The sequence below is a fragment of the Streptomyces sp. f51 genome (assembly GCF_037940415.1).
Lineage (GTDB): Bacteria > Actinomycetota > Actinomycetes > Streptomycetales > Streptomycetaceae > Streptomyces.
The window spans coordinates 7,770,521-7,996,120 of the sequence record NZ_CP149798.1 but is presented as its reverse complement, the minus strand read 5'-3'; the positions used below and the strand labels follow the sequence as shown (position 1 = coordinate 7,996,120).

The window sequence follows — 225,600 nt, the reverse complement described above, 5'->3', positions numbered from 1 at the left end:
GGCCTGTTCCATCGGTGCCGCGGCCTTGTCCACGAGGCCGAGCAGGCACACCACGGTCAGGAACTGCCACAGGTTCTGGACGAACGGGTACACCACGAAGCAGGCGGCGCGCCACAGGCTCACCCCGACCAGGACCTTCTTCGGGCCGATGCGGTCGGCCAGGATCCCGATCGGGATCGCCGTGCCCAGGGCGATGGCCGCGGACAGGCCCAGGCCGAAGCCGAGGTTGCGTTCGGACAGGTGGACCGCCCGGGTGATGAAGGGCACGGACACGGCCAGGAAGGCGCCGGTGCCCACCGCGTCGATCATCGCCATCACCGCCAGCCGTGTTCCCACCGGGCCGCCTGGCATGGATCCGCGCAGTCCGCGGATGCGCTGCCACAGAGCAGACATGTGATCCCTCACTCGGTTGCGATACGGACGGCGGCGACGGCGGCGACGACGTGGCGGCGGGTGGTGTCCGCGTCGGGCCCGGTGGCGATGACGTGGCCAGCACGGTCCCAGGAGGACGCCCAGGGCCGGACCTCCTGGCCCGCCTCGACGTCCACCTCAACGGCCCGTACTCCGGGCAGGGCCTTCGCGGTCTCTTCTCCGCCGACCTCGGTCACCGTGCCCGGCTCCGCGGCGAGGAAGCGGATCGCCGAGGTCCGTCGGGAGGACCGGGGCAGTTCGACGGGGCGCCCGGCCAGCAGGTCGATGAGGGTCAGCCTGATCCTGGTGTCGTAGGCCAGGTCGATGAGGTCGATCAGATAGTCGCCGGGGCACCGGCCGGCGCACTCGACCAGCGTCGGGCCCGACTCCGTGAGGATCCACTCCGCGTGCAGGATGCCGGTCCCGAATCCGACGGCGGAGACCAGCGCCCTCAGGGCCGTCCCGAACGCGGTCCGCGTCTCCTGGTCGAGCGGTGCGGGCAGCAGATGGCCGAGCTCGACCGGATACGGTCCCGGGATCACCGTCTTGGCGGTGACGTTCTCGAAGACGATCTCGCCCTCGCGTACCAGCGCCTCGACGCTGAACTCGGGGCCTTCCAGCCGTTCCTCGGCCAGGAACCGCCAGTCCAGCGGCCGGTCGGGCACCTGCTCGTACTCGGCAGCCGACGAGGTCCGCTCCCAGGCCCCGGCCGCGGTGGTGGCGTCGACCGAGTCCAGCACCTGCACGCCGACGCTCGCCTGCCGGTTCGCCGGCTTGACCACCACCGGCCCGTCGCCGGCGAAGTCGAGGATGTCCCCGGGTCCGCGCACCTCCCGCCAGCGCGGGTTGCGGACACCGCCGGCGGCCGCCGCCTCGCGCAGCCGGATCTTGTCCCGCAGCGCCTGCGCGGCTCTCTCGCCGGCTCCTGGCAGGCCGAGCTTGGCGGCCAGCGCCGCGGCGGCCGGCACCGCGTACTCCAGCCCCGGGACGACGGCGGCCACCGGCCGCGCGGCCGAGAGGCCGACCGCGAGGTCGAGTGCTTCGGCGGACTGCTGGTAGCTCGCCGGGACGATCCGGTCCAGGCAGTCGAAACCCTCCGCGGCGTCCCGCAGTTCCCGCTTGCGGATGATGTCGGGCTCCTCGATCACCACGACGGACCCGCTCGGGACCCTCCCGTCGATCGCGCGCAGGTAGGCCGCGTTGTAGCCGACGAACAGCACCTGGGCGTCCGTGTCGGGGGTCGTCACGGTGACCTCCTGGTTGATGGGACGGACCACTGCATGGGACTGCCTTTCTTCCTGGGTGGGGGGATGGACGGCCGGCGGCGCTCAGACGGGTGTTCCGAGGACCCCGGTCCGGCCGTCGGCCCGGGTGGGCGTTCCATCGATGACGGCCTCGATGGCGGCGAGGGCCTCCGCGCAGCGGGCCCTCGCCTCCTCGGGAGTGGCGCCGGAGACGATGACGTGCCCGTGTCTGCTCTTGGAGTCGCGGACCTCCGGCACGGTGTCCCCGGGGTTCAGACGGATGCTCAGCTCGTCGACGTGGCCGAGTCCGCCGACCGTTTCGAGACCGCGGATCTCCTCGACATGGCCGGGCGGGAAGGTGAAGAACCGTACGGTCGCCGTCGCCGTCGCCGTCGGTGCTTCGACGGGTGTGCCGTTCAGTGCGGCGAAGACGGCCTGCTCGACGTCCAGTCCGGTGGCCAGCTCGATGAGTCTCGGTATGCGGTCACCGCCGAGCCGGGCCTGCGACTCGACGATCCGCGGGCCCTGCGGCGTCCAGATCACCTCGGTGTGCGCGGGGCCGAACCGGTATCCGCAGGCCGTGAGGAACTCCTCGGTCAGGTCCTCGACGGCCCTGCGGCGGTCCTGGGGCAGCGGCGCCGGGTGGACGTGCCCGGTCTCCACGAACAGCGGCGGCGGACCGAGCAGTTTCTCGGTGATGCCCACGACGTGGTGGCGGCCGTCCTGGCTGAGCGTCTCCACGCTGTACTCGGGACCGCGCAGGTATTCCTCGACGAGGAACGGGCCGTCGTAGCCGTACTGGTCGAGGAGTGCCGTCCAGGGCACCTGGTCGGCCGGTTCCCGCCACAGGAAGACGCCTCGGCTGCCGGCGAGCGCGGCCGGTTTGACGACGGCGGGGAAGCCGATCCGCCGGACCGCGTCCGGCACCTCGCGGCGGGTCGGCGCGGACGCGAAGGCCACCGGGGACAGTCCGCGCTCCGCCAGCAGTTCGCGCATGGCGTGCTTGTCGGCGAGAACGCGGATCGCCGCGGCCGGATTGAGCTCGGCGCGCAGTTCCTCGGCCACCTCGTAGGCGCTGACCATGGTCTCCTCCCGGCCTATGTGGTAGATCAGCGACGCCTCGTGCTCCCGTGCGGCCGAGCGGATGGTCTCGCGCAGCCCTTCCTCGTCGCGGAAGTCGGCCGTCACGTACAGATCCGCCAGTTCGCGTACGTCGGCGAGGTACTCCGGCGACTCCAGGCGCGGGTCCCAGACCGCGCCGACCCAGAACCCCGCCGTCTGTGCCTTGCGTACGAACTGGCGGTACGGCATCACCATCAGCAGGCGGGGCCGTTCGGCCGCCGGGGGCCGGCAGGCAGTCATCGGGCACCGCCGCCGCTCGGGGCCCCGGCCGTCGCGGGTTCGGCCGTCGCGGGTTCGGCCGCGCGGCCCAGCAGGCTCAGGTACCGCTCACCCGTGTCGGGCAGCAGGGTCACGACGCGCTTGCCCCGGTACTCCGGACGGGCGGCCACGACGCCGGCGGCGTGGACCACCGCCCCGGCCGAGACACCGACCATGAGGCCCGTGTGCAGGGCGAGCCGCCGGGTGGTGTCCAGCGCGTCGGAGTCGGAGACGGCGATCACCTCGTCGATGAGTTCCCGTTCGGTGGTCGGCGCGACGAAGCCGCCGTTGAACCCCGGGATGCCGTGGGTGCCGGGCTCGCCGCCGGACAGCAGCGGGGAGCCGGCCGGTTCCACCGCCACGATGCGGACGGCGGGGTGCCGCTCGCGGAGGTAGCGGCCCGCGCCGCTGAGCGTGCCGCCGGTGCCGACGCCGCTGACGAAGACGTCGATCCGTCCCTCGGTGTCGGACCAGATCTCCGGGCCGGTCGACTCGTAGTGCGCCCGGGTGTTGTCCGGGTTCTCGTGCTGACGGCAGAACCACGATCCGGGGGTGGCCCGGTGGATGTCCTGGGCCCTGTCGACCGCGGCCTGGTAGCCGCCGGTGTGCGGTGTCCGCACCACCTCGGCACCGAGCGACAGCAGGATGGAGACGCGTTCCTGGGTCGCGTTGTCCGGCAGCACGATGACGCAGCGGTAGCCGCGGGCCGCCGCCAGCGCGGCCAAGGAGATCCCGGTGTTGCCGGAGGTCGCCTCGATCACGGTTCCGCCGCCGGGCGTGAGCCGGCCGCGCCGCTCGGCGCCGCGCAGCATCCACAGCGCGGCCCGGTCCTTGCTGCTGGACCACGGGTTGAACAGCTCCAGCTTCGCCAGCACGGTCGTGTCGCCGGGGACGCCGTCCAGGATCCGGTCAAGCGGCAGCCTCAACAGGGGTGTACCGCCGATCAGTTCGACGAGCGAGTCCGCGACGGGGCGCCGGACGACCGGCTCGGTCCGGACGGCGATCTCCTTGGCCGCGGCCTCCGCGGTCCGCGCGGCAAGCTGGGCGGTCTCGGCCACGACCAGCACATGACCGACGCGGTCCCCGTTGCGGCGCAGCTCCCGCACCTCGTCACCCGGCTTCACCTTGAGGACGACCTCCTCCACACCGGGCAGCGCGGCGGCCCGCTCCTGGCCGCCGAGAGAGACGACCCGGCCGGGCCCGGCGGTCAGATAGCGGATGGCCGTCCCGGCGACGGGCCGTTCCGGCAGGACCCGGGCCGGCAGCGGCTGGCCGAGGTACTGCCTGGCCACCAGCTCCAGCGAGCGGATGCCGAGGGCACGGTCCACCAGGTAGGTGATCTTGCCGCCCGCCGGGCGCGGGTTGATCTCGATGAGCTTGGGCCCGGAGGGGGTCACCTTGATCTCGACATGGGCCATGCCCAGGTCGAACCCGACCGCGCGCAGCGCGTCCACGGCCAGGTCCCCGCAGGCGCGGACGACCGGATCGGGCAGGCTGGAGGGGAAACTGTGGCCCAGTTCGACGAAGTAGCCGAGACCGCCGACCGACTTGTCGGTCACCCCGAACACCTCATACCGGTCGCCCTCGGCCAGAACCTCCACGCTGACCTCGGGGCCGCTCACGTACTCCTCGACCATCAGCTCGTGGTAGCGGCTCTGCCCCCGGGTGTTCTCCACCCGCGTGCGGATCAGCCGAACGTGCTCGGCAGCCTCTCCGGCGTTCTCGACCAGCCGGACGTCGGCGCTGCTGGTCTCGTCGGCCGGCTTCACCACGACGGGCAGGCCGATCTCGGCCGCGGCCGACTCGGCCTCGGCGGGGGTCCGGACCGTACGGAAGGCCGGCATCGGCACGCCGTGTTCGGCACAACGCCTGCGCATCAGCGCCTTGTTGCGCGCGGTCGCGACCCCGTCGACGCTGACGGTGGGGAGTCCGAGCAGGACCGCCACCTCGGCGGCCACGACGACGTCGTACTCGGCCAGGGTCAGGAACGCGTCGAAGGGGTGCTCGGCTCCGGCCGCGTGCACGTGCGGCAGCAGTTCGTCGAGGACGTTCGTCTCGCAGTGGACGATCTCGTCGACGTAGTCGTCGAAGTAGGCGGGGCCACCGGGCACTTCGAGATAGCGGTCGAGGTCGCGGGTGAAGAAGGTGACACGGCAGTCGAGTTCCTTGATGATCTGCAGGCCCTCGAAGCCGGAACCGGAGAGGTTGCTCTCCAGAACGCCGACATGAATCACGTATGCCTCCGATGGCGTGCCGACACAGGGCCGGCTGGGATACGACGGACGGGGACGGGCCGGCCCTCACCAGCACCCGGGGGTGGCGAGGGCGCGCAGCAGCCGGCCGGCGTCCTCGCGGTCCTCCGCGGACGGCCGGATCACGATCTCGGCCGGGGGAGCCATCACGCGGGCGCCGGCCGGTACGTCGGTCAGCACGAGCGAACCGGCGCCGACCAGCGCGTCGGCGCCGACGGTGACCGGGCCGAGCACGATGGCGTTGGTGCCGAGCACCGCCCGGTCGCCGACGACGGGGTGACGGCGGGTCCCGGGTTCGCGCCGGCCGTCCCGCCACCAGCCGACCGCGCCGAGCGTGACCTGGTGGTAGAGCGTCACGTCGTCACCGATCTCGGCGGTCTCACCGACCACCACGGCGGCCCCGTGGTCGATGAACACCCGGCGGCCGAGGCGCGCACCCGGATGGATCTCGATGCCGCCGGTCACCGCGCGGGCCACGTAGGCCAGGAAACGCGCGATCTGACGGTGTCCACGGATGTACAGGGCGTGCGCCAGCCGGTGGGTCCACAGCGCGGGGAGCGCGGGGTGCAGCAGCGCCTCCGCACGGGTGCGGATCGACGGGTCTCGCGCGACGATCACGGACAGGTCTTCCCTCGCCCTGGCCATCGTCCTACGCATGCGGTCCTCCGAGTGTCATGGCCTGGTTCCCCGTGGCCTCTCGATCGTGGCGGCCGGTCTCAGTAGTTCGGGACCTTGATCAGCTTGCCGGTGCCCCCGGTTATCTCCGGGACGTACACCCGCTCGTTCCACACGTCCTGCGCCACCGGTTCGAGGGCGATCGACACGGCGCCCTCATCGACCGAGAAGGCGGTCCGGACCGCGCTGGTGATCGCTTCGACGAGGGCCGAGATCTGGTGGTCCTCGAGGTTGTTCGGGAAATGCTTGATGTTGACGTGAGGCACGCCGATGACCTTTCTGGTGAGTCGTGCGGACTGGAGGGCGGTGACGAGTTCGTCCACGCCGCCGGCGCGGAGGAGCGCGTAGTGGTCGGCCTCCAGGCGGTTGATCCTGGGGGGCGTCCTCGTCAGCGCGTGGCCGCCTTCGAGGAAGGAGTCCTGGTCGCCCCGGGCGGTGAACACGGTGACCGGCGCCGCGACGCTGCGCTCGGCCCGTTCGTGCGGCGCGTACTCGAAGGAGAACGTCCGGCGCACCACATGGACGATCCGGCGCACCAACTCGCGTTCCAGATAACTGAATCGATCGCAGACGAACGCGATGAACGACTCCTCGTCCCGCGTCGCGGCCAGACACGCGTCGACCGCGAGCCGTTCGAGGTTTCCCGCGAACACCGAGTACAGGATCGAGACGAAGGTGGGGTCGGTGAAGTCGGCCGCGGCGTCCGTGCGGGTCCCCCCACGGGCTTCCACCGGTGGCTTCCCCGGCGCGATGAGGATCACCTCCTCGACCTGTTCGCCCGCGCGCTCCAGTCGGTGGGCCGCCTCGAACGCGAGCCGGGCGCCGAAGGAGTAGCCCCACAGCGTGTACGGCCCGGCCGGCTGGACGCGCCGGATGAGTTCGATGTCCCCGACGACCGTCTCCTCGAACGTCGGATAGGCGGTCTCACCCGCGTTGATGCCGTGGGCCTGGACGCCGAGGAACGGCCGGTCCTGTTCCAGCCTGCCGGCCAGGAGCCGCAGGCTCATCGGGTAGCCGCCGAGTCCGGGCCAGCAGAAGACGGGCCGGGGATTGTCCCCGCCGCGCAGCCGCACCAGTCGCGACAAGGCGGTCGTGGGCTCGCGGTCGACCCGCCGGGCCAGCTCGGCGATGGTCGGGGAGTCGAACAGCACCTGGAGCGGCAGGGAACTGCCCAGCTCCCTGTTGATCCGGCCGACCAGGTTGACCGCGGTCAGCGAGTGGCCTCCGGCGGCGAAGAAGTTGTCCCGGATCGAGACTCTCTCCTGCCGCAGCACCGCACTCCACAGGGCACCGATCGCCTGCTCGGTGGGGGTGCGCGGCGGGACGACCGGCGCGTCGGTGTCCTCCATGGCGGCCTCGTCCATGGCCCGCAGGGTCTGGTGATCGATCTTCCCGTTGACGGTCAGCGGGAAGGAGTCCAGCACGGTGACCCTGTTGGGCACCATGTACGGGGGCAGCGAGGTGGTGAGGTTGTCCTTGACGATCTCGGCCGGTCCGCGGGTGTGGACGGAATCCTCCTTCATGCCCTCGGCGCTTCGCTGTTCCTCGCTGACCCGGCCGCCGAGGGCGAAGTAGGAGGCCGTGTCCGGTCCGAGGCCCGCGATGGCCGCGATGCGCCGGGCCGAGGGCAGGTCGTTTCCGGTCTCCGAGCTGTAGCCGGACGACATCAGTCCCAGCCCGAGGTCGTTCATCTGGAGGCGCTGGAGTTCCCGGCCGAGGTCGACGTAGCGCTGCCAGGGTTCGGGCGACCTGCCGATCAGGCTGATCCCGAACCCGGAACGCTCGTAGACCTCCTGGTTGATGGCGATGACGTCACGCTTGCGCACTAGTTCGCCGGAGACGGGCAGCAAGTCGCCGTCCACGTAGCGGTACTGACCGCCTGTCAGCCCCGCAACACGGCCGGGGTGAGCCTGCACGTAGGTGTCCACCGGTCCCGTGACGGCCGGGGCGGTGGCCGGCTCCACCTCGTACGTGACCAGGTGGTGGTCCTCGGCCGGGCACCGCAGGATCTCCTTGACCGCCGCCCCTGCTGCGCGGCTGCCGATCCGCAGGCCGTACTCGGGTAACACCCGGTCGAACAGGCCGGCGATGTGCCCGGCCTCGAACTGCAGGACTTCACGGATGTTGTTGCGGTACACCGGCTCGATGGCCGACCTGCTCCCGATGAGGTGAACTCGCATCCTCGGCTCGCCCGCCGGGGCCGGAGCGATCAACGAGAGTCGATGCGTGACCGGGTTGTAGTAGTGGAAGCCCGGTTCGAGACCCGCGACACCGGAGAGCTCGAGATAGAGCTGGGTGGCGTAGAGCGCGCCGGGCGAGGCGTATCCGTATTTGGGCAGCAGCCGTTCGTCGCTGGTGAACTGGCCGAACCAGCGGAGCAGGGTGCCGAGTTCGGGCAGGGTCAACGCGTCCGGGCGCCGGGGTGCCACCGACTGTTCCTGCCGGGGGGCGAGCAGGTCCAGGATGTCCCGCCGGGTGACCTCACCGCCTTCGAAGAACCGGTAGGTCTTACGGGCGAACACCGCGCGCCGCTGCCGGACCGAGGGTTCGCGTCCCGGAAGCTCGATGGCCGGGAGGCCGGAGTCCTGACGGACTCCCGGATCGGAGAGCTGAGCCCGCAGTTGCAGCTTGCTCCGCTTCGACTGGTGATGGGCTCCGTGATTTCCCTGGTCCATCAATGCGGCCTGCTCGGCGTCTAGTTCGATGAACGCGATGAGGTTGGCGCCGAGCCGCGGATCGTCGCGGACCAGGACGGCGGCACGTCTGACCCACTCGTGCGCCTCGACGGCCACCTTGATCTCGTCCAGCTCGACCCGGAAGCCCCGCAGTTTCACCTGGCTGTCGACGCGGCCGAGGAACTGCACCGTGCCGTCCTCGTTCCATCGCGCCAGGTCACCGGTGCGGTAGAGGCGGTCGGCCTGGGGGGCCGTGGAGAACGGGTTGGGCAGGAACCTTTCGGCGGTCAGATCGGGGCGGTTCAGATAGCCGCGGGCGAGCTGCCGGCCCGCGATGTGGAGTTCACCGGATTCCCCGGGACCGACGGGCTGCCGGGCGGGGTCGAGGATGTGGAAGCTCACGTCCCGCACCGGACGGCCGATGGAGACATGGTCCGGACCGTGCTGCACGGTCGCCCGGTCGACCGTGTGGGCTGACGCGTTGATGGTGCACTCGCTCGGGCCGTAGAGGTTGACCAGTTCACAGTCCGGAAGGGCGTCGAGGAGTTCGACCGCCAGACTCTTCGTGAGCGCCTCGCCACCGCTGAACACCTGGGTGAGCGAGGTGCACGCGGACAGCCGTCCGGTGTCCACGAGCGCCCGCAGCAGGGTCGGCACCCCCTGGAGGGTGGTCACCTCGTGCGCCACGATCAGGTCGATGAGCCCGCCCGGGTCGGCGTACACGCCCGGTTCGCTCATCACCACGCCGCTGCCGCAGGCCGGTGCGAGGATCTCCCACTGAGCCGCGTCAAAACTGAGCGGCGTCTTTTGCAGGACCTTCCGGCTCCGGTCCAGACCCTGTTCGTCGGCGAGCCAGCGCATCTGGCTGACGATGCTGTGGTGCTCGATGCCGATGCCCTTCGGGTTGCCCGTGCTCCCCGAGGTGTAGATGACATAGGCGAGATCGTCCGCCCGCGGACGCTCGGGGGCGGTCTGCCCGGACGCGGGGACCCCGGGCCCGGACGTCCGTAAGGTCCGCGCGTCGGCGAGGGTGACGATCTTCGTCCTCGGTGGCGCCATCGCGGCCAGCCGGGACACCAGGGTCTCGTCGGACAGGATGACGTCCGCGGCCGAGTTCTCGATCATGTAGCGCACGCGCTCGTCCGGGTACTCCGGTGACAACGGCAGGTAGGCGGCGCCCGCGTGCAGGACACCCCAGACACTCACCACGAGACCGACGGACGGCTCCATGAAGACGCCGATCTGGTCGTCCCTCGTCACGCCGAGGTGCCGCAGATGACCGGCCAATTCCTCGCTTCGGTCACTGAGCTGCTGGAACGTCAGCCGCTCCGAGCCGCAGGAGACGGCGGTCCGGTCGGGCTGGAGACGGGTGGACGCGCGTAGCATGTCCGGCAGAGACAATTCCTGAGGCCGCGTTTTTTTCGCCATCATCCTTCGAACCTAGAATTCGTCAAATTCGAGCGCATCGACGGTGGATTTCGTGCCGGCGTGGCCGATTCTCGAGGCCCCCGACACGGCCGCCCCCTGTTGTCGCGTCATCCCTGAAAACTGCGGACAGGGCAGAGCGCGACCCGTGGCGGAATTCACTGAAGGTGTGCCTGGCCGGACGCGCTTGACGTCGACGTGAACGGCCGCGGTCCAGCAGGACGGCTCACGGATTTCGCGCGACTGAACGGTCTCCCGCCGGCGCTCAGGCCGTCCCGGTACATCGACGGAACGCATTCCGCGCTCGCGCGGAGAGTCGCGCGTTCATGCCGTTCACGCCTCCCCCCTTCCCCGTAGGTGTGCCGCGTCCGAGCGGCCAGCGTCTTTGCGTCAGGTCCCGGAGCACCGAACCCCGATGGACGGGTCCGGTGTCCCCGCCGGGGAACGGCTCCGGCCAAAACAGGTCGGTCCGCCCCGGCAAGCAATCGGAACGTACACGAAGGACATGTCCGAGGCGAAGGAGCGAAAACAGATCCCGTCACCCCTTTTGGTCCGCTTAGACCCCACGGCGTTCGGCCAGATCGGAAAGCCGGGCGCGTTACCGGGTGCAAAGCAGGGGGCACGGTTTCGGATAATTTCCCGGCCGGCGGCCGAAGGGAGCCACTTCGGCTGAAAAATGGCTGGAGCGATTCCGTTTTCGCTCCCTACACGCGGAACCGACGGTCACGGGCGTCACGATCCCGGGTCCGCGGCACACGGCGGCCTGCCACGCCGAGCCGGCCCATCCCGCCTCTCCCGGTGACAGGCGCCTTCCCACGCGTCTGCGGTCGTGAACGTCCGGCCCCGCCGACCACGCGCCGTCGGCCCCCGGCCGGTTCCGGGCCCTCGGGAGGAGTTCATAGAGCTGCAACAGACGACCCCGAGAGGCCGCTCGTTCATCAGGTCTCCTTCGTGGATACCCCGGCCTTCAGGCCAGGGAGGGAACGAAGCTGCTGCGGAGCAGGGCAGGGAAGGCCGGTTCGCCTCTTGGGCGGAGCGGCGTTGTCAGTGGTGGCCGTTAGGTTGGTCGGGTGTATCTGCGGTATTCGTTCCGGCTCGTGCCGACGCCGGGTCAGTGCATCGCGCTGGTCCGTACGTTGGGCTGTGCCCGGGTGGTCTTCAACGATGCGCTGGCCGCGAGGAAGGCCGCCTACCAGGCAGACAGGTCGCGGATCGCGGCGGGTGTGCTGGCGAAGCGGGTGATCACGGAGGCGAAGAGGACGCCCGAGCGGGCTTGGCTGGCGGAGGTGTCGGTGGACGCCTTGCAGTCCTCTCTTCGTGATCTCGATACGGCGTACGCGAACTTCTTCGCGTCGGTGTCGGGCAAGCGGCCAGGGCGCCGTATGGGGCTTCCGGTGTTCAAGTCGAAGAGGGACAGCCGGCAGGCGGTCCGTTTCTCCAGGAACGGGTTCCGGCTGCGGGGCAACGGGCGGCTGAACCTCGCGAAGATCGGGGACGTTCGGGTCCGCTGGTCCCGGGAACTGCCGTCGCCTCCCTCCTCGGTGACTGTGGTCAAGGACGCTTCGGGCCGGTACTTCGCGAGCTTCGTGGTGGACGTCGAGCCCGCAACGCTGCCGCCCGTGGACGCCGAGGCCGGTATCGACCTGGGGCTGATGCATTACGCCGTTCTCTCCGACGGCGAGGTGATCGACAATCCCCGCTTCCTGCGGCGTGCCGAGCGGAGACTGAGGAAGGCGCAGCGGGCGTTGAGCCGGAAGGTGAAGGGGTCGAGGAACCGGGCCAAGGCCCGGTTGAAGGTTGCCCGGGCGCATGCCCGGGTGGCCGATGCGCGCAGAAACTGGTGCCATCAGAGTGCTTCGAGGCTGGTCCGCGACAACCAAGCGGTCTACCTCGAAGACCTGGCGGTCTTTGGCCTGGCCCGCACTCGCCTGGCCAAGTCTGTGCACGACGCGGCATGGGGCATGTTCCGCCGGGTGCTGGAGGAGAAGGCGGCCCGCTGTGGCCGGCACGTCGGCATCGTTTCCCGCTGGCTGCCCTCCTCGCAGACGTGCTCGGTGTGCTGGGTCGTGGACGGGACGAAGCCGCTGCACGTGCGTATCTGGCGGTGCGAGGGCTGCGGTACCGAACATGATCGTGACTTCAACGCGTCGCGAGTGATCCTCGCCGCCGGGCAGGCGGAGAGGCTAAACGCCCCTGGAGGGCCGGTCAGTCCTGGAGTGGAAATCCCACGCCGGGCACGGCCCGTTGAACGGGGAACCCACCCGAAGGCCCAGCCGGTCACCACCGGCAGCCAGGCGGGAATCCCCGCCCTTTAGGGCGGGGAGGATGTCAAGTCCTCGATGAGTCGTGACCGGGTACGCGGGCTCGCCACCGGTCCAGCAGCAGGCACGCGGCCAGGACGGCGGCGATTGCCGGGAAGAGGGCGGAGGGTCCACCGAGAGCAAGCAGGGGTCCGCCGAGGAGCGAACCGACACCCGTACCGGCGTCGAAGGCGATGTTCCACGCGACTCCGGCCAGCCCAAGACCCGCGGGCGTGTCACCGGCCACCTGCATGATCAGCACCAGCGTGGTGCTCTGGGCCGCGCCGAAGCCCGCCCCGAACAGGGCCGCGCCGGTCAGCAGCAGAACCGGCTGATGGGACGCGGCGCCCGCGGCCGTGCCGAGCACGGTGGCCAGGACCGCCGGAACCAGCACCCGTCGGCCGCCGTACCGGTCGATGAACCAGCCGCCCACGAGCCGGAAGACCACGGTGGAAACCTGCACAGCGAGCAGGGCCCCGGGCGCTGCCGGCGCGGTCAGCGGCAGGAAGGTGAAGACCGCGCCGTAGGCGGTGGTGGAGGCGATCTCCACCGCGAGGAGACCGGTCATGGGGCGCAGCGCCCGCACCGTGTCGCGCGGACCGCGCGTCCGGGCGCTCCGGGGTCCGGCGGGGCGGTCGGTTCCTCCGCCGCGGGGAAAGCCGAGCGCGCCGATCATGACCAGGGTGGCGCTGCCCGCCGCGAGAACGAAGGTGAGCGCGTACGCCTCCTGCCGGGCCAGTGCGATGCCCGCGGGGGCTGCGAGGACGCCGGCGACACCGACCACGGCGCCGTACCAGCCGATGGCCCGCCCCCGTTCGCCGGACGGGAACAACTCCGCCGTGAAGGTGACACCGGCCACGACGAAGACGCCGAAGCCCAGCCCGCGCAGGATCGCGAGGCCGGTCAGGACGGTGAACGTCGTGGCGGCCGGCAGGGCCAGACAAGGCAGCGCGAGCAGCGCACCGCTCAGAGCCAACGAGAGCCGTCGGCCGAGCCGGTCGAAGAGCCTCGGGGTGAAGGGCTGGACTGCCAGCGTGGCCGCCATCAGGACGGCGGTGAGCGATCCGGCGCCCGAGGGGCCCGCACCGCACCGCACCGCGTACGCGGGCATCGCGGACAGCAGCAGGTTGAAGCTAGCGAATCCGCCGAACGCGGCGATCAGCGCCCCGCCGACCGCCAGCCGCCTGCGCCCGGGGACGAGCGCACGCCGTCCGGTCGACGCGGCGGCCGACTCCGCGGGCGTGCCCAGTGCCCTCTCCTGGACCGGTCGGTCGCTCTCCGGGCCGGCCGGTACGTCCTGGTCGTGGCGGAACGTCAGGTCCTGGCAGTGATCGCGGAAGCTGTGCGGTATCTCCTCGGGCACGGACACGAAGGTACCGGGCCCGACAGCAGCCACGTGGTCGTCCGAATTCCGCGAAACAGCTTGCCGAGTCCGGTAGCGGACAGATCACACTGCACCACGGGACCTGGGGCCCCGCCGCCGCCCGCCAGCATCTCCCTGACCGTGTGCGGCCAGGGCCCGCCCGCGCGTCCTGCAGTTCGGCATGCCCGGCACGCCGTCATGTGGCTGCCAGGAGGATGGCGGTGTATTGCGCGGTGAAGGCGGTGATGGTCAGGGCGTGAAAGACCTCATGGAAGCCGAACCAGGCCGGTGACGGGTTGGGGCGCTTGAGTCCGTAGACGACGGCGCCCGCGGTGTAGAGCAGACCACCGGCGATGACAAGTGCGACGACCGCGGTGCCGCCGGTTCGCGCGAAGTCGGGCAGGTTGAAGACGGCCACCCAGCCGAGCGCGATGTAGCAGGGGGTGTACAGCCACCGGGGAGCCCCGATCCACAGGATGCGGAAGGCAATGCCAGCCAGGGCGCCAGCCCACACCAGGGCCAACAACACCCACTGCCGGTCTTCGGGGAGCAGCAGTACCGCCAGCGGGGTGTAGGTGCCGGCGATGATCAGGAAGATGTTGGCGTGGTCCAGTCTCCGCAGGACCGCCTCCCCGCGTGGGCCCCACGTTCCGCGGTGGTAGAGGGCACTGGTAGCGAACAGCAGGCAGGCGGAGACCGCGTACACCGAGCAGGCTGCCGCTGCCGCCGCCGAGCGCGAAACGGTGATCAGGACGATGCCGCCGGCCAGCGCGAGGGGAAACACGCCTGCGTGCAGCCAGCCACGCAGCCTCGGCTTCAGCGCAGCCGCCGCGCTCTCCACTCCATGTCCCGCCCCGTTGCCTGTCTGCCCGGCAGCCGGTGGAACGTTTGTGCCTGACGGCATGTCAACCGCGTTGCTGCGCAGGGCGCTGGGCGGGGTGCCGGGGCCGGGCTGGGGCTGCCGTCCGCGGTCCGGCGGCTGAGTGTCTTCGGCGATCATGTGCTCGTATTCTTGAAAAGGTGGAAGAGCATCACCTGCCGTGTCAGGTGGCGGTCCCGTGCCGGACTGCGGTCCTCTGGTATTCGGCGTTGATGCGCTGTGCTTCTTCGAGCTGGTCTTCGAGGATGACGATGCGGCAGGCGGCCTCGATGGGGGTGCCCTGGTCGACGAGTTCGCGGGCGCGGGCGGCGATGCGCAGCTGGTAGCGGGAGTAGCGGCGGTGTCCGCCTTCGGAGCGCAGCGGGGTGATGAGGCGGGCGTCTCCGAGGGCGCGGAGGAAGCCCTGGGTGGTGCCGAGCAACGCTGCGGCCCGGCCCATCGTGTAGGCGGGATAGTCGTCGTCATCGAGCCGGCCGAACGAGTCGTCTGCTGTCATTGCACCTCTCTCGTGGAACGCGTGGAGGGGCCCTGGCGCTCTTCGCGCCAGGGCCCCGAAGGAACTGCTACACCATCTGCCGGCCCTGATACTGCACCGGCCTTCTGTTTCCGCACGAGCTCGAGGGGGACGAGAGCCTGTGCGGGGATCGCGGTTGCTCGACCGGAGACCACCTCACTATCGATGTCCTGCGGTACCCGGGCTCAGACTCCGCCCGGGCGATCCTGATGGCGCCTCGCTCCTCCGTTTCTTCCCTCTGGGATCAATCACTTACCTACTGGCACTGCGTACTGCTCTGTGGCCTGTGACAGCGCCACTCTCCGGCAGCCAGCCCCGTCGCCCGTCCTGCGAATGCTCTGGCTTAGAACCCCACTGCCGAACCTCCCGGTGCGCGCGCCCGCAGCCGACGCCTTCACCGAGGTGCTGCTCACATACCTTCACTGCTGGATCCTGCTAACTGCACTTGCGGGTACTGCCACTGCATCAACTGCGGTTCTGCTCATGGTGGCCCCTGATCACTGCGGGCCACCCGGTCCGGTCGTCAGCCCCGTCGCCGTCCTGCAACAACCCTGGCTTCGAAACTCCACCACCGCACCGTCCTGCGCACTGCAACTGCATGTACTGCTCCCGGCAGTTCGTGTCTGCCGGGCCCTGCTGTCCCTCTGGGCTACGAGGGAAACCATAGCCAGACGATCTCCCAATGTCTACTCCAGCCACCATAGATTTCTGCGTGGTCGAGGATGAGGTAATCGACCCCGAACAGCGGTGGGGGTTGGGAGTGGATCCGGGCGAGCGGGCCGCAGTCCGGGCACAAGCTCCAGGCAGGCAGGACCGGGCACGGGCGATCCAGAGACCAGGGGGACCTGATGGACACGACGAGCGTCAACGTCGCAGCCTTCCGCTCCGCGACGTCCGTCGCCGGCGCACGGGAGAGCGCCCGGGACTTCCTCGACGGGCTCGTTCCGGCGATCGCGGCCGGGGCCGCCGACACGGTGGTCTTGGTCGTCCCGGGTCCGAGCGATATGCGTGAGCGGCAGAACGAGACGCGATTGGCCGGCCGTCTGTCCCGCCTCGCTCGTTGACCCGGCAAAGTCGCCTTGACCGTCACACCCCGGAGGCACGCATGGCACGTCAAAAGCCCGGCTCACAGGTAAGGATCACCATGGCAGCCTGGTTCCAAGAAGTCGTCGGAGACCCTTGCCAGCCACCCCCCGAGCGGCTCAAAGGCAGACAACTCGCCCTCCTGCACGCGATGGAGAACGGCGGCCCCGAGACGATCCGGGAGCTGATCGAGTCCTGGGGCCTGGTCTGGAAGATCGGCCAGCACGGCGGCCTCACGGTCGACGTACCGGACGACACCGGCTGAGCTTGTCCCATCATCGAGCCGAGTCCACAGGCGCTCTCACTCCTATGCCCCACTGGCGTGGCGGGATCCCTTGTCCGCTGACGACGATGAGCAGCGGCGGCCCGGACCGGCTCCACCCTTTCCGAAGTCCCGGGCCGCCCCTCTATGCCCGATCAGATGCGGAAGCGGGAGCGCCAGCCGCCGGCCTTGGGCGGCGCTCGCTCAGGACAGCTGGGCCGACCTACCTCACTGAACAGCGAAGCTGCCTCGTCACCGAGCACGGCGCCGACCTGGACGCGGCGGCGATGTGGCGGGCGCTGGAGACGGAGATCGGGCCGAGGGACGAGGTGGAGTCCGCCGCGTCGCTGCTGGACGACGGCCGAGCCCTTCCCCCGGCGCCGACCGGCCGACCGGCCCGGCGACGGGGGCCGCGGGATGCCCTGGAGTGGCCGGGACGCGTGAGGCGTCGCAGCCTGGATACGCGGTGTGCACGGACACCCCACCCCGTCCGGAAGACCCTTCTTGCTATGACCAGCGAAAAGCCGCTCGACCCGCACTCGAAGATCACCCTCCGGGTCAACGGCAAACCCCATACCCTGCTCGTCGACCACCGGCGGGTCCTGCTGGACCTGCTCCGCGAGGACCTGAACCTCACCGGGTCCAAGAAGGGCTGCGACCACGGCCAGTGCGGCGCCTGCACCGTCCTGGTGGACGGGCGCCGCGTCAACGGCTGTCTGCTGCTCGCCGTCACCCTCGACGGCAGCGAGGTCACCACCATCGAGGGCTTGGGCGGCGACGGCGAGGAACCGCACCCCCTCCAGCGGGCTTTCCTGGAACGCGACGCCTTCCAGTGCGGCTACTGCACGCCCGGGCAGATCTGCTCCGCCGTGGGCATGATCGCCGAGGCCGCTGCCGGTCACCCGTCCCACGTCACCGACCCGGCGGAGCCCTCCGGCCGGCCCGTGCCGCTGGACGGGACAGAGATCCGCGAGCGGCTCAGCGGCAACCTGTGCCGGTGCGGCGCCTATCCGCGCATCGTCGAGGCGGTGGAGGACGTGATCGGGTGAAAGGCTTCGGATACCTCAGGCCCACCGGCGTCGAGGAGGCCGTCGAGTCCTACGCGGCCCACCCTGGCGCCCACTACCTCGCCGGCGGCACCAACCTTGTCGACCTCATGAAACTCGGCGTGGAGACCCCTGGTGTCCTCATCGACGTCGGCCGGCTGCCGCTGGACTCGGTCGAGGAACTGCCGGACGGCGCGCTGCGCGTAGGCGCCACCGTCCGCAACAGCGATCTCGCCGCCCACCCCCTGGTCCGCGACCGCTACCCGGTGCTGTCCCAGGCGCTCCTCGCGGGCGCCTCCGGACAGCTCCGCAACGCCGCCACGACCGGCGGCAACCTGCTCCAGCGCACCCGCTGCCCCTACTTCCAGGACCTCGACAAACCCTGCAACAAGCGGCAGCCGGGCAGTGGCTGTAGTGCCCGCGACGGCGTGCACCGCGATCACGCCGTGCTGGGCCACTCCCCGCACTGCATCGCCACCCACCCCTCCGACATGGCCGTCGCCCTGGCGGCCCTCGACGCCCGGGTCGAGCTGTACGGCGCCGAGGGCGGGCGCAGCATCCCGGTGGCCGACTTCCACCGGCTGCCCGGGGTCCGTCCGGAGCGGGACACCGAGATCCGCCCCGGTGAGCTGATCACCGGCGTCCTGCTGCCGGCCGCCCGGGCCGGTGTGCCCTGCGCCTACCGCAAGGCCCGCGACCGTGCCTCGTACGCCTTCGCCCTGGCCTCCGTGGCCGTCGTCCTGCGGGTCGCGGACGGCGTCGTGGACCAGGTGGGGCTCGCCTTCGGCGGCCTCGCCCCCCGGCCCTGGCGAGCCCACCACGCGGAGACGGCGCTGCTGGGCGCGGCGGCGACCCCCGAGGCCTTCGAAGGCGCCGTGGCCCTGGAACTGGACCGCGCCGAGCCGCTGCGCGACAACGCCTACAAGGTGCCCCTCGCCCGCAACCTCGCCCTGGACGTCCTGAACCGCCTCGCCCCCGCACCCGCGACGGCCTGACTTCTTCCGGACCCGCCCGACCCCAGGAGAACCGATGGCGAACGACCCACTGGAGCACGGCGGGCCGCTGCCCGGGTCCGGTCTGCCGCACGACGATCCGATGGCCGCCACCGGACCGGCCCTGGACGATCCGCGGGCCGGCGCCGCTCTGCCGCACGACGACCTCCTCACCCGCGCCGCCTCCGCCGCCTCGGGTGAGTCCGGCGAGGGCCGGCAGCCCCCTACCGGCGCCCTGGAGCAGGACCCCCACCCCACCCCACGCACCGGCACCGCCCTCGGGGCGCCCGCCGGGCGGCGGGAAGGGCGGGAGAAGGTCACCGGTAACGCCCGTTACGCCGCCGAGTACCCGGTGCCCGGCCGCGTCCACGCCTGGCCCGTGCCGGCGGCCGTGGCCCGGGGCCGGGTCACCGGCGTGGACACCTCGGCCGCGCTCGCGCTGCCCGGCGTCCTCGCCGTGCTGACCCCCGGCGACGCCCCGCGCCTCGGCGAGACGGACGACGCCACCCTCGCCGTCCTGCAGAACCGCCACGTGCCGCACCGGGGCTGGTGCGTCGCCCTGGCTGTCGCCGAGACCCTGGAGGCGGCCCGCGCGGCCGCCCGGGCCGTCCGCGTCGGCTACGCCACCGAGCACCACGACGTCGTACTGCGCCCCGACCACCCGGACGCCTACGAGCCCGAAGGGGGCAGTCGGCCGGGCCGCCTCGAACACGGCGACCCGTACGGCGCCTTCGCCGCCGCCGACGTCCGCCTGGACACCGAGTACCGGGTGCCGCCCCTGCACAACCACCCCATGGAACCGCACGCGAGCACCGCGCACTGGGACGGCGACCAGCTGACCGTGTACACCTCCAGCCAGGGCAGCACGACCGTCCAGTCCGTGCTCGCCGGTCTCTTCGACCTGCCCGAGGAGCACGTCACCGTGGTGGCCGAGCACGTCGGCGGCGGCTTCGGCTCCAAGGGCACCCCGCGCCCCGACGTCGTCCTCGCCGCCATGGCCGCACGGCACACCGGCCGGCCGGTCACGGTGGCCTACCCCCGCCGGTACATGCCCACCGTCGTCGGCCACCGGGCCCCCACCCTGCACCGGCTACGCCTCGGCGCCACCGCCGACGGACACCTCACCGCGGTGCTGCACGAGGTCACCACGCACACCTCGCACGTCAGGGAATTCGTGGAGCAGGCCGCGGTGCCGTCCCGCGTCATGTACACCGCACAGCACCTGCTCAGCTCCCACCGGGTGGTGCCGCTGGACGTCCCCAGCCCGTCCTGGATGCGCGCCCCCGGCGAGGCCCCCGGCATGTACGCCCTGGAGTCGGCGGTCGACGAACTCGCCGACGCCCTCGGCGTGGACCCCGTCGAGCTGCGGATCCGCAACGAGCCGGAGAGGGAACCCGGCAGCGGCAAGCCGTTCAGCAGCCGGCACCTCACCGAGTGCCTGCGCGAGGGTGCCGGCCGCTTCGGCTGGGACCGGCGCGACCCGCGCCCGCGCTCCCAAACCGAGGGCCCACTGCTCATCGGCACCGGAGTGGCCGCGGCGACCTACCCGGTCGTGATCCGCCCGTCGACCGCCACCGCCCAGGCCCTGCCCGACGGCACCTTCCTCATCAGGGTGAACGCGGCCGACATCGGCACCGGCGCGCGCACCGTCCTCGCCCAGGTCGCCGCCGACGCACTCGGCGCGTCACTGGACCGGGTGCGCACCGAGGTGGGCCGCAGCGACCTGCCCCCGGCGTCGCTGGCCGGCGACTCCTCCGGCACCGCCTCATGGGGCTGGGCCGTGCACGAGGCGTGCGCCGCCCTGGCGACCCGGCTCACCGAGCACCCGGGTCCGCTGCCCGCCGAGGGTCTCCTGGTCCGTTCCGACACCGCCGGCCGGGCGGACGCCGACTCCCCGTACGCCCGGCACGCCTTCGGCGCCCACTTCGCCGAGGTCGCCGTCGACACCGTCACCGGCGAGGTACGGGCCCGCAGGATGCTCGGCGTCTTCGCCGCCGGGCGGATCCTCAACGCCCGCACCGCGCGCTCCCAGTTCGTCGGCGGCATGATCATGGGCCTGGGCATGGCCCTGACCGAGGGCAGCACCATGGACGCCCCGTTCGGCGACTTCACCGAGGCCGACCTCGCCTCCTACCACGTGCCCGCCCACGCCGACGTCCCCGGCATCGAGGCCGACTGGATCGAGGAGGACGACCCGCACCTCAACCCCATGGGCAGCAAGGGCATCGGCGAGATCGGCATCGTCGGAACCGCCGCCGCCCTCGGCAACGCCGTCCACCACGCCACCGGCATCCGGTTCCGCGAACTCCCCCTCACCCCGGACCGCGTCCTCACCGGCCTGCTGGCCGAACGGTGACGACCGCGACGATGGACACCGGAAGGGGAACCGCCCGAGTGCCTGGACTGCTGTGGGAGCACGAGGGCTACGACCTTGCCGAGGAACGCCTGCGGAAGTCTGTGCACCCTGGGCAACGGCTACTTGGGTGCGACTCTTCCTCATTAAGGACCCGCCATCCTGATTTCTGCTGGTCGGCGGGGCTGGTGTGCCGTCTCGGTGGGGTACTCGTGCTGGTCAGGGTGGAGATCGATAGCACGTGATCGTCCGTCAGGGGCGTCTTCTGCGCTTCCCGGGTGCGGGCCTCGGCTGCTGCGTAGCTTCTGCGCGGGAGGGATCTTCATCGTGGACGTGCTGACGTGGACGGTCGAGCGGCGGGCGCGGCTGGCGGAACGCGCCGAGCTGCTGCGCAAGGAACTGGCGGGGATCGAGGCGGAGGTGGCCCGGCTGAAGGCCGCCGAGGTGGTGGCGGTCGCTCCGTAATCCATACCGGGAAACACAGTCTGCCCAGTAACTCCCCGAATCGGCATCCAACGTCGCCAAGACCGCCCGAGCCATCCGCGCACCTGAACGCACCCTCTGAATGCGGGGCGTTGCTGGAAACCTGCACCAACAAGGAACGGGAAGCCGCCCTGTTGCATCTCTACCTTTGAACCACACGGCACCAACTCGATCTGCGAGGTTTTGATGACACATCAGTTCGGTCGCGCTGGGCGCTTATCCACTCTTGTCGCTGCAGGAGTGCTAGCCGCCGGCCTTGTGAGCCTCGGTTCGGCCTCGATCGCCTCAGCGAGTACGCCGCCGTCGACCCCGGCCGCCAAGGCGGTTTCCAGCGGCGTCCTTCAGCAGGCCGACACGGCGAGCTTCTCGTTCAGCGTGAATGGCACCTTCGCCGAGAATCTGCAGGAATTCAACATCTCCGATGGAAACCAACTGCACATAGTGAGGTATCCCGGCGCCCACTCCGGCATCGACTCATGGTTGGCGAGTCAGAATGACCCTCGAGAGCCGAGGCCGTACTCCGTCAGCGTCAATTCGCTCGACTTCGATGGGCGGACCGTCAAGAAATCGACGTTCACATCGCCGGTGATCACGAAGGTGGAAACCAGCGGAAGCACCCAAGTATTCACCATCACATACGACAGGCTGATAATTTCTTAGCCTCGATCTTGCGTGATGGTCCGTCGGCGGAGTCGTCGGGCCATCACGCAATGAGATGTTTCATCCTGATTCTGCAGGTCACGGGGCTGGTGTGGGCCTGCGGTGACGTGCTCGTGCCGGTCAGGGGCGTGATCTTCCGCGGGAGATCGCCTGTCACCTGTGGACTTCGGTATTCGCCAGGACGAGCAGGGCCCGCAGGAGGGTGGTCGCGTGCCGGGCGTTCATGCGGACCTTGGTAAGAAAGCGCCAGGACTTCAGGTTCGCGAAGCCGTGCTCGACGGCGGCGCGTTCGCGGTTGAGCAGGCGGTTCGCTTCCTTCTCGGAGTCGGTGAGGCGGTGGTTGCGGGTGGCCTTGCGGCCGGTGATGATCACCGGGTCGTCGGGGTCGTCGTCCAGGCCGACGAAGCCGAGGTCGGCCAGGGCTGCGAGTCTGGCCTCGCGCAGATGGCCGGTGATCTTGTTGTGGCGGGCGGCGGTGATCTCGCTGGACCGGCCGGGTCTGGCCGCGGAGATCCAGATCAGGTTGCCCTTCTCATCGGTCAGAGCGAGAAACAGCAGGCCATGGGCTTTGTGCTTGCCGGAGAAGTTCTTCCGGTTGTCCGCCCCGGTGCGACGGCGGGTACGGACGAGGGTGCCGTCCAGCAGGACCACGGCTCCGCCGCTGCGGGCGATCTTCCTCAGTGCCCGGTCCAGACGCGGGGCCCGCACAGCCAGGAGCTCGATCGCTTCCTTCACCCAGCGACGCACAGTGGAGGCAGCGACGGCGTTGCCGCCGGCCATGTCGGCAAGGCGCTGGTCGTGGCGGAGTACGGCGAGTACGACGACCGCCTGGGCGCCCGAGGCGAGCTTGCGCCAGCGGGAGCCCAGCGCCTTGCGCCGCTTGCGTATCAGGCCGGCGACGAGATCGATGGTTCGCTTCGACAGCGGGAGGCGAACCTGATAGACAGCTTCCTCAGAGCCCTCGGCGGGGCGGTGGGTCTTCACACACACGCCAACTCCCGCCGGGGGAGCTCCTGTTACGGCCGGAATCGGCCGGTCCGCCGCCGTCCTGGCCGGTCAGCACGGGAGATAACGGCCCGCGCCGGTCCGGGAGATCCAGCCCCGGTCGGCGAGCTTGCGCAGCGGCTCCGGCTCCGGCTCCGGCTCCGGCTCCGGCTCCGGCGATACGATGCCCGACGGCCGCCCACCACCGTCGGTCGCCTCGGCCCACTGCCCGAACACCACCTCGGCGGCCTCCAGCCGGGCCACCTCCGCCTCGATCCCCGCCAGTTCCTTGCGCAGCAGCTCGGCGCGTTCCGCCAGCCGCGCCCGCCGCTCGACCGTCCACGTCAGCACGTCCACGATGAAGATCCCTCCCGCGCAGAAGCTACGCAGCAGCCGAGGCCCGCACCCGGGAAGCGCAGAAGACGCCCCTGACGGACGATCACGTGCTATCGATCTCCACCCTGACCAGCACGAGTACCCCACCGAGACGGCACACCAGCCCCGCCGACCAGCAGAAATCAGGATGGCGGGTCCTCATTGACATCCTCCCCGCTCTAAAAGCTGGGCGTGTCCTCCACCGTGAGAACCAGGACGTCCTTCTCAAGCCTGTGGGACAGCATGGCCCCCTCCCTCCCAGGACTTCGTTCCACCCGCAGGGGCAGGTGCTGACTGCGCTCGGCGCCGGTCGCGGATCGCCTCTTCCAGGGCTATGCGAAGTCCCAGATTGAGTTCCCCGGTGGTCAGCCAGTCGGTGAGCAGTTCGGCGGCGCGGACCGGCGTGAGGCCTGTGCGATCAGAGACCTCGGCCAGGGCCCTTCCAGCCTCGCCGGCGTCGAACCGTCCCAGCGCCATCACCACACCCGTCGCATGCTCAACCACGGCCTGCCGCGCCCCCTCGTGCCGGGGCTGTGCCGCCTGCGGTATCTGCTCATTCTCCGTGCGAGCCGCGGGCTGCTCGCCGTGTCCGTGCGTCAGCATCTGACTCATCAGCGCTCCCTCCTTCACTTCTGGGCCGGCGGTCACCGCGCCAGAGCCCCTCGGCGTACGCGGGCACAGCTGCGGGAGATGATGCGGGAGACGTGCATCTGCGAGATGCCGAGCCTTTCGGCGATACGGCCTTGCGTCATGTCCTCGAAGAAGCGCATGTAGAGGATGGACCGCTCCCGTTCTGGCAGCCGGCGCAACTCCTTGGCGGCCGCCATCCGGTCGACGATGGTGTCGAAGGAAGAGTCGGCGGCGCCCAGGGTGTCGCCGAGGCTGTATCCGTCGTCGCCTGCGCCTACTTCCACATCGAGGGAGAGGGCGCTGAAGCCTTCCATGGCCTCCATCCCGGCGCTCACCTCTTCCTCGGTGAGGCAGGCGTGGGCGGCGATCTCAGCGATCGTCGGCTCGGCCGGGCCGGGCTGCTGGCACAGTTCACGGCGGGCAATCCGGACACAGTTGCGCAATTCCTGGACCCGGCGCGGAACCCGCACGGCCCACATCCGGTCTCTGAAGTGACGCTTCACCTCGCCGGTGATCGTCGGGACGGCGTAGCTCTCGAAGGCGCCGCGAACCGGGTCGAACCCGTCGATGGCCTTGATGAGACCAAGGGCTGCGACCTGGCGCAGGTCCTCGATGGCCTCACCTCGGTCGCGGAAGCGGCCGGCGATCCGATGCGCCATGGGCAGCCAGAGACTGACCAGCTCATCGCGCACGGCATCCCGCTCGGGGCCGTCCTCCAGTTCCGCCAGCCGGATGAACAGAGCGCCGGATTCGGGTGAGTCGTCAAAGCCTCGGTCTGCCGCAACGCCGGTGCGCGGACGGGCTGCAAAGTTCTTGGTGGGCACGCGGGATCCCTCCTGGACGGCGCGTCCGGGCGGTGCGCAAGCACAGCAACGCGGTCCCGGACGAGGGTGATGGGACATGCCGCACAGAGAAGGGCTCCGCAGACCGCAGAGGAAGCCGCGGCCGCGCGGATCAACTCCGCTTGGCTCGCGCCTCCGGTCCGAAGCACACAGGCCGCCTGCCCCGCGTCCACACCCGCAAACAATTCCGGCGCCGGACGCCTGTCCCCCGGCTGCCCAGCACCTCGCGACAACGCGCGGGACCCTGACCGGTCGTCGGCACAGTACCGGCCGCCTGCCAGCCCTCCAGCATGTACAGCCCGGGAGCCTGCTGGCCCACTCAGTCGCCGCCCGCCTCGGCAGCGCCTGGTTCGTCCGCATGGCCCCCTCTCCTGCGGCAGGCACACCCGCAAACGGCAGTTCGTTTCCTCTTCTGAACACGGCAGTTCGGGGTACCCGCCCCGTCATCCAAGCCCGGGCTCCCGCGGCAGCCCGGCCGACAGGAAAGAGCAGGAGGTGATCGCACTCGAGTACACAGCAGCACAGCCCGAACTCGGCCCAGCATTCGAACGGCGTGAGGCTTGACATCCTCCCCGCCCTAAACGTCTCGTCCGCGTCTCCCAGACCTGCGGCGACGCCCCTGCCGCGCTTTCGACGCCTACGACCTCGAACAGTGCGCACGCACGGTGACCTGGGCCGCCGACCGACTCAGGGGGCTGGACGGTGTCGTCGTCTGCGCCGCCTTCGCACCGGCCAAGTCGGTGCGAAGCCGTCGCCGAGTACCTGTTCACCGTCAACGCACTGGCCCCCATGGCGTTTCCGCCAGCCGCCCTGCCCCTCCTCAAACCGCACCTGATGTGTCCGCGACCAGGGCCGTCATGCGGGCCGTGCCGGTGCCCGCTCCCGCATGACCGTGAGCAGGCGCGCGGCTCCCCATAGGGGCCCGTGCTCACGGACCTGGCCGGCCAGGTCGGCAACCCGTGGGCCGGCCGTGACCGACAACGCCTCCAGAGCGGCGCCGATCTCGGCCGGCCCTGCGGCGTTCGGATCGGCGACCACACCCACGCCCGAGCACTCCGCGTCGCGCGCGACGGAGAACTGATCGCTGGAAAAGGGCAGCACCAGGGCCGGAACGCCCGCCCGGACGCACTCCGTGAAGGAGTTGTTGCCGCCGTGGTGGACCATCAGGTCGACGTGTTCGAGCAACGCCTGCTGGGGCACCGACGGCACCACCACGGCCCGCTCCCCGGCCAGGTCCGCGAGTCGGTGGGACCGCCCGCCCGCCGCGACGACGACAGCAGAGTCGTGCAGGTGGTCCAGCACACCGCGCACGACAGTGCGCAGCACGTCGTCCCGAGCGGACAGAAAGGTGCCGAGAGCCACGAGAACAATCCGCCGGCCCTCCCCCCGAAGCACCTCAAGGCGTTTGCGCCACGCCTCGTCCAGCCGCGGGGAAGGCGTCACGGAGTGGCCGGCGAAGAGGGACACCGGGCCCGGCGCCGGACGGGGAAGCCATGGAAACTCCGGATAGGAGTAGAGGACCGCATATGGGGACGTCAGGCCGAACGCCCTGGCGGGGGTCGGCCGGGCCGGGGCGCGCCGATGGACGAATTCGTCGAACAGCACGGTGAACAGCGCGTCGTTCTCCCGCGCGGCGGACAGAAGTTCGGGCAGTTCCGCGGGGTCGGGATACAGCGCCTCGGGCCAGTCGTAGGGCACCCCGAAGTAGGCGTCCGGTCCGGACAGGACGTAGCTGGGGTGCCCGGGGCAGAACGTCGCGTACGGCACTCCCAGGCAGTGCAGCGCGAGGGTCACGGGATAGCTGAGCTGGTCGACCAGGTACCAGTCGGGCCTCAGTCGCGCGTCCAGGGTGGCCAGTTCGTCGAGTACGCCGTCCGGGTCGGCCAGCATGTCGCTTCGCCGGTGACGCGCCTGAGTGACCAAGGTAGGCACCGGGCCCTGGCGTGTCGCCTCGAGGAATTCGACGAGGCGAGCCGCCTCCTCGGCGTCCTGGTGCGTCTCCTCCGCGACACCGGTGTTGGCGTTCCTGGTCACGGTCAGGGGCGCGAAGTGGGCAGCCACCTCCCTGGCCAGCCACTCGAAGGATGGGGTGCAGGCGAACCAGACCTCAGCGCCGTTCTCCCGCAATGCCCGGCAAAGCTCGGCCAGCGGTCGGGCATGCGACAGGAACGGTGGACTGACGACCACGATGCGTGGCATGAAATCCCCTTCGGTCCCCTGCCGCGCCGAGCGGCCCGGGTGCGGAGCACAGCATCGTAACCACGCTCGCGGGATGGAGTCCGTGTGTCGTGAGCCGTCGCCCGAGGGTGCATCCGCTCAGTGGTCGGGCGGTGAAACACCGTGGTCAGCTCTCAGACATCCAGACAAGGATGATCATGTCCACCGTCTCCTCCGCAGACACCGTGGCGCCTGTGGGACCGGCTGGCGTCCTCGAACCCGTCGACGCCGATCCTCTGGTGGCGGCGCGGGGGCGGTTCTTCGCCGGTTCCGCGGGCACCAGCGGGTACCCAAGCATTGACGTACGGGCCTGCGCAGACGGCGAACTGCTGAAGCTGTTGGAAGCTGAGTACGGGCCGTCGTCGTGGCCCGTGACAGCAAGCGGCGAACCGCTACTCGACCGGAACGACGCGGCCGTGGCCTCCTTGCGCAGAGCGTGCAGGCTCGCTGTACCGCTGAGTCCAGAGGCGCTCCTGGCCCACACCCGAGGTGGCCCGCGCCTTGAGGCGGTCGTCGCCGAGATGTGGCCAGGAGCGGTGCAGTGGCACGGCAGAGAACACGCCGAGGCGCTTTTGCGGAACCTGCTGATGACCGCATCGGACACGGCCACTTCAGCGTTCTTCCTGAACCTGGCGGTGGCGGCCGAGCTGCGTCCCCTCACGGCCGCGGAGGCCGCCGAGCTGGCGGACTCGACGAAGGACCGGACGGTACGCCACGCCGCCTGGCGCTATCTGTATCTGCTCCCTGACGGACCCGAACGACTTCCCGGTCCCTCTGCGGCGGAGGACGTCTACGAGCGGCTGCTGATCGTGCCTCCCACCGTGCCCATCGACTGGGACGATGCCCGTCCGGGCAAGCTCATCGCGCAGACCATGCTCTTGGGCCACTTGGACAGACCTGGCGAGGGGCTGAGCGGCGGCCTCTCGGTGTTGCTCGGCGGGCTCGGCGACCGGCTCGCCCTCACAGAAGGAATTGCGGGCGTCGTCACCCTGGTCGCGGCCGGACATGACGATCTCGAACGGGATCCTCGCACGGCCTATGAGCGCGGGCCCGGACATTGGGTGCTGCGGCTTCCCGTCGACGCCGCGGGGCCACCGTCACCATCCGACATCGCCCTTCACCGCTCGGCGCTCGCCTGGTGGGCAGCACGGCTGCTGGGCAACATGACACGACCGCTCGACATTTTGCATGTGCGCTACGCGGACGACGGCAGTCTGGCCATGGCAGAGGCCGCCGCACGGGTCGGTACACGTCTGGTCTTCACTGCCACCCCCGACCCGCACCGGCACCTGGCCGACCGCCATGCCCACCGCGCCCCCCTCCGCGACGCGGAGGCCGCGGAGGAACTCCGCCATGACCTGCACCGCATCTTCGTCGCCGACCGGCTGGTCGACCGCGCGGATGCGGTCGTGGCCATTCCCGGGCAGGGCGGCACCCAGGAGCTCGTACGCCATTTCCCGGTGTTGGCTGGGCTGAACGACGGTGCGGGGCCGTCCGCGATCCCCGAGGGCATTGCCCCCTACCGTCCTGCTCCCGACGAGGGCAAGCAGCGTGAGGCGCTTTTGTCGGCGCTGTTCGCCGGCGGGCATCGGTCGCACGCCCTGGACCCCGCAGAGCGCCACCTGCCGTTGCTGCTCAATGTGGGCCGTCTGCATCCGGTGAAGCAGCAAGACCTTCTGGTCCAGGCTTGGCTGGCCACGGGGGCGTACATGACGACCACCTTGGTGCTGATCGGCGGCGGTCCGCCTCCAGGCACAGCCGCCGAGAACGCCATGCGTGCTCGAATCCGTTCCCTTCTGCTCGGCTACCCGCGAGCGCGGTCCCGCTTCGCGCTCCTTCCAGCGCTGCCCAACGAGAGCGTCCGCCGACTGCAACGAGCCCTTGCGGACCCGGCGAACGGCATACGGGCCTGGTACGTGTGTCCCAGTGTCAAAGAGGAGTTCGGGATCGCCGTCCTGGAGGCGATGGAGGCGGGACTGTCGGCGGCAGGGCCGGGCCGGGGCGGGGTCACGCACTACCTGCGGGACGGTGTGAACGGCATCCTGCTCGACACATCCAGTGCGGCCGGCGTGGCAAAGGGACTGCGCAGAATGGCGGCCCTGCCCGAAAGGGACCGAACGCGTTTCGCCCGAGCGGGGCGCGACGTTGTCACCACCCGCTACTCGATCGATGTGATGGCGAATGCGCTGGCCCGGCAGTACGGCGCGGTGAGGAAGACCGACCAGCCCTGACCGGGGCTCATGCCCACGACACGTGCGTGCGGCGCAGCTGTCTGTGCCACTTCCCCAGGCGGATGAGCGGGGCTCCCCCGCGAGTGCCGTGCCCACCCCCCGCGACCAGGAGCCGGCGCCGCCCGCGACGAGGCCAACAATCCGATGCACAGTCGATGCATGTTGCCTGCTGCATCGATATTTCGGATGGTGGCAGAGCGGGAATCGCCCCGCGCGAACCGATGCGCCAGACACACCAGACGGCACGGCCCTGCGGTCGCCTCCGTCGGAGAAATGGCGTGATCCGCCCTGTTCGAGGAGCCTCGCCATGACCTCACAGCAGATGACAGAGCAGCCCCTTGAGGGTGCTCCGCTCGCGGCTCCCGTTCAGGAGTCTCTTGATGAGGAGGAACTCGCCTCAGCGTTCGCCCGGGGCGACGAGCAGGCCCTTTCCGGGGCTTACCGGCGATGGGGTCGCCTGGTGTACACCCTGGCGTGGCGCTCTCTGGGCGACGCGGGCGAGGCGGAGGACGTCACGCAGGTGGTGTTCCTGGCCGCATGGCGGGGGCGGGCCGGCTTCGCACCCGAACGGGGCGCCCTGGCAGCGTGGATCGTCGGAATCACCCGACGCAAGATCGCCGACGCGTTGCACGCCCGGACACGCCGGACCGACCTGGTGGCGGCAGCGGGTGCCGTCGTATCCACGCAGGACCGTGCCGGTGAGCCCGATGCGGTCCTGGACCGCGTCCTCATACATCACGAGCTGTCGAAGCTCCCGGCGGTTCAGCGGCGCGTGCTCAGCCTCGCCTACTACAACGACCTCACACAGACCCAGATCGCCCAGGTCACCGGCTTGCCGTTGGGAACGGTCAAGAGCCACACCCGTCGCGGGCTGCACGGCCTGAACCGTTGCCTCCAAGAGGTCGGCGAGAACCGCCCCGGTGCGCGACCCCTCCAAGCGGACGGCTGATCGTCAGGCCAGCCCGACGATCTGGTATGCCAAAGCCGTTCCTCCTGGACCATCTTCATCTCTCCGTCAACGCTCACGTGCTGGCCTCAACGGCGCAGCTCGCGCGGAGGGACTGCGGATTGGCCACTTCCCCAATTCCTTGACAGCTACTTCGTAAGAGAAGGGACGGGCGATGAAGCTCCAGGACGAACTTCCCATCGACCACCACCTGGCCACCGTCTACCGGTGGGGCTCCGCGTTCTGCGGGGTGGTCCTGCTCGTCTTCGGCAGCCTCGGCTTCGCCGACGAGCTCAGCCCGTTCGACACGAACGGAAACGTCGCGGGCATGTCGTCCAACGGCGCCCTGAGCCTGATCTCCGTCGCCGTCGGCGCGCTCCTGATCGCCGGCGCCGTCGTCGGAGGCAACATCGCCTCCACACTCAACATGACGGTGGGAACCCTGTTCCTGCTCAGCGGCTTCGTCCACATCTTCATCCTCGACCGGCCCGCCAACATCCTCGGCTTCGGCATGACCAACGTCGTCTTCAGCTTTGTCATGGGGCTGGTGATCCTCACGTTCGGCATGTACGGGCGCGTGTCGAGCAAGCTGCCCCACGACAACCCGTACTGGCAGCGCCGCCACCCGCGCGAGGCCGCCCGGGAATCCCTCGCCCGACGCCGGCAGCCGGCCCCCGCAGAGGCACTGCCGCCGGGCACGGACCGGACCGCCTTGCAGGGAGCGGCCGGGTCTCCCGGCTCGCGGCCCAGCCCCTGAAGGGGGCCTGCCTGGACGGATACATGCGGCGCCGAAGTACCCGGACGTATCCGTCCAGGCAGGGCTGGCGCCGATCGATCCGTGCACGCTCGTCCACCGTTGCTGAGTCCGTAGTCAGGTCTCAGCATTCCGGGCATTTCTTCCCGGGAAGGTCCGTCACATCACCAGAGCGGTGCTTTCCGCTTCGACTTGAACCGCGGCGTACCCATCCGGGCGCCCTTGCGCTTGCCGTTTTTCGACTTGGCGTAGTTGTCGAATGCGGCCGACGCGTTGGCGAGGCCGGTGCTGTACGCCTCCTTGGAGTTCTCCTTCCACCCGGCAGCGAAGCGCGGGCCAGTCTTCTTGGCCTGGTTGAACTCCTTGCGCAGCGTCGGCAGCGACCACGGCCGCCACTCGGTGAGCCACGAGCGATGGACAGTCACCTTGGCCCGGGCGTGTGCTGACGGACTGATCCCGCGCCCCCGCGGATCCGCCCCCGGCTTCGTATCGGCTCATCAACTACTGCGGTCGGTCCACGAAAGCCATGCGGCTACCCCTTGAAGAAGTGCCCATCATCGTCGTAGCCCTGAAGGCAAGATTGCGGCCTCGCCGAGGCACCGTCCACAGAGCCTGTCCTTGGACATTCCACTGTTCCAGCAATGCGTTGGCGGCCATGAAGCCGCTCGTCGCCGCGCGTTCCATGAGGGCGACGGGCAGCTCCGTGCGCACGAGGTCTCCGGCGATCACCAGGCCGGGGTGGCTGGTGCGGATGGTGGGACGGTCGGTGTACCCGCCGACCGGGAACAGCGGGCAGTCGCTCCGCCACTCGTGGCGTTCGTCCACCACGAGGGCGGCCCGTGTCTCCGGGTAGACGGTGTGAAGCTGGGTGAGCAACCGCTTTTGCTCCACGTCGCGGGCGCAGTCGTGCGGGAGGGCGTAGGCATGCAGTTCGACGACGGAGCCGCCGGTGCGAGCCGCCCAGCGGGAGGCTTCGCCCTCCCATCGGTTGAGGATGCTGACGTTGTCCACGGTTCCGTATCCGCTGGTGCCCAGAAAGCCGGGGCGATCGCGGGCCACGGGCTGGTCGAGCCAGAGACGCGAGACAAGGAAGGGCGGTGCCGTCCGCAGCCGGGCAACGCTTTGGCGCCATGCCGTGTGGCCGAGTTCCGGCGAACTGCTGACGATGGATTGCAGGCCGGCAGTGTCCAGCGCCAGCACGACGGAGTCGTACCACCGCTCTTCGCCACAGTCGACGATGAAGCCTCCCTCGTGTGTGGGGGCGACGGTAGCGACCGGGGTGGACAGCCGGATGTCGACATGGTGGCCCCGCAGGTAGTCGCCAAGCGGTCTCCAGAGCGCGTCGGGGAAGGGTTCGTCGGGTACGTCGAAGAGAAGTCCTTCGGCGGAGCCGAGGAAGTAGATGTGGAACATCAGCACCATCTCTGCCGCTGACAGTTGCCGAGGATCAGCGAAGAAGCTGCGGGAGAAGACCTCGAAGGCGAGGTGGTGGGCGGCTTCGGGGAAGCGGATCGATTGCAGGAAGTCGTATGCGCTGACGCCGTCGAGTTGCTCATAGACCTCCGGTACGCGGACGTCGAGGAGGGGCAGGGCGGCGCGGGGGTTCATGCGGTACAGGTCGCGGATGGTGAATGTCGGGCTCTGGGCGACAAAGCCGATGGCGCTCCACGGTGGTGTGCGAGGGACCTTGCGGAAGCTGTCGTGCAGCCCACCGCTGTGTTGCAGGGGGTAGTCGGCAAGGCCGGTCAGCCGCTGCAGCCCAGGGTCGGTCCTGCGCAGGAGCCCGCGGAGGTTGTAGTACTGCCGGAAGAAGGCATGAAAGCCTCTGCTCATGGTGGCCGTTGTGCCGTCGCGCAGGGTGACCGGCCAGCCCGCTACGCGCCCGCCGAGTGAGGCCTCGCGTTCGTAGAGGGTGACGCGCACCCCTCGTTCGGCGAGGGCGGTAGCGGCCGCCATTCCGGCAATTCCTCCGCCCACGACGGCGGTGGTGGGCGGCCGCTCGCTGTCGACGCGTGGGGCGCCGGGCCGGGGCAGCAGCGTGTGTGCCCGGCGGTCTCTGCCGCGTCGGGCGATGTCTCGTGGCCTCGGCGCCCTCATCGGCCGACGGCCTCGTCGTCGCCGGGGGCGCGCCGGGCGATGACCGTGTGGGTGATGCCGGTTTGCCATCCCGGCAAGGGCAGCACCCGAACGGAGTCGAAGCCGGCCGAGTGGACCCGGCGTGCGAATTCCTCGGCCGTGTCGAATTCGACCACGCTGCGCCATAGGTGGCGATACAACTGCCCGTCGCCCAGGGCGGTGGCGACGGGCAGGACGATGCCGGCGCACACGGCCGTCCACACCGCTCGGTGGCCGGCCCGGCCGCTGAGGGTGTACTCGTGCACCGCGAGCCGGCCATGAGGGGCCAGCAGGCCATGCACCGATGCGAGGACGCTGTCGGGATCGGCGACATTGCGGAACAGGTATCCGGCGAACACCGCGTCGTAGGCTCCCCCGACGTTTGCCTCTGTCAGCTGCTCCGCCGGGGCGTGGACGAACGTGACGTCGCCGGGCCAGGGCTTGACAGCTGCGCGTTCCAACATGCCGGCCGAAGCATCGACAGCCGTGACCGAGGCGTGAGGAAGCACCGCTGTCAGTGCGGCGGTCGAGGCACCGGTGCCGCACCCCAGGTCCAGTACGCGCAGGCCGCGGCCGCCGTCTGCCAAGCCCAGGCGGCGCGCGGAGCGGCGCAGATGTGCGTGGTAGCCGGGGTTGACGGCCACCAGTGTGTCGTAGCTGCGGGCGGCATGGTCGAACGCGGCGGCCAGGTCCGCGTCGCGGAGCAGAGTCATGCAATCTCCTTGAGCAGGTACACGGGGATCCGCCGCCGGATCACGGGCGGGGGAAGGGGCGGCGGGGTAGGTACAGCAGTTCTGCGGCGGATCGCAGCATGGGAAGCACGGGGGTGCGAATTCCCACGGCGAGGTCTTCGTGGAGACAGGTACGGCCGTCGAGGAAGCGCAGCAGTCGTTCCATGGGGACGTGGGTGAACAGGCGGCTGAAGAAGTCGGCGCCGACCCGGCCGCGGTCCAGGGCGCGCAGCATGACGGCGTCCATGGCCCGGGAGCGGGCGGAGTGCGCAGCGGGTGGCCGCGGGTTCCGCCCGGACAGCAGTGCGTTGGCGACTGTTTGGACCTGGCGTTGGATGGCGGCGAAGGTGTATCCCGTCGACGGGCGGGTCGCACCTGCTGCTGCGCCGATCCGGAACACCGACGGTGCGGTCTGCCGGGTGAAGGGTGCGTCCGTCATGGGAATGACGCCCGTCTCGGTCGAGACGACCTTGAGGTCCGGCAGACCGAGAACATCTCGGGTGTAGTGGCTCAGGACGGCTTCATATGCTTGCCGAGACAGGAGTTGGAGGGAGAATTCGGTGTATTCCACGAGGGCATACGTGGGGCTGGTGGGCAGTACGTAGCCAAAGGAGAGGCCCTGGGCGGGCTGCGGCGTACGGAAGTCCATCAGTTCGGCCGTGCCGGGGTCGAAGATCGGCTGATCGGATTCCACGAACCGGCCATGGAAGTGCTGCAGCAAGGTGGTACGGCCTGCGGGGAGGCTGCCCAGCGGGCGGGAGTCGAAGACCCACCGGGCCCGGGCATTCAACGGCTGACCGTCTGCGGTTCGACCGTGGATCAGGGCCCCGCCAGCGATGCCCTCCACTGCTTCGGCCGTCGCCTCGATGCACTGAACGTTGTCGCTCTGCTGGAGGCTGTGAGCGATCAGGTTCTCGAAGTCGTCGGAGCGGATCATCTTGTACCGCAGCGGTGCGATGTGACTCGTAAGGCTCTGACCGGCGCGAGTATGAACCCGCAAGTTCTGCCAGGACGCGGTCACGGCGTCGTCGTACCAGCCCCGACCGGGCTCCCAAAAGCACCAGGTCCGCAGCGGCGGTCGCAGGGGACCTGGCGGGGCATCGATGAGGAGCACCGACAGCCGGCGCCTTCCTGGGGGCGGGTCGGACAACAGGTACGCGAGGGAGAGTCCCGCCGCGCCCGCGCCCACGATGGCGACATCCGCCCTGAGCACGAGCGTTCCCCTCTCTTGTCGCATCCCGCAGAAGTGGTCGAAATGATTCCCGCTGACGCGGCCCTACGGATGCAGGACGCGCTGAGAGCTTGACGGGTGACGGCTCTCTGCGTGCCCGCCGTTCTCACTCTGCGCAGGGCAACGGGCAGGGCTCGCTCGCGGAAGTGCGGCATGCGGCTTCGCATTCCCTCAGCTGGCGCATCCGTGCCCCCCACCGGCGCGGAAAGCGTAAGGAAAGGCCAGCTGCGATCACATTGAGAGGATCCGGGATGCGTCCCAGCAAGCCGAACGCCCACCGTGCGGTCGAAGCGCCGCCCGGCTCGGCGCACGCTTCCCAGCAGGGAACTTCAGCTGAGCGGAATGCACAGCGGCTTGATTCCTCGACCTGGGCGGGCTTCCAGGAGTTGCAGAGGATTGACGCGGATGTGCCCGCAGCCGTCGAACGTCACCTCGAAATTCTGCTGGCTGAGCGCGCCGCGCAGGCAACCGCCCTCGACCCGGTGTTCGCTCACGATCTCGCCGATCGTGTCGCTCGCTTCACCCTGGGCGGAGGCAAGCGCACACGAGCCCAGTTCCTGTGGTGGGCGCTGCGCGCGTGCGGCGGCGGGATCGGCGATTCGGAGGCTGCGCTGCGTCTGGGGTGCGCTCTGGAACTCATTCAGACCTGCGCGCTCGTTCACGACGATGTGATGGACGGCTCCCGGCTCCGCCGCGGGCAGCCCGCCCTGCACGCGGACGTCGAGGCTCAGTACGCCGACACCGTGTCCTTCGCGCACCGAGAGCGTTTCGGCGAATCGGCGGCCATCCTCGCCGGGGACCTGGCGCTGGCGTGGGCGGACGACGTGCTGGTCGACACCGAACTCTGCCCCACCCGCGCACGACGGGTGCGCGGCCTGTGGAGCGCCATGCGCACGGAGATGGTGGCCGGCCAATACCTGGACCTTCAAGGCCAGAGCACCTCGTCACGCTCGTTGGCCCACGCGATCCGCGCCGCCTGCCTCAAAAGTGCTCTCTACTCGGTCGAGCGGCCGCTGGCCCTCGGCGCCGCCCTCTCAGATGCAGACGACGCCACCACGGCGGCCCTGTGCTCAGCCGGCCGGTGCATCGGCATCGCCTTCCAACTGCGGGACGACCTCCAGGACGTCTTCGGCACGGCAGAGCAGAGCGGCAAGCCGTCGGGCAGTGACATCCGGTCGGGCAAGCCCACCTATCTCATCGCCGTCGCGCAGGCCCGGGCCACGGCCCGAAACGACCGCAGCTCCCTGGACGTGCTGCGCAACTCAGTCGGCCGTCCCGGACTCTCACAAGAGGGTCTCGCCCAGGTGCGGGAGGTACTCATCTCCACCGGCGCGCAAGCGACAACAGAAGCAAAGATCAGCAGACTGGCCGCGCAGGGCATGCGCCATCTCGAAGGAGCGGCGCTCGAGCCCGAGGGCCGCAGGCATCTGCGGGAACTCCTGCAGTCCGCCACCGCGATTCCCACGGCCCCAAGTGCACCCGCGCACGGCCCGACCGCCTCCTCCCCTCGCACCGGATCCCGGCTTCTCACCATGAGCGCAGAGGGGGCCGGCCGATGACCAGGACCATCCCCGGACGCACGGACCACGTCGTCGTGGTGGGGGCCGGCCTGTCAGGGCTCTCGGCCGCACTGCACCTGCTGGGTGCCGGTCGCCAAGTCACCGTTGTGGAGCGTGATCTGCTGCCCGGCGGCCGTGCCGGACGCCTTCACCGCGCCGGCTACCACATCGACACCGGCCCCACCGTGCTGACCATGCCGGAGCTTGCCGACGAGGCTTTCGCCGCGGTCGGCGACTCCTTGCGCGAGCGCGTTGAACTCATCCCTCTTCATCCCGCCTACCGGGCCCGCTTCGCCGACGGCACCAGCATCGACGTCCACACCGACCCCCACTCCATGGAAGCGGAAGTCGAACGGTTCGCCGGACCCAGGGAAGCAGCAGGCTACCGGCGCCTGCGCGACTGGCTCACTCGCCTCTACCAAGCCCAGATGCGCCACTTCATCGACGCCAACTTCGACTCGCCCTTCCAACTCCTGACACCCGACCTTGCCCGACTGGCCGCCCTGGGCGGATTCGGCAGGCTGGACACCCGCATCGGACGCTACCTGCACGATGAGCGCCTACGCCGCATCTTCTCCTTCCAGGCCCTGTACGCGGGCATCCCGCCCGCCCGCGCGCTGGCCGCCTACGCCGTCATCGCCTACATGGACACGATCGCCGGCGTCTACTTCCCCCGCGGCGGCATGCACGCTCTGCCACAGGCCATGGCCGACGCAGCCGCCCAAGCGGGCGCAGACCTTCGCTTCGGGCAGGACGTCACCCACCTGGAACGCTCCGGCCATCGCATCACCGCGGTCGTCACCAGCAAGAACCGCATCCCGTGCGACGCGGTTGTCCTCACTCCCGATCTGCCCGTCACCTACGGCCTCCTGGGCCACACACCCCGCCGGCCGGTACGGATCCAGAACTCGCCGTCCGCCGTCATCCTGCACGCGGGCACCACTCAGACCTGGCCCGGTCTCGGCCACCACACACTGTCCTTCGGGGCCTCCTGGAGCCGCACCTTCGACGAACTGACCCGCACCGGGCAGTTGATGAGCGATCCGTCCCTGCTCATCACTCGCCCAACGGCCACGGACCCATCCCTCGCACCACCCGGCAAGCACCTGCACTACATCCTTGCCCCCTGCCCGAACACGGACATCGGGCCCAAGGCCGCCGCGTGGGGCGAGCTCGCCCCGCGCTACCGCGACAGCATCCTGAAAGAGCTCGAGCAGCGCGGTCTCGACGGCATCAGCTCCAGCATCACCGAGCAGTGCCTCGTCACACCCGCGGACTGGCACGCCCAAGGCCACGCTGCGGGAACCCCGTTCTCCGCGGCGCACACCTTCGCTCAAACCGGTCCCTTCCGCCCCCGCAACCTGGTTCGCGGCACCGAGAACGCCGTCCTCGCCGGCTGCGGCACCACACCGGGCGTAGGAGTACCCACGGTGCTGATCTCCGGGAAACTCGCCGCCGCCCGGATCACCGGTGGCCACGTCCGCAGGCCCGTCCGCCCGCGCCAAGCCACAGCCCCCACCCAAGGACGCCTTTCATGAGCGACCGTGAACTCGATGCGGCAGGCATCCACGACCCTGCACTGCGCAGCGCCTACGCACGCTGCCGGCAGCTCAACGCCCAGCACGGCAAAACCTACTTCCTCGCAACCCGGCTCCTTCCCCCCGAGCGACGTCCTGCCGTTCACGCCCTGTACGGCTTTGCCCGCTGGGCCGACGACATCGTCGACGTACTCGACACCACGGAAACCGCGGAACAGCGTTCGGCGCACCTCGCCCGCCTGCAAGCAGGCATGGAACAGGGCCTGCAGAAGGCGACCAGCTCCGAACCGGTCGTCATGGCGCTCGCCGACACGGCCCGCCGATATGACATCGACCCCCGTCACTTCAGCGACTTCATGGACTCCATGCGCAGCGACCTTGACGTCACTGAGTACCCGACCTACGAAGATCTGCGCCTGTACATGCACGGCTCAGCTGCGGTCATCGGACTGCAGATGCTGCCGATCCTCGGCACCGTGGTGCCGCTCCAGGAAGCAGAACCGCATGCCGCCGCACTCGGCGTCGCCTTCCAGCTGACCAACTTCTTGCGGGACGTGGGTGAGGACCTCGACCGCGGCCGCGTCTACCTTCCTGCCAACCTCCTGGCAGCCCACGCAGTCGATCGGGACCTGCTGCAGTGGAGCAGGGTCACCGGCCGCCGTGACCCGCGCATCACTGCGGCGCTCAAGGCCTTCGAAGACCTCACTCGCGGTGTGTACCGTCAGGCGGCGCCCGGCATCGCGATGCTCGACCCCGTCAGCCGTCCGTGCATCCGGACAGCCTTCGTGCTCTACGGGGGAATCCTGGACGCCGTGGCCGAGGACGGCTACGCGGTCGTGCACCGACGGACTGCGGTAAGCCGACGACGCCGCGCCGCCGTCGCCATCGACGGCCTGGTGCGCGTCGCCGCAGCGCGGGTACGAACGCGCCATGCTGCTCGGCCGACGCCGTCTGAGGATGAGGAGCACTCCCACAGCAGTGCCACGCACCCGTCTCAGCCCGTAGCAATGGAGGTGGCATGAAGGCCGGCCCCCCAGCCCCGCGCAGACGCTTCCCGCTGTCACTGCGCCGCTCCCCCGTACCGTGGGAGCACCAGCATCCGACCTGGCGCGAAGCCCGCCCTGCTGTCATCGCGCATGCTCTCAAACGGGCTCAGAACCGTCCCTCCGGCAACTGGTACGTCATCGGTGCCGCCCGAGACATTCCCGCGGACCGTCCCCTCGCCCGGACTGTTGTCGGGCAGGAGATCGTCGTGTGGCGAAACGGCGATGGACGGCTGGCCGCCGGACCTGGCATCTGCCCGCACCTTGGTGCACCTCTGCGGGACAGCCCGGTGCGCTGCGGCACACTCGTCTGTCACTGGCACGGACTCGCTCTCAGCGGAAAGCCGTTCGCCGGCTGGGAGCCCCTGCCCGTCCACGATGACGGCCTTTTGGTCTGGGTACGCCTGGACACCGTGGGCGGCGAACCACCGCTGGACACGCCCGTGCTGCCCGTGCGGCCCTCACTGGCAGACGCCGTGTCGGCCGTCTACTCGGGTCTGGGAACCTGCGAGCCGGAGGACATCATCGCCAATCGGCTGGATCCATGGCACGGCGCCTGGTTCCATCCCTACTCATTCGTCGACCTCACCGTCCTCGACACCCCCGGAGAGGACGCGGCCGAGGACAGTTTCACCGTCGACGTCTCCTTCAAGCTCACTGGCAGACTCGTCGTCCCCGTGCGTGCCGTCTTCACCGCCCCCGACTCCCGCACGGTCGTCATGCACATCACCGAGGGCGAAGGCCAAGGTTCGGTCGTCGAGACGCACGCGACCCCGCTCGGAGCCGACGAGCGAGGCAGGCCACGGACAGCCGTCATCGAGGCGATCGTGGCCACCTCCGGCCGGCGCGGCTTCACAGCAGCGCGCAGTGCAGCTCCACTGATGCGCCCCCTCATGCGGGCAGCAGCCGCCCGGCTGTGGCGTGATGACCTCGCCTACGCCGAACGGCGCTGGCAGTTGCGCTCCACAGGCCGCTTCCCCGCATAACGTGATCCAGGTGACGTCGGCGTCAGGCCTTGGGGCCGCCTGCATCTTGCCGTAGGGATGCCCTCGCCCGGAGAGGGGGTGTGGGTGGCTGTCTGGCGGAGCTGACCGCGGGATGGAAGGCCTCGTGTCCTGCCTTCCACCACGCGGTCCACTGGTGGCACGTCCACCGCGTCGGGAGACCGCGGTCTGGCGAACCGTGACCCCGCGGTGATGACGCTCTACCTCGCACGCCCGAGCCCAGTCACTTTCCGGGGCTTCGCGACAGGCCGTCCACATCCACCTTGCCTGCTGTCACCACCCGGCAAGGGGCCTGGCGGCCAGTCAATATAATCGTCCCCATGTCCACGCCTGACGAGCTGCTCGTTGACGTCGCCACTGTGGTGGAGTCCGGGCAGAGCAACCAGATGTCCCTGACCGTGGTCACCGGTGGTGCGGTCATCACCGGCCGGCTGGCTCCCGAAGCAGTGTGGAGGCAGAGGGTGTCGGACGTGCTGACGGACTCCGCCCGCCTGGGCGAGTTCTCCGCCGTCTTCGACACCCCCGCGAAAAACGACGGACCGCCCACGCATCTGCACTTCCATGTCGCCCGCATCCTGCAGGGCACGGTCGGAATCCCCGAGACGGGCGGGATGTACCGCGTCGCGATCGCCGACGTCGGCGCCTGGACCATGGGCGACTTCAGCTACTCCGACCACTGAGCAACCACTGCGGCAGGAATCCGCCGCACACGCGGTGTGGGCCCCACCGGTACGCGCCGGTCGGGGCCACCCTGCCGTCCAGGTACCGGCTCACGCCTGTTTCCCCGGGCCGGTCAGACGGACACGGGAGTGCCGAGCATCGCGGAAGCGTGCTGCAGCGGGCTCAGGACGCGCACCGGTGCGGCCGCGGGCAGGGCGCGGCAGGTGAAGCCCAGCTGCGTCATCGCGCGGAGGACTTCGGCGGCGCTGAAATCACGGCGGTCCTGGCGGGTGACGACCTGGCCGACCTGCTTGACGGGGTAGTGGCGGCGGCCGGGATCACGGATTCGCCGGAGCCCGGCTCCGGGGACGGGCCCGGGGGCGCTGCGCCTGCCCGTGTGGAACGCGCTCGCCGAACGGGCCGACACGCTGCGCCGCTCTGCTCCGACGGCCAGAGACTCACCGTGATGAGGGTGCCCCGATCGGCGTGTCCCGAAGATCGAACTGCCGCACACGCTGCGATAGTCGCGAAGGAGTTGGCATGAAGGCACCGATCGAAGGAGGAGCCATGGTGCGTGTCGGGCTGTTGGTCCGGGTACAGGCGAAACCGGGCAAGGAAGCAGAAGTGGCACAGTTCCTGACCGACGCGCAGGCGATCGTCGATCAGGAGCCCGACACCCGCGCCTGGTTCGCCGTCCAGTTCGATGCGTCCACGTTCGGCATCTTCGACGTGTTCCCCGACGACGCGGGTCGACAGGCGCACCTGGCCGGAGGCGTCGGCGCGGCGCTCGGGGAGCGGGCGACGGAGCTGTTCACCGTGTCGCCTGTGATCGAGAACGTCGACGTACTGGCGTCCAAGCTCCCGACCTGACCCCGGACAAATCAGCAGGACACGAGGGGGCTGATGCAGGGTTGGGTGACAGGTCAACCTGACCTGCCCCACGGTTTGGGTTCCAGCTGCGGTGGCTACTGTAGAACGCGCGCGGCTGGTAAGCGTGACCACGGGGGTGAGCACAGTGGATGGCCGTCTGCCGCAGGCCCCCGATTCCCTCTGCCTCGACATCCTGTCGGCGGCGGCAGCGAGCCAACGTGGAGGGCGGCTCAGCCGAGTGGCGGTCCGGCCGATGTGCCGGGTCAAGGACCGCACCAGATAAGTGTCCCCGGCGATGTCGGAGGCGGGGACCAGAGCGCCCGGCGAGGGTGAACTCGGGAGCCTCGCACGAGGCGGCCGAGGGCAGGAGCTGGCGCTGGATCTCCGCAGCCAGGCTGACCGGGGTGGTGCGGTTGCCCCAGTGGTAGAGGTCGGTGAAGCGACGGTCGGTGACGATGATGTACGCCAGCGCATGCGCGGCCTCTTCCACCTGCTCCAACACCTCTGGTGTCACCTTGGTGAGGAACCCTCGCGCGAAGCCGGTGCGTGTTCAGGTCGCGGCGGTCGAGTTGAGGATGCCGGACCGTTCCATGGGTGCGCTTGACCAGGGCCAGGGCAGTATCCGCGAGACTGACCCGGTGGAGGCTGGCGTAGTCGGCCGCCGCATCCCGGGTGCGGGCCGTGACCACCATCTCGTCACCCTCGCCACGTCCTCGACGACCAGCGCCGACAGCCCGGAAAACACCGTCCCGATAAGGAAGTTGACATCCCATCACAAGATCGTGATCACGGGTGGCTACTCGGCGTCACCACCGACTAGGGGCCAGACCCGCTCGTTTTACCGACCCAGGGCTGGGCGTCGGTCGTCCCCGACTGGAGGCCGGCCCCCGCAGCCGGGAGCGAACTGGTGCCGCCGGTCCAGAACGGTCTGCGAGGAGGGCGAAGGGTGCGTGGTCGGGGCGGGCCCGGCTGGCGGTGGTGGCGGTGTTCGGCCCTCTCGTAGCGGTAGGGATGGCTCCCCACAGGCCGGGCCGCCCCCGGCACCCCGGGGACGGCCCGGCCGTATCAAGACCGCCTGCGCCGTGCGAGCACGAGCAGACCGGCACCGGCAACCAGAACGCCCGCGGCAATGATCAGCGGCAGAACTGGGTCGGACCCGCCGGTCTGCGCCAGCGGTTCGCTCCCGCCGTGGGCCGTGAGGCCGGAGCCGTCCTCACTGGCCGCGCCTGCGGCCGTGTCCTTGCCGCCGGCCACATCCGCATCCGGGCCCTCAGCCTCGTCCGGGTTTTCCCGCCTCGGCGCCGATGCCTCACCGCCACCCGTGGCGCTCCTTGCGGCAGCGCCGAAGCTGTACGCGCCCCGGTCCGGTGCGCCGCCCGTGCGGCTTGCCCCGGTGAAGTCGGTGGATACGGCCGGGAACGCGGTGGCGGAGCCGATGGCGGGCGATCCCTTCATGAGGCGGAAGTCCGCGCTCGGGCTCGTGCCGGGGGCGATGAACTTCGGGTCGGCGACGATGTCGTGCGGTCCCTTGATCTCGGGTGCCTTGCCGCCGAAGTAGACGTTGTAGTCGTACGTGACGTTCACGTCACGGGACTTGCTGTTGGCAGCCTGACCCGGGCGGCCGTAGGCGATGTTGTTGAGGAGCCTCACGTCGGTGCTGTCGTGAGCGAAGATGTTGGCGTAGGGCGTTTTGATCCGGGTACTGCGCCCGTTGAGGTAGGCCGTGTTGTGGACGATGTCTACGTGCTGGCTCTTGTAGGCGTGGATACCTGAACCGCCGTTGTCGTAACTGATGTTGTCGGCGACCAGAACACGTCCGTTGTAAGCCGGCCTGCCGCGCCCGGGATCGCCCTTCGTCGTGTCGATGATGATGCCGTTGCCGTCGGAATAGCAGCGGCAGCCTTCCCACTTGACCTTGGTCTCGTTGTCGTGGACACGGTTACCGGTGATACGGATCTTGTACGAACGGGGATCGCTGGTACCGGTGTCGCGGGGGGTGAGGACGGAGATGCCGCTGGTGCCATAGACGGTGTACCAGGCGTTGGAGTGGACGTGGTTGCCGACGATGTTGACGTGATCGGCCTCGATCGCAGAGATCCCGCCGCCCGGGCAGCCGTGCACCAGGTTGCCGATGATGTCGACGTGGTGAGGGAACGCGCCGGACTCCCGGTTCTTCTCCACGGATATGCAGTTGGTGTTGTACGTAGGCTCGGTCTTGCTCGACGAGCGTTCGGCCTGGGCCAGGGACAGGGCGGCGTTGTCGCCTTTGACCTCCAGGTTCTTGATGACGATGTGGGATGCGCCGTAGACGCTGATGCCGTTCCAGGCCGTCTTCGGGTTCAGGACCGGATGGTGGCCGGGATACGCCGTGAAGGTGATGGGAGCTCCCGGACGCCCCGAACGTTTGATGGTCAGCACGTTGGAACCCTTGCGGGGCTCGGTGTATGTGCCGTTCATGACGGCGACGACGTCGCCGGGTCCGGCCAGGTCAGCGGCCTTCTGCAAGGTGCGAAACGGCGATCCGGCCGACGTGCCGGGGTTGGAATCACTGCCGTTGGAGCTCACGAAGTAGGTGGGGGCGGGGGCCTTCGCGGGCAGAGAAGTGCGAAAGCTCGCCGCAACGGGGGAAGGGGCAGGGGTGCTGCTGTGAGCAGGAGCGGGCGTTTTTGTCAGCGTCGGCGGACCTACCTGGGAGGCCGTACTCCGCGCGCCGGCAGAGTACTGCGCCCCCGACGGGATCATGACCAGGCCCGTCACAACGAGCGCGGCCACCCCGGCGGCGACGGTCGCGCCAGTCGCCTTGGCGGAGAGCTTGACGAGCACACCGTGACCGCCACTCGGGCGGCCGGTCGCACGACGGCCCTGCCCGCGGGACGCCGGCTGGGCAGTGGTGTACCGGGCGGTCGCAGCCGGGTGGGGGCCACCCCCGGCACCAACGACACCGGCCTGGACCGGGTCACCCCCGCGACCGGGTACGAGCAGGGGCAGGCCAACGAGCAGCCGCTCGGGGGGAACCAGCCGGCCGATGGAATGACCACAAGGCTCACAGGAGCGCAGATGCCGACCGATCCGCTTGCGCAGCAGGGGACTGGGAGCCGGGTCGCCCGGGCCGACGAGCTCGGTCAGCTCCCCACACCGCGGAGTGCGGGACAGCGCTCGCACGACCGTCCGCGCCACATCCAGCTGAGCCTTCATCCGCTGGACCTGAACCGCCAGATGCGCCGCCGGAAGGTTCATGGCCGCAGCAATGTCCTTACGGGACAGCCGCCCGCACGCCTCCAGCCACCACAGCGACAACAGATCGCGGTGCGACGGGTCGAGCCACGCAGTGGCCGCGGCGACCTGCCGCTGCTCGACAGAGAGCGACTGCCGCAGCAGGAACAGGGTAGCGAAGTCAGGTTCCGGCGAATGCCGTTCCTCGACGTGCTCCACAGTCGTCAGTCGGCCGGACCCCGCCCGACGTCGGGCATCAGTGAGCTGACGGACCACGATCGCCACCAGCCAGGAGCGGAACTTCGCCGTGTCCCGCAAGTCCGGCAGCGCACGGATCACCGCGACCATCGTGTCCTGCACGATGTCGTCCACGTCGAGGTCGCTCTCCGCTGCCCGCCCGACCACGTTGTAGACCAGCGGCAGGGCACCCGCGGTGAGCCGTTCGACAGCCCCGACGTCCCCCTCACGGGCTGCCTCGACCGTGCGGCGGTCCGGAAACGTGTCGGTCCTGTCGGACCCGTCATATTGCATGCGATACATCCTCGGACGAGAGCAGGTATTGCTGCTCCGGTGGGCGGTTTTCGCAGCAGGAGACGAGCAGGCCCCCCGGGCATAACACTTTCGCACCCCAGGCTCCGCGCCTACCTTCCTCGCCTGACGACCACCCCTCAGCTCAGCCGCCTGCATCGACGTACTCCAGCGTCACCGGCGGCAACGAACACGCCCTCGCAGGCCTGGCCTGGGCCCGAACGACTCACGGAGGCGCTACCCGCGCACTGCCTTCGCCCGTTCAGACGATCACGCAGGTGAGCAACGGCCTTCGAACGCCCGCTGCGCGGGTTCCGTGAGGTGGGCCAGGTGATCCGCATTCAGCTGCGGTACCTGACGGACCCACAGATGCGCTGGCGGGTGACGGCCGCGACCAACAAGGTCGAGGCGTACAAAGGATTCTCCCAGTGGGTGCGCCCCCGCTGGCCGTCGGCACTGCTCACCTCGACGAGGCTTCCACCTCGCTCGCCGGACAAGGCGTAACGGATCAAGCGCGGCTTCGTGCTCCGTCGTGCTCTCGGCGGGCATGCAGGCAGCGGATCATCTCCTCCGCGTACGGAAGGGCGACGCACAGGCCTACGCCGGCGGCGAGCGCCGTCAGGTAACCGGCCGACAGCGGGCGTTCCTTGGGGACGAGCTTCCAGTCGTCCGCCTGGCCGCCTCCGCTGAAGGTTGCGCGGACCTGGTCCCAGTGCAGGCATGCGGTGAACGCGGCGGCTGTCACCGGCAATACTTCGAGGAAGCTGTGAATGTGCTGCTCTACAGGCCGCACCTCGCGTTTGCCGGTGGCCAGCGACACATCCCACAGCGCGGTGGCTCCGTGCACCGCGGCCGCTCCGCCCATCAGCGACAGGACCAGCGGATTGATCTTGGCGGTCAGTCCCGCGACGACCGGGATGCCGGCCTCGGTCATCATCAACGCGTGCACCGCGGACTCACGTACCCCACTGGTGTGCTCGATGTCCGAGCGGCGGTGCATCACCCAGTCGGCGACGGCGGGAACGAACCACAAGGGAAGAACGCCGTACAGCAGGAACCTGCGGTTGGCGTTCTCCACATCGTCGGCACGGCCCGGAATGCGCAGCACGGGATGCGAACGCCAGTGCCGCCAGCGGGTGAGTGCCGAAGCGCGGTGGATGCTCATGGGGTCCTTTCGCGGCGGATGGGGGCACGCTTGCGGGCGGGTACCCGGGTGCGAGCGTGCCGAACGGGGCCGGGCCAGGAATCCGGCTGGGTGTTCAGCGTCTCCGCCCGAAGACGGGGCCGGGGTCCCCGCCGCCGCCCGTACCGCGCCCTCTCCTTGGACGACGGAGAAGATCTGGTCGAGTCCGGCGATCCGCAGGAGCACTGCCCGAGGATCCGGAGTCTGCGCCTCACGAGTGTGGGTACTCGGCCGGCATGAACCACGAACACTGGAGCGTTGCGCTCTCGAACGCCGTGGTCGGGACGCTGGGCGCCCTGCTGGGCGGCCTCGTCATCGCGGGAGCCCTGGTGTGGGCCGTGGGGCTCGGCATCCGGGCACGCCGTCGCGAGCCGGGCCCGCCCAAGGCGCACGAGCAGCCCAGGCTTCCGCAATCGGGGCCCGCGCACGAGACCTCGGAGATCAGGGAGCCGAACGAGGTGCCCCGCGCCGCGAACGAGGGCGAGCGCCTCACCCCGCACCAGCTCGGCGGTTCCGGCAGCAGGCGCAGCGACCGACAGGAGCGGCCGCGCTGGGGGTCCGGGTCGAGCGGGTCGTTCGGCAGCGGCGGCTCCGGCTGATGCCGGATCTCCTGGCAGCCTCCCCAACAGCGAGGTGACGAAAGTGACATCGACTCCACGCCGGTCGGAACTGATGGGCCTCTCGGCCCTGGTCACGGGCGGATCCAGGGGCCTGGGGCTGCTGCTGTCCGCACGGCTGGCCCAGCGCGGCTGCCTGGTCACGATGGCGGCCCGCGACGAGGCCGAACTGCGGCGCGGAGCCGCATGGGCCGAGGAAAGGACCGGCAAGAAGTTCTCCACCGCGGTGTGCGACGTCCGTGACCGGCAGGCCGTGGACTCAGTGGTCCGGCAGACGGAGGCCCGGCACGGCAGGCTGGACATCGTCATCGCCAACGCCGGTGTCATCCAGGTGGCCCCCGTGGCGTCGCTCGACAGCGGAGCCTTCGAGGACGCCATGGACACCATCTTCGGCGGCGCCGTGAACACGGCCATGGCGGCACTCCCGTCACTGCGCGCGAGCGAGGCCGGAGGCCGGCTGTGTCTCATCGGCTCGGTCGGCGGGCTGCTCGCCGTACCCCATCTGCTGCCGTACTCGTGCGCCAAGGCCGCCGTGGGAACGCTGGGCGAGGGCCTGCGGGCCGAGACGGCCGGAGAAAACCTCAGCGTCACGACCGTACATCCAGGTCTGATGCGCACCGGCTCGCATCTTCAGGCCGAGTTCGGCGGACGCTCGTCCCGGGAGTTCGCCTGGTTCTCGGCCCTCTCCGGGGCGCCCATCGTCTCGATGGACGCCGACCGTGCGGCGGAGCGCATCGTACGGGCCCTGGAGAGGCGCAGGACCCGCGTAGTGCTGACTCCCGCCGCGCATGCCGCGGCGGTGGCGCACGGGGTGGCACCGGCCATGGTCACCCGGCTCAGCGGGCTCGCCGCCCGGCTCCTGCCCGCTCCCCCGGCCACCCCCGGCGATGCCGACGCGATCGGGCACGGCATCCAGCAGGGCCACGACATCGACAGGTCCGCCTCCACCTGGACGGAAAAGATACGCAAGCTGGGCAGCGGCCTCAACGACCGGGCCGCACGCCGCTACAACCAGCAGATCCCGGGCCCGCCGACCAGCGCCTGACCGGGGCCGAACCCTGCGACAGAAGGAGCACTCATGCGCGCACTGACCTGGCACGGCAAGAGGGACGTCCGGGTGGAGACCGTGCCCGACCCGCAGATCGAGAAGCCCGACGACGTGATCGTACGGATCACATCGAGCGGAATCTGCGGATCCGACCTTCATCTCTACGAGTTGTTCGGTCCCTATCTGGACCCCGGCGACATCCTGGGACACGAGCCCATGGGCGTGGTCGAGGATGTCGGGCCCGAGGTCCACGCCCTCACAGCGGGCGACCGCGTCGTGATCCCCTTCAATGTGTCGTGCCGCGACTGCTACATGTGCGACCGCGGGCTGCACTCGCAGTGCGAGACCACGCAGGTCCGTGAACGCGGCACCGGTGCCTCGCTCTTCGGGTACACCAAGCTCTACGGCCAGGTCCCGGGCGGCCAGGCCGAACTGCTGCGGGTCCCCTTCGGCAACAAGCTGCCCATCAAGGTCCCGGACGGACCGCCGGACGACCGCTTCGTCTATCTGTCCGACGTCCTGCCGACAGCCTGGCAGGCGGTCGAATACGCCGACATCCCCGAAGGCGGCACGGTGACCGTCCTGGGGCTCGGCCCGATCGGTGACATGGCGGCCCGGATCGCACAGCACCGCGGGGCCGGCCTGGTCATCGGGATCGACCCGGTCGCCGACCGGCTCACCCGCGCCTCCGCACACGGCGTCACGTGCTTCGACGCCCGGCGCGGAGGCACTGAACTGACCGACTTTGTAAAAGAGTTGACCGAGGGGCGAGGAACCGACGCGGTCATCGACGCCGTCGGCATGGAGGCTCACGGAGCACCGTTCGCCAAGGCCGCCCAGTGGGTCACCACCCTGCTGCCGGACAGCGTCGCGCAGCCGCTCATGGAGCGGGCCGGAGTGGACCGGCTGACCGCCCTGCACGCAGCCATACAGCTCGTACGGCGCGGGGGCACGGTCTCCGTCTCCGGCGTGTACGGCGGAGCGGCCAGCCCCATGCCGCTGCTGACCATGTTCGACAAGCAGATCCAGCTACGGATGGGCCAGGCCAACGTGTGGCGCTGGGTCGAGGACATCCTGCCACTGCTCACCGACGCCGATCCGCTCGGCGTGGACTCCTTCAAGACCCACGACATGCCACTCGAGGACGGCCCCAAGGCGTACGCGATGTTCCAGGCCAAGGAGGACGCCATGGTCAAGACGCTTCTTCACCCTTGACCCCGGAACCCGGGCCTCGATCCGGATTCCCCCTGTTCCTACGTAGGTAACCGCTTGGATCGAACGGGAGTTGACTGATGGAGGAACGACAGCCACCCGCCCAGAACCGACGCTCAGGCGTGTGCAAGGCGTGCGGGAGCAGGCCGGCCGTCCCGTCCGAGGGCGACACCAGGCTGTGCGAGCACTGCGCCCGAGTGCTTGAACTGCCGGACCAGGCAGGGCTGGTGGACGATGAAGGGGCCGGAGTCCGGCGCGCTTACCGGGACTCATGCAGAAAGCCCGGGCATTCTTGACATCCTCCCCGCCCTAAAGGGCGGGGATTCCCGCCTGGCTGCCGGTGGTGACCGGCTGGGCCTTCGGGTGGGTTCCCCGTTCAACGGGCCGTGCCCGGTGTGGGATTTCCACTCCAGGGCTGACCGGCCCTCCAGGGGCGTTTAGCCTCTCCGCCTGCCCGGCGGCGAGGATCACACGCGACGCATTGAGGTCACGATCATGTTCGGTACCGCAGCCCTCGCACCGCCAGATACGCACGTGCAGCGGCTTCGTCCCGTCCACGACCCAGCACACCGAGCACGTCTGCGAGGAGGGCAGCCAGCGGGAAACGATGCCGACGTGACGGCCGTAGCGGGCCGCCTTCTCCTCCAGCACCCGGCGGAACATGCCCCACGCGGCATCGTGCACAGACTTGGCCAGGCGAGTGCGGGCCAGGCCAAAGACCGCCAGGTCTTCGAGGTAGACCGCTTGGTTGTCGCGGACCAGCCTCGAAGCACTCTGGTGACACCAGTTTCTGCGCGCATCGGCCACCCGGGCATGCGCCCGGGCAACCTTCAGCCGGGCCTTGACCCGGTTCCTCGACCCCTTCGCCTTGCGGCTCAACGCCCGCTGCGCCTTGTTCAGCCGACGCTCGGCACGCCGCAGGAAACGTGGGTTGTCGATCACCCGCCCGTCGGACAGAACGGCGATGAGGGTCCCCCCGGACGGAGTCTGGGGGAGCATCAGCCCCAGGTCGATACCGGCCTCGGCGTCCACGGGCGGCAGCGTTGCGGGCTCGACGTCCACCACGAAGCTCGCGAAGTACCGGCCCGAAGCGTCCTTGACCACAGTCACCGAGGATGGAGCGGAAGGCAGCTCCCGGGACCAGCGGACCCGGACGTCCCCGATCTTCGCGAGGTTCAGCCGCCCGTTGCCCCGCAGCCGGAACCCGTTCCTGGAGAAACGGACGCCCTGCCGGCTGTCCTTCTTCGACTTGAACACCGGAAGCCCCATACGGCGCCCCGGCCGCTTCCCCGCCACCGACGCGAAGAAATTCGCGTACGCCGTATCGAGATCACGAAGAGAAGACTGCAGGGCGTCCACCGACACCTCCGCCAGCCACGCCCGCTCGGCCGTCTTCTTCGCCTCGGTGATCACCCGCTTCGCCAGCACACCCGACGCGATCCGCGACCCGTCCGCCCGGTAGGCGGCCTTCCTCGCGGCCAGCGCATCGTTGAAGACCACCCGGGCACAGCCCAACGTACGAGCCAGCGCGATGCACTGACCCGGCGTCGGCACGAGCCGGAACGAATACCGCAGATACACCCGACCAACCTAACGGCCACCACTGACAACGCCGCTCCGCCCAAGAGGCGAACCGGCCTTCCCTGCCCTGCTCCGCAGCAGCTTCGTTCCCTCCCCGGCCTGAAGGCCGGGGTATCCACGAAGGAGACCTGATGACTGCCGGGGGCCGGATGGGTATGTATTGGATTATCCGGGAAATCCGCAGCTCATGAGATTGATAGCGGCGTTGAGTGATGCAGACCGGTGTCTGACGCAGCGGGCTGCCGCCCGCATTCCACCGGCCATCGGCCGGCTGCTGTCGGCGGTGGAGGAGACGGCGGAGAGCAGCAAGCTGTGGTGCGGCGCCGCGGCGGTCATGACGGCGGTCGGCGGACCCCGCGGGCGCAGGTCCGCCGTCTCGGGGCTTGCCGCGCTCGCCGTCGCGCAACTGGTGTCCAACGGGGTGTGCAAGCCGCTCGTCGACCGGCCCCGCCCGCCCAAAGAGTGGATCGAGCACGATGAAGTCGAGGACCGGCCCGACTCCTCCTCCTTCCCCTCGGGTCACACCGCGGCCGCCGTGGCCTTCACAGCCACTATCGCGCCCATGTGGCCGTCGGCGGGCGCCCTCTGCGCGGTGCCCGCCACCCTGCTGGCCGTCGAGCGAGTGCAGTCGGGCGCCCATTACCCCACCGATGTCGCCGCCGGTGCCCTGATCGGCCTCGGCAGCGCCTGGCTCACGTTGCATGTCCCGCGTCTGCTGCGTCATTGCCTGTAGCGGCCCTGCCCCGACCCCGCAGTGCACCCCTGTTCGAGCCAGATCGCTTTTCTCTTGAACTCCACGGTTCGGAGTACTCGCGCAGTCACCGGAATGGCAGCCACTGAGGGAGGATTGAACGCCGCCGAATACGCTTCGCCAACAAGCGGCATGCAGGCGGACTGTCCTCCCGTCCGTGCACGACTGCCGTGATGCCGCCGGCTTCACCAACCACCGCACGCGCCGTAACACTTCACCGGATGTGGGAACAACTCCCGCCCGCAGTCGCCTTGGGAACGCGCATTCGGCGCAGCAGAGTGCGTGTGAGGCGAGTGTCCAGCGTGGTGCGCCAGGTGATGGCGGGATAGAGGGAACGCAGATGTGACAGGGCCCTGGTGCCCAGCCCGCAGTCGCGGAACGGTTCCTCCAGGACGACGTCGGTGATCACGCCCTCTGCGCACCTGCTGCACGCTCGATAGGTCACGCGCCCGATCACCCTGCGGATGTGCACCAGCAGGAGACACTCCTCGCCCGCGTCTTCCGGAGAGGGAGACAGCATGAGGTCGACCCCGCGGTAGGCCAGCAGCCTGCGATGCCACCGGCCCCGGCGCCGTCCGCTACGTCGGTGCCTTCCCTCGGCCAGCCGTGGTGCGGGGCTTGCCCAAAGCCTGCTTCGAACGGTGGCGTACGCCTGAATGGCCTCCATACCCACCACGAGTGCCCCTTCACCACGGACACATGTCCCGCCCGCCATAAAACATCCCTTCACAGCTGCACGACCCTCGCGCGGTGCCCCGCCGCGAGGCGTCTGGAGGGGCGAGAGGAGTCCGGCACCCGTTGCGAATGGACCCATGCGGGTGGCCGCACTGTTGTCGGCCTCCAGCAGCCGGCGGTACGGGGACTGGATCCTGGGAGGGGCCTGACATGACGGTGACCGAGGCGCCAGCACGACTGACACCGACCGAGGCGGCGGCACCCTGACCGTGGGCCTGCCGGGGATAGCGGACCCCTCGCGGGTCGCGCGATGGGAACCCATGCTCTGCGCCTTCTTCCGCTGGGCTCGGAAGATCGAAACGGGTCCCGGAGCAAATAGCTTCGAACCGGCGGAAACCACAGTCAGAGCAGTACGAGCACGATCGAATAGGATCGCCGATCCCGGTCGGCGGCGACTTCAGCCTGGCCAACTAGGAGAACCAGTCTCGGGCAGGGCGACAGCGCGATCTGCACCCCGCCCGGGAAGATCTCACGCTCAGCTCGCCCCACCGCGGAATTTGAACAGCAGCCTCCCAGGCGCTCCCGAAGCGGTGAGTGTCTGCTGTCCGTTCTGGGGTTCTGGCACGCCTTCCGCCTTCCGTGAAGTCGGGCCAATCCTCGGTGTCCGAGGCCGACGGCCTTGGTGAACCGGCAGGTCGGCAGCTCGTCCAGAGGCGGCCACGAGCGCAGTACGCCAACACCCGGCCTACTGCAAACGCCGCGCTTGAGCGACAGCGGGGGCCTGGACTGTGCTGGTGTTCCCGGTCTTGCTGTGCTGCGGCCGAAGTGGATAACCGGCACGGACGGGCACTCGGACATTTTGAAGCAGAGGAGGGAAGACCATGGACATGGACCGGGAGGCAGGCGGGCGGGCGATGCTCGCCAGCCTGCTGGACGCCAGCCATCTGATGCCGCTGGACGCGCTGCCGGAAAAGGCTGGCGAGCATGCCCGGACCGCGGGCTTCACCGACCTGCTCATCTACGTGACCGATCTGGAGCACCGGGAGCTGCACCTGCTGGCCGGCCCGAACGGGGCCCCGCCGGACACCGCACAGGACATCCGCATCGAGGGCACCACCCCGGGGCGGGCCTACCAGTACGGCTGGCTGACCTCTTCTTCCCTGAACGAGGCGGTCGGCATCGACTGGTGGCTGCCCATCGTGGACGGCACCGAGCGCATTGGAGTGCTGCGCGTGCGCTCCGTGTACGACGATGCCCGTGCCCGTGAGGACGCCGACCGTCTCGCCGCGCTCCTGGCGTTGCTGATCGTTTCGAAGCGGACTTCCAGTGACACGCTCGCGAAGCTGACGCGGACGGAGCCTCTGAACATCGGGGCGGAGATGGCGTGGAACCTGATGCCGCCGAGCACCTACGCCGACGGGCGCATCGTGATCTCGGCGTCGCTGGAGCCGGCCTACCGGGTCAGCGGTGATGTGTACGAGTACGCCCTCGACGGTCCTTTGGTGCACCTGACGATCTTCGACGCCATGGGTCACGACAACGCAGCGGGACTGTGCGGAGCCCTCGCGCTCGGTGCATGCCGCCAGGCCCGCCGCCAGGGCGCCGGCCTCGCCGCCAAGGGGGAAGCCGTGGAAACCGCCCTGATCGACCAGTATCACCAGCGCCGCTACGTCACCGGCATCCTCGCCACCCTCGACACCCGCACCGGGGTCCTGAGCTGGGTCAACCGCGGCCACCACCCGCCGATCATCATCCGCGGCAACCGCTGGAGCAGCCACCTCACGTGCCCCCCGGCTCATCCCATGGGCACTGACCTGGGACTTCCCAGCATCGTGTGCCACGAACAGTTGCAACCGGGTGACCGCATCGTCCTCTACACCGACGGCATCACCGAAGCCCGCAGTGCCGACGACAGCGAATTCGGCCTGGAACGCTTCACCGATCTCCTCGTCCGCCACCACGCCGACGGTCTGCCCGTCCCCGAGACCCTGCGCCGCCTCATCAAGGCCGTCCTCGACTACCACGACGGCCACCTCCAGGACGACGCCACCGTGCTGATGTGTGAATGGCTGGGCCCCACCACCGAGAACACCGAACCAGCGGCGGCCCTGACCGGACTGCTGGACCGCGATCGACCGCTCACCTCAACCACGGACGAGAGCAGTCGGCCATGAACTCCCTCCTGCGCATCGACACAGCCGGCACCCACAGCCAAGCCACTGCCCTCACCGTGGCAGGGCCTCTCGACCTGAACACCGCCTCCATCCTGGAGCACACCGTGGACGAGGCCCTCAACCACCACCCCACCGTGATCCTGAATCTGACCGGCGTCACCTTCTGCGACTCCTCCGGCCTCAACACCCTCATCCGCCTACGCCGCCGCGCTCAGCACTCCGGCGGCGAGCTCATCCTGGCCGCACCGACCCAGCAGATGATGCGCCTGCTCACCATCACCGGCGCCCACAGCGTGTTCCCCATCCACGGCAGCCTGACCGAAGCCTGGCAGGCCGCTCCCGGCACTCCGCCCACCACCTGACCCCATGTGCCGACGTCGTCCCCGTGGCTCCCGAGCCGGAAGCACTCGCAAAGCCGTCCACGACGCCTCTGGGGGACGCGCACAGGCTTCGTCACCGTTTCCAGGAGGCCGCGAAGAGCGGATCGTGGCCGGCGGCCGGGAGTATGCGGTGAAGCTGGGTGTCTTCCTCTCCAACAGCATGAGCAGGCGCGCCAAGTTCACAGGGACAAGCTCGCCGCACTCGGGCTTGAGTGGGCAGCCACGCGTGACGTCGGGTTCGTGCCGTCGTTGGACAGCACGAACCCTTCTACCGGGCCTCGGGGACGTCAAGAAAGGTCAGGCGGCCGCCCTGTCCTGCGGCCGCGTGGCACCATAACGGTCAGTGCTGTATTGCTCCAACAGGGCGTCTGCCGCAGGCAGGGCCTGCTCGATGGTCCGGGCCCCGGTCATCACGCACAGCGTGTACGTGGCGTCGTCCAGTGCACGGCTGGTACGACCGGTGGGACGGACATCATGTTCAATCCGTGTCTCCGCAAAGCGGGTCAGCACCGCGCGCAGTTCTCTTTCCGCCGGAAGGATCATGGTAGCCCTCTCCCCAAACGCGGGTGACGCGTGACGGCTGAGTCCGCCATGCGGCGAACGCACCCTACGTATGACGTCTGACGCCCGCTCAGCACCGAGCATCGTCAGGCAGGTCTTCGGGTGCCCCGTCTAAAGAGGTCTATTCCAGCGCACTTGCGTGCCGGGCCGCGGCACGGCGGTCTTCGGCGGTGATGCGCTGCTCCTCATCGAGCCGGCGTTCGAGGACGATGATGCGGCAGGCGGCCTTGCCCGCGGTAGAACTTGCAAGAGCCCCGACAGAAGCGTAGGTCCTCGCTCAGCGGCCAACTCTCGAAACGTAGACCGTTGCACCACCAATGACCCGTGTGAAAGCAGGTCAGCCATGGTAGGTGTGCATGGATGCAGACCTTTCTCCCCTATCCCGATTTCACGCAATCCGCCGCAGTCTTGGATCAGGCGCGTCTGGGCAAACAGCGGGTCGAGGCTCTGCAGGTGCTGCGCGGCCTGACAGTACCCGGCTACGGATGGCGGCACCATCCCGCCGTTCAGATGTGGACCGGCTATGAGGAGGCCCTGGTCCGTTACGGCCTGGACGTGTGCGCCGTGTGGGCGGCGGATGGGCATGCCGACACATGCGCTGCGACCCTCGTCACCGACTTCAGCCAGCATCATCCCGACACCGTGGTGCGGGCCCAGGAACAGCTTGCAGACGCCGGGGAGCTGCCCCCGTGGCTGGGAGACCCCGCTTTCCATCGCAGCCACCAGTCGGCGCTGATGCGCAAAGCACCTGAGATCTACAGCCCGTTCTTCTCGGATGTTCCTGACAATCTGCCCTACGTCTGGCCGACGTCCGACCGGATCGCTTCGCCGGATGGTGGGACGAGTCATTGACATCCTCCCCGCTCTAAAGGGCGGGGAGGATGTCAACCCCAGCGTGAACGCCAGGGCTCTGCAAGAGTCCCGGTAAGCCGTCGGCGGCGGCCGGGTCCCGTCAGCCGGCGGGCTCCTTCAACACCGTGGTGTACCGGTGCCGTGCCCACAGCGGCAGCGCGATCCAGCACGCGAGGTACCAGGCCACCACCGTGCCCACCAGCCAGGGCACGAAGCCGTCGTGCGTGGCCACCCGGAGGATCAGGAACAGGGCGGAGGTGAGCGTGGCGACCAGCAGCGCCAGGCCGAGGAAGATGAGCCGTGCCGCCCAGCGCACCGCCTGCGCCTTGATGCTGCGGCCGGAGATTATCCGGTGGAAGGGGACGGGCGCGATGAGGGCGCCGGTCGCCGTCGCGCCGAGGACGACCGTGGTGATGTAGATGAACCGGTCCGCGTGCGACAGGTGCCCGAAAGCCGGGGTGAACGCCACGCTCAGCAGGAAGCCGAAGAGAATCTGTACGCCGGTCTGCGCGACCCGGATCTCCTGCATCAGTTCGTTCCACTGCCGGTCGGCCCGCTCGGCCCCGGACTCTTCCCGCTGCGCCTGTTCGGCGCCCTTCGTATGCGTTGCCGTCGGTCTCGCTTCCGCGACCCCACCGTCCGCCACGACCCCTCCCGGTGTGCTCGTTCCTGTAAGCGAGCGGATACCCCCGTTCGTCGCTGGCGTGCACCCCGAATTGGCTGTCCCTTGACCTCGCGTTGAACGACGCTGTGCATGGGACTGCGCGTTCGCGGCGTGCGCCCGATGCTGGACGCGTGGCGAATCCGCCCGTCCACTCCGACCGCGTAGCACCGGCACGGCGAAGAAGAACATCCGTACAAGGGTGGCAAGGTGTCCTGGAGCAGTTCGACCGGGACGTCATGGGCACCGTGAAGTACGCCAAGCAAGTGCTCGCCGACGAGCGTCTGGGATCCCGCTCCCACCCGGACACAGTCGCCGCACCGATGGCGGAGCAGGACGCAGCCGTCAGCCGGCCGGTATCGCGGGTCGTCCTAGAGTTTCCGAAGGCCGCTGAGCACCTTTTCGAGGAGCGTCACGTCGGGCCTTCCCCCATGGGAGTCGTCCCCGCGGGGTTGTTGCACCGTCACGAGCCTCGCCTCCGCGAGATCCGCCACGAGGATTCGGGCGACTCCCAGCGGGACGCCAAGGTGTGCGGAGATTTCCGCGACCGACTTGACCTCTTGGCAGAGAACGCAGATCCGATACGCCTCCGGCGTTTGGCCATGAGGCTCCCAGAGGTCTGTTCTGGTGCTGACCAACGCCTCGATGGCGAGGTGGTGGCTCGGGCGGGTGCGGCCTCCAGTCATGGAGTAGGGCCGAACGAGGGCGGAGGGCTTGGCTCGGCCGCCCGTTGCTGCTTGGAATCGAGGATCTTGAGCCGTGGACGGCGGAGGACGGTATGTCCTGTACGGATCGCCTCCAGGGGGCGTCGTCACGGCTACTGCTCCATTCGGCTGGCGTACCCGAGGGCGTCGGGTACCGGAAACGGCCTACTACCGGTGTCGGCAGAAGATACGCGTTCACGAATCGCACGGTCCGATCCTGTGCAGCGTGCGCCACACAGGGCACGGCGCCGAAGCGTAGCCCTCGCCGTAATCGATTACGAGTCGATTCACAAGGAATGACACTACTCGCTGCCGTAGCGTCCTCAGGGCAGATCACGGCGTACTTCGTAGCTCAGTTCGGAAATCGGCATATGCCGCACCGCGATCTGCCCGTGCGACAGACCATCCGCCCCGCATCCACGGCAGCGGGCCCAATGCGCCTCGAAGCAGAGCAAGTCGAACATACTGCCGAACTCGGCTTTTTTGGGTAAAGCTACTGGTGGCGGAGCAGTTGCGGGTGGCCGGGGCGGGGTGCTGGGGTAGTGGTGCTGAGGGCACGGCCGGCCGTGACGAAGGAGAGCGGGAGACGGTCTGCCGCCGTAGGGTCCAGGGCGCCGGTCGGCGCGGCCCGCAGTGCTTTTTGCCGCCTTCGGTCTGGCTCACGCGGTTGTGGATGCAGAACAGGCATGGCCACTGGTGATCATGTGGGTGTCGATTCCCTGTGAGCACCAAGCGAGTCCATGCCTGCGCGTCCATCCTGTATGCCGTCTTGTCTACAGCCGGACCGCGCGGCCACCTGAGCATCCCGGGCCGTGGGCGCTCCCCGGGCCCTGACAGGGTGGCTTGCCGCGCGGCCCTGCTCTGTGGTCGCGGTGGCCGGGGCCGGGCCGTAGCCGCCGGCCTGCACTGACCGCGAGCATCCACGTGACCGGCGTTGCCTTGCCGGCCGCGCCGTTCGTTGAGTCCGAACGGCCTCTTGCGCGTACTTCCGTTCGTCTGCCTCCGGGCGGCGCCGACGGACAAACCACAGGCAGGAGGAATGGTGCAGTCTTCGCGAAATGTGATGGGAACACTCTTCGTGGGTGGTGCTCTGACCCTGACACTGGCCGCCCTCGTCTACCCGGCGATGCTGGGCCTGGACAACGCCTCGACGTCGAACGACCGCATCATCGCCAACACGCAATGGGGGCCGCTGACAGAGGGCGAACGCGACTTCGTGGTCAAGGTACGCGCAGCCGGCCTGTGGGAGCACCCGCTCGGTTTGATCGGCCTGCAAAAGGGACAGAGCCCGGCCGTCAAGACCGCCAGCCAGCACCTCGTCGACGGGCATGCCGCCCTCGACGCCAGCTGCCGCAAGATCGCGCCGATGCTGAACATCACGCTGCCCAACGTGGCCAGCCCTCAGCAGCAAGGCTTCGTCACCCAGCTACAGGCCGAGTCGGGGCGGCAGTTCGACACCGACTTCGCCAACATCCTGCGGATGACCCACGGCTCCATCTTCAACGCGATCGCCAAGATCCGCTCAACCACCAAGAACACGCTGGTCCGCGCCCTGGCTGACCAGGCGAACAACACGGTGCTCGACCACATCACCGTGATGGAGAAGACCGGCCTCGTCGACTTCGACACCACCGTCTTCAACCAGACCACCCCGCCCAAGCTGCCCAAGAGCGACTTGACCCCACCGGCGCCGGTGCCTGGTCAGCCCCAGGTTGTCCTCAATCCACCGCCCAACCCCACCTCCACACCCGTCGACCTGAGCGCCGCCCTCAACGCTGTTCCTAACTGAGCCGTTGGACGTGGCGATGGGTGAGACGGCGAGTCCGAGGAATGCTTTGTGGACGTCGTCGCGTCGTTCCCAGCGGATACGCAGACGGCGAAAGCCGTGCAGCCAGGCGATCGTGCGCTCCATGACGTCGCGGAAGATGCCCAGGCCGGTGCCGTGGGGCTCGCCGCGCTTCGCGATCACCGGTCGGATCCCGCGGGCCCAAAGCAGGCGCCGGTACTCGTCGTGGTCGTAGCCGCGGTCGGCCAGCAACGCGTCGGGGCGCCTGGGTGGCCTGCCGACGCGGCCCATGACGGGCGGGATCTTGTCGAGCAGTGGCAGGGGCTGGGTGACGTCGTTGCGGTTCCCGCCGGTCAGTGACACCGCGAGCGGGATGTCCTGCCCGTCGACGATGAGGTGGTGCTTGCTGCCCGGCCGCGCTCGGTCGACCAGGCTGGGCCCGCTTTTGGGTCCCGGCGAGCGGCCCTGACGTGGGAGGAGTCGATCACCGCCCAGTCCAGCTGGTGGTCCTTCGACCGTAGCTTCTCCAGCAGCAGCACGTGCAGTTGGTCCCGGACGCCGGCATCGTTCCAGGCGGCCAGACGCCGCCAGCACGTCATGACCGACCCGAAGCCCAGCTTCTGAGGAAAGTACTCCCCTTGGATGCCGGTGTGCAGGACGGAGAGGATCCCGCACAGTGCCTGCCTGTCCGGCACCCGAGGTCTGCCCTCGACCAGCTTCGCTGAGGCGCATCAGGAGGTCGGCGACCTCGGCGCGCCGGCCCTCCGCCACCCCTGGAATAGGACAAGCCCTGGTGCACCGGGAGCCCGACCGGTTCCTCACCGGCCCGGCTGATGGTGGATGGGGGGAGACCTCGGCGCGTTGGGTGAGGCCGGCCACCCGCACTCGGTCTCATCCGTTCTCCGCGGCAAGGGGCGGTCGACAGAGCTTGCCACCCGGTTGTGTGTTGCATCCGCTCCGCCCTTCCAATATCTCTGACAGATAGTCAGAATATTTACACTGTGCCGACTTTGTCAGCCGTTCGGTCGCCTGCCAGTCTGAGGTCCCCCCACCGCGTGCTTCCGTCTCCCCCCGGGGGGAGACGGAAGCACGCGGATTTCAGATGAAGGAGTGGGTGCGATGAGCCACGTTGCCGATGGCGTCCCCTGGCGGGATCCCAAACGTCTGTGGTGGCCTTTGGCACTCGCCGTTCCGACCCTGCCCTGGCAGGCAGGAGCCCTGGTGCACCTCACCGGGGCGACGGTGTTCTGGTGGTGGGGACCTTTCTTCGCCTTCGTGCTGGTGCCGTTGTTCGATCTGGTGACCGGTGCGGACGGGAAGAACCCGCCCGAGGCGGTTGTGGAGCGCCTAGAAGGGGACCGGTACTACCGCTGGTGCACGTATCTGTATCTGCCGTTGCAGTTCGCGTCCTTGGTCTGGGCGTGTGCGCGGTGGTCCGGCGGTGGCCTCGGCGCCTTCGGCTCGTTCGGACTTGCTGCAACCACCGGGGTGGTGGCGGGCGTGGCCATCAACACGGCCCACGAACTCGGTCACAGGCGGGAGCAGGTGGAGCGCCGGCTCAGCCGCCTGGCACTGGCCCAAAGCTGCTATGGGCACTTCTACGTCGAGCACAACCACGGTCACCACGTGCGCGTCGCGACACCGGAGGATCCCGCCAGCTCCCAGATGGGCGAAAGCTTCTGGGCCTTTCTGCCCCGGACAGTTGTCGGCAGTCTGGGCTCCGCCTGGTCGCTGGAGCGGCGCCGCCTTCAGCGCCGGGGGCGACGTACGTGGAGCAGGCACAATGACGTCCTGTCCGCCTGGGCCCTGTCCGTGGCTGTTTTCGCGGCCCTCAGCACAGCGTTCGGCCTCGTGGTGCTGCCCTATCTGCTGCTGCAGGCGGCGCTCGGTATCTGCCTGCTGGAATCGGTCAACTACCTCGAGCACTACGGTCTGCTGCGCCGGCGACGCCCGGACGGTCGCTACGAGCGGGTCGCCCCCCGGCACAGCTGGAACAGCAACAACGCGGTCAGCAACCTCTTCCTCTTCCAGCTCCAGCGGCATTCCGACCACCACGCCAACCCTCTGCGCCGCTACCAGACCCTGCGACACTTCGACGAGGCCCCGCAGCTTCCCGCCGGCTACGCGGCGATGATCATCCTCGCCTGGCTCCCCCCTCTGTGGCGCCGAGTCATGAACCCGCGGCTGCTCGCCCACTACGGTGGCGACAGGAGCCAGACCAACCACAAGAAGGCGCGCGGGCAGCGATCGGAGCCCGCTCAGACCGACCCCACCATCACTCTCGGTTGACGCCCCCTGGCCTGCAGGCTGGAAATTCCCGCCTGCACTCAGCCGGTCGGGGAGCAGCGGCGTCGAGATAGCAGGTGTTCCACTGGACGAGGGCGCTGAGGACCAGGCCGAGGGCGGCGAGCTGGTCCCCCTGCCCTGGCGCACGCATGGCGGATCTGACCCCGGCCACCGCGGCAACGCGGGCGAGCCGGTGGGGGGACTCCTGTACGGTCAGCTGTCTGCTCCTCAAGTGCCGCAGCACCTAGGCGATCGGCCTCGGCGACGACGAGGGATCTGGGGTGCGAGGTCTGCCGTGCAAAGGCGTGCCGTCCGGCGAGCCGCGGTCGAATCACCTCCGCGCGGCGGATCGCCACGGAGCAGGTGAGGCCACCCGGCGAGCAGTGGTCGCCGATACGCCGACGGGACCAGGCACTACGGGCCGGGCCAGTGTGCCGGGAGGCACAGAGGCTGAGACTTCGTCACACCGTCTGCTGCCGCCCCTATCGTGCAAAGTGCCGCAGGACGGTGCTGCGGCCCCGGTCTGGCACGGTCCAGAGAGTCTGCCCCTGGACGTTCCAACGTTCAAGCAAGGTGGCTGGGCCGGTCGTAGTGAGGGGGATGCGGGCCAGTGACGTCTCCACGGCAAAGCCGAGGTTCGTGACGGCTCGCAGATAGGCGCGCGCCGTAATGGGCTCCAATGGTGCGAAATGCGGGCAATCCTCGCTGAGCGCACCGCTGTCGAGGGTGCAGACCGCCCTGCCGGGGGGCGTTAATCGCTCAGTCGCAGCGCCCTTGACCGGCCGTCAGGTCAAGCGGATACAGGTCGCTCCACAGATGTTGAAGGAGGGCCTGGGCGGCAGCGCGTGACGGCGGAGTGTCGGGGTCACGAAGCGCGACGGGCAGCCGTTCGACCCGGGCCTGTTCTCCGGGCTGGGTAGAAGAGGGTACAAGGCGGGGGGTTCGCCCCAGTTGCCATCGTGCCGCAAGGACGGCTCCGGCGATCGATGCGGCGCATAGAGCCGCAGCACTGCGGAGCAATGGGGTCTGCATGGTTTACCCCCCGTCCGTCCGGTCACTTCCGTCTGCCCCCCCGGGTCTCCCCCACAGCCCCGGGCATGCGTGCTGAATCAGCCCAGACGGCGAAGCGGTCTTGTCAGGAGCTTTCCGACGAGAGGCCCGTCGAGCGGTGCCGGACCGTGCGTGATGTCTGACTGCTTTCGTCACGGGGAGGCGGGTCTCGTTTCGATGCGTTGCCGTAAACGTGTGTCGAATGCGACCTACAGGCCACTCGGGGAGGACGAACGGTCACAGGGTGATATTTCGGGTGCACTGCCTTCGGGATGCGCCCGCGATCGAAATCCACGGGACCGCCGAGCGTCCGATGAGGAGGAGTCGCCGATGACTGGGTCCATACAAACCGGAGCGGGGAGCACGGGAGAGCGGTTCAAGGAGGAGGCTTCTGCCACGGCCGGGCACGCGCAGCAGGCCGCGACGCAGGTCGCGGGAACAGCAGCGGAGCAGGCCCGGACCGTTGTGGGGGAAGCACGGCAGCAGGCCGGCAACGTCCTTGGCGATCTGCGCGGCCGTGCGATGGAGGAGGCCGACGGTCAGGCCCGGCGTGCTGCCGGTGTGCTGCGGCAGTGGGCGCAGGACCTGTCGGGGCTTGCCGAGCACGCCCAGGGTGACTCGCCGGCGCGCAGCCTGGCGGCCCAGGCGGCCGACCGGGGGCACCGGACGGCCGAGTACCTGGACAAGCAGGGGGTCGAGGGCCTGGTCTCAGACCTCCAGGGCTTCGCCCGTCGGCGCCCGGGAGCCTTTCTCGGCGGCGCGGTGCTGGCTGGGCTGGCCGTCGGACGGCTGACGAAGGCGGCGACACAGGCTAAGGCTTCCCGGTCCGATGGACACGACACGGGGCAGGCCGTCGGCAGTCGGGACCAGAGCGGGATAGATGCCCCGGCCTCCGCTGCCCTGCCGGCCGGCTCCACCACGGGCTCCCTCCCGGAGCCGCCGATGCCTCCGTCGGCTCCGCCGACCGTCGGCACTTCAGCGGATGGCATGCCGGGTCCTTCCTACCCGGAGGTGTGAGATGTCCTCGATTCCGCGTACGCCCGATTCCCTCGGCGCGCAGGCGCAGGACTCGTCTGTTGGGCAGCTCCTCTCCCAGGTCACCTCGGATCTGCAGACCCTCTTCCGTCAGGAAGTCGAGCTCGCCAAGGCCGAGATCCAGGAGGAAGCGGCCAAAGCGGGTAAGGCCGCAGGCCTGTACGGCGGTGCGGGCTTCGCGGGATACATGGTCCTGCTGTTCCTGTCCCTGGCCGGAGTGCTCGGCCTGTCCAACGTGATGGACGGGGGCTGGGCCGCTCTGATCGTCACCGCGGTGTGGGCCGTCGTGGCGGCCGTGCTCTTCCAGAGGGGCCGCACGCAGATGCGCACCGTCTCCCCCAAGCCCGAGCAAACCGTCGAGACCATGAAGGAGAACAAGGAATGGGCACGTCACCCGACCAAGTGAGGACCGAGATCGAGGCCACCCGTGGCCGGCTGTCCGCTGACGTGGACCAGCTCGCCGACCACACAAGTCCCCGGCGGATGGTGGAGCGCCGCAAGCAGCGGGTGCGCGGCGCGGTCTCTGGCATCCGCGAGCGGGTTATGGGCACCGCCGCCCACGCCTCGAACGGGGCGGGGAGTGCCGCGCAGTCCGCAGCCGGTGCGCTCCAAGAGGGCACCGACCGGGCCGCCGGATCGGCACACGACGCAATGGGGCAAGTAGGACAGGTCGTCCAGGAGGCGCCCGAACTTGCCCGGCGTCAGACTCAGGGCAACCCGCTGGCGGCGGGTCTGGTCGCCTTTGGCATCGGCATGCTGGCGTCCTCGCTGCTGCCCACCACAAAGGTCGAGGAGGAGAAGGCCACCGACCTGATGCAAAGCGACGCGGTGGAACCGGTGAAGCAGGCGGTCCTGGAGTCCGCGCAGCACCTGAAGGAAGGCGCCCAGGATGCGGCACAGGACGCGACCGCGGAGGTGAAGGACACCGCCTCACAGGCTGTCGGCGCCACACGGGACGAAGCGCGTGAGCAGGCCGGGCACGTCACGGAACAGACGCGGGGTTCAGGCCAAGCCCTCGCGGACGAAGCTCGGCAGTAGACCGGGCGCAGTTGAGTCACCCTCTCCCTCGGCAGGCCTCGCCGGGCGGTCTTCGAACAGCGGGCGCCCGATGAGCCAGCTCGCCGAGTCCGGCCGTCCCTGCGGTGGAGCGACGGGTAGGCTGCCGATCATTTGGACGAACCGGCGGCCTACCCGTCGGCCGCCGGGGCGTCCGGGGCGATGCCAGGAGTGCGGGGTACGCCCGCACATGGCTGCACGATCGTGGAGGTAGGCATGAGGTCGGCGGCGTGCGCCTCGTGCCAGGCCCGGTCCTGCCAGTAGGCGAAAGGACGCGCGTTGCGGTCGTGCCGGCTCAACAGTGACCCGTGTGGGCGTCTCACGCGGAGGAAGCGCTGGAACAATGCCCCAGCACCTCGTCGCGTATACGCCCGCAACTGCTCGTGATCAGCCGGGAGACATGCATCGGGGACAGGCCGAGCCGACCGGCTATGCGAATCTGGGTCATGTCCTCGAAGAAGCGCAGGTAAAGCCCGCTCGGGTCAGTGGTCGCCGGCGTCCTCCGTTACCCCGTTACCTGCTTGCCTCAGAGACAGCGGCGTCCGCGCCGCACCGGGGCAAGGCCATCGCGGCACTCGTAGACCGCGATGGACAGGGCTGTCACTGCGGCACGGGCACGTTCTAAGTCCGAGCCCTTGTCAAGGACCTCCAATGCGTCCGCCGCCGACACTCGGACAGTGCAGGGAAGCCCGTCGTGGGCCGAGAGGTGATACGCGGTAGTGCGGCGGGCCTCTTGCTCCGCTCCCCTCACACCGCCGGGAGTCAGCGGGAACACCGCTGCCTCGTACAGCGCGACAGCAATGAGGACCAGGTCCGCGACTCCTTCCGCAGCCCCCTCAATCCGGGCGCGCTCAAGCGAAGCCGACGCACCACGGTAAAAGAAGACCCATCCGGCCCCTACGCCCACGGCAGCCGTGCCCGCTGCCACCGCAGTCCCCGTCCAGTCGCCGACAACGAGACCGAAGCCAGATGCACCGACCGCCGCGCACACCACAATCGCGATGGTGAGCCCCACATACGCGCGGGCGCCTGGAGACAGGTTCATGACCCGCAGAATGCGAGTGCTCCCCGACCTTCCTGGGCCGCGCCTGGGTCATCGTTCAGGGCCGCAACGAGTACACCGCACTCAAGGGAGTTGGTCACCATGGCTGCTTCAAGCCTCCTCTGGATGCCTGGGCAGCACCCCTTGTGCGGCTACCCGTTGCCGCCTTCGTGATGCGCAAGCTCTTTCGGTGGGTTCGACGACAGACAGTGGACATGACCGCGTCCGCCGCCCGGAACACGACCGCCGCGCCTCGCTGCTGCTCAGCCGCGGCGTCGGAAGCCGCACGCCGCCCAGCTGGACGACACTGCGCTCGTCGCCGTCGGCGCGCCTCCGGCTTCGGCTCCACCCTGATCGGCTCGGTCGGCCCGTTGGACACCCCGTTCTTCCTCGCCCGCGTACTGCTCAGGCCGGGCAGCAGTACGCATGGCAGTGTGCAGGGGGTTGTTGCAGGACGGCCGGCGAGGCGGGGCCACTGCCGGGCCCTATCGCCATCGGCATCCGTAGCGGCAGGGTCGGTAGCCGTCGACGACCATTACCGCATCCGCACAGGCATCGCAGCCATTGAGAGAACCCGCTGCTCGATCTCAGGCAGACACCCGGCCGGACACCGTGCCCTCATCAGGCAGCGCTGACTTGTGGGCGCGGCCACCCCGCCACTCCACCCACCGCAGATCGTCCAGGACGGCATCAGGATCAGCGATTCCGACGTTCTCGAGGAACACGACCAGATCGCGATCGCTGTAGGCACTGCCGAGGATCTCGTCACGGCCGTGACGGTGCACGGTGACCCTCTGACCGCCCGTCCGAGACGGCCGGTGCACGACGATCGGCGCACTGGTCACGCTTCCAGCCTGCCCCCCGCGGAATCGTGAGACGAGTCGGCTAGCTCGGGCACGGCGCAGAACACGGACGCCCGGAGCCTGGCGGAGGCCGTCCCGGCCGCACAACGAGAAAGACAATCAACACCCCGACTTTCTGACCTGTCGATCCGACACACACCCTTACCACTCTCCTACTCGGCGCCGGAGACGGGTTCCCGTAGTCGGGGACGGCTGACGCTGCGATGCGGGGGCCACGGCTTTCCCGTGCTAAGGATGCTCCGAGCGGCCGCAGCACAGCCGTAACCCGACCAGTGCAGTCCAGTATCGGCTTCCTCGAAGGTCGTCTGCCTGGATGCCGTCGCCCCGCACCTGATCGACTGGAGGACTAGGGACGGTCGCCGGTGCCGCCGCCAATGGGGGTGGAAGTCTGCTGGTGGCCGCCGGGGCGCACGGCCCGCTGGGTGTCGTGGATGCTGTCGCGGGCGGCCTCGGCAACCGCTTCGGGGGTGATGCCGAACTCGGTGTACAGGCGCTGGTAGTCGGCGGAGGCTCCGTAGTGTTCAAGGCTGACGATCCGCCCGGCATCCCCGACGATGTCGCGCCAGCCCTGCCCGATGGCGGCCTCGACGCTGACTCGTGCGCGTACGGTCGGCGGCAGGACCTCGTCCTGGTAGTCCTGGGGCTGGGCGGCGAACCATTCCCGGCACGGCATCGACACCACCCGCACCGCCAGTCCCTCGGCGGTCAGCAGGTTGCGGGCGTCCAGGGCGATCTGGACCTCTGAGCCGGTGGCGACCAGGATCGCGTCGGGCACCGCGCCGTCGGCCGTGTCCGCGAGGACGTATCCGCCGCGGCCCGCTCCCCGAGCAGATGCGTATTCGCCGTTGCCGCGGTCCAGGACCGGCAGGTTCTGCCGGGACAGGATCAGTCCGGCGGGCCGGTCGCCGTGTTCGAGGATGGTCTGCCAGCAGGTGGTGGTCTCGTTGGCGTCGGCGGGCCGAACGACGTCGAGGCCGGGGATGGCGCGCAGTGCGGCCAGGTGTTCGACGGGTTGGTGGGTGGGGCCGTCCTCGCCCAGGCCGATGGAGTCGTGGGTCCAGATGTAGGTGGCGGGCAGCTGCATCAGGGCGGCCAGGCGTACGGCGGGGCGCATGTAGTCGGAGAAGGTCAGGAAGGTGCCGCCGTAGGGGCGGGTCAGGCTCTGCAGGGCGATGCCGTTGAGGACTGCGCCCATGGCGTGTTCGCGGATCCCGAAGTGCAGGGTGCGCCCGTACGGGCCGCCCTTCCAGTCCTTGGTCTGGCGGTCGGCCGGCACGAAGGAGGGCTCCCCGTCCATGGTGGTGTTGTTGCTGCCCGCCAGGTCGGCCGAGCCGCCCCACAGTTCCGGCAGGACGGGGGCGAGCGCGGTGAGGATCTTGCCGGAGGCGGCGCGGGTGGCCATGCCCTCAGGGTCGGCGGGAAAGTCGGGCAGGGCGTCGCTCCAGCCGTCGGGCAGTCGCTGCTCCTGCAAGCGCTCCAGCAGCGCGGCGCGCTCAGGGTTGGCCGAGCGCCAAGCCGCGAAGGCCTCGTCCCACTGCTCGTGGGCCTCCCGGCCGCGGTCGGACGCGGCGCGGGTGCGGGCCAATACCTCGTCCTCGACGATGAAGTGCGCCTGGGGGTCGAAGCCCAGCAGCGTCTTGGTGGCGGCGATCTCGTCCTCGCCCAGCGCGGAGCCGTGCGCCTTGCCCGTGTTCTGCTTGGTGGGGGCGGGCCAGCCGATCAAGGTACGCAGCATGATCAGGGAGGGGCGGCCTGTCTCCTCGCGGGCCGCCCGGATGGCCTCCAGGAGCGCATCGACGTCCTCGACGTACGTTCCGGTGCGCGTCCAGTCGACAGTCTGTACGTGCCAGCCGTAGGCGGCGAAGCGGGCGGGGACGTCTTCGCTGAAGGAGACGTTGGTGTCGTCCTCGATGGAGATGTGGTTGGAGTCGTAGAAGACGGTGAGGCCGCCCAGTTCCTGGTGGCCGGCCAGCGATGCGGCCTCGGCGGTGATGCCCTCCATCAGGTCGCCGTCGGAGGCGACGACGTAGACGTGGTGGTCGAAGGGGCTGCTGCCCGGCTCGGCGTCGGGGTCGAGCAGGCCGCGTTCGCGCCGTGCCGACATGGCCATGCCGACTGCGCTGGCCAGGCCCTGGCCCAGCGGTCCGGTGGTGATCTCCACGCCGCGGGTGTGGCGGTGCTCGGGGTGGCCGGGGGTGGCCGAGTCCCAGGTCCGGTATGCCTCCAGGTCCGACAGCTCCAGGCCGAAGCCGGCCAGGTACAGCTGGATGTACAGGGTCAGGCTGGAGTGCCCGCAGGACAGCACGAACCGGTCCCGTCCCAGCCACTGGTCATCGGCCGGGTCGTGCCGCATCACGTTCTGGAACAGCAGGTAGGCCAGCGGGGCCAGGCTCATCGCCGTGCCCGGGTGCCCGTTGCCGACCTTCTGCACCGCGTCGGCCGCCAGCAGCCGCACGGTGTCCACGGCACGCACATCGACCTCGTCCCAGCCGGCCTGCTTCGCCAGCGGGAGCGCCAAGGACCTGTCGCGTCGTACGGTGCCGCCGGACTGTTCACTCGCCATGCCGTTGCTCCTTCATCAAGCCGGTGGGCGGACGGCAGCAGAACGCCCGTACAGGGAGTCCGCTCTGCTGCCTTCCGCGTGGGGTGCCTCATCCCGTGGGCCGTGAGCGATTGCTCACCTGCCATGGAGCGGGCGAGCAATCGCTCGCGGGAGCGATCAGCTGGCGGGCGCGGTCTGCGGATCGAGCGCGCGGGTGGCGGCCGCGACCCTCAGCTCCTCCAGGGCCGTGCTCTGGCGCTCAGCGCGTTGCAGCAGGATGTCCAGATGCGCTGCGTCCAGGCGCCGGTCGGTCTCGGACAGGGCGCGCAGGCTCCGCCAGCACGCTGCCTTGCCCTGGACACCCAGGAACATCGCCTCTGCTTCCAGGACGTCGCTGAGCGGGGAGCGGGAGAAGAGGTGGCCGTTGGTCTTCAGGCGGCCGGCCTTCTCCGCGACCCAGCCCAGGACGGCCTTGGTGCGGTCAACGGACACTCCCAGGTCAGCCATGATCTGCGCCAGCGCGTCGCGGTCCTCCTCCACCTGCCGGGCCAGGTCCGTCAGGACTGCTTCCTCGCCCTCGCCCTTCCTCGCACCGGCGGCGCGCTGGAAGAGCTCCAGGCCACCGGTCGCCCCGGTGTAGTGGTCGTTGAGGTAGATCGCCAGGAGGCCGGCGCTGTTCGAACCACCGTCCGCGGACCCGGCCCCCGACCTGGCGCCGGAGCGCATCGCGTTGTCCACCGAGTCCCCGAGCTCCGCCCAGCTGGCCTCGAACTTCTCCAGCCCCTCACGTTCCAGGGTGGCGGTCACGTCCGCGAAGTCGACACCGGCATCTTGCAGCGACGCCAGGTGGGCTGCGGCGGCGGCGTAGTCCTCGCCGGTCAGTGCGTGGCCGGGCACGGTGCCGTGGTCGGCAAACGCGGTCAGCGTGGTGCCGGGCATGGTGTTGACCGTACCCGCGATGAGCAGGTCACTGACGTACATCGTGTCCGGGTAGTGCGGATTCTTCACCCCGGTGGACGCCCACAGCGGTCGCTGGACGTTGGCCCCCGCCGCGGCCAGGTGCTGCCAGCGCGGCTCGGCCACCACCTGCTCGTACGCCTGGTACGCCAGCCTGGCGTTAGCGACCGCGGACTTGCCCTTGAGCTCGTGGGCCTGCGGGCTGTCCAGGGCGTCGAGGCGGCGGTCGACCTCGGTATCGACGCGCGAGACGAAGAAGGAGGCGACCGAGTGAATGCCCGACAGGTCGAGCCCCGCCTCCAGGGCCTGCTCCAGACCGGCCTGGTAGGCGTCCATCACCTTCCGATACCGGTCCAGAGAAAAGATCAGCGTGACGTTGACGCTGATGCCCCGGGCGATGGCAGCGGTGATCGCGGCCAGCCCCTCACGGGTCGCCGGAATTTTCACGAACAGGTTCGGCTCATTCACGGTCTCCCACAGCTTCACAGCCTGCGTGCTCGTGGCCTCGGCATCCCGGGCCAGCCGTGGGTCGACCTCGATCGAGACCCGCCCGTCCACCCCGTTGCTGTTCCGGTAGACCTCCCGGAACGCCCGGCAGCCCTCGCGCACGTCGTCGGTGGTCAGCGCGAAGACCGCGTCATCGACCTGCGCCCCCTGAGCACCAAGGCGCGCCAGCTGGTCGTTATAACGGTCGCCCTTGGACAACGCCGAGGCAAAGATCGTGGGGTTCGTAGTAACACCGACCACATGCTTGTCAGCGATCAGCTTCTTCAGCTGGCCGCTGGCCAGCAGCTCGCGGGACAGGTCGTCCAGCCACACCGACACCCCCGCGGCGGACAGCTCAGCAAGCGGATCGGGCGAAGCGGAAACAGACACGCGAAACCTCCATGGTGGAGCGGCGCCGCTTGGCCGCACGGCTGTACGGCTGTACGGCTGTACGCAGAGCGGACTCGTGGCAGCAGCACCCGCTGCCTTCCGTGTCTCCGTTTCCGCCCGCCTCACTCACCAAAGGCACCGCAGAATCGTCCGCTGAAGGGCCTGGCGCGCCTTCGACCACCGCGGCACCCCGGAAGTGACGTGCCATGTGGGCATCGGGTGCTGGGTCACATCACGGCGTCAGCGCTGGGTTTCGGCCTGTGGGCGCGGCTGCGGCCGCGGAAAGGTCGGCGCCTGTTGCGGAGGCATCAATCCTCGCGCAGCGCAGACCGCCCGTGCTGCCACCGCGCGGCAGCGGAAGCCGCCTTCCGCTGGAGGTAACCACGTGGCCGAAGACAACTGACCCGTTCCGATAGAGCCGTGCCGAAAGCGACCGGTGCGATCCGGTACGACCATCTGGGCCGCGTGTCGTCGTCTCTGGCCCGGCTCCGTTGTGGCCCTGGTGAGGCCGGCTCATGGAGAAGCCCTCTGAGATGCTGCCGTGCTCAACGCGATGAGCCGGGGTACTCGACCAATATGACTGAATTCAGTCCCATCAGAGATAAAGGCCACAAAAGTGGTGACGTTGCACCGCCTCCCGAGGAGGCCGGGCCCGGGCCCGAGGTGGAAGAGCAGGCCCCGGACAGTCCGACCGAGCTGCCCAAGCAGGCGTGGGGCAAGGTCCTTTCCGGGAGTCTGCGGGAGTTCAAGAAGGACGAGCTGACCGACCGGGCCGCCGCCCTGACCTACTACGGGGTACTCGCGCTGTTTCCCGCCCTGCTGGCCCTGGTCTCCCTGCTGGGCATCACCGGCAAGTCGACCACGGACAAAGTCCTGGTCAACCTCAAGCAGCTCGCCCCCGGTCCGGCTCGCGACATCCTCACCCGCGCCGTGGCACAACTGCAGGGCAACGCAGGCCTCGGCTCCATCGTCGCCATCGTCGGCCTCGTCGTGGCCATATGGTCCGCGTCCGGTTACGTCGCGGCGTTCATACGCGCTGCGAACGCCGTCTACGACATGCCCGAGGGCCGCCCGGCCTGGAAGATCCTGCCGGTACGTGTCGGCGTGACCATCGTCCTGATGGTCCTGGCCGTCGTCAGCGCACTGATCGTGGTCTTCACCGGCGGCATCGCCCGCCAGGCCGGCACCGCGCTGGGCATCGGAGACAGCGCGCTGACGGTGTGGTCGATCGCCAAATGGCCCGTCCTGATCGTCCTCGTCACCATCATGATCGCGATCCTGTACTGGGCCTGCCCGAACGCGAAGGTGAAGGGCTTCAGGTGGATCACCCCAGGCAGCTTCCTCGCACTGGTCATCTGGCTGATCGCCTCCGCCGGGTTCGCCTTCTACGTCGCCAACTTCGCCTCCTACAACAAGACCTACGGCACCATGGCAGGCGTCATTGTCTTCCTGGTGTGGCTGTGGATCAGCAACCTGGCCATCCTCCTCGGCCTGGAGTTCGACGCCGAAGCCGTACGCCAGCGAGCCCTCGCCGGCGGCATGGCGCCCGGGACAGAGCCCTACACGCAGCCCCGCGACACCCGGAAATGGGACGAGGAAGACCTACGCCACATGGAAAAGAGCCGTGAATAGTCCCCCGGCATAGGCCGTCAGGCGGACTGCCGCCGTCACTCCGCCTGGCCACCGCTGCGGCATGACCATGTGGTGGCTGGTCAGCCGCTCCAGAAGGGCTAGACAACGAAGGTTTCGAATATCGCCTACAAGCCAGTGGGACTCGCGCTGGGAGCCGTCAGCGGATTGACATCCTCCCCGTCCTAAAGGGCGGGGATTCCCGCCTGGCTGCCGGTGGTGACCGGCTGGGCCTTCGGGTGGGTTCCCCGTTCAACGAGCCGTGCCTGGCGTGGGATTTCCACTCCAGGACTGACCGGCCCTCCAGGGGCGTTTAGCCTCTCCGCCTGCCCGGCGGCGAGGATCACTCGCGACGCATTGAGGTCACGATCATGTTCGGTACCGCAGCCTTCGCACCGCCAGATACGCACGTGCAGCGGCTTCTTGCCGTCCACGACCCAGCACACCGAGCACGTCTGCGAGGAGGGCAGCCAGCGGGAAACGATGCCGACGTGACGGCCGTAGCGGGCCGCCTTCTCCTCCAGCACGCGGCGGAACATGCCCCACGCGGCGTCGTGCACAGACTTGGCCAGGCGGGTGCGGGCCAGGCCGGAGACCGCCAGGTCTTCGAGGTAGACCGCTTGGTTGTCGCGGACCAGCCTCGAAGCACTCTGGTGACACCAGTTTCTGCGCGCATCGGCCACCCGGGCGTGCGCCCGGGCGACGCGGATGCGGGCCTTGGCCCGGTTCCTCGACCCCTTCGCCTTGCGGCTCAACGCCCGCTGCGCCTTGTTCAGCCGACGCTCGGCACGCCGCAGGAAACGTGGGTTGTCGATCACCCGCCCGTCGGACAGCACGGCGATGGGGGTCCCCCCGGACGGAGTCTGGGGGAGCATCAGCCCCAGGTCGATACCGGCCTCGGCGTCCACGGGCGGCAGCGTTGCGGGCTCGACGTCCACCACGAAGCTCGCGAAGTACCGGCCCGAAGCGTCCTTGACCACAGTCACCGAGGATGGAGCGGAAGGCAGCTCCCGGGACCAGCGGACCCGGACGTCCCCGATCTTCGCGAGGTTCAGCCGCCCGTTGTCCCGCAGCCGGAACCCGTTCCTGGAGAAACGGACGGCCTGCCGGCTGTCCTTCTTCGACTTGAACACCGGAAGCCCCATACGGCGCCCCGGCCGCTTCCCCGCCACCGACGCGAAAAAGTTCGCGTACGCCGTATCGAGATCACGAAGAGAGGACTGCAGGGCGTCCACCGACACCTCCGCCAGCCACGCCCGCTCGGGCGTCCTCTTCGCCTCCGTGATCACCTGCCGTGCCAGAACACCCGTCGGGATACGCGACTTGTCCCCCGCATAGGCGGCCTTCCTCGCGGCCAGCGCATCGTTGTAGACCACCCGGGCACAGCCCAACGTACGCGCCAGCGCGATGCGCTGACCCGGCGTCGGCACGAGCCGGAAGGAATACCGCAGATACACGCGACCAACCCAACGGCCGCCACTGACAACGCCGGTCCGCCCAGGGGCGAACCGGCCTTCCCTGCCCTGCTCCGCAGGAGCTTCGTTTCCTCCCCGGCCTGAAGGCCGGGGTATCCACGAAGGAGACCTGATGAGCACCGATCGCACAGCCCTTCGTTCCCCCTCCACCGGGGCGCGCCAGGCCGCGCGGGCGTTCCTCGGAGCCCTCGGGCAGCCGGCCATCGGCCGGGAGCAGGCCGACACGGTCGTCCTGGTCGTCTCCCAGCTGGTGACGAACGCCCTGCGCCACGGTGGCGGCGCCTACGCCCTCGGCCTCTCCGCCCACCTCGGCACGATCGAGGTCGCCGTCGAGGATCCCAGCCTGCGGATGCCGCCGAGGCGGGCTCCCGTCCTCGTCGACGGGACGGGTGGATTCGGCTGGCACATGGTCAACGACCTCACCCTCACTACCTTTGTCACACCCGGGCCCGGAGGCGGCAAGACCGTCCGCGCCCTCCTCCCCCGCTAGCGCACCGGTCCGTACCGCGGCCCTCGCGAGCCCGGGCAGGCCCTGTCGCAGCTGGCCCCGTTTGCGAGAGCTGCCAGCGGCCATACGGGGTTGAGTAGGGCGTTTCCACCGAAGAGGTAGTGATCAGCTGTGTCTGGTGAGCAGAAGGCCGAGGCGAAGGTCGAGCAGGCCAAGGGCAAGATCAAGGAGACCGCTGGGCGCCTGACGGGCAACGAGCACCTGACCGCCGAGGGCCGCGCGGAGCAGGCCACGGGCGACGCCCGCGAGGCCAAGGAAAAGGTCAAGGACGTCTTCAAGCACTGATCGTCGCACAGCAGGGCCGGGACCACAGGAGTGGTCCCGGCCCTGCCGTGTGTCCGCGCGCTGGCGGCTTGGGTCAGGCGGCGGCAGGCTCGGGCCGGCGCAGTTCCGCCTGGCCGAACAGGAGGGCGTAGCCGTCGGGGAGCTGGCGCAGGATGCGGGCGAGGAGGTTGGGCCCGGTAAGGCGGCCGGCGACGGCGAGTACGGCGCCGGTGTCCCAGCGGGCGGTGGCCGGGGTGGCGCCGGTGCGGGCAGCGAGGTCTTTGACGAAGCCCCAGCCGGTGAGGTGTTGGGTGTCGGGGATCTGGGCGGTCAGGGTGAGGGCGGCCTCGGCGGGCAGGCACTGGGCGAGGTCGACGCGCTCGTTGCCGGTGAGCTGTCGGCCGAGGGCGGCCAGGACGGTACGGACGGCTTCCTCGGCGTGTTCGCGGGTGGGGTAGGCGCCTTCGTAGCGCACGCGTTCCAGCATCTGGTCGAACGTCATGGCGGGGGTGGCCCGGTTCGGTCGAGGCTGGTCGTACATGGCTGCGGTTGCCTTTCTCTGCGAAGGATCCGGCCTCCGGCCGGTGGGGGTCAGGGGGTCTAGGGGCAGGCGGGTCAACAGTCAGGTGGGCTGGGGGTGGCCGAAGAGGAGGTCGTAGCCGTGCGGGAGCTGGAGCAGGACCTCGCGGGTGAGGACATCACCTGCGGCGGCGGCCGCGGTGGACAGGACGGCGCCGATGTCCCACAGGGCCGTCTTCTCGGTGGCGCCCTCGATCCAGGCCGCGGTCGCACGGACGAACCGCTCTGGCGAGAGCGGCTCCGCGGCCTGGAGCGGATTAAGGAGGATCAGGGCGTACGTCTCGGGGAGCCGAGCGGCGAGCTCGGCCCGCACACTGCCCACCAGGTGTGCGCCCAGCAGCCAGGACGATGCGGGCAACACGGTCGGCGTCCTGCAAGGTCTCGTACTCGCCTCGTTCCTGGACGTGGGCCAGGAACACCTCCCTGCGCATCGACATCACATCACCTCCAGGAAGGGGTGAAGGGGTCCCAGAGGGGCGCGGAGGGCGGGGCCGCCGGCGGGGGAATCGGGCTCTTCCCGCCCTCCGCTGCCAGCTGGTACTGGAGGGTTCAGCCGGAGATCTGCTTGCGGCCGCTTTCGCCGCCGATGCTGATCTTGCGGGGCTTGGCGCGCTCGGCGATCGGGATCCGCAGGGTCAGGACACCCGCGTCGTAATCGGCCTGGATGCGCTCGGTGTCCAGGGTGTCGGCGAGCATGATCTGGCGGGAGAAGACCCCCAGGGGGCGCTCGGAGAGCTCCACCTTCACAGAGTCGGCCTTCGCGACCGGGCGGCGCTCCGCCTTCACGGTCAGCATGTTCCGCTCGACGTCGACGTCGATCGCCTCGGTGCTCACGCCGGGGAGGTCGAGGGCGATCACGTATTCCTCGCCCTCACGGTAGGCGTCCATCGGCATCACCGAGGGCTTCGACCACGTACCCGACGTACCCGACAGCTGCTGAACGATCCGGTCCATCTCGCGGAACGGGTCAGTGCGCATCAACATCGCGAAACACCTCCAGTCGGTCCAGGCAGAGACTGCCAATGCGCTTCAACGTGCTCCCGTTGTAGCATGTCATCGAAACGATGACAAGAACGTAGTCATCTGGAGGATGACAAGACGACGGAGAGCCCCATGAACGAGCCCGCCCCGCCGGCCACACCCGTTCCCTTTCCTGCCGCAGCGGCAGCGCTGGAGGCCATCAACCAGTCCGTAAAGGACGCGCAGCAGTCCTCCGCTCAAATGCCGGCGACCCCGGAGCCGCCCGCGGGCGGCTCCGGCCCGCATCCGGCCCTGGCCGCCCTGCTGACGCTGCGCGAGGTCCGCGAACAGCTCGCCGGCTGGGAGAGCGGGCTGATCGAAACAGCCCGCGGCGAGGGTGCCAGCTGGGCCGAGCTCGCCGGACCCCTCGGAGTCGCCAGCCGCCAGGCCGCCGAACGCCGCTATCTTCGCCTGCGCCCCGGCACTCCCGGCTCCACCGGCGAAGAACGCGTCCAGGCCACCCGCGACACCCGCGCCGCCGACCGCACCATCACCGCCTGGGCCCGCAACAACGCAGCCGACCTCCGGCGCCTCGCCGCACAGATCACCGCCCTCACCGGCCTCCCCGCCAGCGCCGCAGACGCGGTCGGCGCCCTGAACCAGGCTCTCGGCCACGACGACGCAGCCCGCCTCGTGCGGCCCCTCACCGACACCCGGACCCATCTGCGGCCCGAGGACGCCGAGATCGCCGCACGCATCGACGCTCTGACCCAACACACCGAGCAACTCCGCCGGACCACTCACGGCCAGCGCAACACCTGAGCAGCACCCACCCCCGGGCGACAGCGGCTCCGCCAAGCGGCGAGAGGCGCGGCCCCCGGGGTCCGGGGTCCGAGGTCCCATGGGTATGCGCCGCGCGCGGCGCATACCCGGCCTCGGCTGGCAAGGCCGGATGCCGGGGCTTAGGGGGCTGCGCGGCTCTCACAAACACCCCTTTCCGGGAGGAAGATCGGGAAAGGGTACCGACATCTGCCCGGAGGCCCGATAAACGCGTCTACCTGTTTTGTTCGTCGATGCGATCAAGCGGTCCTTCAGGACGGCTCCGCTCACGGGTGGCGACAGATGCCCGGCATCCGCCACCTCACCAGCGGCGAGGTCGGCCGCTGCCCTCGGGACGGGTGCTGGTAGAAGGGCTCGGCGTGCGGGATCAGGCCTTCGAGATGAGCCGGCCGCACGACCGTCCAGGACGGGACAGACCGCTCCTGGGCGATGACTCGGGACGGTCGCAATGACGCATTGGTGCCCCGAAACCGCACCTTGCGCATGACGCGGGTGACGGGGGTACTCGTTCTCTCGATCGACAGCACCATCCGAACTGGCTCAGCCCTCTGGCCCCCTGCAGACGGCAACGTGTCGCCGACTGCGGCCAAGAGGCGGCCGACCTTCACCCAGCCTCCGGAGGCGATCCATGCCTGACAATCCTGTAGACAAGCATCCCCGCCCCGACCTTCCGCAGCAGGACCAGGAGCATCCTGGATGGACGGGCCCCATGGATCCCCCGCCCGACCACGGTGAAGACTCCTACGAGGGCAGCGGACTACTCACGGACCGGAAGGCCTTGATCACGGGTGGCGACTCCGGCATCGGCCGTGCCGTGGCGCTGGCCTATGCCCGTGAGGGCGCAGACGTCATGTTCACCCACCTTTCCCAGGAGACGGACGACGCAGCCGAAACCAGCAAGCTCGTCGAAGAGGCGGGACGCAGGGCGGTCGCTGTCGAGTGCGACATACGCGATGAGAATCAGTGCCGTCGTCTGGTGGAACGAATGGTCGAAGAGTTCGGGCGCATCGATATTCTCGTCAACAACGCCGCATACCAGATGTCTCAGCCGGACGGCATCGCCGCGATCTCGACCGAGCAGTTCGACCGGGTCGTGCGCACGAACCTGTATGGCATGTTCTGGCTCTGCAAAATGGCCCTCCCCCACATACCGGCGGGCGGCTCGATCATCAACACCACGTCTGTACAGGCCTACAAGCCGAGCCCGCACCTGCTGGACTATGCCACCACCAAGGGGGCGATCGTGACCTTCACCCAGGGCCTGGCGCAGATGGTGGCGGGCGACGGCATACGTGTCAACGCTGTGGCGCCCGGCCCGGTGTGGACGCCGCTGATCCCCGCGACGATGCCGGACACCACTGAGTTCGGCAAGCAGGCTCCCCTCGGCCGGCCTGCGCAGCCCGCGGAGATGGCGCCCGCCTACGTCTTCCTCGCCTCTCCACGAGCCAGCTTCATCACTGCGGAAATCGTCAATGCCACCGGGGGCACACCTCTGCCGTAACCGATCTTCCGACCCCGCATCCGAGACATGGGCGCAAGGAGAGCACCGTGAGCACAGACGTAGCCGTGGACGACAGCTGCATCGGCGCATTCTGGGAGCTGAAGTCGAAGCGGGACATCAACACCGTGATCTATCGGCTCAACGATCTTCTGAACAGCTGTGTCGTCGAACACGAAGGAAATCTGACACACGACGAACTCCTGCTCGCACTGCCCGCGAACGAACCCCGACTCGTCATCTACGACCTGCCCTTCGCGACCGAGGACGGCACGCGCCAGAACAAGATCCTTCTGATTTCCTGGCTGCCTCCAAGGGCAACTCCCCAGCACAAGGCCGCCTACGCCCACGCTCACGCCGCCCTGCGGGACACGCTCGACGGCAGCCAGTTGCTGCCCGTGCGATCCACCTCCACAGCGGACCTGGCCTACCACTGCCTCGCCTCCCACGCTCGGACCGCAGCACAGCTCTGCGGCACCTCGGAACACAGCGGACTCACCACATCGGCGGGACAGGCCAGAACGCCGGCCGAAGGCCCAGGCCCCGCCCCATCAAGGCAATCCGCATGAGACACCACCGATGGGACAGATTTGCCGCCCACCACGGGGCGGCTTCCGCCGACGTCTGAGAGCAGCGTACGTTCGCGCGTTCGGGCTAGGAGGGTCGCCTGTCAGGGCCACAACCCTGCGGCCAACGGACTCTCCAAGCGTGTATCGGGTACACGGCGTCAGGGCGGAGGGCCCGCTTCGCCCGATGACGGACGTGAGGGAGATCAAGATGGACGGGATCGTGCTGCTCAAGGAAGACCACAAAACAGTCGAGAAGCTGTTCAAGCAGTTCGAGAAGGCCGGCGAAAATGCCCACACCGAGAAGCGGAAGATCGCCGACCGGGTGATCGAGGAACTCACCGCCCACACCTGGATCGAGGAGAAGATCTTCTACCCGGCCGCCCGGGAAGCCGCGCCAGACACCAAGGACCACGTCCTGGAAAGCGTTGAGGAGCATCACGTCGTGCTGTGGATGCTTTCCGAGCTCAAGGACCTCGATCCGGCCGACGAACGGTTCGACGCCAAGATGACCGTCCTCATCGAGAACGTCCGCCACCACGTCGAGGAAGAGGAGAAGGAGTGGTTCCCCGAAGTCCGCAAGGCCATGGGCCGCAACCGCCTCACCGAACTCGGCGAACAGATGGAGACAGCGAAGCAGAAGTCCCCGGATGACCCGCTGGCCGTACCCAGCGCCGACCAGTAGCCGCGCCACGTCTGCTCTGCCGAATCGGCCAGCGCACGCAGAAGGAAGGGCCCAAGGGGGCCCTCTCGCATCGAAGCTGCCGCAGCTCGTGCCTATGGGCAGCGATCGTCGCTGCCCATAGGCATGACGCACTGCCTTCCCTGCACATGCGTGCAGTTGGGTACCCGGTCATCACGCCGATTCGAAGGTTCTCACTCGTCAGCTGTCGGCGACGGCTGAAAAGTGGACCGGTGGCGGCGCTTGAAAGTTGACCCCCTTCAGAGGTCTGGCTCGTTGAGTCAGGCTGGGAGGAGTGGTGATCAGCGTGGAGGACTGGGCGGAGATCCGCCGGCTTCACCGGGCCGAGCAGATGCCGGTGCGGGCGATCGCGAGGAAGCTGGGGATTGCGAGGAACACTGTCCGCAGAGCGATCGCGGACGATGCGCCGCCGAAGTATCAGCGGGCGCCGAAGGGCTCGATCGTGGACGCGGTCGAGCCGCAGATCCGTGAACTGCTCGAGCAGTGGCCGGAGATGCCCGCGACGGTGATCGCCGAGCGGATCGGCTGGGACCGGGGTCTGACGGTGCTCAAGGACCGGGTCAGAGACCTGCGGCCGGCCTATCGGCCCGCGGATCCGGCCTCGCGGACGGTCTATGAGCCGGGCGAGATCGGCCAGTGCGACCTGTGGTTCCCGCCCGCCGACATCCCGCTCGGCTTCGGCCAGGTCGGACGGCCGCCGGTGCTGGTCATGGTCGCGGGCTACTCGCGGTGGATCACGGCGCGGATGCTGCCCTCCAGGTCTGCGGCCGACCTGATCGCCGGACACTGGCGGCTGCTGACCGAGCTCGGGTCCGTCCCCCGGGTGCTGGTCTGGGACAACGAGGGAGCCGTCGGCTCCTGGCGGCCGGGCGGTCCTCAACTGACCGACGAATTCGCCGCGTTCGCCGGACTGCTCGGCATCAAGTTCCTGCTCTGCAAACCGCGGGATCCGGAAGCCAAGGGCCTGGTCGAGCGGGCCAACGGCTATCTGGAGACGTCGTTCCTGCCCGGCCGGGTGTTCACCTCGCCGGCCGACTTCAACATCCAGCTCGCCGACTGGCTGACCAGGGCGAACCGGCGCATCCACCGCACCTTGCAGGCCCGTCCTGCGGACCGGCTGGAGGCTGACCGGTCCCGCATGCTGGGTCTGCCGCCGATCGCCCCGCCGGGCTGGTGGAAGGCATCGCTGCGGCTGCCCCGGGACCACTACGTCCGCCTGGACACCTGCGACTACTCGGTGCATCCGCTGGCCGTCGGCCGCCGCATCGAGGTCGCCGCGGACCTAGACCAGGTCCTGGTGACCTGCGACGGCGTCGAGGTCGCCCGCCATGCCCGCAGCTGGGCCCGCCACCAGACCATCACCGATCCCGACCACGCGGCCGCGGCCGCGGCAGCCCGCAAGAAGGCTGCTGGCACGAAATCGGCGCCGGTGGACGGGACGGAGGTCGAGGAACGCTCGCTGGACACCTACGACCGGATCTTCGGCGTCATCGACGGCGGCCTGAGCACGGGCGAAGGGGCAGCGTGATGAGCACGAAGAACGGCACGAACCCCGCCCGGACCAGCCGCGATGTCGGATCCGAACTGATCTATCTGACCAAGGCGTTGAAGGCCCCGGCCCTGCGGGACGCGGCAGCACGGCTTGCCGAGCGGGCCCGTGACGAGGGCTGGAGCCACGAGGAGTATCTGGCCGCCTGCCTGCAACGGGAGGTCGCCGCCCGCGACTCCCACGGCGCCGAGGGCCGCATCCGGGCTGCCCGCTTTCCCTCCCGCAAGTCGCTGGAAGATTTCGACTTCGACCACCAGCGGTCCGTGAAGCGCGAGGTCATCGCCCATCTGGGGACGCTGGACTTCGTCGTCGGGAAGGAGAACGTGATCTTCCTGGGGCCGCCCGGAACCGGCAAGACCCACCTCGCCAGCGGGCTCGGCATCTGGGCCTGCCAGGCCGGCCACCGGGTCGCCTTCGCCACCGCCGCCCAGTGGGTCACCCGCCTCGCCGAAGCCCACCAAGCAGGAAGACTCAGCGACGAGTTGACCCGCCTGGGCCGCATCCCGCTGATCGTGGTCGACGAGGTCGGCTACATCCCCTTCGAACCCGAGGCAGCGAACCTGTTCTTCCAGTTCATCTCGGGCCGCTACGAACGCGCCTCGGTGATCGTGACCAGCAACAAGCCCTTCGGACGCTGGGGCGAGGTCTTCGGCGACGACACCGTCGCCGCCGCGATGATCGACCGCCTCGTCCACCACGCCAAAGTCATCTCGCTCAAGGGCGACAGCTACCGCATGCGCGGCCGCGACCTCGGACGGGTTCCCGCGGCCAACACCGGGGAATGACCAACATCAACTGACACAGTGGGGGTCATTTTTCGTCCGCCGGAATCGGCTCACTATTCAAGCGTCGCCGACAGTCAGCCACGGTACTCAGGGCCGACTCGGGATTGGGCTGCCGTGTTGTGTCGGCGGCGGCATTGCCCCGGCTGCATCCATCCCGAACGCATCGGGCATTGAGGGACCCCGCACGTGCGACTGAGGACGCTGTGCGAGACCGGCACCCGCGGTCCGCTAGGAGCCGTGTTCGGCTCGACGAGCACCTGTGAACCCGGATACGCCAGGCAGCTCCTGCCGCTGCTGAACGCCGGCATGCTGCTCCTCGCCGACCGGAATTTTTCCGGCGACGAGTTGCGGCCCGAGATGAACTGGAAGAGCAGGTTCGCGGCCTCGGGCTCGAAGGGGATGTAGCCGACCTCCGTTCTCCTCCCGACGACGAAGTCGAGGGTTCCCAGGTTGGAGAGGGTCTCCCGCTTGATCGACCGCTGGTGGTCGAAGTCGAAGTCCCCAATCAGATCTTGAGGGCCTGGGCGACGGTGGGATAGCAGGCCACGATCGTATCGAGGCCGACGATTGCGACGACCCGTTGGACTGGTTCGCTCAGGGCTGCCATCCGGAGCTGACCACCCGCCGCAGTGGCGTCACGGTTCGCTGCGATCAGGACGTTGATGGCACTGGAGTCCATGAAGGTGACCGCACCCAGGTCCAGTACCGTCAGCGCCGCCGCGCCGTCCTCCTCAGCGCGCAGTGCCTGTCGCAGCGTGCCAGTGTTGTCGGCATCGAGTTCGCCAGCCACGACCAGGACACGGATCCCGTCAACGGTGACCGGCGTGATCGACAGGCGCATAGGCTGCCCTGCCGGATGGTGATTGTCTGCCACGTACCCTTCACCAAGTCTCGTTGCGCCTAGTCATCGCCTTCGAAGTGAAGGCCTGTCAAGAACCGCATCCTACGGACCAGGCGTCTTTGTGGCTGTGCCACAGGTAACGTCCGGGACAGTGCGTAGGTGGCACCGGGCGGGGTATCTGACGAAAACGTGGAAGCGGGCAGAGCGAGATGGATCATTCATCTGAGGACACCGGTGACGGATGCGCGGAGGTGGCCTTGTCGATGGAAGCCTCCCTGTCTGTGGATGTGGACGGCTCCCCTATTGCGCAGGCCCGCCACCTCGCCGTGTCATTCCTCTCCACGGTGCGCGACACGCACAGCATCCCGGTGGCGACCTCGACAGTGGAGATCGTCCAGCTGATTGTGAGCGAACTGGTCACCAACGCCCGCAAGTACGCGCCTGGCCCGGCCCTCCTGCAGATGCAAGTCACCGGCAACGCGCTACGCATCGAACTGTGGGACAGCAACCCTCTGCCGCCCGCAGTGAAAGCCCCTGACCCCGGGCGGATCGGACAGCACGGACTGGAGATCGTCACCGCTCTCGCCCAAAACGTCAGCATCGAGGCGACGCCGCCCGGCAAACGCATTATCGCCACCGTCATGCTCACCACGGGATGACGGCCCGGGCTCGGGCCGACACTCATCCGCTTCCTCATCCGCCCCGCCGCCCTTGTAAACTCACCGACGAAACCAGGACATGGCCCCTCACGACCCGGACGACGTGAGAGGTAACGGCACCGGCCGCTGGCACCGCGGCACCATTCCCTCCCCCGAGCGCTCCCCTTCGTCAAGTCGCCTGCAGGTGAAGGCCCCTGGCAGGGTGAGCCTGAGCAGGCGGTGGGTGCCGGCGATTACACCTTCGGGCGCCTCCCCCTGCAGCGGTAGACGCCAGGCATTGGAGAGATCCAGAGCGCAGCGCTGAGCAGGTGCCCTGCTGAACCAAGAACCGACCGACAGCCGCGGTCTATCGTCCACTCCCCTGTCGGTATGAAGCAGCGTAAGGGGCCGCCCCCTTCCCGCCCCCACTGCTCTGGCGCGAAGGCCGCTCTATCGGTGGGGGTGCCCCTGGTCAGGGTCTTCCTCAGGAGTGCTCCAGCCTTCTCCACGGCGCGGAGGGTCTTCGAGCACCTGGCGCGCCTGCTTCTCCTGCTCCCGCGAGGGTACGGAAGCGGACTTTCGGCGCCGGGCGGAGTTCCGGTGACCTACAAGGAACGCCGCCAGCAGCACTGCGATGAGAAGGACGCCCACCGCCAGCAACCCGATTCCGGAAGGGGAGGATGCCAAGAGAGGATGCGGTTCAGTGGCCATGACTGATGAGTGTCCATATTGCGTTGTTATATCCAACCTCAGGACACTTGAGTATGCCGCCGTGGCTTGCAAGCAGGGCCTGCATCCCTGAGAGGGCATCTGGTCTAGGTAGGGGACTGCAAGTGGGTGTTATGCGCGCTTTAGGAAGTCCTCATTGGCTTGAGTACGTTTTGTTCAGTTCCGGGACTTCACGGTCGGGCCGGTGGCGCGGTCTGCTGGGAAGCGTGAGCGGGCGTCAGCCGTACCGTGATCTGCCGGATGAGGCATGGGAATTAATCCGGCCGGTTATCACGGCCTGGAAGGCGAGGCATGCATCCCTGCGTCAGCGGGCATGTGGGCCAGTACGAGATGCGGGAGATCGTCAACGCGTTCCTGTACCAGGCTCGTACCGGCTCCTAGTGGCGCTATCTGCCGCCGAAGAGCGCGGTGTACTACTACCTCGCGAAGTGACGCGACGACCACACCGCCGAGACCGTCCACGACCTGCTGCGCTGGCGGGCCCGCGAAATGCGCAGGCGGCACGAGGATCCACCCGCGGTCGTCCTGGACTCGCCTGATCATCGCCGTGGCCGTGACCGCCGCGAGCGTGCACGACAACGCGATCGGCATCGCCCGGCAAGCGGGTTCACCCCGGAACCGAAACGGTGGGTGGTGGCGAGACCGGCCGGCCAGCTCGGTGGCCGTGATCCACTGGTCCATGACCAGACGTCAGGCTCCGCCGCCTGACCCGCACCGCTATCCCGACCTGGCGCGATGCGTCCCAGGTGAGCGAGAGCGGGCGGTGAGAGAGCTCCTGTACAAGATCGAGGCCCGGCAGCGGCTGGTGAGCGAGACCGCGGAACGGCTGCGCGAGCAGATCACCGAAGGTATGCGAGCCAAGCTGAAACGCCTGGTCAACCGTGGCATCTTCACCGAACCCGAACGGGGCTGTTCACCATGCTTCGGACGGCGTCACACGCATGTGGCTGAGGGCTCAGTGGCCCGCCTCGCCAACCTGAGCACCAAACCGGGAAGCCTGCTGACTACAGGGCCGCTCGCGAAAGAGGGCCAGGAGGGTCCGGGCCGACGGGACGGCCGCGTCGAAGAACTGCGTGGCCAGGGTGGGTGGCACAGCCGTTCCCTGTATCCGGACCTCATGGCGGCTGAAGCAGAATGCCGCCTCGAACAACGCCAGGTCGAGGGTGTCCTCGTATGCTCGGATGCTCCAGCCTGGCGCGAAGCCGCAGCGGTGCTGTTCGCTGCCGGACAGAGTCTCGATCAAGGCCAAAGCATCGGCGGCCTCGCTCCCGGCCAGTGGGCGACCGCCTCACCACGGAACGGGCGCCCACTGACCGGGAGGGCAGAGATCTTGACGACTTCGCTCAGCGCGGTGGCTGCAACGGCTTGTACGGGGAGCTGCTGCATGGCTGCCCGGCCGACGGGCGCCTACGGCGTGCCACGAGAGGCACCTGCCGCTCGAAAGCGGGGGATGCTGAGATCCAGCAAGCCAACTCCCCTCACTCAGTCACATCGCACCAGCCACCGACTCCAGTTGGATCTTGCCAGCCTTCGGCCCAAGGCGGATGCAAGGTGAAACCGTAGGGATGCCGCTCTGCGAGAGGCGGCTCAGGGTGCTTGCATGGAGTGAGAAGCGGGTCAGCGCTTCGAACAAACGCTCCAGTCCCAGTGGGACGGAAGTCGCGCGGGTCCTCTTGTGCCAGTGCTACTCCCTGCGCTTGTCGTCGGTCCTGCTGTGAGCGTGTCGAACGCGGGTATCAGGTTGGCCTGACCGGATGCGAAGCGGAGGACGAAGTGGACTGGGGACAGTTCGGGCAGAAGCTAGCGGCGATGGCGCGGGACCTACTGGCTCAGGATTCGCTCGATGCCACCCTGCAGCGGATCACCACATCGGCTACGGAGCTGGTCAAGGGTTGCGACGCTGCGGGCATCCTCGTTCTGCACGACCACCAGGTGGAAACCGTCGCCCCCACTGACCGCCTAGTCATCGACAGCGATCGGCTACAGGCGGAGCTAGGGCAGGGGCCGTGCTTCGATACAGCACACAGCGCCCGGGGAGAACGGGTCTTCCGCATCGCGGACCTCACCGAAGAGAAGCCCCGCTGGCCACTCTTTGCTCCACAGGCCTTCGAGCTGGGCGTGGGAAGCATGATGGGATTCCTCCTGTTCACCGACGATGAGGAGTTCGGGGCACTGAACTTCTACTCACGCAAAACCGGCTCATTCACCACGGACAGTGAACAGGCCGGCTTGCTGCTTGCCTCCCACGCCGCTATCGCCTTCTCAAGCGCCCGTACCCAAGCCCAGATGGAGCACGCCGTAGCCACCCGGCACGTTATCGGTGAGGCCATGGGCATTCTTATGGGCCGCCACAACCTCACCGAAGACCAAGCCTTCGACGTGCTGCGCCGCTACTCGCAGGAGACCAACATCAAGCTTCGCGAGGTCGCCCGCCTGGTCTGCGAAAAAGGCGGCCTCCCGTGACCTCCGCTTGGCCAAGCATTGCCGTTGGCCTACCGGACGGACACACGCATCCGGCACCGGGCTGGGGCCCCGGGCGATGCGGTCACGCGATCGCGGGCTGAGCGCCAGGCAGTTTGCTGGGACCTGGACTCCGGCGTGCCCTGATGGGTCCACGCCCCCTCCACACAGGCAGGAGGGACCTCTGACTCACGGTCTCCGCGTGTTCACGTTGCCCCTCCGTGCCCTCGCATCGGCCAGCACGGGCTGAAGATCGTCGCCGCCCTCGCCCGCAGCCTGACCGTGGAACAGACACCAGTCGGCAACCGCATCACCGCCAATCCCGCCCTGACTCCGGCCGCATAGCCGGCGGCCGGGACCCGGCGCCGGCCCTGCCCGCTGTTCTGAAGCGATCTCGGTCTCTGCCTGCATCGGCAGGTGGTGCTGGAGACGGCAGAAGGGACCGTGCACGGACTGATCACAGGGAGCGTCATCGAATGCATCGAGATGCCAACTCCGCACAAATACTGGGCAATTGCAGTCGCCCCTTGCAATCCAAGGGTTCTAGTGTGACTCTCGGTTATGGATGCAAAGCTCGCTCCATCCGCGGCGGGAGTGCCTCGTCCCAGGGGGACCATGTCCGAGGAGTCGGGGAACGTCGGAGCCGTCAGCCAGCCCCGCTACGAGCAGATCGTTGCCGAGCTACGCAGTGCGGCCGGCCGACCACCACCAGCCCAGTTCACGATCGGGGACCGGGCTCTGGAGATCGAGCCGATGGGTCCGGGCAGCACACCGGTCCAGTCCCCCGCGTGGGCGGTGAAACAGTCCCTGATCCGGATGGCCAGGGACATCGGCCTGCCAGTGACCACGGTCGAACAGGCCCGATGGACGGCATCACGCTGGCCAGCCGACAAACGTCGGAAGACAGAGTCGTTCATGGTCCACCAGGTACTGGCCCGTATCGAGGACGCCACGGAACGGTTCACCGCGATCGATAGTGTCCCCAGCGGCAGAACCCACTGGACACTGGACGACGCCAGGCACCGGGTAGAAACCCAGACGAATGCCCATCCTTCCGGTCACAGTGCTCCGCATCCCCGTCCTGGACCCCTGCCTACCGAGCCGATGACCACGTCCGCAGAGCGCCCGCCGGCCTGAGGATCGGCCGGCCCACACCGGAACGCCGTGCGTCACCGCCACCTGTCGCCTTCGCACGTGGACCGTCCGGAGCTCTTGCCGTAGGGGCAGACGTGCGTGATGCCGATGTTCTCGCCGGGGCCGGCGCGGCTGGAACTCGGTCGCCGAAAGGATGGTGACCGTGACGGCGTCGTCCGCTGGACAGACGTCGGCGCGCCCAGCGCAGACGACGCCACTGACTCGTGGGTCCCTTCCATCAAATCGTGCTGAGTGCACGGGAAGCGGGGGCTACGAGTCCAAGGCGGAGGGTCCTTCTGGTGCGCGGTGGAGGGTCAAGGAAGGGCCGCGGCCGACTACTTGGCCTTCAGGGGCTCCCTGAAGGACTTGCGGAACACCGGGCCGGCGAAGGGGAGTATCGAGGACTTCATCTTGGCGGTGAACGAGGTGGGATGCCGCTGGAGTTTGACGTCGACACGGGTGCCGTCGCCGTGGGGGGTCATCTGGAACACCCAACCGCCGGGTCCGAACGGGGTCGAGTCGCGGGTGGTGACGGTGACCTTGTTCTGCGCGGGGTCCCAGTCATAGCGTGCTCGCTCCCACGACTTGGCGTTTCCTTCAGTGACTTCGGCCCAGGTGTCCCCGCGTTCGTGTACCTGGAAGTGTTCCGCGTCGATCGAGGGCCACTCTTCGAGCCGTGAGGGGCTGAAGTCCGTGAGCACCCCCATGACCTCGGGCGGGCTCATCGAGGAATCCAGATGGAAATGCAGGCCGGGCATGCCCGCTCCTTCGCTTTGGGAGGCACGGTTTTCATGGCGGCTCCGCCTCGCAGTACCCGCGCGGCCTCCACGGGCAGGGCACTCCTCCCCGCCTCCCAGCATGCGCCCGCGGTGAGCTGAGACGCATCCTGGGGCAGAGGCTCAGTAGTCCGCTTCCGCTTTCACCCTCACGTCCAGGAGCTCCATCTTGACATCCTCGGGACAAAACTTAACGGCCGCCACTGACAACGCCGGTCCGCCCAGGGGCGAACCGGCTTTCCCTGCCCTGCTCCGCAGGAGCTTCGTTTCCTCCCCGGCCTGAAGGCCGGGGTATCCACGAAGGAGACCTGATGAGCGTCGACCATCCGTCGATCCGGACCCGGCTGAAGGACGGTGTCCTGTCCGCCACCCTCGACGCGGGCGTCCTCAACCTTGTCGGTGTCGACCTGGTCCGTGACCTGGTCTCCCTGGTCGACATGCTGTACACCGACCCGGGTGACGTGCGCGTCGTCGTCATCGACAGCGCTTCGCCGGACTATTTCTCCGCGCATGTGGATCTCACGGCCGTCCCGCAGTACACCGCGGAGGCCGCGAAGGCGGGTGGCCCCGGCGATGCTTCACTGGGCATGTTCCTGTACAAGCTGGCGCGGGTTCCGGTGATCACCATTGCCAAGGTCCGCGGGCGTGCCCGCGGTGGCGGCAATGAACTCGCCCTGGCGTGCGACATGATCTTCGCCTCGCGTGAGAGGGCGGTCTTCGGGCAGTTCGAGGCCGGCACCGGTGCGCTGCCCGGCGCGGGTGGGGTCCAGCACCTGGCCCGTCGGCTCGGCCGGACCCGGGCCATCGAGGCGATCGTCGGTGCCGACGACTTCGATGCCGACACAGCCGAGCGCTACGGCTGGATCAACCGCGCCCTGCCCGACGCCGAGCTGGACGGCTTCGTCGAACGGCTGGCGACACGGATCGCCGGCTTCCCGCCGGAAGGGGTGCGAGCGGCCAAGCGTGCCGTCAACGACCTCACGCTGGCATCGGCCGCCCAGGTCCGCTCCGACGCCGTGACATTCCAGAGCCTGATCGCCCGGCCCGAAAGCCGTGAGCGCCTGGAGTACCTCGCCGGGCAGGGCTTGCAGAGTCCTGGTGAGCTCGAACGCGACCTCGGCAAGGCCGTCGCGGACTTCCCCGCTGAGAGCTGACTCTGGGCCTGCCAAAAGCTCTTGGCCTGCTAGAAGCCGAACATCAGCCATGCCTGGTGGCTGACCCAGTCGGGATACAGGTCGGTCATGGCGTCATAGAGCTCTTGGTCGCTGCCGGTCTCCTGCTGGAGGCGGCCGAAGTCGGTGAGGTACTGCCTGGTCTGCGGGATGATGTCGGGCGTGTCGGGGGCGCCCGGCTTCTTGTGGCCGGCGACCACGGTCTTCGGGTCGAGGGCGGCGAGGCGCTCCAGCGCGGCGATCCAGTTCGCGCGGCTGTCGGGCGTCGTGGCGGCGACGAACATGTGGCACTGGTTGTAGACAACGTCTCCGCTGACGACGAGGTCCAGGTCGGGCACGTGCAGGGAGGTGGAATCGACGGCGTCGGTCTGCCCCTGCTCGATGATCCGCAGCTCGTGGCCCTCCACTGCCAAGGTCTCCTGCGTCCAGGGTTCGGGCAGCGTGATCGTGGCCGGGAGCCGGCCGGGCCACAGCTCGCGGTAGAACGGCAGCCGCTCGGTCTGCTTACGCGCGTATTCGACCGTCTTCGCGGTGGCGATGGCGCGGGCGTCGGGGAAGTGGTGCAGCAGCCGGCTGAGGCCGGCGAAGTGGTCCAGGTGACCGTGGGTGATGTAGATCGTGGTCAGGTTGCGGTGGTGCAGCTGTACCCAGGCCGCCAGGGCCTCGGCCTCGGCGGCCGTGGTGAGGGTGTCGACCAGGACGGCGTCGTGCTCTCCGAAGATTAGGGTGGAGGTCATCGGATCCCAGGCCGGCGGCGGGCCGAAGGGCCTGGACCGGTCGGCTGCCAGCGCCTTCTCCGGGGCTGTGAACACGTTCACGCTCAGTGTGGATGCCATGCCGCTCGGTTCCTCTCCGCGGCGACGGGTCCCTATCGACCTCGCGGTCGTTGCGGATGTCTGCCGCACGACTGCCTTCCACTGTCCAATGGCGTGGCAGACCTCGACAACTGCGGCACGGACGGGCATGGGCCACCGCCTGCCGATTGGCCTGCGACCTGGGTGCGGATCGCCTGAGAGGCTGTGCCTCCCGTGCCGTGCTTCGAGGAGATGCCATGCACCAGGTAGCCGTGGTCACCTTTGACGGATTCAACGAGCTCGACAGCTTCATCGCCTCCGCGTTGATCAACCGATGCCGGAAGGACGGTCTGGAGGCCTTCATCACGACACCGACGCCGGCCGTCACGTCGATGAACGGTGTCGAGGTGACCGGACAGCGCCCGATGGAGTTCGTGACCGAAGCAGATGTCGTGCTGATCGGCAGCGGGGTGAAGGCGCACGAGGTGGTCGCCGACGACCGGTTGATCTCCCGGCTGTCGCTCGACCCGTCGCGCCAGCTGATCGGCGCGCAGTGCTCCGGAGCGCTGGTCCTGGCTCGGCTCGGATTGCTGAACGGTATGCCGGTGAGCACGGACGTGAGGAGCCGGCCTTTTGTGGAGGCATGCGACGTCACGGTGCTGGACACGCCGTTCCACGCCGAGGGGAACATCGCCACGGCGGGCGGCTGTCTGGCCTCCCAGTACCTGGCCACGTGGGTGATGACCCGCACGCTCGGAAAGGACGCCGTACGCGATGTCCTGGGCTACGTGGCCCCGGTTGGTGAGAGCCAGGAGACCGTCGAGCGCGCCCTGCGCGCCGTTCACGCCGGCGAGGTCGCAGTGCGCTGACGCCTCGCCAATGGGTGCAAAACGAGGCCGCATGGTGACACTCGTGGGCTGCCCCGCGGGTTCTCGATGCGGTGGCCGACCCGAAGACTCCGCGCGGTGAAGGAGACTGCCCTGGGGCCGTGTCGTGGAGGGGTCTGCGGACCTGGGCTATCGCCGCTCAGGGCCGACTTCAGCAACGTCAGAGAACCGAGCGCACCGTGGAGTACCGGCGGTCCGACCCGCATCCTTCCGGCCGCCCCGCCCCGAACGACCTGTCTGCCGCCCCGGCCACGTACACCGCGCACCGCGTACCGGTCGATGCGCGCCCACCCGCCAGGATCTTTGCGGCTTGCCACTTGGCTTCCAGGAGATACCGGCGGTCTCCGCAGCGGGCGGACAAGTCCGTCTGACGCGAAGACGTGATCAGCACTGGCTAGCAGGCCACTCCCCCGACCTGCAACGATCACACGGGAAGCGGACGTGGACGTCCTGGCGGATGGTGCAGCCGTCGGGCTGAGTGGACCGGCTGTCGAACGTGTCGCGGGCGTAGCCGAGTGTGGGGTGGCCTGCCCTGCGTCATGCGAGCCATGCGGACTCCTTGTGACGTATGCGTGGGGAGACGTCCGAGCCGCCCGCGGCAGCGGACGTGCCCGTGGTGCCGGGTGCGGCCGAGTGCCCCAGGTGGCGGTGCACGAAGTGGATGGCCATCGCGCCCTCACCGGCCGCCGAGGCCACCCGCTTAACCGAGCCGCTGCGGACGTCCCCCACCGCGAAGACCCCGGGCAGGCTGGTCTCCAGGGTCATGCACGGGCGCCCGCGGTCGTGCCACACCTCGGGGTAGGCGCAGGCTTCCTGGGCCTCCGGGCCGGTGAGGACGAAGCCGCGGGAGTCGAGGGCGATGATGCCGGCGAGCCACTCGGTGTGGGGGTCGGCGCCGGTGAAGACGAACAGGCCCCCTACCGCGAGTCGGCGGTGCCCGCCCGTGCGGTTGTCGACCACGTCGAGCTCCTCCAGCACCTCCTGGCCGATGACCTCGGTGACCTCGGTGTGCAGCATGACCTCCACCCGCGGATGGCGTTCGACCTGGTCGACCAGGTAGCGGGACATGTTGGCCTCAAGGCTGGGGCCTCGGACCAGCAGGCACACCTTCGGCGCGTACCTGGCGAGGAACAGCACCGCCTGGCCCGCCGAGTTGCCTCCGCCGATGACGGCCACCGGGTCGGTGCGGCACTGCTGGGCCTCGTAGACGGTCGCCGAGTAGTGGACGCTCGTTCCCTCCAGGCGTTCGATGCCGGGCACCTGGAGCCGGCGATAGCGGGCACCCGTGGCCAGGACGACGGCGCGGGCGGCGATCTCGCTGCCGTCGGCGAACGCCACCACGTAGTGGTCCTCGTCCTTGGGATGAAGACCGGTCGCCTCCACCGGAATGCTGATCCCGGCGCCGAACTTGCCGGCCTGGAGCACGGCGCGTTCGGTGAGTTCGGCGCCGGAGATGCCGGCGGGGAAGCCGAGCAGATTCTCGATGCGGGACGACGTGCCGGCCTGGCCACCGGCGGCCATCGCCTCCACCACGGTGGTGCTCAGGCCCTCGGAGGCGGCGTACACCGCGGCGGCGAGGCCGGCGGGTCCGGAGCCGACGATGAGGACGTCGCCGTGCCGGTTTCCGGCGGGCAGCGACGGCAGGCCGATGAGCCGGGCCAGTTCCGCGTTGCTGGGGTTGCGCAACAGGGTGGTGCCCCGCCAGATGACGAGCGGTGTCTCCTCCGGGCCGACACCGAAGCGGCGCAGCAGGGCCTCGGCCTCCTCGTCGGTCTCCAGGTCGATCCAGCGGTGCGGCAGCCGGTTGCGGATGGCGAACTCGCGCAGCCTCCTGGTGTCGGGCGAGTAGCGCGAGCCGATGACGCGGAAGCCGGCGCCCTCTCCGACGAGCAGCGCGCGACGTCCCAGGCAGGCGCGCAGCACGACGTCCCCGATGGTGGAGTCCTGGGACACCAGGTGGCGCAGCTGGTCCAGGGAGACGACGAGGACTTCGCCCGGCTCCCTGGCGACAGCGGTGTAGAAGGCCACCTGCCCGTTCAGTAGCCCGAGTTCGCCGATGAAGCGGCCGGGGCCGTGCACGCGCAGCACGTGTTCCTCGGGAGTGCCGTAGTCCTCGAGGACGGCGACGGTACCGCTGAGGACGACGAAGAACGTCTCGCAGCGCTCTCCCTCCTGGATCAGGACGTCGTTGGGAGCCATGCTCCGGCGTTGCCCGTGCTCCGCCAGACGTGCTGTCTGCTCCTCCGTCAGGCGCGGATACGCGCCGCAGGTGTCCGGGGTCTCCTGGAGGACGGCCTCGTCCGCTTCCTCCGGCACCGGTTCTCCGCCCGGCAGCGGCTGGTCGCCGGACATCAGACGAACGCCTCGTGGACGTAGCACCAGCGCCATTCCTCGCCGGGCTCGAACGACTGCACGACCGGATGGGCGTCGGCGGCCGCGTGCTTGCGCGCGTGCCTGTTCGGCGAGGAGTCGCAGCAGCCGACGTGCCCGCAGGTCAGGCAGAGCCTCAGGTGGACCCACGGGGAGCCGAGCAGCAGGCACTCCTGACACCCTTCCGGGGTCAGCGGCCGGACCGGCCGGACGAGCGCGAGGTGGGGGTCTGCGTGCAGGGTCATCCTGATCACTCCTTCCGGGCGGTGATCGACTGTTCCACCCACTGACGCAGAACAGGGGCGGGCGCCGCCCCCGCCTGCCGGGCGACCGTCTCGCCCTGGTCGAGGATCAGCAGGGTGGGTACGGCCTGGACCTCGAAACGCTGCGAGAGCCGCGGGTTCTTGTCGATGTCGACCTTGACGAGTTTGATGCGGCCGGCGAGATCGGTGGCGACCTTCTCCAGTGCGGGGCTGACCATGCGGCAGGGGCCGCACCAGGTGGCCCACAGGTCGACCACGACGGGGACGTCGGCCCGCTCGGCGACCTCGGCGAAGTCGTCGTCGCCCGCGTCCACCATCCACGGCAGGAACTGCTTGCAGTGGCCGCACTTGGGACGGCCCTCCGCGGCCACGGGCACCCGGTTGGTGCGCCCGCAGTTCGGACAGCTGACGGTCGTCGCCTGCATCGTGCTCATGCCGCCCGCGCTCCCTTCACGTCCTCGGGCTGGTCATAGGTGACCACCAGCTCTCCGTGCTCGGCGTCGACGCGGACCGTGGCTCCGTCCTGGACGTCACCGCGCAGCAGGGCGCGTCCGACCAGTGTCTCGACCTCGTGGGAGATATAGCGGCGCAGTGGCCGGGCCCCGTACACCGGGTCGTAGCCCTGGTGGGCGATCACTTCCCGGGCGGCGTCGGTGAGTTCGACGGTGATGCGGCGTTCGGCGAGCCGCTGCCGCAGTTCGTCGAACTGCAGCTCCACGATCCGCTCGATCTGCCGCTCGCCGAGCGGTTTGAACAGCACGATGTCGTCGACGCGGTTGAGGAACTCGGGGCGGAAGTGCCCGCGCAGCTCGCCCATCACCAGGGCGCGGGCGTCGGGCTTGATCTCGCCTTCGGCGGTGGCGCCGTCGAGGAGGTGCTCGGAGCCGATGTTGGACGTCATGATGATCACGGTGTTGCGGAAGTTGACGGTGCGGCCCTGCGCATCGGTGATGCGGCCGTCGTCGAGGATCTGCAGCAGGGTGTTGAAGACATCGGTGTGCGCCTTCTCGATCTCGTCGAACAGCACGACCGAGTAGGGCTTGCGGCGTACGGCCTCGGTGAGCTGGCCGCCTTCCTCGTAGCCGACGTATCCGGGCGGTGCGCCCATGAGCCGGCTGACGGTGTGCCGCTCCTGGTACTCACTCATGTCGAGGCGGACCATGTTCTCCTCGGAGTCGAACAGAGTCCGGGCGAGGGTCTTGGCCAGCTCGGTCTTCCCGACGCCGGTGGGGCCGAGGAAGATGAACGAGCCGATGGGGCGGCGAGGGTCGCGGATGCCGGAGCGGGCGCGGATGATGGCGTCGGCGACGAGTTTGACGGCTTCGTCCTGGCCGATGACGCGCTCGCGCAGGATGTCGTCGAGGCGCAGCAGTTTCTCGCGTTCGCCCTCCTGGAGGCGAGAGACGGGGATGCCGGTCCAGGCGGCGACGATCTCGGCGATCTCCTCCTCGGTGACGACCTCGCGCAGCAGCCGGTTCTGCCCTTGTTTGGCGGCCAGTTGCTCCTCCTCTGCGGCAAGTCGGCGCTCCAGGTCCTGGAGCTGGCCGTAGCGGAGTTCGGCGGCGCGGTTGAGGTCGTAGGCGCGTTCGGCTTCCTCCGCCTCGTGACGGACGTGTTCCAGTTCCTGGCGCAGTTCCTGCACGCGGCGGATCGCCTGCCGTTCGGCCTCCCACTGGGCGTGTTTGGCGTCGGCCTCGCTGCGCAGGTCGGCCAACTCCCTGCGCAGCTCCTCCAGGCGGGTTTTGCTGGCGGGGTCGTTCTCCTTGGTCAGGGCCGCTCCCTCGATCTCCAGGCGGGTGACACGGCGGGTGATCTCGTCGAGTTCGGCGGGCATCGAGTCGATCTCGGTACGCAGCCGGGCGCACGCCTCGTCGACGAGGTCGATGGCCTTGTCGGGCAGGAACCGGTCGGTGATGTAGCGGTGGCTGAGGGTGGCCGCGGAGACCAGCGCGGTGTCCTGGATCTTCACGCCGTGGAACACTTCCAGGCGTTCGCGCAGTCCGCGCAGGATGGAGATGGTGTCCTCCACGCTCGGCTCGCCGACCAGGACCTGTTGGAAGCGGCGTTCGAGTGCGGCGTCCTTCTCGATGTGCTTGCGGTACTCGTCGAGGGTGGTGGCGCCGATCATGTGGAGTTCGCCGCGGGCGAGCATCGGCTTGAGCATGTTGCCCGCGTCCATGGCCCCTTCGGCGGCGCCTGCTCCGACGACGGTGTGGAGTTCGTCGACGAAGAGCAGGATGCGCCCCTGGGCGGCTTTCACCTCGGAGAGCACGGCCTTGAGGCGTTCCTCGAACTCGCCGCGGTATTTGGCGCCGGCGACCAGGGAGCCCATGTCGAGGGCGAACACCGTCTTGTCGCGCAGGCCCTCGGGGACGTCGCCGCGAACGATGCGCTGGGCCAGGCCCTCGACGATGGCGGTCTTGCCGACGCCGGGGTCGCCGATGAGGACGGGGTTGTTCTTGGTCTTGCGGCTGAGGATCTGGGTGACGCGGCGGATCTCGGCGTCGCGGCCGATGACCGGGTCCAGCCGCCCCGACCGAGCCTCGAGGACCAGGTCGCGGCCGTACTTCTCCAGAGCCTCGTAGGCCACTTCGGGGTTGGCGGAGGTGACGCGCTGGTTTCCGCGGACCTGGGTGAGCGCGCCCAGGAACGAGTCCCTGGTGATGCCGGCCTGTTTGAGCAGTCGCCCGGCGGCGGTCGAAGAGCTCTCCTCGGCCAGGGCGAGCAGGAGGTGTTCCACGGACACGTACTCGTCCTTGAGGCGCTTGGCCTCCCGTTCGGCGGCGTCGAGCAGCCGGGAGAGGCGCTGGGTGACGAAGACCTGGCCGGGTGCCGCGCCGGGGCCTGTGACCTTGGGACGGCGGGAGAGTTCCTCGCGCACGGCGGCGCGCAGTTCCTTCGGCTCGGTGCCGGCCTGTTGCAGCAACCGCGGGATCAGACCGTCCTCCTGGTCGAGGAGTGCGAGCAGCAGGTGTTCCCCGTCGACCTCGGTGTGCCCCATGCCGACGGCCGCGGTCTGGGCCTCCTGGAGGGCTTCCTGGGACTTCTGGGTGAGACGGTTCATGTCCATGGGGGTGTTTCACTCCTCGTGCCGCGGCCGCGCAGGGCGGCTTCGAGCAGGCTGATGCGGTCGAGCAGGTCGAGCACCAGGCCGATGGATGCGTAGTTGAGGCAGAGTCCGGTGCGCAGCCGCTGGATGCGGGCAAGGACCGCCGGGGCCGTGGGGTCGAACACCAGGTGTCCCGCGGGGTCGCGTTCGGCGTCGACAAGGCCGAGGGCGACGAACCGGCGGATCAGATCGGGGTGGAGGCCCGAGCGACGGGCCACGGCGTCGAGGGAGAGCCTGGGGGCGGGCACGAGCGCGTACCGGACAGCTGTCGAGGCGGTGATGTCTGCGCCCGTTCGTACCGGACGGGCGCCCCCTTCGGCCCGGCCCATGCCTGCCGCTCCCGCGGGTCGGTCGTTCATCGCGTCCTCCTGGGGTCGAACGAGGAAGTGGCGGCGAGCTCCTCGAACAGTTCGCGCTCCCGGTCGCCGAGGGTGGGCGGCACCATGATGCGGAGTTCGGCGTACAGGTCGCCGTTCGCGCCGCGCGGGTTCGGCATGCCCTCGCCACGCAGCCGGAGCCGCCGGCCGCTGGAGGAACCCGCGGGCACCGTGACCTTGGCCGTGCTGCCGCCGGGCGTGGGCACCGGCACGGTCGCTCCCAGGGCCGCCTCCCAGGGGGCGACCGGGACCTGGATGTGCACGTCGCGGCCGTCCAGCCGGAACTGGGGGTGGGGCTGGATACGCACCCGCAGGTACAGGTCGCCCGCGGTGGCGTCGCCACTGCCGCGGCCGCCCTCGCCCGCCAGCCGGATGCGCTGCCCGTCGGTGACGCCCGGCGGCACGTCGACCTCGTAGCGCCGCGGCTGCCCGGTGGGGCCGGCGAGCGTGACGGTGCGACGGCCGCCGCGGTACGCCTCCTCGACGGTGAGCGGCAGTTCGGCCTCCTGGTCCGCTCCGGGGACGCCGCCTGGGGCTGCGCCGGCTCCGAACATGGAGCCGAGCAGGTCCTCGATGTCGATGCCCTCCGCGCCGAAGCCGTCGCCGAAGTCGGTGGCGTACCGGACGCGGGGGCCGCCCGCGCCCGCGGTCCGGCCGCGGAAGCCGCCGCCCGCTCCGGCCGCGACCCGCTCGTCGAAGTCCTCGGGGATTTTGCGGAAGTCCTCGCCGAAGCGGTCGTAGCGGGCCCGGGTCTTGGGATCGGACAGGACGCTGTGTGCCTCGTTGAGGTCCTTGAAACGCTCCTCCGCCGCGGGGTCCTTGTTGACGTCGGGGTGGTACTGGCGGGCGAGTTTGCGATACGCCTGCTGGATCTCGTCCTGGCTCGCGCTCCGCGACACGCCGAGCACCTCGTAGTAGTCCCGTGCCATCGCCGGTCACTCCCGCTTCGCGACGGTCACCGCGGCCGGCCTGAGCTGCCTCTCGCCGTCCCCGTAGCCGGGGCGCAGCACCTCGACGACCGTGCCCGGTGGGGCGTCGGGGTCCTGGACGACTCCGACCACCTCGTGCCGGGCCGGGTCGAAGGCGACGCCGCTCTCCGCGTGCCGCGGGTAGCCGAGCAGTTCGAGGACGTTCACGGCCTGGTCGCGTACGGCCCGGATGCCCTCCACGATCGCGCCCGGATCAGCGTCGGCGTGGGTCAGGGCGAGTTCGAGGTTGTCGAGGACGGGCAGGAAGGCGGCCGCCGTGCGGGACCGTTCGACCGCTCGTTCGCGCTCCAGTTCCCTGGCGTGACGCTTGCGAAGGTTGTCGAGGTCGGCGAGTGCGCGCCGCCAGCGGTCCTCCAGTTCCCGGATCGCGGTCGTGTACTGGTCCTCGGCAGGCGCGGGGCCGGCGGCGTCGGGCCCCGGTTCGCCGTTCGCCGCTTCGGGCCGGGGCGGGCCCGGTTGGGGCAGATCCCCGCGAGGGGCAGGTCCGGCGCCTTTGGGGACCCGTACGCCCGGATCCGGCGCGGCCTGGTCGGGTTCCTGGGGGTGGGTGGGCATGGCACGCCTCAGCCCCTGTCGAATTCGGCGTCAATGACGTCATCGTCACCTGCGCCGCCGCTCGTGGGACCACCGGTGGCGGCATCCTGACCGGGACCGCCGTCCGCCGTGGCGGCGCCCTGGTGGGCCGTCAGCCCGGCGAGCACCTGCTGGAGTTCGGAGGTCAGGGGCCGCACGCGCTCCACGCCCGCCTCTTCCTTGACCGCCGCCCGGGCGTCGGACACGAGCATCTCGGCGCGTGCCTTCTCGTGCGCGGGCGCTGCGTCGCCCAGTTCGGTGAGACGCTTCTCGACCTGGTACGCGATGGCGTCGAGTTCGTTGCGGGCGTCGACGGCCTCACGCAGTGCATGGTCCTGGCCCTGGTTGCGCTCGGCTTCCTGGACCATGCGTTCGACCTCACTGCGGTCCAGGTTGGAGCTCTCGCTGATGGTGATGCCCTGCTCCTTGCCGGTGTCCCGGTCGCGGGCCTTGACGTTGAGGATGCCGTTGGCGTCGATGTCGAAGGTGACCTCGATCTGTGGTTCGCCCCGCGGCGCCGGCCGGATGTCGGTGAGCTGGAACCGGCCCAGCACCCGGTTGTCGGCGGCCAGCTCGCGCTCGCCCTGGAGGACGACGATGTCGACAGCGGGCTGGTTGTCCTCGGCGGTGGAGAAGGTCTCGCTGCGGCGCACGGGGATGGTGGTGTTCCGCTCGATGATCTTCGTCATCACTCCGCCGCGTGTCTCCAGGCCCAGCGACAAGGGTGTGACGTCGAGCAGCAGGACATCCTTGACCTCGCCCTTGAGCACCCCGGCCTGGATCGCGGCACCCAGGGCCACGACCTCGTCGGGGTTGACGCTCATGTTGGGTGCCTTGCCGCCGGTCAGCCGGCGGACCAGGGCCTGGACCGCCGGGATACGGGTGGAGCCGCCGACGAGAATGACCTCGTCGATATCGCTCTCGCCGACCTTGGCGTCGGCCATGGCCTGCTGGACCGGCCCCAGGCAGCGCTCCACCAGGTCGGCGGTGATCTGCTCGAACGTGGACCGCATGATCGAGTCGGTGAGGTGCTTGGGGCCCGAGGCGTCGGCGGTGATGAACGGCAGGCTCACCTGCGTCTGCGTCACCGAACTGAGCTCGGTCTTGGCCTTCTCAGCCGCCTCGAACAGTCGTTGCAGCGCCTGCGGGTCCTTGCGCAGGTCAATGCCGTTCTCCTTCTGGAAGTCGTCCGCGAGGTAGTCCACCAAGCGCCGGTCGAAGTCGTCGCCGCCCAGGTGACTGTCACCGGCGGTGGAGCGCACCTCCACCACGCCGTCACCGACGTCGAGGATGCTCACGTCGAAGGTGCCGCCGCCCAGGTCGAAGACGAGGACGGTCTCGTGCTCCTTCTTGTCCATGCCGTACGCGAGGGCCGCCGCGGTCGGCTCGTTGATGATCCGCAGCACCTCCAGTCCCGCGATCCGGCCGGCGTCCTTGGTGGCGGTGCGCTGAGCGTCGTTGAAGTAGGCGGGCACCGTGATGACCGCCTCCGTGACCTTCTCCCCGAGCTGCTTGGAGGCGTCGTCGGCGAGTTTGCGCAGCACCTGTGCGCTGATCTCCTCGGGCGCGTACAGCTTGTCGCGCACCTTGAAGCGGGCCGCCCCGCCGTCGCCCTCGACGATGTCGTACGCCACGGCCCTGGCCTCGTCGGAGATCTCGTCGAAGTGGCGGCCGATGAACCGCTTGGCCGAGTAGATGGTGCCCTTCGGGTTGAGGATCGCCTGGCGCCGGGCCAGCTGGCCCACCAGACGTTCCCCGGTGTCGGTGAAGGCCACCACCGACGGTGTCGTGCGGTTGCCCTCGCTGTTGGGCACGACGGACGGCTCGCCGCCTTCCCACACGGCGATCACCGAGTTGGTGGTGCCCAGGTCGATGCCCACTGCCTTGGCCATGAGGAACTCCTCCCGGTACGACGCCTGCGTCGACTCTCCGGATCACGTTTCGTTCAGGCAGAGGGGGGATCTCCGCCGGTTTCCCGCCGGTGCGGACGGAGGGTCTCGAGCATTTCCCAGGATGATGAACCGGGTAGCTCCACGCCTGCGCCTGGCGAGTCAGGAATGCACGGGTCCGGTCGCCCTGCGAGTACGAGAGAGAAGAACCCACACGTGTCGGGTAAGCCGGCTCGGGAGCGGGTACGCGAGAGCCGGACGCCTCGGACGGAGTGATCCCATGGTCAGCAGTCGGGCGTACGGCCTGTCCCACCGCTACTCCGACCGTGACGGGAAGAGCAGCCTTCCCGCGGGCAGTGCCGGGCGGCGCCACATGGCCGCGCGCAGAGCGCTCCGCCGGCCCGCTCGCCCTCCAGCCGACCATGCCCTCCACGAACTGATCACGCTCTCTCGCGCCCTGCTCAACGCTCCGGACGAAGACGCGATCCTGCGCCTGGCCAGGGACCACCTAGTCACCGGGGGGTCATACAGCGCCGAGGCCGGATATCTCAAGGTGGGCGGCGATCTGGTCCCCAGCCCGTGGAACGGGCAGACGTATGCCTTGGCCGTGGGCCGGAGGGTGCGGGAGCTGGCCGGGCAGGACGGCGACGTGACCGTACCCGGCAGGCCCTGGGGGCGGGCCCTGGGGCTACGCGGACCTGGGGCTCTGCACGGCTACCTCGTGGTCACCTCCCGCTCCCGGCCCACCAGGGCCGAGCGATCCCTGCTCTCCCTGCTCGTCCAGCACATCGCTGCTGCACTGTCAGTGGCCATCGCACACCGCCGCCAACGCGAGGACGCGCTGGAGCTGCACCGACTGCGGGAGGAACGCACAGCCCTCCAGCAGCAGCTGATCTCTGTGGTGGCTGAGTTGAGCTACGAGCAAGCCGTTCACTCTCTCGTGGTCGGCGCCGCTGCCTCGGGTGGCGGCGAGGAAGCTGTCACCCGCGCACTACACGGGCTTACCGGACTTCCCGCGCTGATCGAGGACCGCTTCGGTCGGCTGAGGTCCTGGACCGGTCCCGACCGGCCCGTCCCGTATCCCGAACCGGACCCCGTGCGCCAGAACGAAATGCTGCACACCGTCGCCAAAGAGGCCGGGCCGGTGCGGATAAGAGACCGGCTGATCACCCTGATCCGCCCGCACGGCGAGATCCTGGGCATGCTGGCGCTGGTCGATGCACAAGACGAGGCCGACGAGCACACCGTGCTCGCGCTTAGACACGCCGCCGCATCGCTCGCCCAGGAGCTGACGCACCTGCGCAATCTGGCCGAAGTGGAGGTGAGGCTGCACCGCGAGCTGGCCGACGACCTCCTGGCAGGGACGGACGAGCCGGGCGCCTACGCCCGGTCCGAGGCAGTCGGACACGACCTGCATGGCAGCCACTACGTCGTCGTGGTGCAGTGGTCGAACCGGACCGCCGACGATTCCTTCGCGCAGACCGTGAGTCGGGCGGCCGTTGCGGTGGGCATGCGCTCGCTGCTGACCCGCGGCTCCGACCACGTCGTCCTCATCACCGGCGACAGGCCGCACGCCCGCGCGCTGCACGAGGCGCTCGCCCGGGACACCGGAACCCGGTCCGGGACGATCGGAGTGAGCGCCCCTTGCGACTCCCTGGAGGACATCCCCCACCACTACGAGGAGGCGCAGCGCGCCCTGGAGGTGCGCCTGCACTCCCGCGATCGCTACGGCACGACGTTCTTCGACGAGCTCGGCCTCTACCGCATCCTGGGCCCCGGCAACGATTACCGGGAGCTGGAGACGTTCGTCCAGGAGTGGCTCGGGCAGCTCATCGACTACGACTCCCAGCACCAGGCGGCCATGGTGGAGACCCTGTCCCGGTACTTCGACTGCGGCGGCAACTACGACGAGACCGCCGACTCCCTCGCGATCCACCGCAGCACGCTGCGCTACCGGCTCCAGCGCATCCGCGACATCAGCGGCCACGACCTCGCGAACGTGGAGGACCGGCTGAACCTCCAGGTGGCGACCCGAGTGTGGAAGATCGTGCTGGGCGGACCGGGCTGATGTCCCACGGGAACTTCCGCACGAGCGGTGTCAGTGGCCGACGCCGCCTGGGGACCACGACGGCGGGAGCGTCAGCGGCTGGCGCGGTAGATGTCGCGGCCGGAGCGAGGCGAACGCAGGAGGCCGGACACCACCGATGGGTGACGTCCGGCCCCCGTCCCCGGCGTCACAGCGCGATGACATGGAGGTCGACCAGGCCGAGCAGCGCCCGCAGAGCCGAACTGGGCCGCCGGGTCGACGACGTGCCGAGATGCATGCTCCAGCGGAGCGTGGTGTCGTACACGTCCAGGACATGCAGGCCGGGGGTCCGGGCAACGGCGAACGCGGGCAGGAAGGCGACGCCCAGACCATGCCGGACCAGAGCCGCCCCCATGTCGATGTCGGGCACTTCCAGTGCCACCCTGCGTACGACGCCCGCCGCCGCGAACGCCCGGTCGACCACCTCACGGTTGCCGTAGCCCGGCGGGAAGTCCACGAAGGGCTCCCCCGCGAGGTCCGCAAGTGCCACCTTTCCCCTCTGCGCGAGCGGATGGGCGGCGCTCACCGCCATGACGAGCGGCACGGTGGCCAGCTCCCGTGCGTCGATCCCGGCGGGCTTGCGTTCGGGCAGCGACAGGAAGGCCACGTCGAGGTCCCCGCTGAGCAGCGCGTGCGCCAGTCCCGCCGACCCGGTCGTCGCCAGCCGCAGCCGGACGTCGATCGCCGGATGCCGCGCGTGCAGCTGCCCGAGGAGCGCAGGCAGGTCCACCACCTCGACCGAGGCCATGGCGCCCACGTTCACCGTGCCGCGCAGCGTGTCCTGTGCGGCACCCACGGCGTCCTGGGCGGCCTGGGCGGCGTTCAGGGTGGCCCGGGCCTCCGGCAGCAGCGCGGCGCCCGCCCCGGTGAGCCGGACCTGCTGCGACGTGCGCTCGAACAGCGCGCAGCCGAGCTCGCGCTCCAGTGAGCGGATCGCGGCGGACACCCCGGACTGCACCACATGCAGCCGACGGGCGGCACGCGTGAAACTCAGCTCCTCGGCGACCGCGATGAAGTGCTCCAGCTGACGTAGCTCCACCCGTGAAGTATCACTCGCATTGCTCGAGCTCAGCAAAAACATTCGTTGGCATTGATCCTTGCTGGTGAGGAGGATGGAAAACGCCATCAACTTCCGCCTGAGGAGGGGTACCCCTGCCTGCCGTTCCGACGCCGCTGAGCCGTCCCACAGCCGATGCTCCCGGCGACCCGAACCACCGGATCCCAGCACTCGCTCCCGCCGGCCTGCCGCCCCACGCCCCAGCCGGACGCCGTGCCTCGCACGCGACCGGCTTCTGGTTCGTGGCGGTGGCCTTCACCGTGCTGATGGCCTTCGGCACCGCGCCGACTCCGCTGTGGCCGCTGTACGAGGCCCGGGACCACTTCGGTGCGACCACGGTCACGGTGGCGTACGCCTCGATGGTCGTGGGCGCGGCGGTCGCCTTCCTGGGGCTGGGACATCTGTCGGACCGGCTCGGCCGGCGGCGCATCATCGTCCCGGCGCTGCTGGTCGGCATCGTCGCCTCGGTCGTACTGATGGTGTGGCGGGACCTGCCGGGGCTGATCGCGGGCAGGATCCTGAACGGTGCCGGACTGGGGCTGATGGCCTCGACCGCGACGACGTACCTGCACGACCTCCACCACGAGGCCCGTCCGGATCGCACGGGTTCAGTGCTGCCCGGCATCGTGGCCACCGCCGCCAACCTCGGCGGCCTGGCCTCAGGGCCCCTCATCGCCGGCGCCGCCGCCGAGTGGCTTCCCGCACCCCTGATCACCACCCAGGCGATCTTCACACTCGCCATGGCAGCGTGCCTGGCACTGGTCCTGTCCACCCCCGAGACCGTGGACCTGGAGCTGCCCGCGGCCGAACCGCCCCGCAGGTTCGTCCTGCGCCCAGGCGGCCGGCGGACGTTCGGCGCGGCCGGCGCCCTGGGCGCCTTCGCCTTCGCGATCCTCGGCCTGATCTCCTCCCTGGGGGCGAGCGTGCTCCACGGCACCCTGCACACCGACTCGCACCTCGTGGCCGGCCTGGCCGCCTTCCTCATGTTCGGTTCCGCGGCGACCGCCCAGCTGGTCCTGGGCCGCCTCCCCCTGCCCCGGCTCCTGACCGTGGGGGCAGTGGTCTTCCCGGTCGGCCTGGTCCTGTGCGCCGTCGCCCTCTACCACCCGGCGCTGTGGCTCTACCTGGTCGCCGTGTCCTTGTCGGGAGCCGGCTCCGGGCTGCTGTTCAAGGGAGGCGTCGAACGTGCCGGTGCAGTGGCCGAGCCCGCCTCACGCGCGGGGGTCCTCGCCGTGTTCTTCGTCGTCGCGTACCTGGGAATGGGACTGCCCTCCGTCCTGTTCAGCATCGCCCTGCGGCACTTCGCCGTGCAGACCGCGATGATCGGCTTCGCGACGGCCCTCTCCTGCGGCGCCGTCGTGTCGGTCGCCGTCGCGTTGCGCGATCGCGCACCCGGTCCGGGCGAGCTCTCGGCGTAGTCTTCTCGCCCCTCCTGATCTCCCTGGGCCGCATGCGACACGGCTGTCTGGAAGGTGCGTACCTGGGCACCCGGTGCGCGTGCGCGTGACACGGATCCATGCGGACGGGAGGCCCGGGATGTCTGCGGAATCGGCCGGAACGATTGCGCTCCCCTCCGGTGAGGAGATCGCGGCACTCGGGCAGGGCACCTGGTACCTGGGCGAGGATCCGGCCCGGCGTGAGCAGGAGGTCGCCGCGTTGCGGCTGGGCGTGGACCTGGGCATGACCGTCGTCGACACGGCGGAGATGTACGGCGACGGCGCAGCCGAGGAACTCGTCGGGGAGGCCCTCCGCGGACGCCGGGAGGAGATCTTCCTCGTCAGCAAGGTGCTGCCGGGCCACGCCGACCGGAAGGGCACCGTCGCCGCCTGCGAGGGCAGCCTGCGGCGGCTCCGCACGGAACGGCTGGACCTGTACCTGCTGCACTGGCGGGGACGGTGGCCACTCGAAGAGACCCTCGCGGGATTCACCGACCTGCTGGAGGCGGAGAAGATCCGTTACTGGGGCGTGAGCAATCTGGACGTGGCCGACATGACCGGGCTGACCACTCTCCCCGGTGGCGACGCAGTGGCCGTCGACCAGGTGCTGTACAACCTCTCCCGGCGTGGCATCGAGTGGGATCTGCTTCCCTGGTGCCGCCAGGCCGGGGTGACGGCCATGGCCTACTCCCCGATCGAGCAGGGACGGGTCCTGGAGGCCGAGGCACTGCATGCGGTGGCCCGGGACCTCGGAGCCACGCCGGCCCAGGTGGCACTCGCCTGGGAGCTGGAGCAGGGGGTGGCCGCGATCCCGCGTTCCGGATCACCCGACCACGTTCGGGAGAACCGCGGCGCGGTGGACCTCCGCCTTCCCCCCGAGGCGCTCGACGCCCTCGACGAGGCGTTTCCGCCACCGAGCGGGCCCACGCCCCTGGAGATGCTCTGAAGGTGTTGGTGATCGACCTCGAGCGGCCGGCTCTTCCGTTCCTCACGTCCTAGTGCTGGATCTTTGCGTCCGCCCCGTCGGTTCGCGGACACCGAACGGGTCGCGGACGCCCTGCTGTGGTGCAGCCCGACAGACCACGGGTAGATCATCGGCCGGTCGCTGCGGGGCTGGGCCGTGCCGCCGATGTTCAGTGATGACCACGCATTTCAGGCTGCTCTGCCAGGGCAGGAGGGGGCGCCCTTTTTCGGCCTGGAGTGCGGAGGCTCTCAGCAGGGGGCTCTGCGAATCTCGACCGGGTAATACCCGATGGCGGCGCGGGGGAGCGAACGGCGCCGTCCGTTCCCGGTGAGGAGGCGAGAGGCATGACCGTGATGGGTGTGTCGAAGTTCGAGAGGTTCTTCCGCGCCGCCGCAGGCCTCGACGTGGACAAGAACGACCTGAAGCGGTACGGCGACTTCGTCGACGCCAAGCTCTACGACCTCCTGGTCGTCGGCCAGGCATCGGCCAAGGCGAACGGCCGGGACACCGTCGAACCGTGGGACCTACCGATCACCAAGGGCCTCCAGGAGAGCGTCCACCGGTTCCGGCGGCTCGACGAGGAGGTCGAGCTGAAGCCGATCCTGGAACAGCTCGCCGCGCACCCTCCCCTCGACAGGACACCCACGCAGGAGACCGAAGAGCGCTACCCCGAGATCATCGGCGGTCTCAGCGTCGCCCTCGCCGAAACGTTCAAAGTCATGTATCCGGACCTCAAGAACCCGCAGACCAGCCACTGGGAGGGTGCGACCGCCGTGTTCGACCGGCTGCTGTAGTACACCCAAGTGAACGTCAAGATGCGCCACGTCGCCGAACTCATCGTGGAACGGGCCCGGGCGGGACACGAGCGATACCCGTCCTAAGCTGATGCAGCATGGCGTTCGGCCCTGCGCCCGAACCCGGCTGACCGATGCTCAGGCCTTCGCGCCGTCGTCAGGGGCGCGCGAGCCGGGTCGCGAGATAGGGCGCGGTGGCGCTGCGGCGGGCCCTCGCGACCTTGGCCGGCGGGCCCGCCGCGACCACCCGCCCGCCCGCGTCGCCGCCGCCCGGCCCGAGGTCGATGACCCAGTCGGCGGTGGCGATGGTGTCCAGGTCGTGCTCGACGAGGACGACCGTGTTGCCGGCGTCGACGAGCCGGTGCAGCTGTCGCAGCAGCAGCGCGATGTCCGCGGGGTGCAGCCCCGCCGTCGGCTCGTCGAGCAGGTAGAGCGCGTGACCGCGGCGGGCTCGCTGGAGTTCGGTGGCCAGTTTGATGCGTTGTGCCTCGCCACCGCTGAGTTCCGTCGCGGGCTGCCCCAGCCGCAGGTACCCCAGTCCCACCTCGCGCAGCGTCTCCAGACTGCGGGAGGCGGCCGGGACGGCGGACAGGAACTCGGCGGCGGCGTCGACGGACAGCGCCAGCACTTCCGCGATGTTCTTGCCGTGGTAGGTGACGTCCAGCGTTTCGGCGTTGTACCGGGCGCCCTGGCAGGTCGGGCACGGCGCGTAGGTGCCGGGCAGGAACAGCAGTTCCACCGCGACGAATCCTTCGCCCTGGCAGGTCTCGCACCGCCCTTCGGGCACGTTGAAGGAGAACCGTCCGGCGGAGTAGCCGCGGGCCCTGGCCTCGTCCGTCGCCGCGTACAGCTTGCGCACCGCGTCGAACATCCCCGTGTACGTGGCCAGGTTGGACCGGGGAGTTCGGCCGATGGGCCGCTGGTCGACCAGGACCAGCCGGTCGAACGACTCGACCCCCGACGCGTCCTGGACGTCGACCTCCAGCTCTGCCTCGTCGGGCTCCTCGGGTGCGAGTCCGAGGTGGCCGCGGACGACCTCGGCAAGCACCTGCGTCACCAGCGTCGACTTCCCGGAACCGGACACGCCCGTCACCGCCGTCAGTACGCAGAGCGGTACGTCGACGGACACGTCGTGCAGATTGTGGCGGGAGACGCCGCGCAGGTGCAGCCAGCCGTGCGGTGCGCGCGGGCGGTGATCGAGCGGCTGGGCGCGCCCGAAGAGGTACCGGCTCGTGGCCGACTCCCCGACCCGCTCAAGGCCGGCGACCGGGCCGCTGTACAGCACGCGTCCGCCGCCCTCGCCCGCGCCGGGGCCGATGTCGACCACCCAGTCCGCTCGCCGTACGACGTCCATGTCGTGCTCCACGACGAACAGTGAGTTGCCCGCTGCCTTGAGGCGGTCCAGCACGTCCAGCAGCGGTTCCGCGTCGGCCGGGTGGAGGCCCGCGGAGGGTTCGTCGAGGACGTAGACGACGCCGAACAGCCCTGAGCGCAGCTGGGTGGCGATCCGCAGGCGCTGCGCCTCGCCGGGCGACAGGGTCGTCGAGCGGCGCCCGAGGCTGAGATATCCCAGGCCCAGGTCGAGCAGTACCTCGACCCGCGCGACCAGATCGCCGCAGATCCGGACCGCGACCTCGGTCGTCTCCCCGGATCGGGCGGTCGACGTGGTGGCGTCGGCCTCGGACCGCTCCGCGACGGGCCGCAGCAGCGCCACGACCTCGGTGAGGGGCATCGCGTTGATCTCGGCGATGGAACGTCCGGCGAAGGTGACGGAGAGTGCCTCGGGCCGCAGTCCGCTGCCGTGACAGGCGGGGCAGGGCACACTCCTGACGAACCGGAGCGCCCGCTCGCGCATCTTCTCGCTCTTGGAATCGGCGAGGACGTGCATGACGTGCTTGCGGGCGCTCCAGAACTTGCCCTGGTAGCCGTAGTCGACGCGGTCCTCCTCCGGCTCGATGTACACGGAGGGCTGCTCGTCCGTGTACAGCAGCCAGTCCCGGTCCTTCTTCCTGAGCCTGCGCCACGGTCGGTCGATGTCGATCCCCAGACCGTTCACGACACTGCGCAGGTTGGCGCCCTGCCAGGCGCCCGGCCAGGCGGCGATCGCACCCTCGCGGATGCTCAGCGAGGGATCCGGGACAAGCAGGTCCTCGGCGACGTCGTGCACGACGCCCAGTCCGTGGCACTCCGGGCAGGCGCCGGCCGCGGTGTTGGGTGAGAACGACTCGGCCTCCAGCCGTGCGGCCCCGGGAGGATAGGTGCCAGCGCGGGAGTACAGCATGCGCAGCAGATTGGACAGCGTGGTGATGGTGCCGACCGTCGAGCGCGAACTGGGCGACCCGCGTCGCTGCTGCAGGGCCACGGCCGGTGGCAGTCCGGTGATTTCCTGCACGTGCGGTGCGCCGACCTGTTGCAACAGCCTTCGGGCGTACGGTGCCACGGACTCGAAGTAGCGCCGCTGGGCCTCCGCGTAGAGCGTGCCGAACGCGAGCGAGGACTTGCCCGAACCGGAGACGCCGGTGAAGGCGACCATCGCGTCCCGCGGAACGTCGACGTCGACGTTGCGCAGGTTGTTCTCACTGGCGCCCCGGACATGCACGAAGGTGTCGGTCGCATCCTTGTTCACCATTCCTGATTACCTGATCGTGCCGGGAACCGCGCGACAGGCGCCGACACCTGGCCCCGCTCACACGAGCGTCCGGAGAATCCCGGTACGAGGCGCTCCCAGGGAACCTTCGAGGGGCTTCACCGGTGATCCGAGCGTGGGCGTGAAGGCCTTTGGAGCCCCCGCCGCGAGGCGACCGCCCTTCGCGCCCACTCTCGATCGGCCCCGGCTGGGGATCCCCCGAACCGGTCGGGGCCTTGGCCTGTTCTGCTGCCGGCGCCCTTCGCGAACGCGGTGGCTCGCCTCCCGGTGGCGCACGCAACCGTGGCCCGGGGTGGAACAGGCCCTGTGTGGGGAGGACCGGGAGACCTGACCGACCGCCTTGCCCCTGCCGGCAGGGGCCAGCGTGTCCCGCGGCGTCGGCGATGCCTCGGGGGCATCCTGTGGGTACGGGCGATCGCGGGGGCAGCCGACGAGAGGGAGTCATGCGGGTGTCGTCTCAGGGCGTTACGGTCGTGGCTCTCCTGTCGGATCCGGACGCGCCCACGGAGATCGCGCAGCGCATGGCACGGATACTTCCCGCTCGGCTCGCCGACAAGTCAGGCCAGGGGCAACGGTTCGACGTCGAGGTGGTCAGTGAGCCGTTCACCGCAGGGACCGAGGACCAGCCCACCTTGATGCGCCGGATCATGGACCGCGGAAGAGCGGAGAGTTGGGACATCGTCGTGGCCCTCACCGACCTTCCGCTGCACTCACACGGGCGCAAGCTCGTTCTGGATCTGAGTCACGAACACGGCTTGGCCCTGCTGTCCCTTCCTACGCTGGGGGGCTTGCGTCTGCAGACGAGAGCCCGGCGGGCCGTGGAAGAAGCCGTGCTCAGCTTGACGGGCCCCCGGGACACCGGGGCTGAGGGACTTCCTCGGAGTCAGCCGCTTCTAGGGCCCTTCGTCAGCCGCCTCGCGCCTATCCACCCGGGCCACGTCGGTGAGGAGGAGACCGCTGATCTTCGGTATGTCGTCAGCGGACCGCGCGGTTACCTCAGGGTGCTCCTCGGTATGGTCCGCGCCAACCGGCCGTGGCGCCTGGTGCCCGGCTTGTCGAAAGCCCTGGCGGCCGCACTCGCCACAGGAGTAGCCGCCACGGTGAACTCCACCATCTGGAGCCTGGCCGAGTCCCTGAGCGCGCCACGCCTCGTGATCGCCACGGTCGGGTCCGTCGCGCTCATGAGCGGCTGGCTGATCGTGGACGCGCAGCTGTGGCATCGATCGGCAGAGACCTCGAAGGAGGCGAGGCAAAAGGCGGGGCTCTACAACGCCTCGACGGTCATGACCGTGGGCATCGGGGTGCTCGTCTGCTACGCGGGTCTGATCGTCATCAACTTGGTGTGGGCCCTGTTCATCCTCAACGGCCAAGTGTTCGCCTCCACGACACGAACCCCGCTTGACGCCACGGAATACTGGACGTTGTCCTGGTTCGTCGCTTCGGTCGCCACGGTGGGCGGGGCGCTGGGATCAGGGTTGGAGAGCGACGAGGCGATCCGGGCAGCCGCCTACTCCAAGCGCGAACAGGAGCGCCGCCAAATGCTCCAAGACAACGACGGCGACTAGCTGGAGACCCGAGTCGGATTCGCCGATGGCTGGTGGCCGTCCGCGTACGAAGATTCCACTGATCGATCGGTGCGTAGTCGTTTCGCGCCAAGGGCTGACGGGGACCCGGAAGGCACGCCGCCGGAGCGCCGAAGCTCCGCCGGGCAGGCCCACGGCGGCACCGCCGTTCCACCTGAACCGGGTGAACGGCCCACAGAGGCACTCCGGAGCCACCGACCCCGTCGCACCAACCCCGGGAGTCGGGCTCGGTACCTCTCCATCGCACCCGTGCTGCGGTCATGCCTCAGCACCGAAGGAAGCGATCATGAAAGCAGCTGTATACGAAGGCCCGCGAACGGTCACCGTGAAGGACGTACCGGACGCAAAGACCGAGCATCCCTGCGACATCATCGTCAAGATCACCACCACCAACATCTGCGGTTCGGACCTGCACATGTACGAGGGCCGCACCTCGTTCGAGTCCGGCCGCACCCTGGGACACGAGAACATGGGCCAGGTCGTGGAGGTCGGTTCGGCCGTCCGCAAGGTCCAGGTCGGCGAGTATGTGGTCCTGCCCTTCAACATCGCCTGCGGCTTCTGCAAGCAGTGCGAGCGGGGGCTGACCAACTACTGCCTGACCATGCAGCCGGAACCGGCTCTCGCCGGAGCCGCCTACGGATTCGCCGACATGGGCCCCTACCAGGGCGGCCAGGCGGAACTCCTGCGTGTGCCCTATGGCGACTTCAACGCGCTGCGTCTAGGTGAAGACGCCGCCGAGCGGCAGACCGACTACGTGATGCTCGCCGACATCTTCCCCACCGGCTATCACGCCACCGAGATGGCCCACGTCAAGCCGGGTGACCAGACGATCGTCTTCGGGGCCGGCCCTGTCGGACTGATGGCGGCCTACTCCGCCCTCCTCAAGGGCGCCGGGCGTGTCTGGGTGGCCGACCACCAGCCCGACCGGCTGCGCAAGGCGGAGGAGATCGGGGCCATCCCGATCAACACCGCTGAGCAGAAGCCGACGGAGGTCGTCAAGGAGGCCACCCTCGGTCTGGGCGCCGACAACGGCTGTGAGTGCGTCGGCTATCAGGCGCACGATCCCGAGGGACACGAGGACGCCAGCCTCACGCTCAACGGACTGATCGACTCGGTCAGGTTCACGGGCGACATCGGCGTGGTGGGCGTGTTCCTGCCCCAGGACCCCGGCGGCGCGGAGGCCCAGGGCGAACTGGAGGCTCAGGGCAAGGTCCCCATCGACTTCGGCATGATGTGGTTCAAGGGCCAGCGCATGGGCACCGGGCAGGCACCGGTAAAGAGGTACAACCGGGCGCTGCGAGATCTGATCGCCGGCGGGAAGGCGAAGCCGAGCTTCGTCGTCTCCCACGAACTCAGCCTGGACGAGGCCCCCACCGCCTACGAGCACTTCGACGCACGCGACGAGGGCTGGACCAAGGTGGTCCTGCATCCGAACGGACATGGGAACGGTCATAAGCGGTAGGCGCCCCGGAGCTGCCGTCCCGCCCATACTCCGGCCGCGGCTGGGGCAATGGCCCACGCTCCGGTCGGACCTGACCAAACGGCAATTGCACGCACTCCGGCCCGGTAGGAAAGGACGGACGGCGGACGCTGGGCAGTGTCCGCAGTGTCTGCACGCCGCCCAGCGAACAGGCCCTCGAGCCTGTTCGCTGGGCGTGTGGGAGGCTTCCCTGCCCGACGGTTGCTTCACCTCATTGACATCCTCCCCGTCCTAAAGGGCGGGGATTCCCGCCTGGCTGCCGGTGGTGACCGGCTGGGCCTTCGGGTGGGTTCCCCGTTCAACGGGCCGTGCCCGGCGTGGGATTTCCACTCCAGGACTGACCGGCCCTCCAGGGGCGTTTAGCCTCTCCGCCTGCCCGGCGGCGAGGATCACACGCGACGCATTGAGGTCACGATCATGCTCAGTACCGCAGCCCTCGCACCGCCAGATACGCACGTGCAGCGGCTTCGTCCCGTCCACGACCCAGCACACCGAGCACGTCTGCGAGGAGGGCAGCCAGCGGGAGACGATGCCGACGTGCCGGCCGTAGCGGGCCGCCTTCTCCTCCAGCACGCGGCGGAACATGCCCCATGCCGCGTCGTGCACAGACTTGGCCATGCGGGTGCGTGCGAGACCGGAGACCGCCAGGTCTTCGAGGTAGACCGCTTGGTTGTCGCGGACCAGCCTCGAAGCACTCTGATGGCACCAGTTTCTGCGCGCATCGGCCACCCGGGCGTGCGCCCGGGCGACCTTCAGCCGGGCCTTGGCCCGGTTCCTCGACCCCTTCGCCTTGCGGCTCAACGCCCGCTGCGCCTTGTTCAGCCGACGCTCGGCACGCCGCAGGAAGCGGGGATTGTCGATCACCCGCCCGTCGGACAGAACGGCGATGGGGGTCCCCCCGGACGGAGTCTGGGGGAGCATCAGCCCCAGGTCGATACCGACCTCGGACGTGACGGGCGCGAGCGGCTCGGGCTCGACCTGAACGACGAAACTCGCGAAGTACCGGCCCGACGGATCCTTGAGCACAGTCACCGAGGAGGGAGCCGACGGCAGCGAACGCGACCAGCGCACTCGCACGTCCCCGATCTTCGCGAGGTTCAGCCGCCCGTTGCCCCGCAGCCGGAACCCGTTCCTGGAGAAACGGACGCCCTGCCGGCTGTCCCTCTTCGACTTGAACACCGGAAGCCCCATACGGCGCCCCGGCCGCTTGCCCGACACCGACGCGAAGAAATTCGCGTACGCCGTATCGAGATCACGAAGAGAAGACTGCAAGGCGTCCACCGACACCTCCGCCAGCCACGCCCGCTCGGGCGTCCTCTTCGCCTCCGTGATCACCCGCTTCGCCAGCACACCCGCCGCGATCCGCGACCCGTCCGCCCGGTAGGCGGCCTTCCTCGCGGCCAGCGCATCGTTGTAGACCACCCGGGCACAGCCCAACGTACGGGCCAGCGCGATGCACTGACCCGGCGTCGGCACGAGCCGGAAGGAATACCGCAGATACACGCGACCAACCTAACGACCACCACTGACAACGCCGCTCCGCCCAAGAGGCGAACCGGCCTTCCCTGCCCTGCTCCGCAGGAGCTTCGTTCCCTCCCCGGCCTGAAGGCCGGGGTATCCACGAAGGAGACCTGATGAGGCCGATGCGCCCCGGCAAGGTGTTCCGGCCAGGCTCACACCCGTGACGTGGCTGCGGGCCTTCGGAGAGGTCGTGCAATCCGGGCTCACGATCGAGGAGACGCGACTGGAGTTCCTGCTCGCGCTGCGCACGGCCGCTGGGGTGGCGATCGTCGTCGGGCCGGCACTGTGGCTCGTCTCCCCTGCGTACGCCGCGTCCGCCGCCCTCGGTGCCTACTCCGCGGGTGGGGCCACCTTCCAGCGCACCTGGCGTCCGCGCAAGGTGATCGCGCTCGGCGCCGGCGCGGGTCTGGCACTCAGCACCTTCGTGGGCTACCTGGCCGCGGGACGACTCGTGACGTTCCTCCCGCTGCTGGCCGTATGGGCCTTCGCCGCGGGGATGGCCTGGGCCGTCGGACCGACCGCTGGGATCGTCGCAGCGACGACCGTCGGAAGCATGCTGGTGACCATCACCCTGCCCACGAGCGTCGAGCGAGCCCTGGAGCACGCCGGGGTCATCGCGCTCGGAGGCGTGGTGCAAGCCGTGCTGATCTTACTGTTCCCGATCCGCCGTTGGGGGGCGCATCGTGACGCGCTCGCCGACGCCCTAGCCGCACTGGCGGACTACGCCCGCCGGCTGCGGCACGACCCGACGGCCCCGTTCGACCCGGAGCCGCTGATGACGGCCCGGGACGCGGCCGCCGTGACGCCGTCACAGGCCCGCACCCGTCCCCCCGTCCTGCACGGCCCCCGAGGACTCGCCGAGCGTATTCGGCCGGTCATCGCCGCGCTCGCCGACCCGGACGTCGGCGCCCCGGCGGAGGGACCCGGGCGGGACCGCGCGGGGGAGTTGCTCGACGCGGCCGCCGACGTCCTGGATGCGGCCGCCCGTTCGATCCGCCACGGCACTCCCGCCGAGGTGCCGACCAGGAGCACGGCCGTCCTGCGTATCGACGAGGAGCACGAGGTATTGGAGGGGCCCGCGCGGCAAACGGCCGAGCGGCTCGTACAACTGCTCGGCGAGGCGCTGGAGATCGCCGGAAGCGGCGATGCGCCCGAGAAGACGCCAACGCCGCCCGGCCCTGCCGGCGCTCAGTTCCTGGTGCGCCCGACAATGCTCCGGCTTGTCCCGGTCGTCGCCCAGGCGGTCCGCCGCGAGCTCCGCCGGGACTCGCCGGTGTTCCGGCACGCCGTCCGCCTGGCGGCAGTGGCCACGCTCGGCTACCTGATCGCCGCCCGGCTGCCCCTGGGCCACAGCTACTGGGCGCCCATCGCCTCGGTGATGGTGATGCGGCCGGACTTCCACCGGACGTACGCGCGCGCGGTGGCCCGTCTCGCCGGGACCCTGGCGGGGGTCGCGCTCGCCACCGGGATGGTGCGGGCCCTGGGCCCGGACGCCCATGTGTTCGGCGCGCTGGCGGTGGTCTTCGCGGGCCTGTCGTACACGATGATCCGTACCGGCTACGCCTACTCCCAGTGCTTCACCGCCGCGTACGTCGTCTTCCTGCTCGGCATGGGCGGCCAGACATGGGAGCAGACGGTCCCGGAGCGGGTGGTGCTCACCCTGCTCGGCGGGGCCCTGGCCATGCTGGCCTACGTCGTGTTCCCCGCGTGGGAGACGCCCCGGCTGCCGGGCCGGCTTGCGGACTGGCTCGCCGCCAACGGCCGCTACGCGGCCGCGGTGCTCCGCAGCTACGCCGAACCGACCCAGGAGCATCACGCCGCCCTGCGCAGGGCACTGCTGGCGAGCAGGGAGGCACGTGCCGCCTGGCAGGAGGCATACGACCGGGCAAGGCAGGAACCGGTCCGCCCCAGGGGTCTGACGTCGCGTGAGGCGGAGGAGGCGCAAAAGGCGCTGAAGGGGTTCGGCCGGGCGGTGATGCTCATGGAGAGCCACGTCCCACAGGACGACAGCCGTTTCGTCCCCGAGGCGCAGCGGCTCGCCGAGGCCCTGGAGACCGACACCGCGAAGGCAGCAGTCGACGTGCGCGAGCACAGGAATCCGGACTGGGAGCGTGTGGAGAAGGCGCTCCTCGCGTGGGAGGACGCCGCCGCCGGCAATCGGAGCCCGGTCGTGCGGCGCGAGGCGGAATTGCAGAAACGGGCCTTGGAAGACCTCGCGACGGCCGTGAGTCGCACCCCCCTGGAACGGGATGTCGCCTCTGCTCGCGAGGAGCAGCGGGTGCGGGCTGCCGTGGCGGCGGAAGGTGACGGATCAGGCACCGTGCACCGGGGCGGATGACGAAGTCGGCCATGGGGAGCGCCGCGCTTCCTGGAGCGGCAAGCAGCCTCCCGACCGCGTCGGGCGTCTTCCCACCATTCCACCGTGACCTGCCTCGTCGCGGTGACGGCCGGTTCAGCCGCCGGGGCGCGGCGCTACGCGGCCGGCGCGGCCACCAAGGTCCGGCACAAGTCCCCCGGTCGGGGGCTGTCCCGGAAGCCACCCACCCAGCTGCTTCCCGGCGCCGACCGGGCGCGGCACCAGCCCGTCAACCGTGGGGCGACCCCACCCTCCGGCAAGGATCGGCTGCCGCTCACGCAGCCCGAGCGCGCGTTCACGCGCCTCCAGGTCGTCCCACCGGGCCAGTCGGCTGCGGGCGCTCCGCCATCATTGCCCCGGAACAGCCGCCATTCGTACGCCACTTCGCTCCCTCAGCCGCGACACGAGGTGAGACAACACAGCGTACGGCTGGAGAACACCGCCGGGTGTTCCCCCTCGGCCGCACTCGCCGCGAACGCGAGGAGATACGGCTCGGCCTGCCGGCCTTTGGCCACAACTGGTCTGCTGCGATGGCGTGTACGAATGTCAGGCGGATCGTGCTGTGTCTCGCGCCAGGGAGACGGGTGGGACGTCCTCTGGGGCAAGGCGGAGCATGGGCTGGTCGACCAGGGCCTGCTGCAATCCGGTGAGGGCTTCGGTCAGTGCGGTGCGCTGCCGGCTCGGCATGCCGGCGAGGGCCTGGACCAGGAGGTGGTCGCGCCGTTCACGGATTCGGGCCAGGTGCTTGCGGCCTGCCCCGGTCAGGGAGAGCGTGATTTCGCGGCGGCTGTCCGGGCAGGGCCGGCGTTCGACGAAGCCGAGGGCCTGGAGGCGGTCGACCAGGCGGCAGACCGAGGGCGGCGCAGCGCCCAGGAGCCGGTTGAGGGCTCGCATGCGTATCCCGTTCTCGCGGTCGACGATGTACATCACGCGGAGCTGGGAGACGGGGATGTAGGGGGGTGGGGCGTCGCGGTCCTGTTCCCACATGACGTCGAGGAGTTCGGCGATGCTGCCGGCCTGGCGGGCCGCGGCGCGAAGGGGATCGAGGGTGGGGCGGGTGCGCTCGGTCATGCGGGTTCCCATCCGAGGTGCCTGGTCCCTGATGCCGGTGACACACGCAGGGTTGGGACGTCAGCCGCTGGAGTCCGATCCGGAGGGCCGGTGCCCTTGGCCGGCGCGGTCGAGGCGTATGTCGTCTTCTGACGTATGACGATATGCCATGCGGTGGGGCTCGGCGGGACCGCTCGTCGTGGCAGCGTGATGGGGGGCGAGGTGGTCCAGGGTGCCGGTGATGTCCAGCATCCGCTCGAGGGCCGGGGGCCGGGCGTCCAGGTAGAGGGTGACGTGCGCTGCGGTGGTGCGGCGGTGGAGCATCAGCAGCATGGCCAGGCCCATGGAGTCGAGGCCGTCCAGGTCGCTGCAGTCCAGGTGCAGGGCGCGCAGGCCTGGTGTGCCTTCGAGGTGCTCGGTCGCGGCAGCCAGGAAGCAGTCGGCGTAGTCGTAGTCGAGGAACCCGTGCATCTTCAGGATCAGGACGTCCTCGTCCGGGCCGGGTGCGGCGGTCAGACGGAACTGGGTGGGTTCGAGTCCAAAGGGAGGCGTCATGCGGTGTTCCTGGAGTCGGAGGCGATCACGGACCTTGTCCCGGTGAGGCAGTCGGTGGCCTGGGTGAGCATGAGAGCGGCCCGGGGGAAGTCCTTGAGCTGCTCGCTCAGGATGTCCAGGGCCGGAGTGAGGGAACGGGCGGGGACGCTGCGGGCGTTGAGGATTTTGGCTGTCCAGGTGAGGAAGTCGGTGAAGAGTTGCGGGTCGCCGGTGTAGAGGGCGGCGGCCAGGAAGTCCACGATGTGCGCAATGTCCTCGGCCGTGTGCTGGCGTTGCCGGGTGGTGTAGTCGCGCATGGCGGGGAAGCGTTCTTCCAGTGCGCCCATGACCGTGCGCACCAGGCGGGTGTGGGTGCGGGCGACCATGGTGTATTCCTGGTCGGCCAGGTGCGGCAGGTCGTCGATGGGCTGGTGCGCCGGTGCGGGGCGGGGCAGCGGTCCCTGGTCGAGCCGGTCCGCAGCGGTCCTCGCGTCCGGGGCCCAGGCGTCGGCGCCGAGCAGGCGGGCGTACTGGCCGTGCCGGCCGAAGGCGGCCCCGCCGACCAGGACGGGGGTGCCGGTGGCCTGGACCGCGGTGATCGTGGCGTGCGCGGTCGGCAGGCGGGTGGCGATCGAGCCGGAGAGCGCCACCATTTCGGGCCCGGTCTGGTGGATGTGCGTGATCAGGTGGTCGGTGGGGACCTGAGCACCGAGGTAGTCGACCGTCCAGCCGCGCAATTTGAGGACTTCGGCCAGGAGGCGGGCGGGCAGGCCGTGCCATTCCCCGTCCACACAGGCCACGATCACCGTGCCCCGGCCGACTGCGGCGTGGGCGGCGTGGTGATGGGAGAGTGCGGCGACGGCCCTGTCGCTGATCGCGGTGGCAGCGTGTTCCCTTGCGACGGTGAGGCGGTTGGCGGCCCACTCTTCGCCGACCTTGCGCTGAACGGGCGCGATCACGTCCTGGAGCACGCTTTCCGCCGGCGTACCGTCCTTGAGCGCGCCGAAGACCGCACGAGTGGCGGCCTGCTCGTCGCCGAGCGAGACCGCCTCCCACAGCTGGTCGATCCGGTGCTCCAGGGAGACGGTGACGGTAGGGGTCATGCGGTGAACCTGCCCCGAGTATGGCCGTCCACCGCGCTGAGGTGGTGGGAACGTGGAGCGGCGATGACCATGACGGCCATGTCGTCGTGCGTCGCGGATCCCACCCACTGGGATGCGAGCATCTGCACGTGTTCCACGATCGCCTCCGCGGGCATCCCCGCGCACTGGGCCAGCGCGTCCTTCAGCCGGTCCTCGCCGAACATCTCGTCGCCGAACGGGCCGCCCTTGGCCTCGGTGATGCCGTCGGTGAACAGCACGCAGAACTCACCGGGAGCCAGCGTCTCCTGAGCGGTCGTCGCGCGGGCCGTGGGGAAGACCCCGACGAGTGTGCCGCGGGAGCTGCCTTCCTCCACGGTGCCGTCGCTTCGCACGATGAGGGCCGGCGGGTGTCCGGCGCTGGTCACCTGAAGGCGCACGGAGCCGGCCTCGCGCACGGCGGAGACCATGACGAGGGTGGCGAATCGGGTGTGGCGGGAGTTGATGAGCGCGCCGTTGAGCAGGTCGATCACGCGCTGGTGGTCATCGGCCATGGGCAGCAGAGCCTGAAGTGTGTTGCGGATCTTTCCGGTCAGGACGGCGGCTTCGAGGCCCTTGCCGCAGACATCGCCCAGGACCGCGAAGGACGCCTCGCCGTCGGTGGCGGCGGGATGGACGTCGTAGAAGTCGCCACCGATGCGCTCGTGGTCCTTCGATGGCCGGTAGCCGCCCGCGAAGTCCACTCCCGAGATCTGGCGCAGGACCGGCGGGAGCAGGTCCTGCATCAGGGTCCGGGACAGGGAGGACTGCTCGGCGTAGAGGCGTGCCGCGGACATCGCGGCGCCGGCGCGGGCGGCGAACAGACGGGCGAAGACCTCCTCCGCCTCGCTGAACGCGGTCTCCCCGCTGCGTCGCAGCAGGATCAGGGCTCCGGCGGGCACGCCGTGCCCGGGCAGCGGCGTGACGACTATCGAACCGACTGTGCCGAATCCGTCGGGGACGAGCCAGGCCGGGGCCGAGGCGGGGTCGACCCATCGCGACGGCACCGGGGGGAAGCCCTGGAGAGCCTCCCCCAGACCAGGGACTTCCTCGGGGTCGACGTTCCACTGGAAGCGCTGCGTGCCGCCGCCGCGCAGGCAGACCACGACCGGCAGTCGGTGGGCGCTGCGGGGCGCGATGACCAGCGCGGCGTCCGCGAGATGTTCGGCGGCCAGTTGGGCGGTCACGTCCATGCACCGCTCCAGATTCAGTGACGAGAGCAAGGTGTTGGAGGCTTCGGCGAGGAAAGCGGTCCGCTCGCGCTCCATCCGCAGTGCTTCACGGGCCAGCCGGTGATCGGTATCGTCCACGAACCACCACACGACGTCCCCGTCGTCCTGCACGGTGGGATGAGCCTCAAAGGTCCTCTCCCCCACCAGGCCCGACACCAGGACGTTGTCGCTCGGGCCGTCTGCCACCTGGCGTGCGTGTGCGTCCGCGAGCCAGGCCGGCACGCTCCCGGCCAGGGCAGCACCGGAGCGGATCGCGGGGAAGAGTCCGCCGGCCTGGGCGTTGACGTGGAGTACCGCACCGGCGGGATCCGCGATAAGGACCGGGTAGGGCACGGACGTCCATGGCACATAAGCCGGAGCATCTGTGCTCACGGCTTGTTCCTGCTGGGTGGAAGTCACCAATACGAAGGCCCGCTACGCGAACCCCTCACCTCATCCGGTCGAAGAAAGTTGCCCTACGGCAACCATCCTCCACGAGGACCATTACTGGCAACTCACTCTCGTTCCTGAGCGCCTCCGAACAGGCGCCTCACTCCCCTGCGGCTCCGGCACCTGCGGCAATAGCGCTCCCAACCCCCGGCGGAGACAACCACCTCACCTGGCGAAAGACGCAGGCCAGAGCCCCGCGCGGCTTCCGATGCGCCAGAGCAGCGCGTCCCCGCCCGGGTCCCCGACGGGGCGGGTGAAGACTCTGGGGAGAGGATGAAAAGGTTCACAAAGACGGGCGGCCGGCCAGTTCTCCTCCACTCCCCGGCCCTCGGCGTACGAGCCCTGAGCCGGGCCCGCCAGAGAGGCGAAGCGGGCTCACACTTCTCGAAGAGGTCAGCTCCACCGCGGGTGTGCGGGGTGCGTGGAGGGGCGGCGGCTCCTGCATCGCCCGGGGCCGCCCTATCGCGACTGCCTTTGCCGACAAAGCCGAGAGAGGGCTACGGGATTCCGGTGGCGAGCGCCGCGGTGGAGATCGTCCAGTTGATCGTCAGCCGGCCCGGCGGCCGGATCAACCTCCCGCAGAGCGGGGGGTGGTGGCCGTTGCGGCGTCCGGGTGGATGATGAAGACCCGGTCCAGACCGATGATGGACAGGATGCGGGCGGTGTTGGCGGGGACCGCGGCCAGGGCCATGTCACCGCCTCGTTCGGCGGCCAGGTTGCGGGCGGCCAGCAGAGTGGTGATGCCGCTGGAATCGCAGAATTCCAGGCCGGCCAGATCCAGGACCAGCAGTTGCCCGCCGGTCAGGGTGAGATTGTCGAGGGACTTGCGGAGATTTGGGGCGGTCTCGTAGTCGAGGTCACCGGTGATCTCCAGTACGGGACCGGTGGCGGCATCTCGGGAGGTGATCGTCAGCGGGCTCATCTCAGGTCTTCACTCGCGGGGTGGGAAGCGGGGCGGGCACGCCGAGGGCAAGCAGCGCCGTGTCGTCGTCGAGGCCGTCACCGAACCCGGTGAGGAGCCCTGTCAGTGCGGTGATCAGGGCCTGCGGTCCAGCAGCGGGCTGGGCGGCGGTGAAGGCGCGCAGGGCGTCCTCGCCGTACAGCTCGCGATCGGGCCCCGTGCGGGCCTCGGTCAGGCCGTCGGTGTAGAGCAGCAGGGTGTCGCCGGGAAAGAGCCGGGTGCGGGCGGTTTCGAACTGTGCGCCGGGCAGGACGCCGACGAGCATGCCGCCGGGGGTCGGCAGATAGTCTGCGGTGCCATCCGCGTGCTGGATCAGTGCGGAGGGGTGGCCTCCGGAGGCCACGTGCACACTGACGTGGTCGTCGGCGGGGGTGAGGACGCCGAATATGGCGGTGCAGTAGCGGGTGTCGCCGCTGGTGTACCGCTCGTGCAGCACGGTGTTCAGGGTGCTCAGCACGGTGACGGGGTCCGGGTCGTGCAGGGCGGCGGCCCGCAGCGTGTAGCGGGTCAGTGAGGTGACCGCAGCGGCCTGGGGGCCTTTGCCGCAGACGTCGCCGAGGAAGAATGCCCATCGGTCCGCGTCGAGGGGGAACAGGTCGTAGAAGTCTCCGCCGAGCAGGTCCGGGGAGGCGGTGTGGTAGTAGGAGGCGGCCTCCAGGCCCGGGACCTTGGGCAGCTCGGCGGGCAGCAGGTTCTGCTGAAGGACGGCGAGGGCTTCCTGGAGCCGTTCGCGGTCGGCCTCCGCCTGCCGGCGTGCTTCCTCCGCCGCCTGGCGGCCGCGCAGCAGCTCAGTCTCGTAGGCGCGGCGGTCGCGGGCGTCGAAGACGGTCGTGCGGATCAGCTGCGGCTCGCCGTCGTCGCTGGTCTTCACCTTCGATGTGACCAACACCGGCATCCGCTGTTTTCCGGAGGCTTTGATGTCCAGGGCGATGCCGCTGGCCTCTCCCTTCATCTGCAACAACGGGGCGAAGTGCGTCTCGTGGTAGAGCTTCCCGCCCACTGTGAGCAGATCGGCGAACCTCATCCGGCCCACCACCTGAGCCCGGCACAGGCCAAGCCAGTCCAGCAACGTGGTGTTGATCTTCGCGATGGTTCCGTCCATCAGTGTCGACAGGTAGCCGCACGGTGCCTGCTCGTACAGCTCCTCGGCACTGTCCTCCAGCATCGAGATGAACACCGCGTCCGCGACACCCACGTCCGGTTCCTCGCCCGGGTCATGGCTGGTACGGCACATCATGCGGCAGCGCCGATGAAGTCGGTGATCGCTTGAACGGTGGCCTGCGGTGCGCTCAGCTGCGGGCAGTGCCCCGTCGCATCCAGCGTGACCAGACGGCTGCCGGGAATGGCCTCATTGACGTATGAGCCGACCTCGCGCGGGGCGATCATGTCCTGCCTGCACTCCAGCACCAGCGTCGGCACCGCGACCGTCTTGAGATCGGCGCGGCTGTCGGACAGGAACGTCGTTCGGGCGAAGACCCGGGCCATGTCCGGGTCGGTCGCGCAGAACGACGCGGTCAGCTCCTGGCCGAGCTCCGGCCGGTCCGCGTTACCCATGATCACCGGGGCCATCACGGCGGACCAGCCCAGATAGTTCGACTCCAGCGAATCCAGCAGCTCATTGATGTCGTCCGTGCTGAAACCGCCCCGGTACCCGTCCTCGTCGATGTAGCGGGGCGAGGGAGCCACCATCACCAGGCGGGAGAACCGCTGGGGGGCCCTGGCCGCCGCGAGCACCCCGACCATGGCACTGACCGAATGCCCCACGAAGATCACATCCCGCAGGTCCAGCTCCTCGCAGATCTCCAGCACATCAAGGGCATAGCCCTCCAGCGAGCTGTAGCGCTGCTCGCTCCAGGCCGAAGGATCAGAACGGCCGGAGCCCACGTAGTCGAACATCACCACCCGAAAGTCCGCGGCCAGCGCGGGGACCACCAGGCGCCACATGTTCTGGTCACAGCCGAACCCGTGCGCCAGCAGGAGCACCGGCCCGTCCGCACGGCCGGTGACGGTGACGTTGTTCCTGCCACGGGTGTCCATGCCGCAAGTCTCGCATCACCCTCACCACCTGAAGCACGGGCCTGCCCCTGGTCGCATTCCTGGTCCTGCGGCTGTACCGGCCCCGGCGGCAACGCGCGGGCCCGGCCTCCCTGACGCCCATACGCTGCGAGGGACGCGAGCGGCACCCGGAGCGTGGCGTCACGGGCGGGAAGCGGCCCGGCTCCGCCGGTACAGCAGGGTGCCGCCCGCTGGCAGGGCGGCACTGATCGCGGCGTCGGTGATCAGTCCCCCGGACCCGGCAGGCCCTGGAATCGGACCGCCGACGCGGCCCGCCTCAGGCCGCCGACGGCTGCGCCTCCCACGGCCTCGGTCCCGCATCCTCCTGCCAGCGGCGCAGTTGCGGACCGTCGACGCACACGATGCCGCACTGCTCGGCGTAGTCGAGGGCGGGGGCGGTGAAGTCGCTGGTGGTGACCACGACGGCGACATCGGCACCGTGAACGGTGAAGCAGGTGCCGCCGAAGCGCTGCAGGTCCTGTGAGCCGACCCGGTTGCCGTCGCAGTACCGCTTGCACTGGATGACGACCGAGCGGCCGTCGGGCGTCCTCGCCACGACGTCGGCGCCCAGGTCCCCGGCCCCGCCCACGACGTCCACGTCGAGACAGCCGTCGCGCCGGCACAATTCGGCCACCGCCTGTTCGAACTCGTCCGGGTCCAGGGCCTCGTAGGCGATCTCCACCGTGTCCAAGGGCGTCTCGGGCACGGTCTCGGGAAGCAGGACGGCGGGATCCGTGCCGAGGCAGCCGCAGGTGCCGGCCGCGGCGGGGACCAGGCCGACGGCGGGAGCCGGTGACGCCGTGTCGAGCGCTTCGACCGCCGTCTGCGTGGCTTCGTCCAGGGCCAGGGCCGCGCGGCGCGCGATCCTCGCCGCCGATATCCGGCGCCTCCCACGGCAGCCGGCCATGACGGTGCCGACGCCCACAAGGGCGAGCGCCACGGCCCAGGCGGGACGGTGCACCGCGGCGGCGGCCGCGGTGCGGGCGGCCGCGCCCACCAGAGCGAGGATGACCGCGAGGAGGGCGAAGTAGAGGGCCGTCGCCCGGAGTTCGAACCGACGGGAGCGGCGCGCGGTGCGCCGGGCGCGTGCGGGAACGGCCATGGTGATGTTTCCTCCCCTGGGACGTCAACGAAGATCAACTCGCGTCTTCCCAGGCATCGGCCGTTCTACCGGGTTCGTGAGAGTCAGGCCTTGGCTTCGCGAAATCCCGGACGTGGCTGCCTGCCTTGGCGGCCTCGACCTGGCTGGTGTGCAGAGGGAGTGCACCATGCTGGTGGCGCGTGGATCACAGGCGGATGACGACCAGGGCGACGTCGTCGCGGGTGCTGCTGCTGACGCCGAGGTTCGCGAGCAGGGTGTCGGCGAGGCGTTCGGGTTCGCGGCGGGCATGGCGGGCGAGCGCGTCGGTGAGGCGTCGCAGGCTGTCGTCGATGTCCTCGCCGGGGCGTTCGATGAGGCCGTCGGTGTAGAGCACGAAGGTGTCGCCGCGGGTGTAGGGCAGGACGCCCTGGGGGTGGGGGACGGGTTCGGGGCGGGCTCCCAGCGGTGGGTCGGTGGCCTGGTCGAGAAGGTCGAAGGTGCCGTCGGAGTGGACCAGGATGGCGGGCGGGTGGCCGGCGCTGCTGTACACGATGCGGCGGGCACGGGTGTCGACGACGGCTTGGACGACCGTGGTGGACAGCGCACCCTCCACGTCGCGTGCATACAGGCCCAGAACGTCCAGGGCCTCCGCAGGCCACTCCACGGCCCGGACGACGGCGGACAACGCGCTGCGGAGCATACCCATGACGGCGGCGGCCTCAAGTCCGTGGCCGACGACATCGCCGACCGCGACGGCGAATCTGTCCTCGGGCAGGTCGACCACGTCGTACCAGTCGCCGCACACGTTCAGTGACCCGGCGGGCAAGTAGCGCACCGCGGTCTCCCGGTGCCGGGCCAGATGAGGCGAGTGGAGCATGGCCTCCTGCAAGGTGAGGGCGACCTGGCGTTCCCGGGCATGGGCGTGGCGCAGTTCCTCGTTCAGCCGTTTGAGCTCACGTGCTCGCGCGTACAGTTCGACCTCCATCGCCTCCACATCGCTGAGCGCGCCGCCTTCTCGCAGGCGGGGGTGAGAGCGGATGAACGAGGTCACGTCCTCCCCCCGGTGGAGGAGCCACTCCACCTGCCCGTCCGGTCCGAGCACCGGAGTGTTGATCGCGGACCACCACCGCTCCTCGAACACGCCCGGCCGCCCGGCCACGGGGATGTCGTACTTCATCGGCGCCATCGTGTCCGGCTCCTTCGAGCTCAGAACGCGGTGCAGGGAGGTGTGCAGATTCCGCACCCCGTCGGCGTCCGGGTCCGCCGGATTCTCAGGGAAGGCATCGAAGAGATACCTCCCGAGAAGATCCTCCCGGGTGCGGCCGGTCACCTGGCAGGCCGCCTCGTTGATGTCGGCGAGCACCAGGTCCGGGCCCAGCACCATGCAGGGACTGGGGGTGACCGCGAACAGCGCCTGGTAGTCGATCGCCGGCCTCGCCACACGGTGCGGCCGCGCATCCTCAGCAGGGCTGCCTTCGTCCTTCACCCTTTACGTTCTACCGGTCGTCGGCGCCCTCAGCACCTGCGCACATCGCTGTCCTCGGGACCGGTACCCGCGCCGGCACTGCCTTCGAAACCCACCCGAGACCGTCACCTGCCACCCGGTACCCATCCCGCCACGGCACGATGGCCCGATCGATCACAGGACATCTCATCCGGGATCCCGGGATCGGGAGAAGAAGTGACGAACACGCTGACCGAGGCGTGTGCGCTCAGGGCGAGGAGACGGCATGCCCGAATCCATGGATCGCACAATCGAGTCCGTATGGGACTATCCACGGCCCCCCGCTGTCCTACCGGACGACCGCCTCGTCAGGATCGAATGCGGTGGCCACGTGATCGCCGAGACCCGACGGGCACTGCGGGTCCTCGAGACCAGCCATCCCCCGACGTTCTACATCCCACCGGAAGACGTCAGGACCGACCTGCTGCTCCCGACCAACGGCCACTCCTGGTGCGAATGGAAGGGCACCGCCCGCTACTGGGACCTGATCATCGGCCGCGAAGTACACGGTCGTGCCGCCTGGAGCTACTCCGACCCCGAACCCGCCTACACCGCCCTCAGGAACTGTTTCGCCTTCTACGTCAGCCGCGTCGACCGCTGCCTCGTCGGCGGCGAAGAGGCGCGGGCCCAGGACGGAGACTTCTACGGCGGCTGGATCACCTCGGACGTGCAAGGCCCCTTCAAGGGCGCGCCTAAAACACAGGGCTGGTAGGGAGAGTCAACGCCGGACGTCCCACCGGACCACATGCCGCACGGCTGACCATGTTCGCGATCGGCCCCCGGCCGTGACCGCGGTGGCACGGGTGCCACAGGGGTCAGCCGTCTCTGCGGTCCAGAACACGACGGGCCGCCTCTGCTTCCGCCGCGACCGGCGACAACTCGTCGAGCGTGTCCAGTTCGGCGTCTGCCTCCAGCTCGCTTTCCCAGGCCGCGGCGAGGCGCTCCTGCTCATCGCGTGGTTCGGCGTCGACCTTCTGCCGGTCCTGCGGGTTCAGAGCCGCCAGAAATCTGGCCACCGAGTTCATCGGCATGCCGTACTCCTCGTCACTGGACAGCGTGTTGATTTCCGCCCAGCATGGCCAATCGGCTTTCGGTCGCTCGCCTGACACGGCTTCAGCACACCCGGATGGCCGCAGCCCGGACGGGCAGCTCCGACGAAGGTCCGTCGGAGCTGCCCGGGCCGAACATCGGCGGGGGGTCCGGCACGCCAACGACAGCGCGGATCACCGGTGCCGCGTTCAGGGCCGCAACAAGGTGACCGTGCCCATGGCGGCGATCTGTTCCCCGGCCTTTACGAGGAAGCGCGAGGCGCCGCCCTCGGCCGCCACCTCGACGACCGCCCCGCGGCTTGGCACCGGCGCGTCGAGCCGCACAGCGATGCCGGCCACAGCGGACGGCAGGGCCCCGCGGTAGAGCAGCGTCGCCTGTCGTCCGGCTTCCATGACGGCGAGCGCCGGCAGCAGGGCGGGGCGGCCCGGCAGGAGCACCGGGTGCCCGGGGTCGCAGGGGGCGATCACGAGTCGCCCTTGTGCTCCGCGCGCGAGCAGCACGTCCGGTTCGGCCGACGCTCCCACGGCGGCCGGGGCGGGACGCAGCAGGCCCGGATACGGCGTGGAGGCCACCTCCAGTGGAGGGCGTGAAGGGCGGGCCAGCGTCATGCCGCAGGCGCCGAAGCGCGTGCCGGCGTGAAAGAACTCGGCCGTCAGGCGGTACGCGGCGACAGCACCCATTCGTTCGACGAGATCGCTGACCGTGACGTGCACCAGGACGTCCGACGCGGCGCCGCGCTCAACCGGTTGTGCTCTCGGGTCCACTCCCAGGCTCACCGAGACGGGCTGGAGTCGGTTGTCATCCGCGCCCTTGAGATGCCGCAACTCCAGGGCGGCGGCGAGCTGACGGGCAGACTCGGCCATGAGCAGGGGATGGTGCGTCACCGCGAGTGCACGCTCGTTCAGTGCATGCCATCGAGGCCACTGGCACAGTGCTTCGAAGAAGCGGCTTCCTCGTCGGCTCAGCGATTCGACCAGCGTCGCCGACATCGACTGCAACCCCAGCTCGCGCCAGGTCGGCGGCCCGCCCGGCCCCGCGCGTCGCCCGGCCGAAACGTCCTCGATCCCACTGTCGAGCAGTTCCGTCACCGAGCTCGCCTCCATTGCCATCATGTCTCGCATCAGCGTCTTCTCGGTCGGGGAGGCGCGCGTCCGCGGATCGCAGATGCAGGCCGGACGGGGTGGTGGCCGATGCGGTCTGTCGGTCAGCGGTCGGCCACCGCGGAATCGCTCTGCTCGTAGTTGGCCAGTGCCAGCCCGAGAGCGAAGAAGGTGGGCGCCCACTCCCCCACGAAGATGCCCCAACGGTCGGCCCGCTCCAGGTTCTCCTGCCTGTTGGACGCCAGCCAGGAGACGAGCGAAAGGCCGATGGAGCCGAAGGCCGCGGCGTAGGCGTGCTCACTCTGGACGCCCGCATCGTGCAGCTTCTTTACGATCATTGCGTTCCCTCTCATTACGGACCGGTGAAGCATTTTGGGATGCTTTCGCCACTTTTCCGGTGTCATGGCGTCCGCGGATGCAGAGGCTGACCGCACCGTTCGCGACGAAACTCGGCCTCGCGAAGGAGCAGGCACGCCGCTGCGGGGTCTGCGCGGTCCTGCGCACTGGTGTGAACTGGGCTCCTCGAGACGCGATATGACGGGGATGGGCCGGGATGACGGGGCCGAACTGCGCAGAGGCGGCGAATACCGGCCGGGCGCCGCAGCCGGCGGGCGCAGTTCAGGGTCACACGGTCGCGGGCCGGCCGGAGAGCGGGCGCGAGTTGCCTGCGGCCGGTCCACTGCCGCATCCAGGGATCGATCACCTGCCGAAGAAGGGAGGCGAGTCGTCCGATGCCCCGGGCCATCCGGGGTACGGGAGGTGTGTCATGGTCATCAGCCGTGCGGGGATCCTGGTTCCCGGCGCAACGGGAGCCCTCGGCGCCGCCCTGGTACTGCGGCTGCACGAGCAGGGAGCTGCCGTGGCCGTTGCGGGCCGCGACCGCGAAGGCCTCACCCGCGTGTCCCGGGCCTGCGGCGACGCCCCCGCCCGCGCTTTCGACGCGTACGACCTCGAGCAGTGCGCACGCACGGTGACCTGGGCCGCCGGGGAACTCGACGGGCTGGACGCGGTCGTCGTCTGCGTCGGCGTTGCCGCCTTCGGACCGGCCGAGTCGGTGAACGACGCCGTGGCCGAGCACCTGTTCACCGTCAACACGCTGGCTCCCCTGGCGTTTTTGCGAGCCGCCCTTCCCGTCGTCAAGCCGGGCGGCGTGATCGCGGCGGTCACGGGCGTCGTCGCCGAGTCGCCCTCGGCGGGCATGGCCGACTACTCCGCGTCGAAGGCGGCCCTGGCCGCGTGGCTCCGGGGAGTCCGGCGCGAGCAGCGGGCGTCCGGGGTCGCGGTGCTGGAGATCCGTCTGCCCCACGTGGAGACGGGATTCGCCGGCCGAGCCGTCCTCGGAACGCCTCCCGCGCTGCCGGCGGGACTGCCCGTCACCGATGCGGTGGACGCGATCGTCGCCGCGCTCTCCGCCGGCGCCCGGCTGGTGAAGCCGGGCCGTGATGCCCCGCTCGACGTCGAGCGGTAGGACGGGCGGCCGAGGAGCAACCGTGCCCGACAGTGGATCGCCCCGCCGGTACCACCGGACCATGCACCCCGTGGAGCCGGTGGCCCCTCACGCGCCGCGGGAATTGCGGCGGACCCTCTTCCGGCAGAACTGGCGCGACCTGGTGTTCCTGCACTGGCCTGTAGACCCGTTCCAGGTGGCCGGGCTTCTGCCGCCCGGAACCGTCCCCGACCTCCACAACGGCCGCACGTACGTCGGCCTGGTCTTCTTCCGTATGCGCGATCTCGCCTTCGGCCGTACCCCGCCGATCCCGTATCTCGGGTCCTTCGACGAGGTCAACGTCCGCCTCTACAGCCGGGACGCGCTGGGGCGCCGCGGAGTGGTGTTCCGCTCGCTGGAATGCGACCGCCTGCTGCCCGTCCTGGCCGCCGACGCGTCCTTCCGGCTCCCGTACCGGTGGTCCCGCATCCACAGCCACTGGTTCGACAACCGCCTGCTGTACCGGACCAGCCGGCGCGGAACACCGAACGCCGGGGCCCGCGTGTGGCTGGAGGTAACCAGCACCCCCACGACACCGGACCCCGTCGAGGAGTTCCTCACGAACCGTTGGGGACTGCACGGACGTGCGTTCGGACGCTCCTACTACCTCCCCAACACCCACCCCGAGTGGTCCTTCCGCCACTGCTCCCTGCTCGACTGGGACGACTCCCTCATCGCGGCCGCAGGCCTGTCCCGGCCCAGGGAAGCACCGCTCAGCGTGTTGTACGCGCCTGGTGTGCCGGTGCGGTTCGGGACACCAGTATCGCTGCCCGGCACCTGATGCGTCTGTGCCTGAGGCCGTCACGCGTGCCGTGCCGGTGCCCGCTCCCGCATGACCGTGAGCAGGCGCGCGGCTCCCCATAGGGGCCCGTGCTCACGGACCTGGCCGGCCAGTTCGGCAACCCGTGGGCCGGCCGTGACCGACAACGCCTCCAGAGCGGCGCCGATCTCGGCCGGCCCTGCGGCGTTCGGATCGGCGACCACACCCACGCCCGAGCGCTCCGCGTCGCGCGCGACGGAGAACTGATCGCCGGGACGCCCGCGCGGACGCACTCCGTGAAGGAGTTGTTGCCGCCGTGGTGGACCATCAGGTCGACGTGTTCGAGCAACGCCTGCTGGGGCACCGACGGCATCACCACGGCCCGCCCGGCGGCGCTGTTGACGGAGCGCTCCACGGTGCTGCCGGCCGAGTCCATGAGGTACAGGTCGGCGTCGTAGGCGGAGGGGACGGCGCATCGGACGGTGGCGCACTGGCGTGATGCGAGGGTGACCTTGAAGTAGTCGGCGTCGGAGGAGGACTTCATGCTGCCGGTGAGGGTTGCGGGGGACGCGAGGGTGGTGGCGTCGTCGGCTGTGCTGCGGGAGTCGTTGGGTTCGCTCTCGTCGAGGGTGCTTCCGCTCGGCGATCCGCACTTCGTCTCAGGGGTGCCGCTGGAGAGGTTCGCGTCGGCGACCCCGTTGGTGACGCTGCGTCGGCAGTAGCCGCAGGCGGGCCGGTTCTTGAAGTCGAACGTCGCGCCCCGACCGCGACCGCCTCCACCTTCGAAACGGGGCCCCGCTTCACTGTCACTTTCACCAAAAGGCCCGGCGTCACCGCCTGGGGCAGCGACGGCACCTCCGCGCAGCCCCTCGTCGGCATGCAGATCGCCGTCGCGCCGACGAACACTCCGGCGGCTCGGGGCCCGCCCGCGGCGGCGACCGGTCGGCCCCGCCTCACGTTCACCGAGCACTAGGCTCGGCCACTGCGCAGCCCATCATGGGAAAGGACCCGATATGGCCTCCGGCACCCTCGCCGACGACATCCGGCTCAAGCTGGGCATTCTCAGCCCTGCCGAACGGAAAGTCGCCCGGGTGCTGCTGGCCAGTTACCCCTCGAGCGGCTTCGAGACGATTGCCACCCTCGCCGAGCGCGCAGCGGTCAGCGCCCCCACCGTCCTGCGCTTCGTCAATCGCCTCGGCTACAGCGGCTTCCCGGACTTCCAGGCGGCCCTGCGTGCCGAACTCGAAACCCGCAACGCCTCACCTCTGTCCCTGTACGAGGCAACCGACGACGCCAGCTCCACCGACTCAGCCGCCGGCCTCATGGCCCGCAGCAGCAAGCTGTTCACCGCCGCCGTCACCCAGACACTCGCCGAGACCCCGCCGCACGACCTCGAACACGCCATCGCCCTTCTGTCGGACCGTAAACGGCGCATCACCCTGGCCGGAGGCCGCTTCACCCGTCTCCTGGCCCAGTACCTCGGCCTCCACCTCATGCAGCTGCGCGACGACGTCCGCTTCCTTCCGGAACGGGCCGTCGAGCGCACCGCTGTACTTGCCGCGCTCACGCGCCGGGACGTTCTCGTGATCTTCGACTACCGCCGCTACGAGCACGACAAGCTCGCCATTGCACAGCTGGCCCAGGAGTGCGGAGGCAAGGTCATCGTCTTCACCGACACCTGGCTCTCACCCACCGCATCTCACGCCGAAGTCGTCTTTCCCAGCCAGGTCACCACCCCCTCCCCCTACGACAGTCTCGTCCCCACCCTCGCTGTCATCGAGACCGTGGTCGCCGGCCTCATCACCGCAATGGGAAACGAGGCCCACCAGCACATGAAGCACGTCGAAGACACGGCCCACCGCATCGGCCTGGTCTGATGAACAGCAGGGGTAAGGCCACAGCGTTACCTTCATCTGCCGGGTGAAGCAGGACGTAGGGGTGCTGCTGCGCGGCGTCTGCCCCTCCTGGAGGCGGATGCCGACCAGGACACCGCGGGGCCGGGGCCCCGCTCCTGGTGGCGAGCGTGCAGTGTGCCCCCGCGCCGGCCCTGCCCTCGACGGCTTGCCTGTCAGCGAGCGCTCGCCCGGGCCGCAGAATTGCTTACCTCCTCCCCCTGGTCGCCGGAGCACGCCCCGACACGGCAGGGCCCGTCGGTGTGAACGGAGCCCTGGGACGCGGCGGCAACTCACGGACCCGTGACCGGTTTCAATCCCTTTTTGTCTTTCGCCTTTTTCGTCGCCTTCCTGGCCTGGCCGGGCGGACGGTGGGAATCTTCCGCCTTCGCACCGCCGTGACCTGCTGCGCCGGGCGGACCTACGCTGCCTGGCGTTGCGTGTACCGAGGCCGCAGACGAGCGTGGGACCCCATCGACGCCCGATGCGTCGTCCGGGCCGTCAGACGCGTGGCCGTCACTTCGCCCGGGCACACCGTCAGCGGGGCTGCCGGCGCCGTTACGTTGGGAAGGGATCTTCCCGGCGGGGGCCGTGGTCTTCTTCTTCCGCCCCGCGTCGGGGACGCCGGTGATCCTGGTCCTGCTTTGATCATCGTCGTGTGATGTGGGGTTGCCGGGAACGGCAAGAGCAGTGACCAGGGCCGCGGCCAGAACGGCGCCGGCACCCACGGCCAGCGGGCGCTTCCGCACGGCCCTGGTGCGCGCGGCCACCTGTTCTCCGCCGCCGGGCAGCGGGGTGCCGTGCGCACGGTCCCTCGTGCGAGATCGCGTGTGGCTGGTCACGGGACCCCGGGCGTGCGGCGAGGGGTTGACGGCAAGTCGCCCTGTTTCGGTCGACTCTGCCAGTGCCCGGGCGCAGTCGTCGGCTGTCGGGCGGTCGCTTTCGTCCAGGGCTGTCATGGCCCGCACGAGGTCGGCGAGTTGTGGTGGCAGGTGGCCCGGCAGAGCGGGTGGCCGGTGCAGTCGTGCGATCGCCGCTTCCAGGGGGCCGCCGTCGTACTCGAGCCGGCCGGTGAGGCATTCGAGGAGTACCAGTCCGAGGGCGTAGATGTCTGCGGGCCGGCCGACGGGCTGTCCGAGGACTTGCTCGGGTGAGAGGTAGGCGGCCGTGCCGATGAGTGTCCCGGTGGCGGTGTGTGTGGTGGCGTCCAGCCGTCGGGAGATACCGAAGTCGGTCAGGTGGGGCCGGTGAGAGGCATCGAGAAGGATGTTGGACGGTTTGACGTCCCGATGGACGATGCTCGCCTCGTGGGCGTGGGCCAGTGCGTGGGCGAGACCGGAGCCCAGTGCGGTGGTTTCCTCGAAGGACAGCGGGCCTGCGGTGATGCGGCGCTTCAGGGTGGTGCCTTCGATGAGTTGCATGACCAGGAAGACACGTCCGTCGTGCTGTCCGGCGTCGAAGGCGGTGACGAGTCCCGGGTGGTTGAGGCGGGCGAGGATCGCGGCTTCGCCCTGCGAGGTCTCCTCCGTGTCGAAGCCGGTTTCGGGCCGGAAGACCTTGACCGCCACAGGCCGCCTCAGCCGCAGGTCAAAGCCTCGGTGGACATCCGCGGCGCCCCCCGAGCCAAGAAGACCGTCCAGACGGTACCGGCCGTTGAGTATGTCGGCAGAGCACCGGGACGCCACGGCCCGAGCCGAGTCACGAAGCCTCATTTCCCTCTCCCACTGCGTCGAGGGGCCGATGCCCCTGGCGAGCCGTGGCCGACCGCCGCCGCAAGCAGGTACCCCCAGGGAGCGGGATTACCCGTCACGCCCGGGCGGATCGGTGCATAGGCCATCGTTCGCGGCATCGGGTGGCCTGCGCCCGCTCCAGGACGGGCGGTTGAGCGACCGGCCGGACGCCCTTGGCGCGCAGCGCTTTCCAGAGGGGTGGTGGAGGTCGGGAGGTGGTCATGACCGGTACCGTTCCACCAGCATCAGCACCGGTCGGCATCGCGGAAGTATTTCCCGAGCGTGGTCCCGCGGCCCTCCTGATGAGACCGGACCATGTGAGGGCCGACGACGGCCGAGGTCTTGTCGCAGGGTCGGATCGGCTCGATCGTCAGCCGGGACGGATTCGTTCACGCACCTTGGCGTTCCGCGTGGACTGTCACTGCCCGCTGGAGCGCTGACGCTGCTCGCTCTCGCGCATCTCGCCGGTGTGGCGGCCGATGTCGGTGACACGGTCCGCGAGGTCGGGATGAGCGGGCCGCAGGTGAGGGGCCGTCTCGGAGAGGGGGCCCAGGAGGTGGACCGGGTCGCTGTCTCCCAGTGCGGAGTGCAGGGCCGCGAGCGCGTCCGTCGCGGTGGCGGGAAGATCCGGCAGGGCAGTGATGGTCCCGGCAAGCTGGCGCAGCGAGGCGGCGTGGTCGTTGGCCCAGGACATGACGGACCGGTCCGCGGCACGCCGGCCTCGGGTGGCCTGCACCCGCTGCTCCTTGGTGGTGCCGGCTTCTCCGGGACGCACCCGCAGATAGCGGCGCTCGGCGGCCTGGCGGCTGGAGACGCCGAGGGGGTGGGCCAGGTCGGACCAGCTTGCGCCGGCCCCCCGGGCCGTCTCGATCAGCGCGGGCTCCCAGTGGGCCAGTTGTTCCCGCACTTCGCGCAGGAGCAGCAGTGCGGCTATGGCCGACTCGGGGACATCGGTGGAGGCGGCGTCGGCGGTTCGTGCCGTCCAGATGGCCTGGGCGATGGCCTCGAGCGCGGTGGCCGTCGCCGCGAAGGAAGCCGGTGCCGCGGGCAGGTCGTCACTCATCCCTTCTCCTTCCCGGGCAATGCATTTGTCATCGGTTGGATGACGTGTGAGTTTGTCGTCGTTCGGATGACATGCTACAATGGAGGCAGGTGAAGCGCATTGGCAGCAACTGCCTGAACTCATCTGGAGGTGTTTCCCGTGTTGATGCGCACCGACCCGTTCCGTGAACTCGACCGCCTGGCCCAGCATCTGATGGGTCCGGGAACGTGGTCCCGTCCCTCCGCGATGCCGATGGACGCCTTCCGTGACGGCGACCAGTACGTCATCGCCTTCGACCTGCCGGGCATCGATCCCGACGCGCTCGACATCGACGTCGAGCGGAACATGCTCACCGTGAAGGCGGAGCGACGCCCCCTGCCGAAGTCCGAGAACGCCCAGACGGAACTGTCCGAACGGCCTCTGGGCGTCTTCTCCCGCCAGATCGTCCTGGCCGACACCCTCGACACCGAGCGCATCTCCGCCGACTACGAGGCCGGCGTCCTGACTCTGAGCATCCCGATCGCCGAGCGGGCCAAGCCCCGCAAGATCAGCGTCAACAGCACCGGCGACCGCAGAGAGCTCCACAGCTGATTCTCCGGCTGCACGTCCGCCGACCGGAGCCCAGGGCTTGTTCGCCCACGTCTTCCACCCTGGGCCCCGGCGGCGCCGGCTCCCACGCTCCACACCGGAGAACTGATTCCGCGAGGAGCACGGTTCGCGCTGTTCGCACGGGGCAATCGGTTCACCGCAGCAGGAATAACGGTTCACGTAAGGAAAGTCGTCACGATGACTCTTCTCTCTCCCCCCGCGCCCTCTGTTCCGACGGCAGTCACCTTCGACCAGATGCTGGAGAAGGTGCGATACGAAGGTGTTTACCCCACTCACCGACAGGCGCAAAAAGTCGTATGCCGGGTGCTTGAGGCCCTGGGCCGCCAGTTGACGGGCGACGAACGGATGGAGCTGGCCGCCCGCCTGCCCCAGGAAGCAGCCGGCCACCTCGTCTCCCAGACCCCCGCCGGTAGGCCACTGACCGGCTGGGGTTTCGTGAAGGACCTCGCCGAACGGACCGGCGACACTCTGGCGACCACCCGCTGGGATACCGGTTCGGTCCTCGGCGTCGTCGCCCGCCTGGCCGGAGACGACCTCATCGCCCGGATCATCGCCCGGCTCCCCGACGGATACGCCCTGCTGTTCGGACGGGCCCAGCTCGCCCGGGCCGCCTGACAACCGGACCGGATCCAGCACCGTTACCGGACGAGGACGGCACGCACGTCCAGAGTGTCTCTCCGTACCCCGGGTCGCTCCCGCCCCTAAATCTTTGACAGGCGAGACTGCCCGGAACGCTTACGTTCCGGGCAGTCTGCACAGGGGTGGCAGCCGCGAAGCCCGCGGGGAGGTTGCAGGACCTATCCGTCTCATGCCAGGACTGTCGGGTTCGCCGATCCGGCAGTCGCCACCGCTCAAAAGGCCAGATGGCCACTCAATACAATCTTTCCCATGTCCAAGCCTGACGAGCTGCTCGTTGACATCGCCACCGTGGTGGAGTCCGGGCAGAGCAACCAGATGTCCCTGACCGTGGTCACCGGTGGTGCGGTCATCACCGGCCGGCTGGCTCCCGAAGCAGTGTGGAGGCAGAGAGTGTCGGACGTGCTGACGGACTCCGCCCGCCTGGGCGAGTTCTCCGCCGTCTTCGACACCCCCGCGAAAAACGACGGACCGCCCACGCATCTGCACTTCCATGTCGCCCGCATCCTGCAGGGCACGGTCGGAATCCCCGAGACGGGCGGGATGTACCGCGTCGCGATCGCCGACGTCGGCGCCTGGACCATGGGCGACTTCAGCTACTCCGACCACTGAGCAACCACTGCGGCAGGAATCCGCCGCACACGCGGTGTGGGCCCCACCGGTACGCGCCGGTCGGGGCCATCCTGCCGTCCAGGTACCGGCTCACGCCTGTTTCCCCGGGCCGGTCAGACGGACACGAAAACGCGGACTTGCCTGCTGAAACGTGAAGGGGATCCGGTGGACTTCAGTCGCCGGAGCCTCTGTCGAGGCGCGCCAAGTATCAGGCCGGAGGGGAATTTGCCGGTCCGAAGCCGCCTCAGCTCCCGGCAGCCGGTCCGCTGTCCGCGGCGCGGCGGTATTCGGCGTTGATGCGCTGTGCTTCTTCCAGCTGGTCTTCGAGGATGACGATGCGGCAGGCGGCCTCGATGGGGGTGCCCTGGTCGACGAGTTCGCGGGCGCGGGCGGCGATGCGCAGCTGGTAGCGGGAGTAGCGGCGGTGTCCGCCCGCCGAGCGCAGCGGGGTGATGAGGCGGGCGTCTCCGAGGGCGCGGAGGAAGCCCTGGGTGGTGCCGAGCAACGCTGCGGCCCGGCCCATCGTGTAGGCGGGGTAGTCGTCGTCATCGAGACGGCCGAACGAGTCGTCTGCGGTCATTGCACCTCTCTGTGAAACGCGTGGAGGGGCCCTGGCGTCAGTAGCGCCAGGGCCCCGAAGGAACAGCTACACCATCTGCCGGCTCTGATACTGCGCCGACCTCATGTTTCCGCGGACCCGACCGAGATGCCGTCGGGGCGCGGGGATCGCGGTTGCTCGACCGGAGACCACCTCACTATCGATGTCCTGCGGTACCCGGGCTCGACACTTGCGCCCGGGCGATCCTGATGGCGCTTGGCCCCTCCGTCCTTCCCTCGTTGATCAACTTACTGAGCGGGGACTGCGTACTGCTGGTACTGCTCTACTGCGGCCCTGCTGGTGTTGCGAACCGCTCGGCGGCCTGTGACAGCGCCGCGCTTCGGCAGCCAGCCCCGTCGCCCGTCCTGCGTCTGCTCTGGCTTGGAACCCCACTGCCGAACCTCCCGGTACGCGCGCCCGCAGCCGGCGCCTTTACCGAGGTGCTGCTCACTTGACTTCACTGCTGGGTACCGCGAACTGCACTTGCGGGTACTGCCACTGCGTCAACTGCGGTCCTGCTCATGGCGGCCCCTGATCACTGCGGGCCACCCGGTCCGGTCGTCAGCCCCGTCGCCGTCCTGCAACAACCCTGGCTTCGAAACTCCACCACCGCACCGTCCTGCGCACTGCAACTGCATGTACTGCTCCCGGCAGTTCGTGTCTGCCGGGCCTGCTGTCCCTCTGGGCTACGAGAAGAACCATAGCCACGCCACCACCCAATGTCTACTCCGACCAACATAGATTTTCGCGTGTCCGAGGGAGAGACAGTCGGTCTCGAACAGTTACGGAACGAGGGGCAGAGCTGTCCCTGCCGGGTCGAGCGGGCCGCAGGCCAGGGCAGCACCGCGCAGACGAACGGCGATGACGATGCCGTGCACCAGAGGACCCGATGGACACGAAGAGCGTCAGCATCGCCACCGTCCGCTCCACGGCATCCGCAGCCGACACGCGCGTGAGCGCCCGGCGCTTCCTCGACGACCTGGCACCGGCGATCACGGCAAAGGGCGTCGAACCCGTGGTCCTGGTGGTCTTGGATCCCGTCACCAATGCCCTGCGCCACGGCGGCGGAATCTGCGCCCTGGATCTGACCTCGCCCGCGCATACATCGAGGCGGCCGCACATGACCGCAGTCCGGGCGGTGCAAACGACTACCGGCCGGACAGCACTGATCCCGGCCGCCAAATGACTGACTGCCGGGATCAGGAGCGATGTGCCTACTTGGGCTTGATGGCGTCCTTGGCCTTCTCCTTGGCCGCGCGCAGGTCACCCTTGGACTCCTCGGCCTGCCCCTTGGCCTTCAGGGACTCGTTGCCGACCGCTCCGCCGACGACCTTCTTGACCTTGCCCTCGGCCTGCTCGCCCTTGGCCTGAGCCTTCTCATCCGCAGCCACAACCACTCACTCCCTGTCTCACTCGAAAGAGGTTCGCACCCCGTCTCACCCCAGACACCACCGCTAAACCGGAAGACCGCCGCAGGCATTCTCCGAACTGCGGGCACTCCAAGAGTCGAATTGGATCCGCGGGAGTGGAGATCGATCCGCAGGGCACATGAGGGCTCGGAGGTTGATAACCATGGTTCCTGTTCTTCTTGTCCTTCTGCTCGCCCTGATCCTCTTCGGTGCCGGTTTCGCACTGAAGGCCCTGTGGTGGATCGCCGTCATCGTTCTGGTGGTGTGGGTCCTCGGCTTCGTGATCCGGCCCGCGGCAAACGGCGGCAAGCGCGGCCGCTGGTACCGCTGGTAAACGGACCAGAACAGCGCACTGACACGGGTGGGGCCCGACGCGACGGCGTCGGGCCCCACCCGTTTTCCTGCCTTCCTTCCCGTCGCTTTCGGGATGAAAGTGGTGATTCTGCCGATTCCGGGTGCTGATGGCCGGAGGTGGCCGTGACGCCAGGAACCATGGCCTCCAGCACGGCGCCTCCGGCCCTCCGCATTTCGCCTCTCGGCAAGGAAGCCATCCTTTTTGGGCCCCGCCAAAGAGCACATCAACGACTTCCCCGAGTTCGACAAGGACAAGCACGTCAGCGACACCGGACACCACGAGCAGGTCGGGAGCTGCCACCAGTCCCGGCGCGGTATCTGACATCGAGCACAGCCCAGAAACGGGGCCGCCCGGAGACGCTCCGGGCGGCCCCACTTCTCGCGCACCGCAGACCGCCCACCACGCGGTCGCTCGGGTGCGCTGAGTCCGTTCTAAAATCTGCCGGCATGCATTATTCGGACCCGGGTACATCGTCTGTCGCCGGCGCGCACGGGGCCGGTGACTGAAGGCTGGATCACCCAGGAGGGGCCTGAGATGACAGTGACGAAGACAGCAGAGGCACGCACCGCCGTACTGCCCGAGATCGCGGACCCTTCCGAGATCGCTCCCAGGGATGCCCGGCAGTTGTCCCGGCTGTTCTTCGACAAGCTGGCCGTACTGGAAGAGGGCACGCCCGAGTACCAGTACGTGCGCAACACCCTCATCGAAATGAACATCACCCTCGTCCAGTACGCCGCCGGACGTTTCCGCAGCCGCGGCCAGGACGAGATGGAGGACATCGTCCAGGTCGGTACGATCGGGCTGATCAAGGCCATCGACCGGTTCGAGCTCTCCCGCGAAGTCGAGTTCACCTCCTTCGCCGTCCCCTACATCGTGGGTGAGATCAAGCGCTTCTTCCGCGACACCTCCTGGGCCGTCCACGTACCCCGCCGCCTCCAGGAAGCCCGCGTCCAGCTCGCCAAAGCAACCGAAGAACTCCGCAGCCGGCTCGGGCGCACACCCACCACCCATGAACTGGCCCAGCTGATGTCGCTGTCGGAGAAGGACGTCATCGAGGCCCGCAAGGCCTCCAACGGCTACACGTCAACCTCCCTCGATGCCGCCATCACCTCCAGCGAGGACGGCGAAACCGCACTGGCCGAATTCATCGGGGTGGACGACAACGCCCTCGAACTGGTGGAGGACTTCCACGCACTCGCCCCGCTGATCGCCCAGCTCGACGACCGCGAACGCCGCATCATCCACATGCGGTTCGTCGACGAACTCACCCAGGCCCAGATCGGCGAACACCTCGGCATCTCCCAGATGCACGTCTCCCGCCTCCTGGGCCGCACCCTCGCCAAACTCCGCGAAGGCATGCTCACCACCAACTGAGCATCTCGTTCGCCACACACCGGCGGCGCCCCCACGTTTCAATGTGGGCAGCGCCGCCGGGTCGTTCATCGGTGGAACCCGGCGCCCGGCACACCCCTCCCCCGCCGCCTGGGCGGCCCCACCGCGACAGTCGGTGGCCGACGTTCCCCAGGCCGTCGCTGCGCCGGCACGGTTCCAGCGAGTACCCGAACATCGGCGACCGGCCGAAGGACGCTGCACCGCTGACGGGCACGGCGTGAACACCGGTGTTTCTGGGGCCAGTTGTCTGTTACCGAATACGGACAGAGCGGAGTAAACAATGCTCGTCCCAGCGTCATCTCATGGGGTGTAGCCAAACAGCCGATGCGGCCGGCCACCCTGCGAAAGCAAGCGAAGGCGCCGTGTCCTGTCAGACTCATGGGGGAGCTTCATCATGACCACGTACCGAGCCCGCCGTACCGCCCGTACCGCCGCTCTGGCCACCGTCACCGCCGCGCTGGCGCTGGGCCTGACCGCCTGTGGCGGCGCCGACGGCGGCTCGAAGGCGTCAGGCGGCGACCACAGCGCGGGGACCGCCCAGAGCCGGCCCGCGCCGGCCAGGGACGCCAAGGGCAGCGCGGCGCAGGCCACCAGCAGTGGTGACACAAAGGAAGGGGCGCCCGCGGCGCCCGCCGCGGACGGGGCGCAGCAGATCGCGAGCAAGAGCACAGCGGCCGGCACCCAGCCGTGCCGCGGAGACGGGATGCTGGTCACCGCGGTGCACCGGTTCGCCGGCCAGCAGGGCGACCACCTGCTGCTCACCGCGGTGAACGAGGGCACCAAGCCGTGCTGGGTCACCTCCTACCCGGCCGTGGTGCTCGACTGGAACACCGACAACGTGGCGCTGCCGCATTCCACGAAGGACGCCCCGGGCGGCGACAAGCACATCACGCTCCAGCCCGGAGGCAAGGTGTACAGCGCGGTGAACCTCTTCGACTACGGCTCCAAGAACCGCACGGCGCAGTCACTCGCCTTCGCGCTGCGCGGCGAGGACGGTCGCCCCGGCCCCTTCTACTCCGTCGTCAGCAAGGGTCAGAACCAGAAGTTCACCTGGACCGAGGCCGACGTGCTGAACTGGAACACCAAGAAGCCGTACGACTTCTGACAGTCCGCCGGCCGGTGACGCGTCACCGCGTCCAACTTTGTCAGGACCTCTATGCACGTACCGCGGGGATCGGGCCTCAGGCGTTCCGGTCCGGGCCTCGCCCGTCTGCCTCCCGGCGGCGTCGCACGTGCCACGTGACGAGTCCGCCCACCACGATCACCGCGATGACGATCGCGACAACACGCCCGGCGACGGCCTCGACTCGTTGATAGGCGGAACCTGCGAAGTAGCCGAGCAGGGTGAAGCCGACTCCCCACACCAGGCCGCCGAGTGCGTTGAAGAGGAGGAAGCGGCGGTAGGGCATGCGGGAAATACCGGCGAGCGCAGGCATCATGGCCCGGAAGAAGGCGATGAAACGGCCGAGGAACACGGCTTCGGGGCCGCGGCGCCGGATGAAGTCCTGGGCTTTCTCGATCCGTGGCGTGTGGCGGCGTAGCGGTCGGGTCGTCAAGATCCTCGGGCCGAAGTGGTGACCCACCTCGTAGCCCACGGTGTCCCCTGCGATTGCGGCGAGGACGACGGTCAGCGCCAGCCAGTAGACCGAGACCTGACCCTGGCTGGCGAGTACGCCGCCCAGGACGACGGCCGTTTCACCGGGCAGGACGAAGCCGAAGAAGAGCGCGTCCTCCGCGAACACCAGGGCGCCGACGACCGCGTAGACCAGCGGACCGGACAGCCCGCCGAGCCAGTCGGTGATCGCGTGCATGTGTGGTGTCCTCCGGGCAGTGGTCTCCGTATTCCAGTTTCAGGTATTGGGCGGTGGGCGTGCAGGGACGGTTGCGTACGGCGTGGCGCACGGGTGCCCTACGGGCTTCAGTCAAGGGTCACGCTTTGAGCGCTCCGGTTCCGAGCAGGGCGAGAAGCAGGACGCCGGGCCTGGGCCTCGTGGCCGCGGTCTCCGCCTCGCACGGAGCTGTCAGAAGTGTGGCTGTCGCTTCGCCCCGGCGCACCGTCAGCGGGACTGCCGGTGCCGTTGCGTTCGGAAGGGACCTTTCCGGCGGGGTCCGTGGTCTTCTTCTTCCGCCGTGCGTCGAGGACGCCGGTGATCCTGGTCCTGCTTGATCATCGCCGTGTGATGTGGAGTTGCCGGAAACGGCAAGAGCGGTGACCAGGGCCGCGGCCAGAGCAACGCCGGCTCGTGCGGGTCGGTGCATAGACCATCGTTCGCGACATGGGTGGCATGCGCTCGCTCCAGGACGGACGGCTGAGCGACCGCCCGGACGTGCCTGCTTCCTTTCACCCCGACCGACCGCGAAAACGGCTTCACGGGCCGCGTCTGGCCTGGGCATGATTCCCACCGTGCAGGTGGACGAACATCGCGGGCAGGGACGGTACACGCTGACGGACTCGGAAAGCGGCAGGGTCTGGGGTGTCTGTGCCGAGGTGGAGGGACTGTTCAGGGAACCCCGGCGCGGGACGTACGAACTGTTCGGCTGGGTTCCGGACGAGGCCGAGGTGCGTGGCTGGGTCGGCAGCCGGGTGTGGCTGGTGCCGGAGGACAGGACGCTCGATGCCTGGCTGCTGGAGGATGCGGAGAGCCTTGGACGGTCCCCGGGGACGGACGGTCTCGTGCTCACGGGTGTGGACGAGTGCCTGGGGCCGCCCGAGGGGCACCGGGCTCCTGTCCGGCTGCACGACGGGTACCGGTGGCTGGGCTCCTGCCGGGAGTTCGCCCGCCTCCTGGCGCCCGAGGACGCATCGCCCCCGCTCGTCCTGCGGGGGCTCGCCCCGGGGGATCGGCTACGGCGGGCACTGGCGACGGGCACCCGTCGCGCGCTGGATCTGGAGGAGGCGTGGCTGGAGATACGGGACGACAGCGGCGAGCCGCTCACCGACCGGTTGCTGCGGCCCAAGGTCCGCACGTGGCGCCCGTCCTCCTGCGGGACGGACCTCATCGATCTGGAACTTGGCACAGAGCTCGCACCCGTACCGGGGCACGCCCGGCCCGTCTGGGAGCGCTGGTTCGCCGGGCCGCCGGAGGCCCCTGGCGGCTGGGCCGAGCTCGAGACCCGGCAGCGCGGGGCCTGGCTCGATCTCGTCCGGGAGCGGGGCTGCCGGATCAGACACCAGGACCGGCCCGCCGGAGCCGCGTACGAGCTGGACGGCCGGCACATCACCGACGAACCGGGCCTCTACCTGGCACTCGGCGAGGCCGTCAACGGGCCGGGCGGCTACTTCGGCGGCTGCCTGGACGCCCTCGTGGACTGTCTGCGCGGCAACTTCGGCTGCACCTCCCCCGCAACGCTGCTCTGGCGGGACGCCGCGACCGCGCGCGAGCACCTGTCCCGCCTCCTGGCGCCGGAGGGCGAGCAGTACGACCTGGTCGCCCTGGTGCTCGAAGTCCTGGCCGAGGGCGGGATGCACGTGACCTGCACGTGAGGAGAAGTGAGGCCGCCGCCCTGGCCGCCGGCTCAAGCCGTCAACCCCCTGACAGTCGGCCGGGCGCCGTGAGATCGTCCGCAGGTGGCCGATGTTGCTGGTGGAGAAACGACCTCGGGACGACCGGATGACCGCGCCGCGTCCGCCCTGCGCTTCGCGACGGAGCTCATCGCGTGGGTGGCCACCCCCTGGGCCCTGGCCGGCTACTCGTGGCTGCTTGCCGCCGCGTCCGTTGTAGCCTTGATAGGCCTTCCCACCCTCTTCTCCACCCGGGGGGACAAGGCCAACGTGATCATCGCGGTGCCGGGCTGGGCCACGATCCTGCTCGTACTGCTCCAACTCGCCGCGGCAGTGGTCTCCGCGTGGCTGGCCTGGCCCGTCTGGGCGGCGCTCCCCGCCACCCTGCTGGCCATCGGCACCCTTGTCACAGAGCGCCGACGCTGGCGGTGGCTGGTTCACGCGAACAAAACCGCCAACTGACAGCTCGAATCTGCACCCGGATTTTCCGGACGACCCCCTGCCCACACCGTGCCTCATGCGGAGGGCGGGGCCCAGCGGCTTCTGCATCACCTCCGACCCCAGGACGGCGGCACACGACTCGGCGGCGAAGGGCGCAGCGACTCACGAAGGACGAACAACCCGCTCCCCATGGAACCCGGGGCGGTGGGAGCACTTCCGGCGAGAGCGCCCTCGGTGGGCGGTGCAGAGGGATGCGGGGCCGGACAGCGCGAATCCCGGCAGCCGGCCGGCTGCCGGGATCAGGAGCGATGTGCCTACTTGGGCTTGATGGCGTCCTTGGCCTTCTCCTTGGCCGCGCGCAGGTCACCCTTGGACTCCTCGGCCTGACCCTTGGCCTTCAGGGACTCGTTGCCGACCGCTCCGCCGACGACCTTCTTGACCTTGCCCTCGGCCTGCTCGCCCTTGGCCTGAGCCTTCTCGTCCGCAGCCACAACCACTCACTCCCTGTCTCACTCGAAAGAGGTTCGCACCCCGTCTCACCCCAGACACCACCGCTAAACCGGAAACGTTGCACCACGGGCTTCTCCATAAGCAGGGTGTTCCAAAGTTGAATTGGATCCGTGGGAGTGGAGATCGATCCGCAGGGCACATGAGGGCTCGGAGGTTGATAACCATGGTTCCTGTTCTTCTTGTCCTTCTGCTCGCCCTGATCCTCTTCGGTGCCGGTTTCGCACTGAAGGCCCTGTGGTGGATCGCCGTCATCGTTCTGGTGGTGTGGGTCCTCGGCTTCGTGATCCGGCCCGCGGCAAACGGCGGCAAGCGCGGCCGCTGGTACCGCTGGTAAACGGACCAGAACAGCCCACTGACACGGGTGGGGCCCGACGCGACGGCGTCGGGCCCCACCCGTTTTCCTGCCTTCCCGCCTTCCTGTCACTGGAGGGATGAAAGTGGTGATTGCGCAGATACGGGGTACCAGGGGCTCATGGCCGGGGGTGGCCGTGACGCCGGGAACCATGGCCTCCAGCACGGCGCCTCCGGCCATCCGCATTCGACGTGAACGTGAATGTGTGGGGACCGGAAGCAGGGGAACCCGGCTTTCCGAGAAGGCGTCACCGCATTCGATGACGCCTACACAAACCGCAGTTCTGCTGCGGCAGGAGCAATCAATCTCGACAAGGGAGCCGTTCTTTATGAGTGACAACATCTGGGGCTACCAGCCGACCACCGGCCACACCGCGGGCACCGACCTGACCGGATACAAGGTCGAGGCCACCGACGGCAGCATCGGCAAGGTCGACAAGCACTCGGACGACGTCAACTCCGCCTACCTCGTCGTCGACACCGGCGTATGGATCTTCGGCAAGCACGTGCTGCTGCCGGCCGGGACCGTGCAGTCGGTCGACCAGGCCGAGCGGAAGATCTACGTCGCCCTCACCAAGGACCAGATCAAGGACTCCCCCGAGTTCGACAAGGACAAGCACGTCGGCGACGCCGGGTACCACGAGCAGATCGGCAGCTACTACCAGACCCGGCGCGGTATCTGACATCGAGCACAGCCCAGAAGTGGGGCCGCCCGGAGACTCTCCGGGCGGCCCCACTTCTCGTGCGCCCTGCATCGTGGGTGAGATCAAGCGCTTCTTCCGCGACACCTCCTGGGCCGTCCACGTACCCCGCCGCCTCCAGGAAGCCCGCGTCCAGCTCGCCAAAGCAACCGAAGAACTCCGCAGCCGGCTCGGGCGCACACCCACCACCCATGAACTGGCCCAGCTGATGTCGCTGTCGGAGAAGGACGTCATCGAGGCCCGCAAGGCCTCCAACGGCTACACGTCAACCTCCCTCGATGCCGCCATCACCTCCAGCGAGGACGGCGAAACCGCACTGGCCGAATTCATCGGGGTGGACGACAACGCCCTCGAACTGGTGGAGGACTTCCACGCACTCGCCCCGCTGATCGCCCAGCTCGACGACCGCGAACGCCGCATCATCCACATGCGGTTCGTCGACGAACTCACCCAGGCCCAGATCGGCGAACACCTCGGCATCTCCCAGATGCACGTCTCCCGCCTCCTGGGCCGCACCCTCGCCAAACTCCGCGAAGGCATGCTCACCACCAACTGAGCATCTCGTTCGCACGGCACTCGTGGCGCTGCCCGCGCTGCAGACCTTTGCGGAGCCGGGTTGCGTCCGGCAGGCGCACTTCCACGCGTTCGCCAAGTGGTCACCAGCAGACCCGCCCTGCGCCTTCTCGGACATCCCGGCGTGGCCGGCCGCGCAGGCGCAGACCCTCGCCCCCTTCCGCAGCTGGCACTGGTCACCGCCCGGCATCTGGAGTACAGCCTGCTGGAGTTACACCTCGGCAAGTACACCCGCGACGGCTCCGGCGGCGGTGCGGACAGCCATGCCACCGTGTTCGGCCCGCCCACCGAGGACAACTGGCCGGTCATCGACCCCGTCACCCAGGCGCGCGACGCTCGTCCTCGTCGAGCTGCTCTGCGTACGACCACACCGGGTCATCCATCTCGCGGCTCCGCCATCACCTGGTCCAAGTGGGCCCGGAGTCCGTTCACCGCAGCCGTGCCCAGGTCCGAGAGCAGAGCCGGATCCAGTCCGAGTTCCGCCGTCCTGCACCCGTCGACCACGCCGCGCATCACCGCGAAGGCGAGGTCGATCCACTGCTTCTCGGTCAGGTATTCCGGCTGACCGACGGGTTCCAGCCTCTGCGGCATGGCCGCTCCTTCGTCTCTGGGCACTGCGAAGTCTGTCCGTTTGCCGACTGCTTCGGCCCGCGGCCTCCCACACCGCCAGGATCTGCCGGACACGGCCGAAGCTGATTTCCCGCCCTACCGGAGACGAGCAGGAGGCGCCGCCGCCCAGATCGTAGGCGAGCGTGGCCGACGGCACGATCTCCTGTAACCGAGCGGTTCAGTCGGCGAGCTTCGCCGACTGAACCGCTCACGGCTGTGTCAGCGGTCTCGCGTAGCCTGCCTACCAAATACGCGGGCTGTGGCCTGCGCGGATGGGTGGGCCGATCATGAGCGAGCGTATGGAGTGGCTGGCGGAGCGCGATCGGGACGCTGCGCTGATCATCAGGACCGACTACGGCGACGAACAGGCCTGGGCTGCGGTGAAAGAGGAACTGCTGAGGCCCTGGGGTGATGGAGACTACGAGCCGTACGTCCACATCGCTGACGATCCGCAGTGGGCGGGATGCACCTCCGCTCAGATGCTCTCCGCGGCGTCTACCGACGAGGAACTGAGCGTGGTGTTCCTCGCCGACCACGACTCCATGCAGGATGGCCCCACCACGTTGCTGGCAGTGGCTGCCCTGACCAGGGAAGAGTGCGACAGCGACGAGGAGTTCGAGGCGGAAGGCGGCGAGTTCCGTACCGTCTCTGCCGGCGTCCACGAGATGCATGCGAACCTGATGATCGCCAACATGTCCTTCAGCGACTTCAAAGAAGCCGCCATGGAGGACTTCCAAGGAACCTTCCGAGGGTTCGCCACCTGAAGGACTCGGCTCGCCAACTCACGTGCTCACTCGCTGGCTGAAGCGCTGTCGCAATGCCGTCAAACGGGGCTCGCAGCTGTTCTGGATCCACAGGTCGAACTCGGGGCCCTTGATGTCGGTGAAGCCTGGACCGCCGGCTCGGGTGTCAGGGGACGTGTCTGCGCCTCGGATTGACATCCTCCCCGCCCTAAAGGGCGGGGATTCCCGCCTGGCTGCCGGTGGTGACCGGCTGGGCCTTCGGATGGGTTCCCCGTTCAACGAGCCGTGCCCGGCGTGGGATTTCCACTCCGGGACTGACCGGCCCTCCAGGGGCGTTTAGCCTCTCCGCCTGCCCGGCGGCGAGGATCACACGCGACGCATTGAGGTCACGATCATGCTCAGTACCGCAGCCCTCGCACCGCCAGATACGCACGTGCTGGCCGAGTGCGGGAATCGAGCAGACGTCGGGCTGTTGCGACCGCTGCTCGTGCACCCGGCGGCTGGGGTGCGGGCCGGAGCGGTGGCAGGGCTGCGGGCACTGGACTGCGTGGATGCGAAGCAGTTGCGGCCGCCCCTCGATGACCCTGCCGCCGGTGTCATCCGCGAGACCGCCACTGCCCTGCTGCCCTTGGTCAAGGAACTGCCCGCCAACTGGCTACTGGAGCGCACCGGCTCGGAGCGGCCGCGGCACGTCCGCGTCGGCGCATTCCGGCTGCTCGACGCGCGCGGCGGCATCGTGGCGCTACGGGTGGCGGTCGGTCTCTTCGAGGACCCGGACATGAAGCTGCGCACCTGGGCCGCGCAATCAGTGCAGCGCTGGCATCCGTCGCCGGACGCGCAGCGCGGTGACGCGGAGGTGGGTGAACTGCTTGACCGGAGCCGGCACCTCTTCAGCGACCACGTGCTGCGCCGACGCAAGTGGGAAGCCGGGGCGGACAGCTGAGACTGCACCGCGGTCCAAAGCACGCTGGTCCGCCGGGGTCAGTCCCACCAGAACGACCAGAAGGTCCGTGCCGGGAGGTCCATCGCGTACTCGGGGAACGGCGTGGGCGGGTCATCGACGATGTTGTCCGCGGTCGACAGCACGTGCTCCAGAGCGAGCAGATTCGCGTGCTCTGCTTCAACGGGAGGTCTCGCGGCCGAGACGTACAGCTCGCTGCCGAGCACCGCCACGACCTGTGCGCCAAAGCGGTCCTCCCAGCTCCGCGCGAGCGCACACAACAGAGGCAGGTATCCCCCTCCGGACCAGCCGATCAAGGCCAGAGCATCGCTGCTGCGACGGGCAGGAACGAGCGCCAGACGGCACGTGTACAGCAGGCCCCTTTTGACCAGCCACCCCAGCACGTTCGACGCTGTCTCCTCGGGCGACGGGCTTTCGGGCGCAGCCGGCATGGGCGGTGCCAGGCCCGGCCATTGTTCGAAGGGCGGTCCGGGGTCGTGGGGCCACGGCTCGATTCCTTCAGGTGCCGGGAATGGTGTCGGGTCCGTCCACCAGGGCAGCCGATGGCGCCGGTATTCGGCGAAGTCCGCGGCCAGTTCCTCTTCCAGACTGACGGCGTCGACCTGGTCCAAGCTGAGCGGTGTTCCCATGGCATCGGGCTGACAGAGCAGCGGGACCAGACCGTACGCACTCTGGTAGCTCAGCAGACGTGGCCACAACTCCTCGACGTCCCGCGGAAACTCGTCGGAGACCCACACGTGCGGGAGATCGGAAGGCAGGAACCGGCCGGGCGGCAGACCATCGGGCAGGGCAAACGACATGAGCGCACCGTAGACCGTGGTACCGACAACGCAGCCGCCCGCGGATCCAAGCAGACGTCCGTCCTCAGCGATCCGACCGAGGCTTCTTAGGAGTCAGCTGGCTTCTTGAAGTGCGGGTACCCACTCACCCCGGCACAGGTACCGCACGACTGGCGAACGTGTCGTCGCGACCGGTCCCTCCTTTCCATGCCGGCCTGTGCACCTTCACCTTCCAGAGTGCCCGCCAGGTCGACGTGCACGGTGCGGCAACTGTCGGCGGAGCGGCGAACAGGGCGGTCACGAGGGCGGCGGTAACGGCGGCCGCCATGGCGAGGAGGCGCCAGGTCAGGTGCATGACTACTCGTTCCCGCGCGTCGACGTCATGCCCACGCCCACGGGCCGTTACGCCACGCTGAAGGTCCGAGGCACCGCCGAGACCGGTGCGCAGGTCGGCCGGAGGCCACGGCCCCGGGGCCCCGCTGGACCGGGCCCCGTTTCCCTGCTTGCCATGAGCGATCACCCCGCCGTACATTCCCTGCACCCGGCTTGTCCGGCCGCTTCGTTTATCCCCTTTGAGCACATGAGGAGCGCCCGGTATGACGGGTGTAATGGCGGTCGCAGGCGGCACCGCATCCGGCAAGTCCACCCTTGCCGAAGCCCTGTCGCTTCAGTGTCCCGAAACCGTGGCCCTGGTCCACCTGGACGACTACTACGTGCCCGCGCACGACCCCCTGACAGGTGTGTGGACGGTCAGTGCCGACGGGCACCCTGTCCTCGACTGGAACCATCCGGGGTCGATCGACGAGGCAGCGGTGGCACACGCCATCGACGCGGCGCTGCTGCGCCCCGGCGTGCTGCTGGTGGTGGTCGAGGGCCTGTTCGCGCTGTCACTGCCGTCCGTGGTCCGGCGGGCGGCGTGGCGGGTGTACGTCGACACCCCCGACGACATACGCCTGGCCCGCAAGATCCTCCGGAAGATCGAGATGCAGCGGCAGGACCCCCGGCTGTCCCTGCGCAACTATTTGCAGACCGGTAGGGACCGCCACGCAGCCCACGTCGCGCCCTCCCGGGCGGCGGCCGATCTGGTCGTGGACGGAACCGCGAACGAGGCGGAGATGCTGGCGGCCGTCATGCCGCTGATCGGGCAGGCCCTCACGCCGCCGCCCGCGGCGCCCTCGCGGGCACGAGGGGCGTGCGGTGCGACCCGTACTCCCGGGGTCCCGGCGTTCGCGGTGTGACGTGACCGGGGGCACCGCCCCCCGGTGAGGGACTCCGCGTGGTCACGCTTCCGGCGACACGGCCCAGCCCCCGGTGGGCTCTCAGGTGGATCACGACCGGTCCAGCTCATGAATGCGGCCACGCGGCGCTCCGCTTCGGCGAGGGCGCCCCGGCCCGAGCCCGGACGGGCGGCCGCTGCTGGCGGCTGCCCACTCGGTGTGCCGAGCGCCGGCGGCACTCATGCCCCTCGCGCCGCGTGCGGAACGGCGTCAGACCGTGCCGGCACCGATGGGTTCTCGCGGCAAGGCGACGAAGCCGCCGTGGACAGAGCGAAGCGCGCACTGCGCACAATCTCCGCGCCCCGGCACCAGCCGGAATGGCAGATCACAGTGCGTGGTCGAAACGGGGTACAGCCTCTCAGCCGAACCGTTCGGTCCACGACGCAGCGTGACATGCCCTCGTGGTCACGTGTTCGGGGCTCCATGGCCCGTGTGCGGCCCTCGACGTTTCCGGCCCATCACGCAAACAGGTGAGAGATTGGTCCCGGCGGCGAGGTAACGATGGTTCTTGGGCCTTGCACATCCCGATCGGCTTCGAAGACCACCTCAGTTGATCACCCGAGGACGGCGTCGGGCCGGGACAACGGGTTCCGCGCCGAAGACCGAGCGATTCAGGCTCGGGAAGAACGCGAGGTCACCACGGTGGTCAGTCAGTGCACCGCATTTTCCCAATTACCGGTCACTCCGGAAGGAGAAAATCATGGCGGACAAACCCAGCATCGTTTTCGCGCACGGCCTGTGGGCTGACGGCTCGTGCTTCAGCAAGCTCATCCCCACGCTCCAGGCCGAAGGCCACACCGTCTGGGCATCGCAGCACGGCCTGGACTCGCTCGAGAGCGACGTCGCGTGCGTCACCCGAGGCATCAACCATGTGCCCGGCCCTGTCGTGCTGGTGGGCCACTCGTACGGCGGCACCCTCATCACCAAGGCGGGCACGCACGACCGCGTCGGAGCCCTGGTGTACATCTGCGCCCTCGCCCCGGACGAGACCGAGACCTCGCAGGCCCAGCAGGACAAGTTCGACAAGACGCCGGTGTTCGGGCACATCGAGGTCGCCGACAACCGCGTGTACCTCAAGGAGTCGGGCATCAGCCACTTCTGCGGCGACCTGCCCGAGGCCGAGCAGAAGCTCGTGCTGGCGACGGGGGCCGTGCCGATCGCCGACATCTTCGAGCAGCAGGTGCCCGGCACCGCCTGGCGCACGAAGCCCAGTTGGTACATCGTCGGCAACCAGGACGAGACCGTGAACCCGGAATTGCAGCGGGCCGCCGTCGACCGCATGGGCGCGCACGCTCGCCCCGTCGACAGCAGCCACGTACCCATGCTGTCGCAGCCCGAGTTCGTCCTCGACGTCCTCCGCGAGGCCGCGAAGTCGCTCTGAAGTCGCTCTGAGGCAACACCGCATCACCCCCGCCCTCCGCTCATGGCCGCGCTTTCGCGGCCCGAGCGGAGGGCGGGCCATCGCGGCCGGACGGCCTGTGGCGACCTGTGCATTGCGGTCACCTGCGTCGGACCGTGTCGCAGGTGTCTCGTAGGCTTTCGGCCATGAACGCGGGGGAATCCGGCAGACGGGTCATAGAGGGGCGCTTCGAGCTGGAGACGCGGCTCGGTGGCGGGGGCATGGGCACGGTGTGGCGTGCGCGCGATCTGGTCCTCGACCGGGCCGTGGCGCTCAAGGAGGTACGGCCGCCCGATCCGGGTCTTGCCGAGTACGACCCGCAGGGCGCGGCGATGCTCCGGGCCCGGGTGCTGCGCGAGGCACGGGCGCTGGCTCGCGTCGATCACCCCAATGTCGTGACCATCCATCACGTGGTGGACGGCGGGGAGTACGTCTACCCGTGGCTCGTCATGGAACTGGTGACCGGCGGATCGCTCCAGGACCGGCTCGACAAGGGGCCGTTGGCACCCGTCGACGCCGCCCGGCTGGGCCGCGAGGTGCTGGCCGCGCTGCGCGCCGCGCACGACGCCGGCATCCAGCACCGGGACGTGAAACCCGCCAACGTGCTGCTGCGGCCCGACGGGCGTCCCGTCCTCACCGACTTCGGCATCGCGACCGTCAGGGACTCGAGCGTCCTGACCGCGACCGGGTCGATCATCGGCACGCCCGACTACATGGCGCCCGAGCGCATCTCCGGCGGCGAGGGCGGCCCGGGTTCCGACCTGTGGTCGCTGGCGATGATGCTGTACGTCGCCGTCGAGGGACATCATCCGCTGCGCAGGGGAACCACCCTCGCCACGCTGGCGGCCATGCTGAGCGAGCAGCTTCCGCCACCCGCCCGGGCCGGAGTCCTGACCGCGTTCCTGAACGCCGTGCTCGTCAAGAACCCGGCCGACCGGGTGGACGCGACGACCGCGGACCGGCTGCTCGCGGAGGCGGTCGAGGGCGGCGGCACGGCTGCGAGTGCTCCCGCCGGGGCGGACGGGGCCACGTCGTACAGGCTGGCCCCTCCCCCGGATGCAACGCCCGTGCCCTCGGCGCCGGTCGGGTCCGGGCCGCCTGCCGGTTTCGAGCCGTCCGCCGGCTTCGGGCCGTCCACCGGCTTCGGACCGGCTTCAGGCTTCGGGCCGCCGACTCCGTACCCGGCGGGCCCCACGCGGCAGACGCCGGCGGGGCCGGGCAGCCGTGCGAAGAACCGCATCGCGATCGCCTCGTCGGTCGTCGGGACCGTGATGGCGGGAGTCCTGGTGTGGACCCTGCTGCCGGACGGAGGCGACAAGGACCAGGGAAAGGGCGCCGGTTCGGCCGGCGCGTCCTCCTCGGCCAGGACGACGACGGACCCCACGCACACGGCGTCCCGCCCGACCCCGACGCCGCAGGCCGACGCGAAGACGGATCTGCTCACCCCCGCCGGCATCCGGACGGCGGTGAGGGAGATCAAGGCCGCGACCGGCACGAACCGCGCATGCGACCTCACCGTCTATCCGACGTATGTCCTGGCGAACGTCATGGTCAAGGGCAGCGACACCCAGTACGACAGCTACACCTACCGCCCGGGCCAGGGCGCCGAGAAGGACATCATCAGCAGCGCGATCACCGGCGGCGAGCGCCCCTTCAGTCTCGACAGCTTCGACTGGGACGTCCTTCCCGCCCTGCTGAAGCGGGCGAGGAAGGACCTGAACGTACCGCGGCCGACCATGCGTTACGTCCTGGTCCGCCCTGCCGACGACACGTTCGACACCCCGCTGGGACTGGCCGTCTATCTCGCGGACGACCACGTCACCGGCTATCTGAACGCCGACCTGAAGGGCAAGGTGACCCGGGTGGTGCCGGCCCAGTCCTGAACGGCCTGCCGGTATCGCCCGCGCCCTCGGCGGCGGCCGCGCCCCGGGACGGGGGTGCCACGGCGCGGCGCGCGCCAGGCGTGCGTCGCGTTGCGCTTTGCTCGGCGCGCGCCCCCTGTGCACTCCCCCGCACGCCAACGGTGCGAAAAAGGCGGGCAGTTCGGGAGCGCAGACACATGCCGTGACGTTAGAGGGGCAGGTGGCCCTTCCGTACAGGGTTTGTCGTGGATCCTCCGTCTCGCAGCGTGACGCTCCCGCCGTTTCGGCCAGGAGCAATTAGCTCTATGCAGAAAGCTCGGAGCATAATGAGCTAGGCAAAGAGCTAAGAACTTTCTGTGCATGGCCGACGAAGTCGCGGGTACGTGCGCGGAGAAGGAGCGGCGATGACACACTCGATCGACCCAAGTCTGAACCGACGCAAACTACGCCTTTCGCTGCGTCGGGCACGTGAGAATGCGGCTCTGAGCCAACGGGAGGCAGCAGAGCGAGTCGAGTGGTCCCAGTCGAAGCTGATCCGGGTGGAGACCGGCACGGTCGGCGTGTCGGTCAGCGACCTGCGGGCCCTGCTGGCGCTGTACGAGGTGACCGACCCCGAACGGGTACAGGACCTCGAGGAGGCGGCACGGGGCAGCAAGGGACCGAGCTGGTGGTCCGGCTACCACGAGGTGATCACCCCTCAGTTCGCCCAGTACCTGGGATACGAGGGCGCGGCGACGTCCCTGCACACCTACCACCCCATCGTGGTGCCGGGGCACTTGCAGACCCGCGGTTATGCCGAAGCCCTCCTCGCCCCCCGCGACCTGGACGAGGACGTCTTCCAGAGGGTCGTGGACCTTCGTATGGAGCGTCAGCAGCGCATGTTCGACGACTCGGGCCGGCCGGCCTGCGTGTTCGTGCTCGACGAGGCAGCGGTACGACGTCAGATCGGAGGCAAGGACGTACTCGGCGAACAGCTCGACCACTTGCTCGCCCTCGGAAGCCGCCCGGAGGTTTCCGTGAGGGTGCTGCCGTTCGAGGCGGGGGCGCACTACAGCACGCTGGGCAGCTTCGTCCTGCTGGGCTTCCCCGACGACGACGATCTTCTCTATCTGGAGCACGCCGCCGGCAGCATGACCGGCGGTGAGGACCTGCGTCTGCTGGCCCGTTACCAGGAATGCCTCCAGGTGATCACGGATCTGGCCCTCGGCGAGCCGGAGTCGGCCGACCTGATCAGCCGCGTCCGGCAGGACCTCGGCGTCCGCTGAGCCGGGCCCCGTCAACGGTGACAGAAGCCAGGGGAAGGGCCGGACATGGTCTCCAGGTCGATAGGGCAGCGCCTGCTGGAGTGGGTGCGCATCAACACACTCGGCGGCGCGGAGCAGACCGAGGACCCGACGGATCAGGCCCTCATGGCCCAGGCCATCCAGGACCCCGCCCAGGCACAGAATCTGATCGCGATAGAAAGGGCCCGAGCGGAGAACACCCTGCAACTGGAGACGGCCCGCGGTCAGATGCGGCTGCGGATGGCGGCGCGGCTCGGACTCATAGGCCTGGGTGCCCTGCTGATCGTCGTGGCGGCCGTCGCGTTCGTCTTGAACAGGGCCGCCAGTCTCAGACTGTCACTGCCGGCAGCAGGCACGGGGTCCCTGACCGTGGTCGGCACGATGCTGCTCAGCGCGCTGGCCTGGTGGGGCAAGCGCGCCCACACACGCCGCCGCTCGGCACGGACTAACGAGGGGAACCCGCCTGAGAACCATACGGAAGGCGATCAGAATCCGGTGGGGGCGCCGTAGGGGACATCCCCGCGCGCCACAGGCCGGCGGCCACCGCCACGATGACGGCCACGGACACCCACAGAACCCGTTTGAGGACGACACTGTCGACCAGTGTCGTTGCCGCGGCGGCGGCGACCGTGGCGACGATGCCGACGACGAGCGTGAAAGTGATCGCTCCGCCCACCACTGCGGAACGGCTCCGGGCTCTCCCGCCCGGATGGTGAGCAGCCGACGCTCCAGCGTCCATACGCCCCCCTCCCCCTTGCCGCTGGCTGGTCAAGAACGTCACGGGCTCTGTAACTCCCCTGCCCTCACAGCGCCGAGGAATTCGGACCAGGCGCCACTGGTGAACGTCAAAGTCGGCCAGGCAGGTGCTTTCGAGTCACGGGTCCGCACGCAGTCACGTTCCATCGCGACCTCCACGCACTCGCTCTCGTTGCCGCACTTACTGCTCCTGCGCCACAAGGGTTTCCCCCCATGCACCACCTCAGATCCTCCCGATCCCCCGATCCGCCCCGATGGTGCGCAGTAACTCTAGTGGACGGTTGTGCACTACCGCAGAGCAACAGCCGGTTTGCCCCCGCCGGTTGCAACGAAGGGCGCCCGAAAGGCTACCCACAGCAACCAAGACCAAGGTTACGGTTGCCTGAACGGAACCGCCATACGGGAACAGGCCGACCTGACACCGCCCTTCGCGCTCGCCGTCCTCCACGTGCGACAACCCGTCCCCCGCAAGGGAACTGACGTCCACTGACATCCCGAGGCCGAACGTCCCGCGGGCTGCCCGGCCACGCGTCGCCCCCTCGGCGGCGGCCGCGCCTCGGTCCTCAGGCCGCGTGTCCGCCGTCCACCGCGAACTCCGCCCCCGTGACGTATCCCGCCTCGCTTCCGGCCAGATACGCGACGATCGACGCGACCTCGTCGGCGGTGCCGAAGCGGCCCACGGCGGTCAGCGCGCTCTGGCCCGGTGCGTACGGGCCGTCCGCCGGGTTCATGTCCGTGTCGACGGGGCCGGGATGGACGATGTTGGCGGTGATCCCGCGGTCGCCGAGTTCCCGCGCCAGTGCTTTGGTCAGGCCGATCAGCGCGGACTTGCTCGTCGCGTAGAGCGTGCCTCCCGGGCCGGGGACCCGCTGTGTCATGCAGCTGCCGATCGTGATGATCCGTCCGCCGTCGCCGAGGTGCGCCGCGGCCGTCCGGGAGGTCAGGAAGACCCCCCGGACGTTCACGTCGAGCACCCGGTCCACGTCCGCCGTGGTCAGGGACGCGAGCGGACCCAGGACCCCCACCCCGGCGTTGTTGACGAGGACGTCGAGCCGCCCGAACTCCGCGACGACCCGGTCCGCCACCGTGCCGGCCTCCCCCGCGTCGGCCGCGTCCGCGCGCAGGGCGAGCCCCCTGCGTCCGAGCGCCTCGACACCCCGTACGACGTCCTACGCGGCCTCCTTGCCGCTCACGTAGGTGACGGCCACGTCCGCGCCCTCGCGGGCCAGCCGCAGCGCCGTCGCGGCCCCGATGCCCCGGCTCCCGCCGGTCACGAGGGCCACCTTGCCGTTCATGTCTCGCTGAGAAGTCATGACCCCATCCCAGCCGCCCCGGCCGCGGAACGCTGGCGGCGAACGGACACCGACATCGGCGGACGGCACGGTGACCGGCCGGCCCCCGGCCCCCGGGCGCCGGGTGCGTGTCCCGGGGTTTCCGATGCCCTGTCAGGACGCAACGGGCCAAGGACGTTTGCGTCCTGCAGTTCGGCTTCGAAGCCCGTGCACACCACTCGCATGATCTCTTCGCAGCGCGTCAGCATGGCGTCGGTCATGGCCTTGCGCCGGTACTTCGTGACGAAAACCAAGTGGACGTGCAGGTTGTGGACGACGTGACGGCCATTGCGTACGTCGGGATTTGGATTCCATCGTGGTGACATAGACCAAAGGGCAAAGTGATGGACATGCAGCTTCGGTACAGCTTCCGCGTGTACCCGAGCGCCGGTCAGTGCATGGCGTTGGCGAGGGCGTTCGGGTGTGCTCAGGTTGTCTTCAACGATGCCCTTCGGGCTCGTGAGACCGCCCGAGCCGCCGGGCTGCCGTTCGTCCCATCCGGGGAGTTGTCCAAGCAGCTCACCGCCTCGAAGAAGACTCCCGAGCGTGCGTGGCTCGCCGAGGTGTCATCGGTCGTGTTGCAGCAGTCCCTGCGGGACCTGGACACCGCCTACAAGAACTTCTTCGACGGCCTCAAGGGAAAGCGCCCCAAGATGGGTGCGCCCCGGTTCAAGTCCCGCAAGGACAAACGGCAGTCGGTCCGGTTCACCGCCAACGCCGGATGGAAGATCACGACTGGCGGAAAGCTCCGGCTCCCCAAGGTCGGCGACCTGGCCGTGAAGTGGTCACGTTCCCTGCCGTCGGTTCCGTCGACGGTGACTGTGGTCAAGCGTAGTGCGGGCCGTTACTTCGCATCGTTCGTGGTCGAGACCGACTCCGAGATGCTTACCGCCACGGACAACGTCGTCGGCATCGACCTGGGCCTGACTCACTTCGCAATCCTCTCGGACGGCACGAAAATCGACAGCCCGCGCTTCCTGCGCCGGGCCGAGAAGAAGCTCAAGAAGGCTCAGCAGGATCTCAGCCGGAAGGCGGAGGGGTCGAAGAACCGGGCGAAGGCCCGGATCAAGGTTGCGCGTACTCACGCACGGACCGCCGATGCGCGGCGCGAGTTCCACCACCAGCTCTCCACGAAGATCATCCGCGAGAATCAAGCGGTTGCAGTGGAAGACCTGGCGGTCAAGGGACTCGTCCGTACCCGCCTCGCGAAGTCCGTGCACGACGCCGGATGGTCGGCGTTCACCACGATGTTGGAGTACAAGGCCGCCTTGTACGGGCGCACCTTCCACCGCATCGGCCGATTCGAGCCCACGTCCCAGGTGTGCTCGGCCTGCGGCGTCAAGGACGGCCCCAAGCCCCTGCACATTCGTACGTGGACGTGCGGGGCCTGCGGGGCGCGGCTTGACCGGGACATCAATGCGGCAGTCAACGTCGCGAAGGCTGCCGGACTGGCAGTATCAGCCTGCGGAGCGCTGGTAAGACCGGGACTCCTCCCGGCACAGCGCGAAGAAACAGGAACCCACCCGAAGGCGAGCCAGCCATCCGGCAGCCAGGCGGGAATCTCCGACCTTTAGGGCGGAGAGGATGTCAACTCGACAGTGTCCGGACGAACCGGCCGACCGTCGAACATGCCACCTGGCTGGCCCGGTTGGGTGGCCGGATCCGTACGGTCGCGTCGCTGCCGACCCGGATGATCCTCATGGACCGGGCGACCGCCATGATCTCGGTCAGCAGCGACGACACCGCCGCCGGCGCCGTCCTGCTGACCGGCCAGGGCACCCTCACCGCCCTGTGCGCGCTGTTCGAGACCACGTGGGAGTCCGCCCAGCCGCTCGGCGAGACGGTCCCCACCGGCCCGAACGGACTCACCGGCCAGCAGACGACCGCCCTGCGGCTCCTGGCCGAGGGCCACACCGACGAGGCCATCGCCAAACGGCTCGGGGTGTCGCACCGCACGGCCCGCCGGATCGCCTCCGAACTGATGGAACGCCTCGACGCCCGCAGCCGCTTCGAGGCCGGCGTACGGGCCGTCCAGCAGGGCTGGCTGCCACCGCGCCCCTGACCCCTCCCCCAGGGGTCCCACGCCACCGGCGGCACAAGGTGAGCGCTAGTTCCGGGACGACGAGGTGCCGGAGGTGCGGGAGTTGGAGTGGCCCGGCTTCGACGGGGCCCAGGTCGGTTTGGCCGTCGCCTCGGCCAAGTCGGGCTCGGCCAGGGTGAGTCCCCAGGAGTCGTCGTCTCCCGTGCGGGCCTCGATCTCCTTGATCTGGCCGCTCTTGGCGAAGTAGAGGACCACGACCTGCCGTACGGAACCCTCGTCGTAGAAGTCCGCCGTCACCTCTCCCCCGGCGGCGGCGCCGAAGGCCTTGACCCAGTTGCGGGCCGTGGCGTCGGCGTCCGTGGCGTCGACGGCGAGCGCGGCCAGTCCGTCGGCGTCGCCGTCGGCGAGCCGCCACACGGCTTTCTGCACCGTCTCGAGGCTTCCGGTGGAGGGGTAGCCGACGACCCGCAGTGGCCGGTGACTGCTGTAGTCCGTCTGGTAGGTCAGGGATTCGTCGTCGTTTGACGTGCAGCCCGTCAGCAGTCCGGCCGTGACGACGGCGGCCAGGGTGATACGGGTGAGTCTTGTCTTGCGTGTCATGGTCAGGACCTCGCCTTCGGGCGGAGCCCGACCCCTTGGCCGGACGGCCTGGTAGTGATCAAGGAATCGTCAAGGTAGTGCCTGGTTGGTGCGCGCACATCACGCAGAAGGCGTTTTGTTCCGTTGTGGTCAGGTTTGGTGCGCGGTGGGTTTTGTCACGGGAAGCGAGGGAACCTCAAGTCCCTTTTGCCGTTCGTCCTGTCGGTCGGTGTGGGTGCGGCGGAACATGACGGCAGGTCATGGACCCCTTGGCGGGGCTGCGTTGTCAGTGGTGGGCGATACGTTCGGCGTCTTGGAACCGCTGGTGCACGACAGGAGTGGACGATGACCGAGAGCACTGTGCTGCCCGCGCTCAGGGTGGTGCTGACGGACGTCAACGAGCGTGTGGTGGAGGCGTGGCGCGCCGCGTTCGCCGACACGCCCGGCATCGAGATCCGCAAGGGCTCGATCCTCGACGAGGACGTCGACGCCTGGGTCACCCCCACCAACTCCCTTGGGCGGATGGACGGCGGGGTCGACGCCGTCATCAAGCGGTATCTGGGGTCCGGCATCCAGGTGCGCGTCCAGCGGGCGATCCGGGACCGGTTCGCCGGGCCCCTGCCGGTGGGCAGCGCGGTCTGCGTCCCGTCCGGCGCGGCCGTTCCCCGGTACCTGATATCGACGCCGACGATGGTGCGGTCCTCGCAGAACGTGAGTGCCACGCTGAACGTGGCGCTGGCGTGCGCGGCCGCTTTCCAGGCCGTTCACCGGCAGAACCGGAAGAAGCCGGGCAGCATCCGGTCCGTGGCGCTGGTCGGGCTGGGGGCGCAGACCGGGCAGGTGCCGGCGCGGGTGTGCGCCAACCTGATGTGGACCGGCTTCACGCTCTTTCACGACCACTGGTTCGAGGACGACGACGAGCTGCGCTCCACGATCGTCTCCCAGCTGCACGGGATCGAGAACGCGCCCGTGGAGCAGCGGGTACGCATCGTGCCGCCGGCGGCCGCCGCACCGGTGCCCGCAACTCCCGCTCCCTCCTCTCCCTCCTCTCCTGCCGCTTCCTCTGGCGCGGGGAGCGAAGGCGCCTCCGGCACGACCGGATCGGGGCCCGGTGTCCCGGCTCCGGGCCAGCCGCCGCAGCCACAGACGCAGCCGGGTGCGAGCGATCCCCTGGCCCTGAGCGAGCTGTTCGACGGCGGCGGGGAGTCCTGGCTCCCGCTGCTGAAGCCGGTCATCGAGGCGCAGCCGGACGCCGCGCGGTTCATCGGGAAGGGCCGCAGCCCCGAGGTGGTCCCGGTCCGCGAGCTGACGTTCCAGGCGCTGAAGCCGAACCCGCCGCACAAGTGGAAGGTGGTGGTCTTCGGCCAGAACCCGTATCCGCGGCCGAAGAGCGCCACCGGCATCGCCATGTTCGACAACACCTTCAGCGACTGGAAGGACAGCCGGTTCGGCCGGGTCGTCAGCATCCGGTGCCTCATCAAGGCGGCGGCGATGTGGAAGTACGGCATCGTCAAGAAGACCCCGATCGCCGATGTGCGGGCGCTGCTGAAGGAGCGGGACACGGTCCAGCCGCCGGAGTGGTTCCAGGCGATGCTGACGCAGGGCGTGCTGCTGCTGAACGCGTCGCTGACCGCGAGCGGGGACGGGGCGATGGGGGCCGACCAGCACACGGCGTTCTGGCGGCCGGTCGCCGAGCGGATCGTCGAGGAGATCCTCAAGACCAAGCAGGACGCGGCCGAGGAGGACCGCGGGGTCGTGTTCGCGTGGTGGGGGGCGCACGCCCGCAGCCTGAAGCGGGTTGTCCTGCGGCTCCAGCAGAAGTACCCGGACGTCGAGGTGCGGCACCTGGACCACGCCAACCCGGCGGCGCAGGGCGACCTCTTCTGCGAGGGCGACCACTTCGCCCAGGTCAACGACGCTCTGGCGTCGGTGGGCGCCGACGGCATCGACTGGCTGCCGAGCAAGGGGTGGAACGAGACGGCGGCCGGCGCGGGCGGTGCGGACGGGGGTGCCGCCGCGCGCATGGGCGCCTTCATCGAGTCGACCATGAACCTGCACCAGCTGTATCTGGAGCGCCTCACCAGCGTCAAGGACGAGGGCCTGGTCCTGCCCGCGATCACCGGGGTCTTCGACACCCCGCTGATGGACTTCCACGAGGCCGTCGCCCCGGTCTCCGCGGCGCTGTCCGGGCTCGCCGGGCACATCCAGCGCTCCCGCGACTTCGGCAAGCGGCGTGCGGACCAGGTGGCCGACGGCGGCCCGTCCGCCGACGCGATCGCCGCGCTCCACCTCTACACCTGCGAGTCGGCCTTCTACCGCGAGATCAACAGCGTTCTGCGCTCCCCCGACCGCACCAGGGTCACGCCCTACCTGCCGTACCTGCGGCTGCTGTTCTCGGCGGTCTCGAAGCTGCCGGCCTACACGCAACCGCTGTGGCGCGGGGTGTCGCTTGACCTCCGGGCGCAGTACCCGGTGGGCCGGACGGTGACCTGGTGGGGTGTCTCCTCCTGCACCTCCGAGCTGAAGGTGGCCCGGGCGTTCCTGGGCGGTAGCGGCAAGCGGACGCTCTTCGAGGTGACGCCGGCCCGGGCGGTCGGGATCAAGCGCTTCTCGGCCTTCACCGGCGAGGAGGAGTACATCCTCACGCCAGGTACCCAGCTCAAGGTGACGGAGGTCAAGAGCGAGGCCCGCGGGCTGTGCACGGTCCGGCTGAGCGAGGTCACGGACACCGCTCCCGTGGTGTCCTGACCCCCCGTCACGAGGGCCGCGGTCGTGGTTGCCGGACTCGCGCCCCGGCAACCACGTGGCAGAGGGCCATGGCGGCACGGACTGCCGGCCGGGCGAGGCTTCGCAGGAGGCCTTGTGGTGCGCCGGCAGGCGTCCTCGCAGCCGCGGTTGAGTCGCGGGTCCGGACCCGTAGACGGCAGGGACTGCTGCTGAGCCTGAATAGGTGCTGTCGGGGCGCTGCCGGCCAACTGGTGATTCCTGCCCGGTTCCGGCCAGCTGACCTTGCCTTTCCGTCCGCGCTCTGCCGGGCCAGGCGTCATAATGAAGGCATGACAGCCCGTGCGCAGTCCGCTGCATCCAGGTCAGACCTGACCGGAGCGTATGCGGAAGATCTTGCGCTCTACCGGGAGAAGTTCCAGCGCCGTCTGCCGGCGGCCCTGGAAGAGCTGCAGGGTCCGAGCCGGGGTGTTGTGAGACTGCCCTTGCACGTGGCGTGGTCTGGAATGACTTCTTATGACCTCGGCAACCCGCGCCAGCGCATGGGCCTCTACCGCACTGTCCTGCACGAAGGACTGCACGAAGACCTTTCGCGCTACCTCAACCAAGACCTTCTGCTGGAACTGTGGCCCACCCTGCGTCGACTGGTCGGCCGCACGGTGCGCACCGTGTGGGAAGACGCCTTTCCTGCCCTCGCCGTCCGCGGTCAGGCAGCCGCGTGACCGACATGCCGGAGCTGCACGCGCGGCTGCTGGAGACGTGATCGCGCTCGGTTCCCCCTATCCCCTGGTTCTCACGGGCGGCTACGCGGTACGAGCGCACCGGCTCGTGAGTCGGCCCAGTCAGGATCTTGATGTTGCCACCGAGAATCCCGCGCCCATGACGGACATCGCGGCCACGCTCCAGCATGGTCTGGAGGAACGGGGCTGGCGGGTCCGGTCGCTGGAGACGGCCCCACTGTCGGCCCGCTCTACCGTGTCCGACCCTGTCACGGGACAGGAGTGCGAGGTGGACATCCTCAAGGAGAATTTCTGGGGGCCGATCGCCCACAGCCCTTACGGGCCCGTCCTCGCAGAAGAAGACGTGGTCGGGACCAAGGTTCGTGCTTTGGCCGACCGCGGAGCGCCTCGGGACCTGATCGACGTATTCGCTGCTTCCCAACGATGGAACACCGCCGAGCTCGAGGAATTCGGCCGTCGCCACGCCCGCGGCCGCTTCGATAGGGAGGACCTCCAGGCGAACCTTTCGGGGGCCGAGTGGACTGACGACGAAGCATTCGCTGCCTACGGCCTCGACGACTCCGACGTCGCAGCTCTCCGGGCATGGGCCGTGGAATGGGCAGACGACCTCGCGTCCCGACTGCTTGAAGAGTCCCATGGCACTGACATCGACTGAGGAGTTGATGTGAGCGATATCCCCTGCCCACATTCGGCTGTATCCATCTGACAGCGGCTACCAGCGGGCACTGCTCCCTGATCCTGCGGGCCGGTTGGCCGCGCTCCGTCCCCGAGCGGCGGAAGCTCAGAGCTGTCCCTTCGACGATTGGGGACCACGCCCGGTCTGGGGTTTTGAGCTCTCGCACGGTAGTTGCGCAGCGGTGTGATCCTGGGCGCGGTTGCGACACGCTCAGAAGCTGTGTCACATCTTCTTTCCGCAGGTCACGGTGTCCTGGACCTGAGTGGTGATCGGGTTTGCCGTTCGGGTGGGCGTCGATGGACGCTGAACCGAACGGCAGACGGAGGGATCGTCAGGCGGCTGGGGTGAGGGGAGTTGGGGCCGCGTCGGTTCGGCGGTTTCGTCGGGTGAGGCGGCGGGCCATGAGGGTGAAGGCCCACTGGACGTGGGCTTTGGCGTGGGACCGGCACCGACGTCCGACCTGTTCACGCTGGTGTCCGCGACGGCGCTCGGCGCTGCGGCGGCCCTGCTCTGCCAGCGGCTGCACCGCAGCCTCGGCGGCTGAGCGGCATTCCTGCCCCGGGGCATCAGGCCGATTGAGGACGCCGCAGCCCTTCGAGGAGGAGGTCGATCAAGCGCCGGGGGTCATAGCGCGGGTCGCTGTCGCGTCCGATGCAGAGGTTGCCGATGCCGCGCATCAGTTCGTAGGGCTGTATGCCGGGTTTGATGGCGCCGGCGTCGGCCGCGGCGTCGAGCAGTTGGGCGCTTACTGGCAGCAGGCGGTCGATGAAGTAGGTGTGCAGCGCGGCGAAGCGGTCGCTGTCGGACTGCAGGGCGTCGGCGAGTCCGTGCTTGGTGACCAGGAAGTCGACGAAGAGGTCGACCCACTGGCGCAGTGCGTCGAACGGGGAGTCGGCACCGGCTAGCAGGCTCGGTCCTGCCTCGGCGCATTCCTCGATCTGGTGGTGGTAGACGGCGGTGACGAGATCCGCCCGGGTCGGGAAGTGACGGTAGATCGTGGCCATCCCGACGCCCGCCCTGGCCGCGATCTGGCGGATCGGCGCGTCGACGCCGGAGGTGACGAACACCTCGGCGGCGGCGGCGAGTACGGCCCGCTGGTTGCGCTGCGCGTCGGCCCGCTTGCTTCGGGTCGACGCCTTCTCGCTGGGGCTCTCGGCGGTCATCACGCTTTCCTTTCAACGCCGCTTGACGAAACGGAGCATCGTTCCGGATACTAATTGGAGCGGCGCTCCGCTTCAGGTTAGCCGAAGCGGGGCCCCTGACTGCCTCGTCAGTCGCCGGTCAACCGAGACGGGCGGCAGGGTGCACAGAAGGGCAACCAGCGCATGATGAGCACATCCACCTCCACCATCGACACTCCTCTCCCGGTCCTGTCCTACGGCCCGGTGGTGCTGCCCGTGCCTGGACGTCCCGTGGACCTCCAGATCCGTGTCTCCGCGCCCGAGACCGGGAGCGGCCTACCCGTCATCCTGCTCTCCCACGGCCAGGGCCCCTCGAACAACCTCTCCTCGCTGAACGGCTATGCGCCGCTCGTCAACTTCTGGGCGGCCTGCGGATTCGTCGTCATCCAGCCCACCCACCTCACCTCCCGGACGTTGAGCCACCTGGTCGCCGATGCTCCCGGTGCCCCCTTCTTCTGGCGCTCGCGCGCCGAGGACATGAGCCACATCCTCGACCGGCTCGACGTGATCGAGAAGGCCGTGCCACTGCTCGCCGGGCGGATCGACCACACCAAGGTCGCCGTCGCCGGACACTCCTTCGGCGGCTTCACCTCCAGTCTCCTGCTCGGCGCCCGGGTCACCGACCCCGACACCGGGGAGGAAGTGAGCCTCAGCGAGCCCCGGATCAAGGCGGGCGTGCTGCTGGCCTCGCCCGGCAGGGGCGACGTCATCAACGGGCCGATCGCCAACGCGCTGCCGGTCCTTGGGACCATCGACTTCTCCACGATGACCACACCCGCACTGGTCATTGCCGGCGACGAGGACGACTCCCGGCACTTCACGGACATGGGGCCGGACTGGCACGCCGACCCCTACACCCTCGGCCCCAGCCCCAAGTCCCTGCTCACCCTGTTCGGCGCAGGGCACGCACTCGGCGGGATCCCCGGATACGACGTCGCCGAGACCACGGACGAGAGCCCCGAGCGAGTCGCCGCCGTTGGCCGGCTCACCGCGGCCTACCTCCGCAGCCGGCTCCACCCCGGTGACAACGCTTGGCAGGCGGCGCGCGAGGCACTGGCGACCAGCCCCGACCCGGTCGGACGGGTCGAAGCCAAGTAGCCGCCCCCGGGCACGTCCTGCACCGGGCGTCCGCGCCGTCGCCGACCGAACCGCCTCTCCGCCCCTCGCCGTCCTGAACGAGTGGCTGATCGCATGGAAGCAGGCGGGCCGCCTCACCCTCGTGCGCTGTGCCGAGGGGGACCTCCGCCCGGCCCATCAGGGCCGACAGGCCAAGCGGACGCCAGCAACCCGGGCTGGAGCATGACGGCCCCCGCCCGGGCCCCAGGGGACCGGCCTGATCGTGAGCACCGAACGGATCGGTACCGCGTTGCGCAGTCGCCGCGCGAACCCGGCGAGATCCTCCACGCCGACAGCCCCGCCAGCCCAGACCCCGGCCCTCCAGTAACCACCACCACAACGCCAAGCCGTGCACATAACCTCAAAGACCTGGGCATCGCCCTGACCTGGGAAAGAGGTTGTGACATAGCTTCTCAGCCCGAAGCGCGGGTGCCTGCTCCGTCTGCCACTTTTCGAGCTGTCGCAGGTTGTCCGGACTGTGTTCGACCCACTGAGTGATGGTCTTGTCGACTGCCTCTCGGGCGATGTCGAGACTGGCCCAGCGCGTGGCCAATCCCCCTGTGGTTCTCGGGTCGAGGGCCTTCGCCTTCATGGCGTCGTCGTCCAGGTCACATAGTCGCCAATGGTGTGTGCCCCTTCGACATCCTCGTCCGCGACGATGTCCTGACAGTTGTGGACGAGAAGGTTCTGCGAGTGGGCGCCTTCAGTGCTGACGTAGAACGTGTGAATACCGTCAACCGTCAGGTCGTAGACCTCACGGGGAGTCAGGCCGGTGTGGTGCGCCCCCTGTTCATCCCGCGAAATATGGCCGGATTTCGACCCTTTCGATGGTGTCCGGGTCAGTGGATGATCCGGTAGAGATGCTCGGGGCGGCCGGCGAGCCCGTAGCGGAGTTCGAGCCGGACGACGCCTTCCCGTACGAGGTAGGAGAGATACCGCTGCGCGGTGGCACGGGAGACGCCGGTGAGTTCGGCGGCCTCGGCCGCCGACAGTGCCTCCGGGGCCGTGCCGCGCAGGGTTTCGTGCACCAGGGCGAGCGTCGGCGCGGAATGGCCCTTGGTCGGGACCCGGGGCACGGCGGGCGGCCGGGTGGCGCTGAAGAGGGCGTCCACGTCGGTCTGACTGGTCTCGGACGCCTGGCCGAGAACGGCCATACGGCACTGGAGCTCCCGGTATGCCGTGAGCCGTTCGGCCAGATCGGTGGAGCGGAAGGGCTTGACCACGTATCCCACCACGCCGAGTTTCATGGCGCTGCGTACCGAGGTGATGTCGCGGTCAGCGGTGATCATGATGGCGTCGGGGCGGGCGCCTCCCGCGTCCCCGCTGAGCTGCCGCAGCACCTCCAGGCCACTGCCGTCCGGCAGGAAGACGTCGAGCAGCAGCAGATCCGGGTTGAGGGTGCGTACCGCTGTCAGGGCCTCCGCCACCGTGGCCACCCGGCCGACCACGTCGTAGCCCTCGACGCGGGAGACGTAGTCGCAGTGGATGTGGCTGACGCGGAAGTCGTCGTCCACGACCAGGGTCCGGATCATCGTGGCTCCTTGGTGGATACCCCCACCTTTAAGGTGGGGGAGGAAACGAAGCTCCTGCGGAGCAGGGCAACGAGCGAGGTTTCGCCCCCTGGGTGAAAGATCGTGCTCTGACCCATGGGTGTGATCTTCATCTGTGAACGGGCTAGCTTGTGAGGTATGGCCACGGCTCATGTGAAGCGGGCTTTCAAGTACCGCTTCTATCCGACCGATGCGCAGGCAGCCGAGCTGTCGCGCACGTTCGGGTGTGTGCGGAAGGTCTACAACTTGGCTCTCGCGGCACGCACGGAGGTGTGGACGCGGCAGGAGCGGGTGAACTACAACCAGACGTCGGCGATGCTGACCGTCTGGAAGAAGACCGAGGAGCTCGCGTACCTCAACGAGGTCTCCTGCGTCCCTCTGCAACAGGCCCTCCGCCACCTCCAGGTGGCGTTCACCAACTTCTTCGGCAAGCGCTCGAAGTACCCTCGCTTCAAGTCGCGGAAGAAGTCGCGGAAGTCGGCGGAGTACACCACCAGCGCGTTCCGGTTCCGGGACGGGAAACTGACCCTGGCGAAGATGGCGGAGCCACTCGACATCGTGTGGTCCCGTGTCCTGCCCGAGGGTGCGGGGCCGTCCACGGTGACCGTGTCGCAGGACCCGGCCGGGCGCTGGTACGTGTCCATGCTGGTCCAGGACCCGACGGTTCAGTCGCTCCCGGTCACCGATAGGGCCGTCGGCGTAGACGTCGGACTCAACCACCTCCTGACGCTCTCGACCGGCGAGAAGATCTCCAACCCCCGGCACGAGCGCCGCGACCGTGCCCGTCTCGCCAAGGCCCAGCGGCAGATTGCCCGCAAGGCCAAGGGTGACGGCGCCAACCGCCGCAAGGCCCGCCAGAAGGCCGCCAAGGTCTACGCCAGGATTGCCGACCGGCGCCGGGACAACCTGCACAAGCTGACCACTCGGCTCGTTCGTGAAAACCAAACGATCGTGATCGAGGACCTCACCGTTCGGAACATGGTGAAGAACGGCAAACTGGCCCGCGCCATCTCTGACGCTGCATGGGCCGACTTCCGGAGCATGCTGGAGTACAAGGCCCACTGGTACGGGCGCGAAGTGATCGCGGTCGACCGCTGGTTCCCCTCGTCCAAGCTGTGCTCCAGCTGCGGCACCTTGCAGGACAAGATGCCGCTGAGCGTCCGCACCTGGACGTGCGACTGCGGGACGACCCACGACCGGGACGTGAACGCAGCGAAGAACCTTTTGGCCGCCGGGCTGGCGGTGTCTGTCTGTGGAGCTGGTGTAAGACCTCAACGGAGTTCTCCGGGCGGGCAGTCGGCGACGAAGCAGGAAACCCCACGGCGCGAGCCGTAGGAATCCCCTCCCTTCAGGGAGGGGAGGATGTCAACCTCGGTCATCTCCTGCCGGCCGGCCCGGCCCGGCCGGCGAGGCTGTCGCGAGCTGTGTCCCCCGTGGGGCGGAAGGGGTGGGCGGCAGCGGCAGTACGACGGTGAAGACCGCCCCCGGGCCCTCGCTCACCGTGACCGTCCCGCCGTCGCGTTGCACCAGCCGGTGGACGAGGGCCAGCCCCAGGCCGCGCCGCGCGGTGCCCCGTTCGGGCCGTGTCGACCAGCCGTCCTCGAAGATCGACTCGGCGCAGCCCGGCGGGATGCCGGGGCCGCTGTCCTCGACCCGCACCATCACCTGGTCGAAGGCCTCGATCAGGGAGAGCCGCACCTCGCGGCCGCCCTCGGGGGCCGGTCCGCCGACGGCGGCGTCGATCGCGTTGTCCAGCAGGTTGCCGACGACGGTCAGCAGCCGTCGCAGGTCCGGCGGATCGTCGCCGAGCGCGGAATCCTCGCTCAGCTCGATACGGACCCCGCGTTCCGCGGCGACCGTCGCCTTGGCCACGACGAGGCCGACGAGCTGCGGGTTGCCGATCCGCTCGCGTACGGACTCGGTCAGGGCCTGGTCGGCGCCGGCCGACTCCACGGCGTACTCGTAGGCGGCGTCGTGGTCGCCGATGTCCAGCAGGCCGGCCACCGTGTGCATGCGGTTGGTGAACTCGTGCTGCTGGGCGCGCAGGGCGTCGGTCAGTCCGCGTACGGAGTCCAGTTCGCGCAGCAGCCCGACGAGTTCGGTGCGGTCGCGTACGGTGACCACCGCGCCCAGTTCACGGCCGTGCAGGGCCACCGGCATCCGGTTCACCACCAGGCAGTGGTCGTCGGTCAGCACGCTGAGGTCGGGGTCGGTGAGGGTGCCGTCGAGAGCGCGGCGCAGTCTCCCGTCGGGCAGGACGTCCTCCAGCCTGCTGCCGAGCGCGGTGCCGAGGCCGAGCAGATGACGGGCCTCGTCGTTGACCACGCTGATCCTGCCGTCGGGGTCGAAGGCGACCACGCCCTCGCGGATGCCGTGGAGCATCGCCTCGCGGTCCTGGAGCAGTCCGGCGATCTCCTCGAGCTCCAGTCCGAAGGTGGACCGCTTGAGCCGCCTGGCCAGCACGAACGCGGCCGTGGAGCCGATCGCGGTGGCGATCGCGGCGTACAGGCCGAAGGTGGGCATCTCGCGCCACAGCTCGCCGAGCACGTCGTGTTCGGGGATGCCCGCCGACACCTCGCCGACCAGCTTGCCCGAGGGTCCGTACAACGGAGCCTTGCCGTTGGCGGACCGTCCGGTGGCGCCCTGGTCGGAGCCGACGTGTGTCCGGCCGTCGAGCACGACGATGGGATCGCCCACCGGTTCGCCGATCAGCCCTCCATGAGGATGCGAGTGGCGGATGCCGTTCAGGTCGATCACGACCACGTACGACGCCCCCGACGCCCTGCGGATCCGTTCGGCGACGGTCTGCACGATGTCGCCGCCACCGCCGTACTCCACGGCCTGCCGTATCCGCGGCTCGGCGGCCGCGGTCTTCGCGATGGCCAGGGCCCGCTGCTCGTAGGAGCGGTCGATCCCGGCCCGCTGGGCGAACGCGAACAGGACGAAGCCGATGGCTCCGGTGAGGGCCAGAATGACGAGTTGGCTGGCCAGAATCCGCGCGGAGAGCCGGCCCCTGGCGCCGCGGCCGATCCGGAGGGGCATCACGGGTGCTTTCGCCCTTGTCGTGCAGCCGGGCCCGGCCCCTTCGCCGTACCCGTGGTGGCGTGATTGTGCCCCAGTGAAATCGCTCTGCCCACCCCGGGCCCCTTGAGCAGAATGAGCAGAACCCCTGGTAACACGGCTAACGCGGGATACATCTGAAACAGCGACGTAACACCGGGCCGCCTCTAGCGTCTGCCTTCCTCGACCTCCGAGGTCAGGAAGGAGACGGCATCAGATGCCTTCACGAAACGACGCCGCGACGAGCCCGGTCGCCGACAGGGACGACCGGGACGACGCGCGAGTCGAGATCTCAGGGCTCACCAAACGATTTCTGACTCCCGCCGGTGAGGTGTTCACGGCGCTGCGGGACGTCTCGTTCACGGTGGAGCCGGGCCAGTTCTGCGCGGTGGTGGGCCCGACCGGCTGCGGCAAGTCGACGACCCTGAGCATGGTCTCCGGGCTCGACCGGCCCAGCGAGGGATCGGTCAAGGTCGGCCGGCACGAAGTGGACGGCGTCACCGACGGGGTCAGCTTCATGTTCCAGACCGACGCGCTGCTGCCCTGGAAGACCGTTCTCGGCAACGTGCTCATGGGCCCGGTCTTCCGCAAAGTCCCCAAGCAGGAGGCTCATGCCTCCGCACGCGACTGGTTGCGCCGGGTCGGCCTGGCCGGGTTCGAGGACCGCTACCCGCACCAGCTCTCCGGCGGCATGCGCAAGCGGGTGGCGATGGCCGCGGCGCTGATCAACGAACCCAAGATCCTGATCATGGACGAGCCGTTCGGCGCCCTGGACGTGCAGACCAAGGCGATCATGTCGACCGAGCTGCTCGGCCTGTGGGAGCAGATCCGTCCGACGGTCATCTTCATCACCCACGACCTCGACGAGGCGGTGGCGCTGGCCGACCGGGTGGTCGTCATGACGTCCGGCCCCGGGTCGGTCAAGGCGGTCTTCGACATCGACCTGCCGCGCCCGCGCGGTTCGGTCCAGGAGATCCGCTTCCAGCCCCGCTTCATCGAACTTCAGCACCAGATCTGGGAAACACTGCGCGAGGAGGTGGAGCGCGCCTACGCCCGCACCACCGGAGGTGAGGCATGAGCACCGCATCCACCGTCGTCCCCGTTCCGGTCGAGGACAGCGCACAGGTCTCGGCCACCGTCCTCGCCCGGCGCGCCCGCCGGCAGCGCATCGCACGGGTGTGGGCGGCCCGCGTCGGTCTGGCGGCCTTCGTCGTCGGCGGCTGGCAGGCGTTCACCACGTGGGGGATCGTCGACCCGTTCTTCTTCGGACAGCCGTCCGGCATCGCCAAGCGGCTGGTCGAACTCCTCCAGCACGGCACCGAGTTCGGGTCCTTCTACGCGAACATCTGGACCACGATCCAGGAGGCGCTCGCCGGTTTCGCCCTCGGGGCCGCCACCGGAGTGGTCGTCGGTGTCGCGCTGGGCCAGAGCCGCTTCCTCTCCGAGGTGTTCGGCCCCTACATCAAGATGGTGAACGCGATCCCGCGTATCGTCCTGGGCTCGATCTTCATCGTCGCGTTCGGCATCGGCATGCTCCCCAAGATCCTGCTCGCCGCGGTCCTGGTGTTCTTCATCGTCTTCTTCAACGCCTTCCAGGGCGTCCGGGAGGTCGACCGCAACATCCTCGCCAACGCCAAGGTGCTCGGCGCCTCGCAGGCGCAGATCATCCGGCACGTCGTCGTCCCGTCCGCGCTCACCTGGATCATCGCCAGTCTGCACAGCGCCTTCGGCTTCGCCATCGTGGGCGCGCTGGTCGGTGAGGTGCTCGGCGCGCAGAGCGGTCTCGGCCTGGTCATCAAGACCGCGCAGAACAACTTCGACCCCAACGGCGTGTTCGCCGCGATGCTCGTCATCTCGGTCATCGTGCTCGGCGCCGAGTGGCTGATCGGCAAGGTCGAGCGCCGGCTGCTCTCCTGGCGCCCGCCCTCCCCGTCCGAGGCGAACACCCTCTGACGCCGCGCCCTCCCCTCTCGTCCCGCCTCCCCTCTCGTCCCGCCTTCGCACTGTTCCCTTCGCGCTGCTCCGCTCGGCGCTGTTCCGCTCCGCGCTGTTCCCTTCCCGCTGTTCCGCTTCCCGCTGTTCCACCCCCGAAAGGAAATGTGGCCCTCCATGTCCAGACGACCCGTTGCCCTCGCCGTGTCGGTCCTCACCGTTCTCACCCTCGGCGCCAGCGCCTGTTCCAGCAGTTCCGGGAGCTCCACCGGCTCCGGCGGCTCGGGCGGCACCCCGACGGTCAAGCTCATGGTCGGCGGCATCGACAAGCAGATCTACCTGCCGTACCAGCTCGCCCAGAACCTCGGCTTCTACAAGAAGTACGGCGTCGACGTCCAGTTGAGCACCGAGCAGGACGGCGGTGTCGGCGCCGAGGACGCCATGATCTCGGGCCAGGTGGACATGGCCGGTGCCTGGTACAACCACACGATCGACCTCCAGGCGAAGGGCAAGGCGATCGAGGACGTCGTCCAGCTGTCCGGCGCACCGGGCGAGCGGGAGATGTGCACCGCGAAGAGCGGCGTCCGTTCGGCCGCCGACTTCAAGGGCAAGACACTCGGCGTCACCGACCTGGGTTCGGGCACCGACACCCTCACCCAGTTCCTGGCCGCGCAGAAGAACGTCAAGCTCAAGGACTTCAACCGGATCGCGGTCGGCGCGGGTTCCACCGCCGTCGCCGCGCTACAGAACGGCAAGACCGCCTGTGTCATGACGACGCAGCCGTCGGTCGCCGCGATGCAGAAGAAGGGCGTGGCCTCCTCGGCGATCGACCTGGCCACCACGCAGGGCGCCAAGGCCGCGCTGGGCGGCACCTGGCCGGCCGCGAGTGTCATCGCCCGTACCGACTGGGTGAACGCGCACAAGGCGGCCGTGCAGAAGGTCGTCGACGCGCTCGTCGCCACCATGCACTGGATCAGCACCCACAGCGCGGCCGACATCGCGAACAAGCTGCCCTCGTCGTTCGTGTCGAACCAGCTGGTGACCAAGGCCGACTACATCAAGGCGCTGTCCGAGGACAAGGGTCAGTTCCTCCCGGACGGCATCATGCCGGCGGGCGGCCCCAAGACCGTTCTGGCGACGGAGGAACTGGTCGGCCACGCGACCTCCTCGGTCGACCTCGGCAAGACGTTCACCAACGAGTTCGCCATCAAGGCCAACAAGGCCCTGGGCTTCACGACGACCACGGTCCCGGCCGGGTCGGACGGCTGAGCCCGGACTCTGCGCGAGGCCGCCCGGGTGACGGACACCTGGGCGGCCTCGGAGCGGTCCCCGCCCTTGCGGCCGGCCTCTGGAGCGTTCCGGTTCCGATCGCTCCGTCCGGGTTCGCCGGGATGCCGGTTCAGCGACCGTCGCGGGTTGCGGGAGGACCGAAGAAATCCCCTCCGTGCGTTGCCCCCCGTACCACGGCCCCATTGTGAGGCGGCCTCCGCCGGAGGCCGTCGACTATCAGGATCAGGCGGACTTGTGGCGGGCGCCGCCCTCGATGTGGATCGTCTCGCCGGAGACGAAGCCCGCACGCAGGAGCCACATCACCGTGTCGACGACGTCCTCGGCCTCGCCGTGGCGTCCTACGAGGGTCCCGGCCGCGCTCTTGCTCAGCAAGCCGGTCTTGCCGTCCCCGAGGCGATCCCACGCGCCCGAGTCCACGACGCCGGGCGAGACGGCGTTGACCCGCACCGGCGCCAGATCCGCCGCCAGATGACGTGCGGCGTACTCGACCGCACCGTTCGTGACCCCCTTGACGAGTGATCCCGGCCCGGGGCGCCAGCCGACCACACCGGAGAACAGCACCATCGACCCGGTCGGCCGCAGTACCGGCGCGAAGTGCTTGGCGACCAGCATCGGCCCGACCACCTTCGCCGTGAACGCCGCCAGCAGCCTGTCGCGGTCCAGATCGGTCGCACGGACATCGTGCGGCGCCGAACCGGTCGTCACGATGTGGTCGACTCCGTCCTTCAGCCGCTCCGCCGCAGCCGCAAGCGTCGACTCGTCCTGCAAATCGACCCGTACCGCGGTGGCGCCGATCTCACGCGCCAGCACGTCGGCCGCCGCCAGATCGCGGGCACCGACGACAACGTCGTACCCGTCCTTCACCGCACGCCTCGCGACGGCCGCGCCGAGCGCCCGTGCACCGCCGATGACCAGGATCCGCTCCATGCGTCTCACTCCCTCTCGTAGGATCGGGCACCACGGTATGGATTTAATACCGGTATCTTCAACGGAACTGGGAGCAGCGATGGGCAAGGCGTACAACGTGATGGCGGCGACCTGCCCGAGCCGCACGGTGCTGCACCGGATCGGCGCCCGCTGGACCGTGTTCGTCGTCAACGCCCTCGACGAAGAACCCCGCCGCTTCACCGAGCTGAAGCGGCACATCCAGGGCATCACCCCGAAGGTGCTGACCGAGACCCTGCGCACGCTGGAGGCCGACGGTCTGATCAGCCGCCACGAGTACGACGAGAGCCCGCCCCGCGTCGAATACGCCCTGACGCCCCTGGGCCGCTCTCTGCTGATCCCGCTCCGCGCGGTACGGCTCTGGGCCGAAGAACACGTCCCGGACATCGAGGCAGCCCGGGCACGTCAGGCGGTTCTCTGAGGTGTGGCTCCTCCGCAGGCCGGAACCAGATCCATCGCTCATCCATCGCTCAGGGCTACGGATGACGAAGGAGCAGGTCGCAACTCTGAACTTGCGCCGGTGAGGTGACCGAGTCAGGAGTGCCCGTGCTCGCGGCCGAGTTCGCAGTGACCGCGAAAGCCGAAGAAGCGCAGGCCGTCGATCACTGTTCCGGACAGGATTTCCGGCAGGGTCCATGGGCGGGCGGTGTAGCCGTCCGTTGCCACGCCTCCGTGCTCCAGCAGCAGAGCGACCACCTGGTGAACCTCCGCGGTGCCGTCGATCCGCCCGGAGATGTCGATCTGCACCGCCCAAGTGGGGTGATATCCGATGGCCGCTTCGAGGATCGCGACATCCTCAGGGTCCCAGTCGGAGAAGAGATAGCCGGTCTGCTCATCGTCGATATCTATGTAGAGGTTGCCGTCCAGGCTCCACGAATGGCGCTGCTTGGACAGATGCCGATCGAGCACGGCGACGGTCTCGGCTCGCTCACCCGGGGGAAACACGAAGACAGTTCGCATGGGCTGGAGCGTAGGCAGTTCAGCTTTACGGCGACCACGGATTTCAGGGAGGGTCCCGGCTCGTCTCGATCTGCACCGTGCCGGCCCCCGACCGCTCGGCCTCCGCCACATCGTCCACCAGCCGTTGCAGCCGCTGCTGTTCGTACCGCCGGGCATCGCGAGCGGGTGCGTACGTGGCCGGCCCCTCCCTGGCCATGAGAGCCGCGATCCGCTCCCACTGAAGACGCCGCGACTCTGCGATGAGCAGCTCGCTCAGGTTGTGAGGCTCGCGAGGGGCCAGCCGCGCGCTCCCGGCCCGCTCCCAACACGCGTGTCCTGCCTCACTGTTGAGGCCGCTGGGCAACGCTTCCGGCGTCGGGATCTTCTCCTTGAGATGAAGATCCTCAAGAGGCGGCCCCACTTACTGATACTCCTGACCGTGGTGGCGGCCGTGATGGTGATCGCCGCCATGGTCGTCCAGGCGAACAGGATGGAGACGCTCTCCCCGCGTGAGGAGCGTGACCGTGCCGCGTCGGGAGCAGTCGTACCGTCGGGGCAGGTGGACTGCCGGAAGGCCAAGTGCATCGCGCTCACCTTCGACGGCAATCCGGGCGAACCCACCGACCGGCTGATGGACCTTCTGAAGGAGTACAAGGCGTCGTCGACGTTCTTCCTCGAGGGTCGGCGCATCCATGAATTCCCGGACGTGGTGCGGCGGATCGCCAGGGAGGGCCACGAGATCGGGGACCACACCTGGACGCATGCGGTGCTGACCGATGTCTCTGACGCGCAGATCCGCGACGAGCTGCGCCGCACGGCACGGGCCATCTCCCAGATCACCGGCACCGAGCCGACGCTGATGCGCCCGCCCCAGGGCCGCACCGACGACCGCGTCTCCAAGGTCTCGAAAGAGCTGGGGATGGCGCAGGTGCTGTGGACGGTGACCGCGAAGGACTACGAGACCGACGACGCCGCGCTGATCACCAGGCGCGTGCTCGCGGGCGCCGGCCGCGACGGGATCATCCTGCTCCACCCGTTGCACAAGGGCACCGTGCCGGCCATGCCTTCCATCCTGAAGTCGCTTAGCAAGCAGGGCTACGCCTTCGTGACGGTCTCCCAGCTGCTCGCTCCGTCGAAGGCCGAGCCCGGCAAGATCTACAGGTGACCGACCGACGTAGCCTCTCCCCCGGAACGGACTGCATACCTCCCGAGTCAGGATTTCAAGCGTGTTCCGGCTTTCCGGCGAAGATCAGTCCATCTCTTCCGTAAGGGCTCTCGGCAACGAGAAAACCATTGACGGTACCGAGGAGTTCAGCCTCCGTCTGATGCGTCAGGGATGCCACCTGCTTGCCGCTCGCGGCGTCCAGGCCCACGAGGCTGAGCGTGCCCTGCTTCTCTCTGCCGGTGAGCAGATAGACGGTCTTGCCGTCGCTGAAGGCGCGCCGGCCGTCCTCGATCACCAGGCCGGCCGCCTCCCAGCGCTTGTGTCCGCTCTGGTCGTAGGCGGCTACACCGGTCTTGGAGGAGACGACGACGATGTTGTCGTCGTGTGCCCGTACCGCACCGTGAATCACAGAGACTCGCTTGCCGGTGGCGCCGTCGAGGAACATCACGATTCCCACGCCGCCGCGTCCGCGGCGGGAGACCACGACGTGATCGCGCATGTTGTACAGAGTGGTGCCGTATGCCTTGCCCAAGGCCACCGCCCACAAGGCCTTGCCCTTGGAGGGATTGACCCGCATGAGGATCCCGGTGTCCGCGTACGAGTCCAACTGCTTGTAGACGAGGGCGTAGTTTCCCCCGAAGTCGCCGGCGTCGAAGTCGTCGGCGGTGAGCACATCGTCGGTCTGCTTCCACCGTGTCCTGCCCGACTCCAGGTCCAGAGCGGTCGTCCGGCTTTGATCCGAGACGAGGACGATTCCCGTCCTTGGGCGGAAACTCAGGCTGTCATCGCCCCGGCTGGGCCACTCGGAGATTCTGGTGGCCCAGACGGGTATTCCGGTTCGCCCGTCGAGGCGTGCCACGAAGTCGCCCACGGTGCTCTGGTCGTTCCCCTCGGGTGACTGGTTTCCCCAGCTGACGATGAAGTCGCCGCCGACGGGCCATGCCTGCTCGGCATAGCCGGACTTCACTGGTGACTTCCATCGCTGGGCACCGGTGGCCGGGTCGTAGGCGACCAGGGACGATCGTTCGTCCGGCAGCGTCAGCACGACACCGGCACCGACCGCGATCGGCTTGCTGCTGAGCTCACGCGGCTGGGACGCGAGGGTCCGTGGACCGAACGGCCCGGGTCTGGCTGCCGAGGCGGTCGGAGCGGACGCGACATGTTCGGGGCCGGAGCCGGTGCCGCAAGCGGCAAGGGCGAAGAGGCCGACGGCTGCCAGCAGGACGGCGTTGGCCGGGCGAGGGCCGGGAGAAGAGGGCATGGCAGTTCCAGAGGTGCGAAGGTCTGACCACCCAGAGGTGCGAAGGTCTGACCGCGGGGTGGCGGGCTGGTCCTGGTCGGCGTCGTGTGCGGGGGTGCACTGGCGAGAGGTGTGCGCTCGTTGTGTGATCGCCGAGGGGCCGATCGCCGGATGCTTACTCGAGTAATCAGCCGGACGACGCGATCTTCCTATCAGTTCCTGAAGCGGCCTGTCACCCCTCGCTGACCAGGCGATATCACCCTGTGAGGAGGCCCGGACCGGTGTCCGGTTCCGACGCGGGGCCCGGGGATCGCGAAATCTTGCCGCCGGATCACGTCGAAAGCCCGGCTTGCTCCTGCACCCTGCGATGCGGACGGCCTGTGCCTGCGGAAGGAGCGCCAGTGAGCCCGCCGCGGCGGTGCTGTGATGATGGTCGGGTGAAAGACGAGCCGACCGAACCGAGACCCGTCATCCTTGGCATTGACGACCTCCGGCCGCTGCCCTGGGCCACGCGGATCGCGCGCACCAGCGCCGAGGGGATCAAGCTCCTGCAAGAGCACCGCAACAGGTTCATCGACGAACTCTGGCTCGACCACGACCTCGGCGGCGACGACGACAGCATCCTGCCCGTGGTGACCCTCATGGAAGAAGCCGCTTTCGACGGCCGGCCCTTCCGCATCGGAACGGTCTTCGTACACAGCGCCAACCCCATCGGCGCCGAGACCGTCGTCCGATCGCTCACACGCTGGAACTACCAAGTCCGGCGGACGGCGGCTTAGGTATCCGATCCGGGGTCCGGCCCCGTCCCAGACACCAGGGCCTCTCCTGACGGACCGTCCATCGCGCCCCGGTACCCCGGAAGAGCGTTCTGACAAACTGCCCGCTCATGAGTGAAGATCGCCCCGCGGGCATCCCTTCCGGTCTGGTCGTCGAACTGTCACGCGCGAAGGTCAAGCCCGGCGCCGAGGCCGAGGCCGACAAGTGGATGCGCATGCTCAACGACCGGCTCGACGAATGCGTAGCCACGCTGGACCGCGAACGGATGGCGATCGAGATCGTGTTCCGGCTGCGCGAAGGCGGCGAGGACCATCTGTTCTGGGTCACCGTGAGGGGTGAAGACGGGGCAGGACCGGACGATGGTCTTCCCATCGATCGCGATCACATCGAGCACGCCAAGCGGACGAAGGAACCGGGCTGGGTGGAGGCTGAGCCACAGGTGCTCATGCTTCCGGAACCAGTACGAGAGGCAGTGCTGAGCTGGGCGCTGCGGGGCCGGTAGCTGCTCACTCAGGAGTACCCGGCCGTTTGTCTGTCGGCATCGGTGCGGATTCCCTCTGCCCGCTGGTCGATCACTTCGCCTGGGCGAGCCAGACCGCGTCGGGGCCGGCCGGGAAGCGCAGTTGACCGGTTGTGTCGTGTACGGCGCGCCACACCGTCTCGGCGACGTCGCTCTCCTTGGTGAACAGATCTTGGCTCGTGAAGGCGTCCATGGTCTTCTTCGCCCAGGGTGCGTAGGGGGCCGGGACCAGGTCGTCCGTCGAGGCGCCGTTCGTCGCGTTGGCCGCGAAGTTGGTCGTCAGGCAGGCACCCGGCTCGACCGTCTTCGCCTGGACGCCGAAGGGCGCGAGTTCGAGCGAGAGGGATGCGGTGAACCCCTCGATGGCCATCTTGCTCGCCTTGTAGACGGCCGAGAGGGGCATGTGGCCGAGCACCACGCTGGAGGTCACGTTGACCACCACGCCGGAGCCCCGTTCGCGGAACTGGGGCAGTACCGCCTGCGTCGTGGCCATCACGCCGAACGTGTTGGTCTCGAAGACCTCCCGCACCCGGCTCATGGGGGTGCCCTCGAACACGCCGATCGACGGGACGCCCGCGTTGTTGACCAGGACGTCGATGGGTCCCGCCGCCTCGAACGCGGCGGTGATGGTCTCGGGCTTGGTGACGTCGAGCTCGACGATGCGCAGCCGGTCCGACTCGGGAAGGACTCCCGCACGCGGCGTACGCATCGTGGCGATGACGTTCCACCCCTGCGCGTGGAAGTGGAGGGCGGTCTCCCGTCCGTATCCGGATGAGGCGCCGGTGATCAGAACTGTCTTCGTGTCTGTCTTCGTGTCCGTCTTCATGCTGCGGTCCTCGCGATGTGGTGGGATCCGCGACGAGCAGGCATTTTCCTACTCTGCGGAGGAACTACTCATCCAATTGAATCGCTCTGACCTGCATGAATAGTAGAACTATTCTCTCCTTGACTTGCACGATCCTCTTCCGCGCTCCCGTCTCCTTCAGGGCAGGACGCTCACGGGGGTGCGGACGGTGTTCCGCAGGCGGGCCGCGTCCCGGCTCGGGGGTTCACCGAACTGGCGGCGGTACTCGCGGCTGAACTGCGACGGGTTGTCGTAGCCGACGCGGTGTCCGACCCCTGTGACGTCCCCGGGGTGGGTGGCGAGCAGCAGCCGGGCCTCCTGGAGGCGGATCTGTTTCTGGAACTGGATGGGGCTCATCGCGGTCACCGCCTGGAAGCTGCGGTAGAAGGCGGAGACGCTCATGCCCGACATCCGTGCCACGTCCTCGACCCGGAAGGGCTGCGCGTAGTGCTCGCGGATCCAGCGCACGGCCCGGGAGATGTGGCTGAGTCCGCTGTCGGCCAGGCCGAGTTGGCGCACTGTCGCACCCTGTTCGCCGGTGATCAGGCGCCACAGGATCTCGCGCCTGGCCAGCGGGGCCAGTACGGCCCGGTCGCGGGGCTCGTCGAGCAGGCGCAGGAGCCGCACCACCGCGTCGAGCAGGGCGGGCGGGGCGTCGCTGACGGCGATCCCCGACGGTGCGCCCGCGCCGGTGCGGGGGAGGTCGCCCGGGCCGGCCTGCAACAGCAGTTCGGCGACGGCGGACGGTTCCAGGGTGAGGCCGAAGCCGAGGGCGGGCTGCTCGGGGTCGGCCCGGGTGAACTGTCCGGTGACGGGCAGGTCGACGGATGCGACCAGGTACTGCCCGGGGCCGTACGCGTAGACCCTCTCGCCCAGCGCGAGCCGTTTGGCGCCCTGGGCGATGACGGCGAGCACCGTGCCGGACATGGAGGGGGCCGGCGGGTCCGGCCGGTCGACCTTCGAGATCAGGACGCCGTCGATGGCGGTGGTCCAGTCGGGCCGGGCGTGCCGGTCCAGCAGGGTTCGGAACTCTTCCAGGGACATGCGTCCATTGCAGCACCCCTTCCTCACCTCGCTCCTGAAATGGCGAGGATCGTGCAAGTGCCCGCGAGCATCGTTCTAACGTTTTGGCAGGTCAGAGGCATTCAATGGGATCAGTCCGCTCCATTGATGCGAAGGAGAAAAGTGATGCTTGCTCATTACGGTTTCAGCGCCACTCTGACCGCCAAGCCCGGGATGGGCGGCCGGCTGGTCGATCTGCTGCTGACCGGTCTGGACGAGGGCAGCCCGGGCGCGAGCGAACACTGCGTCGTCTACCTCGTCTCCCGTTCCGCGTCCGACCCCGACGTCGTCCATGTCACCGAGGGCTGGACCAGCGAGGAGGAGCACCACCGGGTCTTCGCCGGCGAGGCCGCCCAGGCCATCGTGGCGCGGATCTCCGGGCTGCTGGCCAAGGAGTCGGAGTACACCGACTACGTCCCGGTCCTCGGCAAGGCCGCCTTCTGAACCCCCGGACCGACCGATCCGCCGTCCCGCCACCAAAGCCACCTAGCCTCCCAGCCACCTGCCCAGACGCCCCCGTCTCGTCTTCGTCTTCGCCCGTCCGGCACCACCACCGCGAAAGGCCCACGCCTTGACATCCTCCCCGCCCTAAAGGGCCGGCTCCGCCGAGGTCTTCCGTGACGAGGACACCGACTACGCCACCCGTATCTGGGCGGTCGGCGGCCAGGCCGAACTCCACGTCTGGGCAGGCGGCTTCCACGGCTTCGACGCCCTGTGCCCGCAGGCGGCCATCTCGGCCACGGCCCGCCGAACCCGCACCGACTGGCTCACCCGGCTCCTGCACTCGGTTGAGCCGCGGGTCCGGACCGGTGAGCGGCGGGGGCCGCTGCTGAGCAACCTCGGGTACACGATGGCAGGCCCACGCTCGGGCACCCGTCACGACCTGGTAGCGGCGTCGGCCGATTACGCCTCGTCCCGGACGTGAACGTCAGGTCGGGGTCTGCCCGGTCCTGACGCCGCGGTCGTGGAGTTCGGTGCCGGATCACGAAGTGGCGAGTTACGAAATGGCTCTTTCAAGCGTTTCGTGAGCGTTTTGCAGGGTCGATGACGGGATACCCGTGCCTCGCTGCCGGATGAGGGGCGGCAGCGGCTCGGCCGTGTCGTCGTGAGGTCCAGCCCTCGGCGGTGATATCCCGAGTTCTGAGCCAAGGGTCCCCCGGCCCGGAGCACAGTTCCGTACCCGCACGCGCCATCAAAAGGGGAATCGAGAATGACCGACGCCACACCCGAACCCACCACCACCGACGCGGGAATTCCAGTGGAGAGCGACGAGCATTCGCTCACTGTCGGCCCGGGCGGGCCCATTCTGCTGCAGGATTCCTACCTCATCGAGCAGATGGCCCAGTTCAATCGGGAGCGCATTCCCGAGCGTCAGCCGCACGCGAAAGGCAGTGGTGCGTTCGGTCGTTTCGAGGTCACCGCGGATGTCAGCGGCTACACCAAGGCCGCCGTCTTCCAGCCCGGTACCACCACCGACCTGGTCACGCGGTTCTCCACCGTCGCCGGTGAGCGGGGAAGCCCGGACACCTGGCGCGACCCGCGCGGCTTCGCGGTGAAGTTCTACACCAGCGAAGGCAACTACGACATGGTGGGCAACAACACCCCCGTGTTCTTCGTGAAGGACCCGATGAAGTTCCAGCACTTCATCCGGTCCCAGAAGCGCCGCGCAGACAACAACCTGCGCGACCACGACATGCAGTGGGACTTCTGGACCCTCTCCCCCGAATCCGCCCACCAGGTCACCTGGCTGATGGGCGACCGAGGCATCCCGCGCAGCTGGCGTCACATGAACGGCTATACCTCGCACACTTACATGTGGATCAACGCTCAGGGCACGAGGTTCTGGGTGAAGTACCACTTCAAGACCGACCAGGGCGTCGAGTTCTTCACCCAGCACGAGGGCGACCAGATGGCGGCGGTGGACACCGACTACCACACGCGGGATCTCTTCGAGCACATCCGTGATGGGGAGCATCCGAGCTGGACACTGTACGTGCAGGTCATGCCGTACGAGGAAGCGGTCGACTACCGCTTCAACCCCTTCGATCTGACCAAGGTGTGGCCGCACGGCGACTACCCTCTGATCGAGGTCGGGCGGATGACCCTGGACCGCAATCCCACGGACAATCACGCGGAGATCGAGCAGGCCGCCTTCCAGCCGAACAACCTCGTCCCGGGCATCGGCCCCAGCCCTGACCGCATGCTGCTGGCGCGGCTGTTCTCCTACTCGGACGCGCACCGGTACCGCATCGGAGCCAACTACCAGCAGCTGCCGGTGAACGCTCCCGTCAATCCGGTGCACACGTACTCCAAGGACGGGGCGATGGCCTACCGAAAGACCAGTGACCCCGTCTACGCGCCGAACTCGAAGGGCGGCCCTGCGGCGGACACCGTCCGGTTCGGCAATCCCCCGAGCTGGCACGCCGATGGTGAGATCACCCGCGCCGCCTACGTTTCCCATCGTGAAGACGACGACTGGGGCCAGGCAGGCACGATGGTGCGTGAGGTTCTGGACGACGCGGCGCGGGACCGACTCGTGGACAACGTCGTCGGCCATCTGCTCAACGGTGTCACCGAGCCCGTGCTACTGAGGGCGTTTGAGTACTGGACGAACATCGACAAGTCGATCGGCGAACGCATCGAGCAAGGAGTGCGCGCCAAGGCCGACGAGAAGGACCCCAAGGCCTCGGAGCAGGCCAACCCGGCACGTCGGAGCATGCAGGGCAAGGCCTGATACGAGCAGGGGCCCGGTCGCCTGCGCGGTCGTCGGCGGCCGGTCCCCCGGTCATCGGGGACCGCACGGGCGCGTGGCCGCCCCGGCGGGAGTGGCTCAATGCCCGGCAGCCGAGAGACGGTGTTTCAGCAGCGGCAGAAAGGCAACCCCGTACTTCAGCGGAGCGCGCCCTCGTCAGGTCGCCTGCAACCGAGAGCCCCCAGGGACTTCCCGGGGGCTCTCGAATTGCGGGACAGCATCCGCGTCCGTGACCGCCCGGGCAGATGCGACGCGAGGATTTGGCGGCCCAGCCGGGGCTGTCGGTGACACGACCGGCGAGTATCTGGAGTTTCGGTAGCGGACGCCGTGGTGGTGGCTGCTCTCCCGGGAGCGCTGATCACCCCGGGGACCGACCGGTGGCACTGCCGCCCCGCAGCGGAACGGGGGGCAGGCGAGGAGCATCGGGCAAGTGAGGCCTGTCGGGCGTGCACCGGACTGCATCGCCCGCGTCCTCACGTCCCGGATTTTTCCTTCCGGCCGGGCCAGTCCGGATCGTCCTCGGCACCAGGAAGATCCCGGTGCCCTTCGTTCCACGGATTTGTCCAACCACAGGCCCCGCACGAGTACCGCCCGTTCACCCCAGCGATCTCGGTCCCGCATCTGCGGCAGCCCGTTGTCGTGATTTCCTGCGTGTCCAGGAACGCCGCAGCCGCGGCGGCGGTTGCGGCCGAATCAGGTGCGGACTGCTGGGTGCGTTGTGAACGTCTCACGGGCCAGACCCTACCCGCGGGTCCCGGAGCCGCACCGGAAATCGGGCCGCACTGAGGGCAGAGCCAGGACCCGTTGGGACCCTGCTGTGCGCTGCCACCGCAATGCGGGCAATTCATCAGGTCTCCTTCGTGGATACCCCGGCCTTCAGGCCGGGGAGGAAACGAAGCTCCTGCGGAGCAGGGCAGAAAAAGCCGGTTCGCCCCTGGGCGGACCGGCGTTGTCAGTGGCGGCCGTTAAGTTTTGTCCCGTGTATCTGCGGTACTCCTTCCGGCTCGAGCCGACGCCGGGCCAGCGCATCGCGCTGGCTCGTACGTTCGGCTGTGCCCGGGTGGTCTTCAACGATGCGCTGGCCGCGAGGAAGGCCGCCTACCAGGCAGACAGGTCGCGGATCGCGACGGGTGCTCTGGCGAAGCGGGTGATCACCGATGCGAAGAAGACGGCCGAGCGGGCTTGGCTCGCCGAGGTGTCGGTGGACGCCTTGCAGTCCTCTCTTCGTGATCTCGATACGGCGTACGCGAACTTCTTCGCGTCGGTGTCGGGCAAGCGGCCAGGGCGCCGTATGGGACTGCCGACGTTCAAGTCGAAGAGGGACAGCCGGCGGGCGGTCCGTTTCTCCAGGAACGGGTTCCGGCTGCGGGACAACGGCCGGCTGAACCTCGCGAAGATCGGGGACGTGCGGGTCCGCTGGTCCCGGGAACTGCCGTCGCCTCCCTCCTCGGTGACTGTGCTCAAGGATCCGTCGGGGCGGTACTTCGCGAGCTTCGTCGTTCAGGTCGAGCCCGAGCCGCTCGCGCCCGTGGGTGCCGAGGTCGGCATCGACCTGGGCCTGACGCATTACGCCGTGCTGTCCGACGGGCGGGTGATCGACAATCCCCGCTTCCTGCGGCGTGCCGAGCGGAGACTGAGGAAGGCGCAGCAGGTGTTGAGCCGGAAGGTGAAGGGGTCGAGGAACCGGGCCAAGGCCCGGTTGAAGGTTGCCCGGGCGCATGCCCGGGTGGCCGATGCGCGCAGAAACTGGTGCCATCAGAGTGCTTCGAGGCTGGTCCGCGACAACCAAGCGGTCTACCTCGAAGACCTGGCGGTCTCCGGCCTGGCCCGCACTCGCCTGGCCAAGTCTGTGCACGACGCGGCATGGGGCATGTTCCGCCGGGTGCTGGAGGAGAAGGCGGCCCGCTGTGGCCGGCACGTCGGCATCGTTTCCCGCTGGCTGCCCTCCTCGCAGACGTGCTCGGTGTGCTGGGTCGTGGATGGGAAGAAGCCGCTGCACGTGCGTATCTGGCGGTGCGAGGGCTGCGGTACCGAACATGATCGTGACCTCAATGCGTCGCGTGTGATCCTCGCCGCCGGGCAGGCGGAGAGGCTAAACGCCCCTGGAGGGCCGGTCAGCCCTGGAGTGGAAATCCCACGCCAGGCACGGCTCGTTGAACGGGGAACCCATCCGAAGGCCCAGCCGGTCACCACCGGCAGCCAGGCGGGAATCCCCGTCCTTTAGGGCGGGGAGGATGTCAACCTGTCACGCTCATCCCGCCGTCCCGCCGAACAGACCGGCCAGGGCTGCCCGGGGGTGGGTGCCCGTTTCAGAGTGGAGCGCGCCTGGTGCGGGCGGTAGAGAGAGAACAGGCCATCAGAGCTGGTGGTCAGGGGTGATACCCGGTGCGCCGGCCGGGCTGGGCCTCGGTCCGGCCTCGTCAGGACCAGGGAGCCTTGCTGCGCGCCGCTGTGCGGGCCTTGGCCCAGACATGGGGAAGCTGTTGTTCCCGGGCACCGGCCGTGGCTCCCTCCCGACCGTGCAGGACGCCCCAGGTGAATCCGGGTTCTCCCGCCGCGTGGGCGGACAGGGCGAGCCGGCGCAGGGCTTCCCGCGTCACCACACTGTCGTGCTGGGCTCCGCTCACCCGCTGCACGGCCTTGACCCGTTTGCCGAGTCGCCGTGCGGGCCCGCCCAGTGCGGGCCGGGCCGCCTCCGCGGCATAGCGGAGTCTTTTGGCAGCCTTGCGGGCGTTGTGGATCGCGGTGTCGCGCTCGCGGCCCGGCGTCATGTCGAGCGCCGGCTCCATGCGCCCGGCAAGGCGGCGGTACTCCTTGCGAAGTGCCTTGCCGAGGACCTTTCCGGGTTTGCCGGCCGCCTTCGCATCGTGCACTGGTGGCGCTTCGGTGAGGTATTTCAGGTTCCTCAGCAGGTTCAGGTAGCGGCGTGATGCGAGCGCCTCGAGCGTGCGGTGTCGGGCCTGGGTCCGCTGCGTCACGTCCCATGCCGTGAGCCGGGCCTCGACCGGGCCCAGGACCAGTTCACCGGGCAGTTCCCGCAGGTGCGAGGTGAGCCGTTCGCGCAGCACTTCGTGGTCGCGCTCCGTCCCGAGTTCGTTGGCGAGCCACTTCAGGTCACGCCGGATGGGGTCGGTGGCTTCCCTGTCGAGGACGGAGCGGTAGGAACGCAGGCAGCCGCGCAGACGGCGCGCCGTGGTGCGCATCCGGTGGACGGAGTCGGGGGCGTCTCGGCGGACTGCGGGGTCGAGGTCCGTGAGGGTGTCGGTGAGCCGGTCCAGGTAGGCGAGCACGTACGAGCCGGCCGTTCCCGGGGCAGGGTCGGCGCGCGCGTCAGGCGCGCAGTGCAGGATGGACGTCGTCTCCGTCAGCGCACGGAGCACCTTGGACGGGTTCTGCGCCCGATGGAGACCGTGCTTTCGTACCGCCTTTTCGACACTGTCCAGGAGGGCCGGGTCGCTGCCCTGAACGAGTTCGACCTCCATCTCCGTCCAGGTCGTGCGCCGTTCGTCGTCGAGGAGGGCTTGCGCGGACACTTCGTCCACGCTCAGCTCTGCCAGGACGACGCCTTTCCCGTCGAGCAGATGGTGCAGGGAGCGGCTGGAACGGATCCGTATCACGGGCCGCAGCGCTGCGCCGTAGGTGCGGGAGAGCGTGAGATCCCGCAGTTCCTCAGGAACGTTCTTTGAGCCGAGAGGAGCCTGGATCTCCTCACGGCTGTCGCCCGGGAGGGGGAATTTCAGGTGCCAGCCAGGATCGGTGCCGCCTGTCCTGCGTCGCAGTGAGGCACGGGTGCGGGTCAGTCGCAGGTCGTCACTGTCGTAGTAGACGGCGTCCAGCTCCTGCACTCCCTGGTCCGCTACGGAGGCGACGCAGCCGGTACCGGCCAGGTCGGGCAGCCAGGAGAGGTCGGCATCGGGCGCGGTGTATTTGCGTTCTGTCTCTCGCGTGGAACGAGCCATATCAAGCGCGTAGACCCATTTTCGAGATTCAAACCTATTAACAGCGCTTTGCGGCTTTTAGTCGCGGGCTGGCCGGTCGCCCGTCCGTGGCCCGCTGTCGCGATGCGTCGGCGGGTCGGGCGCCGTGGCGGGGCGCAGCCCCCGGTGCGCATGGGGGCACCGCGCCACTCCACCCACCGCGGATCATCCAGAACGGCATCGGGGTCAGCGAGACCCGCGCCCTCGAGGAACCCGGGCCCCGCTGTTGCGAGTGCCCGGCCCCGCGTCCAGGCACTACCCGCCGCGAGCAAAGACCGCGAAGCGGGGTTTTACCGACGGAAAGGTGGCTACTCATGCCCTGCGGCTGTGGGGGCCGTGCAAGAAGATCCTGGATGGCGGGTCCAGGATGCACTCGCTGCACCGGCTCAGCGAGACGCGTGGGTCGGCCCGTACCAGCCTCCCTGACCGGGGCGGGCCGGCCCACGCCGCACCGTCGGCCGCACCTCTTCCGGAAGAAGGACGAAGGCCGCAGGGCACCGGCCCAGGGCCTTTTCGGATCCTCGGCCACGGCCTTGACGATCTCCACGCCCCGTTCAAGAGACGATCGTTGTCGAACGGCACCACGTCCGCGTCGACGATCTTGTCGTCCACCGGCTCCCCCGCTTGCACGGCCTGCGGAGCAGGGCGGGCCGCGCGCCGTGCGGTGCGAGAACCAGGCACACGCACAGTGTTCCAGCGGGGGCCGGGAATCGTCTGCTTCAACTGGGGTATTCGGTCCGCCGGTTGCAGGCTCCGAAGGTCATGCGGCGGTGACGGCCGTGGCGATGGCGGTATCGGCGCGGGCATGGACAACCAGACTTGTGCCCACGGCAGGGGTCCGAGCCTGGAGCCTGCGCCGCACCGCGGCGCTGTGGGCGGCCACGGACATCAGCACACCGACGTCGCTGCACATACGGTGGGCGCGCAGAACCGCGCTGGTTGCCGCGGCAGGCGCGTCGCCTCCGAGAATAATGACGACAGGCCTCGGGTCGTGAGCATGGACGAGATCGCTGATGCGTCTGGGGAGATCGTCCTGAGCCTGGGAACCTGGACCGTCGTCCAGGATCAGGACCAGCACGCCGTGCTCCAGAGAATGGGTCACCATGGCTGGTTCAGCCTCCTGTGGGTGCCCGGGAGGGGCTGATGCACGAGTACCCGCCGTCGCAACCGTGATGCGGCAGCTCTTCCCCAAATCCTCGGCGGCTTTGAAGCGACCCACGGTGAGGGCAGGTTGGTGGGCCCGCGCACTTTCACCGCGCCGAAGATTGCCGTTGGAGGCGGGCGGAGCACGGGCCGCCCGCAGGTTCTTTGTCCCGCCCCAGAGAAGGCCGGACGAAGCCGAGGCGAAAGGCCGAGGAGGGAGGGCAGGCGACGGCTCAGGGTTGGGGTGCCGGCCTTGTGGCCACTGCCAGGCTGGAGGCGGATGCGGGTGTCGCGGCCCTGGCCCTGCTGCTGCCGGTGCAGGCCGCGGCTCGCGTCGTCACCGCCGTTCTCGGTGCCATCGCCGCTTTCCCGGCGCTCAGCGGCGTGGATCACGGCCCCCGCGCCAGCGCCGTCTTCCGCACCGGCGTACGGAGGCCTTGCGGCGAACCGGCATCGGGGTCCCCCTGGGGCGTGAACCCGGAAATGATCTCCGTTGCGGCCGGCGGCGGAGTCTGGGCCCGCCGCGTCAGCTGTGCGATGCGTTCCGCCCCCTACGCGCACGGACCGTCACGCCCGAAGGGCCAGAGGAAACCACTGCGCCATGTTTTGCACGCATATGCCGGGAAACTCGGCGAGCCACCCCGCAATCACAAGAACAAGAGGTCCCCCCATGGCGAAGACAGCCAAGCAGCCCCCGCAGGAGCCCGGATCGCGCGCACCCGAGGAAGAACGTCGGCTGCGCTGGGGCCCGTCCGTGAACGAGGAGTCTCAGCAGCCGAATCCCAGCCCCCACCGCTCCTTCCACCCCGAGGCATACGCCCCAGAACCCGACGAGCCGCGCAAGGAGCCTACGAAGAAGACGAAAGAAGCCTCAGCAAAGGGCACCCCTTCGGACAGCCTGACCACGCGCGCCGAGGACCAGGGGCAGTCCCAGGGCATGCACGACACCGGGCGCCGCGGGAAGTCCCGCCGCCCCAGCGGCAGAAAGGACGCCTCGGCATACACCGGCATCGATCCCGACGGCTCATCAGCGGGGGACGGAAGCCGCTGAGAGCGACGGCGAAAGGCCACCAGGCCACGCGCGGCTGAACCGGCACGGCATCGCGGGGCACCCCGGCCGGGCGCGCCAACGACTGCGGCACCTGGCGGCGTTGCGTAAGGAAGCGACTGCCGTCATCGTCGTTCGAGGCGGGGGTCCGCGCAGGCCGGCGCGCCGTGTGGAGTCCAGGCTCGCCGCCGGGGACCGGTCGAACCACCGCGCTCAGATCGACGGGCTGGAGCTGCCGCAGAGTTCGCCAGCTGGACGGGCGGGGACTCGAAGGCCGGCCAGAGGTCGACCTCCCGGTTTGTTCGCGGCGATGAGTGCCCATTACGTAGTTACCGCGGGTGCCGACAGGAGTTGGGCGCCGATGCACGACAGCAGCCTTCCCATCGATCCTGCAAGGCGGTATGTCCAGCCCTGCGAGCTTCTCCGTATCGCCCGCGACGTTGCCGCCTGCCCTCTCGCGTGGGGGAGTCTGCTGGAAGGCGGAGGAGAACGACCCTCACACATCGGCCTTTTCACCAATCCGCTCCTGGAAATCTCAGTGATCGAATGGCTCGGCAATGACGATGCAACCGGATTCCATGATCACGGAGCCTCCTGCACTGCCGTGTTCGTAGCCCGAGGAACCATCCTGCACACGCTTCTGCGTCCCGGCCACGGACCCTTGGAAACCTGCGTCACAGCAGGAGAGGGGTTTTGTTTCGACCACAGATGCGTCCACCGCATGCGGCGCAGAGCTCCGGCTGAATCCACAGTGACGATCCACGTCTACTCACCGCCGTTGGGCCGAATAGGCCGGTTGGGTCAAGAGAAGAACAGCCTGCTCCCGCCGCGCCCTGCCTGATTCCGAGAGGCCCGTTCGCAGAACTTGCCTCGGCTTCCAGTCGAGAAGAACGACCCTCAAAGCGACGGACGTCACGGCCACTTGCCCGCACCCGAGGACAGAACAGACCGAGGAGGAACGATGCCCAAGAGCCGCAGGCTCCGCAAAGGCGACAAGGTGTCGTGGCGAAGTCACGGCCAGGACGTGGCCGGAACCGTCACCGGAAAGATCACCGACCACGTCCACCGGGCCGGTCGCACGGTGGACGCATCCCAGCAGGCGCCGCAATACGAGGTGCAGAGCAACGCTTCCGGACGGTCCGCTGTCCACAAGCGCGACGCGCTGCGCCGCAAGGGTGGCGCGTCCTCATGACGGGAAACCCCAGGGGCGACGACCGGGACGCAACCGTCCGCACTCCTGGGGGCACTCCAGGGTGAACGCCGGGGGCGGAGTAGCACCCTGGATCTCCCCTGCCCGACGAAAGCCGTTTGAGGCGTTGATTCCGTGTCGCCACAAGCGGGACCGGCGGTACACCGGACTGCTCTCTTTCGCTCGAGTCCGGTCGGCGAGCGGACGAATTCACTGTGATTCGTCTGTTTGGCCGACAGGTTCTTTTCCGAGCTGTCCGGCCCTGTGGCCTCGGACAGGGGCCCAACTGGGGGCAGCCGGTGAAGGTGATCATAGGCTTCGGGCATGGAGTGTCTGGAGGAGTCCGATCCGGTGTCGGTCGGGGGGTATCCGCTGTTCGCGCGGCTCGGCGTCGGGGGTATGGGCCAGGTGTACCTGGCGCGGACCCCGTCCGGACGGCCGCTCGCGCTGAAGACCGTGCGGCCGGAGTTCGGGCTCGACCCCGCTTTCAGGGAGCGCTTCACTCGTGAGATCCGGCATGCCGACCGGGTGCGCTCGCCGTGGACGGTCACGGTGGTCGACTTCTCGCCGGAGGGCTCGCGCCCGCAGTGGTTCGCCACCGAGTACGTGGCCGCGCCGTCGCTGGCCGAATGGGTGACGGGGTACGGGCCGCTGCCGGCGGACAGTCTGACCGCACTGGCCGCCGAGCTGTGCGAGGCTCTGCACGCGGTGCACCAGGCGGGCCTGGCCCACCGGGACGTCAAACCGTCCAACGTACTGCTGGCGGACACCCGGCCCCTGCTGATCGACTTCGGCATCGCCCGCGCCGCGGAGGACTCCCGGCATACCCGGACCGGCGGGATCATCGGCTCGCCGGGCTACATGGCACCCGAACAGGCCACCGCCGGCGGCTCGGCGGAGCCCGGCGACATCTTCGCCCTGGGCGCGGTGCTGGTGTACGCGGCCACCGGTCGTGGTCCCTTCAGCCTGCCCGGCCAGGAGCCCTCCGCGCAGGCGCTGCTGTACCGCGTGGTCCACGAGGAACCCGATCTGGAAGGGGTGCCCGAGGCGCTGCTGCCGCTGGTTCGGGCCTGTCTGGCGAAGCAGCCCGCGGACCGCCCGACGGCCCGGGCGGCCACCGAGCTGCTGCCCGAGCCGGATCGTCCGGCCGGGGTCTGGACACTGCGGCAGCCGCCGGCCCTCCCTGCGGAACTGGCGGCGCGGAAGGCGCAGACGCGCGCGACGCTGGCCGACCCGGCCGCCGCGCGTTCCCTGACCCATGCCGGCACTGCCACCGACGACGCCACTCCCCTGTCCGACCCGCCCGAAGACACCGCCGTCCTCGCGCCGCGCCCATCCCCTGACACCGTGACGCGAACCGCGCACGACCGCCCGGCCCACCACGACGGACCAGACCCGATACCCACGCCGAGTCCGGTTCCGGAGCCGGTGGCGGGCACGGCACGCCGGATCCCGCTGGTCGCCGTGGCGGGCACCCTGGCCGTGCTGGCGCTGGCCGGCCTGCTGGTGCGCGCCTTCGTCAACTCCGGCTCGGACCACACGGGTTCGACCGGCGGCAGCGGCGCGGCAACCACCCTGCCGGGCAACGGTCCGAGTTCTGACCCCACCGCGCTGCCGGCCTCCTGGGTGGGAACCTGGGTCGGTACCGGCCCGGGAAATCCGAACGGCAACTACTCGTTCGGACTGCACACCGACAGCTACAAGGTCACCCTCACCCTGCACGCGGGGCGGCTCGGTCAGCTGGTCGGACAGCAGGTGAGCGACATCCACGACCAGGACGACGGCAAGAACGACGGCTGCACCGAGTCACTTGCGCTGAAGGCGGTGAACGCAGGCAGCGTGAACCTCGCCGCGCAGTCCCCGCACACCACGGACTCGGCCGGCACCGTGGTCTGCTCGTCCGGCAACTCCTACGAAATAAGCATGACCGACGGAACGCTCCGACTCGCCCCCAACGCACTGGGGCTCGGATCACCGACGACCTTCACCCGCCGGTGACCCCGGCACCGGAGCACGAGAGCGCGCCGCTCTGTCCGCCGGCCGGTCCCGGCATGCCTTGCAGGACGCCGCCATGGCCGAGGAGCCGTCGGAGGCGTACGGGCAGTCCTCGACGTCGCGCTGATTGCCGCGGCCGTAGCCGTACGGGCGCCCCGGCGCGTTCACGGACTGCCGGCTGACCGCCCATGAACGGTCAACGGCCTTACCGAACGGGCGCGTGGTGGAGTGGCGTGAGTCCGGCCCGGCTGACGGCATCGCGACCAGACGAGCCGGCCCCGGCGCGCCTTCGAAAGGCGCGCCGGGGCCGGTTTTGGTGTGAACGGCAGCCGCACTACGGGCGGATGCCGGCGTGAGCGACGGGATGAGTGGTGGCAATCCTTGTGGGCGGGGCGCCAGACGCGGACCCACTGGCCGGGGTGCCAGTGGTGGTGCCGGTCCCGGAACGCCGGGCGCCACTGCCGTGCCCAGTGCCCCGCCACCCTCTCGAAGTGACGCGACCCCGCCGAGGGCCGGTGGTCCTGCGCCCCCGCCGACGGCCGGTGGTCCTGCGGGGCGGCCGACGCGGTACCGACCGTACCGACGACTGCGCCAGCGGCCAGGGCCACCGTCGCCGCCCCCAGGGCCGCGGCCCTCTTCAACCCGTTGATCATGTTCAGACCTTTCCGTACGAACCGGGGCTGACGCCCCGGCACCGCCCGGACCACTCGGCCGGGCACGCACCGATCCTTGTCCTCGGACATGACCGAATCACCACAGAACACCGCGTTCTCAAGAAATGGAAATTGATTTCTCATTCAGCATAAATAGTCAGATATAAACGCCCGTGACGTGGCCCGGCACGCGTCGGCAGTCAGCCGTCCGGGGCGCAGTGGGCCGTCGAGGGTTCTGAACGAACAGCGCAGGTCTGCTCATCGGGGAGCGTTGAACGCCGGGCGTGGACGCCCACCCCGCGCTGCCGTGTGCACGACCTGGGTCCGGAGGACTGCCCGAGGAACCGTGCCAGAAGGCAGTCGCGGCCCGCCGCTCGGGGGATGTCGACGGGCCACGACTGCTGCCACGGTCCCACGTTCCTGCGCAGGGCGCCCGCATTCCTGGCGTCCGGGTCTGAAGGGGGTTGCGGGAGCGGCGAGCGGCCCGGCGGCTTCGGGAATCCGCGGTTCGACGGCCCGTCGTACCGCCGGGGCGGGCATCGCGATGACGGACCGCCCCCGTTCTTTCGGTGGAAGCCTCCAAAGAACTCCGGGATGAAGGCGGGCTCGATGCCCATCGCGGCAACGCCGTCACGAACGGAGCGGTTGAGCTGCTTGATCCCTGTATCGGGGTCACCCCCGTACGGGACAGCCCTTGAGCAGCCAGTGAGCTGCTGTACGGGAGGGCTCGCTTCACGCCGGTCCGCAAACAAGACCCCCAGGCCCCATCTCGGAGACATGATGATTTCGCCATATACGGTGAGTGCGTGACGGAACAGAGCGTCTACCGGCATCTGCGTGAGTTCCGCGAGACTCTCGATCAGCCAGAACCACTGGCCTGGGCGGAGATCAGCCATGGCCAGCTGCTGATGATGACAAGCCCGAAGAAGCAGCATCAGTTGGTTGCTCACCGCCTGCGTACTCAGCTGGAACCCCAGTTGAGTACGGACCTGGTCCTCATGCTCAAAACCGATATGGAAGATGCCGGACTCGGCATCCTGCGCGTACCGGATCTCGTCGTCATCGACGAAGAGGAAGCCGTAGTCGACAGCGACGCAATCGACCCCCGCCGCTGTCATCTGGTGATCGAGATCGTTTCCAGGTCCAATCCCAGCAACGACTACGAGGGCAAGCTGCGTGACTACCCGGCCATGGGGGTTCCGCACTACCTGATCGTGGACCCTCGCGACGGGAGCGCAGTTCATCACTGGGCACCGGTGAATCGAAATGGCGTGCCCACGTACGACAACAGGCAGCACTACACGTTCTCGGACACCATTTCCATCGCCGGCTGGAAGATCGACACTGCTGGTCTGCCTCGCTACAGCGAGGACAGGACGTGAACGACACGGCGGATCTGGTGCGGTTGTGGCGCCAACGCCGTGGGATGTCTCAGGCACGCCTGGCCGAGCTCGCCGGAACCGGGCAGGCTGCCATCTCGCGCATAGAATCCGGGCGGGATCTGCCCACCCTCGCACTCCTGGACCGCATCGCCTTGGCATTGGACTGCCAGTTGACGGTCGCCTTCACATCCGACTCCGGACAGGCACCACCTTCAGCTTGAGTTTCCTTCGCCCGTCGGCACCGCTCCATGGCCGACACAACGAGGGTCCGTCCTCAGACAGATCCTGCTGGGAGCGGAACGGACTCGGGACCGAGAGGTCGCGCGGCCGGCACGCCCCTGGTGGCGGCCAGCTCGGGGAAGGACTCTTCCCAGGCATCCCGTAGCGGCCGGCTGATCAGGGTGCGCAGTACCGGCCACTGCCCGAGCAGCAAATCCCGGTTCAGGAAGGCGACCAGGTCCTGGCACTGGCCCTCGGCCAGGACGGTGCGGTAGAGACTCATCCGCGAGCGCGCCTGTTCTACGTCGTAGGAGCGGCGTCCGGACCAGGCCACGTGCAACGGCAGGTCGACCGAACCGTGAGAGGGGCCCGTCAGGTCCTGAAGGTGCGCGGGCAACCTCTTGGCGTACTGCTCGCGGAGCAGCTCGAACGCGTCAGGCACCGGGAAGCAAGAGGACCTGACAGCCATGTCCCCGATTATCGCCTGCTCGACCGGTCGGGTCACGGCAGACGCCCGAACCGGCTCACCTTCCACGCCGTCTTCATCGAGACCTGCCGCCTGGCCCGTTCCAAAGCCAGGGTGGAGAAGAAGGGCGGCAGCAAGGAAGTCGTGCACGAAGCCCCGGTCGGGCGGGCGGAGAGCGACTACACCGCCCAGGCTGATCCGGCCTCCTTCGCCCTCGCCGGGCAGATCGAGCAGTCGTGGCTCGGACCGAAGAGGACGGAGTCGGCGTTCAGGTGGGCGGAAGAACATCGCCCGCTATGAGCGGGCGCGGGCGACGATCCTCGGGATGATGAGGTTGGGGAAGGGCTGGATGGCCTTGAAGTACAGGTGCCCGGCCCGCCGGTGGTAGCGCACGACCGTGGTGCAGACGCCTTCCAGTCCCGCGGCTCCCTCCCGTACGGCGAAGGAGGTGCGAAAGTCCAGGTGCTTGTCGTTGTCGCCGGCGAGTACCTCGTCGTCACAGACGGTCAGGACCAGGAAGGGGCCCAGCCGCACTCCGGGTTGGACCCGGATCTCATGGGGGTCGACTCTCTTCTGGACATGCAGCCCGAACGGCGACATCAGCTTGTCCCGCAGGGCCAGCAGCCCGTGCACCCATCCCGGCGTCGCTGTCAGTACCGTCCGGGCGAAGTCCGCGGCGCTGGTTCCCGGAGCCAGGTCCACCGCGACCGCGTCCACGTGGTCGCAGCCACCCAGGCTCGCGACCGCCGCATCCACGACGGGTGCGGCCCTTCTGCGCACGTGCGTTCCTGTCCTGTGCCCCATGGTTCTTCTCGCCTTCTCGTACAGATGGCCAAGTCCGCCCACCGGGTGGATTTTCGGGCTCGGCGGGATCAGTCGCTGGCGTTTCGGGCGGCCGGGGACGGCGCGCCTGCGGGTGGGCCGGGGCTTGGCCCGGCGGTGGCTCCGAGGGGGTTTCGCCAGGCCTGGATGAGGTGGCCCAGGCGGCGGGCGGGTGTCTCGCTGGGGAGGAACAGTACGAGCACGAGCAGGACGAGTGCGCCCCCTGTGAGTCCTGCGACCGTCCAGCCGGGCACTCCTGCGCCCACGACGGCCGTCCCGCAGGTGACCACCGCACCGAGCAGGCCGCCGATGCGAGCCGTCCGGCTCACCATCGTGGTTCCTGACCGGCGGGGCGGCGCAGGGTCATGGACAGGCGCGGAGTGCCGAGCAGCACCCGGAGGGTGAATCGGGTACGGGTGCGGCGGGTGGGCAGGACGGCCAGTTCCGCCTGCCATTCCTGGCGCCATCGGGCTCGCTGCGTGCCGGGCAGCAGCATCGTGAGCAGGGCCAGCAGGCGTGTGGTGACGGCGTAGGCGGCGGGTGCCGGTTGGAGCACGGCCGTGGAGAGGTCGTGCAGTTCACGGCTGACCTCGGTCAGGCCTGCCGCACGGGCCAGAGGGGCGAAGACGTCGATGGTCTCGTGGGCTTTGCCGTGCTGCTTGCCGGGGGCGACGAACTCGATGGTGCGCATGTTGTGGAGCCGGTCGGCGAGACGGATGGCCAGCACCGCCTCTTGATGCGGCGACCGCGAGGTCGGGCCGGCGGCGCCAGGGCTGAGGCCTCCCAACGGGATCGCACCGAGCTTGACGGTGCGGACGTCCGACACCAACTGGGCGACGTCCGGGCCGAATTGTTCGGCCACCCGGCCCGGCGGGCAGGTTGTGTCCTCGACGTCGTGCAGCAGGGCGGCGCAGACCGCGGTCGGCGGCATGCCGATGTCGGCAACGATGGCGGCGACGGCGAGGCAGTGCGTCAGGTACGGGTCACCGCTGTAGCGGGTCTGTCCCTCGTGCCAGCGGGCGGCCTCGCCATGGGCGAACTCGACGAGAGCGAGGTCGGCGTCGGGATGATGTGCACGCACCACGTCCAACAGGCCTTCGAGGGAAGGGCCGTTGGCCTGACGCCCGCCCGGCCGGGTGACTAACCGGCGCCGCGCCTTCATGACACTCCCCCTTCACCGGCCGGATGCGCGGCCGCCCAGCCGGGCAGCGGCTGCTTACGGGCGCGGTAGGCGCGGGCGAGGGCCAGGCGAGCCTGTTCGGCGCCGTCCTCGGTGATCCGGTAGAAGCGGCGGCGCGGCCGGCCGGCTTCCTCGTGGACGTTCGGGTCCTCCCAGGTGCTGTCCAACCAGCCGACCTGTTCCAGCCGAGCCAGGATCGGATAGATCGTGCCCGACGGCAGTCCCGCCAGCTCGCACAGCTCAAGGCCGTACCGCTGCTTGGCGGGATCCTCCAGCAAAGCCCGCAGCACCAGTTGGGTCTGCAAGGTCATACGCGGACTACCCATACTCGTACTCTACATAGACTATATACGGGATGTCCAGGGGACGTGGACCGCCGATCGGCGCCCGCCGTGAACCCCGCGGCCCGCCTTCCGGTGTCGCTCCGTCTACGTCGTCTCGGCCGCCTCCGTTTCGGGCGAGGGCCGGGCACCGACCGGCTCCCCGGCGTGCGGGGTGTGCCGGGTGCGGCCGGTCATGGCGAGTACGGCTGCCGCGGCCAGCCCGACCGCGCCGGCGGCGAGGAGCTGCACCCGGTAGTCGAGGCGGGCCACCATGCCCGCACCCAGGAGCAGGGCGAGTCCGGTGGGCGCGTACATCACGGTGCTCGCTGTCGCCGCGACCCGGCCGAGCAGCTCGGACGGGGTGTGTCTCTGAACGGCCGTCAGTGCCGCGACGAGCGGGACGGGCAGGCCCAGGCCGAGCGCCAGGCTGCCGCCGAGTACGGCGGGCGTCCAGGGTGTCGCCCGTGCCAGTACGCCGACGGCGAGGAGGGCGAGTCCGGCCGCGGGCAAGGTGCGCTCGGGCAGCCGGCGCATCAACGTACCGGCTGTCAGCCCGCTGACGACCGATCCGAGGCCTTGCAGCGAGGTGAGCACGCCCGCGAAGGCCGGGGACCGGTGGAGCCCGTCGTCGAGCATCGCGTACGTGGCCGTGCTGCTGAGGCCCGCCAGCATCATGGCCGTGGCGCTGGTGACGACGAGCGGGCGCAGTACCGGGTGGCGGCGCAGGTAACGGGCGCCTTCGGCGGTCCCGGCGGTCCACGCCCGCCCGATGCGGGCCGCGGGCGGGGCTTCCCGTACCCGGATCAGTCCGAAGGCGGTCGCGGCGAGGACGAAGGTGGCCGCGTCCAGCAGTCCCACCGTCGGCCCGCCGAGGGCGGCGAACAGGCCCGCGCCGGCCAGCGGCGCGAGCAGTTTCATGCTCTCCATGGCGGTGAGCACCAGGCCGTTGAAGTCACCGCGCAGTTCGTCCGGCACGGCGGCCGCCACCAGGGCCGTCTCGGCCGCGTCCGTGAGCACCATGCCCGTTCCGACCAGGGTCATCACCGCGAACAGCAGCCACACTTGGTCCTGCGAGCGTACGAAGAACGGTGCGGTCATGACCGCGGCCAGGGCCAGGTTGGTGGCGACCAGGAGGGGACGGCGGCGCACCCGGTCGGCCACGGTGCCGAGCACGGGTCCCGCGAAGGTCGGCAGCCACATGCAGAAGCCGACGAGCGCGGCGAGGCTGTTGGAGCCGGTGAGCGTCTTGACCCAGATTCCGGCGGCCAGCGCCATGGCCGAGTCACCGAATCCGGAGACGAGCACTGCGCCCAGGTAGAGCCCCGCGTTGCGGTCCCGGAAGACCTTCGCCGCGTTCCAGGCCATGCCCCTCCCCCTTCAGTCCATTCGGCCCGTTCAGTCCGTTCAGCCCGGACGACCCGTTCAGCCCGGACGGCCCGTTAAGCCCGGACGACCCGGACGGCCCGTCCGGTCGCACAACCTACCCCCAATGATTTGATTGGCGGTAGTGGGCTCGTGGCACCGACGTGCGCTTTACTGGCTCGCGTGACCGATACCGATCCCGTGCTGCGCGCGCTCGCCCACCCCGTGCGGCTGCGGATGCTCAGCCTCATGTGGCCGGGGCCGATGTCGGCCGCCGAGCTCGCCCGCGAGCTGGAGATCTCCCACGCGCTGGCCAGCCAGCACCTGCGGCGCCTGGACGCGGTGGGCCTGGTCGCGCTGGCGGAGGAACGCACCCGCCGCGGCGGCAGGGAGCGTCGCTATCGCACCGTCCAGGGCACGCCGCTGTCCGACCAGCACGAGGGGACCCCGATGCTGGCCGAGACCATGGCACGCACCCTGCGGGAGCGTGCCCTGCGGCGTGCGGAGGACGGCGAGGGGGTGACCGTCGACGCCGAACTGTGGGTGGACTCCCGGACCTGGCAGGACATCCGACGGCGGCTCGCGGAGGTCGCCATCGAGCTCCATGAAGCGGCCCGGCCGCCGCACACACCGGGCACCGTTCCCCTGGGGGTCAGCATGATGGCCTTCCCGTTGCAGGACGTGCCGCAGCCGCAGCCGGAGAAGTGATCCCGTCCGGGCCGGGCGGAGTCCGCTCGCGCCGTCCCAAGTCGGCGGCGCCGGCAGGGAGATCGCAGCTCCTGGACCGGATCGCCGTCGAACGCCCGCGCGCCCGAGCGACGTTGGGCTCCCGGAGTTCGTCCCCCACGATCCACGGCGATGTCCGCGCACCGGGCCGGGCGCTCAACTGCCGTCACACGCAAGGCGACCAGAGCCGGGTCCTCGCGGCAGGGCACCCCTTGGCTACGGCGCCCTTCCCGCACGTCCTGCCGTCTTGCGGGTTCGTACCGCGGTGCGGTGTGCCGCTGCTCGTGAGTCTGTCAAACGCGGCGGCGGAAGGCCGGGAGCAGGGGATACTGCCGGGGTGCCGACGGATCTGATGAGCGCGCTGGCCGTGCTGGACTGCCATGAGCCGGGTTCCCTGCTGGAGTCGCGTGAGACGCGGTGGCTCGACGCGAAGGCCGCCCCGTACCGGCTCGGCGAGGATCCCCGGGCGGCCGAGGAACTCGCCGGGGACGTCGCGGCGCTGGCCAACGGGGGCGGTGGTGTCATCGTCATCGGCATCGCCACCCGCACGGACAACGACGAGGTGGTCCTCGACCGCGTCGTGGGCGTCGGCCCGGAGGCGATGGACTTCGACCAGGTGCGCGAACTGCTCCGCGCCCGGATCACCCCGGCCCCGCGCGGGGTGCGCATCGGCTGGTCCGGCAGTGGGGACGGCGGCGGGCGTGTGGTGTTCATCCACGTCCCCGAGCAGGCCCCCGGCACCCTCTTCGTCGTCGCGGCGCCGACGGGCAGGCCGGGTGCTCAGCGGGCGGACACGGTCGCGGTGCCGGTACGGGACGGCGACGGGACGCACTGGCTGGCACGCACGCAGATCCAGGCGCTGCTCTCGGCCGGGGTCCGCGCCTGCGGGGCGCCCACCGACCAAGCCCTTGCCGCGCTCGCAGGCCAGGCGGTGCCCGAAGCCGGGCCGGGCGGCGGTGAACCGCGGGCCGGCCAGGGGCTCTGGGAACACGAGCGGGAGATGCGCGAGGCGCACAAGGACCTCGCCGTCGCCGGGCTGGGGCAGCCGGCCGGACCGGTCCGGGCCCATGGACCCGCCGTCCTCCAGGACTTCCACCACGCACGCGGCGACGAACCCGGCTGGGTGCTGTGCCTGGCGGCCGGCCGCCCGCCGGTGGCCGTCGCCGCGCCCGTGTGGCAGGCGGTCCTCGACGCCGGCCGGCTCGCCCCGGGCCAGGAACCGCTCACGGCCGTGGGTTGCCCCGTACCGCCCGAAGGCGCGGCCGGCCCGTGGGTGATCGGGGCCGACGCGCGGAGCCTGGACCTCGCCGGCGGTACGTGGGGTGCGGGTCGCCTGACCTGCGCGGAGCGCGGTGTCGGCGGGTGGCGTTGGGAGCCGCTCCCCCGCTTCGGTCTCCACCCGAGCCGGTCGGCCGAGGACTGGACAGACGGCCAGCAGCCGGCGCTGCGCCTGCGGGCCGTGGTGACCCTGCCCTGGGCCGGCGCGGACACGCTGGAGATCACCAGGCCTCGGCGTGTCCAGCTCGAACGGCAGCTTCCCTACGGCGTGTTGGCCGGTGCGGTGACCATGCTGTCCAGGCGGCGGGGCGCCGAGCCGCGTACGGCCGTCTGGGAGCGGACGCCGTCCGGCAACTCGGCCCGCTGCGCCGGCTACACCTGCACGATCCCCGCGCCCGGCGGCGGCCCGGCCCTGAGGGCCGCCGCCATGCTCGCCCTGCCCACCACGACGAACCCCGCCGTGGTCGCCTGCGCGGAGGTCCTGGTCGAGGATCCGGCGGCGTGGGCGCGCACGTTCGGCACCGGCCCGAACACGCGGCTCGACTTCGACGAGGTCCAGACCGTCCTGCTGGACGCGTGGGAGACGGCCGCCGAACTGCTGCCCGGTCTCGTCGGCGATCCGGGCCGCCTCCGGTGGGCGGCGCCGCCCACCACCGAACTGCGGATGACCTGCGAACGCCCCGCCGACAGCGGCGCCTTGCCCGCCCTGGGCACGCTCGTCGACCTGGCACCGCTGGGCGTCGGCTACGACGGCGGCCGGTCGTGCATGGCGGTCACGGTCACCGCCTCCCCCGCCATGGGCCGCAGGGAACGCCGAAGCCTGATGCGGCAGGCACTGGTACGGATGGCTCTCGAGTTCGGGTACGTCGACGCCGGGGTGGGTCTTCTGTAGGACGGCGTCGGCCGGGGCTCGTCGCGGCGCGCAGCCTTGCGCCGCAGGCGGCCGGGACGGGACACAGGGCCGGGCGGTTTCCACGCCCCTGCTTCACGGCGTCAGCCCGTTCGGTCGACAGGCCCTTCGGGTCCCGAAGGCTCTTCACTCATGGGTGAGCCATGGTGAGAGGAGGCTCGTGAACTCCTCGTCGGAGATGTGGACGCTCCCCAAGCCGAACCTCTCCCATGCTTGCGCCCGCTGCAGAACGGGCAGCGGTATGCCGAAAGCGAGACGGAAGGATGCGATGAACGGGACGGCGCGGAACCCTGAACCCAGTTTGTCCCTGGCGAGCAATGCGAGTTCTATTGCACCTTTTCCGTCGGCGTGAGCGGCCTTCAGCTCACCGACAAGAATTTCCATCTCACTCATCTCGTGTCCGACTTTCCGATCCATGCGTGACGACGCTGGGGCGGGATGTGGCCATACGATACCCGCCCCAACTCGTTTCCTCCAGCTGTGAATACCGAGGACAGGTGACCTAACGGAAGGTCGCCCCCACGTTTGTGTAGTGCCCCGGCATGCCTCTGAGTTCAGTTATCTCCACCTTCGAGAAACCTGCTCGCGAGGCCATTTTGCCCGTGAACGTTGACAGTGCCGCTTCCTCAAGCGATGCGCCGCCCCGTACGGCTGCGTTGAAGGAGTCCAGGTTATCGCTGAGCGTACCTCCGTCTTGCCAGTATCCCTTTATGCCTTTCACCGCATCGCCGAAATGCGCGAGCGCGGCGTTGAACATCTCACTGCCTCTGGGGGGTACATCCTTGATCGCCTCGATGGCAAGTCCGAAGAGACCGTCCTTGTCGATGTCCGCGACGATCGAAGCCCCACCGGGGTATTCCGCATAGTAAACAGGGCAGTCGACGTTGTGGACCAGCACGGGAGTCTGGCTCGCGAGTACGTAGAAGGTGTGGAGGTCGGCGATGCTCAGGTCCCACACCTGCTGCGGTGCATCCACGGGGCGGATACCGACCACCCGGTGCAGGGCACCGGTCGGAGTCCGGAGCGAGTCCCGCCTGTGCAGGCTGGAGGCGTGTACCCAGCCACGGCCCGGAACGTACATTCGGTGTCCCGGCGTGGTCAGTATCCTTCCGCCGTCAGCGAAGGAGATCTGCAGGAGCCGGTCTACTGAGTGAGAGAAGGTCGACGTGACCGGTTCAGGCACAGTCGTACCGGCGTCCGGGTCAGTTGCGAGCAGTTGATCGCCGACGTTGACCGCGTCGATGCGCTTGACCGAGCCATCCGCGAGCAGTACGGGAGTCGCAGCGGGGAAGCTGTCCTTCAGACAGAGTCCACGCAATCTCTGGCCAAGTGTCTTGAAGATGCCGGCGACGGCATCTTCCGGCAGTTTGAGGGCGCGCAGCGCCTTCCACGCGTCCGTAAACCTGATCCCGGTCCGGGCGGCCACGTCCGCTGCTTTGACCGCTTCGGCGATGGGTCTGATGATCTTGCCAGCAAACAGGCCCGCGACGTCCAGGGACGCCCAGGCGCAGCCGCTCCAGCTGCCGCGCTCGAAACCGGAGGTGAACTTCTGGGCGCACTTGATCCAGCTGCCGAAGAGGATGTCGACGGGATCGACGCCATCCTGCCACTCGGCGATCGTGATGGTGTGCGTGACCTCCTGGGACAGTTCGCCGGTGGTGATCGTCTTGAGGTAATGCGTCGCGCCCGGGGGACACATGAGCTTCTGCGGGTCGATGCCCTCGGCACTGCACAGGTACAGGTCGACAACGGCCCTGTACTTGATCTTCGAGGTGATCGTGCAGTTGCCCGTGTAGGTGAGGGGGGTCCACCAGTGGTCGCAGCCGTCGGACTTCTTGACGACCTCCGGGTCGCCGATTTTCTCGATGTGGTCGATGACGTGGAAGACGTTGCCGATCGAGTGGCCGTTCTCGTCGGGAACGGTTCCGTCGTTGATCTGCTTCGCCTTCTCCGCCTTCTCGGCCCTGTCGGCGGCCTCCTGCGCCTCCGTGGCGTACTTGTCGGCGTCCTTCGCGGCCTGTTCGGCCTCGGTGGCGGCCGTGTCGGCGCGGGTAGCGGCGGCACGGGCGTCCTCGGCGTCCTGTTCGGCCTGGGCGGCGGCTGAGCGGGCCGCGGAGGCGTCGAGTTCGGCTGCGTCGGCGGAGTCGCGGGCGTCCTTGGCGTAGCCCTCGGCGTTGCCCGCGGCCGTGTCGGCGGCGGCTGCGTCGGTGGTGGCCTGTGTGTCGTAGTCGATGGTGCGGGCCAGCGAGACCGCTGCTGCGGAGGCTGCCTTGGCGGCGCCTGCGGCGTAGCCGAGGGCGTCCTTCGCGTACGTGCGGGCGTCCGCGGCGTATCCGGCGGCGTTGGCCGCGTGCTGGTAGGCCTCCTTGGTGTCGCCCTTGGCCTGGTCGGCGAGGTTCTTGGCGGCCTGGGCCTCGGCGGCGGCGTTCGTGGCGTGCGCCTGGGCGACGGCCTGCTGCTGTTCGGCGATCGTCTTCGAGCCCTGTCCGGTCAGGACGACGAGGCCGGCCGCGGAGTCGGCGTCGAGGTAGGCGGAGCCGAGCTGGATGGCGTCGTTGGCCGGGTCGGCGACCCGTTTCGCGGCTCCTCCGGCGTCGACTGCGGCCTGGGCGGTGACGTGGGCGTAGCCGGCGGCTTTGGCTGACGCCGCGAGTGCCTTGGCCGCCTCCGTGCTGGCACTGTCGGCCTGGGTCTTGGCGTCCTTGGCGTGCTGTTCGGCTTCGTCGGCGAGCTTGACCGCGGTCTTGGCCTGGTCGGAGGCGTCCTTGGATGCCTTGATGGCGTCGGCGACCGCGCTGGTGGCGGTCTTGACCGCGGCGTCGGCCTTCAGCTTGTCGGCCTGGGCGGCGTCCGCGTCGGAGCGGGCACGTTTGGCGGCGGCCTCGGCGCGGGTGGCCGCGGCGTCCGCGTCGGCTGCCGCCTTGGTGGCGGCGTCGGCCTCGGAGCGGGCTTTGCCCGCAGCGGTTTCGGCGTCGTCGGCCGCCTGGTCGGCGTCGTTCGCGGCGGTGCGGGCCGCGGTCGCCGCGTCACCGGAATCCAGGGAGTCGGCGTAGGCGTCCTTGGCGTCGGCCTTCGCGCGGGCGGCGTCAGCCTTCTGCTCGGCGTCCCAGGCGTCGTCGCGCAGGGACTTGGCGTGGTCCTTCGCCTTGACCGCGTCGTCGCGCCGGTCCTGGGCGGTCTTCTCCGCGGTCTCGGCCTTGTCCTTGGCGCCCTTCGCCTTCGTGGCCTGGGACTCGGCGTTCTTCTTGTGCGCGGCGGCCTCGGACCGCTTGACGGCGGCCGTCTCCTTCTCCGCCTTGGCCGTCTTCTCCTCGGCCTCCGCCGCAAGCCGCTTGGCGTGTGCGTCGGCGGCGGCCGCCTTGGCGTCGCCCTCGGCCTTCAGCGCGTCGGTGAGCCTGGCCTCCGCAGTCTCCTTGTCCTTCTTGGCGTTGTCCCGGTGGGTTTTGGCCGCGTCGGCTGCGGCCTTCGCCTGGAGCTCGGCGGTCTCGGCGGCCTTCTTGCGGAACTCGGCCTTCGCCTGGGCGGCCTGGGCCAGCGCGCGCTGCGTGATGGTCGCGCTGTCGCCGGCGGAGGCGCGGGTGGCCGCCTCGGCGGTCTCACCGGCCTTCTCCAGCGCTGCGAGCGCGGCGGCGGCTCCCTGTGTGACCTGGTCCTTCTGCTGCCCGACGAGCAGACCGCGGCCGCGCGGCGCGCCGTTGGTGTCGGCGATGCCGTAGGCAGCCTGAACGGCCGTGTCCGAGGTGGTCGATGCCTTCTGCGCGGCAGCGAGCTGAGCCTTCAGGACAGTCAGTTGCTTCTTCGCGGCGGCCTGCGCGGCGGCCACGCCGTTCGTCGCCTTCGTGAACTGCGCCTTGTCCGGGTAGTCCAGCTGTCCGGTGCCGTTGTGGCCGGACGGCTTGATGTCGAACTGCTGCGCAGGGGTGTCGTTGCAGGTGTAGAGCTTGGCGTCGTTGCCGTTGTCAAAGGTGTGCAGGTCCAGGCACTTGCCCGTACCGACGCTCTTCAGGCTGGTGGCACCGCGCAGTTCGGACGACCAGGTCTGCGACGTGGACTCCTTGCACGACGAGATCTGGATGGTCGTGCCGTTCGCCGTGTTGTTCCCGGCCACGTCCAGGCACTTGAGGGAGTTGACGTTCTGCAGGTGCAGCTTGTCCTCGCTGCCCAGGAGCACCCACTTCTGTGCTGCGGAGCCGTTGCACGTATACACCTGAACCGGCGTGCCGGTGTCCTTCTTGCCGCCCTGGACGTCGAGACACTTGTCCTTCGCGGCGTGCACCTCGATGACGGTGGGGCTGTCGCCCACCCAGCCCAGACCGCCCGGCATCCAGTAGTCCTGCCACCGGGTGAGATGGTCCGCGGTCCAGGACTGGCCCAGCATGTCGCTCAAAGCCTTCGCGCCCTTGGACAGGGCGTTGACCGCGTCCTTGTTCGCGCCCAGGACCTGGTTGCGCTGAGCGGCCTGCGAGGCGACCTCCTGCTGCCACTCGCCGGCCGCCATGGAAGTGATGTCGCCCAGCACGCCGTCCGGGTCGACCGGATCCCGCCAACCACACGCGGCGAAGCGGGACTTCACGTCCTCGACGGCGATGCGGTACTCCGGCGTGCCCTGCTGCGGCGCGCTGCGCGGAAAGCCACCGGAGGACAGGAAAAGACGGGCGTCGTCCGCGCCGGCGTTCGCCGCGGGCCCCCCGTGCATCCACTGAAAGGCGCTGCGCTCGGCGAGCGTGCGATTCCACTCCGCCTGAGTCGTCCCGGTGGGATCGGGGTCCTTCCCGTAGAGGGGGTTGCCCACCTGGTCGACGGCCTTGAGGGTCGCGTCGTCGGCTTTCGGGGTGGCGTCGTCGTAGAAGTCGGAGTCGGTCTTCCAGAACCGGTCGGCGACCCAGGCGGACAGCCCGGTCTGGGAGTAGAAGCTCTTGTCGCCGTCGGGCGGCTGGTGGAAGTCGGTGTCGGTGAATCCGCCGGGAGTCGCAAGACCGTTCAGAGGCTTCTGCCAGGCTTCCCGCTGAGCGGAAAGGGCGTCCATCTCCTTGCCCGCCGCGTCGCGGTCGTTGTCGTACGCGACGGCGAGCGGTGTCCGTTCCCAGTTCTTGCGGTCGGCCAGGACATGGAGCTTGTCCGGCGTCTGATTGAGGCCGTCCTGCGCGGTCGCGGTCATCGACGGGCCGCCCAGGCGCAGTACGTCGGCCATCAGGCACTGGTCCTGACGCAGTTGCTCGGCGGTGGTGTCGTCGTACCAGGGGTAGGAGTCGGCCACCGGCTCGCTTTGGGGCCTGGTCGAGCCGGGCTGCACCGCGAGAGCGGCCAGAACCGCCAGTGCAGCCGTAGAGGTGACGGCGGAGGTGAGCTTGCGCGATCTTCGTGCCGCGGGCAGCCGGAACCATGGTCTGGGGTGCAAGAAGGCATCCCTTTCTGCGTTCACTGGGGGGTACGAGCCCGAGGAACGGTCGAACAGCGGAGCATGGCGAGCTGCTTCTGAAGAGTGCTCAGGAGCACGCCGAACCAACCACATCGATACGCGTGCCGAGCCGGCAAGGCGGCATGGCGACGCAACTCATCCCCGTGAGCGACAGTGTTCCCCCGGTCGCCGAATGACGTGCGCGGACACAGAACTGGTCAGGTTCCTCGTCATGCACAGCGCCACCTTACGCAGACATACCGTACGGAGGTTCGATAAGCCGGTGATTGCGTTGGCGTGAAATCACCTGTCACCCAAAGGTCCACCACCGAGGTCCCGGCGACCCACAGCCCAGCACCGTATGGATCCTCCGTGCGCCTCCCGGGTACCGGAGGGACAGGGCGGTCCACGTTCACCTCACAGAACTTGGCCGGATTTCGGCCATTTCCAGGTGGCGATGTGAGCTCGGAGCAGCAGGTCAACCCTGCTTCAAATCACTTCGGTCGAAGGGCGGTTGACGAAATGAGCACACAAGCGCAGCCCACGGCCAGACCTCGACACGTGCTGTCCGTGGACCTCAACGAACACCACCCATTGCTTTGCATACCCAAGAGCAACTGTGCACTGCACATCCAATGGACCGTCTGTGATCACGAAGAGGTACTGGGTGCCGATTGGCGAAGGAGTCAGCGGTGCAGGCAGTCAGGTTCACGCGGCCAGCCGACACAGCTCCGAACAGCAGATCCCGGTTCAGGAAGGCGACCAAGTCCTCCGCTCACCCGGCCAGAACTCAGTGCGTTACCTGATCCCGCCCCCTCCCCGGACCGGCCAGTGCGGTCCGTGCCAGGGCGCGTAGCCACACGTGTGCGGGGTCGGTGTCGTAGCGCTGGTGCCACGACAAGTACACCGGGGCCGGGGGCAGTTCGAACGGGAGGGGGAGAAGGACCAGGCCGAGATCCGCGGCGGCCGAGAGTGTCGTGGATTCGGGGGCCGTGACGAGGAGGTCGGACTCGCGCACGAACTCGAAACCGGCCCGTTCGGTGGGCGCGGTCGCCACCACGCGCCGGGTGAGGCCGAGCCGTGCCAGGGCCTCGTCGAGCGCGTTGTCGAACCTTCCGCGCCGCGAGATGGTGATGTGCTCGGCCTCGGCGTACCGCGCGGCGGTGACCGCTTCGGCACGGGCGAGCGGGTGCCCTTGCCGCATGACGACGACCTGGCGGGTCTCGGCCACCTGGTCGGCGCGGATCTCGGGCTGGGCCGGGCGGTTCGCGTTCGCCTCCAGGTCGACTTCACCGCGCCGCAGCCCGGGGGTGTCGACGCTCGATTCCGCGATGAAGCGCAACCGTACGCCCGGTGCCTGCCTGCGTACTTCCGCGAGGAGTGCGGGGCCGCCGAGGGCGACGAGGGAGTCGTGCCAGCGGAGCGTGAAGGTGCGCTCCAGGGTCGCGAGATCGAGTTCACGGCTCGGCGCCAGCACGCCCTGGACCTGCTGGAGCAGGTCGTGGACCTGTTCCCGGACGGCGATCGCGTACGGCGTCGGGGTCATGGTGCGCCCGGTGCGCACCAGGATCTGATCGCCCGTCGTTTTCCGGATCCGGCCGAGGCTTCGGCTCATCGCCGGGGCGGTCACGTGCAGGCGGTCGGCCGCGCCGGTCACGCTCCCTTCCTCCAGGAGCGCGTCGAGCGCGGCGAGCAGGTTCAAATCCAGTTGCATGGGAGTCACTCTAGCCGTGCTTTACATGCACTTGAGGTTAATGCCCACTGCTCATACCTTCGAGGTGTGGGGCGCAGAGATCAACGCCATTCGCGCCCTCGGCCTCATCCCCTGCTGAGAATTGGGAGTACCGCCATGTCCGCATCGATCCAGAGCACCGCAAGCACCACGGCCACCGGTTCCGTGTCCGACGCCGAACTGCTCGCCCAGACCGCGCTCGCCGTGGGTGCGGCAGGCTCGGTGCTGCGGGAGCGGTTCGGCGGCGTGGTCCGCCACCGGACGCGCGAGGAACTGATGAGCGCGCTCGCCGCCAACGACGACGCCGCCCTCGAAGTCCTGCGCCCCCGCCTGACGCTTCTGCGCCCGGAGGCCGGCTGGGTGGAGGAAGAACTCGACGGCGGGGCACTGCCCTCCGGCGAGTGGTGGGTCGTGGATCCGGCCGAGGGCAACGTCAACCACCTGCACGGGCTGCCGGATTGGGCGGTGACCGCCACACTCGTGCGCGACAACCGGCCGGTGCTCACCGCGGTCCACCTGCCGCTGACCGGCGAGACCTACACCGCGCTCGCGGGCGGCGGCGCCCACCTCGACGGCCGGCCGCTGCGCGTCTCCGAGACCACGGACCTCGGGCTGAGCCTCGTGGCCACGAGCCAGGCCCGGCCGGACGAGGACGAAGCGATCGTGCGCCGCGTCGGCTCCTCGATCACCGCGATGCTGCTGGACGCGCTCGTGGTGCGGACGTCCGTGCCCGCGACCCTGCATCTGCTGAACGTGGCCGCCGGCCGGATCGACGCCTTCTGGCAGTTCGCCGGGGCCCGGGCGGACCTGCTGCCCGGCGCACTGCTCGTCACCGAGGCCGGCGGACGCATCTCCGACGCCGAGGGCCGGCCCTGGACACCGGAGAGCGAGAGCCTCCTGGCCGCCACGCCCGGTGTGCACACCGCCGCCGTCGCCACGCTCTCGCGCTGACCACCTCCAAGAACGACAAGCACCGGAAGGACCAGATCAACATGAGCATGATCGCCGTACTCGGAAACGGCCGCGTCGGCGGCAGCCTGTCCGCGGCCCTCACCCGGGCCGGGCACGAGGTGACCGTGGCAGACCGCTCGCCGGGCGCTGCCGCCGACGCCGCCCGGACCGCGCAGATCGTCATCAACGCCACGCCGGGCGCCGGCTCCCTGGAACGACTCCTCGCTCTACGGAAGGAGTTGGAGGGCAAGATCCTCGTGGACGTCTCCAACGCCACCGTCGACGGACCCGACGGACTGCCCGCCGGCCTGCTCCACCCCGGTTCGAGCCTCGGGGAACAGCTCCAGGAAGCGCTCCCCGGCACGCGTGTCGTCAAGACGCTCAACACCATGCTCTACACGGTGATGACAGCGCCCGGCACACTCGCCCAGGCGCCCACCGCCTTCCTCTCGGGCGAGGACCCGGGAGCCAAGCAGGTCGTCCGCGGGCTCCTCGAGGAACTCGGCTGGCACCCGGAGTGGATCACGGACCTCGGCGGGATCCGGACCGCCCAAGCCACCGAGGCCGCAGTCCTGTTCGTGCCCCACGTGATCCGGTCCAGCGGATTCGCGCCCTTCGCCGTCTCGATCGCCCGCTGACCGGAGAAGGAGACCAAGGAGACTGCCGTCAACCATCCCCGTCACAGCGCTCGTTCGGCGGACCCGGGCACGGGCTTCGCGTGGCGCAGGGCGGGGTGAGCCGGGCCGCCCGAACCCGCCCCCTCCCCCGGCCCCGCCCGAGCCGTCAAACCTCCCGACCTCTTCACGGAACCGGCCCATCACCGCGCAACTCCTAACAGAGCGGAGCACATTGCGGTTCGCCCCGGTCAACGGACCGCGATCGCAGGCCTGTTCCGTCGGGTGGCCGTCACCAGGCAGACCGCTCGACCCGTCCATCCCCGGACGAACCCGAAACAGCGACAGCCACGACAGCCACCCACCGGCATCGCGCGGCCGCCGACATCGCACACCCGTCGGCACGGCGGCACGCGCGCTGCCCCGAACACACGGCAGAAGCATCTTGACATCCTCCCCGCCCTAAAGGACGGGGATTCCCGCCTGGCTGCCGGTGGTGACCGGCTGGGCCTTCGGATGGGTTCCCCGTTCAACGAGCCGTGCCTGGCGTGGGATTTCCACTCCAGGGCTGACCGGCCCTCCAGGGGCGTTTAGCCTCTCCGCCTGCCCGGCGGCGAGGATCACACGCGACGCATTGAGGTCACGATCATGTTCGGTACCGCAGCCCTCGCACCGCCAGATACGCACGTGCAGCGGCTTCTTCCCATCCACGACCCAGCACACCGAGCACGTCTGCGAGGAGGGCAGCCAGCGGGAAACGATGCCGACGTGCCGGCCACAGCGGGCCGCCTTCTCCTCCAGCACCCGGCGGAACATGCCCCATGCCGCGTCGTGCACAGACTTGGCCAGGCGAGTGCGGGCCAGGCCGGAGACCGCCAGGTCTTCGAGGTAGACCGCTTGGTTGTCGCGGACCAGCCTCGAAGCACTCTGATGGCACCAGTTTCTGCGCGCATCGGCCACCCGGGCATGCGCCCGGGCAACCTTCAACCGGGCCTTGGCCCGGTTCCTCGACCCCTTCACCTTCCGGCTCAACACCTGCTGCGCCTTCCTCAGTCTCCGCTCGGCACGCCGCAGGAAGCGGGGATTGTCGATCACCCGCCCGTCGGACAGCACGGCGTAATGCGTCAGGCCCAGGTCGATGCCGACCTCGGCACCCACGGGCGCGAGCGGCTCGGGCTCGACCTGAACGACGAAGCTCGCGAAGTACCGCCCCGACGGATCCTTGAGCACAGTCACCGAGGAGGGAGGCGACGGCAGTTCCCGGGACCAGCGGACCCGCACGTCCCCGATCTTCGCGAGGTTCAGCCGGCCGTTGTCCCGCAGCCGGAACCCGTTCCTGGAGAAACGGACCGCCCGCCGGCTGTCCCTCTTCGACTTGAACGTCGGCAGTCCCATACGGCGCCCTGGCCGCTTGCCCGACACCGACGCGAAGAAGTTCGCGTACGCCGTATCGAGATCACGAAGAGAGGACTGCAAGGCGTCCACCGACACCTCGGCGAGCCAAGCCCGCTCGGCCGTCTTCTTCGCATCGGTGATCACCCGCTTCGCCAGAGCACCCGTCGCGATCCGCGACCTGTCTGCCTGGTAGGCGGCCTTCCTCGCGGCCAGCGCATCGTTGAAGACCACCCGGGCACAGCCGAACGTACGAGCCAGCGCGATGCGCTGACCCGGCGTCGGCTCGATCCGGAACGAATACCGCAGATGCACCCGAGCAACGTAGCGGCCGCCACTGACAACCCCGGTCCACCCGACGGGCGAAACAGCTTTCCCCGCCCTGCTCCGCAGGACCTTCACTTCCTCCCCCGGCCTGAAGGCCGGGGTATCCACGAAGGAGACCTGCTGATCCGAGTCCCCACCTGTGTCCTCAGCAGCTTTCAGGCACCCCAGGTCTCCCACGGCCACGACCCCGATCTGTTCGTGCAGATCGGTTCGTTGACCAAGCCGCTCACCGCGACCGTCCTGACCGCCCTGGCCGACGACGGAGTCCTGAGCCTGGACGACCCGCTGGAGCGGTTTCTGCCGGCGCCCGGCGGCACGGGAATCACCCTGCGCCACCTCGCCGAGCACACCTCGGGCCTTCCCCGTCTGCCCCCCGGCATCAACGGGCGCGATCCCTACGCGGCCTTCGACGCCGCCGCACTGGACTCGGTCGTACGGACCCTCGACACCCTGGCCACGGCTCCCCCGGGGACGGCCGAGGAGTACTCCAACCTCGGATACGCGCTCCTGGGTGCCGCGCTGACCGCGGCCACCGGCACCCCGTACGAGGAACTGCTGCACCGCCACGTCCTCGACCCCCTCGGTGTCGCCGACGTCGCCGTCGATCCGCCGCCTGGCAGACGGCTGTGCCGCGCCGGGCTGTTCGGCCGGCCTCGTCGGCCCTGGACCATGGGCGGCGCGATTCTTCCCGCCGGCGGGCTGTGGGCGACCCCCCGGGCCGCCGCCCGCCTCCTCACCGGCCTGCTGGTCGAGCGCGGGCTGGGTGAACCGGCACCGGCCTGGCAGAAGGCGGGAAGCCTTGTGTGGCACAACGGCGCGACAGGCGGCGCGTCCGTCTTCGCGGGAGCCTCACCGCAGGGCTGGATCCTTGTCCACCGGCTGTCCGGTCGAAGCGCCGTGACGGACAAGCTGGCCCTGGACACGCTCAGACTCTTCATCAGGCCCGGTGATTGATGCGGGGGGGGACGGGCAAGGAACCGCTTACGGCACGGCCCCGACCGGGACGGACACGGCCGCGGCCTCGGTGGCGTCGACGGGTACGTCCGCCTCGGTGTGACGCAGGTCGAGCACGATGAGGACGGCCGCGGCGACGACGAGATAGATGAGCAGGTTGATCAGCGCCTGGCTGGTTCCGTGGCCGTCGAAGTAGATGGTGTGGTGGAGCAGGATGTAGCCGTTGCGGGGTGGCAGATAGGGACCCAGGTCGCGCCAGAAGGCGGGCAGGTAGGGCACCCCGCTCGCGCCGCCGGAGGACGGGTTGCCCAGCAGGATGATCACGACGACCGTCACGAGGGTGCCGATGGGGCCCAGCAGTTTTTGGAGGACCGCGGCGACGAAGGCGACCACGGCGACGATCAGTGAGCAGATAGGCCAGGTGATCCAGAACTTGCTGCTGGGGAATCCCTGGAGCCAGTAACAGACGATCAGGTCGATGACCAGACCGCTGACGACGGCGAACCCGGCGAGCTGGGCGGCGCGCCAACGGCCGGCCGCCTTGCCGGTGGCGGTCATGAGCAGGGTGGAGGACATGTAGCCGCCGATGAGCAGCGGAACGAGCATGAGTGCCTGGACCAGGCCGAACGGGTCCCTGGGCACCAGAGGGAGCGGGGCGTACTGCTGGACCGCGAGCTTCTGCCCGGTGCCGCGGGCCGCCTCCTCGAACCGGACCGCGAGATCGAGCGGCGCCAGGTCGCTCATGGAGGGCACCACGATCAAGGTGTTCGTCCCGCCCGACGAGACCAGCGCGCCGAAGACGCGGGCCTGGTCCATGGCGGACTTCGCCGCCGCCTCGTTCGGATACTGGGTGACCTTCAGGGAGATCTTCTTCTGGGCCTCGGCCAGGACCGGCGACGAGCCGACCGCGCCGAACGGCAGGTTGGAGGCCTTGGGGGCGTGCCCGGCGCTCATGTAGGTGGTGGCGAACAGGCACTGCATGACGGCGCAGATGCCCAGCGCGACGAGCATCCCGATCACGGCACGGCGGCGACCGGGGGTGCTGGCCGCGTCACCGGAGGGCGACGGAGCCCGCGTACCGGAGGGCGACGGAACCTGCGTACCGGGGGCGACGGGGTCTGCGCACCGGGAGGCGACGGAATCTGCGTACCGCGGGCCGCTGCGGCCTCCCTGGCGGGGCGGACGCGGCCGAACCAGGCGATGACGGCCGTTCCGGCGGCGGCGTAGAGGAACAGCACGGTCAGCGGGGTCGAGATGTCGTTCCCGCCGAAGTAGAGCACGCGGTTGACCAGGGTGACCGCGTTCTGCGCCGGGAGGATCACCCCGATGTTGCGCCAGTAGACCGGCAGCAGGTACGTGCCCAGTCCCCCCGCCGGCGGACCGCCGACGGCGATGAACAGCACCGCCACCAGCAGCGTGCCCCACTTGCCCACCAGCGCCTGGAGCGCGGCGGCCGCCAGCGCCACGGCCGAGGTGATGAGCCAGAAGCACGGCAGCAGCGGCCAGAAGTGGCTGCTGGAGTACGCGCCGATCGCCAGTCCGGCGATCAGGTCGGTGAGCAGCGCGCCCACCAGGGCGTACCCGATCAGGATGGCCGCCCGCCACGGTGCGGCGGCGACGCCGTGGGCTGCCTTGAAGACGAACACGGCGGCCAGATAGCCGCCGATCAGCAAGGGCAGCAGCAACAACGACGTCACCGCGCCGACCGGGTCGCTGGAGGCGAGGGGGGCGACCTGCCGCACGGTGACGGGCCGGTGCAGCTTGTGTGCCTCGGCCACGAACGCCGGCTCCAGCTCGGTCTGCGCGAAGAAGCTCTTGGCCGGGACCACGACCAGGGTGTCGGCCGAACCCGTACTGAGGTACGCGCCGTACAGCTCGCCCCGGTTCGCCGCCTCCATGACCGCCGATGTGTTCGGGTAGGAGGTCAGGTCGAGTCCGGCCCGGGAGGCCACCTCGGCGACCACCGGGGAGGGGGGTCCGGAAACGCCGAAGGGCATGTTCCGCGGTACCAGGAGCTGTTGGGCGCTGACCAGGCACAGCGCCAGCAGGGCCTGCCCGACGAGGACCACGGCCAGCGTGACGACGACCTTCAGGACGCCGCCGCGCCCCTGCGCGGTGGAAGCCGCCTGGGCCGGTCGCCTCGCCATCGCGGTCCTCCATCAGCGCAGCCCGACCACCCGCGGCAGTCCGTCTCGTTCTTCCGGCCATCACCCCATGGGCTCGGTCGGGCGGCAACTCGGAAGGGTTCAGGCGGATGAAGCGGATGTGCCCTGGGGAACACCGTGGTTCGCTCGGCCCCGTCGCCTCACGTCGCCCCACGTCGCCTCACGTGGGGGCCGGGTGCCCGGCGCTCTGGGCCGAGGCGCGGAACGCCGGGCCGGGTCCGCGCGCTGGGTCAGCGGTCGCGCGGAGCCCTGGCGCGCACTAGACGGCGCCCTCCTGCACGGGGTCCAGGGATTCCGGCTGGTGCGGGTCGTCGGACGGGGCGGCGGCACGCAGTGCTGCCTGGACGTTGCGGTTGCTGGTCATGGTCGCCGTGACGGCGGTCATGGCGAGCAGGAGGCCGGCGGCGGTGTAGAGCGGGGTGCGCACGTCGTAGGTGGTGGCCAGCCAGCCGCCGAGGAAGGCGCCGAACGGGGCCGCGCACATGGCGAGCATGCGGGAGGTGGAGGCGACCCGGCCCATCAGGTCGGCGGGGACGACCGCCTGCCGCAGGGAGGGGCCGAGCACCATCGTGGCGCCCATGCCCGCTCCGCAGAGAGCGAGCGCGAGGCCGGCGACGTACGGGTTCGGGGCGGCGGCAAGACCCAGGATGGCGAGCCCCTCGACCGCGGCCGTGCAGGTGAGGGCGGTGCCGGTGCCCAGGCGCCGGCCGAGGAAGGAGGCGATGCCCGCGCCGAGCAGTCCGCCGGTGGCCTCCGCCGTCAGGAGCAGGCCGAAGCCGAAGGTGGCGAGGCCGAGACGGTCGTGCGCGAAGAGGGCGAGCACGGTCTCCACGGCGAGGAAGGCGATGTTCCCGACCGCCGGGCGCAGCGCGAGCCCGAGCAGCAGCCGGTCCCGGAACACATACGAGGCTCCGGCCCGCGCCTGCCGCAGCAGCGACTCGTGGGCCTGCGGTACGGGCCGGGGCGCGGCGGGCAGCGATCGTACGAGCACTGCGGAGAGCGCGAACGAGACCGCGTCGGCGAGCAGCGGGACCGCCCGTCCGAGCGCGAGCAGGGCGCTGCCCGCGGGCGGCCCCGCGAAGCCGGACGCTGCGGTCTGGGCGCCGCGCAGACGGGAGTTGGCGCGCTCCAGGACCGCGGGGTCGCGGCCGAGGAGATCCGGCAGGTAGGCCGTGGCGGCGGTGTCGAAGAAGAGTCCGCCGATGCCGAGGAGGAAGGCGACGGCCGCGAGCAGGGGGATGCTCAGCACGTCGAGCGCGGCCGCTGCCGCCGGTATCGCGAGCAGCACCGCACGCGCCGCGTCCGTGACCCACATCGTGCGTCTGCGGTCCCAGCGGTCCACCAGCGCGCCGCCGAGCACCCCGAAGAGCAGCCACGGCAGGGTTCCGGCGGCCGTGACGACGGCGAGGGCCATCGGGTCGCGTGTCAGTGTCAGGGCGAGCAGCGGCAGGGCGGCGTGCGTGACCCCGTCGCCGAGGGAGGACACCGTCTGCGCGGTCCACAGCCGTCCGAACCCGGTCGGCAACTTCTGGACATCGGAGGTCACTTGGCGTCTCCTTCGGCCTGGCGGCGCGATGCCGGGTGGAACAGTGCGAAGAAGAAGGACGTGTCCGGCAGCGACGGGTCGGACAGCTTGCGGTACTCGTCCGCCAGTGCCTGCAACCGCTCCCCCAGTTCCGCGAACTGCTCCTCGGTGAGCCGCAGATGCGCCATCCCCACGTGCCGCTCGGCGTCCGCAGGCGCCGCCTCCAGGTCCGCCACCGCGTGCCGCATCAGCACGTCGGGGCCGCCCTCTCCGGGGTCCGGCAGGACGATCGCCCGCGCGGCCATGGCGTAGTACCGCTCGGTGACCCCCCGGACCTTCCGGGTTCGCACCACCTTGACCAGGCCGGCGCGCTCCAGCAGCCGTACGTGGTAGCTGGAGCTCCCCTTCGCGAGGCCCACGCGCTCGGCGATCTGCGTGATCGTCGCGGGCTCGAAACGGAGCACGGCCATGATCCGGTGACGCGTGAGGTTGGAGACGGCGCGCAGCTGTTCGTCGGTGGTGACGTGGAACGTCTCGGGAAGGTCGTCGGTAGGCATGGCTCTAATGGTCAACACTTCTTGACCATTTGGCAAGAGGGTTTGTGCTGCGGGTGTCGGCGAGGACCGCCGCGAGTGCCGGCGAGGGCGCTGAGAAGGGTTCGTCCCCCAGCGCCCCAGGGGGCTACGCCTTGGCCGGGTCGCTCCCCGGCTCCTTCACGATGCGGTCGCCGACCGCGATCGACTTCCACAGCCTGCGGTCGATGCGCACCTTGATGGACCGGCCGTCCGCACACCTGACCGTGGCGAAGTGGTACATGTTCGCGCCGTCGAGCATGCCCCTCGACTTGTCCTCGACGGTGCCTTCCCAGGCATCGTCCGGTCCTGGTTTGTGAGTTTTGAACATGCCGCGAGCCTACGAAGGCCGACGGGCTTGGGGCAGTGCCAAGAGGCACACATACCGCGGTACGGGTGTCACACGAGGAGCCCTACAAATGTCCGAAAGCCCAGCCAGGGGGCATAGCTCCACCCCCGTTGCGGCCCTCGCCCCGAGCGCCTTCGGAATACTCCGGCCTCTTCTCCCGTCGCCGGTCAGGCCACGCGTTCCAGGCCCGCCTTCACCTGCTGCCGGGTGCCGTCCCGTTTGATCGTCTCGTAGGCGAAGTCGACCGTGTCGCCTGGGCGCAGTGTCAGGGTGATGCGGCCGTTGGTGACGCAGTCGCCGGACTGGATGTCCTCCCCGAGGGTCACCTGGTCGGTGCCGCTGACGGCGGTCAAGGTCACGGTGCCATAGCAGTCGGAGGACTCCATCGCGTAGCGGACCCTGCCGACCTGCTCCCGCAGGGCGGTGACGCGGTAGTGGTCGGTGCGAGTGGCGTCGACCTCCTCGGCGTAGCCCTGCCAGCGTCCGAGGAACTCCTGCGGCAGGCCGACGGGTGTCACGGCGGCGGGGGTCGGGACGGTGGAGGCCGGGGCCGTGGGGGTTCCGTGGGGTCCGCTGGATGCTCCAGGCGCCGCGGGCGTGGTCGGCGGGGCCGAGTTGAGGGGAGCGACGGAAGCGGCGGGCACGCCGGGCGCGTTGGAGGAGGGGGACGCGCCGCCGAGCGAGGGACCGGAGGCGTGTTGCTCGGCATCGCCGCTCAGCTGCACGAACAGTCCGATCAGGGCCGCGACGATCGTGGCCGCGGCGCCGATCAGGGCCACGACGAGCGCGCTCCTGTGGGAGTCACTGGGGACCGGGCGCTGCGGCCTCGCATAGGGATCCAGCGGCGATTGAGGTCTGGTCATGGCGCGGCCTCTGATGTGTGGTTCAGGGAAGATCAGGCCATATTGCCGTCCAGACACCGCAGTTGTACGACTTTCGTGCAAATCTGCTGAAGGGATCGCGCTCATGCCGCCTCGCGTATGAAAGGGCGTCCATCCATGCCCGGCCGTGTCCGGAGGCGGCTGTGGGTCAAGAGTGCGTCATGTGGCATCGGCGGCTGAGAGGCCGGGAGTTGTCCGCCGTACTGAACGAGTAGGTGGACGGCGACTCAGGAAGAAGGACAACTCCGTGATCCGGCAACACATGGTCCTGGCCTCGGCGGCAGGGCTCGTCTCCGCGCTCCTTCTGACGGGGTGCGGCTCCGCGAACGACGCCTCCTCCACGGGCCCGGACAGCTCCGCCCCGGTCGCCACGGCCGCGTCGGATCCCGCGACCTCCGCACCGGCCGCCCCCGCCGCCACGGCCACCCTGCTGACGGTCAGGGAGATGAAGGGAACGGCCGGCGTCGTCACCGACGACAAGGGGATGACTCTCTACCGCTACGACAAGGACCGGCCGAATCCGTCCAAGTGGACGTGCGCCGGGCAGTGCACGAAGACGTGGAAGCCGGTCATGGTGCAGGACGGCGTACGGGCCGAGGGCATCGAGAAGAGCCTTCTCGGTACGGTCCACCGCGACGGGAAGCCACAACTCACGCTGGGCGGCTGGCCGTTGTACCGGTACGCGGGTGACACCGACGCCGGGCAGATGAACGGCCAGGGCAAGGACCAGCAGTGGTACGCCGTCAGCCCGACCGGCCGGAAATCCATCCCATCCGGCTGAGCCCGGCTCCGTCAAGTCACCCTCCCCACAACGCCGTTGCCCCTGCCTCCCGTACGCCCGTCATGGCCGCCGGGTCCACCGACCCGGCGGCTCGACGAGGGTCAGGGAAGCAGGGGCCGGGACGGTCAGGGCTTGGCGGTGTACACGACGCCCGCCTGGTTCTGGGCCGCTGAGCCCCATACCTGGTCGTACAGCGAGGAGTCGCCTCCGAGGGTGTAGAGCAGGTAGGAGGTGGTGATGCCCCGGGTGAGCTGCTGCTGGGCCGCACGGGTGATGGCTCCGCTGTCGCACCCGAATCCGGAGCTGTCCTCGAATCCGCAGTGGAAACCGCCGGTGATGACGCGCAGTTGGGCGGGGGCGGGCTTGGCGTCGTACATCTTCTGCTGGTTGCCGGCGACGCCCGCGATGGTGTCGGAGCTGCCTCCGACGTACTGGGCCGGCACGGTCAGCTTTCCCGAGGCGGTGACGGCGGACGGGTTGGTCTCCGCCGCCGCCAGCGTGGACACGCTCTTGACGGCCGGGTTGCGACTGGCGGCGAGCAGCGCGGCGCCGCCGCCCATGGAGTGACCGGAGACCCCGAGACGATCGGTGTCGACGGCGCCCGCGAAGCGTGCGCCGGTGGTGGTGTTCTGGCTGGTCAGCCAGGTCAGAGCGGCATTGAGGTCGTCGGCGAAGGCGGAGTGGTCGGGGAAGAGGCCGCCTTGGGACTTGGGCGCGACCGTGATGAAGCCCCAGGACGCGTAGTGCTTGAGCAGGCTCTCGTACTGGGTGATTCCCTGGAAGAAGCCGTGCCCGAAGGCGAGTCCGGGATGGGCTCCCGGTGCGACGGCCGCGTTGGCCCCGGCCGTGGTTCCCGGGTACCAGACGCGTGCGCTGTACGAGCGGCCGGAGGCCGAGACGGTCACGTCGGAGTAGGCCACAGGGAAGGACCCGGTGGTGGAAGGGTCCACGACCGCCGCGGGGCTCACGGCGGGAAGCGCGCTCGCTGCCGGCGCGACGGCGAAGGCGGCTGCCGCACTGAGCAGCAGAGCGATCACCAGCCGCGATAATTGACGTACCACGCGATCACCTCATTCATCTGGGTGCCGTCTGGTGCTGCACTGGGTGGGGGAAGATCGCCCCGGCGGCCGTCGGCAAGGACTCCGATCAGTCGCCGGAGCGCAGGCGGAAGTCCCGGCGGGTCCACCCGGTCAGGGGGTGCTCCCGAGTGTGACCGGGCGGTCATATGACCGCCCGGTCATCGTGGGGCGCGCCACGGGAAGTGTCAACGCGTGGGACACGAAAGCCTGTTGGGATCTCCCCGCAGAAGCTCGCCGGCATGAGCCCCTCGAGTCACCCTGTGTCGCGAGAAGCGCGGGGTGGGGAGTCACCGGACGGCGTCGGGCGGGCGCGGTCCGTGTCGTTGCGGGCGTCTGCCGCGCCCGTGTCAGGACGTTCTGCTGGCAGGTCGATCATGGGAGGCCGGTCTGGATCTGCGGGATTCGCAAGCGCATGTCCGCGGTGCCAGACTTGTCGTGAATGGTGGTGGCTGCCATGGGTTTCTACGCCGACCAAATCGTTCCGCGCATCGTCAACGTCGCTTGCGGCATGGGGGAGGCCAAGGAGCTGCGACGCCGGGTGTGCGAAGGCCTGGAGGGCGAAGTCCTGGAGATCGGCTTCGGTTCCGGGCACAACGTTCCCTTCTATCCGCCCGCCGTCACGCGGGTGGCCGCCGTCGACCCCTCGGATGTGGGCTGGAAACTGGCCGGTAAGCGTCTCGGCGCGACCGCCACCCCGGTGGAGCGCTGCGGGGTGGACGGCCAGTCGCTCCCGTTCGCCGACGACAGTTTCGATGCCGCCCTGTCGACCTGGACGCTCTGCACCATCCCCGACGCGGACGCCGCCCTGCGCGAGGTCCGGCGCGTCCTCAAGCCCGGGAAAACCCTGCACTTCGTGGAGCACGGCCTGGCCCCGGACGAGCAGGTACGCCGTTGGCAGCACCGCCTCGACCCGATGGAGCAGCTCATCTTCGACGGCTGCCATCTCACCAGGCCCATCGTCGACCTGCTCACTTCCGCCGGCTTCACCATCGCCGAACTCGACGTCTTCTACGAGAAGGGCGCCCCGAAGGCCATGGGCGCCGACTCCCTGGGGATCGCCGTATCTCCATGACGCCGCCGCCGCGGCCCATCCTTCCGGACCGGCCCGCGGGGAACCCGCCCACGGCACCGGGCGTGCCCCCGGAGCGCTGACCGGCCGAGCCCACGGTCACGGCGACGGTCGCGGTCACGGTCACAGCGACGGTCGCGGTCGCCGGGCGTCCCCGGCGCGGTCGCCCGGCATCACGCACGGACAGTCCTTGGCCGCAGCGCTCTCCGCTTCTCCTCGCTCCGTCCACTCCGTTCATGGGAGTTGGCGAGGTGCGGAAAGTGCGTGGCATCGCGGGAACGGCCCGGTCATCAGGTCTCCTTCGTGGATACCCCGGCCTTCAGGCCGGGGAGGAAACGAAGCTCCTGCGGAGCAGGGCAGGGAAAGCCGGTTCGCCCCTGGGCGGAGCGGCGTTGTCAGTGGTGGCCGTTAAGTTGGTCGCGTGTATCTGCGGTATTCCTTCCGGCTCGAGCCGACGCCGGGCCAGCGCATCGCGCTGGCCCGTACGTTCGGCTGTGCCCGGGTGGTCTACAACGATGCGCTGGCCGCGAGGAAGGCCGCCTATGCGGGGGACAAGTCGCGTATCCCGACGGGTGTTCTGGCACGGCAGGTGATCACGGAGGCGAAGAGGACGCCCGAGCGGGCGTGGCTGGCGGAGGTGTCGGTGGACG

Annotated in this window: 200 protein-coding genes and 14 pseudogenes (2 of these 214 only partly in view); 107 read left to right on the top strand and 107 right to left on the bottom strand. The window is 69.3% G+C overall.

From position 1 onward, the window contains the following. The 7 genes and pseudogenes from WJM95_RS34860 to WJM95_RS34830 all read right to left on the bottom strand — a co-directional run. A protein-coding gene (locus WJM95_RS34860) for an MFS transporter (protein WP_339135108.1) crosses the window boundary here: on the bottom strand, positions 1 to 393 show its beginning. It extends 873 nt beyond the left edge of the window; 393 of the gene's 1,266 nt are visible here — the first part of the coding sequence; its start codon is at positions 391 to 393; its stop codon lies beyond the left edge, outside the window. A gap of 8 nt (positions 394 to 401) precedes the next feature. Continuing rightward, the gene (locus WJM95_RS34855; RefSeq protein WP_339135106.1) at positions 402 to 1,658 is read right to left on the bottom strand and encodes an ATP-grasp domain-containing protein; all 1,257 of its coding nucleotides are present in this window, start codon (positions 1,656 to 1,658) and stop codon (positions 402 to 404) included. Positions 1,659 to 1,739: 81 nt separating this feature from the next. Next, entirely contained in the window at positions 1,740 to 3,017 is a 1,278-nt protein-coding gene (locus WJM95_RS34850) for an ATP-grasp domain-containing protein (RefSeq protein WP_339135104.1), read from the bottom strand. Beyond that, positions 3,014 to 4,039: a cysteine synthase family protein gene (locus WJM95_RS34845; RefSeq protein WP_339136032.1), complete on the bottom strand. Its 1,026-nt coding sequence runs from the start codon at positions 4,037 to 4,039 to the stop codon at positions 3,014 to 3,016. Before WJM95_RS34845 ends, WJM95_RS34850 begins: the two co-directional genes overlap by 4 nt. Next, positions 4,034 to 4,981: pseudogene (locus WJM95_RS34840) on the bottom strand (ATP-grasp domain-containing protein); the annotation flags it as partial. The gene WJM95_RS34845 and the pseudogene WJM95_RS34840, both read right to left, overlap by 6 nt. 354 nt (positions 4,982 to 5,335) lie before the next feature. Continuing rightward, positions 5,336 to 5,944 (bottom strand): serine O-acetyltransferase EpsC, encoded by a 609-nt coding sequence (epsC, locus tag WJM95_RS34835; protein ID WP_339135102.1) that lies wholly within the window; start codon positions 5,942 to 5,944, stop codon positions 5,336 to 5,338. A gap of 59 nt (positions 5,945 to 6,003) precedes the next feature. Continuing rightward, entirely contained in the window at positions 6,004 to 10,023 is a 4,020-nt protein-coding gene (locus WJM95_RS34830) for an amino acid adenylation domain-containing protein (protein WP_339135100.1), read from the bottom strand. A gap of 1,109 nt (positions 10,024 to 11,132) precedes the next feature. Here WJM95_RS34830 and WJM95_RS34825 point away from each other — a divergent pair. Then, positions 11,133 to 12,377: a transposase gene (locus WJM95_RS34825; protein ID WP_339135098.1), complete on the top strand. Its 1,245-nt coding sequence runs from the start codon at positions 11,133 to 11,135 to the stop codon at positions 12,375 to 12,377. Positions 12,378 to 12,390: 13 nt separating this feature from the next. Here WJM95_RS34825 and WJM95_RS34820 read toward each other — a convergent pair whose 3' ends face one another. The 3 genes from WJM95_RS34820 to WJM95_RS34810 all read right to left on the bottom strand — a co-directional run bounded on the left by WJM95_RS34820 (position 12,391) and on the right by WJM95_RS34810 (position 15,101). Beyond that, positions 12,391 to 13,725 (bottom strand): MFS transporter, encoded by a 1,335-nt coding sequence (locus tag WJM95_RS34820; protein ID WP_339135096.1) that lies wholly within the window; start codon positions 13,723 to 13,725, stop codon positions 12,391 to 12,393. Between the two features lie 196 nt (positions 13,726 to 13,921). After that, complete coding sequence (locus WJM95_RS34815; protein WP_339135095.1) at positions 13,922 to 14,725, bottom strand: hemolysin III family protein; 804 nt, start codon at positions 14,723 to 14,725, stop codon at positions 13,922 to 13,924. 43 nt (positions 14,726 to 14,768) lie between these two features. Continuing rightward, a complete protein-coding gene (locus tag WJM95_RS34810) occupies positions 14,769 to 15,101 on the bottom strand; it encodes a MerR family transcriptional regulator (protein WP_339135093.1) in 333 nt (110 codons plus the stop codon). Positions 15,102 to 15,967: 866 nt separating this feature from the next. On the opposite strand from WJM95_RS34810, the gene WJM95_RS34805 reads away from it, so the two are divergent. The 7 genes from WJM95_RS34805 to WJM95_RS34775 all read left to right on the top strand — a co-directional run bounded on the left by WJM95_RS34805 (position 15,968) and on the right by WJM95_RS34775 (position 21,998). Continuing rightward, positions 15,968 to 16,183: a hypothetical protein gene (locus tag WJM95_RS34805; protein ID WP_339135091.1), complete on the top strand. Its 216-nt coding sequence runs from the start codon at positions 15,968 to 15,970 to the stop codon at positions 16,181 to 16,183. A gap of 80 nt (positions 16,184 to 16,263) precedes the next feature. Next, complete coding sequence (locus WJM95_RS34800; RefSeq protein ID WP_339135089.1) at positions 16,264 to 16,467, top strand: hypothetical protein; 204 nt, start codon at positions 16,264 to 16,266, stop codon at positions 16,465 to 16,467. A gap of 506 nt (positions 16,468 to 16,973) precedes the next feature. Next, on the top strand, positions 16,974 to 17,513 hold the full coding sequence (locus WJM95_RS34795; protein WP_339135087.1) for a 2Fe-2S iron-sulfur cluster-binding protein: 540 nt from the start codon (positions 16,974 to 16,976) through the stop codon (positions 17,511 to 17,513). After that, entirely contained in the window at positions 17,510 to 18,505 is a 996-nt protein-coding gene (locus tag WJM95_RS34790; RefSeq protein WP_339135085.1) for a xanthine dehydrogenase family protein subunit M, read from the top strand. Before WJM95_RS34795 ends, WJM95_RS34790 begins: the two co-directional genes overlap by 4 nt. A gap of 34 nt (positions 18,506 to 18,539) precedes the next feature. Then, positions 18,540 to 20,858, top strand: coding sequence for a xanthine dehydrogenase family protein molybdopterin-binding subunit (locus WJM95_RS34785; protein WP_339135083.1), 2,319 nt, complete (start codon positions 18,540 to 18,542; stop codon positions 20,856 to 20,858). 324 nt (positions 20,859 to 21,182) lie between these two features. Further along, on the top strand, positions 21,183 to 21,320 hold the full coding sequence (locus tag WJM95_RS34780; RefSeq protein ID WP_339135081.1) for a hypothetical protein: 138 nt from the start codon (positions 21,183 to 21,185) through the stop codon (positions 21,318 to 21,320). A 276-nt stretch (positions 21,321 to 21,596) separates the two neighbouring features. Next, positions 21,597 to 21,998 (top strand): hypothetical protein, encoded by a 402-nt coding sequence (locus tag WJM95_RS34775; protein ID WP_339135079.1) that lies wholly within the window; start codon positions 21,597 to 21,599, stop codon positions 21,996 to 21,998. A 153-nt stretch (positions 21,999 to 22,151) separates the two neighbouring features. Here WJM95_RS34775 and WJM95_RS34770 read toward each other — a convergent pair whose 3' ends face one another. The 5 genes from WJM95_RS34770 to WJM95_RS34750 form a co-directional block, all read right to left on the bottom strand. Next, positions 22,152 to 22,982 (bottom strand): transposase family protein, encoded by an 831-nt coding sequence (locus WJM95_RS34770; RefSeq protein WP_339135077.1) that lies wholly within the window; start codon positions 22,980 to 22,982, stop codon positions 22,152 to 22,154. Between the two features lie 72 nt (positions 22,983 to 23,054). Beyond that, complete coding sequence (locus tag WJM95_RS34765) at positions 23,055 to 23,339, bottom strand: hypothetical protein (RefSeq protein ID WP_339135075.1); 285 nt, start codon at positions 23,337 to 23,339, stop codon at positions 23,055 to 23,057. Positions 23,340 to 23,582: 243 nt separating this feature from the next. After that, complete coding sequence (locus WJM95_RS34760) at positions 23,583 to 23,969, bottom strand: ANTAR domain-containing protein (RefSeq protein WP_339135073.1); 387 nt, start codon at positions 23,967 to 23,969, stop codon at positions 23,583 to 23,585. Between the two features lie 32 nt (positions 23,970 to 24,001). Then, positions 24,002 to 24,811 (bottom strand): SigB/SigF/SigG family RNA polymerase sigma factor, encoded by an 810-nt coding sequence (locus WJM95_RS34755; RefSeq protein ID WP_339135071.1) that lies wholly within the window; start codon positions 24,809 to 24,811, stop codon positions 24,002 to 24,004. Positions 24,812 to 25,684: 873 nt separating this feature from the next. Next, positions 25,685 to 27,028: a glycosyltransferase gene (locus WJM95_RS34750; RefSeq protein ID WP_339135069.1), complete on the bottom strand. Its 1,344-nt coding sequence runs from the start codon at positions 27,026 to 27,028 to the stop codon at positions 25,685 to 25,687. Between the two features lie 176 nt (positions 27,029 to 27,204). On the opposite strand from WJM95_RS34750, the gene WJM95_RS34745 reads away from it, so the two are divergent. From WJM95_RS34745 to WJM95_RS34735, 3 genes are all read left to right on the top strand, one after another. After that, entirely contained in the window at positions 27,205 to 29,277 is a 2,073-nt protein-coding gene (locus WJM95_RS34745) for a glycosyltransferase family 4 protein (RefSeq protein WP_339135067.1), read from the top strand. 307 nt (positions 29,278 to 29,584) lie between these two features. After that, positions 29,585 to 30,226, top strand: coding sequence for a sigma-70 family RNA polymerase sigma factor (locus WJM95_RS34740; RefSeq protein ID WP_339135065.1), 642 nt, complete (start codon positions 29,585 to 29,587; stop codon positions 30,224 to 30,226). 172 nt (positions 30,227 to 30,398) lie between these two features. Next, on the top strand, positions 30,399 to 30,980 hold the full coding sequence (locus WJM95_RS34735; protein WP_339135063.1) for a DUF4383 domain-containing protein: 582 nt from the start codon (positions 30,399 to 30,401) through the stop codon (positions 30,978 to 30,980). Between the two features lie 161 nt (positions 30,981 to 31,141). Here WJM95_RS34735 and WJM95_RS34730 read toward each other — a convergent pair whose 3' ends face one another. From WJM95_RS34730 to WJM95_RS34715, 4 genes are all read right to left on the bottom strand, one after another. Then, positions 31,142 to 31,402 carry a hypothetical protein gene (locus WJM95_RS34730; RefSeq protein ID WP_339135061.1) on the bottom strand — a complete coding sequence of 87 codons (261 nt, stop codon included), beginning with the start codon at positions 31,400 to 31,402 and terminating at the stop codon, positions 31,142 to 31,144. 76 nt (positions 31,403 to 31,478) lie between these two features. Then, on the bottom strand, positions 31,479 to 33,074 hold the full coding sequence (locus WJM95_RS34725) for an FAD-dependent oxidoreductase (RefSeq protein WP_339135059.1): 1,596 nt from the start codon (positions 33,072 to 33,074) through the stop codon (positions 31,479 to 31,481). After that, positions 33,071 to 33,805: a class I SAM-dependent methyltransferase gene (locus WJM95_RS34720; protein WP_339135057.1), complete on the bottom strand. Its 735-nt coding sequence runs from the start codon at positions 33,803 to 33,805 to the stop codon at positions 33,071 to 33,073. The genes WJM95_RS34725 and WJM95_RS34720 overlap by 4 nt, the downstream gene beginning before the upstream one ends. 40 nt (positions 33,806 to 33,845) lie before the next feature. Beyond that, entirely contained in the window at positions 33,846 to 35,036 is a 1,191-nt protein-coding gene (locus WJM95_RS34715; RefSeq protein WP_339135055.1) for a lycopene cyclase family protein, read from the bottom strand. A gap of 269 nt (positions 35,037 to 35,305) precedes the next feature. Here WJM95_RS34715 and WJM95_RS34710 point away from each other — a divergent pair, with 269 nt between their 5' ends. From WJM95_RS34710 to WJM95_RS34690, 5 genes are all read left to right on the top strand, one after another. Next, a complete protein-coding gene (locus WJM95_RS34710) occupies positions 35,306 to 36,613 on the top strand; it encodes a polyprenyl synthetase family protein (protein WP_339135053.1) in 1,308 nt (435 codons plus the stop codon). Beyond that, positions 36,610 to 38,151 carry a phytoene desaturase gene (locus tag WJM95_RS34705; protein ID WP_339135051.1) on the top strand — a complete coding sequence of 514 codons (1,542 nt, stop codon included), beginning with the start codon at positions 36,610 to 36,612 and terminating at the stop codon, positions 38,149 to 38,151. Before WJM95_RS34710 ends, WJM95_RS34705 begins: the two co-directional genes overlap by 4 nt. After that, positions 38,148 to 39,173: a phytoene/squalene synthase family protein gene (locus WJM95_RS34700; protein ID WP_339135049.1), complete on the top strand. Its 1,026-nt coding sequence runs from the start codon at positions 38,148 to 38,150 to the stop codon at positions 39,171 to 39,173. The genes WJM95_RS34705 and WJM95_RS34700 overlap by 4 nt, the downstream gene beginning before the upstream one ends. Beyond that, entirely contained in the window at positions 39,170 to 40,180 is a 1,011-nt protein-coding gene (locus tag WJM95_RS34695) for a DUF5914 domain-containing protein (protein WP_339135047.1), read from the top strand. The genes WJM95_RS34700 and WJM95_RS34695 overlap by 4 nt, the downstream gene beginning before the upstream one ends. Positions 40,181 to 40,518: 338 nt before the next feature. Next, positions 40,519 to 40,878: a hypothetical protein gene (locus WJM95_RS34690; protein ID WP_339135045.1), complete on the top strand. Its 360-nt coding sequence runs from the start codon at positions 40,519 to 40,521 to the stop codon at positions 40,876 to 40,878. Positions 40,879 to 40,991: 113 nt separating this feature from the next. Here WJM95_RS34690 and WJM95_RS34685 read toward each other — a convergent pair. Further along, a pseudogene (locus WJM95_RS34685) lies at positions 40,992 to 41,224 on the bottom strand (SCO5918 family protein); the annotation flags it as partial. 201 nt (positions 41,225 to 41,425) lie between these two features. Between WJM95_RS34685 and WJM95_RS34680 the strand changes: the two are divergent. Next, positions 41,426 to 41,728: an antibiotic biosynthesis monooxygenase gene (locus WJM95_RS34680; RefSeq protein WP_339136030.1), complete on the top strand. Its 303-nt coding sequence runs from the start codon at positions 41,426 to 41,428 to the stop codon at positions 41,726 to 41,728. 279 nt (positions 41,729 to 42,007) lie between these two features. Here the strand turns inward: WJM95_RS34680 and WJM95_RS34675 are convergent. Then, a pseudogene (locus WJM95_RS34675) lies at positions 42,008 to 42,242 on the bottom strand (serine/threonine-protein phosphatase); the annotation flags it as partial. 551 nt (positions 42,243 to 42,793) lie between these two features. After that, a complete protein-coding gene (locus tag WJM95_RS34670; protein WP_339135043.1) occupies positions 42,794 to 45,481 on the bottom strand; it encodes a sigma-70 family RNA polymerase sigma factor in 2,688 nt (895 codons plus the stop codon). A 291-nt stretch (positions 45,482 to 45,772) separates the two neighbouring features. Here WJM95_RS34670 and WJM95_RS34665 point away from each other — a divergent pair, with 291 nt between their 5' ends. Beyond that, positions 45,773 to 45,973, top strand: a complete 201-nt coding sequence (locus WJM95_RS34665; protein ID WP_339136028.1) for a Tn3 family transposase — start codon at positions 45,773 to 45,775, stop codon at positions 45,971 to 45,973. Between the two features lie 4 nt (positions 45,974 to 45,977). Here WJM95_RS34665 and WJM95_RS34660 read toward each other — a convergent pair whose 3' ends face one another. Next, entirely contained in the window at positions 45,978 to 46,634 is a 657-nt protein-coding gene (locus tag WJM95_RS34660; protein ID WP_339135041.1) for a diguanylate cyclase, read from the bottom strand. Positions 46,635 to 46,888: 254 nt separating this feature from the next. On the opposite strand from WJM95_RS34660, the gene WJM95_RS34655 reads away from it, so the two are divergent. The 3 genes from WJM95_RS34655 to WJM95_RS34645 are packed head-to-tail and all read left to right on the top strand — an operon-like array spanning position 46,889 to position 49,532. Further along, the gene (locus WJM95_RS34655; protein ID WP_339135039.1) at positions 46,889 to 47,251 is read left to right on the top strand and encodes a DUF6479 family protein; all 363 of its coding nucleotides are present in this window, start codon (positions 46,889 to 46,891) and stop codon (positions 47,249 to 47,251) included. Between the two features lie 43 nt (positions 47,252 to 47,294). Further along, a complete protein-coding gene (locus tag WJM95_RS34650) occupies positions 47,295 to 48,314 on the top strand; it encodes an SDR family NAD(P)-dependent oxidoreductase (protein WP_339135037.1) in 1,020 nt (339 codons plus the stop codon). A 33-nt stretch (positions 48,315 to 48,347) separates the two neighbouring features. Beyond that, positions 48,348 to 49,532 (top strand): alcohol dehydrogenase catalytic domain-containing protein, encoded by a 1,185-nt coding sequence (locus WJM95_RS34645; RefSeq protein ID WP_339135035.1) that lies wholly within the window; start codon positions 48,348 to 48,350, stop codon positions 49,530 to 49,532. Positions 49,533 to 49,838: 306 nt separating this feature from the next. On the opposite strand, the gene WJM95_RS34640 is transcribed toward WJM95_RS34645, so the two are convergent. Continuing rightward, complete coding sequence (locus WJM95_RS34640; RefSeq protein ID WP_339135033.1) at positions 49,839 to 51,110, bottom strand: transposase; 1,272 nt, start codon at positions 51,108 to 51,110, stop codon at positions 49,839 to 49,841. 205 nt (positions 51,111 to 51,315) lie between these two features. Here WJM95_RS34640 and WJM95_RS34635 point away from each other — a divergent pair, with 205 nt between their 5' ends. Next, entirely contained in the window at positions 51,316 to 51,843 is a 528-nt protein-coding gene (locus WJM95_RS34635; RefSeq protein WP_339135031.1) for a phosphatase PAP2 family protein, read from the top strand. A gap of 232 nt (positions 51,844 to 52,075) precedes the next feature. Here WJM95_RS34635 and WJM95_RS34630 read toward each other — a convergent pair whose 3' ends face one another. Further along, positions 52,076 to 52,381, bottom strand: a complete 306-nt coding sequence (locus tag WJM95_RS34630; protein WP_339135029.1) for an N-acetyltransferase — start codon at positions 52,379 to 52,381, stop codon at positions 52,076 to 52,078. Between the two features lie 1,036 nt (positions 52,382 to 53,417). Between WJM95_RS34630 and WJM95_RS34625 the strand changes: the two genes are divergently transcribed. Together WJM95_RS34625 and WJM95_RS34620 are read left to right on the top strand one after the other, a co-directional pair. Further along, entirely contained in the window at positions 53,418 to 54,710 is a 1,293-nt protein-coding gene (locus WJM95_RS34625; protein ID WP_339135027.1) for a PP2C family protein-serine/threonine phosphatase, read from the top strand. After that, positions 54,707 to 55,072, top strand: coding sequence for an STAS domain-containing protein (locus WJM95_RS34620; RefSeq protein ID WP_339135025.1), 366 nt, complete (start codon positions 54,707 to 54,709; stop codon positions 55,070 to 55,072). The genes WJM95_RS34625 and WJM95_RS34620 overlap by 4 nt, the downstream gene beginning before the upstream one ends. Before the next feature lie 315 nt (positions 55,073 to 55,387). On the opposite strand, the gene WJM95_RS34615 is transcribed toward WJM95_RS34620, so the two are convergent. Further along, positions 55,388 to 55,633, bottom strand: coding sequence for a DUF5133 domain-containing protein (locus WJM95_RS34615; RefSeq protein WP_339135023.1), 246 nt, complete (start codon positions 55,631 to 55,633; stop codon positions 55,388 to 55,390). A 378-nt stretch (positions 55,634 to 56,011) separates the two neighbouring features. Here WJM95_RS34615 and WJM95_RS34610 point away from each other — a divergent pair, with 378 nt between their 5' ends. Then, entirely contained in the window at positions 56,012 to 56,503 is a 492-nt protein-coding gene (locus WJM95_RS34610) for an MSMEG_6728 family protein (protein WP_339135021.1), read from the top strand. A 100-nt stretch (positions 56,504 to 56,603) separates the two neighbouring features. On the opposite strand, the gene WJM95_RS34605 is transcribed toward WJM95_RS34610, so the two are convergent. Both WJM95_RS34605 and WJM95_RS34600 read right to left on the bottom strand, forming a co-directional pair. Next, on the bottom strand, positions 56,604 to 57,149 hold the full coding sequence (locus WJM95_RS34605; protein ID WP_339135019.1) for a DUF6328 family protein: 546 nt from the start codon (positions 57,147 to 57,149) through the stop codon (positions 56,604 to 56,606). A gap of 386 nt (positions 57,150 to 57,535) precedes the next feature. Beyond that, positions 57,536 to 57,874: pseudogene (locus WJM95_RS34600) on the bottom strand (DUF742 domain-containing protein); the annotation flags it as partial. A 1,033-nt stretch (positions 57,875 to 58,907) separates the two neighbouring features. On the opposite strand from WJM95_RS34600, the gene WJM95_RS34595 reads away from it, so the two are divergent. Then, a complete protein-coding gene (locus tag WJM95_RS34595) occupies positions 58,908 to 59,657 on the top strand; it encodes a DUF4142 domain-containing protein (protein ID WP_339135017.1) in 750 nt (249 codons plus the stop codon). A 27-nt stretch (positions 59,658 to 59,684) separates the two neighbouring features. Here the strand turns inward: WJM95_RS34595 and WJM95_RS34590 are convergent. After that, positions 59,685 to 60,361 (bottom strand): annotated as a pseudogene (locus WJM95_RS34590) (IS5 family transposase); the annotation flags it as partial. 412 nt (positions 60,362 to 60,773) lie between these two features. Between WJM95_RS34590 and WJM95_RS34585 the strand changes: the two are divergent. Next, positions 60,774 to 61,943 (top strand): alkane 1-monooxygenase, encoded by a 1,170-nt coding sequence (locus WJM95_RS34585; protein ID WP_339135015.1) that lies wholly within the window; start codon positions 60,774 to 60,776, stop codon positions 61,941 to 61,943. A gap of 55 nt (positions 61,944 to 61,998) precedes the next feature. On the opposite strand, the pseudogene WJM95_RS34580 reads toward WJM95_RS34585, so the two are convergent. Continuing rightward, a pseudogene (locus tag WJM95_RS34580) lies at positions 61,999 to 62,169 on the bottom strand (Tn3 family transposase); the annotation flags it as partial. Positions 62,170 to 63,320: 1,151 nt separating this feature from the next. Between WJM95_RS34580 and WJM95_RS34575 the strand changes: the two are divergent. The 3 genes from WJM95_RS34575 to WJM95_RS34565 are packed head-to-tail and all read left to right on the top strand — an operon-like array spanning position 63,321 to position 65,063. Further along, positions 63,321 to 64,007 (top strand): hypothetical protein, encoded by a 687-nt coding sequence (locus WJM95_RS34575; RefSeq protein ID WP_339135013.1) that lies wholly within the window; start codon positions 63,321 to 63,323, stop codon positions 64,005 to 64,007. Between the two features lies 1 nt (position 64,008). Beyond that, on the top strand, positions 64,009 to 64,431 hold the full coding sequence (locus WJM95_RS34570) for a phage holin family protein (RefSeq protein ID WP_339135011.1): 423 nt from the start codon (positions 64,009 to 64,011) through the stop codon (positions 64,429 to 64,431). After that, entirely contained in the window at positions 64,407 to 65,063 is a 657-nt protein-coding gene (locus tag WJM95_RS34565) for a DUF3618 domain-containing protein (protein WP_339135009.1), read from the top strand. Before WJM95_RS34570 ends, WJM95_RS34565 begins: the two co-directional genes overlap by 25 nt. 337 nt (positions 65,064 to 65,400) lie before the next feature. Here WJM95_RS34565 and WJM95_RS34560 read toward each other — a convergent pair. The 5 genes and pseudogenes from WJM95_RS34560 to tal all read right to left on the bottom strand — a co-directional run. After that, positions 65,401 to 65,565: pseudogene (locus WJM95_RS34560) on the bottom strand (sigma factor-like helix-turn-helix DNA-binding protein); the annotation flags it as partial. Between the two features lie 42 nt (positions 65,566 to 65,607). Continuing rightward, positions 65,608 to 66,126 (bottom strand): hypothetical protein, encoded by a 519-nt coding sequence (locus WJM95_RS34555; protein ID WP_339135007.1) that lies wholly within the window; start codon positions 66,124 to 66,126, stop codon positions 65,608 to 65,610. Between the two features lie 584 nt (positions 66,127 to 66,710). Continuing rightward, positions 66,711 to 66,968, bottom strand: a complete 258-nt coding sequence (locus tag WJM95_RS34550; protein ID WP_339135005.1) for a hypothetical protein — start codon at positions 66,966 to 66,968, stop codon at positions 66,711 to 66,713. Between the two features lie 364 nt (positions 66,969 to 67,332). Continuing rightward, positions 67,333 to 69,549, bottom strand: a complete 2,217-nt coding sequence (gene tkt, locus WJM95_RS34545; protein WP_339135003.1) for a transketolase — start codon at positions 69,547 to 69,549, stop codon at positions 67,333 to 67,335. Positions 69,550 to 69,705: 156 nt separating this feature from the next. Continuing rightward, entirely contained in the window at positions 69,706 to 71,361 is a 1,656-nt protein-coding gene (gene tal, locus WJM95_RS34540) for a transaldolase (protein ID WP_339135001.1), read from the bottom strand. A gap of 576 nt (positions 71,362 to 71,937) precedes the next feature. On the opposite strand from tal, the gene WJM95_RS34535 reads away from it, so the two are divergent. Further along, entirely contained in the window at positions 71,938 to 72,993 is a 1,056-nt protein-coding gene (locus WJM95_RS34535) for a YihY/virulence factor BrkB family protein (RefSeq protein WP_339134999.1), read from the top strand. Positions 72,994 to 73,175: 182 nt separating this feature from the next. On the opposite strand, the gene WJM95_RS34530 is transcribed toward WJM95_RS34535, so the two are convergent. Further along, a complete protein-coding gene (locus WJM95_RS34530; protein ID WP_339134997.1) occupies positions 73,176 to 74,447 on the bottom strand; it encodes a transposase in 1,272 nt (423 codons plus the stop codon). 130 nt (positions 74,448 to 74,577) lie between these two features. Here WJM95_RS34530 and WJM95_RS34525 point away from each other — a divergent pair, with 130 nt between their 5' ends. Then, the gene (locus WJM95_RS34525) at positions 74,578 to 74,955 is read left to right on the top strand and encodes an ATP-binding protein (RefSeq protein WP_339134995.1); all 378 of its coding nucleotides are present in this window, start codon (positions 74,578 to 74,580) and stop codon (positions 74,953 to 74,955) included. Positions 74,956 to 75,084: 129 nt separating this feature from the next. After that, positions 75,085 to 75,258 carry a CsbD family protein gene (locus tag WJM95_RS34520; RefSeq protein WP_339134993.1) on the top strand — a complete coding sequence of 58 codons (174 nt, stop codon included), beginning with the start codon at positions 75,085 to 75,087 and terminating at the stop codon, positions 75,256 to 75,258. A 73-nt stretch (positions 75,259 to 75,331) separates the two neighbouring features. Here the strand turns inward: WJM95_RS34520 and WJM95_RS34515 are convergent, their stop codons facing one another. From WJM95_RS34515 to WJM95_RS34505, 3 genes and pseudogenes are all read right to left on the bottom strand, one after another. Next, positions 75,332 to 75,778, bottom strand: coding sequence for a DUF2267 domain-containing protein (locus WJM95_RS34515; RefSeq protein ID WP_339134991.1), 447 nt, complete (start codon positions 75,776 to 75,778; stop codon positions 75,332 to 75,334). 81 nt (positions 75,779 to 75,859) lie between these two features. Next, positions 75,860 to 76,253, bottom strand: a pseudogene (locus tag WJM95_RS34510) (DUF2267 domain-containing protein). 112 nt (positions 76,254 to 76,365) lie between these two features. Beyond that, on the bottom strand, positions 76,366 to 76,800 hold the full coding sequence (locus WJM95_RS34505) for an Hsp20/alpha crystallin family protein (RefSeq protein WP_339134989.1): 435 nt from the start codon (positions 76,798 to 76,800) through the stop codon (positions 76,366 to 76,368). A 129-nt stretch (positions 76,801 to 76,929) separates the two neighbouring features. Between WJM95_RS34505 and WJM95_RS34500 the strand changes: the two genes are divergently transcribed. The 7 genes from WJM95_RS34500 (at position 76,930) to WJM95_RS34470 (ending at position 83,122) form a co-directional block, all read left to right on the top strand. Then, complete coding sequence (locus WJM95_RS34500) at positions 76,930 to 77,598, top strand: HSP18 transcriptional regulator (protein WP_339134987.1); 669 nt, start codon at positions 76,930 to 76,932, stop codon at positions 77,596 to 77,598. Between the two features lie 646 nt (positions 77,599 to 78,244). Beyond that, positions 78,245 to 79,117, top strand: a complete 873-nt coding sequence (locus WJM95_RS34495; RefSeq protein WP_339134986.1) for an SDR family oxidoreductase — start codon at positions 78,245 to 78,247, stop codon at positions 79,115 to 79,117. 47 nt (positions 79,118 to 79,164) lie between these two features. After that, the gene (locus WJM95_RS34490) at positions 79,165 to 79,683 is read left to right on the top strand and encodes a hypothetical protein (protein ID WP_339134984.1); all 519 of its coding nucleotides are present in this window, start codon (positions 79,165 to 79,167) and stop codon (positions 79,681 to 79,683) included. Positions 79,684 to 79,891: 208 nt separating this feature from the next. Continuing rightward, positions 79,892 to 80,365, top strand: a complete 474-nt coding sequence (locus WJM95_RS34485) for a hemerythrin domain-containing protein (protein ID WP_339136026.1) — start codon at positions 79,892 to 79,894, stop codon at positions 80,363 to 80,365. A 295-nt stretch (positions 80,366 to 80,660) separates the two neighbouring features. Next, positions 80,661 to 81,911, top strand: a complete 1,251-nt coding sequence (istA, locus tag WJM95_RS34480) for an IS21 family transposase (RefSeq protein WP_339134983.1) — start codon at positions 80,661 to 80,663, stop codon at positions 81,909 to 81,911. Beyond that, positions 81,911 to 82,717: an IS21-like element helper ATPase IstB gene (gene istB / locus WJM95_RS34475; protein WP_339134981.1), complete on the top strand. Its 807-nt coding sequence runs from the start codon at positions 81,911 to 81,913 to the stop codon at positions 82,715 to 82,717. The genes istA and istB overlap by 1 nt, the downstream gene beginning before the upstream one ends. Positions 82,718 to 82,954: 237 nt before the next feature. Beyond that, a complete protein-coding gene (locus WJM95_RS34470) occupies positions 82,955 to 83,122 on the top strand; it encodes a hypothetical protein (RefSeq protein WP_339134979.1) in 168 nt (55 codons plus the stop codon). 100 nt (positions 83,123 to 83,222) lie between these two features. Here WJM95_RS34470 and WJM95_RS34465 read toward each other — a convergent pair whose 3' ends face one another. Further along, positions 83,223 to 83,591, bottom strand: a complete 369-nt coding sequence (locus WJM95_RS34465; RefSeq protein WP_339134977.1) for an STAS domain-containing protein — start codon at positions 83,589 to 83,591, stop codon at positions 83,223 to 83,225. Between the two features lie 230 nt (positions 83,592 to 83,821). Here WJM95_RS34465 and WJM95_RS34460 point away from each other — a divergent pair, with 230 nt between their 5' ends. Beyond that, positions 83,822 to 84,217: an ATP-binding protein gene (locus WJM95_RS34460; protein ID WP_339134976.1), complete on the top strand. Its 396-nt coding sequence runs from the start codon at positions 83,822 to 83,824 to the stop codon at positions 84,215 to 84,217. Positions 84,218 to 85,880: 1,663 nt separating this feature from the next. Here the strand turns inward: WJM95_RS34460 and WJM95_RS34455 are convergent. After that, positions 85,881 to 86,168: a hypothetical protein gene (locus WJM95_RS34455; RefSeq protein ID WP_339134975.1), complete on the bottom strand. Its 288-nt coding sequence runs from the start codon at positions 86,166 to 86,168 to the stop codon at positions 85,881 to 85,883. A 530-nt stretch (positions 86,169 to 86,698) separates the two neighbouring features. Here WJM95_RS34455 and WJM95_RS34450 point away from each other — a divergent pair. Then, a complete protein-coding gene (locus WJM95_RS34450) occupies positions 86,699 to 87,388 on the top strand; it encodes a GAF and ANTAR domain-containing protein (RefSeq protein WP_339134973.1) in 690 nt (229 codons plus the stop codon). 1,466 nt (positions 87,389 to 88,854) lie between these two features. On the opposite strand, the gene WJM95_RS34445 is transcribed toward WJM95_RS34450, so the two are convergent. Further along, a complete protein-coding gene (locus WJM95_RS34445; RefSeq protein ID WP_339134971.1) occupies positions 88,855 to 89,277 on the bottom strand; it encodes a hypothetical protein in 423 nt (140 codons plus the stop codon). A 329-nt stretch (positions 89,278 to 89,606) separates the two neighbouring features. Between WJM95_RS34445 and WJM95_RS34440 the strand changes: the two genes are divergently transcribed. Further along, positions 89,607 to 90,449 (top strand): enoyl-CoA hydratase/isomerase family protein, encoded by an 843-nt coding sequence (locus WJM95_RS34440; RefSeq protein WP_339134969.1) that lies wholly within the window; start codon positions 89,607 to 89,609, stop codon positions 90,447 to 90,449. A gap of 29 nt (positions 90,450 to 90,478) precedes the next feature. Here the strand turns inward: WJM95_RS34440 and WJM95_RS34435 are convergent, their stop codons facing one another. Then, entirely contained in the window at positions 90,479 to 91,303 is an 825-nt protein-coding gene (locus tag WJM95_RS34435; protein ID WP_339134967.1) for an MBL fold metallo-hydrolase, read from the bottom strand. Between the two features lie 215 nt (positions 91,304 to 91,518). On the opposite strand from WJM95_RS34435, the gene WJM95_RS34430 reads away from it, so the two are divergent. After that, the gene (locus tag WJM95_RS34430; protein ID WP_339134965.1) at positions 91,519 to 92,130 is read left to right on the top strand and encodes a DJ-1/PfpI family protein; all 612 of its coding nucleotides are present in this window, start codon (positions 91,519 to 91,521) and stop codon (positions 92,128 to 92,130) included. Positions 92,131 to 92,685: 555 nt separating this feature from the next. On the opposite strand, the gene WJM95_RS34425 is transcribed toward WJM95_RS34430, so the two are convergent. From WJM95_RS34425 to dnaK, 8 genes are read right to left on the bottom strand one after another with little or no spacing between them, the layout of a single operon-like run. Beyond that, the gene (locus WJM95_RS34425) at positions 92,686 to 94,500 is read right to left on the bottom strand and encodes an FAD-dependent oxidoreductase (RefSeq protein WP_339134963.1); all 1,815 of its coding nucleotides are present in this window, start codon (positions 94,498 to 94,500) and stop codon (positions 92,686 to 92,688) included. Then, positions 94,500 to 94,763: a UBP-type zinc finger domain-containing protein gene (locus tag WJM95_RS34420; RefSeq protein ID WP_339134961.1), complete on the bottom strand. Its 264-nt coding sequence runs from the start codon at positions 94,761 to 94,763 to the stop codon at positions 94,500 to 94,502. Before WJM95_RS34420 ends, WJM95_RS34425 begins: the two co-directional genes overlap by 1 nt. A gap of 5 nt (positions 94,764 to 94,768) precedes the next feature. Next, on the bottom strand, positions 94,769 to 95,215 hold the full coding sequence (gene trxA, locus WJM95_RS34415) for a thioredoxin (RefSeq protein ID WP_339134959.1): 447 nt from the start codon (positions 95,213 to 95,215) through the stop codon (positions 94,769 to 94,771). Next, entirely contained in the window at positions 95,212 to 97,851 is a 2,640-nt protein-coding gene (clpB, locus tag WJM95_RS34410) for an ATP-dependent chaperone ClpB (protein ID WP_339134957.1), read from the bottom strand. Before clpB ends, trxA begins: the two co-directional genes overlap by 4 nt. Next, positions 97,842 to 98,249, bottom strand: coding sequence for a chaperone modulator CbpM (locus tag WJM95_RS34405; protein WP_339134955.1), 408 nt, complete (start codon positions 98,247 to 98,249; stop codon positions 97,842 to 97,844). The genes clpB and WJM95_RS34405 overlap by 10 nt, the downstream gene beginning before the upstream one ends. Further along, positions 98,246 to 99,196 carry a J domain-containing protein gene (locus WJM95_RS34400; protein WP_339134953.1) on the bottom strand — a complete coding sequence of 317 codons (951 nt, stop codon included), beginning with the start codon at positions 99,194 to 99,196 and terminating at the stop codon, positions 98,246 to 98,248. Before WJM95_RS34400 ends, WJM95_RS34405 begins: the two co-directional genes overlap by 4 nt. 6 nt (positions 99,197 to 99,202) lie before the next feature. Further along, positions 99,203 to 99,811 (bottom strand): nucleotide exchange factor GrpE, encoded by a 609-nt coding sequence (gene grpE / locus WJM95_RS34395; protein ID WP_339134951.1) that lies wholly within the window; start codon positions 99,809 to 99,811, stop codon positions 99,203 to 99,205. 8 nt (positions 99,812 to 99,819) lie between these two features. After that, on the bottom strand, positions 99,820 to 101,721 hold the full coding sequence (dnaK, locus tag WJM95_RS34390; protein WP_339134949.1) for a molecular chaperone DnaK: 1,902 nt from the start codon (positions 101,719 to 101,721) through the stop codon (positions 99,820 to 99,822). 277 nt (positions 101,722 to 101,998) lie between these two features. On the opposite strand from dnaK, the gene WJM95_RS34385 reads away from it, so the two are divergent. Further along, a complete protein-coding gene (locus tag WJM95_RS34385) occupies positions 101,999 to 103,786 on the top strand; it encodes a helix-turn-helix domain-containing protein (RefSeq protein WP_339134947.1) in 1,788 nt (595 codons plus the stop codon). A gap of 166 nt (positions 103,787 to 103,952) precedes the next feature. Here WJM95_RS34385 and WJM95_RS34380 read toward each other — a convergent pair whose 3' ends face one another. Next, positions 103,953 to 104,843, bottom strand: coding sequence for a LysR family transcriptional regulator (locus tag WJM95_RS34380; RefSeq protein WP_339134945.1), 891 nt, complete (start codon positions 104,841 to 104,843; stop codon positions 103,953 to 103,955). A gap of 266 nt (positions 104,844 to 105,109) precedes the next feature. On the opposite strand from WJM95_RS34380, the gene WJM95_RS34375 reads away from it, so the two are divergent. The 3 genes from WJM95_RS34375 (at position 105,110) to WJM95_RS34365 (ending at position 108,055) form a co-directional block, all read left to right on the top strand. Then, complete coding sequence (locus tag WJM95_RS34375) at positions 105,110 to 106,279, top strand: MFS transporter (protein ID WP_339134943.1); 1,170 nt, start codon at positions 105,110 to 105,112, stop codon at positions 106,277 to 106,279. A 118-nt stretch (positions 106,280 to 106,397) separates the two neighbouring features. Next, entirely contained in the window at positions 106,398 to 107,243 is an 846-nt protein-coding gene (locus WJM95_RS34370) for an aldo/keto reductase (protein WP_339134941.1), read from the top strand. 362 nt (positions 107,244 to 107,605) lie between these two features. Next, on the top strand, positions 107,606 to 108,055 hold the full coding sequence (locus WJM95_RS34365; protein ID WP_339134939.1) for a DUF1931 family protein: 450 nt from the start codon (positions 107,606 to 107,608) through the stop codon (positions 108,053 to 108,055). 157 nt (positions 108,056 to 108,212) lie between these two features. On the opposite strand, the gene uvrA is transcribed toward WJM95_RS34365, so the two are convergent. Continuing rightward, positions 108,213 to 110,684: an excinuclease ABC subunit UvrA gene (gene uvrA / locus WJM95_RS34360; protein ID WP_339134937.1), complete on the bottom strand. Its 2,472-nt coding sequence runs from the start codon at positions 110,682 to 110,684 to the stop codon at positions 108,213 to 108,215. A 461-nt stretch (positions 110,685 to 111,145) separates the two neighbouring features. On the opposite strand from uvrA, the gene WJM95_RS34355 reads away from it, so the two are divergent. Together WJM95_RS34355 and WJM95_RS34350 are read left to right on the top strand one after the other, a co-directional pair. Next, the gene (locus tag WJM95_RS34355; protein WP_339134935.1) at positions 111,146 to 112,267 is read left to right on the top strand and encodes a hypothetical protein; all 1,122 of its coding nucleotides are present in this window, start codon (positions 111,146 to 111,148) and stop codon (positions 112,265 to 112,267) included. A 304-nt stretch (positions 112,268 to 112,571) separates the two neighbouring features. Next, positions 112,572 to 113,747, top strand: a complete 1,176-nt coding sequence (locus WJM95_RS34350) for a glutathione-independent formaldehyde dehydrogenase (RefSeq protein WP_339134933.1) — start codon at positions 112,572 to 112,574, stop codon at positions 113,745 to 113,747. A gap of 249 nt (positions 113,748 to 113,996) precedes the next feature. On the opposite strand, the gene WJM95_RS34345 is transcribed toward WJM95_RS34350, so the two are convergent. Next, entirely contained in the window at positions 113,997 to 115,268 is a 1,272-nt protein-coding gene (locus tag WJM95_RS34345; protein WP_339134931.1) for a transposase, read from the bottom strand. Between the two features lie 178 nt (positions 115,269 to 115,446). Between WJM95_RS34345 and WJM95_RS34340 the strand changes: the two genes are divergently transcribed. Next, positions 115,447 to 117,624 (top strand): FUSC family protein, encoded by a 2,178-nt coding sequence (locus tag WJM95_RS34340; protein WP_339134929.1) that lies wholly within the window; start codon positions 115,447 to 115,449, stop codon positions 117,622 to 117,624. 564 nt (positions 117,625 to 118,188) lie between these two features. On the opposite strand, the gene WJM95_RS34335 is transcribed toward WJM95_RS34340, so the two are convergent. From WJM95_RS34335 to WJM95_RS34295, 9 genes are all read right to left on the bottom strand, one after another. After that, positions 118,189 to 118,713, bottom strand: a complete 525-nt coding sequence (locus WJM95_RS34335) for a MarR family transcriptional regulator (protein ID WP_339134927.1) — start codon at positions 118,711 to 118,713, stop codon at positions 118,189 to 118,191. A 60-nt stretch (positions 118,714 to 118,773) separates the two neighbouring features. Next, a complete protein-coding gene (locus WJM95_RS34330; protein ID WP_339134925.1) occupies positions 118,774 to 119,247 on the bottom strand; it encodes an STAS domain-containing protein in 474 nt (157 codons plus the stop codon). Beyond that, positions 119,244 to 120,329, bottom strand: a complete 1,086-nt coding sequence (locus tag WJM95_RS34325) for a cobalamin-dependent protein (protein WP_339134923.1) — start codon at positions 120,327 to 120,329, stop codon at positions 119,244 to 119,246. Before WJM95_RS34325 ends, WJM95_RS34330 begins: the two co-directional genes overlap by 4 nt. Next, positions 120,326 to 121,948: a PP2C family protein-serine/threonine phosphatase gene (locus WJM95_RS34320; protein WP_339134921.1), complete on the bottom strand. Its 1,623-nt coding sequence runs from the start codon at positions 121,946 to 121,948 to the stop codon at positions 120,326 to 120,328. The genes WJM95_RS34325 and WJM95_RS34320 overlap by 4 nt, the downstream gene beginning before the upstream one ends. 625 nt (positions 121,949 to 122,573) lie before the next feature. After that, on the bottom strand, positions 122,574 to 122,927 hold the full coding sequence (locus WJM95_RS34315; RefSeq protein ID WP_339134919.1) for an STAS domain-containing protein: 354 nt from the start codon (positions 122,925 to 122,927) through the stop codon (positions 122,574 to 122,576). Between the two features lies 1 nt (position 122,928). After that, positions 122,929 to 124,200, bottom strand: coding sequence for a SpoIIE family protein phosphatase (locus tag WJM95_RS34310; RefSeq protein ID WP_339136024.1), 1,272 nt, complete (start codon positions 124,198 to 124,200; stop codon positions 122,929 to 122,931). Next, positions 124,200 to 125,003 (bottom strand): alpha/beta hydrolase, encoded by an 804-nt coding sequence (locus WJM95_RS34305; RefSeq protein WP_339134917.1) that lies wholly within the window; start codon positions 125,001 to 125,003, stop codon positions 124,200 to 124,202. Before WJM95_RS34305 ends, WJM95_RS34310 begins: the two co-directional genes overlap by 1 nt. 295 nt (positions 125,004 to 125,298) lie before the next feature. Further along, complete coding sequence (locus tag WJM95_RS34300) at positions 125,299 to 126,123, bottom strand: restriction endonuclease (protein ID WP_339134915.1); 825 nt, start codon at positions 126,121 to 126,123, stop codon at positions 125,299 to 125,301. A gap of 184 nt (positions 126,124 to 126,307) precedes the next feature. After that, positions 126,308 to 127,543 carry a SpoIIE family protein phosphatase gene (locus WJM95_RS34295; protein ID WP_339134913.1) on the bottom strand — a complete coding sequence of 412 codons (1,236 nt, stop codon included), beginning with the start codon at positions 127,541 to 127,543 and terminating at the stop codon, positions 126,308 to 126,310. A 289-nt stretch (positions 127,544 to 127,832) separates the two neighbouring features. Here WJM95_RS34295 and WJM95_RS34290 point away from each other — a divergent pair, with 289 nt between their 5' ends. Next, a complete protein-coding gene (locus WJM95_RS34290; protein WP_339134911.1) occupies positions 127,833 to 128,318 on the top strand; it encodes a DUF427 domain-containing protein in 486 nt (161 codons plus the stop codon). A 103-nt stretch (positions 128,319 to 128,421) separates the two neighbouring features. Here WJM95_RS34290 and WJM95_RS34285 read toward each other — a convergent pair whose 3' ends face one another. The 3 genes from WJM95_RS34285 to WJM95_RS34275 form a co-directional block, all read right to left on the bottom strand. Further along, entirely contained in the window at positions 128,422 to 128,715 is a 294-nt protein-coding gene (locus tag WJM95_RS34285) for a hypothetical protein (protein ID WP_339134909.1), read from the bottom strand. 129 nt (positions 128,716 to 128,844) lie between these two features. After that, positions 128,845 to 129,777 (bottom strand): hypothetical protein, encoded by a 933-nt coding sequence (locus tag WJM95_RS34280; RefSeq protein WP_339134907.1) that lies wholly within the window; start codon positions 129,775 to 129,777, stop codon positions 128,845 to 128,847. Between the two features lie 83 nt (positions 129,778 to 129,860). After that, a complete protein-coding gene (locus WJM95_RS34275; protein ID WP_339134905.1) occupies positions 129,861 to 130,094 on the bottom strand; it encodes a hypothetical protein in 234 nt (77 codons plus the stop codon). Positions 130,095 to 130,522: 428 nt separating this feature from the next. Between WJM95_RS34275 and WJM95_RS34270 the strand changes: the two genes are divergently transcribed. The 4 genes from WJM95_RS34270 to WJM95_RS34255 all read left to right on the top strand — a co-directional run bounded on the left by WJM95_RS34270 (position 130,523) and on the right by WJM95_RS34255 (position 133,879). Then, complete coding sequence (locus WJM95_RS34270) at positions 130,523 to 131,224, top strand: SDR family NAD(P)-dependent oxidoreductase (RefSeq protein WP_339134903.1); 702 nt, start codon at positions 130,523 to 130,525, stop codon at positions 131,222 to 131,224. A 22-nt stretch (positions 131,225 to 131,246) separates the two neighbouring features. Continuing rightward, entirely contained in the window at positions 131,247 to 132,023 is a 777-nt protein-coding gene (locus tag WJM95_RS34265) for a DUF2071 domain-containing protein (protein WP_339134901.1), read from the top strand. Between the two features lie 89 nt (positions 132,024 to 132,112). Beyond that, a complete protein-coding gene (locus tag WJM95_RS34260; RefSeq protein WP_339134899.1) occupies positions 132,113 to 132,460 on the top strand; it encodes a hypothetical protein in 348 nt (115 codons plus the stop codon). A gap of 555 nt (positions 132,461 to 133,015) precedes the next feature. Beyond that, positions 133,016 to 133,879 (top strand): MurR/RpiR family transcriptional regulator, encoded by an 864-nt coding sequence (locus tag WJM95_RS34255; RefSeq protein WP_339134897.1) that lies wholly within the window; start codon positions 133,016 to 133,018, stop codon positions 133,877 to 133,879. 308 nt (positions 133,880 to 134,187) lie between these two features. On the opposite strand, the gene WJM95_RS34250 is transcribed toward WJM95_RS34255, so the two are convergent. After that, positions 134,188 to 135,606, bottom strand: coding sequence for a serine/threonine-protein kinase (locus WJM95_RS34250; RefSeq protein WP_339134895.1), 1,419 nt, complete (start codon positions 135,604 to 135,606; stop codon positions 134,188 to 134,190). 436 nt (positions 135,607 to 136,042) lie between these two features. Next, the gene (locus WJM95_RS34245) at positions 136,043 to 136,687 is read right to left on the bottom strand and encodes a type III effector protein (RefSeq protein WP_339134893.1); all 645 of its coding nucleotides are present in this window, start codon (positions 136,685 to 136,687) and stop codon (positions 136,043 to 136,045) included. A gap of 138 nt (positions 136,688 to 136,825) precedes the next feature. Here WJM95_RS34245 and WJM95_RS34240 point away from each other — a divergent pair, with 138 nt between their 5' ends. The 3 genes from WJM95_RS34240 (at position 136,826) to WJM95_RS34230 (ending at position 138,523) form a co-directional block, all read left to right on the top strand. Further along, positions 136,826 to 137,257, top strand: a complete 432-nt coding sequence (locus WJM95_RS34240; protein WP_339134891.1) for an Hsp20/alpha crystallin family protein — start codon at positions 136,826 to 136,828, stop codon at positions 137,255 to 137,257. Positions 137,258 to 137,452: 195 nt separating this feature from the next. Then, entirely contained in the window at positions 137,453 to 137,890 is a 438-nt protein-coding gene (locus WJM95_RS34235; RefSeq protein ID WP_339134889.1) for a DUF2267 domain-containing protein, read from the top strand. Positions 137,891 to 138,163: 273 nt separating this feature from the next. After that, entirely contained in the window at positions 138,164 to 138,523 is a 360-nt protein-coding gene (locus WJM95_RS34230) for a hypothetical protein (RefSeq protein WP_339134887.1), read from the top strand. Positions 138,524 to 138,767: 244 nt separating this feature from the next. On the opposite strand, the gene WJM95_RS34225 is transcribed toward WJM95_RS34230, so the two are convergent. Further along, positions 138,768 to 139,103: a MerR family transcriptional regulator gene (locus WJM95_RS34225; protein ID WP_339134885.1), complete on the bottom strand. Its 336-nt coding sequence runs from the start codon at positions 139,101 to 139,103 to the stop codon at positions 138,768 to 138,770. Between the two features lie 907 nt (positions 139,104 to 140,010). Between WJM95_RS34225 and WJM95_RS34220 the strand changes: the two genes are divergently transcribed. Next, the gene (locus tag WJM95_RS34220; protein ID WP_339134883.1) at positions 140,011 to 140,307 is read left to right on the top strand and encodes a hypothetical protein; all 297 of its coding nucleotides are present in this window, start codon (positions 140,011 to 140,013) and stop codon (positions 140,305 to 140,307) included. 28 nt (positions 140,308 to 140,335) lie between these two features. Here WJM95_RS34220 and WJM95_RS34215 read toward each other — a convergent pair whose 3' ends face one another. Continuing rightward, positions 140,336 to 140,512 carry a CsbD family protein gene (locus tag WJM95_RS34215; protein WP_339134871.1) on the bottom strand — a complete coding sequence of 59 codons (177 nt, stop codon included), beginning with the start codon at positions 140,510 to 140,512 and terminating at the stop codon, positions 140,336 to 140,338. A 181-nt stretch (positions 140,513 to 140,693) separates the two neighbouring features. Here WJM95_RS34215 and WJM95_RS34210 point away from each other — a divergent pair, with 181 nt between their 5' ends. From WJM95_RS34210 to WJM95_RS34200, 3 genes are all read left to right on the top strand, one after another. Continuing rightward, a complete protein-coding gene (locus WJM95_RS34210) occupies positions 140,694 to 140,864 on the top strand; it encodes a hydrophobic protein (RefSeq protein ID WP_339134869.1) in 171 nt (56 codons plus the stop codon). A 555-nt stretch (positions 140,865 to 141,419) separates the two neighbouring features. Beyond that, positions 141,420 to 142,259, top strand: a complete 840-nt coding sequence (locus WJM95_RS34205; RefSeq protein ID WP_339134881.1) for an RNA polymerase sigma factor SigF — start codon at positions 141,420 to 141,422, stop codon at positions 142,257 to 142,259. A 412-nt stretch (positions 142,260 to 142,671) separates the two neighbouring features. After that, entirely contained in the window at positions 142,672 to 143,382 is a 711-nt protein-coding gene (locus tag WJM95_RS34200; RefSeq protein WP_339134879.1) for a DUF4232 domain-containing protein, read from the top strand. 76 nt (positions 143,383 to 143,458) lie between these two features. Here the strand turns inward: WJM95_RS34200 and WJM95_RS34195 are convergent, their stop codons facing one another. Beyond that, a complete protein-coding gene (locus WJM95_RS34195) occupies positions 143,459 to 144,088 on the bottom strand; it encodes a DedA family protein (protein ID WP_339134877.1) in 630 nt (209 codons plus the stop codon). Positions 144,089 to 144,669: 581 nt separating this feature from the next. On the opposite strand from WJM95_RS34195, the gene WJM95_RS34190 reads away from it, so the two are divergent. Further along, entirely contained in the window at positions 144,670 to 145,761 is a 1,092-nt protein-coding gene (locus tag WJM95_RS34190) for a barstar family protein (RefSeq protein WP_339134875.1), read from the top strand. Between the two features lie 240 nt (positions 145,762 to 146,001). Next, on the top strand, positions 146,002 to 146,241 hold the full coding sequence (locus WJM95_RS34185; RefSeq protein WP_339134873.1) for a hypothetical protein: 240 nt from the start codon (positions 146,002 to 146,004) through the stop codon (positions 146,239 to 146,241). Positions 146,242 to 146,534: 293 nt separating this feature from the next. Here WJM95_RS34185 and WJM95_RS34180 read toward each other — a convergent pair whose 3' ends face one another. Next, positions 146,535 to 146,711 (bottom strand): CsbD family protein, encoded by a 177-nt coding sequence (locus tag WJM95_RS34180; RefSeq protein ID WP_339134871.1) that lies wholly within the window; start codon positions 146,709 to 146,711, stop codon positions 146,535 to 146,537. A 182-nt stretch (positions 146,712 to 146,893) separates the two neighbouring features. On the opposite strand from WJM95_RS34180, the gene WJM95_RS34175 reads away from it, so the two are divergent. The 3 genes and pseudogenes from WJM95_RS34175 to WJM95_RS34165 form a co-directional block, all read left to right on the top strand. Continuing rightward, complete coding sequence (locus tag WJM95_RS34175) at positions 146,894 to 147,064, top strand: hydrophobic protein (protein WP_339134869.1); 171 nt, start codon at positions 146,894 to 146,896, stop codon at positions 147,062 to 147,064. A 346-nt stretch (positions 147,065 to 147,410) separates the two neighbouring features. Then, the gene (locus WJM95_RS34170) at positions 147,411 to 147,764 is read left to right on the top strand and encodes a PRC-barrel domain-containing protein (RefSeq protein WP_339134867.1); all 354 of its coding nucleotides are present in this window, start codon (positions 147,411 to 147,413) and stop codon (positions 147,762 to 147,764) included. Positions 147,765 to 147,816: 52 nt separating this feature from the next. Beyond that, positions 147,817 to 148,338 (top strand): annotated as a pseudogene (locus WJM95_RS34165) (sigma-70 family RNA polymerase sigma factor); the annotation flags it as partial. Positions 148,339 to 148,730: 392 nt separating this feature from the next. On the opposite strand, the gene WJM95_RS34160 reads toward WJM95_RS34165, so the two are convergent. Next, positions 148,731 to 148,946, bottom strand: a complete 216-nt coding sequence (locus tag WJM95_RS34160; protein WP_339134865.1) for a hypothetical protein — start codon at positions 148,944 to 148,946, stop codon at positions 148,731 to 148,733. A 305-nt stretch (positions 148,947 to 149,251) separates the two neighbouring features. Here WJM95_RS34160 and WJM95_RS34155 point away from each other — a divergent pair, with 305 nt between their 5' ends. Continuing rightward, entirely contained in the window at positions 149,252 to 149,728 is a 477-nt protein-coding gene (locus tag WJM95_RS34155) for a hypothetical protein (RefSeq protein ID WP_339134863.1), read from the top strand. Positions 149,729 to 149,915: 187 nt separating this feature from the next. Here the strand turns inward: WJM95_RS34155 and WJM95_RS34150 are convergent, their stop codons facing one another. Continuing rightward, positions 149,916 to 150,140, bottom strand: a complete 225-nt coding sequence (locus WJM95_RS34150) for a hypothetical protein (RefSeq protein WP_339134861.1) — start codon at positions 150,138 to 150,140, stop codon at positions 149,916 to 149,918. On the opposite strand from WJM95_RS34150, the gene WJM95_RS34145 reads away from it, so the two are divergent. Beyond that, positions 150,102 to 150,650 carry a hypothetical protein gene (locus tag WJM95_RS34145; protein ID WP_339134859.1) on the top strand — a complete coding sequence of 183 codons (549 nt, stop codon included), beginning with the start codon at positions 150,102 to 150,104 and terminating at the stop codon, positions 150,648 to 150,650. The genes WJM95_RS34150 and WJM95_RS34145 overlap by 39 nt on opposite strands. A gap of 38 nt (positions 150,651 to 150,688) precedes the next feature. Here WJM95_RS34145 and WJM95_RS34140 read toward each other — a convergent pair whose 3' ends face one another. After that, complete coding sequence (locus WJM95_RS34140; RefSeq protein ID WP_339134857.1) at positions 150,689 to 151,468, bottom strand: DUF4253 domain-containing protein; 780 nt, start codon at positions 151,466 to 151,468, stop codon at positions 150,689 to 150,691. A gap of 575 nt (positions 151,469 to 152,043) precedes the next feature. Here WJM95_RS34140 and WJM95_RS34135 point away from each other — a divergent pair. The 5 genes from WJM95_RS34135 (at position 152,044) to WJM95_RS34115 (ending at position 157,778) form a co-directional block, all read left to right on the top strand. Continuing rightward, entirely contained in the window at positions 152,044 to 152,685 is a 642-nt protein-coding gene (locus WJM95_RS34135) for a hypothetical protein (protein ID WP_339134855.1), read from the top strand. Positions 152,686 to 153,424: 739 nt separating this feature from the next. Beyond that, positions 153,425 to 154,105 carry an alpha/beta hydrolase gene (locus WJM95_RS34130; protein WP_339134853.1) on the top strand — a complete coding sequence of 227 codons (681 nt, stop codon included), beginning with the start codon at positions 153,425 to 153,427 and terminating at the stop codon, positions 154,103 to 154,105. Between the two features lie 164 nt (positions 154,106 to 154,269). Next, positions 154,270 to 156,006 (top strand): protein kinase, encoded by a 1,737-nt coding sequence (locus WJM95_RS34125; RefSeq protein ID WP_339134851.1) that lies wholly within the window; start codon positions 154,270 to 154,272, stop codon positions 156,004 to 156,006. Positions 156,007 to 156,389: 383 nt separating this feature from the next. Next, entirely contained in the window at positions 156,390 to 157,250 is an 861-nt protein-coding gene (locus tag WJM95_RS34120; RefSeq protein WP_339134849.1) for a helix-turn-helix transcriptional regulator, read from the top strand. 45 nt (positions 157,251 to 157,295) lie between these two features. Further along, positions 157,296 to 157,778, top strand: a complete 483-nt coding sequence (locus tag WJM95_RS34115) for a hypothetical protein (protein WP_339134847.1) — start codon at positions 157,296 to 157,298, stop codon at positions 157,776 to 157,778. Between the two features lie 267 nt (positions 157,779 to 158,045). Here WJM95_RS34115 and WJM95_RS34110 read toward each other — a convergent pair whose 3' ends face one another. The 3 genes and pseudogenes from WJM95_RS34110 to WJM95_RS34100 form a co-directional block, all read right to left on the bottom strand. Then, the gene (locus WJM95_RS34110; protein WP_339136022.1) at positions 158,046 to 158,171 is read right to left on the bottom strand and encodes a DUF397 domain-containing protein; all 126 of its coding nucleotides are present in this window, start codon (positions 158,169 to 158,171) and stop codon (positions 158,046 to 158,048) included. Between the two features lie 416 nt (positions 158,172 to 158,587). Then, a pseudogene (locus tag WJM95_RS34105) lies at positions 158,588 to 159,337 on the bottom strand (SDR family oxidoreductase). A gap of 164 nt (positions 159,338 to 159,501) precedes the next feature. Then, positions 159,502 to 159,681 (bottom strand): annotated as a pseudogene (locus tag WJM95_RS34100) (transposase); the annotation flags it as partial. A 24-nt stretch (positions 159,682 to 159,705) separates the two neighbouring features. Here WJM95_RS34100 and WJM95_RS34095 point away from each other — a divergent pair. Further along, positions 159,706 to 160,929, top strand: a complete 1,224-nt coding sequence (locus WJM95_RS34095) for an RNA-guided endonuclease TnpB family protein (protein WP_339136020.1) — start codon at positions 159,706 to 159,708, stop codon at positions 160,927 to 160,929. A gap of 17 nt (positions 160,930 to 160,946) precedes the next feature. After that, a pseudogene (locus tag WJM95_RS34090) lies at positions 160,947 to 161,417 on the top strand (helix-turn-helix transcriptional regulator); the annotation flags it as partial. 45 nt (positions 161,418 to 161,462) lie between these two features. Here WJM95_RS34090 and WJM95_RS34085 read toward each other — a convergent pair. Continuing rightward, complete coding sequence (locus WJM95_RS34085) at positions 161,463 to 161,996, bottom strand: hypothetical protein (protein WP_339134845.1); 534 nt, start codon at positions 161,994 to 161,996, stop codon at positions 161,463 to 161,465. A 324-nt stretch (positions 161,997 to 162,320) separates the two neighbouring features. On the opposite strand from WJM95_RS34085, the gene WJM95_RS34080 reads away from it, so the two are divergent. The 3 genes and pseudogenes from WJM95_RS34080 (at position 162,321) to WJM95_RS34070 (ending at position 166,094) form a co-directional block, all read left to right on the top strand. Next, positions 162,321 to 164,723, top strand: coding sequence for an ADP-ribosyltransferase domain-containing protein (locus WJM95_RS34080; protein WP_339134843.1), 2,403 nt, complete (start codon positions 162,321 to 162,323; stop codon positions 164,721 to 164,723). Between the two features lie 308 nt (positions 164,724 to 165,031). After that, positions 165,032 to 165,421, top strand: a complete 390-nt coding sequence (locus WJM95_RS34075) for a hypothetical protein (protein ID WP_339134841.1) — start codon at positions 165,032 to 165,034, stop codon at positions 165,419 to 165,421. Positions 165,422 to 165,426: 5 nt separating this feature from the next. Then, positions 165,427 to 166,094, top strand: a pseudogene (locus WJM95_RS34070) (nucleotidyl transferase AbiEii/AbiGii toxin family protein). 587 nt (positions 166,095 to 166,681) lie between these two features. Here WJM95_RS34070 and WJM95_RS34065 read toward each other — a convergent pair. Next, positions 166,682 to 167,278 (bottom strand): TetR/AcrR family transcriptional regulator, encoded by a 597-nt coding sequence (locus WJM95_RS34065; RefSeq protein ID WP_339134839.1) that lies wholly within the window; start codon positions 167,276 to 167,278, stop codon positions 166,682 to 166,684. A gap of 165 nt (positions 167,279 to 167,443) precedes the next feature. Between WJM95_RS34065 and WJM95_RS34060 the strand changes: the two genes are divergently transcribed. Then, a complete protein-coding gene (locus tag WJM95_RS34060; RefSeq protein WP_339136018.1) occupies positions 167,444 to 168,394 on the top strand; it encodes a chlorophyllase in 951 nt (316 codons plus the stop codon). Between the two features lie 857 nt (positions 168,395 to 169,251). Here WJM95_RS34060 and WJM95_RS34055 read toward each other — a convergent pair. Continuing rightward, complete coding sequence (locus WJM95_RS34055) at positions 169,252 to 169,944, bottom strand: response regulator (protein ID WP_339134837.1); 693 nt, start codon at positions 169,942 to 169,944, stop codon at positions 169,252 to 169,254. Positions 169,945 to 170,100: 156 nt separating this feature from the next. On the opposite strand from WJM95_RS34055, the gene WJM95_RS34050 reads away from it, so the two are divergent. Next, the gene (locus tag WJM95_RS34050) at positions 170,101 to 171,297 is read left to right on the top strand and encodes an RNA-guided endonuclease TnpB family protein (protein WP_339134835.1); all 1,197 of its coding nucleotides are present in this window, start codon (positions 170,101 to 170,103) and stop codon (positions 171,295 to 171,297) included. 30 nt (positions 171,298 to 171,327) lie between these two features. Here WJM95_RS34050 and WJM95_RS34045 read toward each other — a convergent pair whose 3' ends face one another. Next, complete coding sequence (locus WJM95_RS34045) at positions 171,328 to 173,004, bottom strand: sensor histidine kinase (RefSeq protein ID WP_339134833.1); 1,677 nt, start codon at positions 173,002 to 173,004, stop codon at positions 171,328 to 171,330. 235 nt (positions 173,005 to 173,239) lie between these two features. Here WJM95_RS34045 and WJM95_RS34040 point away from each other — a divergent pair, with 235 nt between their 5' ends. The 3 genes from WJM95_RS34040 to WJM95_RS34030 all read left to right on the top strand — a co-directional run bounded on the left by WJM95_RS34040 (position 173,240) and on the right by WJM95_RS34030 (position 176,223). Continuing rightward, positions 173,240 to 174,100 (top strand): ABC transporter ATP-binding protein, encoded by an 861-nt coding sequence (locus WJM95_RS34040; protein WP_339134831.1) that lies wholly within the window; start codon positions 173,240 to 173,242, stop codon positions 174,098 to 174,100. After that, complete coding sequence (locus tag WJM95_RS34035) at positions 174,097 to 174,975, top strand: ABC transporter permease (RefSeq protein ID WP_339134829.1); 879 nt, start codon at positions 174,097 to 174,099, stop codon at positions 174,973 to 174,975. Before WJM95_RS34040 ends, WJM95_RS34035 begins: the two co-directional genes overlap by 4 nt. Positions 174,976 to 175,131: 156 nt before the next feature. Further along, positions 175,132 to 176,223, top strand: coding sequence for an ABC transporter substrate-binding protein (locus WJM95_RS34030; protein WP_339134827.1), 1,092 nt, complete (start codon positions 175,132 to 175,134; stop codon positions 176,221 to 176,223). Between the two features lie 243 nt (positions 176,224 to 176,466). Here WJM95_RS34030 and WJM95_RS34025 read toward each other — a convergent pair whose 3' ends face one another. Then, positions 176,467 to 177,171 (bottom strand): SDR family oxidoreductase, encoded by a 705-nt coding sequence (locus WJM95_RS34025; protein ID WP_339134825.1) that lies wholly within the window; start codon positions 177,169 to 177,171, stop codon positions 176,467 to 176,469. 79 nt (positions 177,172 to 177,250) lie between these two features. Between WJM95_RS34025 and WJM95_RS34020 the strand changes: the two genes are divergently transcribed. Beyond that, a complete protein-coding gene (locus WJM95_RS34020) occupies positions 177,251 to 177,610 on the top strand; it encodes a helix-turn-helix domain-containing protein (RefSeq protein WP_339134823.1) in 360 nt (119 codons plus the stop codon). A gap of 113 nt (positions 177,611 to 177,723) precedes the next feature. Here WJM95_RS34020 and WJM95_RS34015 read toward each other — a convergent pair whose 3' ends face one another. Beyond that, positions 177,724 to 178,149: a hypothetical protein gene (locus WJM95_RS34015; protein WP_339134821.1), complete on the bottom strand. Its 426-nt coding sequence runs from the start codon at positions 178,147 to 178,149 to the stop codon at positions 177,724 to 177,726. 43 nt (positions 178,150 to 178,192) lie between these two features. After that, positions 178,193 to 178,345, bottom strand: coding sequence for a hypothetical protein (locus WJM95_RS34010; RefSeq protein WP_339134819.1), 153 nt, complete (start codon positions 178,343 to 178,345; stop codon positions 178,193 to 178,195). Between the two features lie 177 nt (positions 178,346 to 178,522). Between WJM95_RS34010 and WJM95_RS34005 the strand changes: the two genes are divergently transcribed. Continuing rightward, positions 178,523 to 179,293, top strand: a complete 771-nt coding sequence (locus WJM95_RS34005; RefSeq protein ID WP_339134817.1) for a polysaccharide deacetylase family protein — start codon at positions 178,523 to 178,525, stop codon at positions 179,291 to 179,293. A gap of 55 nt (positions 179,294 to 179,348) precedes the next feature. On the opposite strand, the gene WJM95_RS34000 is transcribed toward WJM95_RS34005, so the two are convergent. Next, positions 179,349 to 180,554, bottom strand: a complete 1,206-nt coding sequence (locus WJM95_RS34000; protein ID WP_339134815.1) for a PQQ-binding-like beta-propeller repeat protein — start codon at positions 180,552 to 180,554, stop codon at positions 179,349 to 179,351. Positions 180,555 to 180,970: 416 nt separating this feature from the next. Between WJM95_RS34000 and WJM95_RS33995 the strand changes: the two genes are divergently transcribed. Then, complete coding sequence (locus WJM95_RS33995) at positions 180,971 to 181,312, top strand: cyclic-phosphate processing receiver domain-containing protein (RefSeq protein WP_339134813.1); 342 nt, start codon at positions 180,971 to 180,973, stop codon at positions 181,310 to 181,312. A 107-nt stretch (positions 181,313 to 181,419) separates the two neighbouring features. Further along, on the top strand, positions 181,420 to 181,812 hold the full coding sequence (locus WJM95_RS33990) for a DUF6176 family protein (RefSeq protein WP_339134811.1): 393 nt from the start codon (positions 181,420 to 181,422) through the stop codon (positions 181,810 to 181,812). 70 nt (positions 181,813 to 181,882) lie between these two features. Here WJM95_RS33990 and WJM95_RS33985 read toward each other — a convergent pair whose 3' ends face one another. Together WJM95_RS33985 and WJM95_RS33980 are read right to left on the bottom strand one after the other, a co-directional pair. Continuing rightward, the gene (locus WJM95_RS33985) at positions 181,883 to 182,656 is read right to left on the bottom strand and encodes an SDR family oxidoreductase (protein ID WP_339134809.1); all 774 of its coding nucleotides are present in this window, start codon (positions 182,654 to 182,656) and stop codon (positions 181,883 to 181,885) included. A 156-nt stretch (positions 182,657 to 182,812) separates the two neighbouring features. After that, entirely contained in the window at positions 182,813 to 183,718 is a 906-nt protein-coding gene (locus WJM95_RS33980; protein ID WP_339134807.1) for an AraC family transcriptional regulator, read from the bottom strand. 144 nt (positions 183,719 to 183,862) lie between these two features. On the opposite strand from WJM95_RS33980, the gene WJM95_RS33975 reads away from it, so the two are divergent. The 4 genes and pseudogenes from WJM95_RS33975 (at position 183,863) to WJM95_RS33960 (ending at position 188,712) form a co-directional block, all read left to right on the top strand. Next, entirely contained in the window at positions 183,863 to 184,180 is a 318-nt protein-coding gene (locus WJM95_RS33975; protein ID WP_339134805.1) for an antibiotic biosynthesis monooxygenase, read from the top strand. Between the two features lie 154 nt (positions 184,181 to 184,334). After that, a pseudogene (locus WJM95_RS33970) lies at positions 184,335 to 184,661 on the top strand (hypothetical protein); the annotation flags it as partial. Between the two features lie 285 nt (positions 184,662 to 184,946). After that, positions 184,947 to 186,470, top strand: coding sequence for a catalase (locus tag WJM95_RS33965; RefSeq protein ID WP_339134804.1), 1,524 nt, complete (start codon positions 184,947 to 184,949; stop codon positions 186,468 to 186,470). 973 nt (positions 186,471 to 187,443) lie between these two features. Next, on the top strand, positions 187,444 to 188,712 hold the full coding sequence (locus WJM95_RS33960) for a transposase (protein WP_339136016.1): 1,269 nt from the start codon (positions 187,444 to 187,446) through the stop codon (positions 188,710 to 188,712). 196 nt (positions 188,713 to 188,908) lie between these two features. On the opposite strand, the gene WJM95_RS33955 is transcribed toward WJM95_RS33960, so the two are convergent. Together WJM95_RS33955 and WJM95_RS33950 are read right to left on the bottom strand one after the other, a co-directional pair. Beyond that, positions 188,909 to 190,447 (bottom strand): CYTH and CHAD domain-containing protein, encoded by a 1,539-nt coding sequence (locus WJM95_RS33955; RefSeq protein WP_339134802.1) that lies wholly within the window; start codon positions 190,445 to 190,447, stop codon positions 188,909 to 188,911. A 778-nt stretch (positions 190,448 to 191,225) separates the two neighbouring features. Next, positions 191,226 to 191,570 (bottom strand): hypothetical protein, encoded by a 345-nt coding sequence (locus WJM95_RS33950; protein ID WP_339134800.1) that lies wholly within the window; start codon positions 191,568 to 191,570, stop codon positions 191,226 to 191,228. 708 nt (positions 191,571 to 192,278) lie between these two features. Here WJM95_RS33950 and WJM95_RS33945 point away from each other — a divergent pair. From WJM95_RS33945 to WJM95_RS33925, 5 genes are all read left to right on the top strand, one after another. Further along, positions 192,279 to 192,659: a hypothetical protein gene (locus WJM95_RS33945; protein ID WP_339134798.1), complete on the top strand. Its 381-nt coding sequence runs from the start codon at positions 192,279 to 192,281 to the stop codon at positions 192,657 to 192,659. Positions 192,660 to 193,617: 958 nt separating this feature from the next. Beyond that, positions 193,618 to 193,848, top strand: a complete 231-nt coding sequence (locus WJM95_RS33940; RefSeq protein ID WP_339134796.1) for a DUF2945 domain-containing protein — start codon at positions 193,618 to 193,620, stop codon at positions 193,846 to 193,848. Between the two features lie 321 nt (positions 193,849 to 194,169). After that, positions 194,170 to 195,843, top strand: a complete 1,674-nt coding sequence (locus WJM95_RS33935; RefSeq protein WP_339134794.1) for a protein kinase — start codon at positions 194,170 to 194,172, stop codon at positions 195,841 to 195,843. Positions 195,844 to 197,299: 1,456 nt separating this feature from the next. Further along, positions 197,300 to 197,875: a Uma2 family endonuclease gene (locus WJM95_RS33930; RefSeq protein WP_339134792.1), complete on the top strand. Its 576-nt coding sequence runs from the start codon at positions 197,300 to 197,302 to the stop codon at positions 197,873 to 197,875. Next, on the top strand, positions 197,872 to 198,096 hold the full coding sequence (locus WJM95_RS33925) for a helix-turn-helix transcriptional regulator (protein WP_339134790.1): 225 nt from the start codon (positions 197,872 to 197,874) through the stop codon (positions 198,094 to 198,096). Before WJM95_RS33930 ends, WJM95_RS33925 begins: the two co-directional genes overlap by 4 nt. Positions 198,097 to 198,149: 53 nt before the next feature. Here the strand turns inward: WJM95_RS33925 and WJM95_RS33920 are convergent, their stop codons facing one another. Continuing rightward, positions 198,150 to 198,563 (bottom strand): hypothetical protein, encoded by a 414-nt coding sequence (locus tag WJM95_RS33920; protein WP_339134788.1) that lies wholly within the window; start codon positions 198,561 to 198,563, stop codon positions 198,150 to 198,152. A 111-nt stretch (positions 198,564 to 198,674) separates the two neighbouring features. Here WJM95_RS33920 and WJM95_RS33915 point away from each other — a divergent pair, with 111 nt between their 5' ends. Further along, entirely contained in the window at positions 198,675 to 198,860 is a 186-nt protein-coding gene (locus WJM95_RS33915) for a hypothetical protein (RefSeq protein WP_339134786.1), read from the top strand. On the opposite strand, the gene WJM95_RS33910 is transcribed toward WJM95_RS33915, so the two are convergent. The 5 genes from WJM95_RS33910 to WJM95_RS33890 all read right to left on the bottom strand — a co-directional run bounded on the left by WJM95_RS33910 (position 198,855) and on the right by WJM95_RS33890 (position 202,250). Next, positions 198,855 to 199,340 carry a DUF2867 domain-containing protein gene (locus WJM95_RS33910; protein WP_339134784.1) on the bottom strand — a complete coding sequence of 162 codons (486 nt, stop codon included), beginning with the start codon at positions 199,338 to 199,340 and terminating at the stop codon, positions 198,855 to 198,857. The genes WJM95_RS33915 and WJM95_RS33910 overlap by 6 nt on opposite strands. A gap of 92 nt (positions 199,341 to 199,432) precedes the next feature. After that, the gene (locus WJM95_RS33905) at positions 199,433 to 199,714 is read right to left on the bottom strand and encodes a hypothetical protein (RefSeq protein WP_339134782.1); all 282 of its coding nucleotides are present in this window, start codon (positions 199,712 to 199,714) and stop codon (positions 199,433 to 199,435) included. Continuing rightward, positions 199,708 to 200,544: an HD domain-containing protein gene (locus WJM95_RS33900; RefSeq protein WP_339134780.1), complete on the bottom strand. Its 837-nt coding sequence runs from the start codon at positions 200,542 to 200,544 to the stop codon at positions 199,708 to 199,710. The genes WJM95_RS33905 and WJM95_RS33900 overlap by 7 nt, the downstream gene beginning before the upstream one ends. Then, positions 200,541 to 200,888: a helix-turn-helix transcriptional regulator gene (locus tag WJM95_RS33895; protein ID WP_339134778.1), complete on the bottom strand. Its 348-nt coding sequence runs from the start codon at positions 200,886 to 200,888 to the stop codon at positions 200,541 to 200,543. Before WJM95_RS33895 ends, WJM95_RS33900 begins: the two co-directional genes overlap by 4 nt. A 102-nt stretch (positions 200,889 to 200,990) precedes the next feature. Further along, positions 200,991 to 202,250: an MFS transporter gene (locus tag WJM95_RS33890; RefSeq protein WP_339134777.1), complete on the bottom strand. Its 1,260-nt coding sequence runs from the start codon at positions 202,248 to 202,250 to the stop codon at positions 200,991 to 200,993. A gap of 180 nt (positions 202,251 to 202,430) precedes the next feature. On the opposite strand from WJM95_RS33890, the gene WJM95_RS33885 reads away from it, so the two are divergent. Next, complete coding sequence (locus tag WJM95_RS33885) at positions 202,431 to 202,955, top strand: helix-turn-helix domain-containing protein (protein WP_339134775.1); 525 nt, start codon at positions 202,431 to 202,433, stop codon at positions 202,953 to 202,955. A 355-nt stretch (positions 202,956 to 203,310) separates the two neighbouring features. Then, complete coding sequence (locus tag WJM95_RS33880) at positions 203,311 to 205,143, top strand: hypothetical protein (RefSeq protein WP_339134773.1); 1,833 nt, start codon at positions 203,311 to 203,313, stop codon at positions 205,141 to 205,143. Positions 205,144 to 205,287: 144 nt separating this feature from the next. Here the strand turns inward: WJM95_RS33880 and WJM95_RS33875 are convergent, their stop codons facing one another. The 3 genes from WJM95_RS33875 to WJM95_RS33865 all read right to left on the bottom strand — a co-directional run bounded on the left by WJM95_RS33875 (position 205,288) and on the right by WJM95_RS33865 (position 212,273). Further along, on the bottom strand, positions 205,288 to 205,578 hold the full coding sequence (locus WJM95_RS33875) for a hypothetical protein (protein WP_339134771.1): 291 nt from the start codon (positions 205,576 to 205,578) through the stop codon (positions 205,288 to 205,290). A gap of 85 nt (positions 205,579 to 205,663) precedes the next feature. Next, positions 205,664 to 210,352, bottom strand: coding sequence for an RICIN domain-containing protein (locus tag WJM95_RS33870; RefSeq protein WP_339136014.1), 4,689 nt, complete (start codon positions 210,350 to 210,352; stop codon positions 205,664 to 205,666). A gap of 997 nt (positions 210,353 to 211,349) precedes the next feature. Next, positions 211,350 to 212,273, bottom strand: a complete 924-nt coding sequence (locus WJM95_RS33865) for a LysR family transcriptional regulator (protein ID WP_339134769.1) — start codon at positions 212,271 to 212,273, stop codon at positions 211,350 to 211,352. Positions 212,274 to 212,408: 135 nt separating this feature from the next. Here WJM95_RS33865 and WJM95_RS33860 point away from each other — a divergent pair, with 135 nt between their 5' ends. Both WJM95_RS33860 and WJM95_RS33855 read left to right on the top strand, forming a co-directional pair. Continuing rightward, positions 212,409 to 213,242 carry an inositol monophosphatase family protein gene (locus WJM95_RS33860; protein WP_339134767.1) on the top strand — a complete coding sequence of 278 codons (834 nt, stop codon included), beginning with the start codon at positions 212,409 to 212,411 and terminating at the stop codon, positions 213,240 to 213,242. A gap of 41 nt (positions 213,243 to 213,283) precedes the next feature. Then, positions 213,284 to 213,880 carry an NAD(P)-binding domain-containing protein gene (locus WJM95_RS33855; RefSeq protein WP_339134765.1) on the top strand — a complete coding sequence of 199 codons (597 nt, stop codon included), beginning with the start codon at positions 213,284 to 213,286 and terminating at the stop codon, positions 213,878 to 213,880. A 438-nt stretch (positions 213,881 to 214,318) separates the two neighbouring features. Here WJM95_RS33855 and WJM95_RS33850 read toward each other — a convergent pair whose 3' ends face one another. Continuing rightward, positions 214,319 to 215,683, bottom strand: coding sequence for a transposase (locus WJM95_RS33850; protein ID WP_339134763.1), 1,365 nt, complete (start codon positions 215,681 to 215,683; stop codon positions 214,319 to 214,321). Between WJM95_RS33850 and WJM95_RS33845 the strand changes: the two genes are divergently transcribed. Further along, positions 215,678 to 216,529 carry a serine hydrolase domain-containing protein gene (locus WJM95_RS33845; RefSeq protein WP_339136012.1) on the top strand — a complete coding sequence of 284 codons (852 nt, stop codon included), beginning with the start codon at positions 215,678 to 215,680 and terminating at the stop codon, positions 216,527 to 216,529. The genes WJM95_RS33850 and WJM95_RS33845 overlap by 6 nt on opposite strands. 27 nt (positions 216,530 to 216,556) lie before the next feature. Here WJM95_RS33845 and WJM95_RS33840 read toward each other — a convergent pair whose 3' ends face one another. The 6 genes from WJM95_RS33840 to WJM95_RS33815 all read right to left on the bottom strand — a co-directional run bounded on the left by WJM95_RS33840 (position 216,557) and on the right by WJM95_RS33815 (position 222,003). After that, positions 216,557 to 217,540 (bottom strand): hypothetical protein, encoded by a 984-nt coding sequence (locus WJM95_RS33840; protein WP_339134761.1) that lies wholly within the window; start codon positions 217,538 to 217,540, stop codon positions 216,557 to 216,559. Between the two features lie 5 nt (positions 217,541 to 217,545). Beyond that, entirely contained in the window at positions 217,546 to 218,676 is a 1,131-nt protein-coding gene (locus tag WJM95_RS33835; RefSeq protein ID WP_339134759.1) for a hypothetical protein, read from the bottom strand. Between the two features lie 277 nt (positions 218,677 to 218,953). Then, positions 218,954 to 220,240 (bottom strand): MFS transporter, encoded by a 1,287-nt coding sequence (locus WJM95_RS33830; RefSeq protein WP_339134757.1) that lies wholly within the window; start codon positions 220,238 to 220,240, stop codon positions 218,954 to 218,956. Beyond that, positions 220,237 to 220,776, bottom strand: a complete 540-nt coding sequence (locus tag WJM95_RS33825) for a winged helix-turn-helix domain-containing protein (protein ID WP_339134755.1) — start codon at positions 220,774 to 220,776, stop codon at positions 220,237 to 220,239. The genes WJM95_RS33830 and WJM95_RS33825 overlap by 4 nt, the downstream gene beginning before the upstream one ends. A gap of 124 nt (positions 220,777 to 220,900) precedes the next feature. Next, positions 220,901 to 221,122: a hypothetical protein gene (locus tag WJM95_RS33820; RefSeq protein WP_339134753.1), complete on the bottom strand. Its 222-nt coding sequence runs from the start codon at positions 221,120 to 221,122 to the stop codon at positions 220,901 to 220,903. A gap of 185 nt (positions 221,123 to 221,307) precedes the next feature. After that, positions 221,308 to 222,003 (bottom strand): hypothetical protein, encoded by a 696-nt coding sequence (locus WJM95_RS33815; protein WP_339134751.1) that lies wholly within the window; start codon positions 222,001 to 222,003, stop codon positions 221,308 to 221,310. Between the two features lie 265 nt (positions 222,004 to 222,268). Here WJM95_RS33815 and WJM95_RS33810 point away from each other — a divergent pair, with 265 nt between their 5' ends. Then, positions 222,269 to 222,802 (top strand): hypothetical protein, encoded by a 534-nt coding sequence (locus WJM95_RS33810; RefSeq protein WP_339134749.1) that lies wholly within the window; start codon positions 222,269 to 222,271, stop codon positions 222,800 to 222,802. Between the two features lie 125 nt (positions 222,803 to 222,927). Here the strand turns inward: WJM95_RS33810 and WJM95_RS33805 are convergent, their stop codons facing one another. After that, on the bottom strand, positions 222,928 to 223,863 hold the full coding sequence (locus WJM95_RS33805; RefSeq protein WP_339134747.1) for an alpha/beta hydrolase: 936 nt from the start codon (positions 223,861 to 223,863) through the stop codon (positions 222,928 to 222,930). 457 nt (positions 223,864 to 224,320) lie between these two features. Between WJM95_RS33805 and WJM95_RS33800 the strand changes: the two genes are divergently transcribed. Continuing rightward, on the top strand, positions 224,321 to 224,953 hold the full coding sequence (locus tag WJM95_RS33800; RefSeq protein WP_339134745.1) for a class I SAM-dependent methyltransferase: 633 nt from the start codon (positions 224,321 to 224,323) through the stop codon (positions 224,951 to 224,953). A 418-nt stretch (positions 224,954 to 225,371) separates the two neighbouring features. After that, positions 225,372 to 225,600, top strand: partial view of a transposase gene (locus WJM95_RS33795; RefSeq protein ID WP_339134743.1) — the start only. The gene runs 1,016 nt beyond the window's last position; only the first 229 of its 1,245 coding nucleotides appear in the window; it begins with the start codon at positions 225,372 to 225,374; the stop codon falls past the right edge of the window.

What these genes read in the sequence shown, in the direction of transcription:
- WJM95_RS34850 (WP_339135104.1), bottom strand. Translation starts at nt 3,017, where the DNA reads ATGACTGCCTGCCGGCCCCCGGCGGCCGAACGGCCCCGCCTGCTGATG.
- epsC (WP_339135102.1), bottom strand. Translation starts at nt 5,944, where the DNA reads ATGCGTAGGACGATGGCCAGGGCGAGGGAAGACCTGTCCGTGATCGTC.
- WJM95_RS34830 (WP_339135100.1), bottom strand. Translation starts at nt 10,023, where the DNA reads ATGCTACGCGCGTCCACCCGTCTCCAGCCCGACCGGACCGCCGTCTCC.
- WJM95_RS34815 (WP_339135095.1), bottom strand. Translation starts at nt 14,725, where the DNA reads ATGATCGCCGAAGACACTCAGCCGCCGGACCGCGGACGGCAGCCCCAG.
- WJM95_RS34810 (WP_339135093.1), bottom strand. Translation starts at nt 15,101, where the DNA reads ATGACAGCAGACGACTCGTTCGGCCGGCTCGATGACGACGACTATCCC.
- WJM95_RS34805 (WP_339135091.1), top strand. Translation starts at nt 15,968, where the DNA reads ATGGACACGACGAGCGTCAACGTCGCAGCCTTCCGCTCCGCGACGTCC.
- WJM95_RS34800 (WP_339135089.1), top strand. Translation starts at nt 16,264, where the DNA reads ATGGCAGCCTGGTTCCAAGAAGTCGTCGGAGACCCTTGCCAGCCACCC.
- WJM95_RS34795 (WP_339135087.1), top strand. Translation starts at nt 16,974, where the DNA reads ATGACCAGCGAAAAGCCGCTCGACCCGCACTCGAAGATCACCCTCCGG.
- WJM95_RS34785 (WP_339135083.1), top strand. Translation starts at nt 18,540, where the DNA reads ATGGCGAACGACCCACTGGAGCACGGCGGGCCGCTGCCCGGGTCCGGT.
- WJM95_RS34760 (WP_339135073.1), bottom strand. Translation starts at nt 23,969, where the DNA reads ATGAGTCAGATGCTGACGCACGGACACGGCGAGCAGCCCGCGGCTCGC.
- WJM95_RS34750 (WP_339135069.1), bottom strand. Translation starts at nt 27,028, where the DNA reads ATGCCACGCATCGTGGTCGTCAGTCCACCGTTCCTGTCGCATGCCCGA.
- WJM95_RS34745 (WP_339135067.1), top strand. Translation starts at nt 27,205, where the DNA reads ATGTCCACCGTCTCCTCCGCAGACACCGTGGCGCCTGTGGGACCGGCT.
- WJM95_RS34740 (WP_339135065.1), top strand. Translation starts at nt 29,585, where the DNA reads ATGACCTCACAGCAGATGACAGAGCAGCCCCTTGAGGGTGCTCCGCTC.
- WJM95_RS34735 (WP_339135063.1), top strand. Translation starts at nt 30,399, where the DNA reads ATGAAGCTCCAGGACGAACTTCCCATCGACCACCACCTGGCCACCGTC.
- WJM95_RS34725 (WP_339135059.1), bottom strand. Translation starts at nt 33,074, where the DNA reads ATGAGGGCGCCGAGGCCACGAGACATCGCCCGACGCGGCAGAGACCGC.
- WJM95_RS34720 (WP_339135057.1), bottom strand. Translation starts at nt 33,805, where the DNA reads ATGACTCTGCTCCGCGACGCGGACCTGGCCGCCGCGTTCGACCATGCC.
- WJM95_RS34710 (WP_339135053.1), top strand. Translation starts at nt 35,306, where the DNA reads ATGCGTCCCAGCAAGCCGAACGCCCACCGTGCGGTCGAAGCGCCGCCC.
- WJM95_RS34705 (WP_339135051.1), top strand. Translation starts at nt 36,610, where the DNA reads ATGACCAGGACCATCCCCGGACGCACGGACCACGTCGTCGTGGTGGGG.
- WJM95_RS34700 (WP_339135049.1), top strand. Translation starts at nt 38,148, where the DNA reads ATGAGCGACCGTGAACTCGATGCGGCAGGCATCCACGACCCTGCACTG.
- WJM95_RS34695 (WP_339135047.1), top strand. Translation starts at nt 39,170, where the DNA reads ATGAAGGCCGGCCCCCCAGCCCCGCGCAGACGCTTCCCGCTGTCACTG.
- WJM95_RS34690 (WP_339135045.1), top strand. Translation starts at nt 40,519, where the DNA reads ATGTCCACGCCTGACGAGCTGCTCGTTGACGTCGCCACTGTGGTGGAG.
- WJM95_RS34680 (WP_339136030.1), top strand. Translation starts at nt 41,426, where the DNA reads ATGGTGCGTGTCGGGCTGTTGGTCCGGGTACAGGCGAAACCGGGCAAG.
- WJM95_RS34670 (WP_339135043.1), bottom strand. Translation starts at nt 45,481, where the DNA reads ATGTATCGCATGCAATATGACGGGTCCGACAGGACCGACACGTTTCCG.
- WJM95_RS34660 (WP_339135041.1), bottom strand. Translation starts at nt 46,634, where the DNA reads ATGAGCATCCACCGCGCTTCGGCACTCACCCGCTGGCGGCACTGGCGT.
- WJM95_RS34655 (WP_339135039.1), top strand. Translation starts at nt 46,889, where the DNA reads ATGAACCACGAACACTGGAGCGTTGCGCTCTCGAACGCCGTGGTCGGG.
- WJM95_RS34645 (WP_339135035.1), top strand. Translation starts at nt 48,348, where the DNA reads ATGCGCGCACTGACCTGGCACGGCAAGAGGGACGTCCGGGTGGAGACC.
- WJM95_RS34630 (WP_339135029.1), bottom strand. Translation starts at nt 52,381, where the DNA reads ATGCTGTCTCCCTCTCCGGAAGACGCGGGCGAGGAGTGTCTCCTGCTG.
- WJM95_RS34625 (WP_339135027.1), top strand. Translation starts at nt 53,418, where the DNA reads ATGGACATGGACCGGGAGGCAGGCGGGCGGGCGATGCTCGCCAGCCTG.
- WJM95_RS34620 (WP_339135025.1), top strand. Translation starts at nt 54,707, where the DNA reads ATGAACTCCCTCCTGCGCATCGACACAGCCGGCACCCACAGCCAAGCC.
- WJM95_RS34615 (WP_339135023.1), bottom strand. Translation starts at nt 55,633, where the DNA reads ATGATCCTTCCGGCGGAAAGAGAACTGCGCGCGGTGCTGACCCGCTTT.
- WJM95_RS34610 (WP_339135021.1), top strand. Translation starts at nt 56,012, where the DNA reads ATGCAGACCTTTCTCCCCTATCCCGATTTCACGCAATCCGCCGCAGTC.
- WJM95_RS34595 (WP_339135017.1), top strand. Translation starts at nt 58,908, where the DNA reads ATGGTGCAGTCTTCGCGAAATGTGATGGGAACACTCTTCGTGGGTGGT.
- WJM95_RS34585 (WP_339135015.1), top strand. Translation starts at nt 60,774, where the DNA reads ATGAGCCACGTTGCCGATGGCGTCCCCTGGCGGGATCCCAAACGTCTG.
- WJM95_RS34575 (WP_339135013.1), top strand. Translation starts at nt 63,321, where the DNA reads ATGACTGGGTCCATACAAACCGGAGCGGGGAGCACGGGAGAGCGGTTC.
- WJM95_RS34570 (WP_339135011.1), top strand. Translation starts at nt 64,009, where the DNA reads ATGTCCTCGATTCCGCGTACGCCCGATTCCCTCGGCGCGCAGGCGCAG.
- WJM95_RS34565 (WP_339135009.1), top strand. Translation starts at nt 64,407, where the DNA reads ATGGGCACGTCACCCGACCAAGTGAGGACCGAGATCGAGGCCACCCGT.
- WJM95_RS34555 (WP_339135007.1), bottom strand. Translation starts at nt 66,126, where the DNA reads ATGAACCTGTCTCCAGGCGCCCGCGCGTATGTGGGGCTCACCATCGCG.
- tkt (WP_339135003.1), bottom strand. Translation starts at nt 69,549, where the DNA reads ATGGCGAGTGAACAGTCCGGCGGCACCGTACGACGCGACAGGTCCTTG.
- WJM95_RS34535 (WP_339134999.1), top strand. Translation starts at nt 71,938, where the DNA reads ATGACTGAATTCAGTCCCATCAGAGATAAAGGCCACAAAAGTGGTGAC.
- WJM95_RS34525 (WP_339134995.1), top strand. Translation starts at nt 74,578, where the DNA reads ATGAGCACCGATCGCACAGCCCTTCGTTCCCCCTCCACCGGGGCGCGC.
- WJM95_RS34515 (WP_339134991.1), bottom strand. Translation starts at nt 75,778, where the DNA reads ATGTACGACCAGCCTCGACCGAACCGGGCCACCCCCGCCATGACGTTC.
- WJM95_RS34505 (WP_339134989.1), bottom strand. Translation starts at nt 76,800, where the DNA reads ATGTTGATGCGCACTGACCCGTTCCGCGAGATGGACCGGATCGTTCAG.
- WJM95_RS34500 (WP_339134987.1), top strand. Translation starts at nt 76,930, where the DNA reads ATGAACGAGCCCGCCCCGCCGGCCACACCCGTTCCCTTTCCTGCCGCA.
- WJM95_RS34495 (WP_339134986.1), top strand. Translation starts at nt 78,245, where the DNA reads ATGCCTGACAATCCTGTAGACAAGCATCCCCGCCCCGACCTTCCGCAG.
- WJM95_RS34485 (WP_339136026.1), top strand. Translation starts at nt 79,892, where the DNA reads ATGGACGGGATCGTGCTGCTCAAGGAAGACCACAAAACAGTCGAGAAG.
- istB (WP_339134981.1), top strand. Translation starts at nt 81,911, where the DNA reads ATGAGCACGAAGAACGGCACGAACCCCGCCCGGACCAGCCGCGATGTC.
- WJM95_RS34460 (WP_339134976.1), top strand. Translation starts at nt 83,822, where the DNA reads ATGGAAGCCTCCCTGTCTGTGGATGTGGACGGCTCCCCTATTGCGCAG.
- WJM95_RS34445 (WP_339134971.1), bottom strand. Translation starts at nt 89,277, where the DNA reads ATGCCCGGCCTGCATTTCCATCTGGATTCCTCGATGAGCCCGCCCGAG.
- WJM95_RS34440 (WP_339134969.1), top strand. Translation starts at nt 89,607, where the DNA reads ATGAGCGTCGACCATCCGTCGATCCGGACCCGGCTGAAGGACGGTGTC.
- WJM95_RS34435 (WP_339134967.1), bottom strand. Translation starts at nt 91,303, where the DNA reads ATGGCATCCACACTGAGCGTGAACGTGTTCACAGCCCCGGAGAAGGCG.
- WJM95_RS34430 (WP_339134965.1), top strand. Translation starts at nt 91,519, where the DNA reads ATGCACCAGGTAGCCGTGGTCACCTTTGACGGATTCAACGAGCTCGAC.
- WJM95_RS34425 (WP_339134963.1), bottom strand. Translation starts at nt 94,500, where the DNA reads ATGTCCGGCGACCAGCCGCTGCCGGGCGGAGAACCGGTGCCGGAGGAA.
- WJM95_RS34420 (WP_339134961.1), bottom strand. Translation starts at nt 94,763, where the DNA reads ATGACCCTGCACGCAGACCCCCACCTCGCGCTCGTCCGGCCGGTCCGG.
- trxA (WP_339134959.1), bottom strand. Translation starts at nt 95,215, where the DNA reads ATGAGCACGATGCAGGCGACGACCGTCAGCTGTCCGAACTGCGGGCGC.
- clpB (WP_339134957.1), bottom strand. Translation starts at nt 97,851, where the DNA reads ATGGACATGAACCGTCTCACCCAGAAGTCCCAGGAAGCCCTCCAGGAG.
- WJM95_RS34405 (WP_339134955.1), bottom strand. Translation starts at nt 98,249, where the DNA reads ATGAACGACCGACCCGCGGGAGCGGCAGGCATGGGCCGGGCCGAAGGG.
- WJM95_RS34400 (WP_339134953.1), bottom strand. Translation starts at nt 99,196, where the DNA reads ATGGCACGGGACTACTACGAGGTGCTCGGCGTGTCGCGGAGCGCGAGC.
- grpE (WP_339134951.1), bottom strand. Translation starts at nt 99,811, where the DNA reads ATGCCCACCCACCCCCAGGAACCCGACCAGGCCGCGCCGGATCCGGGC.
- dnaK (WP_339134949.1), bottom strand. Translation starts at nt 101,721, where the DNA reads ATGGCCAAGGCAGTGGGCATCGACCTGGGCACCACCAACTCGGTGATC.
- WJM95_RS34385 (WP_339134947.1), top strand. Translation starts at nt 101,999, where the DNA reads ATGGTCAGCAGTCGGGCGTACGGCCTGTCCCACCGCTACTCCGACCGT.
- WJM95_RS34370 (WP_339134941.1), top strand. Translation starts at nt 106,398, where the DNA reads ATGTCTGCGGAATCGGCCGGAACGATTGCGCTCCCCTCCGGTGAGGAG.
- WJM95_RS34365 (WP_339134939.1), top strand. Translation starts at nt 107,606, where the DNA reads ATGACCGTGATGGGTGTGTCGAAGTTCGAGAGGTTCTTCCGCGCCGCC.
- uvrA (WP_339134937.1), bottom strand. Translation starts at nt 110,684, where the DNA reads ATGGTGAACAAGGATGCGACCGACACCTTCGTGCATGTCCGGGGCGCC.
- WJM95_RS34355 (WP_339134935.1), top strand. Translation starts at nt 111,146, where the DNA reads ATGCGGGTGTCGTCTCAGGGCGTTACGGTCGTGGCTCTCCTGTCGGAT.
- WJM95_RS34350 (WP_339134933.1), top strand. Translation starts at nt 112,572, where the DNA reads ATGAAAGCAGCTGTATACGAAGGCCCGCGAACGGTCACCGTGAAGGAC.
- WJM95_RS34335 (WP_339134927.1), bottom strand. Translation starts at nt 118,713, where the DNA reads ATGACCGAGCGCACCCGCCCCACCCTCGATCCCCTTCGCGCCGCGGCC.
- WJM95_RS34330 (WP_339134925.1), bottom strand. Translation starts at nt 119,247, where the DNA reads ATGACGCCTCCCTTTGGACTCGAACCCACCCAGTTCCGTCTGACCGCC.
- WJM95_RS34325 (WP_339134923.1), bottom strand. Translation starts at nt 120,329, where the DNA reads ATGACCCCTACCGTCACCGTCTCCCTGGAGCACCGGATCGACCAGCTG.
- WJM95_RS34315 (WP_339134919.1), bottom strand. Translation starts at nt 122,927, where the DNA reads ATGAGCCCGCTGACGATCACCTCCCGAGATGCCGCCACCGGTCCCGTA.
- WJM95_RS34310 (WP_339136024.1), bottom strand. Translation starts at nt 124,200, where the DNA reads ATGTGCCGTACCAGCCATGACCCGGGCGAGGAACCGGACGTGGGTGTC.
- WJM95_RS34305 (WP_339134917.1), bottom strand. Translation starts at nt 125,003, where the DNA reads ATGGACACCCGTGGCAGGAACAACGTCACCGTCACCGGCCGTGCGGAC.
- WJM95_RS34300 (WP_339134915.1), bottom strand. Translation starts at nt 126,123, where the DNA reads ATGGCCGTTCCCGCACGCGCCCGGCGCACCGCGCGCCGCTCCCGTCGG.
- WJM95_RS34290 (WP_339134911.1), top strand. Translation starts at nt 127,833, where the DNA reads ATGCCCGAATCCATGGATCGCACAATCGAGTCCGTATGGGACTATCCA.
- WJM95_RS34280 (WP_339134907.1), bottom strand. Translation starts at nt 129,777, where the DNA reads ATGCGAGACATGATGGCAATGGAGGCGAGCTCGGTGACGGAACTGCTC.
- WJM95_RS34275 (WP_339134905.1), bottom strand. Translation starts at nt 130,094, where the DNA reads ATGATCGTAAAGAAGCTGCACGATGCGGGCGTCCAGAGTGAGCACGCC.
- WJM95_RS34270 (WP_339134903.1), top strand. Translation starts at nt 130,523, where the DNA reads ATGGTCATCAGCCGTGCGGGGATCCTGGTTCCCGGCGCAACGGGAGCC.
- WJM95_RS34255 (WP_339134897.1), top strand. Translation starts at nt 133,016, where the DNA reads ATGGCCTCCGGCACCCTCGCCGACGACATCCGGCTCAAGCTGGGCATT.
- WJM95_RS34250 (WP_339134895.1), bottom strand. Translation starts at nt 135,606, where the DNA reads ATGAGGCTTCGTGACTCGGCTCGGGCCGTGGCGTCCCGGTGCTCTGCC.
- WJM95_RS34245 (WP_339134893.1), bottom strand. Translation starts at nt 136,687, where the DNA reads ATGAGTGACGACCTGCCCGCGGCACCGGCTTCCTTCGCGGCGACGGCC.
- WJM95_RS34235 (WP_339134889.1), top strand. Translation starts at nt 137,453, where the DNA reads ATGACTCTTCTCTCTCCCCCCGCGCCCTCTGTTCCGACGGCAGTCACC.
- WJM95_RS34230 (WP_339134887.1), top strand. Translation starts at nt 138,164, where the DNA reads ATGTCCAAGCCTGACGAGCTGCTCGTTGACATCGCCACCGTGGTGGAG.
- WJM95_RS34225 (WP_339134885.1), bottom strand. Translation starts at nt 139,103, where the DNA reads ATGACCGCAGACGACTCGTTCGGCCGTCTCGATGACGACGACTACCCC.
- WJM95_RS34220 (WP_339134883.1), top strand. Translation starts at nt 140,011, where the DNA reads ATGGACACGAAGAGCGTCAGCATCGCCACCGTCCGCTCCACGGCATCC.
- WJM95_RS34210 (WP_339134869.1), top strand. Translation starts at nt 140,694, where the DNA reads ATGGTTCCTGTTCTTCTTGTCCTTCTGCTCGCCCTGATCCTCTTCGGT.
- WJM95_RS34205 (WP_339134881.1), top strand. Translation starts at nt 141,420, where the DNA reads ATGACAGTGACGAAGACAGCAGAGGCACGCACCGCCGTACTGCCCGAG.
- WJM95_RS34200 (WP_339134879.1), top strand. Translation starts at nt 142,672, where the DNA reads ATGACCACGTACCGAGCCCGCCGTACCGCCCGTACCGCCGCTCTGGCC.
- WJM95_RS34195 (WP_339134877.1), bottom strand. Translation starts at nt 144,088, where the DNA reads ATGCACGCGATCACCGACTGGCTCGGCGGGCTGTCCGGTCCGCTGGTC.
- WJM95_RS34190 (WP_339134875.1), top strand. Translation starts at nt 144,670, where the DNA reads ATGATTCCCACCGTGCAGGTGGACGAACATCGCGGGCAGGGACGGTAC.
- WJM95_RS34175 (WP_339134869.1), top strand. Translation starts at nt 146,894, where the DNA reads ATGGTTCCTGTTCTTCTTGTCCTTCTGCTCGCCCTGATCCTCTTCGGT.
- WJM95_RS34170 (WP_339134867.1), top strand. Translation starts at nt 147,411, where the DNA reads ATGAGTGACAACATCTGGGGCTACCAGCCGACCACCGGCCACACCGCG.
- WJM95_RS34160 (WP_339134865.1), bottom strand. Translation starts at nt 148,946, where the DNA reads ATGCCGCAGAGGCTGGAACCCGTCGGTCAGCCGGAATACCTGACCGAG.
- WJM95_RS34155 (WP_339134863.1), top strand. Translation starts at nt 149,252, where the DNA reads ATGAGCGAGCGTATGGAGTGGCTGGCGGAGCGCGATCGGGACGCTGCG.
- WJM95_RS34145 (WP_339134859.1), top strand. Translation starts at nt 150,102, where the DNA reads ATGCTCAGTACCGCAGCCCTCGCACCGCCAGATACGCACGTGCTGGCC.
- WJM95_RS34140 (WP_339134857.1), bottom strand. Translation starts at nt 151,468, where the DNA reads ATGTCGTTTGCCCTGCCCGATGGTCTGCCGCCCGGCCGGTTCCTGCCT.
- WJM95_RS34135 (WP_339134855.1), top strand. Translation starts at nt 152,044, where the DNA reads ATGACGGGTGTAATGGCGGTCGCAGGCGGCACCGCATCCGGCAAGTCC.
- WJM95_RS34130 (WP_339134853.1), top strand. Translation starts at nt 153,425, where the DNA reads ATGGCGGACAAACCCAGCATCGTTTTCGCGCACGGCCTGTGGGCTGAC.
- WJM95_RS34125 (WP_339134851.1), top strand. Translation starts at nt 154,270, where the DNA reads ATGAACGCGGGGGAATCCGGCAGACGGGTCATAGAGGGGCGCTTCGAG.
- WJM95_RS34120 (WP_339134849.1), top strand. Translation starts at nt 156,390, where the DNA reads ATGACACACTCGATCGACCCAAGTCTGAACCGACGCAAACTACGCCTT.
- WJM95_RS34115 (WP_339134847.1), top strand. Translation starts at nt 157,296, where the DNA reads ATGGTCTCCAGGTCGATAGGGCAGCGCCTGCTGGAGTGGGTGCGCATC.
- WJM95_RS34110 (WP_339136022.1), bottom strand. Translation starts at nt 158,171, where the DNA reads ATGGAACGTGACTGCGTGCGGACCCGTGACTCGAAAGCACCTGCCTGG.
- WJM95_RS34095 (WP_339136020.1), top strand. Translation starts at nt 159,706, where the DNA reads ATGCAGCTTCGGTACAGCTTCCGCGTGTACCCGAGCGCCGGTCAGTGC.
- WJM95_RS34085 (WP_339134845.1), bottom strand. Translation starts at nt 161,996, where the DNA reads ATGACACGCAAGACAAGACTCACCCGTATCACCCTGGCCGCCGTCGTC.
- WJM95_RS34080 (WP_339134843.1), top strand. Translation starts at nt 162,321, where the DNA reads ATGACCGAGAGCACTGTGCTGCCCGCGCTCAGGGTGGTGCTGACGGAC.
- WJM95_RS34075 (WP_339134841.1), top strand. Translation starts at nt 165,032, where the DNA reads ATGACAGCCCGTGCGCAGTCCGCTGCATCCAGGTCAGACCTGACCGGA.
- WJM95_RS34065 (WP_339134839.1), bottom strand. Translation starts at nt 167,278, where the DNA reads ATGACCGCCGAGAGCCCCAGCGAGAAGGCGTCGACCCGAAGCAAGCGG.
- WJM95_RS34060 (WP_339136018.1), top strand. Translation starts at nt 167,444, where the DNA reads ATGAGCACATCCACCTCCACCATCGACACTCCTCTCCCGGTCCTGTCC.
- WJM95_RS34055 (WP_339134837.1), bottom strand. Translation starts at nt 169,944, where the DNA reads ATGATCCGGACCCTGGTCGTGGACGACGACTTCCGCGTCAGCCACATC.
- WJM95_RS34050 (WP_339134835.1), top strand. Translation starts at nt 170,101, where the DNA reads ATGGCCACGGCTCATGTGAAGCGGGCTTTCAAGTACCGCTTCTATCCG.
- WJM95_RS34045 (WP_339134833.1), bottom strand. Translation starts at nt 173,004, where the DNA reads ATGCCCCTCCGGATCGGCCGCGGCGCCAGGGGCCGGCTCTCCGCGCGG.
- WJM95_RS34040 (WP_339134831.1), top strand. Translation starts at nt 173,240, where the DNA reads ATGCCTTCACGAAACGACGCCGCGACGAGCCCGGTCGCCGACAGGGAC.
- WJM95_RS34035 (WP_339134829.1), top strand. Translation starts at nt 174,097, where the DNA reads ATGAGCACCGCATCCACCGTCGTCCCCGTTCCGGTCGAGGACAGCGCA.
- WJM95_RS34030 (WP_339134827.1), top strand. Translation starts at nt 175,132, where the DNA reads ATGTCCAGACGACCCGTTGCCCTCGCCGTGTCGGTCCTCACCGTTCTC.
- WJM95_RS34025 (WP_339134825.1), bottom strand. Translation starts at nt 177,171, where the DNA reads ATGGAGCGGATCCTGGTCATCGGCGGTGCACGGGCGCTCGGCGCGGCC.
- WJM95_RS34020 (WP_339134823.1), top strand. Translation starts at nt 177,251, where the DNA reads ATGGGCAAGGCGTACAACGTGATGGCGGCGACCTGCCCGAGCCGCACG.
- WJM95_RS34015 (WP_339134821.1), bottom strand. Translation starts at nt 178,149, where the DNA reads ATGCGAACTGTCTTCGTGTTTCCCCCGGGTGAGCGAGCCGAGACCGTC.
- WJM95_RS34010 (WP_339134819.1), bottom strand. Translation starts at nt 178,345, where the DNA reads ATGGCCAGGGAGGGGCCGGCCACGTACGCACCCGCTCGCGATGCCCGG.
- WJM95_RS34005 (WP_339134817.1), top strand. Translation starts at nt 178,523, where the DNA reads ATGAAGATCCTCAAGAGGCGGCCCCACTTACTGATACTCCTGACCGTG.
- WJM95_RS34000 (WP_339134815.1), bottom strand. Translation starts at nt 180,554, where the DNA reads ATGCCCTCTTCTCCCGGCCCTCGCCCGGCCAACGCCGTCCTGCTGGCA.
- WJM95_RS33990 (WP_339134811.1), top strand. Translation starts at nt 181,420, where the DNA reads ATGAGTGAAGATCGCCCCGCGGGCATCCCTTCCGGTCTGGTCGTCGAA.
- WJM95_RS33985 (WP_339134809.1), bottom strand. Translation starts at nt 182,656, where the DNA reads ATGAAGACGGACACGAAGACAGACACGAAGACAGTTCTGATCACCGGC.
- WJM95_RS33980 (WP_339134807.1), bottom strand. Translation starts at nt 183,718, where the DNA reads ATGTCCCTGGAAGAGTTCCGAACCCTGCTGGACCGGCACGCCCGGCCC.
- WJM95_RS33975 (WP_339134805.1), top strand. Translation starts at nt 183,863, where the DNA reads ATGCTTGCTCATTACGGTTTCAGCGCCACTCTGACCGCCAAGCCCGGG.
- WJM95_RS33965 (WP_339134804.1), top strand. Translation starts at nt 184,947, where the DNA reads ATGACCGACGCCACACCCGAACCCACCACCACCGACGCGGGAATTCCA.
- WJM95_RS33955 (WP_339134802.1), bottom strand. Translation starts at nt 190,447, where the DNA reads ATGGCTCGTTCCACGCGAGAGACAGAACGCAAATACACCGCGCCCGAT.
- WJM95_RS33950 (WP_339134800.1), bottom strand. Translation starts at nt 191,570, where the DNA reads ATGGTGACCCATTCTCTGGAGCACGGCGTGCTGGTCCTGATCCTGGAC.
- WJM95_RS33945 (WP_339134798.1), top strand. Translation starts at nt 192,279, where the DNA reads ATGGCGAAGACAGCCAAGCAGCCCCCGCAGGAGCCCGGATCGCGCGCA.
- WJM95_RS33940 (WP_339134796.1), top strand. Translation starts at nt 193,618, where the DNA reads ATGCCCAAGAGCCGCAGGCTCCGCAAAGGCGACAAGGTGTCGTGGCGA.
- WJM95_RS33935 (WP_339134794.1), top strand. Translation starts at nt 194,170, where the DNA reads ATGGAGTGTCTGGAGGAGTCCGATCCGGTGTCGGTCGGGGGGTATCCG.
- WJM95_RS33920 (WP_339134788.1), bottom strand. Translation starts at nt 198,563, where the DNA reads ATGGCTGTCAGGTCCTCTTGCTTCCCGGTGCCTGACGCGTTCGAGCTG.
- WJM95_RS33905 (WP_339134782.1), bottom strand. Translation starts at nt 199,714, where the DNA reads ATGGTGAGCCGGACGGCTCGCATCGGCGGCCTGCTCGGTGCGGTGGTC.
- WJM95_RS33900 (WP_339134780.1), bottom strand. Translation starts at nt 200,544, where the DNA reads ATGAAGGCGCGGCGCCGGTTAGTCACCCGGCCGGGCGGGCGTCAGGCC.
- WJM95_RS33895 (WP_339134778.1), bottom strand. Translation starts at nt 200,888, where the DNA reads ATGGGTAGTCCGCGTATGACCTTGCAGACCCAACTGGTGCTGCGGGCT.
- WJM95_RS33890 (WP_339134777.1), bottom strand. Translation starts at nt 202,250, where the DNA reads ATGGCCTGGAACGCGGCGAAGGTCTTCCGGGACCGCAACGCGGGGCTC.
- WJM95_RS33875 (WP_339134771.1), bottom strand. Translation starts at nt 205,578, where the DNA reads ATGGATCGGAAAGTCGGACACGAGATGAGTGAGATGGAAATTCTTGTC.
- WJM95_RS33870 (WP_339136014.1), bottom strand. Translation starts at nt 210,352, where the DNA reads ATGGCCGACGTACTGCGCCTGGGCGGCCCGTCGATGACCGCGACCGCG.
- WJM95_RS33865 (WP_339134769.1), bottom strand. Translation starts at nt 212,273, where the DNA reads ATGCAACTGGATTTGAACCTGCTCGCCGCGCTCGACGCGCTCCTGGAG.
- WJM95_RS33860 (WP_339134767.1), top strand. Translation starts at nt 212,409, where the DNA reads ATGTCCGCATCGATCCAGAGCACCGCAAGCACCACGGCCACCGGTTCC.
- WJM95_RS33855 (WP_339134765.1), top strand. Translation starts at nt 213,284, where the DNA reads ATGAGCATGATCGCCGTACTCGGAAACGGCCGCGTCGGCGGCAGCCTG.
- WJM95_RS33840 (WP_339134761.1), bottom strand. Translation starts at nt 217,540, where the DNA reads ATGCTCGTCGCGCTGGGCATCTGCGCCGTCATGCAGTGCCTGTTCGCC.
- WJM95_RS33835 (WP_339134759.1), bottom strand. Translation starts at nt 218,676, where the DNA reads ATGGCGAGGCGACCGGCCCAGGCGGCTTCCACCGCGCAGGGGCGCGGC.
- WJM95_RS33825 (WP_339134755.1), bottom strand. Translation starts at nt 220,776, where the DNA reads ATGCCTACCGACGACCTTCCCGAGACGTTCCACGTCACCACCGACGAA.
- WJM95_RS33820 (WP_339134753.1), bottom strand. Translation starts at nt 221,122, where the DNA reads ATGTTCAAAACTCACAAACCAGGACCGGACGATGCCTGGGAAGGCACC.
- WJM95_RS33815 (WP_339134751.1), bottom strand. Translation starts at nt 222,003, where the DNA reads ATGACCAGACCTCAATCGCCGCTGGATCCCTATGCGAGGCCGCAGCGC.
- WJM95_RS33800 (WP_339134745.1), top strand. Translation starts at nt 224,321, where the DNA reads ATGGTGGTGGCTGCCATGGGTTTCTACGCCGACCAAATCGTTCCGCGC.